Source organism: Thermophagus xiamenensis (assembly GCF_900112795.1).
GTDB classification, from domain to species: domain Bacteria; phylum Bacteroidota; class Bacteroidia; order Bacteroidales; family Marinilabiliaceae; genus Thermophagus; species Thermophagus xiamenensis.
The window spans coordinates 1-164,575 of the sequence record NZ_FONA01000010.1 but is presented as its reverse complement, the minus strand read 5'-3'; the positions used below and the strand labels follow the sequence as shown (position 1 = coordinate 164,575).

106 protein-coding genes and 1 CRISPR repeat array are annotated in these 164,575 nt (G+C 38.6%); of the genes, 43 read left to right on the top strand and 63 right to left on the bottom strand.

Annotation, left to right across the window (positions count from 1 at the left end):
- Window positions 1-160: 160 nt before the first annotated feature.
- The 11 genes from BM130_RS07905 to BM130_RS07855 form a co-directional block, all read right to left on the bottom strand.
- Window positions 161-4,333 (bottom strand): hybrid sensor histidine kinase/response regulator transcription factor, encoded by a 4,173-nt coding sequence (locus tag BM130_RS07905; RefSeq protein WP_010527241.1) that lies wholly within the window; start codon window positions 4,331-4,333, stop codon window positions 161-163.
- Between the two features lie 98 nt (window positions 4,334-4,431).
- Entirely contained in the window at window positions 4,432-5,736 is a 1,305-nt protein-coding gene (locus tag BM130_RS07900; RefSeq protein ID WP_010527240.1) for a BNR-4 repeat-containing protein, read from the bottom strand.
- A gap of 240 nt (window positions 5,737-5,976) precedes the next feature.
- On the bottom strand, window positions 5,977-9,117 hold the full coding sequence (gene lacZ, locus BM130_RS07895) for a beta-galactosidase, LacZ type (RefSeq protein WP_010527239.1): 3,141 nt from the start codon (window positions 9,115-9,117) through the stop codon (window positions 5,977-5,979).
- Between the two features lie 564 nt (window positions 9,118-9,681).
- Entirely contained in the window at window positions 9,682-11,637 is a 1,956-nt protein-coding gene (locus BM130_RS07890) for a glycoside hydrolase family 97 protein (RefSeq protein WP_010527238.1), read from the bottom strand.
- A 5-nt stretch (window positions 11,638-11,642) separates the two neighbouring features.
- Entirely contained in the window at window positions 11,643-12,605 is a 963-nt protein-coding gene (locus BM130_RS07885; RefSeq protein WP_010527237.1) for a glycoside hydrolase family 43 protein, read from the bottom strand.
- A gap of 387 nt (window positions 12,606-12,992) precedes the next feature.
- A complete protein-coding gene (locus BM130_RS07880; RefSeq protein WP_010527236.1) occupies window positions 12,993-15,377 on the bottom strand; it encodes a glycoside hydrolase family 127 protein in 2,385 nt (794 codons plus the stop codon).
- A gap of 142 nt (window positions 15,378-15,519) precedes the next feature.
- Window positions 15,520-18,129 (bottom strand): alpha-L-arabinofuranosidase family protein, encoded by a 2,610-nt coding sequence (locus BM130_RS07875; RefSeq protein ID WP_010527235.1) that lies wholly within the window; start codon window positions 18,127-18,129, stop codon window positions 15,520-15,522.
- A gap of 398 nt (window positions 18,130-18,527) precedes the next feature.
- Window positions 18,528-20,153, bottom strand: a complete 1,626-nt coding sequence (locus tag BM130_RS07870; RefSeq protein WP_010527234.1) for a RagB/SusD family nutrient uptake outer membrane protein — start codon at window positions 20,151-20,153, stop codon at window positions 18,528-18,530.
- 22 nt (window positions 20,154-20,175) lie between these two features.
- Window positions 20,176-23,412, bottom strand: a complete 3,237-nt coding sequence (locus BM130_RS07865; protein WP_010527233.1) for a SusC/RagA family TonB-linked outer membrane protein — start codon at window positions 23,410-23,412, stop codon at window positions 20,176-20,178.
- Window positions 23,413-23,576: 164 nt separating this feature from the next.
- Window positions 23,577-24,548, bottom strand: a complete 972-nt coding sequence (locus tag BM130_RS07860; protein ID WP_010527232.1) for a FecR family protein — start codon at window positions 24,546-24,548, stop codon at window positions 23,577-23,579.
- Window positions 24,549-24,983: 435 nt separating this feature from the next.
- Window positions 24,984-25,568 (bottom strand): RNA polymerase sigma-70 factor, encoded by a 585-nt coding sequence (locus BM130_RS07855; RefSeq protein WP_010527231.1) that lies wholly within the window; start codon window positions 25,566-25,568, stop codon window positions 24,984-24,986.
- 558 nt (window positions 25,569-26,126) lie between these two features.
- Here BM130_RS07855 and BM130_RS07850 point away from each other — a divergent pair.
- On the top strand, window positions 26,127-27,596 hold the full coding sequence (locus tag BM130_RS07850; RefSeq protein ID WP_044138600.1) for an alpha-N-arabinofuranosidase: 1,470 nt from the start codon (window positions 26,127-26,129) through the stop codon (window positions 27,594-27,596).
- A gap of 797 nt (window positions 27,597-28,393) precedes the next feature.
- Here BM130_RS07850 and BM130_RS07845 read toward each other — a convergent pair.
- The 6 genes from BM130_RS07845 to BM130_RS07820 form a co-directional block, all read right to left on the bottom strand.
- Complete coding sequence (locus tag BM130_RS07845) at window positions 28,394-30,064, bottom strand: ribulokinase (protein ID WP_010527229.1); 1,671 nt, start codon at window positions 30,062-30,064, stop codon at window positions 28,394-28,396.
- 53 nt (window positions 30,065-30,117) lie between these two features.
- Complete coding sequence (locus BM130_RS07840) at window positions 30,118-30,807, bottom strand: L-ribulose-5-phosphate 4-epimerase (protein ID WP_010527228.1); 690 nt, start codon at window positions 30,805-30,807, stop codon at window positions 30,118-30,120.
- A gap of 14 nt (window positions 30,808-30,821) precedes the next feature.
- Window positions 30,822-32,627 (bottom strand): sodium/sugar symporter, encoded by a 1,806-nt coding sequence (locus BM130_RS07835; RefSeq protein WP_010527227.1) that lies wholly within the window; start codon window positions 32,625-32,627, stop codon window positions 30,822-30,824.
- 30 nt (window positions 32,628-32,657) lie between these two features.
- Complete coding sequence (gene araA / locus BM130_RS07830) at window positions 32,658-34,163, bottom strand: L-arabinose isomerase (protein ID WP_010527226.1); 1,506 nt, start codon at window positions 34,161-34,163, stop codon at window positions 32,658-32,660.
- A gap of 36 nt (window positions 34,164-34,199) precedes the next feature.
- A complete protein-coding gene (locus BM130_RS07825) occupies window positions 34,200-34,886 on the bottom strand; it encodes an NUDIX hydrolase (protein ID WP_010527225.1) in 687 nt (228 codons plus the stop codon).
- A 529-nt stretch (window positions 34,887-35,415) separates the two neighbouring features.
- Complete coding sequence (locus BM130_RS07820; RefSeq protein ID WP_237706113.1) at window positions 35,416-39,777, bottom strand: hybrid sensor histidine kinase/response regulator transcription factor; 4,362 nt, start codon at window positions 39,775-39,777, stop codon at window positions 35,416-35,418.
- A gap of 380 nt (window positions 39,778-40,157) precedes the next feature.
- Here BM130_RS07820 and BM130_RS07815 point away from each other — a divergent pair, with 380 nt between their 5' ends.
- Together BM130_RS07815 and BM130_RS07810 are read left to right on the top strand one after the other, a co-directional pair.
- Window positions 40,158-41,645 carry an arabinan endo-1,5-alpha-L-arabinosidase gene (locus BM130_RS07815; RefSeq protein WP_010527223.1) on the top strand — a complete coding sequence of 496 codons (1,488 nt, stop codon included), beginning with the start codon at window positions 40,158-40,160 and terminating at the stop codon, window positions 41,643-41,645.
- Window positions 41,646-41,755: 110 nt separating this feature from the next.
- The gene (locus BM130_RS07810) at window positions 41,756-42,865 is read left to right on the top strand and encodes an aldose epimerase family protein (protein ID WP_010527222.1); all 1,110 of its coding nucleotides are present in this window, start codon (window positions 41,756-41,758) and stop codon (window positions 42,863-42,865) included.
- A 706-nt stretch (window positions 42,866-43,571) separates the two neighbouring features.
- On the opposite strand, the gene BM130_RS07800 is transcribed toward BM130_RS07810, so the two are convergent.
- The 3 genes from BM130_RS07800 to BM130_RS07790 all read right to left on the bottom strand — a co-directional run bounded on the left by BM130_RS07800 (window position 43,572) and on the right by BM130_RS07790 (window position 51,420).
- Window positions 43,572-47,051 carry an ATP-dependent helicase gene (locus BM130_RS07800; RefSeq protein ID WP_010527220.1) on the bottom strand — a complete coding sequence of 1,160 codons (3,480 nt, stop codon included), beginning with the start codon at window positions 47,049-47,051 and terminating at the stop codon, window positions 43,572-43,574.
- An 11-nt stretch (window positions 47,052-47,062) separates the two neighbouring features.
- Window positions 47,063-49,258: a S9 family peptidase gene (locus BM130_RS07795; protein ID WP_010527219.1), complete on the bottom strand. Its 2,196-nt coding sequence runs from the start codon at window positions 49,256-49,258 to the stop codon at window positions 47,063-47,065.
- Window positions 49,259-50,247: 989 nt separating this feature from the next.
- Complete coding sequence (locus BM130_RS07790; RefSeq protein ID WP_010527218.1) at window positions 50,248-51,420, bottom strand: MFS transporter; 1,173 nt, start codon at window positions 51,418-51,420, stop codon at window positions 50,248-50,250.
- A gap of 386 nt (window positions 51,421-51,806) precedes the next feature.
- On the opposite strand from BM130_RS07790, the gene rbp reads away from it, so the two are divergent.
- The gene (rbp, locus tag BM130_RS07785) at window positions 51,807-52,109 is read left to right on the top strand and encodes an RNA-binding regulator (RefSeq protein WP_010527217.1); all 303 of its coding nucleotides are present in this window, start codon (window positions 51,807-51,809) and stop codon (window positions 52,107-52,109) included.
- Between the two features lie 99 nt (window positions 52,110-52,208).
- Here the strand turns inward: rbp and BM130_RS07780 are convergent, their stop codons facing one another.
- Window positions 52,209-52,670: a NanQ anomerase/TabA/YiaL family protein gene (locus BM130_RS07780; protein ID WP_010527216.1), complete on the bottom strand. Its 462-nt coding sequence runs from the start codon at window positions 52,668-52,670 to the stop codon at window positions 52,209-52,211.
- 859 nt (window positions 52,671-53,529) lie between these two features.
- On the opposite strand from BM130_RS07780, the gene kamA reads away from it, so the two are divergent.
- The gene (gene kamA, locus BM130_RS07775) at window positions 53,530-54,852 is read left to right on the top strand and encodes a lysine 2,3-aminomutase (RefSeq protein ID WP_010527215.1); all 1,323 of its coding nucleotides are present in this window, start codon (window positions 53,530-53,532) and stop codon (window positions 54,850-54,852) included.
- A complete protein-coding gene (ablB, locus tag BM130_RS07770) occupies window positions 54,812-55,681 on the top strand; it encodes a putative beta-lysine N-acetyltransferase (protein ID WP_237706112.1) in 870 nt (289 codons plus the stop codon). The genes kamA and ablB overlap by 41 nt, the downstream gene beginning before the upstream one ends.
- Window positions 55,682-57,008: 1,327 nt before the next feature.
- Here the strand turns inward: ablB and rsgA are convergent.
- The 5 genes from rsgA to cas9 all read right to left on the bottom strand — a co-directional run bounded on the left by rsgA (window position 57,009) and on the right by cas9 (window position 69,013).
- A complete protein-coding gene (gene rsgA, locus BM130_RS07760) occupies window positions 57,009-58,064 on the bottom strand; it encodes a ribosome small subunit-dependent GTPase A (RefSeq protein WP_010527213.1) in 1,056 nt (351 codons plus the stop codon).
- A gap of 486 nt (window positions 58,065-58,550) precedes the next feature.
- A complete protein-coding gene (locus tag BM130_RS07755; protein WP_010527212.1) occupies window positions 58,551-59,810 on the bottom strand; it encodes a hypothetical protein in 1,260 nt (419 codons plus the stop codon).
- 1,210 nt (window positions 59,811-61,020) lie between these two features.
- Window positions 61,021-63,040: a CRISPR direct-repeat array (repeat unit 46 nt; unit sequence GTTGTGAATTGCTTTCAAAATGTATTTTTGTAGTATTGCTGACAGC).
- Window positions 63,041-63,144: 104 nt separating this feature from the next.
- Entirely contained in the window at window positions 63,145-63,477 is a 333-nt protein-coding gene (gene cas2 / locus BM130_RS07750; protein WP_029626551.1) for a CRISPR-associated endonuclease Cas2, read from the bottom strand.
- Entirely contained in the window at window positions 63,461-64,399 is a 939-nt protein-coding gene (cas1, locus tag BM130_RS07745) for a type II CRISPR-associated endonuclease Cas1 (RefSeq protein WP_010527210.1), read from the bottom strand. Before cas1 ends, cas2 begins: the two co-directional genes overlap by 17 nt.
- A 69-nt stretch (window positions 64,400-64,468) precedes the next feature.
- Complete coding sequence (gene cas9 / locus BM130_RS07740; protein WP_029626550.1) at window positions 64,469-69,013, bottom strand: type II CRISPR RNA-guided endonuclease Cas9; 4,545 nt, start codon at window positions 69,011-69,013, stop codon at window positions 64,469-64,471.
- Between the two features lie 2,672 nt (window positions 69,014-71,685).
- On the opposite strand from cas9, the gene BM130_RS07730 reads away from it, so the two are divergent.
- Window positions 71,686-72,339: a PQLLE family protein gene (locus tag BM130_RS07730; protein WP_010527207.1), complete on the top strand. Its 654-nt coding sequence runs from the start codon at window positions 71,686-71,688 to the stop codon at window positions 72,337-72,339.
- A gap of 291 nt (window positions 72,340-72,630) precedes the next feature.
- Here BM130_RS07730 and BM130_RS07725 read toward each other — a convergent pair whose 3' ends face one another.
- From BM130_RS07725 to BM130_RS07710, 4 genes are all read right to left on the bottom strand, one after another.
- Complete coding sequence (locus BM130_RS07725; RefSeq protein ID WP_010527206.1) at window positions 72,631-73,410, bottom strand: MBL fold metallo-hydrolase; 780 nt, start codon at window positions 73,408-73,410, stop codon at window positions 72,631-72,633.
- A gap of 6 nt (window positions 73,411-73,416) precedes the next feature.
- On the bottom strand, window positions 73,417-74,085 hold the full coding sequence (locus BM130_RS07720; protein WP_010527205.1) for a B3/B4 domain-containing protein: 669 nt from the start codon (window positions 74,083-74,085) through the stop codon (window positions 73,417-73,419).
- Between the two features lie 608 nt (window positions 74,086-74,693).
- Window positions 74,694-76,625 carry a S9 family peptidase gene (locus tag BM130_RS07715; protein WP_010527204.1) on the bottom strand — a complete coding sequence of 644 codons (1,932 nt, stop codon included), beginning with the start codon at window positions 76,623-76,625 and terminating at the stop codon, window positions 74,694-74,696.
- A gap of 388 nt (window positions 76,626-77,013) precedes the next feature.
- On the bottom strand, window positions 77,014-77,358 hold the full coding sequence (locus BM130_RS07710; RefSeq protein WP_010527203.1) for a DsrE family protein: 345 nt from the start codon (window positions 77,356-77,358) through the stop codon (window positions 77,014-77,016).
- A 481-nt stretch (window positions 77,359-77,839) separates the two neighbouring features.
- On the opposite strand from BM130_RS07710, the gene BM130_RS07705 reads away from it, so the two are divergent.
- Window positions 77,840-79,288, top strand: a complete 1,449-nt coding sequence (locus BM130_RS07705; protein WP_010527202.1) for a PQQ-dependent sugar dehydrogenase — start codon at window positions 77,840-77,842, stop codon at window positions 79,286-79,288.
- Between the two features lie 183 nt (window positions 79,289-79,471).
- Here the strand turns inward: BM130_RS07705 and BM130_RS07700 are convergent, their stop codons facing one another.
- The 3 genes from BM130_RS07700 to BM130_RS07690 form a co-directional block, all read right to left on the bottom strand.
- Window positions 79,472-80,122 (bottom strand): YiiX/YebB-like N1pC/P60 family cysteine hydrolase, encoded by a 651-nt coding sequence (locus BM130_RS07700; RefSeq protein ID WP_010527201.1) that lies wholly within the window; start codon window positions 80,120-80,122, stop codon window positions 79,472-79,474.
- Between the two features lie 6 nt (window positions 80,123-80,128).
- Entirely contained in the window at window positions 80,129-80,449 is a 321-nt protein-coding gene (locus BM130_RS07695) for a cupin domain-containing protein (protein WP_010527200.1), read from the bottom strand.
- A 61-nt stretch (window positions 80,450-80,510) separates the two neighbouring features.
- Window positions 80,511-81,257 carry a sulfite exporter TauE/SafE family protein gene (locus BM130_RS07690; protein WP_029626549.1) on the bottom strand — a complete coding sequence of 249 codons (747 nt, stop codon included), beginning with the start codon at window positions 81,255-81,257 and terminating at the stop codon, window positions 80,511-80,513.
- Between the two features lie 521 nt (window positions 81,258-81,778).
- On the opposite strand from BM130_RS07690, the gene gdhA reads away from it, so the two are divergent.
- Window positions 81,779-83,137, top strand: coding sequence for an NADP-specific glutamate dehydrogenase (gene gdhA / locus BM130_RS07685; protein ID WP_010527198.1), 1,359 nt, complete (start codon window positions 81,779-81,781; stop codon window positions 83,135-83,137).
- A gap of 311 nt (window positions 83,138-83,448) precedes the next feature.
- Here gdhA and BM130_RS07680 read toward each other — a convergent pair whose 3' ends face one another.
- The gene (locus BM130_RS07680) at window positions 83,449-84,165 is read right to left on the bottom strand and encodes a head GIN domain-containing protein (RefSeq protein WP_010527197.1); all 717 of its coding nucleotides are present in this window, start codon (window positions 84,163-84,165) and stop codon (window positions 83,449-83,451) included.
- A 465-nt stretch (window positions 84,166-84,630) separates the two neighbouring features.
- Between BM130_RS07680 and BM130_RS07670 the strand changes: the two genes are divergently transcribed.
- The 4 genes from BM130_RS07670 (at window position 84,631) to BM130_RS07655 (ending at window position 89,421) form a co-directional block, all read left to right on the top strand.
- The gene (locus tag BM130_RS07670) at window positions 84,631-85,839 is read left to right on the top strand and encodes a uracil-xanthine permease family protein (protein WP_010527195.1); all 1,209 of its coding nucleotides are present in this window, start codon (window positions 84,631-84,633) and stop codon (window positions 85,837-85,839) included.
- A 161-nt stretch (window positions 85,840-86,000) separates the two neighbouring features.
- Window positions 86,001-88,466 (top strand): AMP-binding protein, encoded by a 2,466-nt coding sequence (locus BM130_RS07665; RefSeq protein ID WP_010527194.1) that lies wholly within the window; start codon window positions 86,001-86,003, stop codon window positions 88,464-88,466.
- Window positions 88,467-88,657: 191 nt separating this feature from the next.
- The gene (locus BM130_RS07660; RefSeq protein ID WP_010527193.1) at window positions 88,658-89,224 is read left to right on the top strand and encodes a DJ-1 family glyoxalase III; all 567 of its coding nucleotides are present in this window, start codon (window positions 88,658-88,660) and stop codon (window positions 89,222-89,224) included.
- 2 nt (window positions 89,225-89,226) lie between these two features.
- Window positions 89,227-89,421, top strand: a complete 195-nt coding sequence (locus BM130_RS07655) for a deoxyribodipyrimidine photo-lyase (RefSeq protein ID WP_010527192.1) — start codon at window positions 89,227-89,229, stop codon at window positions 89,419-89,421.
- Here BM130_RS07655 and BM130_RS07650 read toward each other — a convergent pair.
- Together BM130_RS07650 and BM130_RS07645 are read right to left on the bottom strand one after the other, a co-directional pair.
- Window positions 89,375-90,172, bottom strand: a complete 798-nt coding sequence (locus tag BM130_RS07650) for a GIN domain-containing protein (RefSeq protein WP_010527191.1) — start codon at window positions 90,170-90,172, stop codon at window positions 89,375-89,377. The two genes, BM130_RS07655 and BM130_RS07650, sit on opposite strands and share 47 nt — an antisense overlap.
- A gap of 348 nt (window positions 90,173-90,520) precedes the next feature.
- A complete protein-coding gene (locus tag BM130_RS07645) occupies window positions 90,521-91,333 on the bottom strand; it encodes a YdcF family protein (RefSeq protein WP_010527190.1) in 813 nt (270 codons plus the stop codon).
- 125 nt (window positions 91,334-91,458) lie between these two features.
- Between BM130_RS07645 and BM130_RS07640 the strand changes: the two genes are divergently transcribed.
- On the top strand, window positions 91,459-91,974 hold the full coding sequence (locus tag BM130_RS07640) for a nitroreductase family protein (RefSeq protein WP_010527189.1): 516 nt from the start codon (window positions 91,459-91,461) through the stop codon (window positions 91,972-91,974).
- On the opposite strand, the gene BM130_RS07635 is transcribed toward BM130_RS07640, so the two are convergent.
- Window positions 91,961-92,944: a DUF6588 family protein gene (locus BM130_RS07635; RefSeq protein ID WP_010527188.1), complete on the bottom strand. Its 984-nt coding sequence runs from the start codon at window positions 92,942-92,944 to the stop codon at window positions 91,961-91,963. The two genes, BM130_RS07640 and BM130_RS07635, sit on opposite strands and share 14 nt — an antisense overlap.
- Before the next feature lie 54 nt (window positions 92,945-92,998).
- Complete coding sequence (locus BM130_RS07630; RefSeq protein ID WP_010527187.1) at window positions 92,999-93,988, bottom strand: hypothetical protein; 990 nt, start codon at window positions 93,986-93,988, stop codon at window positions 92,999-93,001.
- Window positions 93,989-94,256: 268 nt separating this feature from the next.
- Between BM130_RS07630 and BM130_RS07625 the strand changes: the two genes are divergently transcribed.
- The 5 genes from BM130_RS07625 to BM130_RS07605 all read left to right on the top strand — a co-directional run bounded on the left by BM130_RS07625 (window position 94,257) and on the right by BM130_RS07605 (window position 100,814).
- On the top strand, window positions 94,257-96,299 hold the full coding sequence (locus BM130_RS07625) for a M3 family metallopeptidase (protein ID WP_010527186.1): 2,043 nt from the start codon (window positions 94,257-94,259) through the stop codon (window positions 96,297-96,299).
- The gene (locus tag BM130_RS07620) at window positions 96,281-97,006 is read left to right on the top strand and encodes an AraC family transcriptional regulator (RefSeq protein ID WP_010527185.1); all 726 of its coding nucleotides are present in this window, start codon (window positions 96,281-96,283) and stop codon (window positions 97,004-97,006) included. The genes BM130_RS07625 and BM130_RS07620 overlap by 19 nt, the downstream gene beginning before the upstream one ends.
- A 146-nt stretch (window positions 97,007-97,152) precedes the next feature.
- Window positions 97,153-99,594 (top strand): heavy metal translocating P-type ATPase, encoded by a 2,442-nt coding sequence (locus tag BM130_RS07615; protein ID WP_010527184.1) that lies wholly within the window; start codon window positions 97,153-97,155, stop codon window positions 99,592-99,594.
- Between the two features lie 56 nt (window positions 99,595-99,650).
- On the top strand, window positions 99,651-99,860 hold the full coding sequence (locus tag BM130_RS07610; protein WP_010527183.1) for a heavy-metal-associated domain-containing protein: 210 nt from the start codon (window positions 99,651-99,653) through the stop codon (window positions 99,858-99,860).
- A 504-nt stretch (window positions 99,861-100,364) separates the two neighbouring features.
- Window positions 100,365-100,814 carry a methionine-R-sulfoxide reductase gene (locus BM130_RS07605; RefSeq protein ID WP_010527182.1) on the top strand — a complete coding sequence of 150 codons (450 nt, stop codon included), beginning with the start codon at window positions 100,365-100,367 and terminating at the stop codon, window positions 100,812-100,814.
- A 74-nt stretch (window positions 100,815-100,888) separates the two neighbouring features.
- On the opposite strand, the gene BM130_RS07600 is transcribed toward BM130_RS07605, so the two are convergent.
- Window positions 100,889-101,422, bottom strand: coding sequence for a hypothetical protein (locus BM130_RS07600; RefSeq protein WP_010527181.1), 534 nt, complete (start codon window positions 101,420-101,422; stop codon window positions 100,889-100,891).
- 234 nt (window positions 101,423-101,656) lie between these two features.
- Here BM130_RS07600 and BM130_RS07595 point away from each other — a divergent pair, with 234 nt between their 5' ends.
- The gene (locus BM130_RS07595) at window positions 101,657-102,376 is read left to right on the top strand and encodes a (Fe-S)-binding protein (protein WP_010527180.1); all 720 of its coding nucleotides are present in this window, start codon (window positions 101,657-101,659) and stop codon (window positions 102,374-102,376) included.
- A 20-nt stretch (window positions 102,377-102,396) separates the two neighbouring features.
- Here BM130_RS07595 and BM130_RS07590 read toward each other — a convergent pair whose 3' ends face one another.
- Together BM130_RS07590 and purB are read right to left on the bottom strand one after the other, a co-directional pair.
- Window positions 102,397-104,217 carry an ABC transporter ATP-binding protein gene (locus BM130_RS07590; protein WP_010527179.1) on the bottom strand — a complete coding sequence of 607 codons (1,821 nt, stop codon included), beginning with the start codon at window positions 104,215-104,217 and terminating at the stop codon, window positions 102,397-102,399.
- Between the two features lie 217 nt (window positions 104,218-104,434).
- A complete protein-coding gene (gene purB, locus BM130_RS07585) occupies window positions 104,435-105,790 on the bottom strand; it encodes an adenylosuccinate lyase (protein ID WP_010527178.1) in 1,356 nt (451 codons plus the stop codon).
- Window positions 105,791-106,006: 216 nt separating this feature from the next.
- Here purB and BM130_RS07580 point away from each other — a divergent pair, with 216 nt between their 5' ends.
- Complete coding sequence (locus tag BM130_RS07580) at window positions 106,007-106,729, top strand: 16S rRNA (uracil(1498)-N(3))-methyltransferase (protein WP_010527177.1); 723 nt, start codon at window positions 106,007-106,009, stop codon at window positions 106,727-106,729.
- Here the strand turns inward: BM130_RS07580 and BM130_RS07575 are convergent.
- Both BM130_RS07575 and BM130_RS07570 read right to left on the bottom strand, forming a co-directional pair.
- Window positions 106,720-107,118 (bottom strand): RrF2 family transcriptional regulator, encoded by a 399-nt coding sequence (locus BM130_RS07575; protein ID WP_010527176.1) that lies wholly within the window; start codon window positions 107,116-107,118, stop codon window positions 106,720-106,722. The genes BM130_RS07580 and BM130_RS07575 overlap by 10 nt on opposite strands.
- 113 nt (window positions 107,119-107,231) lie before the next feature.
- The gene (locus BM130_RS07570; protein ID WP_010527175.1) at window positions 107,232-108,875 is read right to left on the bottom strand and encodes a diphosphate--fructose-6-phosphate 1-phosphotransferase; all 1,644 of its coding nucleotides are present in this window, start codon (window positions 108,873-108,875) and stop codon (window positions 107,232-107,234) included.
- Window positions 108,876-109,502: 627 nt separating this feature from the next.
- Between BM130_RS07570 and BM130_RS07565 the strand changes: the two genes are divergently transcribed.
- Window positions 109,503-110,723 (top strand): 6-phosphofructokinase, encoded by a 1,221-nt coding sequence (locus tag BM130_RS07565; protein WP_010527174.1) that lies wholly within the window; start codon window positions 109,503-109,505, stop codon window positions 110,721-110,723.
- 110 nt (window positions 110,724-110,833) lie between these two features.
- On the opposite strand, the gene BM130_RS07560 is transcribed toward BM130_RS07565, so the two are convergent.
- From BM130_RS07560 to BM130_RS07540, 6 genes are all read right to left on the bottom strand, one after another.
- On the bottom strand, window positions 110,834-111,970 hold the full coding sequence (locus tag BM130_RS07560; RefSeq protein ID WP_138956863.1) for a carbohydrate-binding family 9-like protein: 1,137 nt from the start codon (window positions 111,968-111,970) through the stop codon (window positions 110,834-110,836).
- A 10-nt stretch (window positions 111,971-111,980) separates the two neighbouring features.
- Window positions 111,981-113,903, bottom strand: a complete 1,923-nt coding sequence (locus BM130_RS07555; protein ID WP_010527172.1) for a peptide-N-glycosidase F-related protein — start codon at window positions 113,901-113,903, stop codon at window positions 111,981-111,983.
- Window positions 113,904-114,026: 123 nt separating this feature from the next.
- On the bottom strand, window positions 114,027-115,508 hold the full coding sequence (locus BM130_RS07550; RefSeq protein WP_010527171.1) for an alpha-L-fucosidase: 1,482 nt from the start codon (window positions 115,506-115,508) through the stop codon (window positions 114,027-114,029).
- Window positions 115,509-115,541: 33 nt separating this feature from the next.
- Entirely contained in the window at window positions 115,542-117,236 is a 1,695-nt protein-coding gene (locus BM130_RS15185) for a transglutaminase-like domain-containing protein (protein WP_138956862.1), read from the bottom strand.
- A 63-nt stretch (window positions 117,237-117,299) separates the two neighbouring features.
- The gene (locus BM130_RS15180; RefSeq protein WP_010527169.1) at window positions 117,300-118,202 is read right to left on the bottom strand and encodes a transglutaminase-like domain-containing protein; all 903 of its coding nucleotides are present in this window, start codon (window positions 118,200-118,202) and stop codon (window positions 117,300-117,302) included.
- Between the two features lie 104 nt (window positions 118,203-118,306).
- Window positions 118,307-119,581, bottom strand: a complete 1,275-nt coding sequence (locus BM130_RS07540; protein WP_044138582.1) for an ROK family transcriptional regulator — start codon at window positions 119,579-119,581, stop codon at window positions 118,307-118,309.
- Window positions 119,582-119,988: 407 nt separating this feature from the next.
- Here BM130_RS07540 and BM130_RS07535 point away from each other — a divergent pair, with 407 nt between their 5' ends.
- From BM130_RS07535 to BM130_RS15410, 3 genes are read left to right on the top strand one after another with little or no spacing between them, the layout of a single operon-like run.
- Window positions 119,989-120,702 carry a copper homeostasis protein CutC gene (locus tag BM130_RS07535; RefSeq protein WP_010527167.1) on the top strand — a complete coding sequence of 238 codons (714 nt, stop codon included), beginning with the start codon at window positions 119,989-119,991 and terminating at the stop codon, window positions 120,700-120,702.
- A 25-nt stretch (window positions 120,703-120,727) separates the two neighbouring features.
- Window positions 120,728-122,890: a glycoside hydrolase family 3 N-terminal domain-containing protein gene (locus BM130_RS07530; RefSeq protein WP_010527166.1), complete on the top strand. Its 2,163-nt coding sequence runs from the start codon at window positions 120,728-120,730 to the stop codon at window positions 122,888-122,890.
- Window positions 122,891-122,950: 60 nt separating this feature from the next.
- Entirely contained in the window at window positions 122,951-123,703 is a 753-nt protein-coding gene (locus tag BM130_RS15410) for a hypothetical protein (protein WP_010527165.1), read from the top strand.
- Between the two features lie 497 nt (window positions 123,704-124,200).
- Here BM130_RS15410 and BM130_RS07520 read toward each other — a convergent pair whose 3' ends face one another.
- A complete protein-coding gene (locus tag BM130_RS07520) occupies window positions 124,201-125,316 on the bottom strand; it encodes a glycoside hydrolase family protein (RefSeq protein WP_010527164.1) in 1,116 nt (371 codons plus the stop codon).
- A gap of 161 nt (window positions 125,317-125,477) precedes the next feature.
- Here BM130_RS07520 and BM130_RS07515 point away from each other — a divergent pair, with 161 nt between their 5' ends.
- Window positions 125,478-125,984, top strand: a complete 507-nt coding sequence (locus BM130_RS07515) for a cob(I)yrinic acid a,c-diamide adenosyltransferase (protein ID WP_010527163.1) — start codon at window positions 125,478-125,480, stop codon at window positions 125,982-125,984.
- Between the two features lie 159 nt (window positions 125,985-126,143).
- On the opposite strand, the gene BM130_RS07510 is transcribed toward BM130_RS07515, so the two are convergent.
- Window positions 126,144-127,178 (bottom strand): endonuclease/exonuclease/phosphatase family protein, encoded by a 1,035-nt coding sequence (locus BM130_RS07510; protein ID WP_010527162.1) that lies wholly within the window; start codon window positions 127,176-127,178, stop codon window positions 126,144-126,146.
- 840 nt (window positions 127,179-128,018) lie between these two features.
- Between BM130_RS07510 and BM130_RS07500 the strand changes: the two genes are divergently transcribed.
- The gene (locus BM130_RS07500; protein ID WP_010527161.1) at window positions 128,019-129,212 is read left to right on the top strand and encodes a saccharopine dehydrogenase family protein; all 1,194 of its coding nucleotides are present in this window, start codon (window positions 128,019-128,021) and stop codon (window positions 129,210-129,212) included.
- A gap of 12 nt (window positions 129,213-129,224) precedes the next feature.
- On the opposite strand, the gene BM130_RS07495 is transcribed toward BM130_RS07500, so the two are convergent.
- The 6 genes from BM130_RS07495 to BM130_RS07470 all read right to left on the bottom strand — a co-directional run bounded on the left by BM130_RS07495 (window position 129,225) and on the right by BM130_RS07470 (window position 136,695).
- Entirely contained in the window at window positions 129,225-129,611 is a 387-nt protein-coding gene (locus BM130_RS07495) for a hypothetical protein (protein ID WP_139217720.1), read from the bottom strand.
- 219 nt (window positions 129,612-129,830) lie between these two features.
- Window positions 129,831-130,427, bottom strand: a complete 597-nt coding sequence (locus tag BM130_RS07490) for a TetR/AcrR family transcriptional regulator (protein ID WP_010527159.1) — start codon at window positions 130,425-130,427, stop codon at window positions 129,831-129,833.
- A gap of 51 nt (window positions 130,428-130,478) precedes the next feature.
- Complete coding sequence (locus tag BM130_RS07485; protein WP_010527158.1) at window positions 130,479-130,772, bottom strand: PG0541 family transporter-associated protein; 294 nt, start codon at window positions 130,770-130,772, stop codon at window positions 130,479-130,481.
- A gap of 214 nt (window positions 130,773-130,986) precedes the next feature.
- A complete protein-coding gene (locus BM130_RS07480; protein ID WP_010527157.1) occupies window positions 130,987-134,163 on the bottom strand; it encodes an efflux RND transporter permease subunit in 3,177 nt (1,058 codons plus the stop codon).
- 97 nt (window positions 134,164-134,260) lie between these two features.
- Window positions 134,261-135,283 (bottom strand): efflux RND transporter periplasmic adaptor subunit, encoded by a 1,023-nt coding sequence (locus BM130_RS07475; protein WP_010527156.1) that lies wholly within the window; start codon window positions 135,281-135,283, stop codon window positions 134,261-134,263.
- 122 nt (window positions 135,284-135,405) lie between these two features.
- A complete protein-coding gene (locus BM130_RS07470) occupies window positions 135,406-136,695 on the bottom strand; it encodes a TolC family protein (protein ID WP_010527155.1) in 1,290 nt (429 codons plus the stop codon).
- A 427-nt stretch (window positions 136,696-137,122) separates the two neighbouring features.
- Here BM130_RS07470 and BM130_RS07465 point away from each other — a divergent pair, with 427 nt between their 5' ends.
- From BM130_RS07465 to BM130_RS07445, 5 genes are all read left to right on the top strand, one after another.
- Window positions 137,123-138,148 (top strand): sensor histidine kinase, encoded by a 1,026-nt coding sequence (locus BM130_RS07465; protein ID WP_010527154.1) that lies wholly within the window; start codon window positions 137,123-137,125, stop codon window positions 138,146-138,148.
- Window positions 138,148-138,921 (top strand): LytR/AlgR family response regulator transcription factor, encoded by a 774-nt coding sequence (locus BM130_RS07460; RefSeq protein WP_010527153.1) that lies wholly within the window; start codon window positions 138,148-138,150, stop codon window positions 138,919-138,921. Before BM130_RS07465 ends, BM130_RS07460 begins: the two co-directional genes overlap by 1 nt.
- Before the next feature lie 577 nt (window positions 138,922-139,498).
- A complete protein-coding gene (gene nspC / locus BM130_RS07455) occupies window positions 139,499-140,641 on the top strand; it encodes a carboxynorspermidine decarboxylase (RefSeq protein ID WP_010527152.1) in 1,143 nt (380 codons plus the stop codon).
- Between the two features lie 204 nt (window positions 140,642-140,845).
- Window positions 140,846-141,193, top strand: a complete 348-nt coding sequence (locus BM130_RS07450; RefSeq protein WP_010527151.1) for a hypothetical protein — start codon at window positions 140,846-140,848, stop codon at window positions 141,191-141,193.
- A gap of 7 nt (window positions 141,194-141,200) precedes the next feature.
- Window positions 141,201-142,289 (top strand): ATP-binding protein, encoded by a 1,089-nt coding sequence (locus tag BM130_RS07445; protein ID WP_237706110.1) that lies wholly within the window; start codon window positions 141,201-141,203, stop codon window positions 142,287-142,289.
- A gap of 246 nt (window positions 142,290-142,535) precedes the next feature.
- Here BM130_RS07445 and BM130_RS07440 read toward each other — a convergent pair whose 3' ends face one another.
- Both BM130_RS07440 and BM130_RS07435 read right to left on the bottom strand, forming a co-directional pair.
- Entirely contained in the window at window positions 142,536-144,185 is a 1,650-nt protein-coding gene (locus tag BM130_RS07440; RefSeq protein ID WP_010527149.1) for an AMP-binding protein, read from the bottom strand.
- A 24-nt stretch (window positions 144,186-144,209) separates the two neighbouring features.
- Complete coding sequence (locus tag BM130_RS07435; protein ID WP_010527148.1) at window positions 144,210-144,776, bottom strand: helix-turn-helix domain-containing protein; 567 nt, start codon at window positions 144,774-144,776, stop codon at window positions 144,210-144,212.
- 639 nt (window positions 144,777-145,415) lie between these two features.
- On the opposite strand from BM130_RS07435, the gene BM130_RS07430 reads away from it, so the two are divergent.
- Window positions 145,416-146,015, top strand: a complete 600-nt coding sequence (locus BM130_RS07430) for an HAD family hydrolase (RefSeq protein ID WP_010527147.1) — start codon at window positions 145,416-145,418, stop codon at window positions 146,013-146,015.
- Between the two features lie 251 nt (window positions 146,016-146,266).
- On the top strand, window positions 146,267-147,583 hold the full coding sequence (locus tag BM130_RS07425; RefSeq protein ID WP_010527146.1) for a carboxypeptidase-like regulatory domain-containing protein: 1,317 nt from the start codon (window positions 146,267-146,269) through the stop codon (window positions 147,581-147,583).
- A gap of 307 nt (window positions 147,584-147,890) precedes the next feature.
- Here BM130_RS07425 and BM130_RS07420 read toward each other — a convergent pair whose 3' ends face one another.
- Together BM130_RS07420 and BM130_RS07415 are read right to left on the bottom strand one after the other, a co-directional pair.
- Window positions 147,891-148,085: a hypothetical protein gene (locus BM130_RS07420; protein ID WP_010527145.1), complete on the bottom strand. Its 195-nt coding sequence runs from the start codon at window positions 148,083-148,085 to the stop codon at window positions 147,891-147,893.
- An 88-nt stretch (window positions 148,086-148,173) separates the two neighbouring features.
- On the bottom strand, window positions 148,174-148,653 hold the full coding sequence (locus BM130_RS07415; RefSeq protein ID WP_010527144.1) for a hypothetical protein: 480 nt from the start codon (window positions 148,651-148,653) through the stop codon (window positions 148,174-148,176).
- Between the two features lie 415 nt (window positions 148,654-149,068).
- Here BM130_RS07415 and BM130_RS07410 point away from each other — a divergent pair, with 415 nt between their 5' ends.
- The 7 genes from BM130_RS07410 (at window position 149,069) to BM130_RS07380 (ending at window position 158,054) form a co-directional block, all read left to right on the top strand.
- A complete protein-coding gene (locus BM130_RS07410; RefSeq protein ID WP_029626545.1) occupies window positions 149,069-149,731 on the top strand; it encodes a TorF family putative porin in 663 nt (220 codons plus the stop codon).
- A gap of 55 nt (window positions 149,732-149,786) precedes the next feature.
- On the top strand, window positions 149,787-150,143 hold the full coding sequence (locus BM130_RS07405; protein WP_010527142.1) for a P-II family nitrogen regulator: 357 nt from the start codon (window positions 149,787-149,789) through the stop codon (window positions 150,141-150,143).
- A 43-nt stretch (window positions 150,144-150,186) separates the two neighbouring features.
- Window positions 150,187-151,422 (top strand): ammonium transporter, encoded by a 1,236-nt coding sequence (locus BM130_RS07400; protein ID WP_010527141.1) that lies wholly within the window; start codon window positions 150,187-150,189, stop codon window positions 151,420-151,422.
- A gap of 516 nt (window positions 151,423-151,938) precedes the next feature.
- A complete protein-coding gene (locus BM130_RS07395) occupies window positions 151,939-153,144 on the top strand; it encodes a C1 family peptidase (RefSeq protein ID WP_010527140.1) in 1,206 nt (401 codons plus the stop codon).
- 854 nt (window positions 153,145-153,998) lie between these two features.
- Window positions 153,999-155,048 (top strand): aldose epimerase family protein, encoded by a 1,050-nt coding sequence (locus BM130_RS07390; protein WP_010527139.1) that lies wholly within the window; start codon window positions 153,999-154,001, stop codon window positions 155,046-155,048.
- Between the two features lie 6 nt (window positions 155,049-155,054).
- On the top strand, window positions 155,055-156,962 hold the full coding sequence (locus BM130_RS07385) for an AMP-dependent synthetase/ligase (RefSeq protein ID WP_010527138.1): 1,908 nt from the start codon (window positions 155,055-155,057) through the stop codon (window positions 156,960-156,962).
- A 243-nt stretch (window positions 156,963-157,205) separates the two neighbouring features.
- Complete coding sequence (locus tag BM130_RS07380) at window positions 157,206-158,054, top strand: hypothetical protein (RefSeq protein ID WP_029626544.1); 849 nt, start codon at window positions 157,206-157,208, stop codon at window positions 158,052-158,054.
- A gap of 241 nt (window positions 158,055-158,295) precedes the next feature.
- On the opposite strand, the gene uvrB is transcribed toward BM130_RS07380, so the two are convergent.
- Both uvrB and dapF read right to left on the bottom strand, forming a co-directional pair.
- Complete coding sequence (gene uvrB / locus BM130_RS07375; protein WP_010527136.1) at window positions 158,296-160,323, bottom strand: excinuclease ABC subunit UvrB; 2,028 nt, start codon at window positions 160,321-160,323, stop codon at window positions 158,296-158,298.
- Window positions 160,324-160,333: 10 nt separating this feature from the next.
- Entirely contained in the window at window positions 160,334-161,125 is a 792-nt protein-coding gene (gene dapF, locus BM130_RS07370) for a diaminopimelate epimerase (RefSeq protein ID WP_010527135.1), read from the bottom strand.
- 398 nt (window positions 161,126-161,523) lie between these two features.
- On the opposite strand from dapF, the gene BM130_RS07365 reads away from it, so the two are divergent.
- Together BM130_RS07365 and BM130_RS07360 are read left to right on the top strand one after the other, a co-directional pair.
- Window positions 161,524-162,993 carry a Do family serine endopeptidase gene (locus BM130_RS07365; RefSeq protein WP_010527134.1) on the top strand — a complete coding sequence of 490 codons (1,470 nt, stop codon included), beginning with the start codon at window positions 161,524-161,526 and terminating at the stop codon, window positions 162,991-162,993.
- 75 nt (window positions 162,994-163,068) lie between these two features.
- Window positions 163,069-163,929 (top strand): sigma-70 family RNA polymerase sigma factor, encoded by an 861-nt coding sequence (locus BM130_RS07360; protein WP_010527133.1) that lies wholly within the window; start codon window positions 163,069-163,071, stop codon window positions 163,927-163,929.
- The last annotated feature ends 646 nt before the right edge of the window (window positions 163,930-164,575 follow it).

The following is a 164,575-nucleotide window of genomic DNA, read 5'->3' as shown; positions in this document are numbered from 1 at the left end:
ATATTTATCAAACCGGGAAAAAGAAAAAATTAACTTTGCAATACGAACTAAACTGAGATAGATCTTTATCCGGACACACTAATTTAAACACTACCAAAATATTTAATCTATTCTATCGATATAGTAATGCAAAAGCTCTAGAATTAAATTCATTTAAGGTTCACTCGTGGTTAATTTCCAAATCTTCAATTTTGCCGTGCAACTTAACATATTCAGAGGGTGTACAGTTGTACTGTTCTTTAAAACAACGGGAAAAATAAGAAGGACTTGAAAACCCTACCATATAGATAATCTCGGAAATGGATCGCTTATTTTGCGCCAATAAATTAGCGGCTATTTTTAATCGCTGAACTCTGATGAATTCTTTTGCAGTAAAACCGGTTAATGCTTTAATTTTCCGGTATGTTTGATTGGGTGTAAGAGACAACTTTTCACTTAATTTTTCTACGTCTAAATCAGGATCATCAACATTCTCATCAATCACTTTAACAGCTTTTTTAAGAAATTCTTCATCTAATGAAGACAATGTAATTTTCTCAGGTTCTAATAGTTTTGATGTCCTAAATTTCTCCCTATTTTCACCTCGTGTTTTAATGATATTGATTAATTTCAAACGTAAAGAAACCATATTAAATGGTTTATAAATATAATCGACAGCGCCTAAACGCAGTCCTTCTATCTCATCCTCCCGCAAAGTTTTTGCTGTAAGAAAAACCAATGGAATATGAGATGTATCAATATCACTTCGTAATAATCGAGCCAATTCAAAACCATCCATTTTGGGCATCATAACATCAGAAATAATAATATCAGGTGGATTTTTTCGAGCTAACTCATAAGCCTCCTTCCCATTTTGGGCAACATAAATGTTAAAAAAATCAGATAAGCCATTTTTTATAAAATTTCTCATATCAATATCATCCTCAACTAAAAGTATCTCAGCTTTCCCCTCATTGGATGCTGCAGATTCTGACCAGTTTGAATCTGTCTCGGGATTAGTACCTTCCTGCTCTTGCAAAAAGATTGATGAAGAATTATTTTCATTTTGACAATAAGCAGGATTATTGTCCGTTCGTAAATATTGGGTTTTATTTTTTGGATTAATTGGAAGTATAATTCTAAAACAACTACCTTTTCCTGGCTCACTATCAACTTCAATGCATCCTCCATGCTGTTCTACAAATAATTTTGATAAGTAAAGACCAATTCCGCCGGTGGTTTGTGTCCCATGTCTAGGAATCTGATAAAAACTCTCAAAGATACGGTCTTGTTGATCCACAGAGATTCCAATTCCATTATCAATTACTTCAATATAAACGGAATCTGAATCATTGCCAATATTATCTTTTAACCCTGCCCTCAAAGAAATATCTGCACCATCATCGGAATATTTAAATGCATTGGACAGAAGATTATAGAGAACCTTTTCAATTTTATCACGATCTATCCAAGCAATAATATCTTTAGGGTTAAATTCCAAGGAAAAGTTAATTTTTCTTGACCTTGCCATAGGACGAAAGGTTTCATACATATCTGACAAAATATGGACAATATTCACCTTCTGAATGAAAAGTTCCATTTTACCTTCTTCCACCTTTCTAAATTCCATCAACTGATTAACTAGCCGTAACAACTTTTCAGTATTTCTTTTAATAACTTCAATTGAATTACGAACTGAATGCGGAAGATCAGTTTTTTGAAGCAACTCTTCCGCTGGACCCAATATAAGTGTTAATGGAGTTCTAAACTCGTGGGTGATATTGGTAAAAAATTTCACTTTGTGTTCATATATCTCCTTGTCCTTTTGATGATGAACTTTTTCAAGCATTAGCTTGCTTTTTTCCCGGACTTTAATTAAGGAATATTTTTTAAAAAAATAAAGTAATCCTAGAAGTATAATTGCATAAAAAGTGTAAGCCCAATAAGTTAACCACCAAGGTGGCGTAATTACAACATAGAGTTCAGCAGGTTTGAGTGTTTCTGCGCCTAGACTATTTTTAGCTTTAACTTTTAATTTGTACTTGCCAGGTGGCACATTAGTGTATGTAGCAGTATTTCTTTCTCCCACATGATTCCATTCCTTATCAAAACCTTCCAATTTATAGGAATAGGTATTCTTATCGGGGCTCTTATAATCCATGGCCGAAAAGACAAATGTAAAAACTCGATCTTTATAAGATAAAATTAGCGAATCTGTGTAAGTGATGTTTTTAAATTGGTCATCAGTCCTTCCCTTATTCATCTTATCATTAATGCTTTTGTTAAAAACAAGCAGATCAGTAATTCTAATTTCCGGAGGCCTGGAATCGCTCTTTAATTTATCTTCATTAAATACTACAAATCCATGCCTACCTCCAAGAAACAATTTTCCTCGATAATCACTGAATGCAGAGTTTCTTTCAATTCCCAAATGTAGGTATTCCTTTATATAAAATTTATCAACTATTTCTTCATTGGAATAATCAAACCGAACCAACACATCATAAAATCCTATCAATAATTGAGAACTGTCTCCTTCAAGAATATTCATAACTAAAGAGTTATTTAAATAATTAATATGAGGAAACCTTTTAAAAGAGACAGATGGTTCTCCATCAGAGTTAATTACTTCAATCTTTTTGTTCAGCCCTGTATTCGTTCCAATCCACAAATTGCCGGCAATATCCTCATACAAACAATTCACTACATTATCGTTAATAGAATTTTCATTTTTACGGGCATAAAAACTTTGAAACTCGTTTTTTTCAGGATCAAACCTACTCAATCCTTTTTGGGTAGCAATCCAAACAATTCCTTGGCTATCTTCCAAAATATCACGTATATTATCATCAGCCAATCCGGTCTCAGATGCTCGATAATTCTCAATACTCACTACCTTCCCGTTATCAATATTGACTTTAGAAAAACCATTCTGCATTGTACCAAGCCATACTATTTGTGGATTTTTTTTTGAAGGGTACAAACAGTTAACCTTGTTTCCCAATATTTTTATTGGAGTTTGATTATTATAAAACCTAAAAGAGGCATGCTCTCTGTACAATTCTAAAGATTCTTTTGAGAAAACAATTAGTCCGGCATCATCCGTTCCAACAAAAAGTCCTGAAGGTGTAGAACAAAGAGAAAGGATTGAATTTGATTTAAATAAGAAGTCATTGTATGTATATTGAAGGTTTGTAATTTTACTATCACGGATATATCGATCACCTTTAATATCGAAAGAAACAATTCCATCCGAACATCCAACCCATATCCTATTATCACCTCCGCTAGCAAAAGCTTTTACAATGCTATACTCACCCCCATTTGTTTCTGGATCACGAGTGGAATAAAAATCCATTCCTGTATTAATTACCGATGCCTTATCAATTTTTGAACTTCCAACCCATAAAACCCCTGATCGATCAACGTAAAGAGCAGTAATATTATTATCAGAAATACTGTAAGGATCAGATGGATTGCTTTGAAAATTAATAAATCTAGCTTTTGAAGGGGGCTGTTTTTGTTCCTTGCGTTCGAGCAATGATACGCCCGCATTCCAAGTACCTATCCACAAATTTCCAAATTCATCATAAAACAAACGATATACATCATTTGAGACAATACTTCCTTCTCTTTCTTCCATTTGATAGTGTTCAAAACGCACACTATCCATATCAAAGTGAGAAATCATTTTACAAATACCTCCTCCCCAAGTGCCGATCCATAAGTCTCCTTCGTCAGAGGTTACCAATTGCGTAATGACGTGATGAGAAACAGAACGTTTTGGATTTTTCTCATCAGGAAAGTAACGTTTAAAAGTTTTACTTTCAGGATTTAATTTAACAAGTCCCTGGTATGTGGCAATCCAAAATTCATTTCTATGATCCTCAATAATATCACTAATTACATCATTTGGCAAATATGAAACCCTTTCGCCACTTTCCGGTTTAAACTTGAACAGACCATTACTCCATGTACCCACCCATATGTTATAGTTGGAATCTTCATAAAGTGACAAAATTCGGCTCTCAAAGTCGAAAACATCTATTTCTCCTGTTACGGGGTCAAGTTTATTCAAACCGTCAGATGTACCTATCCAAATATTTCCTTTATGATCTTCCAAAAGTGATACTACCTCTTTATTACTTAAACCATTAGGACTATTAATTCCTGAGGTAAAAATTTCACACTTATAACCATCGAAACGGGTGAGTCCGTTCCATGTTCCAACCCAAATAAAACCCTTGCGATCCTGGATTATTACATTTGCTTTACTTCCGCTAAAACCATCCTCAATTGAATAAGAATCAAAATCGAGAATCTTTTGCGAATAGCTTTTTGCAAATAAAATCATCGTGAAAAGAGAAAAATATATCCTATATTTCATAGTTTCTAAATTAATATACCAAGATCACAAAGTAACTAATTTCTATAATCCTTTATAATCAACTATTAGAAACCAGTAAATTTTATTTTAGAAGAATAATTAGTATAATGTACATATTTCTCATTTTCCATCCATAATAGGACAGGCGCATGATGATCAATACCCCAAGGCACAACAGGTCTTACTTGATCATAATCAGAATTTTCTGTAATAGGCGAAAATTTCCAATCACTATTTCCATATTTTTGCCATTTTTGTATTTCAAAAACTCCATCAATTTCACGGGAAAGAAAAACAGTAGCAACATCTCCTACACTAATTGTAATACCACCTGAATAATGAGGTTCACGCTCTCTTTCCCCTTCAGGGGTTTGAGGGAACCATTTACCAGCATGGCAAAGTTCATTATCTTCCCAATTTTCACCATTAAATTTCGCATAATGGTATATATGATCCACTTCGGTTGGATAACGAGCATAGGCGATCACAGGGAAATCATTATCATCGATTTTGATATCATATATCCAGGCTCTTCCCTCCTTTGAATTACCTTTATAAACTAAAGTAGCGTCACTCGGCTCAAAAGGTAAACTATCAATAGTACAAATCAAGCTACCATCAGCTCTGAAAAAACTACCCTTTTGATAATAGGCATAATAAATGCTGTTGAAGGGCTCATTTCTAGGATGTCCATCGGTAAATGCCATATGAATTTTTGATTTGCCATCGGAATAATATTTCACATAAGGTCTATTCCCCGGATCAAACGGTTGTGGACAAATAACCACTCTACTTTTACTCCAACTTTTCCCCTGATTATCACTCCAAATCATAACGGGTTTAAACCCCATCCAGCGTCCAAAAAGAAATATTCGATTCTTTTCATCAGAAAGCATAACCGGATTGGCATAAGTATACTTTGGTGCTCCATAAAGTTCTTCTTCCTCATCATTGGTTATCTCTATTCTTCTAGGTCCTTCCCATTTTGTAATATCACCAGGTGAAATAGTTTTTGACATAAATAGATCATTATTATGATGGCGTGTATAAAAAGAAAGAATCTTTCCATTAGGTAACTCCAAAAAAGCTGGATTGTTATGATCATCGATTTCCAAATTAGAGTGAATAATCCCATTCTCAATCCCACCATTTTGCATATCGAATGAGAAAGCAACAACTGATCCATTCTTGGTCACACCTCCAGCAACAATTTTTGAACCTGAAGAATATTGTAACTTTATGGCCCGTGGATCCGAAAACCAACACCAAGCTGCGTCATCATCAAGAATTTGTACTTTTTTTACTCTGTTCTGACTGGTACACCCAAAAAAAATTAATGTTATAATAAAAAAACTGATTTTTATTCCCATACTTATCTAATTATTTCGCTAAAATCCGAAAGGACTCACATGATTTAACAAATTACAAAGGTTTTCTTTATGTTACAGAAGTCGCCTTTCTCGATTTATAAAAAATATTTATTAATAAACAATTATTCTAAACACAATCCTGAAAGAAAGCCAAACTCCTAAAAGGCAAAAGAAACTCTCAATACTATATTAAGTAATAAAAAGTTCAATTCCCCAAATCAAGTATTAAAATTGTTAAAATCACTCTATTTCTGGCACAATAATAAAACTATAATTATAGTTATCTCCTGATAATCTGTATCTATTATGAGGCAAAGCTCCCCAACTATTATCTCCACCAACTCCACGCTGGGCCAGGTCAACATATAAAAATACTTCTTCTCTAGGATAAATATCAATTGTGTGTCTCTGTTTTTTTTCAACGCCAGGATCAAAATCAACGATAGGCATGTGTAAAGCAGTAATACTCAACGGTTGGATGCCTTCAATTCTTAGGCCAAATCCATCATTATCGGTAAGTGTCAACCACCGAACATCTGTTTTATTACCATTTTCCTGAGGACGTAAATACGGGAAATATTGGTCTTTTACTTTACTACTATATATACCCAGATGAGCACTGGTATTACGATCGGAATAATTTTCCCAAGGACCTCGACCATAATAAGTAAATAAATCATATTCTTTTGCAATTACCATTTCCATCCCAAATCTTGGCATTTCAGGTAATCCTTCTTTCCCTGCCTTCCATGAAACATCCACCCTTATTTTCCCATCCGTAGTAACCGTATAAACAGTTCTAAAATCTGAATCAACATCCATTAAGAAAAAGAGTACGTCCATTATGACGGCCGAATCCCTTTTTGTTATATTAATTTCTTTAACTACTTTATTTCGGCCAGCAAGACGCCAGACGTTAGAGATTTTCGGCATATTATTCCCAAAATCGTTATCGGTTGGGGCACGCCAAAAATTTGGTTGAGGTGCACTTACAATCAACTTTTTCCCTTTAATAGAGTAATCAGAAAGCAATCCCTTGCGTTTGTCGAAACGAATAAAATAATCATTTCCTTTGATAATTAAGGAATGATCATTCTCATTAACTTCAAAAGAATCTTTCCCAATATTTTTCCTAATAGCTCTTTCAAACCAAGCATCCGGATTAATTTGAAATTGTTCACGTGCCACTTCGTGTCCGGAAGGAATAAGAGGAAAATTTTTAGCAGTATAGGCATTCACATTCAAAAGATATTCCATGCCGGGCTTAGGGTCAATTCCTTTTATGGGCAATTTTACCTTTTTACTTTCTCCGGGTTGAGCAGAAACATAAAATTTCCCTTCATCTATTTTTTCCCCATTTTCAAGCAATTCCCAATTAAAGATATAATCATCAAGAGTAATAAATGAAAACCCATTTTTTACCACGATTATTCCGCTTTCGGGATTTGGAGATGTAAAATGTATATTTTGATAGACTTTTTTTACTTCCATCAAAGCAGGATGAGGCGTTCGATCAGGATTTACTAATCCATTAAGACAAAAATTGCCATCGTGATGTAAATGGCCACTACCCAAATCGCCACCATAACCAAAAAATTCACGACCATTGCCATCCTTTGTTAGCAATCCCTGGTCAACCCAATCCCAAATAAATCCACCCTGCATGTGTGGGGAACTATAAATTATCTCCCAATATTCTTTGAAATTTCCATTGCTATTACCCATAGCGTGAGAGTACTCACACATAATATAAGGCCTACTAACATCTTTACGTGTAGCATAACTTTTCATATTATGAATAGAAGGATACATTGGACATATGATATCAGTATTTTTCTTTTCCCCGGCTTGTTCAAATTGCACCAAACGGGTATTGTCCCTCTCTTTTATCCAGTTATAAGCTTTGAAAAATACCGGTCCGTTACCACATTCATTCCCCATACTCCAAATAATTACGGAAGGATGATTTTTGTCTCTTTCAACCAGGCGCTTAATACGGTCCATATGAGCCGCCTGCCATTGAGGAAGATAAGCCGGATGTCGGTCTTTGTTAAACCACCCTTGGTGTTCAGCACCCAAACCATGTGTTTCAATGTTGGCTTCATCAACCACATACATACCATATTGATCACAAAGATCATAAAGATCGGTTGAATGAGGATAATGACTAGTTCTAATAGCATTAATATTATGCTGTTTCATTACTTGAATATCCTTGACTAGCATTTCTCTAGGGACATAATGTCCAAATAAAGGATGGTGTTCATGGAGATTCACCCCTTTAATCACAATTGGCTTTCCATTAACCAACAACTGACCATCATTTAATTCAATTGTTCTGAAACCGGTTTTGGTGCTGGTAGCCTCAATAACCTGTCCGTTGGTATCTTTGAGAGTTAAAACTACTGTATACAGGTTGGGTGTTTCCGCACTCCATAATTTAGGTTTTTTAATATTACCTGATATAATTACATTTGTAGAATTGTTTTCGTTGATTCGTGTTTTTTGCGAAGCACTATAAATTTTTTGGCCCAATTGATCAAACAAGCCTACTTCTAATATACCTTGAAACGCTCTCTTATCATAATTTCTCAAATTAACCTCTACGCTCAATTTTCCGTTTTTATATTGATCATCCAAACCAGATTTTACGAAAAAATCAGCTATATGAAACTTAGCAGGGGCATATAGGTATACATCCCTTTCGATCCCACTAAGGCGCCAAAAATCCTGATCTTCCAAATAACTCCCATCCGTCCATCTATAAACTTCTACGGCTAACACATTCTCTCCTATGCGCACATAAGGAGTGATATCAAATTCTACGGGTGACTTACTAACTTGACTATATCCAACTTTTTCTCCATTCACCCATACAAACATTCCTGATGTACCAGCTTCGAAGTGCAATATTACTCTTCGGTTTTTCCATGTTGGTGGTACTGTGAAATTACGTCGATAGGATCCTACAGGATTTATGGATTCGGGAATATGAGGAGGATTGGCAGGGAAAGGATATCGAACATTGGTATAAATAGGTGTTCCATATCCTTGCAACTCCCAATTCGAAGGAACTGATATCAAATCCCAGTGTTCAACATTATAATTCTCTTGAAAAAAACCCATTGGTCTCTGCAATGGATTCGGCGACCAGCGAAATCGCCATTTTCCATTTAAAAGTTTAAAATAAGGAGATTTCTCATAATTGTTTTCTAAAGCAAGTGTTTCGGATGGATACACCATCCCAGTAGCACGTGGAGCTAATTTGTTTATCTCAAAAATTTCTGGATTTTCTATTTCTTGAGGAACTTGCCCCATTACGAAAATTACGTCTATTAACAAATAATTAATAACTAATAATAAAATCGCTTTTTTATTCATATTTTAAATCTGATTAGTTCTACAATTATTAACATGACGAAAATAAGTTATAAAGAAAAGGTCGATTAAAAAAAATTCGGCATTCACTATCAATTTTTCAACTCTCAAAAAACAAAACAGCTCAATTTCCTTTTAATTGGAAATTGAGCTGATACCTTAACATTTTAATGTTATTCCAGAGCCTTTAGCTTAATATTCAGAAACTAAACATTATCACTTTGTTATGAAGATCAATAGTCCCCATTCGTTCTTTACCTCAATATTAATCACTTCGGTCTAAAATTATTATTTAATGTTGGCTACTCCATCCAGGCTGTGGCCATCTAATTCCAAGGCTAAAAGTTAGAACGATGAAGTTAGACATTCAAAACTTTCTAAAAGCATTGAAATAGTTTATTCAAATTAATAGATTATGGAACCTTTCCATATAATTTGGAACAGTAAGAAAATGCTCTCATGGAATAATAATATTTAATAATAAACCTTATATCATATAGATATTCATGATACCTTATACAATCCTTCCCTGCAACAGATAGAGAAAGAATATCCTTAATCAAAAGTTTACTCTTCCACCACCAGAACAAATCCGCCGTTGGGTTGAAGCGATATTTCAAATTTTTCATCTTCAGCCAGCTCAATATCTTCCTTTGCAAAAGAGAAAATGCCATCATTTCCATCGGTGATGAGACGTGCATCTTTGTTTCCCTGAAGAAAAGGAAGCGGGAGTGCAAGATTCTTTTCGATATTCTCCCCATTAATACCACCCACATACCAAGTGTTTTCCTTACGCCGGGCAATCACGGCAAGCTTTCCGGGATACCCATCGATGAAAAGAGTTTCGTCCCAGCAGCCGTTGGGGAAGCGTTTAAGGAAGTTTTTCACATAGTCCGGAACGGTTTGAATACCCATATCGGTTTCGGCAATATGCTGAATACCTGAAGTAAAGATGACCGAGGTAGCCAGTTCAAAGCCATTGGTTGTTCTGCGTTCAATATTGGGGACACCAGACAGATTTACAGGTGTAAAATCCATTGGGTCGAACACATTACGGGCAAAGGGCACCATGGCCATATGAGCGGGGGCCATATCGGCGGTTTCCTGACTGAAAGTGATGAATTCATAGCCTTTAATGGCTTCCATGGTCATTAGATGGGGATAAGTTCTGTGCCATCCACGGGGAAGGGTTGACCCATGAAAATTAACAAGAATACCGTAATTGGCTGCATCCTGCAAAATATCATGGTAATAAGCTATCATAGACTGCCCGTCACCGCCAAAGAAATCCACTTTAATTCCTTTAATGCCGATTTTCTTCATCCACTCAAATTCTTTAACACGGCTTTCATGAGTTAACATTTTATTTTTAGGAGTCTGGTAAGCGGTATTCCAACTTCCGGCAGAATTGTACCATAGAAGTAGTCCAACCCCTTTACTTTGGGCATATTCCGACAGTTTGGCGATCCTGTCCCGTCCGATTTGTTGATCCCAAAGACCATCAACAAGACAGTAGGGCCACTTCATTTCAGCAGCAAAATCAATAAACTTTTTTTGAGTCTCAAAATTGACCGATTCATCTTTTAAAATCACCCAGCTCCATGATGCCAGGCCAGGCTCTACAAAAGAAAAATCACCATCAATGGCCGCCGGGTTAGCCAGGTCGGTTCCGAGAGTTGATTCCACAATTGTTTTAAGCTCACCCACGGCAATTATACGCCAGGGAGAATACCATGGTAAAGTATTGTTGGGCAACAATTCACCCCCTGGGAATATTTCTTCAGGTTGAGGGAAGGCCACGCGATACTCAAAACCATTATTGTCCAAATGGGTACCGCAATAATGACGATCAAGAGCGGTTTCACTAATCAATAACCAAACCTCACCACATTTGAAGAGAGCGGGATAAACCCAACCATAACCAGTGGGTGAAGAAGTATCGGCGGATACTTCCTGAAGATAAGGCTCTTCGTAGGAAGGGTTGGTACCAGCAAAACCTGTTTTAGCCTTCGACATGGGTTGCAACCACCCTTTTGTTCCCTCAGGAAGGTTAAAAGAAGTGTTTTCTGCAATAATTTTCACCACATTATCAGAATGTTCAGGAAAGATATACCTAAAAGCGACTCCATCATCGGAAACCCTGAAAACGAGATCCATTTTTTGGCCATCCCTATTTTGGGTATGTACGACCGCTTCATTAGCTTCATAATGAATTCGGGACTTCTTTCCATGTTTCATTACATAATCGTCGGTAACTCTTTCTGGAGAAGAGATCCCCATGAGTGTTAAATTGGAAGAAAAGTCACAATCATCCCGACTCAAGCCCAAAGAGGAAGGGTTTAGAACCACCTGTCCTTGATAGGAAACACTGTATTTAAGGATACCGTTATGCTGGTCTATCCAGCTTTTAACCTCAATTTTCCCATTAGGACTGAAAACCTGAAGATTAGAAGATTTCCGGCTACAGCCACAAAAAATTGCTGCCATCAACAAAATGGCAATAAAAAATTTAAATCCCTTCATATTTTTTAGTTTTTAAATGCAATGAATAATTTATCCAAAACAGCTTTGTCAACTTTAAATGCGGTACCATGGCGCGTCCCTGCAGGGAAAGAAATCTTTTCTGAAATATCCTCCCAGTTAACCATGTCACCTGACCGGATCGCCCCGTACTTGTGTTCCCTGTACTTATCAAAGAAAACATAAACCGAGTCCCCTTTCACCAGTGTAGTAGGACCTTCGGCCCAGTAGTTTCCGGTAATAGGTTTTGATACAACGGTTGGGAAAGGACCTTCAGGATCATCTGCAACAGTAATACGGATATTTTTTTCTGGGGGATTGGGATTTTCGTTTTTTAGGAACATAAAAAACTTTCCATGTCGTTCCAAGATGGTACAATCAATCACGCTGAAATCAGGATTAAAGAATATCTGTGTTTCGGAAAAGTTATTGAAATCTTTTGTTTTCACGTAATACATACGATGGTTATAACCACTTTCCTTTCCACCATGATCAATATCCGAATGCCGTCCGGGGATGGTAGTAGCCCAAAAAATCAGGTAATGGTCATCATTGGGGTCATAAAATATCTCAGGCGCCCAACAATTACGGGCTTTAGGTTCGTGCCCCATAACGGGTATAATCTTTTGTTTGGACCAATTGATTAAATCAGGAGATGACGCATAGCCAATATAGGGATCGGTCCACCCAGTTGTCCACACCATGTGAAACAAACCGTCATTCCCTTGAATGATACAAGGATCGCGCATAAGGGAATCCTTTCCCACCTCAGGTGCTAAAATCGGTTTGTCATCATTCAATGGAAACCAATTTAATGCATCGGTACTGTATGCCAGGTGAAGGCCGTCATCACCGTTCCCTTTAAAATAGGAAAAAAGATACACAGATTCCACCGGTTCTTTAGCTGTCAGGCATCCGGTAAGAGAAAATAGAAAAGCAAGAACTCCTTGTAAAATAATAAAACGTTTCATTGAATTATTTTTGCTTTCGATAGATTTAAAAACAACATTAAAGTTTTCTCAACACTCCATTTAAATTGTAGAAAAAGCTCATTTTATCATAAAAGTAAAAAATACTATTCAAATTCAAAAGAAATATCAAAAATCTATTCTACCATTTATTTTTCATCAATTCCAGAAACCGAGCTATCCTCCCCTTCCCTTCAATTCCAATATTAATTTCTTTAAACTCCGGTAAAAAAACGGATTACGCAGAAAGAATATCAAGAAATGCTATTATTGGGAGGTTTATCATCGTTTAGCTCCCTAAAAAGATGCAAAAAACATATCTTATGACGGTAATTCTCCTTAAGTATACGTTTTTTGCACATTAACTTAATGCACCAATTATGCATAGATTTATCGCATGAGCCTCACATAATAAATTCCACCAGCAATAGAACCATCTCTGGCCTGAAATTTAACGGTAAGAATACCATTATGAGCTTTTTCTATTAATCCTTTCGGTAGGGGATAATCAATCTCCACAAAGTCATCACCCAGAGAACCGTCAAGATTCACGGTAGCGATTTTTTCATTATTGACCAGAATATCAAAATTACGGCCTCTGTCCCTACCCCAATAGGTCACTCTCAGTAAACGGGCCTCCCTTGCAGTATCCTTCAGATCATAAGAAAACCATCGCAAGGCGTGCCGCCAATGGCGATTCTGATGTACCCCGCTTTCCGTTTCCACTCCTTTGAAGTTATGTTCTGCTTCGGGCTGTTGTTCACCAGGAGCCACTTCATCAATGGTACGTTGTTCCAGTAGAAGCAATTCCTTTTCATGGCGTTCCATAGCGTCCCGGATGGAGTCTATTTCTTGGCTGGTTCCGGTTCTCCAGTAAACAATATATCGGGCATCGTGAATCATGTAAAACGGCTTTAACAGCAAATCATCGAATCGATCCGGGACTATAAGCTCTGGTGCCCGGAAAGTCAATCCACGGCCTTCTACAGGCACAATTTGTTCTCCCCAATCGGGACCATCAATTTGTAACATAGGAGCTTCGTCGAGAGGATAAAGAGGCCCATGAGCCACATGGCCCATACGACTGTCATCGGCAATCAAACCCTCTAGGTCTGAGGTATCGGTAGTAGCAGCCAAAACAAAGGGACCATGCATCAGTGAAAGATAGGGGCTGCCATCTGGCAAAAACTTCCCATAAGTATGCATAGGTAAGTGGACTTCAATCACATCGTTTTTTTCCCAATAGCGACGGATCAGGAAATAATGACCGGGAATGGCTTTTCCTTTGAAAGCCTTTCCATTCACCAAAACGTTCATATCCTCCGGTCTTGTCCATGCAGGACAACGAATGCCCACCACAAATTCAGTCTTGCGCTGTGGTTCCACACGAATGGTAATTTTATCAATATCCGGGAAATGGTTTTCCTGCACAAGCTTTAGTTGCTTTTCCTTCCAATGTAAAATAGAAGGAATAAAAAGATTTACATAAACATTCTCGTCATCGTGAGCATATATCAGCTCTCCGTACTTTTCATGATTTTCAATTCCAGATCCCACACAACACCAAAAGGTTTGTTCGGGTCGGGAATAAACACGGTAGTGCCGTGGGCGCATGGAGGTGAAATAGACCAGCCCACCGTGAAGAGGGTGTTGCGACGAAAGAATGTGGTTGTAAAGAGCTTGTTCGTAATAATCGATGTACTTAAGATCGTTTTTAAAGAGAAACAATTGTTTGGAGAGCTTCAACATATTATAAGTATTACAGGTTTCGGGGCCCTGCCTAGATTCAATCATTGAGGAAAAGTCATCCACGGCATGAAAATGCTCATGGGTAGAATTACCCCCAATAGAGACAGTCCGGTTTTGGACCACGGTATTCCAAAAAAAGTCGGCAGCATTGATCCAGGCAGTGTCGTGAGCCAATTCACCAATACGCATGAAACCGATCACTTTCGGTATTTGCGTATTGGCATGCAACCCAGTAAGTTGATCCTTTTGCTGAAGCAAAGGTCTCAGGATGGCCTGATGGGAAAACCTGCGTGCCAGTTTCAAGTAATTCTCATTACCGGTAATGTCATATACATCAGCAAACACTTCGTTCAGTCCCCCATGTTCCGATACGAGCATTTTCTGAATTTGATCATCCGTTAAATTTTTGGTTAAGTTAAGAAACCAATCTGTAAGATTAATCAGAACCTCTTTAGCTTTTTTGTTTTGCGCCAGAAGCCAGGCATCCCGAAGTCCGGCAAACAGCTTATGGATATTGTATAATGGCACCCATTTGCCATTAAGAGAAAAATTACCAGCATTGATATTTCCTTTGGCAATTTCGGCCCACATAGCTTGTCCACCTGGTATCCCACCCACATAACCGTTGCCGTTAGCTTTTTGGCAGCGAGCAAGCTGATCCACCATATAATCTAATCTTTTCCGTGCCTCTTCACTACCGGTGGACGCAATCATAAGCGACAGCGAGGTAAGATAATGGCCGCCAAAGTGACCATTTAGGCCAGAGCCTTCCCAATTGCCATACCCTTGTGCTTTGGGTTTCAGCCCGGCATCAATGAGAAACGGTGCCAGAATACGATCCGGATCATGAGCCATCACATATTTTTCATTTAGCTCTTCGGCATGTTTAAACGGGCTGTCCAGTAAACGAACGTAAGAGAGCGGGAAAGACTTTACATCGGGCCGGAATGGTTTCTCCTCGCAACAACCCGTCATCATATAGCAGGATATTATGGCTATCAAAATGATTTTAAGATTTATTTTCATATATAATAGATAATTTGATGGTTAGATTTCTTTTTAAACAATATCTAAAGTAAGTGTCAAATAAAAAATTCACGAACATTATATCATTATTTCAAAAGTTAAGAAGTTATATATCATATTTCCTACTATTTCAAAAAAATAATTAATTTTTTATATAGATTTCAGGTATTCGAATCACCGTGAACGAATAAGCTGGCAACAGATGGTCAAAATTGTTACTAACCGTTATTTCCTTTTCCTGTGGTCTTGCATTGGTATCATCGGGATGTCCAGCCAGAATGATGCATGAGGCTTTAGAAGAGAACTCATCCAATCCATTAATTTTAAGATGAACTTCGATTTTAGCCGGTAATAGATTAACCATTTTAACAATCAGATCGTTGGAAACACCGTCACGCACCACGGAAACTGCAAACCTTTTACGCACGGATTCACGCTCATCGGAAAGATTCACATCACTAAAATAATATAGGTTTCCGGAATTTTGTCCGAAAAGCTTTTGGATATAATATCCAACCGTCGGCTTAACTTCTGAATTATTGAAATAAATTAAATCAGGATTCCATTGGGTATTACTTTCTTTAGCCAATAAGGGTGCATAAGAGGCCATCACCACCACATCGCCGTTACGCTCCAAAGCTGTTAGATAAAGAGCCTCGGCAAGTGCAGTTTCAATATTTTGTGGCCGTCCCGGTAGATGGGCAGCATATTCACCTAAATAGACCTTTGGTCCGGAACGATCGTACTTGTCATAAAAATCTTGATTATGAATAAACCATCCCGGGGGTTGATAATAATGTTCATCAACCATTGGCAGACCAATTTCTTTAGCAAATTCCCAACCTCTTTCATAATCGGAACCTTCGGAGAAGGGCCCAACCGTTCCGATAACCACAATGTCGGGATACTTTTCTTTGACAGCATTGTAAATTAACCTAAACCGTTCTTCAAAAACGTGAGAGATAAGGTCTTCATTGCCGATACCAAGATATTTCAGATTAAAGGGTTCGGGATGTCCGGCTTCTGCCCTTATACGTCCCCATTTAGTCTTTTTGTCGCCATTGGCCCATTCGATGAGGTCCAGGATGTCCTGAATGTAGGCATCCATATCGCTCAAAGGAATTCCGCCCTGCTGGCCAGCACCACCACAAGAAGAGTTTTGACATGGCACACCAGCTGCAACAATTGGAATGGGTTCGGCACCAATATCTTCGCAAAATTGAAAGTATTCATAAAACCCAAGACCCATAGATTGATGATAGTTCCAAATGTTACGTTGAGGTTTCCGGACTTCCAGAGGGCCTATGGTATTTTTCCAGCGGTAGATATTGTCCAAACCATCCCCATGCGCCACACAACCACCGGGAAAACGGACAAATTTAGGATTAATATCGGCGATTAGTTGAGCCAGGTCGGCTCTTAAACCATTTTTACGCCCTTTAAAAGTGTTCTGAGGGAAAAGTGAAACCATATCCAGGTTAATGCTCCCTGCACTTTGAGGCACCAATTCGAGGCGGCCATTGTCAAGGTCCTTTTCAGAACGGATGACAGCCGAAATTTTTTTCCACTTCGAAGAACGAACATTAACGGTTGTCTGTCCCACCACGTTACCGTCAGGGTCAGTGAGTCTAACAAACACTTTGATTTTCTTATCTGTCGTAGACCTGGCAAACATTGAGAAATCATAATTCTCGCCTGCCTTAAGAGCAATACCATTAAATCCTTCGTTGGATAAAAGGGCTCCCGGCTTTTCAATCCTCAGGACAGCATAGTGAGGATTATTGGGGTGTACCGGATTTACCGTATCAATTGAAAAAACGGCATGCTCTCCTATTAAATGCCAGGCATAGAAACTGTTCCAATTTGGATCACGCCCCTTCTTATCGTCGGGGGAATATTCAAAACCCCGGTTTTGAACCAATTCGGCATAAAGCCCCCCGTCAGCAGCATAATTGATGTCTTCAAAGAAAACCCCAATCATTTTGTCACTGATGGATTTAGAGTCCTCCAAATTCACTGTAATATTTGCATTTACCTTCTCCAGGCCGGCAAAACGTTGAGGATCCTGATCGGTGGTCTCATGGTACAACTGCTGATTGAATGAAACCAGTTTCTGATGGTTGATCAGCTTTTCAATGACCGACCAGGGTACTTTATGAATGGTTCCCCTTTCCTCGACGTTATTAATTTTCACAGTGAATCGGTCATTAAGAAACGCCTCTTTCGCCAATTCTTTTACTGAATAATAATGAATAAAGTCGGGGGTACTTACTTCATAATATCCCTCATTGCCTCCTTTGTGGCTCCACCAGGAAACAACATAATTTTTGTTATCATGATTATAAGAAATTACTGGAAGGAGACAGTTACCATAAAAATCCAACTGAGGATAAACTTGTGGTTTCCAGCGAATCAAATCCCGAGATGATGCATAAGCAAAGGTAGCATCCTTATCATTTACCTTCCAGACGCAATGCCAGCTGCCATCCGGTCCAAAAAACAGGTAGGGATCGAACATTCTTTTTTGGCTTCCCCAGGCACCATAATCACTTTTAAGGAAGCTATGTTCCGGTCCTATAGCGAACCAGTGTTTTTTATCCAAACTCCAGGCGAAGTGAAGCCCGTTTCGCCCTCCGTTTTTTAATGTTGAATAGGAAAAAAGATAGGCTGAATCGGGGGGGGAGGCAAGCACATTATTATAAATAAAAAATAAAATGGAGAAAGTAAGTGTAAGAAAAAATAATCGTTTCATGACTTTTGAATTTTTATCCGTATAAAGTTTAATTTAAGTCATTTTCATATGGAAATCGCATGGCTATAAGTTTAGTTTATACATATTCTTAATGTAACAACCTTATTGAGTCATACTGGTTTCAAGTAGATTAAATTAATTCATTTAAATATATTTTATTCTAAAATATCAAAATGATGTCTTTTTGGGAAAAACAACCTTCTTCCCTTTGCTATCAATAGGTTTCACCATAATCGCTAAAATATAAACCCTAAAAACCAAACACTTCAACCTAATCTCAAAAAAGTTCATTTTTACTTTACCACTTAATCCTTTCCCAAAGATTGTAAAATTAGGGCTGAGGAAAATTCTGAAAACCACAGCCCTAATATAAATTTCAGAATAATTTTGTAGCCCTACTATTTGTAACCGGGATTTTGGACAAGATTAGAATTGGTTTCCATTGCACTTAATGGAATTGGGTAAAGGATCCTAAAATCACCATTTGGTGAATGTGAAAACCATGACTTTTCAGTGAAAATACCAAATCTAATCATATCTTGACGTCGTCGTCCCTCTTGGTTAAATTCCCAACCCAGTTCATCAAGAAATCTTCCATATATTATATTGTTTCCACCTTCATAAGTTGTATAATTTTCATCCCTTAAGCCATAATCATAAACACTTCCTTGTAACAATTCTTCACCAGTAACTACAGCTTTCTCAGAGGCACTTGGAAAAGCCCTTCTTCTAATTTCTGTTACTATTTGAGCTGCTTCATCTTCATAACCAGTTCTTAATAAACACTCAGCTTTCATCATTAATACATCTGCATATCGAAACAATGGAAAATCGTTATTTAAAATATTAGAGGCACCCATTGCAATTTCAAATTTACCAAAACGGTATCCATGAATTTCTTCCGATCTATCAATACTTGGCACTTCATTAATATAAGCTAGTGGTTCCCCAGTTAATTCCCCCATTGTGCAATACAGGCTATCACCAGATGATGAAAATTGCTGTCCATATATAAAATTGTTTATCAACCGCTTATCCTCTGGATCAAAAGTATCAATAAACTGAGGGACAGCGCACATTCCCCCCCAAGGCGTATGAGTCATATTGTATGTAGCCTGATTGGCTGGCTGAAGTGTTTGCATATGGATATCAAAGGCATTCCAATCAGTTGTATAATTTTCATCAATAGAAATACCAAAAATAATTTCATTTGAATTTTGATTTTCTGTAATAAAAACATTCTTTTGGTCTGGTTCCAATGCAAATTTTCCTGATTGAATAATTGAATCACATTGAGCCAAACACTTATCCCACTGTGGAGTTCCAGAATAGACTTCGGCATTGAGATACATTTTTGCCAAGAGAGTCCTTGCTGCCCATACATTAAAGCGTCCATATGTTTCAGCATTGTTTTCATCTGTTAAATAAGGGATACTTTCTTCTAATTCTTTAACAACAAAATTATATACTTCTTTTCGAGAGCTTTGCTCAGGCAAGTAACCATCAGGTACATCAAATTTTGTAACGATAGGAACGTTTCCATACATATCGCAAAGCACATAGTAATAACTAGCTCGTAATGCCCTAAGTTCAGAAATCGCTGAAACAGCATCTTCTTCCTCTAGTAAGCTTTTTAATTGAAAGATAACCCTATTACAATTATTGATTCCAGTATAACATCTATACCATGTTTCCGAAACAATCGGATCACTCGGCAACCAGGAATGCATAAAAATTCTTTTATGTACACCGCCATCCACCCATCCATTTGGACGAGCTGGTATAACCACTTCATCCGCACTTACTTCCTGAGCTCTCCAATATCCATCCCAAAGCAACAACACTTTTCGCCAATCACCATAAGCAGCACTGGTAATTCGTATCAAATCCGATTCAGAAGGGCTGAAATCATCAGCAATAAACTCACTGAAATTTTCATTTTCCAATTTTGTGCAAGCAGGCATTACGAAAATCAAAGCACCTAAAAAAATAAAACTAGTAAAAATTAAATATTTTCTTTTCATAATTCAATCCATTAAAATTAGGTTAAAAACTAACGTTAACCCCAAGAGTAAATGTTCGAGTTGTAGGATATTTATCCCTATAATCGTTACCGGGGGCTAAACCACTAAATGAGACTTCCGGATCAATTCCTTTATACCCCGTAATGGTCATTGTATTCAAGGATGAAGCAAAAATTCTAAAGGATTTGAAAACTGAAGACTCAATCAGTGGGAAAGAATAGCCCAAGGTGATATTATCAATTTTCCAGAAATCACCATCTTCAATATAATAGCTGTTATATTCCAAGTCAACTTCATCACTCAAAACTACTTTTCCAAAAACCTTGTCATAAGCCGATTTCAAACGGTTATACTGAGTGGTTTTTGTATTTTCCAAATACATTCTTTCAAAATTAAGTATCTGAAATTCAAAGGCACCACGCATCGTAACACTAAGATCAAAATTTTTATATCTTATAGTATTATTGAATGAGGCAAAATAGTTTGGTAAACCATTCCCCAACAACTGTTTGTTTTCTTCAGATCTTTCAAAATCATCATAATTAATAAGATTTCCGTCAGCATCCTCATATATCCATTTTCCCTCCTCATCCACATCAACCACTTTAAAACCATAAAAATTACCAATCGGACCACCTATATCAACCCGGTGCGTATAAGTCTGAATTGGTTCCCCAGTACCACCGGTCGTAAAGTAGTCCCTATCGGTCTGATAAAGTTCATTACTTAAACTCTTAAGCTTATTTTTATTAGTAGAAAAACTAATTGTTGATTTCCATTCCAAGTTGTTTACTTTCACTGGAACAGCATTTAAAAGTACTTCAAGCCCCTTATTTGTCATTACACCCACATTTGCAGTAGTAGAACCCACTAAATTAGGCGGTACAGGGACGGCATAATTCCATAAAAGGCCATCAATATCCCTATTGTAATAATCGATGTTGCCATTAATACGATGATTAAAAAACGCGAAATCAATCCCGAAGTTTGTTTCTTTTTTCTCTTCCCATCTTAAATAAGGATTTTCGTTACGTGTTGGTCCAATGGTTTGAATCCATTTTCCATTCATATAAACCTGTCCCGTATACCCTAGTGTAGCAACACCCAGAAAAGAAGAGGAAGGTTGTGTTCCAGTCACACCGTAACCAGCCCTTAATTTCAAATCATTAATAAAACCAAAATTTTTCATAAATGCCTCTTTTGAAATTCTCCATCCAAAAGAAGCTGAAGGGAAAAGACCCCAAGGATCATCAGTTCCCCATAACTGGCTTGCTGCTTCATAACGCAGACTTCCCATAAATAAATATTTATTTCTAAAGCTATAAGTAACTCTACTAAAAAAACCAATTAAATTGGTTTTATTTCGGGAACTAGCAATCCCCGAAGAAGTACCCTGCTCTTCAATACCTTTTCCCAAATCAATATTGTTATAACCAAACTGATCTGTAGGAAAATCCTGATTGGTCATAAAAAAATCCCTCCAGTCATTATCAGAATAACTATATCCTCCAAGCAATGAGAAATGATGGCGATTAAATCCTTTTTGGTATTCCCCTGTAAGTTCTACCAATCGATCGATTGACTCAACGGCACCATTTGAAGCGTAACCATTTAATCCACTTCGTTTAGTAGAAATATGATTTTTGGTTTCATAATAACCTCTTGTCTGGTTATATTTGGAATAACTCAACAAGGCTTTGAATTTCAGCCCATCAGTAGGACTAAAAATAATATTTCCGTTAATCCGTGACCATTGATCCTTATTTTCCCCCCTAGACTCCTTAATCCTTGCCACAGGGTTATCATAATTGAATGCACCCACATTCTCATACCAATCCCAATTTTCCAGTTTCACCGGAGCCGTTGGGTTATATATTACTGCCTGACGATAAGTGTAACCGTTAAAACCAAAACCATCACCAGTGGTATTATATTGTATATTTCGAGAAATGATACCAATATTTAATTTCAATAAATCTTCGAACATGGAATGGTTAATATCAGTTCTTACAGTAAAAGTTTCTTTATTCGATTTAATAAAAATACCTTCTGTATTATTATAGTTTACAGATGCCAGGTAATTAGTTTTAACATCTCCACCGCGAATGGTAAGATTATGAACGTGAGAAACGGGTGTTCTGGTAATTTCATCCAGCCAATCGGTAGAAGCCCCTAAATCATCACTTTCATCACGGATGCCGTCCTCTATTTGACGACGATAATCTGAGGCGGTCAGAACATCCAGTTTATTTGATATTTGTTGCGTACTAACATATCCAGTATAATCTACTTTTGCATCATAAAAGCCACTAGCTCTTTTTGTCGTAATAATAATGACGCCATTTGTTCCTCGAGTTCCATATATTGCAGCAGCAGAACCATCTTTTAAAACATCAACAGACTCAATGTCTTCGGGTGCAACTGAATTAAAATCACCAGGTACACCATCAATAAGGACAAGAGGGTTTGAACTAGTTCCATACAATGTCGTGTTGCCCCGCAACCGGATTTCTGAGTTCGAAGTAGGGTCTCCACTGGCCGTAGTAATGGTTAATCCTGCTACCTTACCTTGAATAAGCTGTCCAACGTCCTTTACACTACCTTTCACAAAATCATCTGCTTTTACAGTAGAAACAGAACTGGTTACATCGGCTTTTTTCATGCTTCCATACCCTATAGCAACGACCTCATCAAGTCCAATAACCGCTTCTGTCATTACAACATTGATTAAATTGTCTTCCACTGCTCTTTCGACAGTATTCATTCCTACAAAAGAAAAGACAAGGACTGCCTCTTCAGGAACATTGCTTAATTCGAATTTCCCGTTCACATCCGTAATTGTTCCTATGGTTGAACCTTTAATGGTCACTGTAACCCCAGGAATAGGATCTCCAAATTCATCGGTGACTGTTCCGCTCACCCTACTATTCTGCTCCTGCAACATTGGCAATCCATTTTTTTCTCGTGTCACCACCACATTTTCTCCCACAATTTGGTAGGAATAGCCAGTCTGAGCAAGGAGTATGCTTAGTACATCTTCGATGGAAGCGTTTTTAACCTCCAGGGAATAACGTTTATCCAGATCCAGTTCATCATTTTTAAAAAAGAAACCGTAGTTACTGGATTCTTCAATTTGTCGGAAAATGTCAAGAATAGTAGCATTTTCCACTTTTAGTGTCATATCACTTTTTTGGGCCTTAGTATTTTTGGCTGATAAGGTAAGGCCACAAAAAATGAGAAAGATAGTAGCAATTTTCATGACGCGAAAAGTTTTCAACAAGTTGTGCTTGTTTTTGCACAGCAACATGTGACATTTTTTCATAAATTTGTAATGTTTAGTGTTTAACAATAAGAAACTGTTGGTGCAGTTTCGGTTAACTAGTATTTGAGCAGGCACTCTGTTGGCGCAGGGTGTCTGTTCTATTATTCAAAAATGATTTTCTGTTGGCCGTTCTCCATCTCTTCAATTCGGTAGTTGGATTTGGATGAAATTTGTAAAACTTTGAGCAAATGCTCGATGCTGGTTTTTCGCTTCATAACGCCGGAAAATTTTTCGTTTTTAATCTTCTGATTCTTAAAAACAAACTTCACATCATACCATTCTTCCAATTCCCTGGCAATTTCGGCCAGAGTTCGGTTTACAAAAACAAACTTCCCATCTTTCCAGGCGGTCACATAATCTTTATCAGTAGTTGAAAAAGCCAGCTTATTTTTTTTCAAATCAAAAACAAATTCCTTTCCGGCCCGCATTTTATCAACCACCTTTCGTCCATACCCGCAAAAATCGATAGAACCCTCAAAAAGTGAAGCAACAACTATCTTTTCCTTCCAATCATACTTAACATTAAAGGCAGTTCCTTTGTCAACGATATAATAGTCGCCTGTTTTTACAAGAAATTCTCTTTCATCATCATGGACCACATCAAAGTAGGCTTCACCTTCCAAATCAACTACTATTTTTTCTTCACCATAAGTTGTTACTGTGACAGTTGAGGCGGAGTTCAGCCAAAGCAGACTTCCGTCTTTCAGGGTGATATTTGTAATGTTCCCTTTTGGTGCATGCAGTACAAACTGCTCTACATGAGGTTTTAAAAAGGACGGCAATAATAAACTGCCTAGAGTCAAAATGAAAGCGACCATAGCTGCTATTCCGGAAGCCAGTTGCCAACGCCCCATGCGAACAGTAGGTTGTCGCTTTTTCCAGAATTCCTTGAAATAAGAAACTCTTTTTGGGGGCGACAATTGCTTATGCCCCATATGGTAAATGACCCATAATTTTTGAAAAGCTATGAAAGCCTCTTTTTTTTCAGGGTCTTCCTGCAATTCCTTAAAGAATTCGAACCGTTGGTTCAGAGTAGTTTTTCTACTAACGATATCTAAAAATTGTTTTTCCAATGTTATCTATTTTTAACCTTAACACTTCAGACCAATACTTCCCTATCCCAAAAACAACATTTTTTTATTTATTTTCACAACTCAATCTAAATCAGGCCATTTAATTTCTTATTTTTTTTATTTTCGCAACACAATATTACCCACTTTGGGTTCCTGCGTCTTTTTTATTTTGGTCAAATTTCTTCAATGATGAATCAACCAGCTTTGTATGTTTACTTTCAATACAAACAAATACATAAACCTATACGATGAGTTTTAAAAAGCTTAGGCACAAAAAGAAAAATAAGCAGTCAATTGCGAATTTTCTTATCAAATATAAGATGTAAGGTTAATTAAAATAACAAAGAAAAATAGAAAATGAATAGACCAATAATCATAAATAAACCCCTTGAACTTTAATAAACTAATATCAGGGAAACAAAATGCAGCCTCTTCTCAGAAACGTATCATAAATAGCAGTTCAATCAACGGGAGATAATCCTTTAACTCACAACGAAGAAACTGAAGTGCTTTAGAAATCCTAGCTTCGACTGTTTTAGGACTGATATTCTGCTGTTTAGCAATTTCGGAATATGTTAATCCCTCGAAACGGCTTAAACGGAAGGTCTTAGCAATATCTGGTGGAAGAAGGTCTATAGCCCGCTCCACCTCCTTCATTAACTCCTCTAACTTGACAAAGGAATCCGGTAAACGGGCCAATGCTTCCTGTTGGTAATGTAATTCTGGTATTAAGTAATCCCTGTTTCCGCGATTAATTATTTCCTGGTGTCTCAGATGATTTAAACAATTATTTTTGGTTATGGTATAAAGGTAATTTTTAATATTGGTACTCTTTCTCAATTCATATCGGTTCTCCCATAATTTCATGAAAGCATCCTGTACCATTTCAACCGCGACTTCTCTCTTTCCAATATATCCCAAAGCAAGACAATACAGCATATCAAACAGGTCATTATAAACCTCTTCAAATGCTTCTTTCTTTCCCTCTTGCAAAGCATTAATATCAAAACTGTTGCTCATTGGATTCATTCTTTTCCCTACCATTCAAATCATGATACAAAACTATTAAAATATATTTAAAAGTAAAAAACACTCTTTATTTATAAAATTTTCAAAAATAATGTAATAAATTTACCCCAAAGAAAATGAATATTCGGTTAACGCAGAAAACATTTTGTGATATTTCAACAAATTCTCTAAAATCTCAAATTATCACAATTAAACACCTATAAATGAACTAACTAAAAAGAACAATCAAAAAACTTTATGAAATTAGGAAACATTTGTCCACCAAAAAGCACCGATTATCACCTCTATCTATGTTAACAGTTATTTATTTTGCAAATAAGTAATGGTTTAACAGTTATTAATTAATCAATAAATTGAAATTATAAATAGATGAATCGAGCGAAGTAGCAATTGGAAAGTAAGTCACAATAAATAATTCACAAAAATTGAATTCTAATTAATTATTAAGTCAAATTACAAAAATTTGCAAACATGAAACTAAGGCAATTAATTTTTACACTTTCGGTTATTGGCCTATTTCATCTACCTGGGGCCACATCACAAAACAAAATGACATTGGATTTTGACCATGCTACCCTGACGATCAATAAAAACATTTATGGTCATTTTGCTGAGCACCTTGGACGTTGTATTTACGATGGAATCTGGGTAGGTCCCGATTCAGATATTCCGAATATCAACGGTTATAGAAAAGATATTCTGGAAGCTTTGAAAGAATTGAATATACCAGTATTACGATGGCCAGGGGGATGTTTTGCAGATACCTACCATTGGAAAGACGGAGTTGGCCCTGTTGAAAACCGTCCAAAAATCAAAAATTATTTCTGGGGTGGAGTGATCGAAGACAACAGCTTCGGAACACATGAATTTTTGAACCTATGCGAAATATTAGGAGCTGATCCTTATGTATCCGTCAATGTGGGAAGCGGCACGGTTGAAGAGATGGTAGAATGGATTGAATACATGACTTCGGACGAAGATGTCCCCATGGCTAATTGGCGCAGAGAAAACGGTAGAGAAGATCCATGGGACGTAAAATTTCTGGGTATAGGAAACGAAAGTTGGGGTTGTGGTGGAGAAATGCGGCCAGAGTACTATAGTGACCTTCTCCGACGTTATTCGTTATATGCTAATCTGTACGGACAAAGAAAATTTAAACGTATAGGATGTGGAGCTAATGGTACAGACTATAACTGGACAGATGTGGTGATGAGCAGGGCAGCGCGACATATGGATGCACTTTCGGTTCATTACTATACCATTGCCACGGGCAATTGGGGCAATAAATCTTCGGCAACAGACTTTGGTGAAGAACTTTACTTTAGTGCTCTTAAACACTCTCTTCACATGGATGAACTTATTTCAAAACATTCAGCCATTATGGATAAATATGATCCGCAAAAAAGAATTCCCCTAATGGTTGATGAGTGGGGCATCTGGACTGATCCTGAGCCTGGTTCAACCCCAGGTTTTCTCTATCAGCAAAACTCAATGCGTGATGCCCTGATCGCTGCAACCACATTTGATATCTTTCACAAACATTGTGACCGGGTACAGATGGCAAACATCGCTCAAATGGTTAATGTTCTTCAGGCAATGATTCTTACCAAAGATGACCAAATGGTACTAACTCCCACCTATCATATTTTCAATATGTACAAAGTGCATCAGAATGCAACTTATATCCCCGTCATGCTCAAATGTGAAGATTATAAATTTGGCAACGAAACTATTCCAGCACTTAGCGGGACCGCCTCACAAAAAGATGGAAAAATAAATATTAGCCTAAGTAACCTCAATCCTAATGAAAGCAAAACCATAGAAGTGGATTTGGAAGGAGCAAAGGTTAAAAACGTAACAAATGCTGTAATTTTAACTGCGCCCCAAATTAATTCGGTGAATACTTTCGAAAATCCAGATGTAGTGAAACCGGAACATTTCTCGGATTTCAGACTCAAAAAAGAAAAACTGAGTGTTACGTTACCACCCCATTCCATTGTAACATTGGAAATACAATAGAAAATAAATACATAAAAAGGTTGACCAATGCAAATATGCACTTGGTCAACCTTTTCCCAATAACTATCCTAAAGGAAATAAACATTTTGTTCTTCGCGGGGCAATTCTTCTAGTTAATTAGCGTTAAGCACAGATTAATGATTCGGACTATACTTACGATCAACATTTTCCATACCCCGGGAACCATGATTAGGAAAATAAATCGCATTCCAATATTTATTTTTTTCCTTAGGTATTCATTAGAAAATTACCAGTGGGCAACGGAAAAGAATTAAAGTAATTTATCGATTAAGGTAAAAAATCATTAGAAATTTAGAATTTATATTGACAAGACGTCTGACTACATTAGGCTTTCTAACATCAATTCAACTAGCCAACAGGTCTTTCACCTTGGTTAAATGTTTCCTTTTTTACCCTTATTAATTGTACTTTTGATAATCCATTAGTTTTCTAAAGGAACTAACAAAAGAACTTTTATCAATCTATTAATTGTACCGTTGTTAATCCATTAGGTTTATTCTTTTAGATTCTTTTCTTTTTTTCACTCAGAAAAACTAACATGAAAAGACTTTTTTTAAGACATACTTTTTAAAACAGAGTCATTTATACTTATTCAATTGAGAAATGAATATATACAGCCCTAAGATTTCCCTTCCCCAATTACATAATTATTTATTGCAAAAAATAGCGTGTATTTTTTTGAATAATGTCATAAAAAAACCGGGAAAACCCGGTCTTTTCAATAACTTAAAATAAACAATACTCCCTTCTCTCCCACATCCAATTTTTTACTTGTTCTACAGTTCGTTTTCGGTAAAATGACCCAATTTCAGATATTTTTTATAAATAGCTTCATATTTTTCAGCATTTTCGGGATTTGGGAAATATTCTTTTTCAAATCCCTGTCCCATCTGTTTTTGGGCTTCTACAACGTTGGGATAGATACCGGCCACCACTGAAGCAAACATAGCTGCCCCTACGGCACAAGTTTGCTCGGTGGCAGCAATTTTTATCGGCATATTCAAAACATCAGCCAACGTTTGCATAACAAAAGGAGACTTACGCGCAACACCTCCCAAACCTATCACACCTTTTAGTTCAACCCCTTCATCACGGAAACGCTCCACTATGGCTTTAGAGCCAAAGGCGGTGGCTTCCACCAATGCCCTGAATATCCTTGGGGCCGTAGAACCGAGAGTCAAACCCGTAATTGTTCCGGTTACTTCCTGGTTGGCATCCGGTGTTCTCCGTCCGTTCATCCAATCGGTAGCCAAAATGGTGGACTCTTCAATTGGTATTCTACTGGCCTCTGCACTCAAACGTGGAATAATTTGATCAACGGTTTCTTCGATCAACTTTTGTTTGGTCTCCCCGTCCAAGAATTTACTTTCTGCCAATACCCTGTTCAACGGCCAGGCCAAAACATTTTTGAACCATGCATAAATATCTCCAAATCCAGATTGACCCGCTTCAAGCCCAACATACCCCGGTACTACAGAACCGTCAACCTGCCCACAAATCCCTGCAATAAGTTTATCTCCTATTTGATCATATTCGGCAATCATAATATCACAGGTGGACGTTCCAATAGCCCTGGCCAGCACATTAGGGGTAGCTCCCCCCCCAACAGCTCCCATGTGGCAATCAAAGGCACTTACACCTACCACTACATCCGTGCTAAGACCCAAGCGCTGAGCCCATTCGGCAGTTAGGGTGCCAACTTTCGTATCACTTGGCCAGGTATTGCTATACAATCTTTCCCGAAATCCTTTCAACAAGGGATCCAAAGCTATAAAAAACTCTTCAGGTGGTAGCCCACCCCAGCTCTCGTGCCACATGGCCTTATGCCCTGCAGCGCAACGACTGCGAATCACTTTATCAGGTCGTTCTGTGCCAGTTATCAGCGCGGGCATCCAGTCGGCATGTTCAATCCAGGAATAGGCAGCTTCCCTCACTGCCTGATCTTCCCTTAATACATGAAGTACTTTGGCCCATACCCATTCAGAGGAATAGATGCCCCCTTCATACTTGGTATAATCTTCTTCCCACTTTTTAGCCAGTTCATTAATCTCCGCCGCCTCTTTAACGGCAGTATGATCTTTCCATAGTATAAACATGGCATTGGGATTATCGGCAAACTCAGGTCTCAAAGCCAAAGGTACACCTTCCTTATCCACCAGGACTGGGGTGCTCCCAGTGGTGTCAAAAGATAATCCAACGACATTTTGGGCAACCTCTTTTCCGGCCTCTTTTAGTGCGTTATTCACAGTATTTTCCAGAACTTCAATATAGTCCAGAGGGTGTTGCCGATACTGGTTAGCAGCTGGATTACAATATTTTCCTTCCATCCATCGGGGATAATACTGTACCGATTGGGATACTTCTTCACCTGTCTGGGTATCCACAATTACGGCTCGCGCTGAATCAGACCCATAATCCAATCCTATAACATATTTTTTTGAGCTCATTATTATCAGTTTTTGATCATTGGTTTTCGGTCATTTCTCGTTTTCCAAGTATTTTATGATTGCCCGTAATAAGCGTTGGCACCATGCTTCCGGTCAAAATGTTTTTTTGTAAGCAAAGGGTTCATCGAGGCATTTGGATTTACCATTAAACTCACAAAAGCCATTTTGGCCACTTGTTCCATAACCACACTGTTATGAACCGCTTCATGGGCATCCTTTCCCCATGAAAAAGGACCATGGTTTTTTACTATCACACCAGGAATGTGATTAGGGTTTTTCCCGTGAAAGGTTTCCACAATCACTGTTCCGGTATCTTTTTCATATTCTCCTTCCACCTCTTGACGAAACATATCCCTTGTACAAGGTATATCGTCGGCAAAATAATCGGCATGTGTGGTTCCCAGTATTGGAATATTTTTGCCAGCCTGAGCCCATGCCGTGGCATAGGTAGAGTGGGTATGAACCACTCCGCCTATTTCCTTAAAATGCTTATACAACTCAATATGAGTAGGAGTATCAGACGAAGGTTTCAAGTGACCCTCAACAACCTTACCCTCAAGATCTACAACAACCATGTCTTCAGCTGTCATATGATCATAGGCAACACCGCTGGGTTTAATAACAACTAGTCCGTTTTCACGATCAATGGCACTCACATTACCCCACGTAAATATGACCAAGTTATGACGCACCAAATCCAAATTAGCCTGAAATACTTCTTCTTTCAATTGTTTTAAATCCATACGTTTATCCTTTTTTACCAGAACACACCATACAATAAACCAAGAATAACAATAATTCCAACAGCACCAATATTAAAGGCTCTGCCGGTTTTAAAACTTTTCGGATCAGTTTCGATGGCCATTTTGTCGGCAGCAATGATCTTTTCATTGGAAATAAGAATAGTACCGACAAACAAGAAAGCTGCCGCCAACATAAAAATACTTTCAATTCCCAAATTATTCAGGTAATAGATATTAATGCCAACAAAACCCACAATAGCGGAAATAATGCCAAGAATAATCATTACATAACCGCCACGAATGAAACCTGGTCGAACCACATGTTTCGTTTCTGTAGTCCAGACTTTTTTGTCGTAAAAGGTAATAATGGTAGCAACAAAAACAAGCACAATAAAAACATATCCCATACGCATCATCCACGGCATATTGGGAAATCCAAATTTAAAACCAAATCCAAGAGGCAAAGTAAGAATTGCGGTCCATAAAGCAGCCCGGTTGGTTGCTTGACGCCAAAACAATCCCATAAAGAACACAACAACTACGCCAGGATAAATAAAACCGGTGTACTCTTGAATGTATTGGAAGGCTTGCCCAAGATTGTTCAACATTGGCGCGATAAAAACGGCAATAAAGAGGGCAGCAAAGGCAACAATTCTTCCAACAAGAACCTGTTGTTTATCCGTGGCATTGGGATTAAAATAAGGTTTATAAATGTCAACCGTGAAAATAGTTGATGTGGAATTGATCATCGAAGCCAACGAAGAAACAATGGCGGCAGCAAGAGCAGCAAAAGCAACGCCTCTCACGCCCACAGGCATATGCTTTGCCAAAAGAAAAGGATAAGCCTCATCAGGTTTTCCAATTAATTGTTCGGCAGTATTCATATCAAGATAGTAGGCTGCAATACCGGGAATGACAACTATCAGAGGGATCAGTATTTTCAGATAGGCACCAAACAACAATCCCCGCTTTGCTTCAGGTATGGATTTGGCCGCCAGCCCCTTTTGGATAATATATTGATTAAAACCCCAGTACCCAAAATTGGTCAACCATATTCCGCCAAGGATGATCCCTAGACCCGGCAAATCCTTAAATACTTCTGGCAATTTATCTGCTGTGGCAATCATATGAAAATGGTCACGGGCACCTTCGAACAAGTTACGAAATCCAGTTACCGGTCCACCTTCCAATCCGCCAACTGCATCTAACGCCACGTAGGTAGTCACCAGACCTCCAAAAATCAGAAATACCACCTGAATAACATCGGTCCAGGCAACAGCTTTCAAACCTCCGTAAATGGAATAAATACCTGAAAACAAAGCCAGTCCAACGATTCCGTAAATCAATGGAATACCCAGAATGGTCTGCATGGCTAAGGCTCCCATGTAAGTAATGGAAGTGAGGTTAACAAAAATGTACACTAGCAACCAGAAGATGGCAAAGGCGGTACTCACACCTTTCGAATACCGCTGCGCCAAAAACTGGGGCATGGTATAAATCTTCTTTTCAATGAAGATAGGGATAAAATACTTAGCGATAACAATAAGTGATCCGGCAGCAATCCACTCATAACAAGCAATACCAATTCCCAGGGCATACCCAGAACCCGACATCCCAATAAACTGCTCGGCTGAAATATTTGCCGCAATTAAAGAAGCTCCAATGGCCCACCACGTAAGTGATTTATTAGCCAGAAAATAATCCTGGGCGGTTTTTTGAACTCCCTTTTTCCCTTTCGAAATAATAAGCCCCATCCCCAGAATAACAAAGGCATATACTGCAAAAATAATCCAGTCAAGCGTTGCAAAAGCTGATTCCATAATTCGGTCAATTTTAATTATATATTAAACTTAAATTCCCTGGTTCAAATGGTAATACAGGTCATTCCATCTTAATTCTTTTTTGAATTCACTCACCGTAGTTCCTTCGCCAATATGCAAATATTCTATATTGGCCATCTCAGCAAAGTCCTCCATATATTCGGCGGTCAAGGCTTTACTGAAGACTGTGTGATGAGCTCCACCCGCCAAAATCCATGCGGTAACACCCGTTTTCATATCTGGTTTAGGCACCCATAAAGCACTGGCTACCGGAAGTTTCGGCATCGGATGTTCCTGTTTAACAACCTCAACAGAATTTACCACTAAACGGAATCGATTACCCATATCCATTATAGAAGCATTAATAGCCGGACCGGCAGCTACTGAAAACCGAGACCGTACTGGATCTTCTTTCCCCCCTATTCCCAAAGGATGTATTTCTACCCTGGGGGTATTTTCAGCAATGGATTCACAGATTTCGAGCATATGAGCTCCCAAAACTTTTTGTCCGGAAGGATCGAGATGGTATGTATAATCCTCCATGAATGAAGTTCCTCCTTCCAGCCCAGTAGCCATCACTTTCATCACATGGGTCAGTGCAGCAGTTTTCCAGTCGCCTTCTGCACCAAAGCCATAGCCATCGGCCATCAATCGTTGTACCGCAAAACCGGGTAGTTGTTTAAAACCGTGCAAATCTTCAAAGGTTGTTGTAAAAGCATTAAATCCACCCTCTTCAAGAAATTTACGAAGCCCCAGTTCAATTCGACAAGACTCTCGCAACGATTCATGTTTGGAAGCTCCTTTCTTAAGTTCATCTGCCACCTCATATTTTTCTTCAATATCAGCACATAAGGCATCTATATCGGTATCTTGAATGGTAGCTACCACGTCTGCCAGGTCGCATATACCATACCCCTTCACATCCATTCCAAAACGAATTTGTGCTTCCACTTTATCCCCTTCGGTAACTGCCACATTGCGCATATTATCTCCAAAACGTGCCACTTTTAGATGTTTCATGGTATGGAACCCCACAGCCGCTCGAGCCCAAACACCTAACTGACGCTGGACGTCGGCCTCTTGCCAGTGTCCTACAACCACTTTCCGGTTTTTGCGCATACGGCTTACCATAAACCCAAACTCGCGACCCCCATGAGCCGACTGGTTTAGATTCATAAAGTCCATATCGATCTCCGACCAGGGGATATCCCTGTTAAATTGGGTATGCAAATGCACAAACGGCTTTTGGAGAATTTTCAAACCTGCTATCCACATTTTGGCCGGTGAAAATGTATGCATCCAGGTTATCAGACCAATGCAATTGTCTTTGCGATTGGCATCCATACACACATTATAAATCGCCTCAGGGGTAGTTACCACCGGTTTAAAAACTACACTGACAGGAATTTCTGAAGATTGGTTAAGTGCTTCTGCAATCGTTTTCGAATGGGCGTCTACTTGTCTTAAAGTTTCATCACCATATAAATGCTGGCTTCCTGTCACAAACCAGACTTCAAATTTTTTTAGTTCCTGCATCATCTTTGGTTTTAAAAGGTTCGTATTCCGTTCAATTTATATCTTAATAACCCGCTCATGTCCGTTAATCTGGTCCGAATCATCTCGGAATCGATAATTAAAAGCGCCCTTTTTGGATTCGGTAGTATTTTTGGTATTGGTTTTTTCAAGGACATTGAGAGAAAGTACTTTCTTTCTGAAATTTCCTGGGTCCAATTCGCGCTGATAAATGGCTTCATACAACCGCCGTAGTTGCATCAGTGTGAATTTTTCAGGTAATAATTCTTTACCCACAAGTTCAAGGCTGGCTTTCATTTGTAACCGCTCTTTGGCCTTGCTCACTATTTCCTGATGGTCAAAAATTAGAGGCGGTATTTCATTGACATTCCACCATTGAGCCCCATTGTTTTTTACCTTCTCTGCATCATGCTGATCGATCCGAATAAGTGCATAAAAAGCTACCGACACTACTCTTGCAGCAGGGTCCCTGCCTGGATCAGAGAATGCCGCCACTTGTTCCAGATATATGTCAGTAAGACCTGTGGTTTGCTCCAATACCCGGGTAGCCGCCATTTCAAGCGTCTCGTTATTGCCACAAAATCCGCCCATCAAAGACCAACCACCTTTGCTGGGTTCAATTGGACGGCGATGTAATAACAACTTAAGTTCATAATCCTCATAGCCAAAAATCACGCAATCTACTGCCAGGTAATGTTTTGAATGTGCTTTATACAAATCTTTCATTTTCGTTCTCTATTCAGTTAACCCCAAACAACATTTTTATCATTTAACATTAAATAAATCAATTTCCTGATTTTTTTGGGGGGAAACTAACATCATTTCTAATTTTATTTCATTTTCAGATGGTTTAAAATATGCGTCAATTCTTAGGATGCATAATGAAGATATTTTCTGTTGTATTTCCTTATAGTAAAAAATCTTTCCAATTACACTTCAAGGCATTCATCTTAAGATATAAAATTACAACACCAATAATCACACTCAAATCCCCATTCATTTTCAATTGGGTTACTTATCAATTTTTCAATATTATTTTGACGCGACTAAATTAAAATGTATTTTCTACTTTTAAAATATTTATTTGAAAAAATTTTTCAAAATCAACTAATTCAATAAAAAACATATTCTAAAGATTGCAGTAACACCTTTTTATTAACAAATACACTAATTATGCGTCAACTGGGAGGAAGGTTATCTTAAATTTATCTTCTTAATGATAGCAATAATTCATCGTAGATATTATTACCCATTATCAGACTGAAGTATTCTTCCTTTTAATGTACTCACTTGGGGTTTCATGATAAAACTTTTTAAATACCCGACTGAAATATTTTGGATCGTTAAATCCAATTTTGTAAGCCACTTCATTAACTGAAGCCAGTCCATTACTCAGATAATCCAGTGATTTCTTTAAGCGAAAGACAGTGATAAAATCGTTTGGGGAAAGGCCTGCCAAAGCTTTAAGTTTTTTATATAGTAAACTTCTTGACACAAACATCAAACTGGCAAAAGTTTCAACTTTAAAGTCGGCTTTGGTATAATTTTCTTCCATAATTTTATATGCTCTTTCTAAAAATTGTTGATCAATGGGAGAAAATGAGCTAGCTTCAATTTGTGCTTGTGGGTTCTTTTTATCAAAAAGTAAACGCAATTTTTTTCGATTCTCAATAAGGTTGTCCACTCTCGCTTTCAAAAGCTTCATACTAAATGGCTTGGAGATATAATCATCAGCTCCACTTTGTAATCCCTCCAGCTGATGTTCAATTAATGCCCTTGCTGAAAGCAAAATGATCGGTATATGACTGGTATATAAGTTATTTTTTATCTGGTGACACAATTCAATTCCGTCCATAACAGGCATCATTATATCACTAACAATCAGATCAACAGAATAATTCTTTGCCAGTTCATAGGCTTCCTTCCCATTAAAAGCTTCCAACACACGGTAAGAAGAAGATAAAGCATCTTTAATTAGCGCGCCTAGTTCACGATCGTCTTCCACCACCAAAATAGCCGATTCATTCCCTTCAAGACTTTCTTCAACCTTTTCATAATCATTTTTGCCAGACATTTCATCTCTTATCACCCTAACTTTTTCAAGTAATTCGTCCGACAAAACCGGAACTGGACCTCCTTCTTCTTTTTCAGCATCAGAAAAACTCTGATAATCGCAAGGTAATTTTACTACGAAAGAGGCGCCCCCCTCCGATCGATTTTCAACCCAAATTTGGCCGTGTAATACCTCTGTCAGCTCTTTTGTTAAAGCAAGACCGATACCACTTCCTTTAGCTATTGGCGCCGAATCTTGACCTCTGTAAAAACGTTCAAATATTTTATTAAATTCAGTGGTTGGGATGCCGGGGCCCGAATCGGAAATAATTATCCTTAATATGGAAACATCATTTTCCTGCTCCAGCCGGGCATTAAACAAAACCTCCCCACCGGTTGGAGTAAATTTAAACGCATTGGATAACAGATTATATATAATGTTCTCCAACTTTTCTCCATCATACCAAAAGTATTCTTCTGTAGGAATTTCTATATGCGAAATATACTTGATATTATGATCCAATGCCAGGCCGTCGAAAGCATGATATATTTCATTAAGAAACGCGGATAAATTTCCTCTAGCCACCTTTACCGCCAATTTTTCGGATTCTATCTTTCTAAATGTCAAAATTTGATTGATAAGTACTAGCAATCGACGTGAATTCTTTTCGATGGTCTTTAATGAACGATGTGCCGCTTCGGGCAATGAAGAATCTTCCATTAATTTTTCTAAAGCCGCAAGAATTAATGTTAAAGGAGTCCGGAATTCATGCGAGACATTGGTAAAAAAGCGAAGCCGGGACTGATTTATGGCTTTTACCTTTTTATTTAATTCTATTAGGCGGTCGCGTTGTTCGAGGATCTGACGATTCTTAGCTTCCAGCTCGTTTTTCTGTCCTTCAATAAGTTTCTGACGATGTTCCAGTATTTTATTACTTTTGGCCAATTCCTGAGCCTGGATGCTCAACTGATCCTTTTGATGCTCAATCTGCCTGGTTCGTTCCTTAACCATATTTTCCAGCGTGCGCTTTTGTATTCTCAATCGCCGCGTATGGTGACGCGAATAGACAACCGAAAGTATAACGATACTTAACAATAGCAGAAGTTTAAACCATAAAGTTTGCCAAAATGGGGGTCTAACTATTAGGGTAATCACTTTTTCCGGGCTGTTCCATTCTCCGTCACTATTGGTAGCCTTTACCCGGAAATGATAAGTGCCTCCACCAAGATTGATGTAATTGGCAAAACGTTGATGACTCCCCACTTCAACCCATTGTTTATCCACGCCTTCAAGTTTATAGGCGTATTTAATTTTCTGGGGATGAAAATAATCCAAGGCTGTAAACTCAAATGTGATCACATTATCCCGGTAACTGAGTGAAACCAAATCGGTATGATATATATTCTTTTCAATAACCGTTTTGTTATGTCGTACTTCACCCGTTTTGACCAGCTTATTAAAGATACGCAGGCCAGAAATAAATACTTTGGGTTGAAAAGGATAATCCGGAAAACCCCTTGGATTAAAATAATTTAGCCCATTAATATTTCCGAAATAGAGATACCCCTCCTTCGACCTACAGGCTGCCGACCAATAAAACTGATTGCTCAGCAAACCATCTTCCCTATAATAATTAAAAAAGGTTTTGCTTTCTTTATCGAACCGGGATAATCCATGATCTGTGCTCATCCAGATAGAACCATTCTGATCTTCCAAAATCCCATAAACCACATTATTGCACAACCCCTTATCCGTATTGTAATTGGTAAATTGCCACTCTCCGGATTTTGTTTTCTGTATGCAGGAAACCCCATCACTGTATGTTCCTGCCCATACGTTTCCTTCACTGTCTTCATACAGACTGATAACATAATCGCCGGCTAGAGAACCCAACGAATCTCTTTCCTGATTACTATAAAATGCCTGAACCATGTTATCGCGGGCCGTGATAACTCCTGTGGATTCTATCATTGACGCAGGAAAACGAAATAAACCATTTCTGGTCCCGATCCAGTAATGGTCGCTCCGATCCTTTAACAAACAGCCCACTTCTGTAATGTTGGCCAAAGGTCCACTGTCAAGAACTACTATCTTCTCGCCGCTTAAATCCACAACAGCCAGTTGACCCTCTGTTCCCACAAGCAAAAATCCCCTTTTATCATACCAAAATGAGGAAACAAAAACATTATATTGTGGTGCCTGATCCTCCCCGTCTTCAGAAATAAACCTCTTAAAACTGCCATCACGACGCATCTTATTTATACCGGCCCCCCAGGTGCCCACCCACAACTGACCACGATCATCTTTCACCAATGCCGAAACAAAATTGCTGGATAAACTGGTTGGATCTTCGGGATCGTATCGAAAATGTGTGAATCTATTGCTTTCACGATTGATACGCGTTAACCCGCCTCCGGCGGTTCCCACCCACAAATGCTCATCATCCAGTAATATGGAATTAACAGGGCCTTCAGATAATGAATTTTCATTTTCAACATCATGAGTAAAAAAATAAAAAGATTTTTGGAACAGATTAAAATGATTGACTCCCCCCTTTTCGGTGCCTATCCATATATTTCCTTTGTCATCAGCCAAAAGGCTTTTGACAAAACTGTTATTTAATTTAAAATCCTCCGGTCCTGTCTGCGGAAAATGAATAAACCCATTTCTGTTTGGATCATAGATTTCCAAACCTCCCAAAGTTCCAATGTAAATGGTGCCAAACTGATCACTAACAATATCATTAACAGTACCGTGAACCAAGGATTGTTCATTTTCATTATTGGGAAAATACCATTGTCCCGATCGATTCTGCAAATCAAATTTCATTAATCCGAAAAATGTCCCGATCCATAATTCTCCTTCCGACTTGTTGTAATATAAGGATCTTACATCCATCACAACACCTGGATAGTCAATTGATAACCAATCATTTCTAACAGAAATACCACTCTCTATGTCAATAGTAAAAAGTCCCTGACTGGTTCCTCCCAAAAGGATATTTTGATCAATCATCTCCAAGGCATTAATGGAAGGATTTTGAACCTTATTTACCAAAACACTGTAATGATATACGTTATATTTGCCATTTTCTTTTTTCAATTGATACAAGCCATCCGACAAAGTCCCGATCCAAACATTATCTGCCGAATCAACCAGTATATCGTTTATTCCAACTTCAAAAGAATTGGCGGCCAAAGAAAATACGGACACACTATCGGAAACCAAATTCACACACGCCAACCCCTTATTGGTCCCAACCCACAAACAGCCATCAGAAGTAGCATCCAAAGATTTGATTAAATTTGAAGGCAGTTGATCCTTCCCATATATTTGAAACGAATAACCATCGTAACGAGCCAATCCGTTTCCTGTTCCAAACCATATAAATCCATAAGGATCAATCAAAATATCATTAACAGTATTTTGGGGAAGTCCGTCATCGTTGGTAATATAATTGACGTGATAAGGGAAAAAACTATTTCGGACATTCTGCGCTACATTTTCATTCCCACAGAACAGGACGCCTGTCCATAGTAAGACAATTCTTAATATGTTTCTCACCCGAAAATTCATTACCCTAAAAACACTGCTAATTCCACAAACTTCTTTATTTATGTAAAAAAAGTAAAAATCACTCTTAGTTCTTTATATACAAAGAAAACAAATCTGATCCATTTTTAAGAGAATTCTCCTTTTAATTCAACAATTGTCTTCCTTTTGAAAACAATTGTCCGCTATATATACAAATGGATACAATACATTTGACTTTAAATTTTTCAATTATCCCCATCGATCAAATGAATCCTATTGTTTTGTCATTGATAAAATTCGCAGATTACAGACCCAAAAGTAATATACCACACGGTTGGAGGATGTTTTCAGCAGGGAATGAATTTCTTTCAAAAACTCATTAATTTACATAACCCCCAAATTTTACACAAATGAGATTAACTTCATTTTTTTCGTCTGTTACAGTAGTTATTTTTATTTTCGTAATTGCAGGCTGTTCTTCAAACATTAAAAAAAATAATCCTTTCCCTACCGTAGGCAATAACCCATATGAAGATGATTATTCTTCATATACTTCCCTCAGTAATCGACATAAATGGGGTCCTTACAATGTGCACGATCCTTCAATAATCAAACATAACAACACTTATTATTTATATTCAACCGATGCCATCTACCGACCTCGCGGAATTAAATTCAATGATGATACTATCCGTCCGGGAAATATCCAAATGAGAAGCTCCCATGACCTGATAAATTGGAATTTTGAGGGTTGGGCACTTCCGGAAATTCCCCAAGAGGCGGTAATCCATGTCCGTAAACACAATAAGGGTGAAGGGGCCACGAACATTTGGGCACCTCATGTCAAAAAGGTAGGTAATGAATTCAGAATGTATTATTCCGTATCTGCGTTTGGAACCAATTCATCCTATATTGGATTGGCAACGGCACCTCATCCACTGGGACCATGGAAACACAAGGGATGTGTGATTAAAACCACACCTAATGACAAGATGAATGCCATCGATCCTTCTGTAGTTACCGATGCCAAAAATGGTAGAATGTGGATGCATTATGGCTCCTTTTTTGGAGGCCTATATTGTGTAGAGCTGGATCCACAAACCGGATTCATCAAACATGAAGGAGATAAAGGACATCTGGTTGCTTCGAGAGCAAATCTAAAAACGCACAACCTTGAGGCTCCTGAAGTAATATATAATCCGAAAAATGAGAAATATTACCTCTTTGTTTCTTATGACGCTTTGTTCACTTATTACAATGTTCGAGTTGGTCGGGCAGACCAGCCTCAGGGACCCTATTTCGATTACTTTGGAAAAAATTTAAGTGATACTACCGATAATTTTCCAGTTTTGACACATAGCTACCGATTTGGCAATCATCCTGGTTGGTCGGGCAACGGACACTGCGGCATTCTTAACGATAACGGAAAATTTTATATGGTTCACCAGGGAAGGTTGGCACCCTCCAATTTGATGATGCTTTTACATGTCCGGGAAATATTTTGGCTTCCTGATGGTTGGCCGGTAGTATCACCCCAACGATATGCCGGTACGGATCTAAAAAAAATATCAAGCCGCGAAATCCCTGGACAATGGGAAATTATTCAACTTGATGAAAGAGCTCCTATATCAGACCTATGGCAGGGGCAAATTCCGCCCGGAGGATGGAGATACACCCCTAAGGCTTTTAACCTGGCCGATACAGTTAAATTTCTGACTAATGGCTCTACTACCTCACACTTATACAAATCGTGGCGAATTAAAAATAATATCCTTTATATCAACAACTATCCTCATGCCATTTTCCGTGGGTGGGATTGGGAAAATAAAAAAACTACCATTCTTTTTTCAGGAATTTCTGAAAATGGGTTCTCTTTTTGGGGAAAAAAGATAAATTAGTGCTTTGAAAAGTAAAATTTACTCATAATTGGCATTCTTTGTTCATACAAGCTAAGTAGTTTGTTTCTAATAGTATTGTTTCATTTTAATTACTATAAATTTTTAACATTATGAAGCACTATCTTCTTTTTTCCATTACCTGGATTCTCACGCTTGGCATCTTTAGTTGTCAAGCTCCGACACAATCGGGCATTGAACAGCAAAGCTGGGGCAAACTCCCCAACGGAGAACCTGTCGATTTATTTAAACTTACCAGTACTACAGGTCTCGAAGTAAAAATTTCCAATTTCGGTGGAATCATAACGGCCATTAATGCACCCGACAAAAACGGCATCAAAAAAAATGTGGTCTTAGGTTTTGATTCCATTGAACCCTATTTAAGAGGTCGTAATTTCTTCGGAGCATTAATTGGTCGCTATGGCAATCGCATAGACAAAGGACAATTTACCCTTAATGACAGCACCTATCAGCTATCAATAAATGACGGTGTTAATCACCTTCATGGTGGTACCAACGGTTTTGATCAGAAACTTTGGAAAGCCCAACCCATTAACAATCCCCAAGCACCGGCCCTAAAGCTCAGTTATTTTAGCAGGGATGGTGAAGAAGGTTATCCCGGAAACCTGGAAGTTACGGTTATTTACACACTGAAAGGCGACAGTCTGTTTATTGAGTACACTGCTACCACCGACAAGCCTACTCCGGTAAATCTTACCAACCATGCCTTTTATAATCTGGGTGCTGAAGGCCTCATTCTGGATCATATTCTGACAATTAATGCCGACCATTATACCCCTGTCGATTCTACATTGATTCCTACCGGCGAAATTGCTCCTGTACATGGAACTCCTTTCGACTTCACCAAACCTTATGAAATAGGTGCACGTATCGATCAGGTTCCGGGAGGATATGATCACAATTTTGTGTTAAACGAAAGCAGCAAAGAAGGTTTGAAGTTTGCAGCCCGACTGGAAGATCCACAAACAGGACGTACCATGGAAATTTATACTCAGGAACCTGGATTACAGTTCTATTCCGGAAATTTCCTTGATGGATCCATTCGTTCCGGCAATTTCGTCTTTGAACAGTACTCGGCTCTTTGCCTGGAAACGCAGCATTTTCCCGATTCCCCAAACCATGATAATTTCCCTTCCACCATTCTCAATCCTGGTGAAACATACAACACAAAAACGGTCATGGTCTTTGGTGTGAATAAATAGGTGAAATTAAATCAAAACCCCGAACAGGACCTTTCCCGTCGGGGTTTCTCTCTTCAGGCAACTTCACTTCCTTCAAAAACCCAAAGAAAAGATTATTAATTGCGTTAATGGCAATCGCAATTTCCGCCACAGCTGCACTCATGTTCATGTCCTTCATCATTTTTGCAGCCACAATTTCCGCCACATCCACATTGATGTTCGTGTGAATTTACTACGTAACTATACCCTTGTGATGTGCTTTGTTCGCTGTGTTGTCCCATATTTAACCATTTTTTTGTTTCTGTATCTGCAAAGAAAAGAATAAAAACCGAAATATACAAGACAAATTTATCCGAAATTAAAACACACTGATATTCTTTTTATTATCCTTATTCCTCTCTATTCAGTCAGGATATCTATTTTAAAATATTTAGGCAGAAGTGTACAGGCAGAAGGTAGAAGAAGTCAATAGTCATTAGTGATTAGTCAATAGTAAATTGTTAACAGTCATTAGTGACTAGTGTTGATTAACTAATGACTAAGGACTAACCACTAATAGCTAATCACTAACCATATACTACTCTAATTCATTTATTTTAATAATTTAATACCAATAAATTACAGAACAATTTAAGAATGAGATGCAGTAGTTACTGCAATTGTAAGTTTCTACACAAAAGGAAGTACAAAGAAAAAATTGATGGATGCTAATCTTTTCTCAAAACCATCAATTTTCCAAAATGGCGGCGGCCCCTTCCTTATAATAACCACCTTTCTCACGTATAAACTCAATTAACTGTCCATAAATCTCATCGTATCGCAAAACCGCTTCATTCCCGGTGATAATGATTTGTTTTCGTGCGCGGGTAAGCATAACATTCAATTTTCGGTCAACCATTACGTGTTTAACCTCTTTCCCGTTACTTTCATGAAACACCACCCTGCTTTGAGCCATAAAATCTAACTGCGACGGGCTATTCATACATAATGAAATCAAAATAAAATCTTTTTGACTACCCTGATAACGTTCAACCGTATCTATTTGGATAGCATCGAAAAAATCGAAGCCACAAGCTTCCATCTCTTCACGGATGCCTGCAATCTGATTTCGATAGGGCGTTATAATTCCAACTTTATCAATAACTTCCTGCGAACTTTGAAGCCGGTGGATTTTCATCAATTCACCCAACACACGGCAAATAACCTGTGCTTCAACCGTATTGTGTTTTTCCGGTATTTCACGAATAAAAAAAGCAGAAGGAATAAAAATCATACGGTGCCGCTGTAACCATTGTGAGAATGGTCCTCCATCACTATAATCGGAAATCAATGGTTCCTTTTGATGCGGCAGTCCGGCAGGTTTCAACTTATTACCGTAAAAAAAGCGATTGGAAAATTGTGCCAATTCCGGATGCATACGTCCCTGGAATGTCAATTCACCCCAGGCATGATGCCATCCATTTTTTCTGCATATCCACAACAAACGTTCAAAATAGGAATTCCGCCGGTCGAAGAGACCTATCTCATGCAAATGAACATCGTCAACCTTAGATTCGTTGGGCGATTGTGCCACAACAGCCGGCAATTGACGTTCATCACCTATAAGAACAAAGCGGTCGACTCTGCTCAATAATGGCAATATATTAGGCTCCAAAATCTGAGAGGCCTCATCCACTATGGCGATATCAAACTTTTTCAATTCAAAAAGCTCCTGTTTCCCCAATACAGAGGATAAGGTCCCTACATATAAGCGCGTTTTTTCTATTAACCGACGAATCTGTAATCTCGTCTCAACACCTTTGATTTTTCTATCCAGCAAAAGGTCTTCATGTTTGGGGTCACAGCCCAATGATGAGCCTATCCTTATTATTTCATCGTTCACAATACCCCTTACCGATGAACACATCTCATCAACAGCCCTGTTGGTATAACTTACCAGTAAAATATTCAGAGCAGTGCATTGAACCAACTCTTTAACAAGTCGTTGTAAAAAAAGATTGGTTTTTCCTGTTCCGGGCGGACCAACCAGCAAAAAATAGTCTCCTGCATTCCAGGCGGCAGACAGCACTCTGTTTTGCTCTCTTCTACTTGCTTCCAAAAAGTGGTTTTCGGAAGGTGCCACAAATTCCTTTTCCGGCAAATTAAAACTTCGAGGTTCACGCAACCCCAAAAGTAGTGCCCGACGATTGGATGGCAATTTGAGAAATTCATGCAACCCTGATTGCATCTGCTCAAAATTGTTATCCAGGCTATCATGCTCCAACCCCCAGTACTCATATGTCTGAAAATATTCCAGCGAACTCTGCTTTTGCCGTAAACGAACCGTTACCTCCTCGTTGGTAATCTGTTGAATGGTACATTTCATTACCCTATGTTGAGTAGCCAGCAACCGCTCCGAGTTATGCGGATATAGCACACATATATCCCCTCTCCGGAAATTGACAAACCGGCTTTTTTTATCGTCAGGTCGGCTTAGTGTTATGGAAGCTTCCGGTCGATTGGCATGATTAATTTTAATTTTAAGATGACGTAATTCATTGAACCGGTCTTCATCCGTAAGGTCTGTTTTGTTCCATAGTGCCGACAAACCTTTGGAATACTCTCCATCACCAACCTTACTCAATATTTTTTCTCGACTGATGAATGACGAAAAGGCAAAATAATACTGACGCTCCAGGTCCGAGATTTGTTCCAATATTACCTTTTTGGTATCCAGAAATTTGGAAGTAAACCAGGAAAATTTCCTATCACCGGGATTTAACCCATATTTACCCGCATCAAGACTTTGGAAAAAGGATTCAAAAAAGTGATACGGCGACTTATCGCTGGCCATCCGATACTCCCAGGCCACAATTTGATTCCGCACATTAATGATTTCGCGCTCTATACTTTTAAAATGTTCCACATATCGTAATGCCTGACCCCATTCAGATGAAGAAGAATAAAGTACTGCATTAAATATTTTTTGCGGGGGATAGCCCAAAACTCTTTGTGCCATCATGTTGTACATGCGCACCTGGGCAGAATGGTCCTCGGCAACAGCACTGGGATTATTGTATGAAAATCGTAATGACCCGGATTTTAATTCAATGATTTTGGCTAGATAATGGTGATTCTGCGATGGCGACTCATCAAACAGGTCCATACGTCCTTGCAGGCCTAACTCAGGACTCATCAGCGATACCTCAAGGTTGCTTTTGGTACGGCTTACCGGCCGGTAATCACCTTTTACAAATTCTTCGTCAACCACCCTCCGAATGTTGGCATATTGCTCTTTCAACTCCTCAAAATAAGCTTTGTCAATATCACTGAGAGAGGTATAGGGCAGCGGAAACGTCAGAAAAGAGGCTTTTAAAACCTTATCATAATCTTTCTTTTCATTAGGTTGTTCATTGACCAGCTCATCAAAAAACATATTGGCCACATTTCCTTTATGAATGGCTTTGTTCAGCCGCCGTGGTTCAAAGCGGTCGACAAAATACAACTCAAAGGCACGAATTTTCTTACCCCTGATATTTTGGAAACACCTGGCAATAGCGGTAACATCCACCAAATAGTCGGGTTCCAGAACAATCAGGCCGGGCACTACGGTACCATCCTCGTTACGATGAGTTTGCAATAACTGCAGCTGCTGGCCGGGCTGCATGAGCTCTACCGACGGTGTTAGTTCCCGGTTTTGGTCCTGTACATCATACAACACCACTATTGGCGAGGCATCTCCTCCATCGGGCTGAACAAGCAACTCTTTCTTTGCTTCATTCTTTTGTAGAAGAATTCCCCTGAAGCCTTCCCGATTAATATGATATTTCTTCTTTTCTGTTTCGGCAATTTCTTTTCCCTCAAAAAGCTTTCTCACATCAACCGGCACCTCGGTAGAAAAAAAATATCCATAGGCTTCGGCAACTACTTTTAGTTCTCTCAGATATTCCTTTTTCCCCGGACGATAATGCTCTTTAATTACCTTATTGGAAAAAATCCGAAAAGCATGCAATCGTTTTTTTCGGGCCTCGCCTACCGACATCTTATTGCAAACATAATTTAGCCGGCCGAAAAAATTCGAAAAGGTTATTCCGTCTTCCCGACTCAACAAACGGCAACACTGTTCCAGAGAGGCCCGCAAACGCTGTATCTTCTCATTTAGTGCTAAAGCATCGTTTTCATCAATGGCGATTAATTCATCAAAGAAACGACGCGCTACGTCAGTCATGCCGTACACTCTTACAAATTCTCGAAAATATATTGACTCATCATGGTAAACAAATGATGCCGGGTATTACCACCATAAATGGAATGGTTACGGTTGGGATAAACAAACATATCAAATTGTTTTCCGGCCTGAATAAGCCTTTCGGCATATTCCATGGTATTTTGAAAATGAACGTTGTCATCTGCCGTGCCGTGAATAAGGAATAGTTTACCGCTCAATTTATCTGCCAGGTTAATGGGACTATTGTCATCATATCCCCGCGGATTCATTTGTGGTGTTCTTAAAAAACGTTCGGTATATACTGTGTCGTAATAACGCCAATTGGTTACCGGCGCCACAGCTATTCCAATTTTAAAGAGGTCTGACTTGCTTAAACAGAGCGACGTCATATAACCGCCAAAACTCCATCCCCATATTCCAATACGTGAGGCATCTACATATGGTAATTGAGCCAAATAGCGCGCTGTCTCTATCTGGTCATCCGATTCGAAGCGTCCCAGCTGCAGGTAAGTAGATTTTAAGAACTCCTCACCTCTGGCGCCCGTTCCCCGGCCGTCAACGGTCACAATAAGATAACCTTTAGTGGCAAGATAATATTCCCAGTTCATGCCCCATTGGTCGAACACCTCTTGCGAACCCGGCCCGCTGTATTGGCTCATAAGCACAGGATATTGCCGGCTTTCATCAAAGCCTAGGGGTTTTATCATATAGCCATTAAGCTCAACACCTTCGGAAGTAGTAAAAGTGAAAAACTCCTTTTGCGGGACACTGTATTGCTCTAATTTCTCTTTAAGGTCACTATTATCTTCCAGCACCCGAATCAATTTACCTTTATTATCATAAACAGCAATCTGCGGCACTTCCCGGGCTGTTGACCACGTATTAACAAAATAGCGGAAATTACTGCTAAACTCAGCTTCACTGTACCCTCCCTCGGGTGAAAGCCGTGTGATTTCCTTACCCTCCATATCCACAGCATATATTTCGCGTTTCAGGGGTGATTCTTTTCCCGCCTGAAAGTAAAACATCTTTTTCCCGGCATCAAATCCATAAAAATCAGTAATTTCCCACTGACCTGATGTAACCTGTCTAACTTTTATCCCGGCCATGGTATAGAGGTGAATATGGTTGTAACCATCTTCCTGACCCACATAAACAAAATGTTTCCCATCCGGTAAAAACCGAATGTTATCTAATACATTTTCGGGAATATATTGCGGTTCGCGAATGGTTAAAAGAGTATTACAAACCCCCGAATTAGGATTGGCAACCATAAGTTCCAGCTCGTTTTGTAAACGGTTCAGTTTTATGATGCCCAATTTATTGGGGTCGTAACTCCACCGCAGGCGCGGGATATAGGCATCGGAAAGGTCACCCGCATCCATGGTTTTAATGGTCCGGTTTTTCACATTAAAAACGTGCACCGATATCTTTGAATTTTTTTCACCCGCTTTGGGGTATTTATATTCATAACGACCGGGATACAGAGCATATTCTTCCCGCTCGGGATACATACCCTTATATAACGGAAAACTATATTGCTTCACTTCCGATTCATCGAACCGCACAAACGCCAAATTCTCGCTGGTGGGCGACCACTCCATGGCACAGTTATAACCAAACTCTTCTTCATAAACCCAATCGGGAATACCATTGATGATTCGGTTCTTTTCACCATCTTCGGTAACGGCACTGGTGGTGCCAAAGCGCAGTTTTTTTAAATAAATGTTGTTATCTTTCACATAAGCAACCATCTGGCTGTTAGGTGAAAACAACGGAACCTGCTGCTTCCCCTCATCCGCAAGCGGCAACAATTCTTTATATTTTAAATCATAAACATAGTACCGCGCCAGAAACGAACGCCGGTATATTCGCTCCACATCATTATAAACAAGTATTTTGCTCTCATCGGGGCTAAAAGTATAACCAACGACATGTTTTACCGAGTCGGGATTTTTTTTAACCTTTTCGATATCAAAAATAACTTCTACCTGTTTCCCCGTTTTGTAGGAATATTTCACAATTTTAGTCCCGCCATCTTCCAGCGTGGTATAATAGTTACCATCGTTCATAGACCGAAGCCCGGTAATGGATTTGGGCCTAAAGGTTCCTTTTACGGTAAAATCCTCTAACTCTACCGTTTTGGTTTGTGAAAAAGCCCATATACTGCAAAGCGAAAGAAAAAGGATAAAAGTTATTCGTTTCATATTTTTGATTTGTTTGTATTTTTCTCAACTAATTGAACGAGGAGGGGTTAGTCAATAGTCATTAGTGGTCAGTGATTAGTGATTAGTCTATTGACCTAATAGCCTATCAACCTAATAACCCTATCAACCTAATAGCCTATCAACCTAATGGCCTATCAACCTAATGGCCTATCAACCTAATGGCCTATTGACCTATTAACCTACCGGCCTGTGTCTTTTTTTGTGGCAAAGGTCGTCATCCTCGTTCTAAAAAAAAATTTAATTATACCCCGCATTTTGCTTAAAGTGCGGTAAAATATTCAGTTCTGCCTGTGGTATGGGTAACTAAAACTTTCCGTCCCCGGCATTTCCTCATCATCTTTACAGGAAATTAAAAGCAAAGGCAACAACAAAATAATTAGAATAATTTTTTTCATGACTTAAGATTTGGTTAGCATTGCCACGAATTTATTGAAAATCCCACAAAAAAAAGAACCATTTTATCAAAGTATCCAACAAAAAATGAAGTGAATAGTCATTAGTCATTAGTGATTAGTTAATAGTCATTAGTCATTAGTCTATTGGCATGTTTGCCTAACTGCCTGATGGCGCCAGCCGGGGAATGGCGGCAGAATGGTAAGACAGAAGCCAGAGGTCAGAAGCCACATGACTGAAGGCGGAAGATAGCATCCTACCATAAAAAATAGATTCTTAGACTTTTAGATTTAAGAAATAAGATGAATATTTCACGGAAACATCCATTTTATATCAGCAAATCAGCATATTAACAAATCAAATACTAGATATTTAGATTTTTAGATGCAAGATTTAAGATGAATATTTCACAGAAACATTCTTTTTTATTAGCACATCAACAAATTAGCATATTAGCAAATTAGCACATCAATCCCCTTCAATCCCCTCAATCCCTTCAATCCCCTCAATCATAAAAGCCTATTGGTCTATCGGCCTAACTTCCTAATGACCTAGTGGCCTAGTAGCCTAACAGCCTATCTCCCTACCGGCCTAATCATACTCACAAATGCAAGCACACAAAGCGCCGACGCTACCAACATCGAAGGCTGATAGCTGCCAAATATATCGTGCAGCCAACCTCCCGTATAAGGGCCGGCAATTCCGGAAATGCCATAGCCTAAAAATACCAACGGATAAATTTTCCCCAAATTGTCTAACCCATAGATTTGTGCCGTCTCTTTGGCGTATATCACGAAATTTGCTCCGTAGCTAAAGCCTGCTCCAAAGGCCATGGCCAAGTAAAACACCGAATCGAGAGCAAAAAGACCTATCATTAGTGTTACCACGCCGGTAAGTATGAGCGACAAGGGCATCAGTATCTTTCCGGAAACCAAATCATTGAGCCAACCCCAAAACAGCCGGCCTGTAAAATTGGCAAGGGAAAAGACCGTTATCCCCAGCACAAGTATTGTTTCATCAATGGGATACTGACCACCAATAGGTTTAAGATTTCCTATTATAAGCAGTCCGCCAAACGTGCCGATAAAAATCCCGAAGAATAAACGAAGAAACTTAACATCTTTAATAAGTCGCTTCATAGGCATCAATGGTGATAAAGTTTGTCGGGCAGCAGGACGTCGGAAAAAAAAGGATGCCACCAACAACAAAATGCCCTTAATTACTCCCATCACCAGAAAAATCCTCGTTAAAGCAGTTCCATCGGCCAGAAAACCTTCTACAATAAGCGACTCAATAATAGCCCCACCACCGAAACCCGCCGATACCAATCCGGTGATAAGTCCTTTACGAGCGGGGTACCACTCTACCGGTATAGATATTGAAATTAAATATCCCACGCCGGTACCTACACCTGCCAGTAACGAAAGACCAATAAACATTATCCCAAAGCCGGGCCCCATTATGCCCGCCAAAACATATCCCAAACCATATATTATTGCTGCAGCCATTGCCAGTTTTGAAGGCCCCCAACGCCCTAACAGCGGACGAGCTATTACCATGGCTACGGTAAATATGCCTATCAATACACCAAATATCAACTGTGTTTGTCCGGTACTGTACCCATGCTCCATAATGAGCCGGGGTACATAAATACTCCATGCATAAATTGTTCCCAGTACAAGCATTGTAATTACGGCGGCTAACACCGTTAGTAATCCTTTCAACTTCATATTAACTTTTATTACCATAAAATTTACTTATTTTATTGATATATTGACTTTTAAAGTTAGTCATTAGTCATTGGTGATTGGCCTATCACCCTAACAGCCTGTCAGCCTATTAACCTAATAATCTAATAACCTAATAACCTATTAACCTATTAACCTATTAACCTGGTAGCCTATTGGCCTGGTAGCCTATTGACTAATATTTCTCGTTTTATTTATACAATTTTTACACATGGAAATAACCGATAAACCAAAAAAAAGTTGTTACTTTGCATAAAATAGATTTTATTCTGTTTGGATATGCTTCCGGCAGATAGATTGTAGAGCAACTTCTTTTTCAGCAAATTGCCATTACATCACTTCTATTCAATTAAATTATTTTTTTACTTATTACACGTTTAAATTTTATGAATCTTTTTGTAGCTAAATTAAGCGCCGCCACCACAAGCGACGACTTAAATGAATTATTTGCCGAATACGGCGAAGTAGTATCTGCCAAAGTAATAATGGACAGAGAAACCGGAACCTCCAAACGTTTCGGATTTGTGGAAATGAAAGACGAAGCTGCCGCCATGAAGGCCATTAAGGACCTGAATGAATGTCTCTTCGATAACAGCCCCATCGTGGTTAAGAAGGCACGACCGAAAGGTGAAAACCGAAACAACCATTCTTACGGGAATAACCGCGATAGAAGTTTCAGAAGATACTAATTGAGCATAGCGGAAGAAACATAAAATCTCTTCCGCCTTTTGTTTTTGTGCCACACCATCATTGGTGTGAGTTTATGTTCTGCAGGTGGATTGAGCTTTTTAAGCATCCACCTTTATTTTTGCCACCAATTTTTTGACCGTAGAGGGTTTTCCCTCAACAGCTACCATGGCTTTATGAATTTCCTCAGGGAAGAAAATCACAAAACCTCCTTTGGGATAATTTACTTTCATACCTTCCCCATCTTCAAAGAAAGTGCAATCTTTTTCAGCATCATAGGGCACTTTTACTTTCATTTTATTCTCTTCGGCATATTTTATAATCTCCTCACCTTCCAACAAGTAGTGAACGTCGATATATCGCTGATGCGATTCCCACACCGCTTCCGATTCCGCCATTGTGGATTGTTCAATAGCATTCACGAACACATCATCACCCTTAAGCTCAATTTTTCCTTCTTTAAATTCGGAAATATCAAAATTCTCAAGGTAATCTAAAACTATTTCCAACGCCGGATGAATCATATAATACCGTGCGGCATTCTCGAAAGTATCAATAATCATTTATTTCGTTTTTTTGGTTTATATAGTAGTCCATCATTAGTGGTTAGTGGATAGTTAATCTGCCGACCTTCCTCGCTTCTTCTCCCCCAAACCTATCAGCCTAAAGTCTATCAGCCTAATAACCTATCAACCTATCGACCTAATAACCTATTGGCCTATTTGCCTAACAACCTATCGGCCTATCAACCTATTAGCCTATTGGCCTAACAACCTATCAACCTATTGGCCTAATAACCTAATAACCTATCGGCCTAACAACCTATTGACCTATCAACCTATCGACCTAATAACCTATTGACCTAACAACCTATTGGCCTATTGGCCTATCAACCTATTGGCCTATTGGCCTAACAACCTATTGGCCTATTGGCCTAACATCCTGTTGCAAATATCTGAAAAAAAATCGGCATACGTAAAAAACTGCAAAAGAACGACACAAAATTTAGGCCTTTTTCCGGCCGGCTAAAACCGGAAGCCGGAAGTTAAGAAATTAAAAACTTCAGAATATATTAATGCAATTGAATACCTCACACAAATCACTATAAACTAATCACTAATGACTAATGACTATTAACTAATCACTATTAACCAATCACTATCAACCAACACACAACAACCTACTTTTCAATAATATACATATTGTAATTAAAATAAAACACGACAACAATTCATAAATTTTTATTATATTTGTATTATAAAAGACAATCTGAGCTTCATAAATATAAAATTAATTTAAGTAATTGGCCGAATGCAACTCGCTTGACCTAAAATTTATAAATGCTTTTATTTTGACAAGCATTCCTGTTCATATTCGTTTCATCCAAAGATTAGCCGTCATGCAAACCAATTCCATAATCATATGTCTATTTTTACAGCCAAACAACAACGCATTGCCAACAAAATTGATTCATCTTCAGAACTATCAAATTGGCGCGACTGGCGATGGCACCTAAAACATTCCATACGTACCATTGAGAAGTTTGAAGAATTAACCGGCATTAAATTTTCTGATGAAGAAAAACAACAGCTGGAAAATACCAAAAACAAATTCCCTCTGTCCATTACACCTTACTATTTGTCGCTCATCAAAAAAGAAAATTTTCGTAACGACCCAATCTATAAACAAGCCTTCCTCGACCAAAGAGAGTTAAACATCACCCAATACGAAATGGGCGACCCTTTGTCCGAAGACCGCGACAGCCCCGTTCCGGGTCTCACACACCGATACCCCGACAGAGTGTTGTTTCATGTCAGCAATGTGTGCGCCATGTATTGTCGTCACTGTACCCGAAAACGAAAAGTTGGCGATAAAGATTTCGTACCCGACAGGTCTCAAATACAATTGGGACTCGATTACATTCGCAATACGCCTCAGGTCAGAGATGTCCTGCTCTCGGGCGGCGACCCTTTCCTCCTATCCGACGATTACCTGGATTGGATACTCACTGAGCTACAAAACATTGAACATGTACAGGTAGTGCGAATAGGCACCCGTACGCCGGTAGTTTTACCTTATCGCATCACCGATAATTTAGTAAATATGCTGAAAAAGCATCATCCGCTGTGGATAAATACACATTTTAACCATCCCAGAGAGATTACCTCCTCTTCGAAGGAAGCCCTGCGAAAATTGGCCGATGCCGGCATTCCTCTTGGCAATCAGTCGGTTTTATTGGCTGATGTTAACGATTGCCCGCGAATCATGAAGGACCTTGTACACAAGCTGGTGGCCAACAGGGTTCGTCCCTATTATTTGTATCAGTGCGACCTGTCCGAAGGTCTTTCTCACTTCCGCACCCCGGTAGGAAAAGGTATTGAAATTATTGAAAGTTTAATTGGTCACACCAGCGGCTTTGCCATCCCTACCTACGTCATCGATGCTCCGGGTGGCGGCGGTAAAATTCCCGTCATGCCCAATTATATTATTTCATGGTCAACCAACAAAGTGATTCTTCGAAATTACGAAGGGGTGATAACATCCTATCAAGAGCCGGAACATTACCATACCGCAACCTGTCATCTCAATTGCAGCCAATGTAATCTGGACCTCGACCTGGATGAGGGATGCGAAGACAATGCCATTGGCATTGAAAAGCTCCTTTCCGATTATGACGATGCCATATCTCTCATCCCGTCAGATAATGAACGCATTCAACGAAGAGATGAGCATGGACAAAAGTGAAAAAATCGGGCAGTCAATCATTCAACACGGAAAGGGTAGTAACCGTATCTATCTGATGGATTTCTCGCCCGCCGATTTTCCCGATATCATTCATGAAATGGATGTTTTAGCAGAAGATAACGGCTACGGCAAATCTTTTGTTAAGATACCGGCCCATTATTCGCCCCTTTTTCTGCAGGCAGGTTATGAAACCGAAGCGGTGGTACCCAAATTTTACAGCGGACAAGAGGACGCACTTTTTATGGCCAAATATTTTGACCCGTTACGCCGCAGGCTAACCTCAAACGAGCTGAAACGCTTTCAAAAGCTGCTGTTATCAAAGGGAAACACGGATATTCATCCTTTAGATGCTTCGTATCAACTAAAACTTCTGACAAAGGATGATGCACACCAAATGGCCGAACTCTTTTCTCAAGTCTTTGAGAGTTACCCCTTCCCTGTTTTTGACCCATCCTTTTTAAGACATGAAATGACTGCAAACACCGTTTATTTTGGTGTCTTTCATAATTCTGAGTTGGTGGCCATCAGCTCGGCTGAATGCAACCCCAAATATAAAAATGCCGAAATGACCGATTTCGCCGTCCTCACATCACAACGAGGGAAAAAAATTGCATCACACCTGCTGCGCGCAATGGAACAATTCCTGATTGAAAAGGGATATCTGACTTTCTATACCATCGCCCGACTAAATTCACCATCCATGAACAAAACCTTCATGAACCTAAATTATTCCTATGCCGGAACTCTGGTCAACAACACACAAATTGCAGGACAAATTGAAAGCATGAATGTTTGGTATAAAAACCAAATAAGGCGGTTAGGCTGTTAGGCCATTGGGCCATTAGGCCATTAGGCAGTAGAATGTTAGGCTAATTTTTTTGCACGCAATTTATATCCATCATATATCTATATATTTCAACTTATATCTTTTTTATAATTCTAGCTTCTGGCATCTGGCTTCTAATTTCCGGCTTCTGATTTCTGGCTTCTGTGCCACTCTCTGTTCATTATTTCACAGTGTTACACAGTGGATACACAGTGTTTCACAGTGTATAAATGCCTATCGCTTCGCGACCACATTTTTAAAGCATTAGACAATTAGAGCCGTGGCTATTTATATCTACTTTATTTCTATTTATTTCAAATTATATCCTTTAATCATTTCCAGCTTCTGGCATCTAGCCTCTGGCTTCTGTCTTCCGGCTTCCGCGCGCCGGCGCTCTCCCTTCAGGGGGTTGGGGGGTGAGCGTAAGAGACTTACAACTGCCCTCACACTTCTAATCAATCGCCTATTGGCCTAATGACCTATATTCTTCCGCCGCTCTGCGGCTACCTTCCGACCATCCAACCATCTCACCATCCTACTCTAAATGTCATGCCTACGGCATTTCCTGAATATTGTTAACCCCTTTCTACCAAAATATCATGCCTAACGGCATTAAAAAAAATTCACAATCAAGCTTACTTTATGCCCAATATTTGGCGCCGTCAGGTGCCTGATGATAGGCCAATAGACTATTAGGCCATTGGGCGGTTAGGCTATTAGGCTGCTAGGCCATTGGGCCATTGGGCCATTAGGCCAATAGGGGGTTAGGCTGTTAGGCTAATTTTTTTTGCACGCAATTAACATCCATCTTATGGCTACCTATATCTACATTATTTCTATTTATTTCAACCTATATCTTTATTTGGCTCCGTCAGGTGCCAGATTATGGTAGATTTTGATTGCAGATGGTATCGAAACGCCGTAGGTGTGACACATTTTATCTCATTTCGAAAATTATGATTTTTATCTCTTTGTCTCTCTCTGTTCATTATTTCACAGTGTTACACAGTGGGTACACAGAGTTTCACAGTGTTATTTTTGGATTGGATTACTTTGCAGAAATTCTTATCAATACCGGTTGCACCCATGGACTTTAATCCGTAAAGCCTTTAAACTGCAACCATAACACGCTGACCTCGAAAAGGTCAAATATCTTTAGAAAAAAGTTTGTTCCATCATGAACCCCCGAAAGGGGACGCACAAAAAAAGTTAATTTGGGTTTTTCTATTTTTTGTTTTGGCCGAAATCGGAAGGCGTTTTTGCGGTGGGCCATTATAATTTATCTGTTTTTTAGGTGTTAGGGTTGCCGGGACAGGCTATACGATTAAAATTAGAAATTCGTTTTACGTTTCTTTACTTCTTTAACCATTTTTGCCAGCGATTTCCCTTTTTTACGTTTTTCATGTTCCGATGTAGAAAAATGCCATGCTTCACGGCGAAGCTTTAGATAGCTGTCATAAACTTTCTTGTCTAACTTGCCCTTGTTTACTGCTTCTAATACTGCACATCCGGGTTCATTGATATGTTCACAATCATTGAAACGACACCCTTTAGCATAGAAGGATATTTCCAGAGCCTCTCCAACCGAATCAGGATTGTCTACAGCCAAACCAAATTCACGAACACCCGGTGTGTCGATTAAAACGCCTGAACCGTCCATCAAAATCATTTCCCTACGCGTCGAGGTGTGCCTCCCTTTTCCCGTTGATTGGCTGATGGCGGATGTGACCAATAACGATTTTTCGCAAAGTGCATTTATCAATGAACTTTTCCCGACCCCTGAAGAACCAACAAAAACAACCGTTTCACCCATTGTTATATATTCCCGCAGTTGCAAAATGGTTTGGGGTTGATGAATACTCGTGTAAATCACAGGCATTTGACGAGCTAAATTTTTTATGGATTCATTTATTTTTTCTCTATCAGCCCCCAAATCGACTTTATTGAGTACCAAAATGGGATTGATGTTGGCTTCCAGTATTTGAACCATGAAGCGCTCAGCTCTCCGAACATTGAAATTATTATCAAGGCTTTGTACAATAAATGCCTTATCAACATATGAAGCAATGGCTTGTTTTCCGGAAACGCTCCCACTTTTCTTACGATACAAAGTTCGTTCACGTGGTAGTATATCAACTATAATCCCTTTATTTTCATCAAATGGTTGAAAAATAACCCAATCACCTGTACAGGGTAATTCAAAATCCGATTTCCCATACATCATATTTCCCGTCAGTTCGCACTGGAAAAGACCGTTTTCGGAAACAACATCGTAGCAGGTCCGGTGCACAATGGATATTCGACCATGAGGAAGCTCACGGTGCATGGATTCTTTTTTAAGTTGCTTTAACTTTTCATTCCAACCATACAAATTTAAATTAATCATTGTTTTACCCCTTTTACGTTGTAAAATACATAACCAACCCCCGTGTTAGGAATTTCCGAATCCTTAACAACGACCTTAGTGGAATTTTAAACCTTTAATTTAAGAATAAACTGTTGAAATGCTACTCACAATTTTTTTCTACAAAAGTATCATGCCTAACGGCATTTAAAATTCCTGTGAAAGCATTTTCATAGAACAATGTTCGGCACCGTCAGGTGCCAGATAATAGGCCAATAGGCCATTGGGCCATTAGGCCGCTAGGCAATAGAATGTTAGGCTAATTTGGTAACACTTAATTTACATCTATCATATATCTATTTATATCTACTTTATTTCTATTTATTTCAACTTATATTTCTAGCTTCTGGCTTCTGGCATCTGGCTTCTAATTTCCGGCCTCTGGCCTCTGGCTTCTGACTTCCGGCTTCTAATATACAAATAGCCTATCTACCTATCGCTCTCGCATACGGTTAGTACGCGTAATTACTATTTTAATTCAAATATAAACGGCAAAACAAAAGTCACAAAGATGGTCCAAACGGCATATACAGGTAAATATTTGGAAATTGTCAATTCTACTGTTTTAATGTCATTCTCCTTAAATCCAACCTTATACAAATCAAGCATTATTAAAACCAGATGTCCAAATATCAATAGATTGGAACCTAAAACCGCAGTTCTATTTGGCGTAAAACCAAATTCTCCCAATCTGTAAAGTATGGCTGACAGCGCTATTAAATCTATTATCAGCGTGACTATTGACAAGATAAATAGTGTCAACTCATTAAAACTCCGTCTCCTATTTTCCGATGCCTCAGATACCGAGAATACAATGATTCCCATAACACCTAAAAGCATTATATTGAAAACAACAAGAAAGTCTCTGTCATTATAGGGGTCTTTCCCTGTATTGACGACAGTAATCAGGTAGATAATTAGAGTAATAAGAACCAAAGGACTAAAAATAGTCGCAATTATTGGAGCAAGCTTATTGGTTACTGAAGGGAAATTTTTAACGATATACGTTGCAACAATAGGAGATGAAACAGCCCCAATAATCACGATATTCTCGAAATAAAATTCCTCAATATTTAAATCGATGGCCGAAAATAAGCCAATAGTTATGACGGTTAATATGCCGCCGGCCACCAAGATTATGGCTGTCAGAATAGCTATATCGCCATTGTACTTAATGTAATCAATCCTTTTTGTTTTGTCCTTTATATCAAAGTCAATAAAAATCAAACCATAAAAACACCATAAAAACAAAGGTAAATGTAAATAGGCTAAATTTATTGAATCACTGTCTCGATTGGAGGGCAATAAATTGATGTATATAGCAGATAAACCAAAGACTATAATTGATGTTATTTGGTGCTTATAATTAATCTGCATTTTTGTAAGAAATGTATACGCCGACAATCCCAAAAACAATATTAACCCGGCATTTTTTTCATAGAAGAAATAGTCGTTCAGTTCTACATTAAATATTTGAGGTATTTTGATTAAAAAACCGGTGACGAAACAAGTAATTATCAGAAAATAAACATCCGTCTTTCTGGTTCCCGATTTGGCTTCACTCCGAGCATCAAATTCTAATCTTACTTTCCAAAAATCAGCTATTTTAGAATCTGCAATTTCCGGATAAATGCAAAAGAATGATTTTTCGAAATTCTTCTTGTCAGCTCGATACAATTTTTCAAGTTGCTCCGGATTATCAATACTTTCTTTAATCTTTGTTTCCATTATTTTACTTACTATGTTTATTCTTATTGCTTGCTAAGGTATATACTTCCTTTTAACGTTTAATTCCTTTACAAGTCAATAAAAACAATATTGTAAATATTTTAACATAACGAAGATACATAAAAAATCATAAATGACAGACAAATAATAACCGGCAGAATATTTTTGATAAATTGCTTCATAGAGAAAGCTAGATGTAAGATTATTAGATATAAGACTAGAGTTGTTCGTGGCAATTTGTTCCGGGTGACCACTCTGCCGCCCCTCCGGGGCTAAAATTCAAGGCCAATAGGCCATTAGGCGGTTAGGCTATTAGGCTGCTAGGCAATAAGACCATTAGGCCATTAGGCAGTAGAATGTTAGGCTAATTTGGCAACACAATCTTATATCCATCATATATCTACCTATATCTATTTATATCTACTTTATTTCTATTTATTTCAACTTATATCCTTTAATCATTTCCAGCTTCTGGCGTCTAGCCTCTGGCTTCTGACTTCTGATTTCCAGCCTCTGGCCTCTGACCTCTGGCTTCCGGCTTCCGCGCGCCGGCGCACCCCCTTCAGGGGGTTGGGGGGTGAGCGTAAGGGACTTACAACTGCCCTCACCCTTCTAATCAATCTCCTATTGGCCTATTTTCCTAATGACCTAATGGCCTAAATTCTTCCGCCGCTCTGCGGCTACCTTCCGACCATTCAACCATCTCACCATCCTACCCTAAATGTCATGCCTACGGCATTTCCTGAATATTGTTAACCGCTTTCTACCAAAATTTCATGCCTAACGGCATTAAAAAAAATTCACAATCAAGCTTACTTTATGCCCAATATTTGGCGCCGTCAGGTGCCTGATGACAGGCCAATAGACTATTAGGCCATTGGGCAGTTAGGCTATTAGGCAATAAAATGTTAGGCTAATTTTTTTGCACGAAATTAACATCCATCTTATGGCTACCTGTATCTACATTATTTCAATTTATTTCAACCTATATCCTTATTTGGCGCCATTAGGTGCCTGATTATGGTAGACTTTGATTGCAGATGGAATCGAAACGCCGTAGGTGTGACACATTTTATCTCATTTCGAAAATTATGATTTTTATCTCTGTGGCTCTCTGTGTTCATTTTTTCACAGTGTTACACAGTGGGCACACAGAGTTTCACAGAGAAATGTTAGAGATATAGATTTTAGATTTTTAGATGTAAGATTTTTAGATAATTGCTTTCAAAATGTATTTTTGTAGTATTGCTGACAGCCTGTCCTTATATTTCCGTTTATCTGCTCGTGTTGTGAATTGCTTTCAAAATGTATTTTTGTAGTATTGCTGACAGCAAAGTTGGGAGCATACGCTGCGGGTTAAAAGTTGTGAATTGCTTTCAAAATGTATTTTTGTAGTATTGCTGACAGCAAAGTTGGGAGCATACGCTGCGGGTTAAAAGTTGTGAATTGCTTTCAAAATGTATTTTTGTAGTATTGCTGACAGCAGGTAGTTCATGGAGATGTGCAAGAAATAAGTTGTGAATTGCTTTCAAAATGTATTTTTGTAGTATTGCTGACAGCTAGAACTTCAAACAGAGCTGGCGAGACTTGGTTGTGAATTGCTTTCAAAATGTATTTTTGTAGTATTGCTGACAGCTAATAACTGAAAGCGGAGTTACGGCTACTAGTTGTGAATTGCTTTCAAAATGTATTTTTGTAGTATTGCTGACAGCTGAATATACAGGTGACTATCCGGAGAACCTGTTGTGAATTGCTTTCAAAATGTATTTTTGTAGTATTGCTGACAGCCCCACCAACCGCAATCAGCGCATAAGGCAGGTTGTGAATTGCTTTCAAAATGTATTTTTGTAGTATTGCTGACAGCGGAGGGCAATTGATTATGGCATTACCAATAGTTGTGAATTGCTTTCAAAATGTATTTTTGTAGTATTGCTGACAGCTACTCAAAAAGATTAACTGATTTAATTATAGTTGTGAATTGCTTTCAAAATGTATTTTTGTAGTATTGCTGACAGCAGAGCCACCAGATTTAAAAGACCCAGAAATGTTGTGAATTGCTTTCAAAATGTATTTTTGTAGTATTGCTGACAGCTATTTTTACACGCTCAACTTCATTCCACCGTTGTGAATTGCTTTCAAAATGTATTTTTGTAGTATTGCTGACAGCATATTACGAAGGCACTTGGTTGGGAACTGAGTTGTGAATTGCTTTCAAAATGTATTTTTGTAGTATTGCTGACAGCGGCCTTTTGTATGAGGATGTAACAGCTGAAGGTTGTGAATTGCTTTCAAAATGTATTTTTGTAGTATTGCTGACAGCTAAACGCATTTTCTTTTATTTTCCATAATGTTGTGAATTGCTTTCAAAATGTATTTTTGTAGTATTGCTGACAGCCAAAAGACTACAAATGGTGGTTCGAGTTGGGTTGTGAATTGCTTTCAAAATGTATTTTTGTAGTATTGCTGACAGCAACAAAGAAATCAGTAGTAGCAAAGGAGGTGTTGTGAATTGCTTTCAAAATGTATTTTTGTAGTATTGCTGACAGCAGAAAAAATTAGGAAAAAGGTTTTAGGTAGTTGTGAATTGCTTTCAAAATGTATTTTTGTAGTATTGCTGACAGCAATGTAGGTATTGGAACAATGAGTGCCACTGTTGTGAATTGCTTTCAAAATGTATTTTTGTAGTATTGCTGACAGCCTTTCCACACATAATCATCAGTTTTTTTAGGTTGTGAATTGCTTTCAAAATGTATTTTTGTAGTATTGCTGACAGCATTCATAATATTTTATTTTACCTGTGTTTAGTTGTGAATTGCTTTCAAAATGTATTTTTGTAGTATTGCTGACAGCTTCATGGTATTAAAATTTAGACATTGCATAGTTGTGAATTGCTTTCAAAATGTATTTTTGTAGTATTGCTGACAGCGGATTTTAGCGTCTCACAGTACTAAAAAGGGTTGTGAATTGCTTTCAAAATGTATTTTTGTAGTATTGCTGACAGCGTTTTGGACCATATGCCCGCCGCAAAAGAAGTTGTGAATTGCTTTCAAAATGTATTTTTGTAGTATTGCTGACAGCCAAAGATATAAACCTAATGTTATTGTTTGTGTTGTGAATTGCTTTCAAAATGTATTTTTGTAGTATTGCTGACAGCATGCTTTATAATTAGAATCATAATACTTGTGTTGTGAATTGCTTTCAAAATGTATTTTTGTAGTATTGCTGACAGCATACCACGCCATTAAAACTTGAATTTCAATTATTTATCTTGAAATTTAGAATTAAAAAATGGCTATTAAAAACATTAAAAAGCCCGGTTTCCCGGGCTTTTTTTTCAGAATAACTCCAATTGCATGTATGGGGTTTCTTTCTTTTCGGTTTCTTTACCGTAGAAAAGTTCCATATCCCCGAACTGTTTATCGGTTACTCGCATGATACCCACATGACCTTTGGGTGGCAAAAAGCTCTTAACTCTTTTGATATGCACATCTGCATTTTCGCGACTGGGACAATGGCGTATATAAATGGAAAACTGAAACATCACAAAACCATCATTCAGCATCTTCTTTCGAAAAGTGCTGTAGATTTTGCGATCTTTTTTAGTTTCCGTTGGCAAATCAAAAAATACCATGACCCACATAATCCTGTATTCATTTAGTCGCTCCATAAGCGCCAATTAATTGGGGATATGAAATTTTACGTCTGGTTCCTTCAAAACAACTATACAATGAAGCCGTTGTCTGCGAAACAGCCACCATCAACGGACTTCGTTTTCCGTTTATCAACACGTCCACCTGGGGAATACTCAACAAATGCCACTTGGCCTCTTTTCCAAGGCGAGTGTAGTCTATTCCGGCATTCATTATATCCAACACCACCTTATCCACAAAGGGACGGTATGGTTCCATAATATCGTCGGCCAAACAGTAGGCATTGTACCGGTTGTGATGATGTATGCCCAATGTCGGCAACAAACCCGAAGATACCAGCGAACGGGCCACAACAGCACGCAGTATGGCATATCCGTAATTCAGCAGATTGTTGGGCGGTGCCTCTTCCCTGCCCCGTTTAAATCCAGGGATATCAAATATATTGGCCCAGTAATAAGCCGCTGCTCGGGCCTCATGGTTCTCGCTATCACCCGACGTTACTTTAGACGCCCAGAAGTGCATATTTTCAGTGTTGATATCTCTGGGTATCATTTCCAATAACGCAGCCTGATTTTTTATTTTAGCCCGAATGGTTTGTTGCCAGAGCTGTTTGCGCAAAGGCACCGATGCCGATATTTGGTTCGTAAACCGTTCCTTTTGTACCGAGTTGCCGGACAATGGCATCATAAGTCCCTGCGGCATGTGTGACTCATCACACGTCACTATGGCGCAATTATTTGCCAACAATTTTTCAACCAAAGCATGAGTTATGGTTATCTGTTTATGGTCAAGAATCACCACCCCAATATCTTCTATGGGGATGGTGTTGCGGCCTGACTGGTCGTCAAGGCCTTTCGCATCCGGAAAATTTAAAACCAACTGACTGTTCCGCATACTCAAATAGGCAGGATTGCCAAAGTATAGTGTTTTTTTAATCATAATGATTCTGAATTAAAACCCCAGACCCATCCAAGCCTTTTCACTTTAAACCCACTCTTTTTATAATTATTACTTTTCTATTTTGACATTACCTAATCGATCCACAGAGAGTTTATAACAAACATTTTTTATCATTTGCCCATCCCAGGCACGTTCGGACTTGTTGTTGGGCCCAAGCTCCATAGTTTGAACAATGGGACTTGCCACAAAATGAGGAATAAAAAAGCATTGTGTTCCAGAAGAAGATACCATTTTATAAATTCTAGTCGGATTAATCGATAATTGACGATAATCTATCAGTTTTTCATCTTCGTCGGGGACATAAACCAAATCATTGGGCGAAAGATAAAACAACAATTTTTCCTTATTTTCATTTTCTTCAGGGACTACTGCCAATTTTTGTTTCCTGCGTTCCAATGCCACTGAAAAAGGAATGGTTTCAAAGCTCCTTACTCCCTTTTCATCGACGTAAACGGCAAAAAATAAATTAGTTCCTTTGGCCGCTTCCACATATTTTTTATTCTTATTACCTTTTTCACCCAACTTAAATTTTTCGCCAATTGTCTCCGCCAACCTTACTTTATAAATCGGACAATGCGGTTTACCTCCATTTAGTTTCTTAATATTTGCATTCATCTCTTCCAGTCCCTCGGGCGAAAAAGCCAACTCATAGGGGGATATTTCATTCCCCTTTTCATCCTTTTTGCCGTGATACTTTTCATTTTGAAGATGAGCATAAAGAATTTTTTTGATACCCGAATCAGTAATTCCATCAATTCGTTTTTCGCTATTAAAAGAAGCATCCAGGGTGACGCGGCGCGCAGCCAGATTATTATCAAAAAAATAGATATTAACCCTGGAAATATCCTGACCGTTAAATTGATTATTACGGTCTTTGAAATACTTTAACAATAGCTTTTTATCATAGCCCTGCTCTCTTAACGATTGAATCCGTTTCTTTAAAGGTTTGTCAACGATGCTTTCCCATAAATCAATGGCCTTGGAAAGCGATACTTTTTTTTCTTTTCTCAAAGAAACTTTTCCAAGCACCGTATCCTTATGCAAAGGTTTCCTTATAGCCTGATTGTCTCCTTTAATCTGGCGAACCAATTTCTTTTTCTTACCTTCAGAGGTATCTACCCATTTAAAATATCTGTTTGATGACCTGGTCATTATTCGGCGATTGGATTTAAAGCTAACCACTGTACCGGCCAGCCTATTTTTAGCCTCTTCAGTAAAAGATTCCCAGGGTTTATAAAACTTCCACCTATAATTTCCGTTCGAATCTGTTTTGTCTTTATAGCACAATTTATTCCTCAAATCATAGCGTGTTTCTGAAGCATTTGCCCTGGCCGAATCATTATTCAAATAATTAACATGGCTTCGGGAAGCACAAGCAACCACTAAAGCATCCAGGGCATGATGTCGATGGTCAATTCGCTTTTTGTTAAAACCTTTCTGAAGCTCAAGCGGCATTTGAATTTGAAAGACCTGCTTACCCTTTTTATTAATCCACTCTCCAAATTTTTCCTTGCCCATCTTATTTAATCTTACAAAACGAGGTGTAATTAACTCATTCCACACATCATTTAGGCCCCATTCATGCTTAAGTCTGGTTGTTACTCCCCCCGTACAGGTAATTAAATGTTTAGAAACAAGACTATTTTCATCTTCCGCTCTTACTATATTTGAAAGAAGATTACGTACCACCTTGCTAATATACCGGCTATCATTTAGCTGTCGGTCAATAAAATCATCGGGAATATCCTCCATCAACAATTTTCTCATTTTTGAAAGAGATCGAAGACTACGTCCATAATGATCTTTCACGAATTTCTGATACTCTTCAACATTGAGTATTGTGACCTTTTTCCCGAAATTAAGTTCTATTTCATCACCTCCCCTTTTAGTGATAAATTCAAAAGCGAGCTGATGTCCTTTTTCACGATTAACCTCAGCCTCACAAATCACTTTATTACTAAAAGAATCATCAAAATATCTAGCCTGTGGAATAATATGCTCAATTTCATATGCAGAAGTAAATAATTGGCTTAGAGGAATTATTTCGCCGGTATATGGCGAACGGTATTTTTGTTCAAGCCATAACTTATATTTAACCAGCTGACTTTTACTTGGCCTGGCCATTTTTGAAATTTTAAGAATATCATCTGGGATCTCCTTTTGCCCATTAAGGACTCCATCTTCGTATATTCTTAAAATTTCTTGTTGGGCAGGAGAATATGGCCTGACATTTTTAACGGAAGGATCATTAAACAATTCCTCCAACAGAGCCTTTATTCTTAAATTGGTATTTTCATTCTCCTGAATTTGACTGGTTATTTTCTTTCTCTTATCAGCCGGATTTTTTAATTCCCGGCCTATTTCCACATGAATTTCATTAAAGAATCCTTCCTTTCCTTCCCCGTAATGCTCCCAAATATCCTTAACAACCCGTAAGGCCTCTAAAATGACCTGTTCAACAACGGGGTTTCGCAAAGAGTGTTGCTTAAATTGTAAAATATATTTTTCAAGGTCTTCAGAAGTTCTCCATTTCACCACTTCTCCTGTCTCAGAATGTCGTCCATAAACCAAATAGGATGCTTGCCACAAGGGAAGTCCTTTCAGCTGAGAAATATCCTTTAAATGCAGTAGTTTTTCTCTAACCTCGTCACTAATCCGATCATCAGCTTCTGCATCTATAATTTTTTGAGCTTTTTCCAACAGGTCGGCCGGAATTTCTTCAGCTTTCCAATACTTACCCATTCTCATCAAGGGTAATAATTTTTTTATGGCTTTCTCCGAAAAGGAACCATATTCGCGTTCCAGTCGGGGAATTTTTTTAAAATGCTCGACAAAGGTGTCCGGAAGTTCATATTTTTTTGCAAAAGAATGAAGTCCTTTTATTATCTCTTCCCTGTCAGTAACCGAATATAGCAAATGCCACAATGCTTTCAATTTTTCGGGGTCTAACCAGTCTTCAGGGACTCCATCCACTTTTTTCAACCAAGCAAGAATCAAGTGACGAGTCTCATTGCCAGGAAGTTCTTTATCTTCAGGATAATTCCAGCTATATCTTTTTCGGTCCTTAGGTGACTTAATTCCAACAAATCTTAAAACATCATCTTGTTTAAAGCTCTTGCGATCATTTAATAAATCAAACAATCTAACAATATGCTCTTCATCAGGGAGTAACTCATTGGTGACATCAACATTCACCATTAATCGTCCATTAACCATCCGCTCTCTCTCGTATATTCTTAAATTCCGGACATATTGCCACAAACGAAATTCCTGAAAAAGAGGATGCGATTTAGGAATACATTTTACACCCGATTTTATCAGCTCACCACTTTTTTTATCCACATATACCCTATATTCCAGAGGACAATTGTTAACAAAAGCACGTTTACTTTTCAATGGCCGCTGATAAAAAATGATATCCTCAACAATGAGATGGATAAAATCTTTTTGTAAAAGGGTTTGTTGATGAGATTTATTATTAGGATAGAGTTCCTCCACACATTTTTGGTAAAGCTCCCTGTTTTTCAATTCTTCATAAAAATTCATTTGTGTTTTTAAAATCCGGCTAAGCTCCTCTTTGTAAAATTTACGCTCGATGGTACTAATAAGTTTTCCACGAATCTTCTGATCGGGATTCTTTAATAAATGGTCATAAATATATTCTCCCACGCTCTTTTTGCTAGTTTTTAAATCATTTTCAGTTTTTATTTTCACAAGATTCCAGTCCTCTTCCCCCGGCATACTTAAAGAATACTTTTCTTTACCATTCTTGTCTTTTTTAATATTCCCATTATTGTCCAGAGTATAAGAAACAATTAACTCAATGGTCTTTCCTTCAAGGTTAGGCGGTAAATTGCTTTGTCTGGAATACACCCATCCATTTTCCAACTCCATATCATACCATTTTTTCCCTGAAGAATTGGCACCTTCACGCTCTGTAACATTAACAACCTTCAAAGCTCGGAATTCCTTAATCTTCTTATTGTCTTGATTGTCCTCATCCTCTCCCCTCAGGTGATAATAACCTCTTTTGGTATTAAAGTTTAAAATTATCCAAGCCAGTTCTTCTTTAGATATCTTTTGAGTAAGAGCTTTTTTCCGCAAATAGTAAATAGTCCAGTCATAGGGAACTTTTTTTCGGTTTTGTATCAATTCAGGTTGAAACTTCCGAAAATCTTCTAGCATTTCATGAAAGGAACTAGTAAATAAAAAGCAAAATTGCTCACTATTTTTATCCGGTTTATAGGCAATCTTGGGTTCTTGTCCCTCAAAAAAGCAACCTTTTTTATCAATAAAATCAATCGAATTTCTATAATGCTCGGGCAGAAAACCCATAATGTTTAGTATTCGATGCAATCGGGCACGCCTTAAAAGATGCCGCTCCCTTAGTCTGCGTGTCATCCGTAATCGTGTTCGCTCTGCTGTTTTGGAAATGCTGGCTCCCTTATTAAAGTTATCTAATTCACTCATATCCATGGGAATTATTCTACTCCCCATTCCTATTATCTTTCCTTTTCTATCATTTTCATCGTTTTCAACCAGAGCCCACCCAATTGAGTTAGTTCCCAGGTCAAGTCCTAAAATTCGTTTCATAAATCCATATATTATAGAGTTATCAACTTGATTTGTTTTTCCGAATTTTTCTTTATATAATTGCTTTACATTTTGAAGCAATTCACAATAAGGATTATTCCGTTGTGAAAACATTTAAAGCGGGGTCTACATGGCCTCGCTTTTTTTTACTAATACAAGCCTTGTTTGTTCAAAAACAGACCAAAAAGACACATAAATTTACAAAAAAAGACAAAACATCCTAATGCAATGTAAATAAAAGGGTTACCCCACTAGCATCCTCAATAGATTTTCTGCTTAGTTCTCAGTAACCCCGTCGTTGTGGGTTTCCTTATTCCCATTTTAGGCACAGAGCAAGATAAATGTGAAGATGTAGGATGGTTAGATATAAGATTATTAGATATAAGTCAAAAGTTGTTGGTGGTTGTCAGGCTAATAGGCTATTAGGCGGATAGGCCAATAGGCCGCTAGGCGGTTAGGTTATTAGGCTATTAGGCGGTTAGGCTATTAGGTCATTGGGCCATTAGGCCAATAGGGGGTTAGGCTGTTAGGCTATTAGGCAATAGAATGTTAGGCTAATTTTTTTGCACGCAATTTATATCCATCTTATGGCTACCGGTATCTATTTATATCTACTTTATTTCTATTTATTTCAAATTATATCTTTTTATATTTCAAGCTTCTGACCTCTGGCTTCTGGCTTCCGGCTTCTAGCTTCCAGCTTCTAGCTTCTGACATCCGGCCTCTGTGTTCATTTTTTACACAGTGTTTCACAGTGGATGCACAGTGTATCACAGAGTATCAATGCCTAACGCTCCGGCGACCACAATTTTAAAGCATTTAACAATTAGAGGCGTGACTATTTATATCTACTTTATTTCTATTTATTTCAAATTATATCCTTTAATCATTTCTAGCTTCTAGCGTCTGGCTTCTGGCCTCTGGCTTCTGATTTCCGGCTTCCGGCCTCTGTGGCTCTCTGTGTTCTTTTTTTCACAGTGTTACACAGTGGATACACAGAGTTTCACAGTGTAATATGTTAGATTGTTAGATGTAAGATTATTAGATATAAGACTAGAGTTGTTCGTGGTAATTAACTCCGGTGAGCATTCTGCCGCCCCTCCGGGGCTCTGATGGATAGTAGTTACATCCTTGTTACCGGTCTGTCGCCGCTCCGCGGCTAACACTTTTAGGCCACTAGGTCATTAGGCCGATAGGCCAATAGGTTGCTAGAATTAACACATCTCTAACTAATTAAAAACCAATCTATTTATATCTACTTTATTTCTATTTATTTCAAATTATATCCTTTTTATATTTCTGGCTTCTGGCCTCTGGCTTCTGGCTTCTGACCTCTGGCTTCTGACTTCCGGCCAAAAATATCATCAAATAATGCAACCAAACCCAAAAGTTGAAATAAGGCCAAAAAAAATATAATATTGACTCTTGACAAATTTTAAAATCATTATTAATTTCACGACTGCAAATGCTGATATTCAAATAAATGAGGTTTAAAAAAAATTATTTGGATTATACATTCTATCGAATGGTTGATAAAGATTAAGGTCATATTAAACTTTTCATAATAAAACACCAATAACATTTTCTTACGGTCAGGGGCGCCGAAGGGGATGAGCCAAAGAGCACATCCATTATTTGATTAAAGCAAGTCCCGAAAACGTTCATCTGTTTATGTGTGAGAAGAAGGGTATGTTCATCAGTATAAAATTTATCTAATTCATTGGCCTGATGGAACTCGCATGACAAAGAGTTTTATACATTCTCTTTTGTGAAAATCTCTCATTGTCATGCTCGTTTCATCCGGGAAAAATCAGATTAGATAACCGGTTGGATGAGTTGCGAATGTTCTGTGGTTTATAAACAATGTAAAACTGAATCATAGTTATAAACCAAACCATGAAGAGCTATCTTATCCATAATCAGGTGAAACGACGAATAAAGCAGGCCCTCAAACGGGCGGTGAGGTTTTTATTGTCATTACCGCAATATTTTCGCGATTACCGGAAAAAATTTGAATTTCTCTTTAATATATTGAATTCACCTAAGAATTTTCATTTTCACCGTGAATTTTTGACATTCCCCTTCAAATTTTCATATTCACCACGAAATTTTCATTTTCACCGTCAAATTTTGACTTTCACCGAGAAATTTTCGTTTTCACCGGAAAATTTTCAATTTCACCACGAATTTTTGACATTCCCCTTCAAATTTTCATGTTCACCGCGAAATTTTCATTTTCACCGGCAAATTTTGACTTTCACCGGAAAATTTTCGTTTTCACCGCAAAATTTTCATTTTCACCACGAATTTTTGACATTCCCCTTCAAATTTTCATGTTCACCGCGAAATTTTCATTTTCACCGGCAAATTTTGACTTTCACCGGAAAATTTTCGTTTTCACCGGAAATATCAAGATGTTATTCGCAAAAAAACAATAGTTACGGGCCGGAAAGGTCAATAAGTGGCTGCAATTTCCCGTACCCATTACTTTCCGGCCCGTTTCCGTAGGTGATGCTCCGGGGGGCGATTATCAGCATTGATAATGAGCCCATTAAACGGCAAACGAATTGTTTATTCGCCATGAAGGTTATCCGCAAAGAACTGTAGGCTGAAAAAATGATACTTGATGTTGCTAAATAAAACAAATGCTGAAACCGTAAACCCGAATAACTATGAACAACAAACAAATAACAGACCTCTTGCATAACAGCGATATCCTCATTCGCAACAGCATCAGCGATGGGGAAATTTCGGGACGGGTTTCGGCTTATGGTTATGATGCGGAAAAGCTTAATGAAGGCCTGACGTTATTGGAAGAAGCCGAAACCTTGAATAAGGACCAGAACGTACAGTATGCCGAACAATATGAAGCCACCCAGAAAGCTAACGAAATGATAGAAAATTTTGACGAGACCTATGCCTTGCACCGGGATTTGGCACGTGCCATGTTTCAGGATGAAGCAGGTTATTGGGAAATGTTGCATTTGGCCGGCCGTCGTAAAACCAGAAAAAGCGAATGGTTGAGGAAAGCCCGCGACTTTTACAGCAACATAAAAGAGCATGAGGAATTGCTCAACCGGATGTCGCCATTGGGCTTTACGACCGAATATCTGGATTCGCGACTGGCCGAATTGGATGCAATAGAAGAGGCGATGCGTGAACAGGTGAGGGAAGCCGGCGAAGCGCAACAGGCCACGGTTGACCGAGACAAAAAGATTGATGAGTTGCAGGACTGGGTCAACATTTACAAGAACGTGGCCAAACTGGCCTTAATGGATAAACCCCAATTGCTCGAAAAATTAGGATTGCTGGTGCGCAGTGAATAACCTTGGGAAAGAGGATGTCAGCAATAAGGTGAATTAAAGCGGTGGTAACAGTTCGGCAAAAAGGTTGAGGATGCCTGACAAATTATGATACCCTGAATAAGTGCCAACGCTCTTGCAACATTTCGCAGGCACAGGGTAAAGTGGTTTAAAATCAGGCATCCTCAACTATTTTTTCTGCATCATTTATAAGAATATTTCAGGCATGGCTTAAAAATCCCAATAAGCCTGCAGATGCCATGCTGCCGGTTGGAAAACATTTCCGGGCGATGAAAGGCTGCAGTAGCAAAATCCTCAGGAAACAAGCTTTTTCTCCTTAATTCTGTAAATTTCGGCCGGAGCATAACGGTTGGTGAGTCGCACCGAATATTTATCCGCTAATTCTTTAAAAGCCTCCATGGCGATATCGGGGCGGTTATTTTCGGCCGACAAATGCGAAAGAAATACAACCTCCAGTTCATCGGAACCATACTGCTTTAACAACTCAAAAGCCTGACGATTGGACAAATGGCCATAAGCCGAGGCCACCCTTTTTTTCAAATAATAGGGATAAGGACCACTCCAGAGCATATCCTCATCGTAATTGGATTCGAGGAATACGGCATTGCAAAGCGAAAAATGACGAATCACATTTTGGCAAGGCTCACCAATATCGGTCATAACCCCCACGCTAATACCGTTATGTTCGATACGAAAACTGCAGGGTTGCGCTGCATCGTGATTCTTAAGAAAGGTATGAACGCACATCTCCCCTATCCGTACCACATCGCCGGGTGAAAAATTTCTGATTTTTTCGGGTCGATGCTGCGGCCAACTTTTTTTATATGTAGACTCGGTGATATATACCGGAATATTGAGGCATTTGCTTAAAACCCTAACACCGCGAAAATGGTCGGCATGCTCATGAGAAATAAAAACGGCCCTGATTTTTGAGGCATCCAACTGCCGCTCTTTAATTCTTTTCATTATCTGACGCCGGCTGATTCCTGCATCCACCAGAATGGCGTCATTTTGATTACCAACATAATAACAATTTCCGTTACTCCCTGATGCCAGGGCACATATTTCTATCATCTTTATTTATAATATCTTGAATTGAGAAGAAGATTTATTCACAAATTTGTTAAGCAGCTCAGCCAGCGTCTCCAGGGCATTATTCAATTCCGTTTGGTTACCGTCGAAGGCCGGTATAATCATTAGTACTGAAGAGGTATTCTCATCTATCGAGGTACGCACCGAATCGCTGGTGGGGGTACCAAAAGGACCTGTGTCGTCACGAAAAACGGGCAGATTTTCAATGTTAAGTTCTCCTCGTCCAATTCCCTGATAGGGTTCGCCGGGTTTTCCAATTCCGAGTTTTATGGTGCCAACAATTTTATCGACATCGTATCCGCAAATGGAATAACCGGTTTTGACCGAGACCATATTCAGGCAGTCTACCACATTGTTGACATAATACAACCCCTTCCCTTTACTAACCCGGCGTAACAAAGCCTCGGCCGAAGGGCGGTACCGGTTGGGGTCTTTCCCTAACCGTCGGTAGGCATCTTTAGCGGCTTTCACCGCCGGCATGTTACGGATAATCCCGGCGTCGAGGCGAGGCGACAACTCATTCAAAAGTTTATCCATCTCCTGCCTTAAGGTTTCATCGGCTTCAGCAACTTCCACATCAGAAGTGAGAACTCCTAACTTTAATTCCGGTAATTGCTGAAGAAGAGAAGATTCTGTTTCTATTGCAGGTAAGGTCATGCTTACTGAAGACTTTTAAGTTTATGACAGTGCTAAAATACTATTTTTTTTAGGATTAGCAGGAATTTTAGCAGGATGGGTATTAGGCCGGCAGGCTGTCAGGTGTGAGGTTGAGGGGATTGAAGAGATTGAGGGGATTGAAGAGATTGAGGGGATTGATGAGATTGAAGGGATTGATGTGCTATTTTTTGTAGGTCTTCATTTTACTGCCAATGCTTGTGAAATAAACCATATTAACCCCACCAATCTTATTAACATTATTTAACTACAAATAATTTACAAATTGCACAAAAGGGAATATTTTTGTAATTGTCATTACTCAGATGAGTAAAGGACCTGGTTGGCCGCATTACCGTAAATGCGGTTTTTTTTTAATCCTTTTGCTTCTTTCTTTTCAAAGTATCTAAAATCCCTGGCATCAACACAAAATCCTGTATTAAAAAAATCTGCCTCCAAAGCTTTCTGCTGAGCTTCCATGTTAACGGAAACATCCCCGAAAAAGGATTCAACAACAAAACTTCAGAGACAGACCTGATAACGGACAGAATATTCCATCCTATTTCGGAATTATAAAGGGTAACCCGTGGACAAAGAGAACCTTAGCACAATTATTCCTCCTTATCGCCAATATGCTCGGCGAGGAATTGTTCCATTGCTCCATAAAAATCGAAACGGTTTTCTTCGTTTCTGAAGCCGTGGCCTTCGTTATCCTTCACCATGTATTGAACTTCGACACCTCTGTTTCTGAGGGCTTCCACCATTTGGTCGGATTCATCTTTATTCACCCGTGGGTCATTTGCACCCTGAGCAATAAACAGAGGTGCTTTAATTTTATCGGCATGAAATACCGGTGAGGTTTGTCTTAACCTAAGGCTGTCGGTTTGGGGATTCCCCACCATTTCGTAAAACATATCGAGCATGGGTTTCCAGTAAGGCGGTATGGTATTCATAAATGTAAAGAGATTGGAGACTCCGACGTAGTCAACACCTGCGGCATACAAATCGGGCGTAAAGGTCATACCGGCCAGGGTGGCATAACCACCGTAACTACCACCATAAATGGCAACCCGGTCGGGGTCGGCAATACCTTTATTAATAAGCCATTTCACACCATCCGTAATATCGTCTTGCATAGAGAGCCCCCATTGTCCGAAGGACATTTCCCAAAACTTTTTGCCATATCCCGTAGAACCCCGGAAATTCATTTGAAGGACGGCGTATCCGCGGTTAGCAAGGAACTGAACTTCGGGGTTAAACCCCCATGAGTCGCGGGCCCATGGTCCTCCGTGCGGATTAACCACGACCGGCAGATTTTGGGCTGTCTCTAAATCATATCCTTTAGGTAAGGTAAGATACCCATGAATGGTTAAACTATCTCGCGATTGATATTGAATGGGTAACATTTTGGCCATATTGTCTTCATCAATCCAGGGACTCACATCAGCAATTTTCTTTAATTCGTCCGATTCCTTATCATAGAAATAATAAGAACCGCGCGAACGGTCGCTATAGGTACGTACTATGAATCGGGTCTCCTCTTTATTCATATCGGTAATTGCCACTTCATAATCTCCCAGGTCACGTTCCAGGCGTTCGAAAAGCATTCGTGCCTCTTCATCAAAGAAGTGCCGTTCCCGCTTCCAGGAAACATAAGAAGCTGTAGTCAAGACGTTTCTTTTTCTGGAATAGCTCAGACCCTCCACATCAAATTGGTCATTTTCGTACAACACGTCTTCCACCTCGGCGGTTTCGGGGTTGAAAATGACCGGTGCTTTTTTATCCCTTCCAAGATTCGATACGGCATATAATTTTTCATTATCGAAGGTAAAGAAATAGGGATTAAGCTCATCTTTAAAGTTGGTCTGAAGAATGGGTTTAAACTCCTCATCTTCGGTCTTCCGGTATAACAGAGTAGTATTTACTCCGCCATCAATGGCGACAGCGACTCTCAGTTTTCCTTCATGGTCGGTAAGCCAGTATTGTATGTTTCCCGGATTTTGTGCAAGCATGGTCAATTCACCGGTTTCAATGTTAAGCCGGTATGGGTCAAAAACACGCGGGTCTCTCTTATTAAGGCCCACGATAACTTCGTCATCAATATCCCGCAAGTCATCAATAATGAGGGTTCTGACATCAGGAAATTCAGTAAGGTCCTTCATGTTGGCCCCATCCTTGTCGACACCATAGAGTGAGTAGTTTTCGTCGCCTCCGCTGTCTTTAAGGAAAAGCAATCGGTTATTATTGCCCCAGAAATATCCTGCGATATCGCGTTCTGTTTCGGAAGTTACGCGCACGGCAGAATCGCTGCCGTCAACGGCCTGAACAAAGATATTAAGGCGGCTTTCATAGGGTGCCATGAAGGAAAAATATTTTCCGTCGGGCGAAATCTGATAAGCTGTTTTTTCCGGATTGCGGAAAAAATCTTCCATCGGGATGAGGGGTGCTCTTTCAACTGTTGTTTTTTGCTGACAACCACTACCGATTAAAGTGATTGCCATAACAAACAGCATGACAATAAAAGAATAACGTTTCTTTTTCATAAACAGAAATTTAAATTATACCCGGATTTATTATTGAGTGTTTGAAATATTCTTTTGTCAAATATGGATAAGATAAAACTGCTCATTTTTGAACGCTAAAAGACTTTTGGAAGAAGTTTGTCATTATTACCAGACGTTTCCAGGCCTCTTAATTCAACATTAAAAACAACACAGACATTACCCTCATACCCTAACCTAACCAATTGAAATATTGCGAAGTGTAATTTACAACCATTAGATTAGAATATCAAAAAAAAATCTTACCCTTAATGGGAAACTGACATTGAAGAAAAATTCCACTTCTGACAGTGCACTTTTACCTCTGAAATTTACTTTTTAACCATGTCCTTTACGCCATACCCGTTTTTTCGATTTAAACCAACAAATTTTAAAAGCTCAACACTTTCCAGTCATCTTTCAAATAATTGGTCAAAGGTTCTCCCATTGGAATAACTTCTAACCCCAGTTTCTCAAGTTCATCCACAACTCCATAATCGCCGGCACAAACGCTGCAAGCCTGCACCCTGATACCAATTTCCTTCAACCCCTTAATTTTATCCTGCAGGGTACTGTCTGACGCCAACAATTTAGTTGAGGGTCCCCAAACCACCAATACCACTTCCTGAAACCAGTTTTTCATTTTTGCACCCTGGCAATACATCAATACAACTTTTTCGGCAACCTCTTTATCAGCGCTGGTCCATAAAACCACAAGTTTTTCTCTATTTTCCATAATGAGTAATTTTTAGATTATTAGATTATTAGATTTTTAGATTTTTAGATTTAAGATTTAAGATAAATATTTTACAGGAACATACAACTCAATATCAGCACATTAGCAAATCAACTCATCAGCACATCAACTCATTAGCACATCAGCACATTAAAAAATAGATTTTTAGATTTTTAGATTTAAGATTTAAGATAAATATTCTACAGAAACATACAACTCAATATCAGAACATTAGCAAATCAACTCATTAGCACATTAGCACATTAGCACATTACCCCGTCAATCCCTCAATCTTCAGGTGTAACACTGACACATAAAAGAACGTTATTAACATATCAATTGTTCAATTCACTAAAGTAAAGGCACTAAACATTTTTTCGAGATAAATGTTTAATATTAAGCTTTATAAACCAGGAAGAAATTTAATAAAACCATTGCAATTGAAAAGCTTCATCAAAAAACACCACAATCCTCAAGAGCTATGTTTAACAAAAAGCATATAACAATAACCGGCTTGTTTTCGGTTTTAATAATTTTGCTGTGGGCCTTATTGACCTCCACCTCCTCGATAGGTTGTTCGGGCCAGACGTCGGGTGGCGATGCTCAGGCACCACGTTCACCCGGGCAGTTATACACCAATTATTGCGCAAGTTGTCACGGGCCTTATATGGAACGATTTGCGGGTGAAGACCGTAACGCTCTGTTTGCGAGGTCTCAAAGCGAAATGGAAAGGATCATCAGGGACGGGGACTATGAAACGGGCATGCCCGCTTTTGGCAATGTTTTCTCTCAAACAGAAATAGAAGGCGTAGCACGTTACATTCTAACGGATATAAAAAAGAAAGCCGGGTCTCACGACTACCGGCCGGGATTTCCGGAGGTGGTGAAAACAGAAGAGCTGTCGTTCCGTATCGATACGATAGCAACCGGACTCGGGATACCGTGGGCCATGGCATGGCTTCCAAACGGTGACATGCTGGTAACGGAAAGAAGTGGAGAACTCTTTCGTTTCCGTGGCAAGACCTTTGCCGCCAGAATAGAAGAAGTGCCTCAGGTATATGCCAACGGTCAGGGTGGACTCCTCGACATTGAACTCCATCCCGATTATGAAAACAACGGGTGGATATATCTGGCATATTCAGAACCTGAAGGCAATGGTGGTAACACGGCAATAATGAGGGCACGCCTTAAAGATGACCAACTGGTTGACCGGGAAAAAATTTTTAAAGCCACGCCCAATACGCGTAGCGGTGTTCACTTTGGTTGCAGAATGGCTTTTGACAAAGATCACTATCTCTACTTTTCGGTAGGGGAACGGGGTAATCCCTCCAATGCGCAGGACCTCACAAATCATAGTGGCAAAATACACCGCATACATGATGACGGGAAAATTCCGGAAGACAATCCCTTTGTAGACACACCCGGCGCCATCCCCTCCATTTGGTCATATGGTCATCGCAATCCGCAGGGTTTGGCGTTTCATCCTGTGACCGGCGAACTATGGGAAACCGAGCATGGCCCCAAAGGGGGTGATGAACTGAACATCATAAAAAAAGGTGCCAACTACGGGTGGCCGGAAATCACCTATGGCATCAATTACGATGGGACCATTATTACACGCGATACCGCCAAAGCGGGAATGGAACAACCGATAATACACTGGACTCCCTCGATAGCGCCATGCGGAATGGCATTCGCCGATTCCGGGGTTTATCCGGAATGGGGCAATAATATTTTCTCGGGGTCACTCAGCTTTCGTTATCTGGTGCGTACCGTTCTCAAGGGGAACCAGGTACAGAAACACGAAATAATGCTTCGCGAAGCGGGCAGGGTACGCTCAGTAGAGACAGGACCTGACGGATACCTGTACATTGGTGTGGAAAATCCCGGTGTGATATTTCGGCTTATTCCGGTAGACGAAGGGAAATAGTGGTTAGTGGTTAGTCGTTAGTGGTTAGTGATTAGTGGTTAGTCGTTAGTGGTTAGTGGTTAGTCGTTAGTGGTTAGTGATTAGCTCTTTATGTAACCAACACTAATAACTAATTACAAATGACTATTGACTAATTACTAAATCACTAATGACTAATTCACTAATGACTAAAATACTAATGACTTATTTTTTATCCTGCCACCTTAATACCCCTAACCGGAAGATAGCCCGGGAAGCAGCCATTCCGTTGGGATTACATCCTGGTTTACCTTCGGGAATGGGCACGCCCAGTTTTTGATAGTGTTCTTCCCAGCCTTTATGAAAAACACCGGTTTCGGGATCTTTAAAGGTCATAGGCGCCAACGAAAAGACAGAATCGGGAGCAAAAGCCCACCAGATGAGTTCACTGCAATAGTAGCCCGAATCCTCAATAACATATGTTCTATTATAGGGCTGACCAAGCACAGAATTGACGCGTCTGACCGCTTCTTCAATGCTTCCTTTAAATTCATCTTTTAATCGAAAAGCTACAACATGGCGTTTTCGCCCTTTATCATCCACCAAAAAAGAATCTAACGGCTGTTTGCAGACCCCCAATTTATCATCGGCATGGATTACATAAATTGAATCCCCGACGATTTCGACCATCCCCACATGGGTAAAATGGTCGCCCTCCCCTTGATTGGTCACGGCATCAATAGCATCGGAAAGCTCTGATGCCGCTTTTCCCATGAAAAGCAGATCACCTGTTTGTAGGCTATTTTTATCAAAGGATTGACATCCCACAGCAGTTGCAGCCAGCAGTAAAAGAAAAATATGAATAAATTTTGACATAACAATTTAAAGAAAATCTTCCCTGGCAGGATTAAAAACATCAACCAGTGTTCCTTTTTCCAGACAAACGACACCATGCAATTGGTCAGGTTCCACATAAAAAGCATCGCCGGCTTCCAAAATTTGGGTTTCATCACCAATGGTGACTTCAAATACTCCCGAAACCACATATGATGTTTGACGATGCGGATGCCGGTGCGCCTCACCAATGGCACCTTTTTCAAAGTTTACCTGAACCATCATGATATCCGTGTCATGACCTAAAATACGTCGGGACACCCCTTTTCCCAGAGGTTCGACAGGTATATCTTTGTATTTAAAAAACATTTGCAAGAAGCTTTTAAAATTAAATCAATATATAAATCTTCACTATAAAACCATTTCAATATTACAATGCAAGAATGGCAGAGACAACGGTGAAAATGCCGGTAAACACATTGACAAGGATTACCACTCTTTTGAATTTTTCGGCATTGACCAAAGCAGCCAATCGGTTTCCGAGCGAAGCACCTACCAACAACAAAGGGGTATAGTACAAAGCCAGTTTCAGTGAGTCGGGCGGAATTAACTTTTCCACATAAAGGGCACCCAGGGCAAAAAATGAACTAAAGGTACTAAACCAGGCAAAAACACCCCGAAAGAGCTCTTTGCTGTAGTTCTTTCTATTCATGGCAATAACCAGTGGCGGTCCGCCCAACGATATACTACCCGATAAAATACCACTTAAAAAACCGGCAAATACAATCGGTTTATCCAAATAACGTTTCGCAATAGGAATTCCGGATAACATCTTTAAAGAGACAAAGACCAAAACCGCTCCTATAATAATCCGCAAAACTTCCTCATTCAAATAATCCAACAGATAGATGCCCAGAGGGATACCCCCTAAACTCGCTAAAAACATCGGAATGAAATATTTCCAGGAGATACGTTCCCGTATCTTAAGAAGTAACATAACACTCGAAACCAGATTAAATATGGTCATGGCCGGCACCAATACCTTTATTGGATAAATCATCGACAGAAATGGTATAGCTATCAAGGCAAAACCAAAACCGGTCATCCCTTTCAATAGTGATGACATCAGTATCACCACCCCACTTAATACTAACAATAGTGCTGTAAGTTCACTCATCTTTCTATCCCTGTATACCGATTAATATATTTGGCCTAAAAATAATTTAAGTTACTGACTTCAAGAGCTGAGAACCCTAGCTCGCCTCTCCTATGTCAATATAGTTTTCTGAAACCATCAATAAAAATGCTTATCCCCTCTTCCCTCTGTGGATGCGCTAAATCTCTCCTCTTTTATGACCGGGATTTTCAAGGGCCCTTCCAGAGCGTCAAAAGTAAAAATTATTTCTTCAAAAAACATACCCAAAGAAGCTATTTAACAGTAATTTGCAAGCACATCAATTTTAACATAAAAAATAATTTACACAAAAAGTTATGACCTATCCCATAAAAAATCAAGAAAATCAAACCATTGCATTAAAAATCAACATTATACAACCATCGAATTAACATTTTATTTCAGGCACGATGCTCCAACAAATTATTAAAAAAAATCAATTAATTCTTCCTCTTCATAAGTAAAATGACAATTTTTATTACATTTGCACACCTCAAAAGTCAAAACCTCTAACAATTTAATTTATGAACGATTCAAGAGTCCTCAAGTACGTTGAGGATTTTATGGCCAATGTTAAAGCCAAAAATCCCAACGAACCCGAGTTTCATCAGGCTGTATATGAAGTAGTTGACAGTCTTGCTGCTTTTATTTTGGAAAATCCTGTTTTCATAAAAAACAAAATCCTGGAAAGGATGACCGAACCGGAGCGAATCATCAGCTTTCGTGTACCGTGGATCGACGATCAGGGGGAGATACAGATCAACAGGGGTTATCGTGTACAAATGAATAGTGCCATTGGCCCATATAAGGGGGGCTTAAGGTTTCACCCATCGGTCAATCAGAGCATATTAAAGTTTTTGGCCTTTGAACAGGTACTAAAGAATAGTTTAACCTCTCTGCCTATGGGAGGCGGGAAAGGAGGGTCAGACTTTAATCCTAAGGGGAAGTCGGATCAGGAAGTCATGAAGTTTTGTCAGTCATTTGTGACTGAACTGGAGCGCCACGTAGGCCCTAACACGGATATTCCTGCGGGAGATATTGGTGTTGGCGGCCGAGAGATTGGCTATATTTTCGGACAATATAAACGATTGTCCAATGCCTTTCAGGGCACCTTTACCGGAAAAGGATTGGAATGGGGCGGCAGTCCGCTTCGACCGGAAGCCACAGGCTATGGTGCGGTCTATTTTGCTCAGGAGATGCTGGCCACCAGAGGTGAAAAGATCAATGGAAAAACGGTAGTGATCAGTGGTTCGGGCAATGTGGCTCAATATGCGGTAGAAAAAGTGCTTCAACTGGGGGGCAAGCCTGTTACCTTGTCCGATTCAAATGGATACATTTATGATCCGAACGGAATTGACCAGGAAAAACTGGAATATGTCAAACTACTGAAGAATGCCATTCGCGGGCGCATTAGAGAATATGCAGAGAAATATCCGGATGTGGAATATTATGAGGACGAAACACCGTGGAAAGTAAAATGTGACATAGCCATACCTGCGGCCACCCAAAATGAGCTGAACGGCGAGGATGCCCAAACATTGGTTGAAAATGGATGTATATGCGTTTCAGAAGGAGCCAATATGCCATCCACACCGGAAGCCATCGATATTTTCCATAAAAATAAAATACTTTTTGGTCCGGGTAAAGCAGCCAATGCCGGCGGAGTAGCCGTATCAGGTCTGGAAATGACCCAGAATTCGATACGTTTAACCTGGACGCGTGAAGAAGTAGATCAAAAACTAAAATCAATAATGAAAAATATTCACGCCACTTGTGTCAAATATGGACGCGAAGAAGGCAATTACATTAATTATGTGAAAGGTGCCAACATCAGTGGTTTCATAAAAGTAGCCAATGCCATGTTAGCCCAGGGTGTGGTTTAATCTAAAAATAGTCATTAGTGGTTAGTCATTAGTGGTTAGTCATTAGTGATTAGTCATTAGTCAACAGTCATTAGTGGTTAGTGTCGAAAAACTAATGACTAACGACTAACCACTATTGACTATTTTTAAGAACCAATAGTTCAATAAAATAAGTAAATTTCATACTGATGTAAACCCTTCCCCAAAATCTAAAGGGTGTCTAAAAAATCAACAATGCTATATTGATCATATTTAATTGTGTTCTTTATTGGTTATTGTTCTACAGGATCTTCATAATCAGTTCATTTTAGACATCTTTTTTTTATTATCCATCAATTGGAGTGACGATTAACCTCACCTCCCCCCGATTCATTAATCCGCACAGCATTGGGAGAACCATAATAATCAACATCGGCACCACCGCTGGCCGAAGCTTCAATCTCTTGTTCCGCAAACACAACCACATCGGCGCCACCCGAGGCAACAGCCTTAACCCGTTGAGCAATCAATTTACGAGCCATGATGTCGGAACCACCACTGGCACGAGCTTCAACATTATCTGCTTCTCCCTCAACCCAAATATCAGCCCCACCGCTGGCATTAAAAATAATATCTTTAGCTTTGAGGCTTATATTAATATCGGCACCTCCCGAAGCTGTTACCACCAAACTTTCACCATTTATTTCTCCAATACATTTTATATTTGAACCAGCCGATGCTATCAGTTTTTGGATATCATTGGTAGTAACATAAACCTTAGCTTCCTTAAAGTTAAAAGCCCACGAAAGAAAATTGGAATCAAAATAAATATTCAACCTATTTCCCTTGACTTCAGTTTTTATCTTATTTAAAATATCATCATCTCCTTCCACAAAAATCTCAGTTGGCTCTCCCTGACTAATAATTAAATCAATGCCGGAGGAAACAGCAATTTCATTAAATTGCCCGTTTACCGCTCGTTTTTCACGATTATCTGCATATCCTTCAAAGCCAAAAGCAATGACGAACAGACCAAGTAGTCCGATGAATTTAAAAGATGTAATCCTCATGTTTGAAATATTTTTAAAATCTGATTGAATAAAACTTAATGGTTAAGACGCCTAAAATACCGATTTAGTTACAGGGCATTCACATATACTTTTTTTCTACCGGGATATTGATTTAAAGCTCCGAGCAAAAGCAATGTAAATCAAAATATCATGATATTCAATCATTCGCATAAAATTTATCCGGGTTATTGTAGGAATGAAACGAGCATGGGAAAAAGGTTTTCCACAATAAGAACATGTATAAAAACTAAGGCAGAAGTGCACAGGCAGAAGGCAGAAGAAGAAATTTTAATTAGGTATGCGGTACTTTTAACAATTGTTTATATTTTCGCCCCCGGAAAAATTTATTAAAACAATCCAAATTTTAAGTAGTTAGTCAATAGCCATCAGATTTGGTTACCTAAAGAACTATGAACTAATGACTAATTTTCCATCCGGTCAATAAATTATGTAAATTATATACTGATGAAACAACCTTCAACATTATCATTTCCCAAAAAAATTATTATAGGGGTTCAGTTTTTATTTGTAGCCTTTGGTGCCACAGTATTGGTTCCGCTACTGGTAGGTATTAATCCCTCCATAGCGTTGTTCACGGCAGGCATAGGAACGTTACTTTTTCATTTAATCACCAAAGGAAAAGTTCCGGTATTTTTAGGGAGTAGTTTTGCATTTATAGCACCCATCATAGAGGCTACCCGGCTGTTTGGCTATGCCGGCATGCTCTCAGGCATAATAGCTGTAGGTTTGGTATATAGCATAATGTCGGCGATAGTAAAATGGCGAGGCCTGGCAATTATAGATAAAGTATTTCCATCAATAGTTGTAGGTCCGGTAATAATGGTCATAGGGTTGTCACTGGCTCCGGTAGGGGTAGACATGGCCAAGGAAAACTGGCTTTTAGCGCTGATATCTTTAGCCACCGCCATAATAATTGTTGTATTTACCAAAGGGATGATAAAACTAATCCCTATATTTATGGGAATATTGACAGGCTATATAGTTGCTGTCGTAATTGGAGAAGTTGATTTTACCCCCATTCAGGAAGCTGCATGGTTGTCGCTTCCGGATTTTCAGATACCACACTTCAGCTGGGGGGCCATAATCTATATGATACCCGTAGCCATAGCACCGCTAATCGAACATATAGGTGACATGTATGCAGTAGGTGCTGTGGCCGACAAAAACTTCGTTAAAGAGCCCGGATTGCACCGTACCATGTTGGGTGACGGATTGGCCACCGCCCTTGCCGGAAGTATGGGTAGTGTTCCCAACACCACTTATTCGGAAGTTACGGGCGCCATATCGCTTACCAAAGTAGCGGATCCGTTTGTATTAAGGATTTCGGCCATCACAGCCATTTTGTTTTCGGTATTGGGGAAAATAAGTGGTTTTTTGGAATCTATTCCCGGAGCCGTGTTAGGAGGCATTATGCTTTTGTTATTTGGAACCATTGCATCGGTTGGTATTAAAACGCTCATCGATTCAAAAACCAATCTCAACAAAACACGGAACCAGGTCATAATATCGGTCATCCTGACCGTTGGCGTAGGTGGCGCCATTATTCAGTTTGGCAATTTTTCACTGGCAGGGATAGGCTTGTCGGCTGTCACAGGAGTTATCCTCAATTTAATCTTGCCGGATAAATCAAAACCCATAAAAATAAAAAAGTAACTAACAGAAAAACAATCTCTTTTATTAATTGTTATATACATACAGATTTAACGGTTTAGGAGTGGCTTTTATTTTCCGGCCCGTCAAATCTTATTGGTTAATTAGGCCACAAAAGCTTATTTTTGTGGCTTTATTTTTACTACTTGAATATGTTAAAAAACATGGGCCGAAAAGCGGCCATTATTTATGGAAATGATTCCATTAGTTATAGCGGTTTACTAAAACACATTGGTCAATATGCCGCTTCTTTCAAAATAGAGAAAAGTGGAACCGCCGCACTCTTTTTTGAGAACCGACCGGAATGGGTATACTCATTTTACGCCATTTGGAAAAATCAGGGGATACCCGTTCCCATTGATCATCTGGCCACTGCCGATGAAGTAGCCTATATTCTTAACGACTGTCGTCCCGAGATTGTTTTTACTTCCAAAAACAACCGCGAAACTCTGCTTAAAGCTATTGAAATAGCCGGCCTGACCACGCAAATCATCGATGTTGATTCCCTTTCGAATGAAAATCGGTCTGGCGCCCCCCAATACCATTTTCCCAAACCGGAAGCAACAGATACTGCAGTAATAATATACACATCGGGGACAACAGGCAGTCCCAAAGGGGTCATGCTTTCATTTGATAACCTTCTGGCCAATATTGAGGGAGTAGCTCATAAAATTAAAATCTACTCGCACGAAACCAGAACCATGATGCTTCTACCGTTGCATCATATTTTCCCTTTAATGGGCACGATGATTATTCCCCTTTATGTAGGAGGCACTATATCCATATGCCCCTCCATGGCATCAGAAGAAATTTTAAGCACCCTTCGAAACAGCAAAATAAATCTGCTGATAGGTGTACCACGACTGTATTCTGCCATTGGCAAAGGGATACGAGACAAAATCGATGCAAATAAAATTGCTAAATTTCTATTTCGGTTGTCTTCCAAAATAAACAACAAACGGTTTTCTCGTCTAATTTTTTCTTCCCTTCATAAAAAAATGGGTGGCGCATTGACCTATCTTGTTTCAGGAGGAGCAGCCTTAGACCCGGAAGTAGCCCAAGTCTTTAAGACATTGGGGTTTGAAGTACTGGAAGGTTATGGGATGACGGAGTCGGCCCCTATGATAACCTTTACCCGACCGGGTCGATTTAAAAGTGGTTCACCCGGTGAAGCCCTTCCCGGAACCAAAATAGAAATCATTGATGGTGAGATAACGGCCTCGGGCCGACAGATTATGAAGGGTTACTACAACCGTCCGGAAGAAACCGCAGAAGTATTAAAAGATGGTCGTCTCCATACCGGCGATTTGGGTTACCTTTCTGAAGAGGGTTTCTTATTTATTACCGGGCGAAAAAAGGAAATCATCGTTCTCTCCAACGGGAAAAATGTCAATCCTGCCGGGTTGGAACAAAAAATTGAGACCTCGCCCTTAGTACGCGAATGCGGGGTTTTCTTTAAAGATGATATGCTTCAGGCGATTATCGTTCCCGAGAAAAGTGCATTAATGGAAGCCGGCGAAACTGATAATCTAGAAGATATTATCCGGTGGGAAGTCATTGATACCTACAACAAGGAAGTATCTTCCTATAAAAAAATTATGCGCTTTTATCTTACCGATCAGGAATTACCCCGAACACGCCTTTCGAAACTGCAACGCTATAAACTAAAAGATTTAGTCAGGGATACCGGTGAAACCCGGGAAAAAACTTCTGCCCCGGAATTTGAAGAATACAAAATGATAGCCTCCTATCTTTCAAAAGAGAAGAACCGGACAGTATCACCACATCACCATATAGAGATGGACCTCGGCCTTGATTCGTTGGATAAAGTGGCCTTTCAAACCTATTTGGACCAGACCTTCGGTGTGAAGATGGAACCCACCGAGATGCTTAAATTTAACAATATACTATTGTTATCTGAACATATAAGGACCGTTAAAACCAAGATAACCGAACAGAAAATTAACTGGAAGGAAATTCTGAAGGAAAAAGTTCATATTAATCTTCCCAAAACATGGATTACCGGGAGTCTGTTTGTGCGTTTATCTAAATTTTTCTTTCATATCTACTTCCGATTTCGTGCCAAAGGGGTTAAGAATATTCCGGAAGGTCCGTGTATCATTACGCCGAACCATCAAAGTTTTTTCGACGGGCTATTCGTGGCATCTTATCTGAAGTCCAGGCAATTACGGAAGACCTACTTTTATGCCAAGGAAAAGCACATCAGACAACGATGGCTGAAGTTTCTGGCCAACAGAAACAACATCATCATTATGGATCTGAATAAAGACCTCAAAACATCGATCCAGAAAATGGCTGAAGTGCTCAAACGAAATAGAAACCTTATCATCTTTCCGGAAGGAACAAGAAGTAAATCAGGACATTTGGGCCCCTTCAAAAAAACCTTTGCCATATTAAGCAGGGAACTAAACGTTCCGATTGTCCCCGTATCCATTAAAGGAGCCCACAAAGCCCTGCCTAAAGGAAGCAAATTTCCCAAACCGTTCAAAAAAGTGGACGTTGAATTCCTTGAGCCTATATATCCGGGAAAAGAAAGCTACGAAACATTAACCGTTAAAGTAAAAAACAAAATTCAGTATAAAATCAATGAACCCGGCTTTCCCCGTTAAAATTACTTACTAAAAACAAATCACTAACAACAAACGAATTAAGCAAATTTAACTTATGTGAAACGGCTTTGAAAGCTTTGCATTTAGGGTAAATCTTACTAACTTTTGGACTTCCGGGAAAGAATAATCGTTGCACATTTAATTTGCCGGGAGACTCAAAATGTTTAACCAGTAATAATAATCAAAGCAATATGAAAAAAGCCGCTATATTTATTGCACCGGGGTTTGAAGAAGTAGAAGCCCTTACCCCGGCAGATGCACTGGTACGAGCAGGAGCCGATGTAGAGCTGATATCTATTACCGAAGAAAAAAACGTTACCAGCTCTCACGGTGTCACCATTGTATGTGATAGAGTTTTTCAAGGGAAACCCATCGAAGAAAAGGATATTCTTATTCTTCCGGGAGGCATGCCCGGTACCAAAAATTTGCAAGCTTACGAACCACTAACTCAACTTTTAAAAGATTACCATAATCGAAAAAAGTGGATCGGTGCCATTTGCGCTGCCCCCATGATTCTTGGAGAACTGGGATTTCTAAAAGGTCGTAAGGCAACCTGCTATCCGGGCTACGAACACCATTTGAAAGATGCACATCATTATCCTGTACCGGCCATCACCGATGGTCACATCATAACAGGTCGTGGTGTTGGTGCTGCCATGGAGTTCGCCATTGAAATAGCAGGTAATCTGCTGGGAGCTCAAAAAGCTTCAGAATTACGGAATAAAATGGTGGTTCCCCCACTGGCAGACCATTATTAATCATGCCAATTAAACCGGTTATTTATTGGTTTCGGAATGACCTTCGTCTGCACGACAACCCTGCCCAGTATCATGCCGTTCAATCTGGACGACCGGTAATTCCTGTGTTTATTTTTGATAACACCCGGGATCAGGAATTCCCGGGTTTGATTAATCGTCAGCGGGCAGAACCAAACCCTCTCCGGAAATATTTTTAATCACATTTTCCGGCTTTCCATAATAATAAATCCGGCCGTTGCCTACAATCAATGTTTCCAGCAAACCTGACACTCTGCAAAAAACCAACCCGGAACCGTAAAGACGCACATCACCATCGGTCATCATCAATTCCCGGGCAGAAATTTTTCCGGAACCTTCGAGTACAACGTTCCCATTGCCGGCCAAACCGTTTATATACAGATTGCCGGATCCCACCTGATGAACCAGCAATTGGCCGAAGTTACCATTGAGTTGTAAATTAGTACTACCTTCGGCAAACACGTTAAATTCTTTGCAATCAATATAAGCTCCCTTAACCTGAGAAACATCATAAACATTAATGTCCAATTGTGGCGATTGAATGGTATCGATGATAACTTTTCCACCGTTTAAAACTTCAATTAACGACAATTCGGAAGCAACAGTCAGAAAAATTTGAACCGACTTTCGAGAAATAATGGAAAAATTATTTTTTTCACTAATTTCCAAGATGCCATTATTTACTTCCGTCACAATGTAAGTCATTAAATTGGAGTCGGTCTCAATTACCAGGTCATTGGCTAACGATTGGCTAATATGCAACTCGAAACCGGCATCTAAATAAATCCCCTGAAAATTACCAATTTCGTTTGCCCTGCTCTCTGTTTTTAAGTTACCATCCCCCACAATATCGACATTAAAGATTTCATCGCACGAGGTAAAAATGCTCAACAGCAACAGCAAAACGAAATATAATACACCTGGTTTCATTAGTATATAATTTATTTAATTCATTGGTCTGATGGAACTCTCATGACCAAAGAGTTTAAAGTGAATAGTTTTTTGTTGTCGGATGTTTTAGTTACAATAATCACCTACAGCCTAACGGCCTATTGGCCTAATAGCCTAATTTGGCCATGCTCGTTTCATCCGTATAAAATTTACTTACTTCATTGATATATTGTTTCTTATAAGCAGCCATTAGTGGTTAGTTAATTGTCTATCTTACCAAACTCTTCAAGCCATTCAATCTCATCATCTAACAACAAAATAACCTATTGGCCTATTGACCTAATGGCCTATCGGCCTTTTCTGCCTGTGCACTTCTGCCTCTAAGTTTTATACATGTTCTTTTTGCGCCAAACCATTTTGGTCATGCTGGTTTTGTTCTTTAAAATAACCATTAATTCGATACATTACAAATCCGACCCATTCTCTAAAGAGAATTTCCCATGATTCCAGGGTTCCGGCAGATGGGATAACATAATCATTCCATTGTAAAGGTCTGACGCCTGACAGGGGGTCGGCAGGATAAGTCTCTACCTGAAATCCCTGACTTTTAAAACACCTGGCAGCACGAGGCATATGAAATGCCGATGTTACCAAAATTATCTTTTTTGACATACCTCTTCTCGTAAACAATTCCGAGGTTTTAACCGCATTTTCATAGGTATTTCGGGATTTTGCCTCCACTAAAATCCGCTCATCCATAACTTTAATATCCTCCAAATAATCTACCAATAACAATCCCTCAGAACGCTGCTTGTCGAATAAAGTTCCCTTTCCACCGGAAATAACCATTGTATCGGCAACACCTGTTTGTAATAACCATAAAGCCTGCCACAACCGATCAGAACTTTGCATAAATCGGGGCAAACCATTACTTCTGTTCTCTGAAGCCATCCCCCCCAGGACCACAACCGTACGACAGGAAGCGTCGAGAGAGGTCACTGACTTTTGAGGCGTCTCCCATAACGACGCAACAAAATGAAATATAGCACCATTTGAAAAAATCAATAGTAATGCCATTGCCAAGGTAAACAGTGAACGCCTCAACTTTTTCTTATAAACTATGGATAAAAATAACAGTATAATAATCCATATTAAGGGGGATAAAAAGACACTTAATAACCTGGATAAGATAAAAAACATAGGTTTAGATTTATGGTACTGTTTATTTCATGGTTATCTCCATCTATTGACTTAGTCATGAAAGATAACCAATGCATAATCGCTTCTAAAGTATTAATTTTGCCATAAACTAAAAGGAAAATATTATGGAATTTAAATCACTCATCACAACCCGCTATTCAGTAAGGAAATACAAACCTGAAAGGCTCTCAGAAGAACTGCTAAATGAGGTGTTAGAAGCCGGTCGTATGGCTCCTACAGCAGTAAACTATCAACCATTTGTATTTATTGTCATCAATGACCCGGAAAAACTCAAAGCGTTGTATGAAGCATATCCCCGCGAGTGGTTTGCCAAAGCGCCTCAAGTTATAGTAATTTGTAGCGACCACTCGGCTTCATGGAAAAGAGGTCACGATGGGAAAGACCATGCCGATATTGACGTAGCCATTGCAACGGACCATATGACGCTTCGGGCCACGGAACTGGGTCTTGGCACCTGTTGGGTATGTAATTTTGATCCGGGCAAAGTATCAAAAGCACTCAACCTCCCCGGGCACATAGAACCGACAGTGTTATTGCCGATTGGTCGTCCCGAAGAGGTTGAAGCACCCATTAAAAAGAGAAAACCGCTTTCTGAACTGGTTAGGTTTAACGGATATTAATACCCACGCCGGCAGTCAACACCGAATAATCGCCTACCGTATAATCGGCATGAATGGCCAGAAAACCAAGACGGAGACGTAAACCGGCGTTAAAATCAAAACCCGATGTCTTGTAATTCAATGAAAAAGGATCTAGTTCTTCGGACAAATCCTTAACATAATATGTGCCCTTCACATCAAAATCACTGTTGGTAGAGCCATAGCCCATCCCGGTATAAATCGCCACTACCGGGAAATTGGCTCCCAACAACAGCCGGGTGGTAAAAGCACCCGATGAAATGCCCAGTTCACCATCTGTTACAGTTACTTGCTCACTGCTTTCAATGCCGTAAGAAGAATCAAATTTAGTATAACCGGCAAGCACAGACATCTGCAAAAAGGGTACTCTTTTAACAAAAGGAATATAATTTTTTAAACTGTGTTTCACTCCAAAGCCCAGCACGCTCACTTCGCCGGCATCACCGAAATCCATGGAAGGAACCACTCGTGCCATAATTTCGGTATTAAAGGGCAGCCCCACAGCGGCCTGTACCATAGGTATGGGAAGTTTGTCATTGCCCGAACCGTTAGGCAGCTCAAAGCTTACAAAATCACCGGTGCCATCAGGTGAAATTGAAGGCCGGGTATCCATCTCCCCGGCAATGGTTGGGGCAATGCCGTCGCCACTAACATTAACTCCCTCCATCCCCAGGCTATTTACATCGAAAGTTTTAGCAGAAGCAGGTGCCACAGCATTCATCACACTCACAGTAAGGTCAAATCCCCCAAATTTATGAACCTTAGCACTATTGTACCATCCGGCATTGAGGGCGGTACCAAGCATTTCTCCATAAGGCCGTAAATAAGCTTTGGTTAATATCTCGGCATTTTGTTGTCCAGCCTGAAAAAAATCTCTCAATGCTTCCTGTGAAAAACCAATATGGCTGATCATCAGGACAGAAAAAACAATAAAACACTTTTTTAAATTCATGTGATCCAAGTTTTGGTTAATTCCTCTATTAATCTAAACTCTATCTAAATATAATCACTGTTTTTGCAAAAGACGTCGGGCCATTGTTAAACTAATTCTCCGATTTCCTTCAAAAGCAACGATAAAACCATAAATTCCTTCTTCCTTCATTTTCCGGATTGCCGCTCCGGTAGTATTAAACCGTCCGGCCGAAAATTTGTACCATACACCATCCTTAACTTCAATCACAGGTAAAGGTCCGCTATAAATATCTTTTACTTGTTGATTGTTAACCTTTTTTTTGGTAGCCAAAAACTGGATGGAAAAATATATACCGGGTTCTTTGTTTCCGACTTCCTTCTCTTTGTTTTGCAAAATGTTTTTTTCTACGTTACCTAAACTATTCGGTTTCACATTTTTTAAAGTTTCTGAAACTATTTCAGGCTTTTCTGGTTCATCATCAGCCTCATCAACGTCACTATTATCCTTCACTTCTGCAACGGGCTTTTCCTTTTCATCAGTCTGGTCATTCTTTTCCGGCACCATTAAGGCAGTCAAATCCTGCAATGCTTTCGACTCTATTCTGTAGGCTTCTTCAGCAAAGCTCAAGGGCGATTGGCCGGGAAGCATACTTACCCCCCTCTCCCTTATAACGTAACCTTGCCGAAATTGGTACTTCACTTCATCTTCAATTTCTTTAAATTTGGTCGGATACTCCTTTTGCATGTACTTTTTCAATATTCGTAACTGCATTTTATTGGCATCTTCATAGTAAGTAGAAGCTTTCAGTTGAAGCCTGTACATCCGCTCCTCCATTTGAGCCAGGCGCATTGGCTTTTCATCAGCCGAAGATTTTAGTTCGTCTATCTCCTCTTTCAGGCGGTCTGATTTCATATAAAAATATTCCCCTTGCCTGATTTTCTTTTCGACCTTTTTAAGCTTTTTCCCGTACTTCAAATACACGTCATCTGCCGAAAGCAAAAAAACAGAGTCTTGCTGACCCCATAAATTTCCAACTAAAAATATCGACAAAAAAAATACTATAGCAAACAATTTCTTTTTCATGGCCCCGGTAATTATTCCATCTTATATAGCAATTAAACAGCCATTTTGTTTGCTTTTTCAAAAATCTCTTCGCCATAAAATATAAAACCAATCAAAATCATTCCACATTCAAAAAACGAATGGTACTTTTGGCCATTCTGAAAATTTTGGCAATTCTATAACTTAAAATATGTTTCAATAAATTTTTCCAACCATGAGACTAAACCTATTAACTTTGTTGCTGTTTTTCATTATTACAGCAAATTATTCATGTAAAAACAAGACAAATATGAATGACAACAATCCTCTATTGCAACCATTTAATACGCCGCACCAAACGGCACCTTTCGATAAGATAAGTGAAGACCATTTCATGCCGGCCTTTGAACTGGCCATGAAAGAAGGCAGAGATGAAATAGCTGCAATCATAAACAATCCGGAACCGCCAACCTTCGAGAATACAATAGAAGCCCTCGAAAAATCGGGGGAACGACTTGACCGCATCAGTAACATATTTTTCAACCTCAATGCTGCCGAAACCAACGAAAAAATTCAAAGCATAGCCAGAGAAGTATCTCCAATGCTTTCTGAATATTCAAATGATATTTGGCTCAACGAAAAGCTTTTCGCAAAAGTTAAGACGGTTTATGACCAGTATCATACTTCCCCTGCACTTACGGAAGAACAACATAAGTTACTGGAAGACACCTATAAAAGTTTCACTCGCCGGGGTGCTTTGTTATCGGGTGACGAGAAAGAAAAATATCGTGAAATATCGGCCGAACTATCCAAACTTTCTCTCCAATTTGGGGAAAACGTATTAGCCGAAACCAACGATTTCAAGCTTCACATCACCAATCCCGAAGACCTGGCAGGACTACCTCAGGACGTAATTGATGCTGCTGCCCTGAAGGCAAAAAATGAAAATTTGGAAGGATGGATTTTTACGCTCCATTTTCCAAGCTATTTCCCCTTCATGAAGTTTGCCGACAACCGGGAACTTCGAAAAAAAATGTACATGGCCTACACAACAAGGGGTAATAAAGGTAACAATCGCGACAATAAAGAAATCATAAAAAAAATTGTAGCCCTGCGTCTCGAAAAAGCAAAACTACTGGGATACAATAATCACGCAGAATATGTTTTGTCGGAAAGGATGGCCAAAACGCCCGACCGCGTAAACCGTTTTTTGCAGGAACTTCTCGAAGCCTCGCTTCCTTTCGCCCAAAAAGAGGTTAAAGAAGTGGAAGATTTTGCACGTAAGACGGGATTTAAGGACACTCTGCAAAGATGGGACTTTGCTTATTATTCCGAAAAGTTAAAAACCGCCAGGTATAATATTAGTGATGAAATGACCAAACCCTACTTCCAGCTGGAAAAGGTCAAAGAAGGAATTTTCGACTTAACCAACCGCCTTTACGGAATTACTTTTAAAAGAAATTCCGACATACCGGTTTACCATGACGAAGTAGAAGCTTATGAGGCCTATGATGCCGATGGTTCATTTCTGGCTGTTTTGTATCTCGACTTCTTTCCGAGAGAAGGGAAGCAGGGAGGTGCCTGGATGACCTCATATCTTGACCAGCATATTGAAAATGGAAAGGATATACGTCCGCATATTTCGGTAGTCACCAATTTCACCCGCCCCACAGAATCAAAACCATCATTGTTAACGTTTAACGAGGTCACCACTTTTCTGCACGAATTCGGCCATGCCTTACATGGAATGTTGAGTCGCGTCACCTATGAATCGTTATCGGGGACATCGGTATTCCGTGATTTTGTAGAACTACCCTCTCAAATCATGGAAAACTGGGCCCAACAGAAAGAGTGGTTACATATGGTCGCCAAACACTACGAAACGGGAGAAACCATTCCCGATGAATTAGTTGACAAAATAGTAGCTGCGGGGAATTTCCAAAGCGGATATGCAACAGTACGTCAAATCAGTTTCGGATTGAATGATATGGCATGGCATACCCTTGAAGAACCAATCGCTACCGACGTTACCAATTTCGAAAAGTCGGCAATGCAACCCACCGAACTTTTCCCGGATGTTGAAGGAACCTGCATGAGTACTGCCTTTAGTCATATCTTTAATGGTGGCTATGCCGCCGGATATTATGGCTATAAATGGGCGGAAGTATTGGATGCACATGCCTTTCAATTGTTTAAACAAAACGGTATCTTTGATAGAAAAACAGCACAAGCCTTTCGTGAAAATATTTTGGAAAAAGGCGGCACCAAGGACCCCATGGAGCTATACATTGCATTTAGAGGTGAAGAGCCATCCATTGATGCCTTACTGATAAGATGCGGATTAAAAAATTAGGAAAAGACCGGAAGGCAGAAGCGGTAATTGAAATCGCGAAATATCTCAGGATTTTGGGCGTTTTAACAGGAACCTATCATTTAATTTGGGCCAATTCCGTTTCTGTCTTCTGCCCTTCAAACCTTAATAATATTGATGTCATGACAACGCTTCACATCAAAAATATGGTTTGCCCGCGTTGCATAATGGCGGTGAAAAAAATATTAACCGAAGCCGGACTTCATCCCATATCTGTTGAATTGGGAATTGCAGAAATCCGGGAAGAGGAGATTTCCACTGACAAGATGCAGGAAATAGACCAAAAGCTTCACGAAATAGGCTTCGAACGAATTGAAAACCGTGATAAGCAACTGGTTGATAACATAAAAACACTCATCATCAAACAAATTCATCATCAAAGCCCGGAACAGGGCTTTAACTGGTCGTCGTGGCTCGCTCAACAAATCAATCACGATTACCGATTTATTAGTCAACTCTTTTCGGGGATGGAAGGAATTACCATCGAGCAGTTTATCATCAAGCAAAAGATTGAAAAAGTTAAAGAACTCATCGCATACGGCGAAATGAACTTTTCTGAAATTGCCTACGCACTAGGATATAGCAGTCCGGCTCATATGTCCAATCAATTCAAAAAAATTACTGGGATGACCCCTCGCCAATTCAAACAATTACGTAAACCCCAAAGAAACAGCATTGATAGTATTTAGTCATTAGTGAATTAGTGATTAGTGATTTAGTGATTAGTGATTTAGTCATTAGTGGTTACTCCTTAAATCCGGCGTGTAAGTATTTCCGAAAATAATGCAAAAAATAAGAAGGATGCTAAGTTACCTTTGTAACAAAAGGTATCGTTATGGCATCGAAAAAACAAAAATGGTATATTTCCATCGATAGCACCAGCAGTGATGTACAAGAATCGCTAATAGCCAAAATTTTCAAGGAAGCAAATGAAATAGAGCACTGGAGTTGGGAGGTCAACAATCAACGTATTGTGGTTATCACCCAAAACCGAAAAGCCATATTGGAAATAATTGACCGCTTAAAAAAAGCCGGTTTAAAACCTTTGGTAAAAGAAAAAATACTACCCGTCGACGGCATGTCATGTGCTGCATGTGCCGGAAGTGTGGAAAGTATGTTGCAATCACTGCCCGGCATAATCGAGGCCAATGTAAACCTGGCGGGAAATAGCGTACATGTCACCTGGCTGCCGGAAAATATCGATGTATACCAAATGCAAAAATCCATACGTTCAATCGGTTATAACCTGATAGTGGATGATGATGAAAATAGTGAGCAGCTGCTCGAAGAATCCCGACGAAAAAAAAGCCGGCAAACTAAAATACGGTTGATATGGGCCGGATTGCTGGCCTTTCCTGTATTCCTTGTTGGTATGTTTTGGAATCACATTCCAATGGCCAATTACATTATGTGGGTTTTGACGACACCTGTTTTGTTTGTTTTTGGCCGTCATTTTTTTATAAATGCAATAAAACAGGCAAAACATGGCAGTGCCAATATGGATACCCTAGTGGCCATAAGTACCGGAATAGCTTATCTCTTTAGCTGCTTTAACACACTATTCCCGAAAGTCTGGACCACCAGAGGATTGGAGGCACATGTCTATTTTGAGGCATCGGCTGTAATCATTGTCTTTATCATGTTAGGGAAATGGCTGGAAGAACGAGCAAAAGAACGTACTTCTTCTGCCATAAAAAAACTGGCAGGCTTGCAACCCAAAACTGTAATAAAACTTCAGTCAGATGGTTCGTGGCAAGAAACAGATATCCGCGATGTTGCGACAGGCGACTGTTTGCTTGTAAAACCCGGCAACAAAATTCCTGTAGATGGCGAAGTTGTTGACGGCAACTCATTTGTGGACGAAAGTATGATAACCGGCGAGCCGATGCCGGTTGAAAAAAATAACGGAAGCAAGGTCTTTTCAGGTACCATAAATCAGTCGGGAACCTTTACTGTTAAAGCATTAAAAATCGGGAACGAAACATTACTGGCACAAATTATCAAAACTGTAAAAGAAGCACAGGCGAGTAAAGCTCCGGTTCAACAGCTTGCCGACAAAGTAGCGGGCATCTTTGTACCATCTGTCCTTTCCATAGCCTTACTTACGTTTTTAATATGGGTTATTTTCGGTGGCACCACTTATCTTTCCCAGGCTCTACTGGCAACAGTTTCGGTTCTGATAATAGCCTGTCCTTGTGCACTGGGGCTGGCAACCCCCACTGCTATTATGGTAGGCATTGGTATTGGCGCTACAAAGGGAATTCTCATTAAAAACGCTTCTGCTTTAGAAAAAGCCAGACAAATTAAAGCAATGGTTTTCGACAAAACAGGAACCATCACTGTAGGTTCACCCGAAGTTACCGACCTAAAATTAATTACCGGAACAGAAAAGGAAAACCAAGTCCTTTCATTCCTTTATTCTGTCGAAAGTCGCTCAGACCATCCCATAGCCCCGGCCATCACCAGTTATTTGAAAGAAACTAAGGAAATACAAAACTATCAAGTTTCGGATTTTCAGAACATGGCCGGGCATGGCCTCAAAGCAACAATTAAAGGTGACAAAATCCTCATCGGCAACATACAATTTATGAAGTCTCAAGGGATTGAAATCTCTCAGGAATTATATAAAGTTTCAGAAAAATGGCAAGAAAAGGCCCAAACGGTGATTTGGATGGCAATTAATAAAACGCCGGCAGCAATTGTGGCAGTATCCGACCGAATTAAAACCTCTTCCAAAAAAGCGGTTAATATATTACAAAATCTAGGCATCAAACAATATTTATTGACCGGCGACAATGAACAAACTGCCAAAGCGGTAGCTCAGGAAACCGGAATCATGCAATACCGTGCAAATGTTCTACCCGCAGACAAAGCTCAGTTTATTAAAACCCTTCAAAAACAATACAATGTTGTTGCAATGGTTGGCGACGGCATAAATGACTCGGAAGCACTGGCGCTGGCTGACGTTTCCATGGCTATGGGTAAAGGTTCGGACATCGCTATGGATGTGGCAGATTTAACCATTATGACATCAGACTTAAATAAAATACCGGAAGCCATAACACTTTCACATAAAACGGTTAGAACCATAAAACAAAATCTTTTCTGGGCTTTTTTCTATAATGTTGTTGCCATACCCATTGCTGCAGGAATCCTCTATCCTTTTACGGGATTTTTACTTAATCCGATGATTGCGGGAGCAGCTATGGCTTTCAGCTCGGTATCGGTAGTCAGTAACAGTCTTCGCTTAAAAGGTTCATTTAAAAGAAACAAGTGATAAACACCAATAAATCATTCAAAACTTTCGCAAAAATTAAACTAAAAGTAATAACCATGAAAACTCTGAAATTCAAAACAAATGTCAAGTGCAACGGATGTATTAAAGCCATCACACCTTTTCTGGAGAAATCGAACAATATCGCCCGATGGAACGTTGATTTAGAGACACCCGACCGAATTTTATCAGTTGAGACCGACGGGGATGCAGAGGAAATCATTCAATTACTTAAAGATGCCGGCTACTCTGCAGAAATAATTAATTAAGGAAAGGAACGTGACCTAAAAGATTTGTCACATTAAAGACATGTATAAACGACCCAGGCAGAAGTGCACTGGCAGAAAAGGCCGATAGGCCATTAGGCCAATAGGATATTTTGTTGTTAGATGATGAGATTGAATGGCTTGAAGAGTTTGGTAAGATAGACAATTAACTAACCACTAATGACTATTGACTAACAACTACTTTTAAGAAGCAATATATCAATAAAGTAAGTAAACTTTATACGAATGAACGAGCATGGCCAGATTAGGCTATTAGGCCAATAGGCCGTTAGGCTGTAGGTGATTATTGTAACTAAAACATCCGACAACAAAAAACTATTCACTTTAAACTCTTTGGTCATGCGAGTTCCATCAGACCAATAACTTAAAAAAATTTATACTGATGAAACGAGCATGGCGACTTAAATCACAAAAGAACATCTATTTCAAGTAATAACAAAAGACACAAAGATGAGCCATTAGCAAAATACGGTTAACCGACATATTATGAAATATTTATTCCATTTAATTTTAATTATCATCACCTTTAATGTTATGGCACAAAAAGATAGCACTGCATTTCAGTTTCAGCAATTAACACCCGAAGAAGAATATGTGATTGTACATAAAGGCACCGAACTCCCTTTTACCGGAAAATACTACCAACATGAAGAAGCAGGGATATATACCTGCAAACGTTGCGGAGCGCACCTTTACAGAAGTAACGATAAGTTTGATGCCCGTTGTGGATGGCCCAGTTTTGATGATGAAATAGAAGGGGCTGTAAAGCGAGTTCCCGATGCCGACGGACGACGTACCGAAATTATCTGTGCCAAATGCGGTGGCCATTTAGGGCATGTCTTTACAGGCGAAGGTTTCACCCCAAAAAACACTCGCCATTGTGTGAATAGTATCTCTTTAAATTTCATCCCGGCAGATTCCTTAAAAAAGGAATAATTTTCTGCCGGGATTTATCACTTGGGCTATCATTACATATCTATGCCTGCTATCCATTCCGGTAAAAAGAAGAATCAATTTACTACGATCTTAGAAATAACTAAAACAGTACCTCCCGGGCCATATAAAGTCACAACATAGATGCCTCTTTTTAACCCAGAAGTTTGAAAAATCAATCTCTCTTCAACAAATTTTTTACGTTGGTCTGATACAATTGTGCCGGTAATATCAAAAAGAACTCCTGAAAACCTAATATTTTCCTTAGTCGTTACAACAATTTGATTATCATTTTTACTATACCAAATCTTAAAAGTAGATTGGTCCATTTTCTCACTTAAAGAAATAAAATCGAAGTCCTCATTGGTTGATAAAATATTATTCCCGAAAACATCTTCTGCATGATAAAAAAACAGATCATTTTTTAGTTGCCTCAAAGCACCCTTATGTTCGTCGGATTCTATAAATTCAATGGTCTGGCCTGAAAAACAATCATCCACACCATTAATACATCCCTTCGATTTCAAAGTGACATCGTCGTATACAACATTGAAACCGAAAAGATTAACAGAAAGAACCAATAAAAACATTCCCAGGTAAAATTTCTTCATCCGCACAACTTTAAAATTTTGCCGTTAAATTAGAAAACCTTTTAAAAACCACCAAACTTAAACCATTAAAAATCAGAATTATGTTTTTACATCAGAAAGGAAAGCCTAATTTCAAAACCTTATTTATGTAACAAACGCATTGGTTGCAAAACTTAATAACCCATCAAAATATCATCACCATAAAAGGTGTCAATTACTGATGAAACCTTAAATTTGCAATAAATAAAAAATAACATGACAGTAGATTTATTTATTCCTTGTTTCATCGATCAGCTATATCCTGATACCGCCTGGAATGTGGTAAAAATTCTTGAAAAAGCGGGTGTTGAAGTAAACTATAATTCCCGGCAAACATGTTGTGGTCAACCCACATTCAATAGTGGATACTGGAAAGAATCAAGAAAAATAGCCCAAAAGTTTATCCGCGATTTTTCCAATGACCGCCCCATTGTTGTCCCTTCGGCTTCATGTGCAGGATATATCCGCAATCACTACCCTAAATTATTCAAAGATGACGCTTCAATGCAGGACGAAGTGAACAGGGTTTGTAAAAATGTGGTAGAATTAACCGATTTTTTAGTTAACCATTTAAAGAAAGAGAATTTTGAAGCCAGTTTTCACCATAAAGTAACCTATCACGATGCATGTTCAGCGCTTCGTGAATATGGTATCAAAGATGAACCGCGTCGGTTATTATCGCATGTAGAAGGTCTTGAATTTAAAGAATTACCTGAAAATACCACTTGCTGCGGATTTGGAGGTACATTTATGGTCAAATTCGTACCTGTTTCCACCGCAATGGTTGAACAAAAAGTTGAAAATGCCTTATCAACCGGAGCCGAATATATTGTTTCAACAGAAGCATCATGTCTACTGAACATTCAAAGTTATATCCGGAAACACGACTTACCCATAAAAACCATTCATATTGCCGATATACTGGCCAGATTCTGAACATGAACCTTAACCCAACATTACCCCATTTGTAATTGGTGTAGTTTTTTATAAACGCCACCTTTTTCTATTAATTCTACATGATTTCCAGTTTCTACAATTTCTCCATCCTGGAAAACGTAGATGCAATCGGCATTTCTAACAGTAGAGAGTCGGTGAGCTATCACTATGGATGTACGATTGGCCATCAGTTTTTCCAGGGCGTCCTGAACCAACTTTTCGGATTCGGTATCGAGTGCAGATGTGGCTTCATCCAAAATGAGTATTGGTGGATTTTTCAGAACCGCACGAGCAATACTGATACGCTGACGTTGGCCACCTGATAAACGGCTGCCACGGTCGCCAACAACTGTATCATATCCTTTCTCGGTTGCCATTATAAAATCATGCGCATTGGCAATCTTTGCGGCCTCTTCAACCTCCTCAAGAGTGGCATTTTCGACGCCGAAAGCAATATTATTAAATATTGTATCGTTGAAAAGTAGCGCATCCTGATTCACATTTCCCATTAAGTTTCGCAGGTCATGTATTTTTAACTGCCGTATATCGATTCCATCAATTAAAACGGCACCTTCCTGCACATCATAAAAACGAGGAAGCAGATCAACAAAAGTTGATTTACCGCTTCCTGATTGACCAACCAGGGCTATTGTTTTCCCTTTGGGGATATAAAGAGAAATATTTTTTAAAACAGGGGTATGATTATAAGCGAAGGTAACATTTCTATATTCTATTCCCTCTTTCAAATCATTAATGCTTTTAGCATTAGCCACTTCTTTAATCTTCACTTCGGCACTTAAAAGATTATCTATACGATCATAGGCTGCCAACCCTTTCTGAATATTGTAGAGAGCCTTTGAAAAATTCTTGGCAGGATTTATTACCTGATAAAATATCCCCAAATAGGCCAGAAAGCCGGCGGCACTAATAGTGTTTGTTTCAGTCAGAATAAGGGTACCACCAAACCAGACCAAAATAACAACAACGATAGTTCCCAAAAATTCACTCATGGGATGAGCCAGGTCTCGACGCCGCATCAATCGATCCATTATAGATCGATATTCTTCCACCTCGCCTTCAAAACGCTGATTCATTCTCTTTTCTGCATTAAAAGCTTTTACAATCCTTAGTCCGGAAAGGGTCTCTTCAATTATCCCCATTAAGTCTCCCATTTTATTTTGTCCGGATCTGGAAGTTTTTTTCAAGCTTTTCCCTACCCTTCCAATAATTAATCCGGCGAGCGGTAAAACCACCAAAACAAAAAGCGTAAGCTTTACACTGAAAATCAGCATGGCGGCAAGAAAAACAACGATAAGCACCGGATTTTTAAGGAACATATCGAGTGATGACATAATAGAATTTTCAACTTCTTGAACATCACCTGTGGAACGAGCAATGATATCCCCTTTTCGTTCATCACTAAAATATCCGTTATGCAGATCTAATATTTTACGATAAATTTGTTGTCTAAGGTCTCTTACCACACCATTTCTAATACCAATACTGGCATAAGAGGCCAAATAAGTGAAGCCTGTTTTCAAAAAAGTTCCTATTATCAAAAACACTCCTACAAACAAAAGGGACCAACCGGGTCCATAATTCGTTTTTAAAAGAGTAATATAATAGTATAAATTGTGTTTAATATCACTAAAATTGAAGCTCCATTCAACTAAAGTGAAAACCTCACTTTCCTGAGAAAGAATTATCTCCAACATAGGAATCATTAAAGCAACGGAAAAAACAGCAAATAACCCCGAAAGGAGATTAAACAGAAAGTTTAAAACCAACAAATGTTTGTAAGGCGGTAAATACCGCTTCATTATAAACCAAAAATCTCTCATTAAAAGACAATTAATTTCTTTTTCATAAAACGCCACACAACATATGGGCTGCACCCCATAAAAAAGCCGTATAAAACCAGCACCATAAAATTGTAGTGACTATTCTACGTCTATTAAACTTTATTTTAAACGATTCTTCTATCTATAACCCAAATGATGCCTTAAAAAATAAAATTTGTCAACTGCAAAAAAGTGGGAGAATCAAGGCCTGGTAACATTAATATAAATCGACACCCGTATAGTTCCCGGGCGATATCTTTTTAAGTTCTTCCTTTACTTTATCACTAACATCCAATGTATCGACAAAGCGCGCAATAGACTCTTCATTGACTTTTTCATTTGTACGAGTCAATTCTTTCAAAGCTTCATAAGGTTTAGGGAAGCCTTCTCGCCTTAAAATAGTTTGCATTGCTTCGGCTACTACAACCCAATTGTTTTCAAGGTCTTTTTCAATGGCAGTTTCATTAATTAATAATTTATCCAGACCTTTTTTCAACGATTGCATAGCCAAAATGGAATGAGCCAACGGCACACCAATATTTCTCAGCACGGTGCTATCAGTTAAGTCTCTCTGAAGTCTGGATATTGGAAGTTTAGCCGATAAATGTTCAAACAAAGCATTGGCCACACCCAAATTACCTTCGGCATTTTCAAAATCGATGGGGTTTACTTTATGTGGCATGGCACTTGAACCTACTTCACCCTTTTTAATTTTTTGCTTGAAATATTCCATCATGATATAGGACCAGAAATCACGGGCCAAATCGATCAAGATGGTATTTATTCTTTTGAAATTATCAAAGATAGCACCAAGGTTATCATAATGTGAAATTTGAGTAGTCACTTGCTCACGTTCCAGCCGAAGTTTATTTCGCACGAAACCATTGGCAAATTCGACCCAATCAATATTTGGGAAAGCCACCTTATGGGCATTAAAATTACCGGTAGCACCACCAAACTTGGCTGAACAAGGGAGCTCTTTTAATAATTGCAACTGGCGCACTAATCGCTCCACAAAAACGCGAATTTCTTTACCCAAGCGTGTTGGAGAAGCAGGCTGCCCATGCGTACGTGCCAGCATTGGAATATTTTTCCATTCCTCAGATAAGGAATCTAATTTGGCTATCAGCTCTTCCAAAAAGGGATAATATACTTCATGGACCGCATCCTTCAAAGAAAGCGGGATAGCTGTATTATTCACATCCTGAGAAGTCAAACCAAAATGAATAAACTCTTTATATTTTTGCAAACCAAGCTCGTCGAATTTTTCTTTAAGGTAGTATTCAACAGCTTTTACATCATGATTAGTTATGTTTTCAATTTCTTTTACCTTTTCGGCATCTTCTAATTTAAAGTTACGATATATGCTTCGTAGCGATTCAAAAAGATCCGAATCAAAACTTTTCAGAGGTTCCAGAGAAATTTCACATAAAGCAATAAAGTATTCAACTTCTACCAAAATCCGGTAACGGATTAGTGCATATTCCGAAAAATAAGAAGCCAAACCATCCACTTTGGACCGATAACGTCCGTCGATGGGAGATATGGCTGTGAGTAAATGAAGATCTGTCATAATTTAATCACTTTTTTGCCCTGGCAAAGGTAGGAAAAATAACTAACATGAACTGATACAAATCCAATCACGCAAATCAAAGCGACGAAATTGAATTATGATATAACATTTTATTAGTCCAAAATTTAAAATTATTACTTTTGAATTTTGCAAGACACAATAAAAAATTATTCCACATTCGACAACAAGACAAAATAGAGACAATTAAAATGTTCTATGCACGTATTCTACGATCCCGACATATTAAATAATAGTGGAATTCTCAATGAAGAAGAATCCAGGCATTGCGTAAAAGTACTTCGACATAAAGAAGGAGATTTAATAAAGGTCATCACCGGTCAGGGTGAATGTTATACCTGTACCATTATCGAAGCTTCCGTCAAAAGATGCCGACTTAAAATAGAGAGCCGGGAATCAGCAAAAAAAAGTTCCACTGTATGCCATATAGCCATTGCTCCAACCAAAAGCATTGATCGTTTCGAATGGTTTATAGAGAAAAGTACGGAGCTGGGGATTGACAAAATAACGCCAATTCTTTGCCATCAATCGGAAAGAAAACAAATTAGGTTATCAAGGCTGGAAAAGGTGATTATTTCGGCCACAAAGCAATCGCTACGTTTTTGGAAACCGTCAATAACAGAATTAACCAATTTAAAAGATTTTCTATTGGCAAATCATCCCGAAAAATTAAAATTTATTGCCTATTGTGATGAAAAGGTCGAACGTCAACCGTTATCCGCCCAATTATTGGATCGTGACAAAACCCAAAGTGTGCTAATTTTAATTGGCCCTGAAGGGGATTTTACGGAAGAAGAAGTAACGATTGCCATAGACCAAGGATTCATTCCCATTTCATTAGGTAGAAATCGGCTAAGGACCGAAACCGCTGGAATCTCGGCCTGCATGACCGTAAGACTGATGGAAAGTCTTCACAAATAGTCTTTCAGTGTATGTTCCGCAAGGTAATCTCTAATTTGCTTTGAAACATTTGGTGAAAGATCACCCATCAAACATTGGCCAAAGGGACAATGATCATGGTTCATGGGGCAAGTCTGAACAACTAAGGGCCCTTCAATAGCTTCATAAATATCTAACAGGGTAATTTCATGCGGAAGCTTTTTTAACTTAAACCCACCAGTAGGCCCTCTGTTAGAAGTTACAAACCCTTCTTTAGATAGTCGTTGCATTACTTTGGCGACATGATGACGCGAGCTTCCAATAAACTCTGCAATACGATTAACATTTAGCATCTCATTGGATCGTGCAATCAAAACCATGCTATGAAGACCGATTGAAGCAGCTTCAGTAAGAGCAAATATATTTCCCATAGAAAAAATGGCTAATGACAGGCAAGAATAAAAAAACAAAATCAACCCGTACCTCGAAAAATGGAATGCATCGCAGGTACGGGTTATAAAAAGGTGTATAACTTAAATTACTTTTAGCGCTCTAAAGCCAATGTTTTGGTTGGCAAATCACAAACTTCAGAGGGCCCGAAGTATTGAATAGGACCAGGATAAATGTACTGTGTATTCAAGGCCCAGTCATCACGATTTTCTGCAAATTTCTTAAAGGGAGCTCCGTCAAGGTTAACCAGTGCCTTCTGGATAACAGGTTTCATAACCCCATGCCTACGTTCCAGATTCATCATGCTGGTAATGGGCACACCACCAGCCAACCACTCATCGGCAGGTGCAGTCAAATTGCGCACGGAAGCCATATAACCAGTTTTTCCTTCAGCAATAAGAATAGCGGCAGCATTACCCAAAGAATAAGTATAATCGGCATCAAAATTAGAAGGAGCAGCACAACGACCCTCATAACCAAAGAAGTGGGCCTGAGCTTTAAATTTACCTTTAAATTTACCTTCTTTCTTAAGAGCTTTAACTTTAGCTTTGACCATATCGATCAACAACTTCTCAGTCTCAATCATAGAAACCTGAACGTTACCATGTGGATCCCTGTCAAGAAGTAATTGATTGGCAAAGCTATTTGGGAGTTGTGTAAAGACTTCGGCCGACTCTTTTGATAATTTTCCTGCAACAAATTCACGACGTTCCTTATTGCTTTCCAAATTATTAACTTCAGATTCAAATTTAGCCAGAAGGTCATTTAATTCCCCGATAAGAGTCTTCATAGCTGGGATGAATTCAACCAATCCTTCAGGGATAAGAACGGTACCGAAGTTTTCTCCTTTTTCGGCTCTCTTAACGACCACATCCACAATTTGATTCACAACATCATCGAGGGTCATATTTTTGGCTGCAACTTCCTCTGAAATTATGGTAACATTAGGCTGTGTTTGCAAAGCACATTCGAGTGCAATGTGTGAAGCAGACCGACCCATCAATTTGATAAAGTGATAATATTTCTTAGCAGAATTAGCATCTCTTTGGATATTACCAATGAGTTCGCTGTAAACTTTACAAGCGGTGTCGAAACCAAAAGAAGTCTCGATCATTTCGGTTTTCAGGTCACCATCAATGGTTTTTGGGACTCCAACAACCTGAATTCCTGCACCTTTGGCCATAAAATATTCTGCTAAAACTGCGGCATTGGTATTAGAATCGTCACCACCAATAATAACTAAAGCCTTTATACCAAGCTTTTTACAGTTTTCCAAGGCTTTTTCGAATTGCCATTCTTCTTCCAGTTTGGTTCTTCCGGAACCAATAATATCAAATCCTCCAGTATTGCGGTAACAATCGATGATATCAGAAGTTAATTCCTTATAAACGTTATCGGTTAAGCCACTAGGTCCTCCAAGGAAACCATATAATTGGCTGTTGCTGTTAAGCCGCTTGATTCCGTCAAATAAGCCTGAAATAACGTTATGTCCACCAGGCGCCTGACCACCAGAAAGAATAACCCCTACTTTTATAGCAGGATAATCTTTTTTTTCATCAGAAGTCTCAAAGGACAAAACAGGCAAACCATAGGTATGAGGAAACATTTTCTCAATTTCGGCCTGGTCGGCAACAGATTGAGTTTTTTCCCCTTCTACAATTTTCACGCTGCCTTTCAATGCGGCAGGAACTTTGGGAATGTATTTTTCCCTTGCAATTTGGAGTGCACTTTTTATCATATTCAAAATGATTTATTGATTTTTTATAATCAAAATGGGGTAATATTCTTACAAATTGAAGGCAAAAAGCCGGATTACTTTACACCTTCACAACTGCCTGATTTTCCAGCTGCAAATTTGAAAATATTTTTTCAGAATTGGAAACAACCTTCCTAAAAAAAGAAAAATAAAACTAAATCTAATACACTTGGCTATTTCAACAATATTTTTCAATGCCAGAAAACGAATCAAAAAATGAGCTTTTATTCCATAGATCCTATAATAAACTGGAGTTTCCTCAAAAATCCGCTGAAAAGAGACAAAACATATAGATCCTTAGGAAATTAGAAGGAAAGAAATCTGAAAAGTCATTTTAAAAAAAGATTCCTTAAAAAAATTGCGTCCATTTTACGATCTTCGCTGTTAGACTAAACTTCAGAACGCTTATGGACGCAAATTCTTTATTATTGAACCGATTCAAGATGCAATGTAATAAATTTTCAGGAACTATTACATAATAAATGAATCATTATTAATATCTCAAATAATTATTGAAATATAACTATTAATTCCTTACCTTGAATCGGGTATCTGAGTTTTGATACAAAATTAATTTTTTTAGTTCAGCAAATATAACTACTCAAAGCAATGATTCACTCCTCAAAGAATTCCAAAACTATAGGTATTCTAACTGGCGGCGGAGACGTACCCGGATTAAATCCGGCCATCCGCGCCACAACATTGAGAGCTATCCGAGAAGGGTATCGGGTAATAGGCATAAAAAACGGTTGGAAAGGCTTAATTTCCATTGACCCTTCCAAACCATTAAGTGAGCAAGAGTATTGCATTGAACTCAATGAGAATATTGTATCGCGCATTGGAAGAAGTGGGGGTACTTTTCTTCACTCCAGCCGAACGAAAGCCGATAAAGTTGCTTTCAAAGACTTACCGGAGCATTTGCAAGGGAAATATACAAAAGAACTCAACGATCTCACCTCGGAAGCACTGAAAGCTATTTCATGGCTCGGCCTCGACTATCTAATTCCAATAGGAGGCGACGACACTTTAAGCTATGCCTTTCGCTTACATAAAGAAGGTGTAAAAATAATAGCCATTCCCAAAACTATGGACGGCGATGTCCCGGGAACGGAATATTGCATTGGCTTTAGCACATGTGTTACCCGCACCATAGAACTGACCCATGCTTTGCGAACGTGCGCCGGGTCACATGAACGCTTCCTGGTATTGGAAGTGTTTGGCCGCAATGCGGGCTTTTCGGCCCTACTTCCCACATTGGGTGGTGCAGCTGATCGCTGTGTTATTCCTGAACACCCTTTTGATATGGAAAAATTAACAGAGCTAATGGTTGAAGACAGAAACAACAATCCAAGCAACTATTCAATTGTATTGGTATCGGAGGGTGCCAAGATAAAAGGCCAATCAGAGATTTTCGAAAGCCATGAAACCGATAGTTTCGGGCACAAAAAGCTTGGAGGAATTGGCGATATTGTTGCCAGTCAACTCAAAAAACTTTCTTCAAAATATAATAAAGGCAAAGAAATAAATATCATATATCAAAAACTTGGCTATCTGGTGCGATCGGGACAACCCGATGCAATGGACTCAATTGTTCCAACCGCTTATGGGAATCTGGCTTTAGACTTAATCGCCCAGGGAATATCGGGAGAAATGGTATGCATCCGTAACGGACTCTATGACCATGTTCCTATTGAAGTGGTAAAAAAAGACCCAAAAGGTGAAAGCATCAAAAAAGTCAACGTTAAAAAATTCTATGATACAAACAGATACCGTCCAATTTATGAGAATTTAATTGGCGATCCTATGCTGATTATGACACGAGGTTATTAATTTTACCGGCTTTCTATTATAATTTAACACTAACTTTTAATCCTTACACAAATCACAAGAAAATATCATCAATCAAATGATAAGACATTTACCGCTATAAAATCCTTCTTCTAACCATCAGACCATATTTTCCCGATATTATTAATAAACCAAATTCCATGTATTGTTTCTATTTTAACAACATAACTGCCCCACCCTTTTCGAATTTCGAAGGGGAAAGGAATATTTTGCGGAATAAACCCAATTGTTGAAAGTTGCTTCATCTCTTCAGCATATTCACCAAATTTGGAATAATACCTTTTTTGAGCAAAATAGATATTTCGCAATACCCACTTTACTTTTTCCACTAATTTATTGTCAAACTCAACTTCAGCATTGCCAACATAACTATCAGCAAATTGCACAAACCCCCAAGTTTCGGGTCGATGCATATTAACAACCCCCTGAGGAGACCAAACCCAATTTTCTTCACTCAATTTTTTTCCTGTAATTTTATCTTTAACTTTAACATACTTACCATGGATAACCTCTGTATGCCATTGAACACGACTAAAATTAATTCTCCATTGATCACCCACTTTGGGTTTTCGATTATTATTAATCTCGGCTAATGCATTAAAGGGAATAGCAATTTCGACATACCATCCAACATCAATGTCGGACGGATTATTCAAAGTACCATCAATAAAAACAGCGGTTTTTAATCCCTTTGTATCGAAGCCATTGATAGCCGGACCACCGTCACGATAAGGCTTAACCAACAATAAATCCCATATTGTATTAAGCGCATTAATTTCCAATTCGTAATACAAATGAGTATCTCCATCGGGATCAATAAAAACTTCAAAATCATTATCCTGATAAATAACTGCGTCTCTTTGAGTTATATAAGCATGGACATGAGGTTCTTCTAATTGAGCAGCTATATACAGGAAATTATTATCCCATAATATTTTAACCTTTGTTTCAAAAGGTGGGGCGGGAAAATTTCCACCCCTAATATCCATAAAAGGTTCAGTCCAAGGAACTAATTGCCAGGCCTCTTCATTTAATTTACCATCCACAACAATTGGTGAGCTTACTTTATAGCAAACATAGCTGCGCGGATCAAATTGAGGAATATTAATCTCTGATTTCCACAATATTAAATCATTAAAATTATTTTTCTGTGAAAAAACCAAACAATTTTGAGTTACAGAAAAATAAACGGCCCATAAACCGGCTAGAATAAGCCACCTTTTTGTCATGACCAGTACTTTAATCTCGGTTAATCCTATCTTTATGAACAAGTTTATCGTCAACATATATTTCAACGACATACCTTCCTTTAGGAAGATACCCAATATAATACTCGAAAGTACCGGATTTAAATTGATGATATTCATGTATTTCTACCGGTTCACCGTCGGACATAAACTGAACTCTTAATTTTTGAGGACTGTCAAGAAAAGCATCCAGCTCCAACCTATCCTCGGTTCGTCTAGGATAAATGAAAAAAGCATTTTGAGAGACCAAAGTATCGGGTCTGGCCTCCTCTACCGCCTCAAATGCTAAAAATTGCCCATTCCCGCAGTCACTAATAAAATGATGAAGAATATTTCCATTTAAATCGTGAAACCGCAAATATCCATAGCCATGTTTTGGTTCGGCCCAGAATTCCAGGCCATTGCCGCCTTTGTCCAACAACTCAAACTCGTAAACACCAGGTTTTAAATGCAATGTATCAGTGTAAAATGAATTTGGCTCACATTGTTCGGGCCTACGTTGATATACAGTGTCGAGATTGGAATTAACGAGAAAAAACATGTTCTCTTCAGGTCTTTTATTGGTTTTATAAGCAACAACAATATCCAGGGGAAGTTTCTTGGGAGAGTGAAATGTAGAAACCAATGTATTGTCGTGTGGCCATTGATCTATTTTTCCATTAGGTTTTAAAAGTTCAACTTCGAACAAATTTTCACCATCTTTAAAGTCAACAGGTCCAGGCAGGATAATAGTTTCTTCTTCAAAAAAGCTCAAATTCCCTTTCCATTGGTAAGTTTTGAAATCAAAACCTTGGGTGCGATACTTAATTTTTAATTTTTTTAAAGGTTGACTACCTAAATTTTTTATCCTAATAATGGGATTAAATACCGATGGGTTTCGTCTACTATAAATTTGTTTATTGGTTGGAACTTCAATGTCCTCTATGGCAACATCATATTGCTTATTGGGTGCTGTATATTCTATAAAATATGCTGTAACAACTTCTTTCCCGTCAACATTTTCTACAGAATCGACATAAGGCATCATATCGATATCAATAATATTCTCTTTATTTTCAGCTTTAATATCAAACACGTCAGGTTTCTGTAAGTCACCCGGACACCAGTGGCCACGGTCATATATCCAGGTTCCTCCCTGAGGATATAAAGGATTATTTCCACAATCTTTCCAAAGATCTCTTTTGTCAATAACTTCCCCATTAACAATCACTTTCCGCCAACGATTACAAAATTCACTGCAAAAATCAGGCTTTCCGAATCCGTGGCCTGTGTGTTGAATTCTTATACGTCCAAAATCGGCATTGTCATTAAAAGTAACTGAAACGGGTTTTAAATAATTCTCAATTGGATCATTCTTATCACCATAAGGGAATGATCCTTTATAAAGTTCAGTTAAAGCAATGGGATTGGCAATAGGTGCACCTAGATGAATTTCGAAGTTAATTGTAAGAGACCACCCTAATTTTTGTGGTTCATAGCCTGTATGTACATATTCAATTTCAACACTATCCCGAAGGAACATTGCAAAATCGGTGACATCGACCTCCCAGGTAAAGCTCCAGTCTTTGGTAAAACTACTACCATAAGGGGTAATTAAACGTCCTAACTCAATGTCTTTTGAAACTCCAGATTTCCCTCCTACTCGACGAAGATTAATAAAATCCAGGTAATCCCAGTGAGCAATCGCTGCAGAATCGGGATGGCCTAAAGTTACTTGCATTTTAATACGTCGGATATCAACATTGTTTCCAGGAAATCTTCCCCAACCCAAAAAGTAATTCTCGCCTGTTTTGACATTTGTATTAATAAATATGTGGTCATGTGTTGTAACATTAATAATGTCCTGTGGCAAAACTGTAGAGGGAGCAAAAAAGCTTAATAAAAAAAAACAACAAGAATTTATTATCGACTTCATTTTTATTCGAATTAAATTAGACTCATAAGCATGCAATTGCCCAAATACTGTAACTCTTATAATTCAACTACGATAAAACCTTACACCGTTAAAAGACGCTCAAAAATCATTTAGACAATGAAATTATTTTATAGCAGACACCTTAATAACCCAAGCATATTTTGTAGGTGGATTATTTCTCAACTTAGAAGGAATAATGACATTAAATCCTTTATCACTTGGTTCCCAATCAAGAGGCTGGTTCCATCCTAACAGGGTTACAGAAGCTCCCTCAATGGGTTGATGTGACTTTATACGAATAATTTCAGGTAACTCTTTCCCCCCTTTTTCATCCATAAAGATAAAATAAGCAGTTCCATTTTTTTGGGTCATCCCAATATTACCCTCTTTGTAAGGGGCTAAGGGTCGTGTTCCATAAATGGCCTCACTGTTTACTTTCATCCATAAACCCATCTCTTGAAGTAATTGATAAGCACCTGATTGCCAATCACCATTAGGTCTAGGCGCTATATTAAGCAATAAATTTCCTCCCTTAACAACAATATCAATCAATAAATGTATGGCCTCTTGTCCAGTCATATACTTAGCATCTGGCGTAAAAGACCAACCCCCTCCGGAAATGATACAAGATTCCCAAGGAAAAGGCAAGGGGTTCTCAGGCACCCGATTCTCTGGTGTTAAATAATTTTGATTTTTGCCATAAACCGCCCTATCCACAACGATCAACCCGGGTTGTTTTTGACGAGCTTTTTGCACCAAATCATCCATTCTGATATCCTGATTAATCACTCTTGCTTTAATAAAACCAGTTGGAGAATTTTTCAGTTTTTTTTCGTAGGCCTTCATGATCATTTCAGGCGATTTCTTAGCAACCCATCCCCCATCAAGCCAAAGAATATCGATATCACCGTAATCTGTCATCAATTCCATGATTTGGTTATGAGTAAACTGAACAAAAGCCTCCCATTTTTCTGGATAAGCAGCTGGATCATAATTTACATTACGGTCGGGAGTAGGAAAATTAGGCCACCAATAGTTTTCATTGTGCCAATCTGGCTTAGAAAAATATGCACCTACCCAAAAATTCTCGGCACGAAAAGCCTCAAATATTTCCAAAGTTATATTAGCCCTTTTATGAGCATGGAACGGACATTTATCGGATGTAATTTTATAGTCAGTAAATTTTGAATCAAACATACAAAAACCATCATGATGTTTAGTCGTAAAAATGACATATTTCATTCCCGCCTTTTTGGCTGCTTTGGCCCATTTTTCAGGTTTGAAATCTACAGGATTAAAAGTTGTAATTAAATTCTCGTATTCCTTTTTATAAGCATTATAATTTTCATACGGTCTTCTGCACCAATCTTCATCTTCTCCACAGATACTCCAGGATTCAACAATTCCCCATTGACTGTATGGTCCCCAATGCATGAGTAAACCAAACTTTAAATCCTGCCATTGCTCCAATTTTTTTAATACAAGCGTATCTGTTTCGGGAACATATCGTTCATCTTCATAAATTGCCTGACTCAGACAATCTATGCTATAGTTCACTAGTAACACTAAAAGTAGCCAATATCCATATTTCATAATAACTCTCATAGAAATTTGGAATTTATATTATCAATGTAATCCTTATGGGATTCGGCAAATTTTCTCGACCTTACCAATAATCTCATCACCGATACCGATTCTATACCCTTTAGATTCGAAGATCACCTCATGGTCAGAGTTTAAAACCAAAACATAAGGTAAATCATAATTGCCCACTTTACCATTAAACTTTATATATTCTTTCAGCAAGTTTAAATTATCAATCAAAAAAATAGATTTTTTTGGAAGTCCTTCATATTGCTTTGAATTAAAACTTTTTGACAATCTAACAGAATCGATTAATAAAGCAATATTTCCGTTCCAATTATCAAAATTACTTTTCAATCGGATAAAATCGTTCAAAAGATGCTTTGATGGTTCAAGAGAAGGATCTAACCAAACTAAAACCAACCCATTATCCTCAACCAAATCATTCAGCAAAAGATTTTGTCTGGTATCACAATTCTGGACTGTTACATCTAAATTCAATTTAACCTTTTCATATTTATTAGTCTCAATACCTGAATCAGGGAAAATTAACTTTATGAAGGAAGAATCATGTTTTTTTATGTCAAAGAAATGCAATCTTGTCTTAACCGATCCATCTGCAAGTCTTTTAACAGAGGTCAACAAATAAATGCCAGTATCCAATTCCAACTTAACAGGGAAGTCATTAAATAAGTTTGTATAACTGTAGTCCAGAGTTTTAAACTTACCTTTCACTAACTTTGCAATGGTAAAATTTTTGAAATAAGCAGGTAGTTCATCAGAATGGTTGTCCTGCTTAAAATCAAGCACAAGAGTTCCTTTTTGTGTATTATCAATTGAGCCATATTGAAGATTTACATCCAACCAATATCGTTCCGAAAAAAACTGAGGCTGATTGCGCACAAAATCAATACGTGCAGGAATTCCCAAACTTCTGGCAACAGCTACAAAAAAGATGTTAATAGAATTTTGATCGGCAACTCTCATTTCAAATACTCCTCGAGGCAATTGAGGCACATCCCAAGGATTAAGTCCATTAACAATTTTTATGCTGTCACGGATCCAGGTAAGTAAATGTCTGACGTCGTTCCTTGCCATTTCCTGGAATGAAGGGGAAAACTGCTTTTGGAAATAGCTTTTATAAACTGAAATTAACTCATTACGTATTCTGGGATTTAAAACATATTGACGGTAAATATCCCAATCGAATCCTTTGGGATTATGTGAATTATCGAAATGATCCTTTAGTACCTTAAAAGGTGTATCCCGCAAATCTTTATGTGAAATAACAGATAGCAGCGACAAGGCCTTTTCGCCATCAATGGGAGCAGCATAATTCAAAAATTGTTTCACAACCCTCCAGTTACCTCTACTCAGTTTAAATAAAAGAAATGTTTTCTTAGGATCAAGATCATATTTTCTGGCTATCTCAATTGCAGAAATAGAATCGATAAAAGTCTTTTCATAAGCCGTTCGGATGGAATCCTCTTGATGTAACCGCTTTATGTGATTACTTCGATCAACATGGCTATGATCTATAGTCTGCGACGGTGGTGGGGCATGAAATAAATAATTATACACTCTATCATTTAAAACAGGGTTTCCCAATTTTAAAACCAAAGTATCGCTATCTGCAGCATTAGAAATTTTCCAGGCAAATTTTCCCTGGTGATATGTCCAAACAAGCACATCGCCCTTACCGGTCATTAAATTACATGAACCGTAATCGTTGGCGGAAGTTGATGTCAAGGGATATAATTCCGCATAATTGGGATATTTGAACTCAACATTTGCACCTTTTACTGGTTTTCCTTAACTATCCAAAACTTTAACCATTACTCTTCTCACAGGAGCATATCGGTCCAAAACATTAATTTCAGTATAACAGTTATTGACAGAATTAATTTCCTCAGGCCCCAAAACTTCTCCATAAGTTTTATGGTGCAATAACATAGCTCTTGTGGCAGGACCTTCAAACCATCCCATATTGAGTTCCGGTTCCGGTTCACATGCTCCCATATAAAACCATTGACCATCGATCCACACTTCAACCCAAGCATGGTTATCATCGGTATGTGCCCAGCGTGGGGTATAAATTTGGCGTGCAGGAATTCCTGCTGCCCTCATTGCTGTAACGGTAAAAGTAGATTGTTCTCCGCAACGGCCGAAAGCAGTTTTTATGGTATTTAATGGAGAGCTTGTTCTATAATCAGTAGATTGATAGGTAACTTTTTCATGACACCAATGGTTAATTTCCAGGGCCGCCTCTTTCATATTAAGACCCTTAAGTCTTTTTTTTAATTCTTCAAAAAAAACTGCCCTGGCGGTATCCAGATATTCATTATTAACACGATATGGCAAAACATAATGAAGAAAAAGATCATCCGGCACCTTTTTTCCCCAAGGAAAATATTCTCTGGCCTTTAATGAATATCGCACCTGATTCAGAAAAAAATCACCATTATAATTAGCAAGATCAGACAATGGCATATAGGCAAACAAAAAACTCAAGGCTTCTTTTTCCAGAGAGGTTAAAGAGTTATTATCCAAAACTGAAAAAAGTTGTTGATACCTTCCGGCGGCAATTTCTTTTTGCATTTCCACTTTCGCCCGAAGGTTTTCACGAATAGAATCATTATTAAAAAACGACTCGTTTTTCCCACAAGCCAAAAGAAATATCGTCAAAAAAAGAATCGAAAACCAATTTTTCGCCATTGTCCGAAAATATTAATAATTACAAAATGTCAAAATGCGCAACATATCAAAAAGAATACATGAATAAATCAATTATTTTCGCACCATGGATGCCATAGGCCATCTTAATTTACAAGTTTTCTGACAAGTTTTTTTGAACTTAAAGTTTTGCCTAAAACATCAAAAATATCCTCCATAACAACCGCTAAGGCCCCATTTAAACCGACCTGTTTACCCATGTTGGAGTGTTTAATTTTCATACTTTCGCTAATCCGATGCATAGAATAAGTATTGATTGCTTGTTGTATAGGAATAGTTAAATACTGTCCGGCTTCAGCCATTTTACCCGTTAAGACGACCATTCCGGGATTAAATAGTTGAATAAGGATGGAAATACCCTTTCCCAGCTGTTCTCCAATCTCAGAAAGCAGATTAATGGAAAATTGATCTCCCTTCAGAGCAGCCGACACAACTGTCTGCAGATCAACATCCTTAATATTTTCTTTTGAATATTGAGCCATAAGAGAACTTTTACCTTTCAGAATTCCCTCTCTTGCACGTTGAACGAGAGTTGAACCGGCGGCAAGTGTTTGTAAACATCCGTTTTTACCACAAATGCATGAATCTCCATTTTCTACCATAGGGATGTGACTAAATTCACCGGCAAACCCCTCATTTCCTCGATATAACTTACCATTCAAAATCATTCCTAAGCCGATACCCCAATCCAAAAACAGGACGAGCACATCCTTTTGGTTTTGAGCAATACCAAATCTCCAAACAGCTAAAGCCACTGCCTTAGCATCATTTTCAACAAAGACAGGTAAACACAGTTGCTCTTGCAGAATACTTCTTACAGGCTTATCTCCAAAATTAAAATAAGAATAATTGAATCCTCCTGAGGAATCAACTAATCCAGGGAAACTAACACCCACCCCAACAATCTTTTGTTTGTCTATTCCGGATTTCTTAATATGGTTATGAATTCTTTCCAGAAGTTTATCCAGGGTGTGAATTTCATTGTCCATTTCCAAGGCGAAGGCCTCAATTTCCGTTACCCTTGAATTAGAACTATCAAAAATTGATAATTGGGTTTGATGAATGTTCATATCAACACTAACCACATAAAAAACATCCTTCTTTAACCCATACAATTCAGGTTTGCGGCCACCTTTGGACAATCCATACCCTTTTTTCTCAATTAACCCTTTGGACATTAGTATTCCAAGAATAGAATTTCCATTGGGAGTACTAACTTTCAAATAATTACAAATATCAGCTATAGCTTTCGGTCCCTGAAAATAAAGATACTTGAGTATTCTAATCGAAAGCTGATATTTCTTTTTTTCCAAATCAGATAATGCCTCAAACAAATAAGTATTAATCAAATAATTTTCCATAATATCAATTAAAACCATATTGCAAAGAACTAATATTTTTTCCTTTTCACAAAATCTTCTTTAATTTTTTTACTAAAGAATTTTCTTTTTTGTTATTTTTTATATATTCGCCATACGAAATTCACATAAATTTGACAGTAAGCAATCCAGTATTTCAATCACATTGCTATACAAAATTTCCAAAATTTAACACATTAAACTTAATAATTACAAAGGAAACAAACTAAAAATCTAGAAGCCAATTAAGTCGAAACTAAAAAAAGTAAAAAAACTATTTACTGCGAAAAATCTCAAATAATATTGAAATAATCCTCAAAACCAAAAGATATATGTAAATTACACAAATATATAGTTCAAAATCCCCAAAATTAATTAGGCATTCAACAATTAAATTTATAACACAAAAGATGCAACTGGAAATATGCGTTTTTTCTCTCGAAGCAGCCATAAAAGCATCTCAGTCAGGTGCTGATAGAATAGAATTATGTGCCAATCCGGCCGATGGTGGAACTACCCCCAATATAGGCTTAATCAAAGCGGCCAGAAAAATTAGCAATCTGAAAATATTCCCTATTATTCGACCAAGAGGAGGGAACTTTTGTTATAGTGACGCTGAATTCGAAATAATGAAAGAAGACATAAGATTTGCTAAAGAAAGTGGATGTGATGGAATAGCCACCGGCATTCTTAACCGAGACCATACAGTTGATGAAAAGCGCCTAAAGGAATTGGTAATTTTGGCAGAACCGTTAGAAGTAACCTTTATCCGTGCTTTTGACGTCACCCCGGATCCACAAAAAGCACTTATTTCGATAATAGAGTCCGGATGTCATCGAATTCTGACATCAGGCCAGGCGAACAGAGCAACGCAAGCTCTTCCTCTTTTGAAAAAACTTGTTAAAATAGCCGGCAACAAGATATCTATAATGGCTGGTTCAGGAATAAATCCCGAAAATGTAAAAAGCATAGTAGAACAAACAGGAGTTCAAGAGATTCATGCATCCGTCAGAACTACAATACCCAATGAAGATCCCAAGATGGATTTTTTGGGCTTTGGAAATCAGCTTAGTTGTAATGAAGAACAAATTATTAAAATGAGAAAAATTCTGGACACTTTTTAAGTATACCACTATTAGTTAATAGGCTATGGAAAAGGCAATAAATTTAGTTTTAATAATTTTATTACTACAGTGCACTGCAGTTGTTGAGCTTCAAGGTCAATCAACAAATTTCAGGGATGAAGCTTTAGATATTGAAACCAGGGCCAAAGCCCTATTAAGTGAGTTAACATTAAAGGAAAAAATTTCATTGCTAGGCTACAACAATCCGCCAGTTGAACGGCTGCAAATTCCTGCCTACAACTGGTGGAACGAAGCCCTGCATGGCGTTGCCAGGGCTGGGGAAGCCACCGTATTTCCTCAAGCCATTGCGCTGGCCGCCACATTTGACACCACGCTGGTTTATAGAATTGCGGATGCCATATCAACAGAGGCCAGGAGCAAATACAATATAAACCGTTCCAAAGGCTTTCAGAATCAATATTTAGGCATCACCTTCTGGACACCTAATATCAATATTTTCCGGGATCCCCGATGGGGGCGTGGACAGGAAACATATGGGGAAGATCCATTTCTAACGGCATCCATGGGTAAAGCTTTTGTAAAAGGGTTACAAGGATCTGAGCCCGAACGCCGACTTAAAACAGCTGCCGGCGCCAAACACTTTGCCGTACACAGTGGACCTGAAGCCGACCGGCACCATTTCAATGCTGTTGTTGACGAGAAGGACCTTAGAGAAACCTATTTGCCGGCATTTAAAGCATTAGTAGAAAATGGTGTCACGACCATCATGTGCGCGTATAACAGAGTAAATGGTGAGCCCTGCTGCACAGGCAAAACACTGTTACAAGATATACTCCGCGATGAGTGGGGCTTTAAAGGACAGGTGGTAACCGATTGCTGGGCGTTGGATGATATTTGGTTACGGCACAAAACCATTCCCACCCGGGTAGAGGTAGCTGCTGCGGCAGTAAAAGCGGGTGTTAATCTTGATTGTGCCAATATCCTTCAGGAAGATGTTCAGGATGCCATCGAAAAAAGATTACTTACTCTTGAACAAGTTGATAGTGCCCTACTACCTACCCTACAAACACAATTAAAGCTTGGATTTTACGATGATCCTTCACATTCACCTTATCGCCATTACGGGATTGACAGTGTAAACAATTCATACCATATTTCCCTTGCCAAAGAAGCTGCAGAAAAAAGCATGGTATTACTCAAAAATGACGGTATTCTACCCTTGAAAAAGGATACAATAAGTTCAATAATGGTGGTGGGAGAAAATGCCGCATCAATAAGTGCCCTAACAGGAAATTATCACGGCCTGTCGGGCAATATGGTAACCTTTGTGGAAGGGTTGGTGAAGGCCGGAGGCCCGGGAATGTCGGTACAATATGATTATGGGTGCAGTTTTGCTGACACGTCACATTTTGGGGGGATATGGGCCGCAGGTTTCACGGATGTAACCATTGCCGTAATTGGATTAAGTCCTTTGTTGGAAGGAGAACACGGCGATGCTTTTCTCTCAAATTGGGGTGGCGACAAAAAAGACCTTAGGATGCCACGTTCCCACGAAATATATCTAAAAAAATTAAGAGAAAGTCATAATCATCCCGTCATTGCAGTGGTTACGGGAGGTAGTGCACTGGATATATCAGCCATAGAGCCATATGCCGATGCCATAATATATGCCTGGTATCCTGGCGAACAGGGCGGTACCGCACTGGCCGATTTAATTTTTGGGGAAGTATCCCCTTCAGGCCGTCTGCCCATAACCTTTTATAAAGACATAAAGGATTTGCCACCTTACCACGATTATAATATGACCAACCGGACATACCGATATTTTCAAGGTGATGTATTATATCCATTTGGATATGGACTTAGCTATACGTCATTCCATTATGAATGGCTATCTAAACCATCCACAAAAGTTTCTGAAGACGATATTATATCGGTAAATATTGCAGTTACAAACACGGGGACTATGGATGCCGACGAAGTGATACAGGTCTACATTGTATACCCTGATATAGAAAGAATGCCACTACGAGAACTTAAAGGTTTCAGTCGAATACATATTAAGGCCGGACAAACCCAAAACACAGATATACAAATACCGGTTAAAAATTTAAAAAAATGGGATTCAAAAAATAACAGATGGAAGTTATACAAAGGAAAATATAAGATTCAGGTATCTCAAAATGCACTGGTACCAAAGTTAGAGTATTCCTTTAAAGTGAATTAGTTCACAAAAATAAATCCGTTTATTTCAAGCAATATTATATCGTCCAAAAACATAAAGGCCATGCAAAAACTAACAAAAGTTCTTATTTTACTATTATTGCCAGCCGTATTATTATCATGTTCTAAGGCAGAACAAACAATACCTCAGCCAGATCTTACGCAATATGTTGACCCATACATAGGAACAGGATACCATGGACATGTTTTTTGGGGAGCCAATGTTCCGTTTGGTGCTGTGCAACCGGGACCTACAAACTATGTGAAAGGTTGGGACTGGTGTTCGGGCTATCATTATTCAGACAGTATAGTTGTATATGCACCTATAAAATTATTATTTCATTTTTTAATTTATAATGAATGGATAAAGGTCATTGACTTAGCCATAGAATCTCTAATTATTACAACTGCCTTTACATTCTTTCAAGGGCTGGTATTATATCACACCATTAAACCTAAACTTTCCTTTTTAGAGTCGGACTTGCCGCTTGAAAAACGATTTGGGCATATTGAAGAGAAAGAAAACATTAATGCTGAAAAATTTGATATTGCTCGCTTTATAAAGTCTTTAGAAAACGATTTTATAGTCACTTATAAAAGCAATACAACCATTAAAGTTAGAGACAAAATCAGAATATTTAAAAATAATTCAGGCGCCGCGATTTATATTGACAAAGCCAACAACCAACTAAAGATTTATGCATTCCCATTGATTGGCGGGTATAAAAAAGGGATCAAAAATGCGGGTAAAATGGTAAAAAAATTAAAGCCAAAGTTTAGAAATCGTCCTGTTAAACTATTTCGTGCATTGATTTAATCACCAGACTTAGACTACGAAATTAAGATTTCCTATCTCCTATCCCCATAACTACGTAAGTTTTGCCAGAGTTGCATACTTTTGCTCATCAGCTGCAATTGTTTAACCGAACATTCCCTCCCTAAAATTAATGAGGTTGCTTTTACCAACCAAATATTGCTTCTAACACCATTGCTATTTCTTCTATTTACAATATTCTTGCTTTTAGTTACATTATAATTGCTTCAGATTTAATTATTATAGCTTCGGTCGAAATTATCTTTACTTCAGTCTACAAAATATTAGCTATGATCTACATCACAGTGACCAGGGGAGGTATTACAAAAACAATTATAAGTGGTTTTATTTGTTTGATTTTATTGACATTGATTATTGTTTTTGACATTGAACCGTAGTCCAACCAGTTTTTAATCGCTAAAAAGGTCTCTGTATCTACTCTAAAATTTAAGCCAAAAGGTTAGATAAAAGGAATTAGCAAGTTCTAAGTTAATTACCCTTTACTTATTGAATTTATGATAATTGTATATCATTTTAGAAAACACCTCCCAATGTTCCTGGGTCATACGGGCGGGTGTGAATAGGCAAATGCCATTGGCCCCGTTATCCATAGAAGCCTTAATTGCCACTTCCAACTGTTCGGGGGTAAGTCCATGGTTTTCGGGATCCTTTTCATTCATTTTTTTGTCGGGATTAGGACAAATAAACAACCCGCTGTAAAGAGGTCCTTTCCCATTTAATGCCTTCACACCTTCACGCGTTACGTCACCGATCCACTGAGGCTCTTCCAGATAAAAATCGTTATAGTTCATGGGACAGAAAGCATCGATATTCCATTTATCCCATTCTTGCCTAACAATTTTCTTAGCGACGGATGCCGGACCAGGGAAGACAGCGGCCGAAATCTCTTTGCCTTCTCTATGGACGGCCTTGGCCAATCGATTAACTATAGAGGTAATCAAGTCATACCGAAACTGTTTCCACTCTTGCACGGTTGAAGGGTCGTCCACCTGACGGATATTGATGCCTGAAAGTTTTTCAAAATCAGCCACACATGAATCGCAATAACAATAATCGAAAGCAGGATATTCCCTATCCATTACCAAACCATACTTATCCCAAAGACCGCGAGCCAGAATAACATCAGGGAATCGGATATAATCCAGATGGATTCCATCCACCTCTTTCACTCTAGCGATACTAACGTATAAGTCCTCAAGGAAATGATATACCCCTTCCCTATTTGGACATAAAAAAGTGTAATAAGAGACATAAGCAGGATGGGTAAGGGCAGATTTCCCTTCGCCATTAATGGCATACCAGGATGAATCTAACTTTTGGGAATATCGTTGAACCATGGCAGGAATCCAGGCATGAAATTCCAAACCGGCCTGATGAGCCAATTTGCCCACCCGTTCATATGTAGCAGGATCATGACCGGCACTATACATTAAAGCATCAATACCTTTATTTTTTAGCTCAACAAAATAATCTAATATTTCCTGATTGGTGGCCTTTCCTGGTCCACTAAGCCAAGCATGGACCGGAATTTTTTCGTCAGAACCATTACAGCTAAAAAGCAAAAGAATTGCAAAAAGGGAAAAGATTTTAGGCATAACTACAAAGTTTAAAAAGCTTTAACAAAAAAAATATTTTTGGTCAAGCCGATTTTATTTGGAGCAATAAGTTAACGATACTTTTTATGCATAAAAATAAATGTTTATTTGTTGCGACAGAAAAATATTAAACAAATCGAAGTATATACTATTTTTGTGGTATGATACATATATACACAGGTAACGGAAAAGGGAAGACCACGGCAGCCATTGGATTGGCTATCAGAGCTGCAGGTGCCGGCAAGAGGATATTTTTCGGTCAGTTTGTAAAAGATATGGCCTATAATGAGGTAGCGTTAATCCGCCGGCAAATACCACAAATTGAGCATGAGTTGTTTGGGCGAGGCTGTTTCTTTGGCCGGGAACCGCTGCCCGAAGACCACGAAGCCGCAAAAAATGGACTGGAAAAGCTTAAAAGAGTTGCCCTCTCAGGTGAGTATCAGCTCATCATCATGGATGAACTTAATATTGCCATTAAATATAACCTTTTAACCGTAGAAGAAATTCTGGCTTTTTTAGATTTTGTCCCAACCGATACCGAAGTGGTTATCACCGGAAGGTATGCAAGGCAGGAACTTATAGACAGGGCCGACCTGGTTACGGAGATGAAAGAAATCAAACACTATTTCAAAAAGGGATTAACTTCGAGAGAGGGAATTGAATATTAGCATCATCTTTGGCATCTCACTACAAAAACTAAAGACGAACTTTCTGCGCAATGCCGTATCAATAAGAGTTCGCATAAAATGAAAGTTATTGGCAGCCAATAATGTTGGAAGAATGTAATCTTCCCACCCGGGGAATCATCACCCAGCAACCAAAACAATCTATTGAACAATGATATAGGACGGGAAATGGTCGCTATAGCCACCATGATACCAATTACCCACAAAGGTCCGAAAAGGGTATCCCCGGTAGTCGCCATCCTGTTGCCACAAGAAAGGTTTGTTAAAGATGCCGGTTTCAATCAACTGCAGATTTCCTTTTCTTGACGAAAGGAAGTTAGGCGAAAGGATAAACTGGTCAAAAAGATTCCACTTTCCACGATAACAGAGGGTTCCCCGGCCTTTCAGGAATATGGAAGCCGTAGCGTTATAGAGACTGTCGCTTTGAGCCGGCTGAGGGAAAAGACCCGCCTTTAAATAATCTTTTACCGATGTATCGATGGGATCATCATTAAGGTCACCCATCACCACAATGCAGGAAGCAGGGTCTTCCGTTCTAAGAGAGTCGACAATAGACCGGGTCACCTCAGCCGCTGCAACTCTCAGAGGGATACTCCGTTCCTGGCCTCCGTAGCGTGACGGCCAGTGACAAACAATAAAGTGAAGCTTCTTACCAGCAAATTTTCCTGAAGCCACCAGAATATCGCGTGTAGGAATTGGTTCACCTTCTTCGTCTTGAATATGTAGGGGAACAAACCGCGTATGTTTGGGCTTAAAATAACCGGGACGGTAGATCAACGCTACATCAATGCCACGTTTATCCGGCGAGTCTTTATGAATAATCCTGTAATTGAATCTTTCTAAAGGTATTGATGAAACCAAATCTTCCACCACCCTTTTGTTTTCCACCTCAGCCAACCCCATAACTGCGGGGGCTTCCACTTGTGCTTCCCGCCCCAGTTCTGCAATGACAGAAGAAATATTTTCCAGCTTTCGGTGATAGCGACCTGTATTCCATACTTTTTTACTTTCCGGAGTAAACTCCGAATCGTTGACACCGGGCGTATCAATGGTATCAAATAAATTTTCCACATTATAGAAAGCCACCATCTTAGGTGAATGAATGGAACGACAACCAATGGGCAGCATCAAAAATAGAATGCCAACTAACCAAAGCAGATTTTTCAAGTACTTCATGTTGTTTACAATAAAAAAGTGAAGTCCACAAATATAAGTGTTTCTGCTTTAGGCTTGCAGATTATTTGTAAAATGTTTTGGGTTTTGTATTTAGGCTTTTGAGTTATGGATTTAAAATCATTAGTTATGAAATCGTGATCGACAAAATAAATGCAATCATCTATCCACCATACAGCAAAATAACCTTTCCGTCTAAAATTATTCGACAGTATCACCACCCTTGCTACATCAACCAATTATTTGAATCCGTACAAAATAAAACTAAGTTTTAGTTGGATTGAACCTGGCTTACAGATCTTTATACACTTTTCATCAGTATAAAATTTACTTACTTTATTGATATATTGCTTCTTATGAGTAGTCGTTAGTGGTTAGTCAATAGTCATTAGTGGTTAGTTAATTGTCTATCTTACCAAACTCTTCAAGCCATTCAATCTCATCATTTAACAACAAAATAACCTATTGGCCTATTGACCTAATGGCCTATCGGCCTTTTCTGCCTGTGCACTTCTGCCTTTGTCTTTTATATATGTACTTTTGCGGCAAAAGTCGCCATGCTCGTTTCTTTGTAAAAAACCTTAATTGTCAAGCCCGATACAGTCTTTCTATCTCCAAGCACTATGCCCTTTGCACTAGTTGATTGGCCATCTCAATTGTTTTTTTCAAAAATTTCGGGGAAATTTGACAAAACACCATCACAGAAAATGCAAAAAAAGTATTTCTTTGCAACACCAAAAATCAGCAATGACTAAATGGTATACCCCCGGCTTAATTTTACCAATCCGACCTAACGACATGCCGGAAGAAATTAGTATCTGAATTAATTAAAACTTAGGAAAAATGAGCAAAGTAATGATTATCGGCGCAGGCGGTGTTGGTACCGTTGTCGCCCACAAAATGGCCTCAATGCCGGAAGTATTTACGGAGATCATGCTTGCCAGCCGAACCAAAAGTAAGTGTGATGCCATCGCCCAAAAAATTGGTGGGAATCGCATTCAGACGGCTCAAGTAGATGCAGACAAGGTACCAGAATTGGTAGAGTTAATCAATTCGTTCAAACCGGACATCGTGGTAAATGTTGCTCTACCCTACCAGGACCTGACGATAATGGATGCCTGTTTAGAAACGGGTGTTGCTTATTTGGATACGGCCAATTATGAACCCAAAGACGAAGCAAAATTTGAATACAAATGGCAATGGGCTTACCACGACCGCTATAAGGATGCTGGGATAACCGCCATTCTGGGTTGTGGTTTTGACCCGGGTGTAACATCGATATTTACGGCCTATGCCGCCAAACATCACTTTGACGAAATTCATTATCTGGATATAGTCGATTGTAATGCCGGTGACCATGGGAAACCGTTTGCAACCAATTTTAATCCGGAAATAAATATTCGGGAAGTGACGCAAAAAGGAAAATACTGGGAAAATGGACAATGGGTTACCACAGAACCTCATGAGATTCATAAACCACTAACCTATCCTGAAATAGGTTCCAGAGAATCGTACCTAATATATCATGAGGAATTGGAATCGTTAGTAAAGAATTTTCCGACGATAAAACGCGCACGTTTCTGGATGACTTTCGGGGAAGAATATCTAACCCATCTGAGGGTGATTCAAAACATCGGGATGGCCCGAATCGATCCCGTTAAATTCAAAGGGGTTGATATTGTTCCCATAGAATTTTTAAAGGCGGTACTACCCAATCCCGGAGAACTGGGTGAAAATTACAAAGGCAAAACCTCTATCGGATGCCGTATCAGAGGCATTAAAGACGGAAAGGAAAAAACCTATTATATCTATAACAACTGCGACCACCAGGTTGCCTATAAAGAGACCGGTACCCAGGCGGTAAGCTATACCACGGGTGTGCCTGCCACCATTGGAGCCATGATGTACCTGACAGGAAAATGGAAAGCTCCGGGCGTATTCAATGTGGAAGAGTTCGACCCTGACCCATTCATGGAAGAATTGAATAAACGCGGGCTGCCATGGAATGAATTACACGATGTGGATATTGAACTGTAACAATTCACTCAATTATGGGAAAGTGTTTCCCACGGTAAAGGGAAACCCTTTCCCTCGGTAAGGGGAAACGCTTTCCCTCGGTAAGGGGAAACGCTTTCCCTCGGTAAAGGGAAACACTTTCCCTCGGTAAAGGGAAACGCTTTCCCTCGGTAAAGGGAAACACTTTCCCTCGGTAAAGGGAAACGCTTTCCCTCGGTAAAGGGAAACACTTTCCCTCGGTAAAGGGAAACGCTTTCCCTCGGTAAAGGGAAACACTTTCCCTCGGTAAAGGGAAACGCTTTCCCTCGGTAAAGGGAAACACTTTCCCTCGGTAAAGGGAAACCCTTTCCCTCGGTAAGGGGAAACGCTTTCCCTCGGTAAAGGGAAACACTTTCCCTCGGTAAGGGGAAACGCTTTCACTTGGTAAGGGGTCGGGAATGAAAAACTTTATGATAGGATAATTTTGGGAAATAATCTTTGGCCGAACCTATTTTAGTATAGTTTTTTACTGTTCTCTAAAAGATTACGGGGTTAAAAGTCCCACGTTTCCGACATCCTTTAAAGACAACAAAAAGAGACGCATGCTCTTTTCAAAACAGACATCTCCTTTTTATAAAAAGTGTTTTGGGATGCGGGGATTTAGTGGGATTTTTTTATAAAGCGGTCCAGCGTTTTTTTACCCTCTTCGGTGCAAATACCTCCAATTTGCAGATAAAAGGCACTGTTAAACTCAATATTTTCGCCTCTCTCTTCCAAATGCCAGGTTCCTGATTGCAAAATATAGCCCGCTACCAAACGTGGAAAATCCTCTTTAAAGGCAGCAATAAAGTCCCCATCTTTTTGTCCCGCATCCATAATATCACTAACCACATCAATAATGAAATTATGGTACTTTTTGCGAATGTCAGATGCCAATTCGGGATTGGTTTTGGAAAGGGAGAAGACAAAAACCGGCGTTATGAATTTGGTGCTCTCCTGAAACAAGCGATACAATTCATACAATCTGGGAATAGCACCAGCGGTTGACGTCACCATCTTCCCCACATCCTTTTTGAATTTTTCAAAATCATCGTTTAATACAGCAAATACCAAATCGTTTTTGGTTTTCACCTGCTGATAGAGTGTCTTTTTCGAAATGCCCAATTCGTGAGCCACATCATCCATTGTGAGATTCTTCACCCCGTATTTATAGAACATTTTTTTGATGTGGTTCAAGTCAAACCCCTTACTTTGCATCTTCCTTCGGTTTAGCTAATAAAAAACTATCAGAATTGAAAATATGTTGCATTAATAATGCTTGGTGATATCCCAAACGAAGGCACGTACACCAATTGCCTTATTCCGCATATCCAGTTTATGAACCGTTTTGAGCAACAAATCCACTTTGTCATCCTCCACCATAGTAATTATGGCGGAATTCATTTCGGGCCAAGTATGCGTTCCCCTTCTGGGTTCACCATCAACCGTTCCCCGGCCCTGTACTTGTTCCCAAAAGGTAAAGCCTCGGATTTTTAACTGGTCCAACATATACTCAATCCGTTCGGTGTTGGCTTGGTTAAATACTATAAAGACTGCTTTCATAGATATAAGATTATAGATATAAGATTATTAGATGTTAGATGTTAGATATAAGATTATTAGATGTTAGATGTTAGATGTTAGATGTTAGATTATTAGATATGGTAGTTAGGGTTTGTTTGGCTGAAAAAGCTGTCCTAATACAAATTAATCGACAAAAAACTAAACTCTAACTACCATACATTATAATCAAAGAGCTACCGATACCGGTAAAAAATTATTTATCCTCATCATCGGCAATTTGTAAAAAGAAGAACTCTTTTCGTTTTTGTTCGTTTTTATCTCTCTCACCATGTTTAGACATAATGCCGTAAAGTAAAGGAACCACGATGAGTGTTACAAATGTAGAAACGAGTAGTCCTCCAATAACAACGACTCCCATAGGTCTCCAGGCTTCGGAACCGGTTCCGCTGCTGAGTGCCATAGGCAACATACCTAAGATTGTAGTAAATGCAGTCATTAACACCGGCCGCAAACGAGAAGCACCGGAAAGAGCGATAGCTTCATTTAACTCGTACCCGCGGTCTCTCATAAGGTTAATATAATCAACCAATACAATACCGTTCTTCACCACTATCCCCACAAGCATAATAACACCAAGAGCACCAATCATGTCGAGAGAAATACCGGTAACAAAAAGAGCGAGGACAACCCCAGAGATAGCGAATGGCACCGACATCATGATAATAAAGGGTTTAGACATTGATTCAAACTGTGATGCCATCACGATATAAACGAGCAATACGATGAGCAATAACAAAAGCCCCATATCCGCAAAAGTTTCCTGTTGGTCTTCGTAATCCCCGGCCAACCGGATGGTTATACCCTGCGGAACATCGACCTGCTCTAATGCAGCTTTAATATCTACCGCCAATTCTCCCAATGAAATCTTAAAAGGGGTAGCCGATACGGTCACGATTCTCTGCCGGCTTTTCCGTTCGATTGTAGGTGGCGCCCAATACTCTTCAACATCTGCGACTTCACTAAGCTTAATATTTCCTTTAACAGTAGGAATAGAAAGGTTTTCGATATCGGATATGGAATTGCGGTCTTCTTCAAGCAGCCGTACCACGATTGCATATTCGTCACCATCTTCTTTCAAATATCCGGCGGTCATACCGGTAACTCTGTTATAGGCTAAAGTTGCTACGGTAGAGGCGTCAAGACCATGTCGTGCTATTTTTTCCTTATCGACGTTAATTTTTAATTCGGCCCTGTCTTCGTCCCTACTAATGGTAACGTCTCTGGCTCCCTCAACTTTTTCCTGGATAATTCGTTGTATTTTTTCAGCTAGAATGTTTGTCTGGTCAAAGTCATGTCCATAAATTTCCACATCGACGGTAGATGGTCCGTTGCCACCCATACCGGAAGCTACCTGCGCCTGATATTCAATAATTTCAGGATAATTTGCCATTTCCTGCCTAAGAATTTCCGCCGTTTCAAAAATAGAGCGTTCCCTTTGGTCTTTGTCTTTTAATACCACAACCATAGAAATGGTATTGTTATTAGTAGAAGAAAATAACGCTGAAATACTGGCATCATCACGGGATCCGGCAGAAGTGGAGATAATTTTAATCTCGGGCGCCAGTTCCAGAAAACGCGCTTCCAGTTTACGAGCGGTTTTCAGTGTTTCTTCAATACGTGTTCCTCTGTTAAGTTCAACGGTAACAGTCAGTCGCCCATGGTCACTTTGCTGCATAAAGTCGGTACCAATTAGTCCCAAAAACATGGGCAACAAAGTAAGGAAAAAGACTACCAGAACGACACCCATGGTTAATTTCTTATGGGTTAAAGAAAAGCGTAACACCCGTGAGTACCAGGCATCGATCCGGTCCAATGCGCCCACCACATATTTTTGATACCAATTTTTCCGGGGCTCTTCAAAAATCAAGTGTCCGAATTCATCAACCTTAACCGGTCTTGATTTCAACAATTTAGATGAGAGCATTGGTGTTAAAGAAATGGCAACTAATGTAGAAGTAACCACAACAATTGTAACGATCCATCCTAACTCTTTAAACATTATACCGGCCAATCCGCCCAACATGGTTAATGGGACGAAAACAGCAGCAATTACCAAAGTAGTAGCAATAACCGACACCCACACTTCATTGGTAGCATAAATTGCGGCCTCACGCGGACTCGATCCCCTTTCAATATGTCTGGTAATATTTTCGAGCACAACAATGGCATCATCGACAACCATACCAATAGCTACGGTTAAAGAAGATAATGAAATTATATTGAGTGAGCTATCGACAAAAGCCAGGTAAATAAAGGATACCACCAAAGCAATGGGAATAGTGATACCAATAATGAGTGTAGCCCTCCAACGCCCCAGAAACAAAAGAACTACCAACACCACAAATAAAAGGGCATACATAATGGATTCCTCCAAACTGCGAATGGAGTCTTTAATATTGTCGGAAGAATCGAAAATAATCCTGATATCCACATCGGCAGGCAAAAGCTCTTTAATTTTTGCCATTTCCCGGTTAACCTTTTCACAGACTTCTACCGTGTTAGCCCCGGATTGTTTGGAAATAACCACACGCACTCCATCTTGTCCGTCAATTTTCTCATCAAGAGTTAAATCTTTAATGGTATCACGGACGGTAGCCAAATCTTTGACGAAAATTTGGCGGCCATCATCATAGGTTGCTACAACAATATTATTTATTTCGTCACTTTCAACAAACTCACTTCTCAACTCCAACTGGTATTGTTCTTTGTTCATCTTTACGGTACCCGAAGTACTATTAATATTGTTGTTACTAATAGCCGTTCCGACATCTTCAAGCGAGATACCGTAAGCATCAATTTTTTCCTGATCAATATCGACATAGATTCTTCGTTCAGGGGAACCCGATAATGAGATATTACCAATGCCATCGACGCGATTTAATTGAGGCATGACAATATCATTAAGAAGCTTATCGAGCCCGGCATAACTTTCTTTAGCGGTAACGGCGTACATCATAATAGGCATAGAGCTGGTACTAAGCTTAAAGATCAAAGGTGTACCGGCCCCATCAGGTAATTCATCTTTAGTCATATCGATATATGACCGAACATCGTTAACAACCTCATCGAGATTTAACCCCCATTCAAACTCAAGGGTAATTAAAGACATGTTATCCTGAGATTTGGATGTCAAATTCTTAAGTCCATCCACAGAGTTAAGACTATTTTCCAACAACCGGGTAACATTAGTTTCTACTTCGCTGGCGTTTGCCCCGGGATATGAGGTCATAACCGATATATATGGGGGGTCTATTTCTGGATACTGGTCAATAGGCAGTTGTTTGAGAGAAAACAACCCTACCACCATAACTGCCACAAAAATAAGAGCTGTTGTAACAGGTTTATTGATAGATGTTTTAAATATACTCATATTTCAATTTTTCTTTTATGATAAGAGAAACCCGGAAGAGAACCGATAAAAAAGCAGTATAAGCCCGGGTAAAACCAAAAAAACAAGAAAAGATAACCTATTTTACTACCTCCAGTGGTGTCCCATCAACCAATTTGGCTTGTCCTACAGTTACTATCAGGTCTCCTTCTTTTAAGTCATCCGAGAACACTTCAATCAATTCATCAAAACGTTGTCCAAGTTTTACATCCACACGTTTAGCCACGCCATTATTATTGACAAACAGATAGCGATTATTGGAACCGGTGAGCTTCAAAACAGCCTGATAGGGAACCAAAAGTGCTTCCACTTCATTAAGCTTCATAGTAGTTCGAACAAACATACCTGGCCGAAGCTTTAAATCGGGGTTGGGAATGCGAATTTTAGTCTGAAAAGTATGAGTATCCGAGTCTACAGTAGGATAAACAATTTCTACCGTAGCGGGAAAAGTATCTGTCGGAAAAACATCGGAGAAGACATTTATTTCCATCCCCTCATTAACAAATGGGACATAAGACTCAGGAATACTAACATAAGCTTTGAGCAGGTGAGTTTGCGTAAGGGTTAAAATAGGCGTACCGCTATAGAGCTCTCCATCTTCATAATTTTTAGCGGCAATGACACCATTAAAAGGTGCTCTGACAAAAGTATTGGCTTCGAGGAACTCCAGGTTTTCTTTAGCCTGGTCAAAAGCCAGTTTGGCCTGGTCAAATTCTTGTTGCGAAACAGTACCCGTTTCATTTAAAACCTTAATCCGCTCAAAATCGGTTTTAGCATTTAAAAAAGTCAGACGTGCAGTATTGTATTGTTGTTGGTCGAGTCGTACTAAAAGATCGCCCTTTTTGACTTTAGTACCCACATCCACAAAAATATGCTCAATAGTACCGGTAATTGAAGGGGCGATATTAACCGATTCATACCCCTGCAAAGTGGTTGAAAGTTCTAATTTTCGGGCGATCAACCGCTTTTCTAATGTAGTTACTTTAACTTTTTCAGCTCTTTTTTCCAGAGATTTTGTATTAGTCTTATTTTCAGATGTTGAGCATGCAGCCATCCAGAAAGAGATACCAATGACTACCAAGATTTTCAAAAATGAATTCATGCTATTTCAGTTTATTGTTTTTATACATTAACATTCTACCCTCACTATGGAAGGCCAAAAGCATTATTACAGGAGGGCTAAAATTATCAGTGAAAACACCCCCTGAAAAAAAGGCAAGCCCCTCAGTTTTCGTTATCCACATTAAGCAGCTGTTCCAGTTCGATTCGAGCGTTAACTACCTGAAGCAGTGCCTGAACATAGGAATTTTGTGCATCAATGAGGTCAGAGCCGGCATTTGTGACATCGAGACTTGAAGCAACTCCTTGTTCATATTTTCGCGCAATGTTATCAAAGAGGCGTTGTACGACTTTGAGATTTTGTAACTGAGTTTCATATGTTTCGAAATTAGACTTAAGATTGTATACCAGCTGACGATGCTGAATAATCAAAGATTCCCTGGTATCTTCATAAGTATTGAGTTGTTGTTGGAAATTGAGAGCAGCCTCCTTGACAGCTTTTTTTCTGCTTCCACCGGAGAAAATTGGGATACTAAGAGAAACTCCAAACATATTAGGCGGTGTAGAATTCATTGTAGCTTCATCGCTCATATATTCTTTTTGGGTATATTGATAAAAAGCCGTTAAAGAAGGAGCATATGCCCACTTTTGTGCTGAGACTTGTTTTTTTGCCAGCTGCAGATTTTGTTGCATCAACTGGAAGTCAAAATTGTTTTCCGGGTCAAAAGAGCTATTAAGAATGGCCAAAGAACTATCGACCCCCATCAATTCGTCAATTGATTGAGTAAGTTCAATGTTGGTATCGACATCCAGGCCGAGTTGCAGCCGGAGGGAATTATATGCCATTTCGAGGGAACGACGCGTAGCATTCACATTGGTTTTCATGGAAGCCACCTGAACTGAAATGATATCGGCATCGGTTTGCTCAGCCATTCCCACATCAACCGACTTTTGAGTAAAAACGAGAAGTTTTTGAAGGTTTTTAAGGTTTTCTTCTAAAAGAGCAGCCGTTTTTTCGAGCACCAGTGCAGAATAATAGAGAGTTTTCACCTGGTCAGTGACTTGTTGTTCAGTTTGCTGCTGAGAGATGTCAGCCATTTTCTTTGAAATATCTTTAATTTGCACGGCCACCACCTGAGCACCGCTGAGGGCCACCGAAGCAGTTGCTCCGTAGGTAATAGAATTTGGCATAGATATTTGAAATTCTCCCAAATCCATTTTATATCCAAACATATTGTCGTATTCAGCAGAAGCGGAAATCTGTGGCAGCATAGTAGCGATAGACTGCCAACGACTTGCTTCAGCCTTCTGAAATTCCAACGAAGCATTTTTCAAGGTTCTGTTATGCTCCAAAGCATATTTTTGAGCATCTTCAAGCGACAGAGATATTTTTTCCTGGGCATTCGCAAAGGAAAAAGAAAGAATCGCCATAAAAATTATAATCCGGTTTCGCATGTCAAATAAAATTTAGTTATCCAAGAGTTATCCATCATCACAAACACCTGAAAAAGAGTAAGTGCTAAAAAAGGAATAAAATTGAGGGCCAAATATCGTGGCAATAATGGGAGTAAAAAAAAAGAATCAAGGAAACTGCAATAGTTTTCAATAAAAAGTAGTATTGAATCAGGTAATCAGATTCTTGAAAAAAACGTCCGTTTATTGAAGGATTTGTCCGATTATTGAAAATTGAGGTGAGAGTTAGGATAATATGATAATTTTGCAGACTGGTGGTGATTGTTCTAACTATTTTTGCTAAAATGAACCAAAAAAATTAAACTCATCATAGGGTGATAATTCAAAATGATTTGTTTTTTCAATCTATCTCACCAATATCAAAAGATAAAACACGCCCTGGCTGTCAGAACAAATAAATAATTTAAATATGTTTTCAAAACTTCCTGCCTGGTATAAATCATTACCATCCTATGCGATATGGGTAATGATAGCCTTATTTTATTTCTCATTCGGGGCTCAGATAAGTCCAATAAAAGGAATTTTATTGTCGGTATTACTGACGCCGATGCAATTCACAATTTATAATGTAAACCTAAAATTTTTAATGCCCCGTTATTATGACGAGCACAAAAGGAAATTCAGACTTTACAATATTTTAATGATTTCTTTTTTGGTTCTCATGGTAGGTTTTACTGAAAAGATTTTCTACCAATACTATCCATCCTTGGCGCCTCCGAACAAAAGTTTGATTGCCCCGTTTATATTCCACACCATATTTAGCTTGATGGCATTTTGGGTAAGCATGAACAAATATTTGGCGGATAAGCAAGAAAAAAACAAAGTGGAAATAGAAACTTTAAAACGGGAAAAGGCCGAAAGTGAACTTAAATTTCTTAAAACCCAAATAAATCCTCATTTTTTATTCAATGCCCTGAATAACATTTATTCGATGGCCTATACAGGTGATGAATCAACGCCTGAAAAAATCACCATGCTATCGGATATGTTGCGCTATGTATTGTATGATTGTGAATCGGATATGATATCACTTTATAAAGAAGTGGATTACATAAACAGTTTTCTGGAATTTCAACAACTAAAAACCGAGAAAAGACAAAATATAAGTTTTGACGTTGGATCGTACGATGAAAATTACCAAATTGCGCCTATGTTATTGGTTACTTTTGTTGAAAATGCTTTTAAACATAGCAAAATTGAAAAAGACAAAACGGGATTTGTAAACATAGCGCTAAATCAAAATTCAGAAGAATTTTGTTTCCGGGTGGAGAATAGCATTCCTCCAAAAACTCTTTTCCCTAAAACTCAAAATAAAAGAAGCATTGGTATTGAAAACGTAAAAAACCGATTAAATCTGGTATATCCCAACAAGCATAAATTAAAAATTATCAATGAAAAAAACACCTACAAAGTAATACTAAAATTATATAAATAATGACAGAAGAGGGCAAGTACAACTGTGTAGTTATCGACGATGAATATCTGGCGCGAAAACTTATGGCCGACTATATTTCCAAGATACCTCAGTTTAATTTGGTAGCATCCTTTGATACGCCCATGGCAGCCATTAATACCATATCGAAAGGTGAAATAGACGTAATTTTTACAGACATAGAAATGCCGGATATGTCGGGGATGGACTTTATTAAAAACCTCACTTTTCCCTCGTCACCACTCATTGTTTTCGTAACAGCATATCCCCAATATGCAGTCCAGGGATTTGAAGTTAATGCCGTAGAATATTTACTAAAACCCGTCTCTTTCCCTCGTTTTATAAAGGCAGTAAATAAAATCACCACCATTCTCAATTATCGTCAAAGGCTAAAAACAGTAGAATTACCACAAAAAGCTAATAGTGCTGAACCTCTTTCTAAAAATGAAGATAAAAATTTTATCCTCGTTAAATCGGAGCGTAAAATAGTTAAACTCTTATACAAAGATATCTTATTTATCGAAGGGGCATTGGAATATGTAATATTTCATAGTACCTCATCAAAATATATGGGTTTATTTTCTTTGAAGAAATTAGAAAAAGAACTTCCATCTGACCAATTTATGCGGATACATAAATCATACATAGTAGCCCTGGATAAGATATCGGAAATTAATGGGAATATGGTCAAAGTGGGCGGGCAAAGCATTCCCGTTAGTAAGACGATGAAACCAGTACTTATGAATTATTTTTCCGGTGAGGAACATTCACTATAGGGCATAAAATTTACGTTGTCCTAAAATTGATACAAACTGAGTTTTGTTTACTTTTTCTGAAAAAATTATTCTGAACCAAACAGGGCACAAAGAACTTAGGACAAAAGACCAAGTCCCCTCTCCTACAGTTTGTGCAATAAATTCATATTAATATTCCCATAAATTAAACTTATATATTTAGTTTAAAACCCATTATGGGCCACGCTCACTTCTAAACCGTATTCGACAGAGCTTATAAGGAAACATAAAAGCCTGGTATTAACTCTTTCGAAGGCAATATCCTGCAGGCCATCAAATCAAAAGGCAAAAATTGAAAAATGCTACTTTAGCCTGTGCACTTCTACCTCTGTACTTTTATACATGAGTTAGTGATAGCAGACCTTCATCAATTGATGGAACATTACTTTGTTTTTTAACCTAACTATTATTTCTGGTTAACAATTATTTGATTGAAAATAGCTAAAATTCAAAAAGCCTCAAAAATAAATTTAATTGCAATGAAAAATTTGTGATCAAACGAAACTCAGTTATATTTGTTTGAAAAATTAGCAAAGAAGAACCGCTGAATTAATAAGAAATGGGAATAGAAATAAGTCAAGTACCAACCCCATGTTATGTGGTTGAAGAAAAGTTATTACGCCGAAATTTGGAATTGATACAATACGTAGGCACTGAAGCCGATATAGAAATAATACTTGCATTCAAAGCCTTCGCATTATGGCCCACGTTTCCGATAATACGGGAATATGTAAAAGGGGCCACGGCGAGCTCGGTTCATGAGGCACGCTTAGCCTTTGAAGAGATGGGAAGTCCGGCACACACCTATAGTCCGGCCTATACTGAAAAAGAATTTCCAACAATAATGCGCTATAGCAGCCACATCACCTTTAACTCTGTGAATCAATATCATCGATTTCGAGATTTTTTGCAAAAAAGTGACAAACACATTTCGGCCGGATTGCGAATAAATCCGGGATATTCAGGTGTTAAAACCGATTTATACAATCCCTGTACTCCAGGGTCAAGATTAGGAATTCCGGACAATCAAATGCCGGAAGAATTACCGGAGGGAATAGAAGGCTTGCATTTCCATGCGCTTTGTGAATCATCAAGTTATGAGCTGGAAAAAGTACTTAAGAATGTTGAAGAAAAATTTGGCCACTATTTAAAACAAATAGATTGGATAAATATGGGCGGTGGCCATCTGATAACACGAAAAGATTATGATGTAGAACATTTAATAAAAACACTGAAAAGGTTTAAAGAAAAGTGGGGTTTACATGTGATACTGGAGCCAGGAAGCGCCTTTGCCTGGCAAACAGGCGTATTGGTAGCAGAAGTAGCGGATATAGTAAATAATAACGGAATACAGACGGCCATATTGAATGTTAGTTTTACGGCCCACATGCCTGATTGTCTGGAGATGCCATACAAACCCGAGATAAGAGGTGCCCACCAGCAACCGGTAGAAGGCTTACCCACTTACCGGATGGGCGGCAACAGCTGTCTGGCAGGTGATTTTGTGGGAGATTGGAGTTTTGATGAACCGCTAAAACCCGGTGACCGAATAGTATTTGAAGATATGATTCATTATACAATAGTAAAGACAACCATGTTTAATGGCGTCCCCCATCCATCAATAGCTATATGGAATGAAGACAGTGGCTTAAAGCTTCTGCGGGAATTCGATTATGAGGATTATAAAAGGCGAATGGGATAATTATCAAAATAAAAAAGGAGAAGACAAAAATTAAAGCATTATTTTTCCAATATTCTGAAACAAGAGAGCAATTGAACTCGTATGAGATCATTCTACAACAACGAAATGAGGAATTTAACCATTAAACCAATTTGCTGTATGTAACCATATATTATTTTATTGATAAATCCACACCAACTTAATAAAAAATAGATAATTTAGAAGATGGAACAGGATACAACATTAAGATATAGGATAAAATTAGGATTCGAGGAGATAAAATTTCCACCATTTGAAGACATATTGGTAATAGGGAAAAAGTCGCCCCAAGGCAAGATAGGCATGTCGAAACTATTTGACATACTTGTTCCCAACGAATTTGCGACCATAGAAGTAGAGGATCCCAATATAGAAGCTGTATACATTAATAGAAATATATTAAAAAAAATTGAAGCAGAAAAAGTAATAGAGATATTAAAAGATAAAGTTTTTCCGTATATTTCGCCATCCGAAATACTTAGAGTAGAATTCAAATTAAAAATTGATTACGAAATAATTGATTTGGAAATATGATTTTCATATGTTAATAAGACCTTACATCGAAAAGAACTACCCCAAAACGGCACCCTTTAAAGGTGTCAATGAAATCGAGGAAGAATTAATCAATCGGCGCTTTTTCATTGTAATGGAAGAAAGCGACAAATACATGGGGATGCTAACGGTTTCTGATGTATTGGCACGAAAGAAAAAACTAGTGGCAGATTGTTTATTACCCAAGCCCAGTTTATCACCTGATTCGACCATCGATCAGGCCATGAATTTACTTTTCACCACCAAGCTTCCGGCTCTTCCGGTATTGGATCAAAACCAAAACTTTTACGGTGTCTTATCTCAGGATAAGCTTATAGGGACACTAGGACAATTACGCACCAAAGATCTTATTAAAACGGAAAATGCTTCGTCGCATGAAAAAATCAAAGAAGAATTTATAAGGAATATATCGCATGAGATTCGGACACCGCTAAATGCCATTCAGGGCCTTTCAGAAATCTTGATCTATTCTGATTTATCAAATGAAGACAAAATGAAATTTGCGGCACTATTACATTCTAAAACAGATGAGTTGCTGCATTTAGTGGATTCATTACTAAACCTTTCAAAAATAGAATCGGGAGAATTTTCTGATATAGAGAATGAAGAATTAGATCCTCAAAAACTTTGTCAGGAATTAACGGATCGAGCAAAAAAAATGCGGGCAAACTATCAAAAAGAGCATATTGCCCTGTATCATAAAATGAATTTACCATCCAATTACCACATTAAATTCAATTTATCCTTTTTGAAGGAAATTCTAATCCATTTAATAAACAATGCCATAAAGTTTACCGAAACGGGGTCGGTAGAATTTGGATGTTATTTGGATGAAAAAGGCGCGCCGATCTTTTTTGTTAAAGATACCGGTGTTGGGATTCCTCCGGAAAAACAAAAAATAATATTCAATGCATTTGAAAAAGTTTCTCCCAGCCAAACGAAATTCTATCCCGGGATTGGTGTGGGATTAACCATAGCCTCAAAAATAGCCAAACTATTAGGCGGTAAAATTTGGTTTGAATCGGAACTGAATAAAGGGACCTGTTTTTATTTCAGTGGAGATAAAAGCAAAGTCTAAATTGACTATGAGTCAATATACCCAACTAATTAATAAAAAGGGTGCCATTTACTAAAATCAATATTTTTCTTTTTTTTGAATGGAAAATATCCAAGCCCGATCTAATAAACAAAAAAAAATTAAAAGCCTATCCTCTTCCTTCTCAATCTTTAAAAATTGAAAACTCATAGCAAAAATTTTCCTGCCATTTCGCCTAGTGGCGGAACAGCAGGAAAAGAAAATTCAATCACGGATTAAACTTAATCACTACTTTGACGCAATCAACTGAGCGCCCAATTCCCTGAGCTTGTATTTTTGAATCTTTCCGCTAGCTGTTTTGGGAAAATCATCAACAAAAAATACGTGTTTTGGGATTTTATAACGGGCAATTTTTCCTCTGCAAAAATCCCGAACTTCTTCTTCGGTAAGGAAAGCACCTTCTTTTAATTTAATAAAAGCACCAACGATCTCCCCATATTTTTCATCGGGCAACCCTACTACTTCAACCATTTCGATTTCCGGCATATTGTAAAGAAAATTCTCAATTTCTCTGGGATAAATATTTTCGCCACCACGAATAATCATATCCTTAATTCTACCGGTAATTTTATAATAGCCATCTTCGGTTTTGACAGCCAGGTCGCCCGAATGCAACCATCCATCTTCGTCGATAGCCTCACGGGTAGCCTGTGGATCATTATAATACCCTTTCATCACATTGTATCCTCTGCAACAAATTTCACCCTGTTGATTAGGTCCCAATTCCTCACCGGTATCTGGGTCAAAAATTTTAACCTCAACTCCGGGCAATTCTTTACCTACTGTAGTTGCCCTGATTTCGGGTGAATCATCTATATGGGTAGTTGTCATTCCAGGTGAAGCCTCCGTAAGACCATAAACAATGATAATATCCCGACAATTCATTTTTGTCATGACCTGCTTCATGGTTTCTATGGGGCAAAGAGAACCGGCCATAATACCTGTTCGTAATGATGAGAGATCGAACATATCAAACATCGGATGGTTCATTTCGGCTATAAACATAGTGGGGACCCCATAAATAGAAGTGCATTTTTCTTTTTGAACAGCAGCTAAGACTCTGAGAGGATCAAAATCCTCTGTAATTACCATGCTCACACCATGAGTAATAACGGCACAGACTCCAAGCACACATCCAAAACAATGGAACAATGGCACACACAATAAAAGCCGATCATCAGGCGTATATTGCATATTGTCGCCAATACCCTTTCCATTGTTAACAATATTGAAATGCGTCAACATAACCCCTTTAGGGAAGCCTGTTGTACCTGAAGTATACTGCATATTAACCACATCATGACAAGAGACTTCACTTTTTCTTTTAAGCAGTTCCATATCATCCACTTGCGTTCCCAACAAAAGCAGCTCAGGTGTATTATACATTCCCCGATGTTTTTGTGGACCTAAAAAAACCACGTTTCGTAATTGTGGAAATTTTTTACTTTTAAGTTTTCCTCGGGGGGCAGTTTTTAATTCGGGAACTAACTGAAAAATCATATCTACATAGTCGCTATCCCTATATCCATCAATTAAACACAGAGTGTTGAGATCAGCATTTTTAATCAAAAATTCAAGTTCAGCAAGTTTATAATTGGTGTTAATAGTGACCAATACAGCCCCGATTTTGGCTGTAGCGAACATTAAAGTAGTCCAATCCGGGACATTATTAGCCCAAATCCCCACTTTATCCCCTTTTTGAACACCAATAGCCATGAGGCCTTTGGCCAGATTATCGACACGTTGGTTAAATTCGCTGTAAGAAAACCTAAGCCCACGATCGGGATAAACCATAAAATCGTGATCAGGTAATTTGTCGGCCCATTGCTCAAGCAATTGGCCCAATGTATCTTCTATCGGTTGAAACGTATTAGACATAATTTAAAAGATTGAGGAAGTGAATTAAACCGGCAAATAAACCACAGCAAGCACCAAGGCTTTATCATTATTTAATGATTTGACTCTGTGGTCGATAATAGAATCGTAATAGATACTATCACCTGTTTCCAAATGATAGACTTCTTTACCATAAATAACTTCAATACTTCCTTTTAATACGTAGATAAATTCTTCACCCTCATGAGCCGAGAATGTTTGTCGGGATGACTCATGGTCGGGCAAGACTTCAATAAGAAAGGGGTCCATGTTTCGGTTGCTTTTCTGACGAGCAAGAGACAGATAAGCCAGGTTTTCAACTTCGTGATTTCCGGAGGCATTCATTTTACTAAGACTCTTTTCTTCACCTTTTTTGGTGACCACAACTCCCTTTTCCTGCTGGTCATCAAGGAAAGTTCCCGGCCTTACCCCAAGCACCTTGGCAAGTTTTATCAAAATGCCAAGAGGTGGATCTACTTCACCCTTTTCAATGTCAACAAGAAGTTTTTCTTCGATCTGAGCATTTTGTGCTACCTCGGATAGAGTGAGCTCCTTAATGTCTCGCTGTAATTTAATCTTTTCTCCAGGTTTCATAATAATGAAATAAGTCTAAAATTTGGGTTTCTATTCGGACATTTTACAACAAAACCATTTAGCGGTTTTTTGCCACAAAACATGCATGCATTTAAACTAAAATCTATGCAATATACACATTAACAAACAATTAAAATATTTCAAAATATTATATAAGAGTCAAATCCAACTCCGATTATATTGTTATTTAGCAAACAAAATTCAAAAAGGGATCCCTAAGCGTTCCTTAATGTACAGGAAAGAATAAGGAAAACATCAACCTGATTAAATCAATACATTAAAAGAATGACAAAATCCCCAAAGGGCTAAATACCAGGCACAGATACTTGTTGCCGAAGTAAAATTAAAGTTCCATACCCGGACGAAACTCATAAAACTGAGTTAATCTTTTTCGAAAGAAGAGATACTCTTACTTCCGGATTCTGCATCTCCATAGTGTCAAAATCCTCTGTAATTGGTCACCAAAAAAAGAGCATTTTTGACGAAAAAGCAAAAATTTCAAACTAATTCTTACAGTTCATTACAAAATTCATCTTCATTGAACAATATTAACAGCCTTTAAATAAGTGTAAAATAAAGAATACTGAAGTAATCCTTATATTTGTTGCCTCAACCAAGATTATAGATAAAACCAGTCTTATGTGCGAAATTCTGATACATTCCACTACCCGAGGTTTAATATTTGATTTAGATGGCACCATAGCTGACACTATGCCTGCACATTTTCAAGCATGGAAACAGACATGTGAACCTTATGGAATCAATTTCACCAAAGAGTTGTTTATGCAACTTGCCGGGATTCCTCTGTATCAGACTGTAGAGAAATTAAACCAAATTTTTGGGACTAATATGGATCCACAAAAGGTTGGTAATGAAAAGGAAGAACTTTTTATGTCTACTCTTTCTCAAACAAAAGTAATAGAACCCATTGCAGAAATTATCCGGAACTACCACGGACGCTTACCGATGGCTGTAGGAACAGGGGGCCAGCGTTCTGTAGCAAAAGAGACATTAAAAGTGGTAGAAATGGATAAATATTTTGATATAATTGTCTCATCTGATGACATTACCCATCCGAAACCCCATCCTGAAACTTTTCTATCCTGTGCTGAGCAAATGGGCATTCCTCCACATCAATGTCAGGTTTTTGAAGATGGAATATTGGGGATGCAAGCAGCACGTGAAGCAGGGATGCAAGTCACTGACGTAAACCAATACTATAAAACGGTTCTAGTTTAGTATAAAGTTTTTCCTAATCGAAACGAGTTAAACCCTCAACAATTAGTTCGGAAATTAAAAATTCAAACAATTCCAATAATTTTTGCAGTGCATAAGCCCTTAGCTTACAAAACACATTAGAACAGAAACATCCTTTCGTACATTAAATAAGGAAGCGAATAAGGGTTTTACAAATTCATGGTGTCTTAATACTGAAAAGGCTGAAAAATTAATCAGCAATTAGAAAAACTTCAAATAAAAAATAAGATGCCATGAAAACTTCAGTAAAAAATTACCAAAGACTTTGTCGGTGGATTCTGGTATTATCAGCCATAATCTTCCTGTCACTTCCTGAAATGGCTTACGGATCTGTTATTAATGAAGATCAAGAGCCAAATGATACAACGGAATATGTTCTTCTTCGTGGTACGGTAGAAGATGAAGATAACGGTACCCCTTTGCCCTTTGCAACCATAACGATAGAAGAAAGCAATATTGCAACTGTAAGTAACTCCAAAGGGGACTTTCTATTAAAAGTACCCAAAAACATGACAGATAAGGACATTCGATTTTCCTTTATCGGATACGAAAAGAAATTTGTTCCTGTCAGTGCATTTAAAGATAAACGTTATAAAGTTAAGTTAAAAATGATAACGGTACCTCTGGTAGAGGTAAGTGTATTCCCGTCGGACCCAAATCTGTTGATAAAAGCAGTAATGAATCGCAGGGATGAGAACTATCTCAATCAACCGACGAGGATGACTGCCTTTTACAGAGAAACCATAAAAAAAGGCTGGAGCTACGTATCACTTTCCGAAGCAGTAGTGGAAATTCATAAACCAGCTTACAATGAACCTAAAGAAGACAGAATACGTCTGAAAATAGGGAGAAAAAGTACAGACTACAACAAACTGGATACATTAGTATTCAAACTTCAAGGGGGACCTTATACTGCAACAATGTTAGATATCATGAAAGACCCCTATTTGTTGTTTGACAAAGCGACCATTGATTATTATAATTTTAAAATCAGCAACATAACACGTATTGAAGACCGTACAATTTACGTTCTGAGTTTTGAGCAAAAGCCTAATATTACAATCCCTCTCTTTTATGGAAGGTTATATATCGATACCCAAAACCTGGCCATTACTCAGGCAATTTTTAATATGAACACCGAAGACAAAGAAGAAGTATCCCGCATGTTTATTAAAAAGAAACCTCTTGGTGCCAAGGTTTATCCAACTGAAGCATCATATATTGTAACGTACCGTCAAGATAAAAATGGCAAATGGTATTTTGGATACAGTAGAGGTCAGGCATCCTTTAAAGTAAATTGGAAGCGAAAATTATTCAACACCAATTATCACACTACTCTTGAGATGGCAGTAACCGACTGGGCCTATACGGAAGACAAACCTTTTAAAGGCTCGGAAAGACTGAAAATAAATGCAATTCTGGAAGACGAAGTATCAGGGTTTTCAGACCCAAATTTTTGGGGTGATTATAATGTCATCGAACCAGAGCAACCCATAGAATCGGCCATAAAGAAAATACAACGAAAATTGGAACGGATGAATGATAATTAATTATTAAAAAAAGGTTGAAAGAATGGAACCATAGATATGTGTCTGATTGATGGTTTTCTACCCAATTAATCAACTTCATTTCAAAACCAGTGGATGCTTTGATTGGAGAAAAAATTCAGCAGATAGACGAATGCACTAAATAAGATTACAACGGAGCACACCTAATAATAGCTCATGCTCGTTTAAATAAAATAGACCTATAGATGTGAGAGACTTGTTTGAACATAACACACAAGTCTCTCACTTACATTTTCCAAAGAAGAACAACTAAATTTGATCAAAAAAGCTTGACGAAAATAAATATCCTTTAGAATTCGTCATCTTCCAAATCTTCATCCAAATCTTCTTCAATAAAATCATCATCCAAATCTTCCTGATAATCCAAGTCGAGGTCATCATCATCCCATTCATAATCATCGTCATCCTCAAAGACATCCTCGTCGAATTCGGGATCATCATACCTAAAAGCCACTGGATCAACCTTTAAAATGCTCTTTTCCATAATCTTAGTCTCTAATAAAATTACGGAGTAAAAATATATAAAGGTTTAATATTTCAAACATCAAAAGCTAAAATATTCCGTTAATTTTTTAATCTTCTTTATCCGGCCAAATAAATTCTTCTTCCTCTTCATCCCAAAATGGACCCCACTGTATTTCGGTAAGTATTCCATTATCAAACCACAGGTTTAAACTAACATCTAAAACAGTGGCAATTTGCTGGCTACTCTCCTCATTGTCAGTCAAATCTTCCAAATAGACATCACCAAGGCCCATTAATTCAATTTGTTCCAAAACTTCCTGTTGGCTTAGTCCAATTAAGTCAATTCCTTCAAAAGAATAACTATCGGAACTAACAGCTAAAGAAGTCAATTTCCAATCTTCCAATTTATCGAAGGAAGCAGAAAGCTCAACATCATCGTAATGCCAGGCTTCGGACACATCATCCGGTAATTGTTCATTTTCTATTGTTTGAACCTCATCGGGCTCACCCATAATCGATTTAAATTCATCGCGACTCATGCCAAAATATAAATTGTCGAGGCCTTTACCCAATTCAATTTTCTTCATTATTTCAGTTTTAATTAAAAATATGTTTTTACCAAATGTAATAATTTATATAAATCCATTCTACTTTTTTTCAACTTTTTCCGAGATAATTCAATTTTCAAATTAAACTTCAAAAAACGACCATCAAAAATTATATAAATTAAAATCACACCCTATTATTTACCCAGGACAGATTTTCTATTTTTCATCTTTTCACCAATTCAACCCTATCTAAACAGGGGTATAATCCTTAATTTTTACTAATTAATCAAATTAACCCCTCAAAAATTAGGTTTCAAATTCAAAAATTACATATATTTGCACCATACCCCCAAAATAACAAGGGTACATTATCAAAATTTAGACAATTTACAAGAATTACCCCCACCAAAAATGGGGCAATATTTAAATTACCAAACATTTTAAACTAACCATTATGAGAAAAAGAAACATGTTAAAAATTGGAATGGTTATCATGACACTATTCCTGCTTAGCCCGAAAAGCACGGCTCAAGTCGAATTGAACGTAGGTGCCGATTTAATGAGTCGTTATGTATGGAGAGGTACTGACTTTGGTGGATCTCCAAGTATTCAACCTTACCTGGAGATGTCAGCCGGCAATTTCGTTTTAGGCGCCTGGGGTGCATATACCACCAACCTACCGGGTGCTCAGGAAGCCGACTTGTACGCCGGTTATTCTTTCGGTGATGTATTCGGCATAACATTAACAGACTATTACTTTCCTTCTGACGACACTCTATCTGTAAAATATTTTGACTTTGATGAAAACCACTCATTAGAAATCAGTGGAACACTAACAATAGATAAATTCAGTCTTCTTGTTGGAAAGTTTTTTGCGGGTGCCGACGATAAGTCGCTATACCTGGAAGCCGGTTATGATTTTGGAATAGGCAATGTATTTGTGGGGGCCGGCGATGAAGTCTACACCACCGACGGTGACTTTGGCATAGTAAACATAGGTATTGGAACCTCGAAAGATATCAAATTTACCGACTATTTCACATTGCCATTATCGGGGTCAATCATTCTGAATCCGGAAAGTGAAAGTCTATTCCTGGTAGTTGGGGTTTCGTTCTAAAAGGACCTAATCAAAAATTACAAAAAGGCTGTCATTAACAAAAAATAAAACACATATGAAGAAAATTGAAGCCATAATAAGGAAAACAAAATTTGACGATGTCAAAGAAGCACTAAGTAAAGTAGGCATCGACTTCTTTTCATATTGGGAAGTACGCGGCATAGGGAAATCACGTGAAGAACGTGCCTTTAGGGGAATTGTGTACGACACCAGCTCAATAGAGCGCATCAAAATGTCAATAGTAGTAAGAGACAAAAACCTGCAAAGTACCATTAATGCTATTCTGGAATCTGCCAAAACCGGCGAGATAGGTGACGGGAAAATATTCGTTGTAGATATTGAAGAATCCTACCGCATAAGAACCGGCGAAACCGGAGATGAATCATTGTACATTAAGGGAGAGGAAGATTAAATCAGAGGGAATAAAACAGGTTTAACAAAAAAAAGAAAGAATTATGGAAGAAATTACTAAAAACATATCAGAATTATCAGTCTCATTAGATATTTTATGGGTATTAATAGCAGCAACGCTGGTAATGTTTATGCAGCCGGGATTTGCGATGGTAGAGGCTGGATTCACCAGGGCAAAAAATACAGCGAACATATTAATGAAAAACTTCCTGGATTTCTCAGTGGGTTCGCTTATTTTCTGGATAGTAGGCTTTAGCATAATGTTTGGCACAGACTTAGGCGGATTTATAGGGATGCCGGATTTGTTTTTTTCCGGCAGTTATGGAAATGATGTTGATTACGCCATGCTTATATTTCAAACAGTATTTGCAGCCACAGCGGCGACTATTGTTTCGGGAGCAATTGCAGAACGTACCGAATTTTCAGCCTATATAATTGCCAGTTTCTTTATTACAGCAATTATTTATCCCATTTCGGGTCACTGGGTCTGGGGCGGTGGCTGGTTAAGTGAATTAGGATTTCACGATTTTGCCGGCTCAACTGTAGTTCACTCAGTTGGTGCATGGTTAGGTTTAGTGGGAACAGCCATTATTGGTCCCCGTCTAGGAAAATACAACGGCAAGCGAAAAGCTATTCCCGGCCACAATTTAACTATTGGAGCATTGGGTGTATTTATCCTGTGGTTTGGATGGTTTGGTTTCAACCCCGGCTCACAACTAGCCGCCAGTGGTTTGGAAAACATTTCTGCAGTAGCATCTATTTTTGTCACAACAAACCTATCAGCTGCAGCTGGTACCGTTACTGCCATGGTTATATCCTGGATTCGGTATAAACGTCCTTCGTTAGGCTTGTCTCTAAACGGTGCATTAGCCGGTTTGGTTGCCATTACTGCCGGATGTGATATTGTAACGCCAGGTGGGGCCGTCATTATAGGCATCGTTGCAGGTTTTGTTTTAATCTTTGGTGTAGAATTACTCGATGCATTAAAAATTGATGACCCTGTAGGTGCAGTTTCAGTTCACGGATTTAGTGGTGCCGTAGGTACATTAATGGTAGGTTTGTTAGCTACAGATGGTGGACTTTTCTACGGAGGAGGTGCATCTCTGCTAGGCGTTCAGGCTCTTGGTGTTGTTGCTGTCGCTGCCTGGTCATTAGCGTTAGGTTTTATTCTTTTCAAAACACTGAAAGCTACGGTAGGCTTAAGAGTCCCCAAGCGCGTTGAAGAGGAAGGACTCGATGTTTATGAACATGGTGAAACAGCTTATGACAACATATCATAAACCTATGCAAAAGTTCATAACACATTAGGGAAATCCCCAATTCATTTTTCCATAATTAATTAAAACCGTAAAAAACAAGACAACCCTTTTTATGGAGAACACTATCACTAAATTGCCATAACGATGGCAAGTCTGGTTCTATTATCCAGTTCTGTTAATTGTCCTGTTTTTAAAGGTCTGCTCCTCGTGACAGACCTTTTTTTTTAATTAAGAAAAATAAATTTCCCGCAGAGGCATTTTACCTTTTCAAAAGGTTTCAATAGAAGTCAATCACCAGGCAAAAACAAGTATTTAAATCACCAAAATTAAATTCTTCTTTCCCAACTTAAAAGAGACTAAAGAAATATTCCTTAACAACGTGCAAGGAAACAAGAAAAAAAAACGCTTTTTTTATGCACAACTGAAGAAAATTTTCCTCTCTAATGAAGATTATCATTTTTTAACCCCACACAAATTCGCTATTTTAGTTTCTTTGCAGCATTATCATTAATGACAAACTAAAACATTTAAGTTATTATGAGAAGGTTATCAGTAATTTTTATTTCATTATTTCTATTCGGTGGATATTTAAATAGTATTGCGCAAGAAGAAAAAGCCACGCAATCGGAAGGATATCAATTTGAGACTATAATTGATTTGCCAACAACAAGTGTTAAAGACCAGCATCGTAGTGGTACCTGTTGGAGTTTCTCAGGAGTGTCGTTTTTAGAATCCGAGATGATGCGGATAGGGAAAGAACCTGTTGACTTATCCGAAATGTTTATCGTTCGCCATTGCTATGCAGAAAAAGCACAAAAATTTGTTAGACTTCACGGCCATTTAAATTTCGGTGCCGGCGGAGCCTTTCACGATGTATTGTTTGTTTTGAAAAATTTCGGTGCTGTACCAGAAGAAGTATACAGCGGCCTTAAATATGGTACCGAAAAGCATGTACATGGAGAGATGGATGAAGTTTTAAAAGACTATGTTGAAGGTGTGATAAAAAACAGAAACAAAGAATTAAGTACGGCATGGTTAGATGGTTATGAAGGGATATTAGATGCCTATTTGGGCGAACTGCCTGAGTCATTTGAATATAAAGGGCAAGAATATACTCCCGTTTCGTTTGCCAAAGAAGTTGTTGGTCTCAACCCGGATGACTATATTCAGGTATCGTCGTTTACCCATCACCCATATTATAAACCATTCATTATAGAAGTTCCCGATAATTGGTTGTGGGGCGAAGTTTATAACGTACAACTAGAAGAATTAATAGAGATAATAAACCATTCATTAGAAAAAGGTTATACCGTAGCCTGGGCTAGCGATGTTAGCGAAAAAGGATTTTCATACAAAAACGGCCTGGCAATAGTACCGGAAGAAGATCCTGAAGAATTGAGTGATACGGAACGATCCCGGTGGGAAAAACTTCCTGAAGCCGAAAGAATCAAACAAATTTATTCATTCCAAGCCCCGGTTCCGGAAAAAGAAGTAACCCCTGAATTACGACAAAAAGGATTTGATAACTACCAAACCACGGATGATCATGGTATGCATATCGTTGGCATGGCTAAAGATCAGAATGGTACAATCTATTATAAAGTAAAAAATTCCTGGAACACCGACAATAAATATAAAGGGTACCTTTATGCTTCCGAAAATTTTGTCAGGCTCAAAACCATTTCAATCATGATCAATAAAGAAGCTTTACCTAAAAACATCAAAAAGAAGCTTAAATTATAAATCTTAATTATCAAAAAAGAACGGACAAGGAATCTATTCAGTTTTTAATAGAAGCAACCAGTAAATGAATTTTATTTGGACATTAAATCCCAAAACAATAAAAAAGTAATTTCACATTGTATAGACCTTAAGGAATCTTTTGTAACTAATATGTAACTTTTAAAGAAATATTTCGTTATAAAGGGCAATATTTTCTTCATAAAAGGGTTTAGGTTAAACAATTTATAAAGAAAGAGATAACATTTTCTACTGGAAATTCGGGAATATGCATTAAATTTATCTCTTTCTTTAAACCTTTGATAATATTACCTGTTTAAAAATATAGATTTTCATAATTTTGGGTTAGGGTTAAAGTTAGGAACGGGAGCTATCAATTGAGATAGTTCCCGTTTTTTTAGTTTCTTGTTAACCAGACAAATAAATTATAAAAGCAATTGCTATTATTAGTCATTATGCTAAAGTTAGATTATAAAAAATCACTAGTAGATGCATAAAAAGATACACTGCTCTGATTTTAAGTAAAAAAATAATTTTCCAGTAAGGCATTTAATATTTATGGATATTCCCATTTAAATTCCAAGATCATTCAAAATTTCCATGAGAGTTTTAAATTGATTATTTTCAAACACTAAAACTTAAAGTTAGGTTTATTCCCATTTGCAGGTTATTTTTGCAGTGCCTCGATTGTTTATTGGATTTTAACAATAAACAAATCGAGCAATTTTTAGTTATTTGTTCAATGATAAAAAAAGGATTGACCAGATGATAATTAGTTTCTAATAGTCCCTTAACCAACCATATACATTTATTGTGAAATTAATTATAAAACACAACCGAAAATAAATACTTATCCAATGAAAATTCAAGAAATCCACCTGCCCAACCACCAAAATAAAAACATAAAGTTATTTGAATTAAAAAATAATTCCGGAACAACAGTTCAAATAACGAATGTCGGCGCAACCATTACAAAAATTACCACTCAAGACAAAAACGGCCTTTTTTCAGACATTGTTCTGGGTTTTGATGATCCCGAAAATTATATTGAACCCAATTATCTAAATAACTGTGTTTTTTTGGGAGCCACAATAGGTCGGTTTGCCAATCGAATTGCCAATGGGAAATTCAATTTGGGCGGAAAAAGTTTTAAACTAAGAATCAATAACGGCAATAACCATTTGCACGGTGGCCCTACAGGGTATCATACCAAAATCTGGGAAGCGAAAATTATTAATGACCAGCAAAATGAAAAATTAGAAATGTCTTTGACAAGCCCAGACAATGATGAGGGCTACCCCGGAAATGTAAAGGCTAAAGTCACTTTCACCTTAACATCCGACAACGAATTGATAATAAATTATCAAGCTTTATCCGATTCTCCTACGCCAATTAATTTAACAAATCACAGCTATTTTAACTTAAGTGGAAAAGATAGAGACATTTTAGACCACGAAGTCATGATTTTTGCTGATTCATACACTCCAAAAGAAAACGACATTCCCACAGGGGAAATCATTCCTACTCAAGGCACACCTTTTGATTTTAAGGATTTTCATAAAGTAGGTGAACGTTTGGAACAACTCAACGATGACATCTACGACCATAATTTTGTCATAAATGGGAATGAAGGAGAATTGCGACGTGCAGCCATAGTCAGGGAGCCGGACTCGGGTCGAACCCTGGAAATTTATACCACCATGCCAGGGATGCAGTTTTATATTGGAAGTTTTCTTGATGGGACTTATAAAAACTCACAACGTTCATTTGACAAATTTTCAGGCATGTGTTTCGAGACTCAATATTACCCTGATTCACCCAATAAAAGTAATTTCCCCTCATGCATTTTTGGACCGGAAAGGCCCTACAACCATACAACAGTTTTTAAATTTGGAATAAACGAATAGCAAGGCATGATAAGTATTATCGATTATTTCGAAGATAAGGTAAAAAGATATCCCAACAATCCCCTACTTTGGGAGAAACAACAAGGAAAATATCAACCGACCACTTATCGAGCGGTTAATGAACAAGTAATTACTTTAGCCGCAGGGTTATTATATTTGGGTATCCAGAAAGGCGACAGAATAGCCTTATTGTCCGAAGGACGTAACGATTGGTTAATATCCGAATTGGCGATTCTCCGATGCGGAGCCATCAATGTGCCCCTATCCACCAAATTGGAAGCTGATCAGGATCTAATTTTCCGCCTGAACCATTCAGAAAGCCGCATGATAATGGTTTCAGGCTTTCAATTGCCCAAGATTAGACAGATCATTCAGGAAATACCTTTAATTGAAAAGATTATAGTTTTTGACGAGACTGATAGTCTGGAAGAAAAGGAAGTTTTACTTCAAGAAATATATCAAAGAGGGACACAATTTTTGGAAACCAATTCAAAATCCGTAGAGGACCGAAGGAAAGAGATTCACTACAATGATGTGGCCAATATTTCATATACCTCAGGGACCACCGCCCAGCCTAAGGGCATCATGCTTAGCCATAGAAATTATACCGCGAATGTAGAGCAGGCTTTCAGCTATATTGATATTCCCTCCCACTATCGTACGCTAGCGGTATTGCCGTGGGATCATGCATTTGCACATACGGCCGCCCTTTATGCATTTATGTACAGAGGTGCATCTATCGCATCGGTACAAGCTGGGAAAACACAATTGGAAACGTTGAAAAATTTTGCTCAAAACATTCGTGAAATTAAGCCGCATGTTTTAATGAGTGTCCCCGCCATAGCCAAAAACTTTAGAAAAAATATTGAAAAAGGTGTTATGGCCAAGGGCAAAGTAATTTACACACTGTTTCGGGTAGCCATGAAATATGCCGTTTGGTACAACGGAACCGGCAACAACAGAGGGAAAGGATTGAAAAAATTGACCTATCCACTTTATTATTTATTTGACAATTTAATATTTAAGACAATTAGAGCAAATTTTGGTGGCAATCTACAATTTTTCATAGGCGGAGGAGCCCTATTGGATATTGAATTACAAAAATTCTTTTATGCCATTGGTATTCCCATGTATCAAGGTTATGGATTAAGTGAAGCCTCCCCTATTATTTCCGCTAACACCCCGGCACATCATAAAATGGGTTCATCCGGTCGTACGGTCAACAACCTTGACATAAAAATATGCGATGAGTCAGGTAAAGCCTTACCCCCAGGCCAATCGGGCGAAATTGTCATTAAAGGCGAAAATGTAATGTTGGGATACTGGAAAAATGAAGAAGCAACGAAAGAAACCATAAAAAATGGATGGCTATACACCGGCGACCTTGGCTACCTGGATAAGGATGGTTACCTTTATGTATTGGGACGCTTCAAAAGCCTACTTATTAGCTCTGACGGGGAAAAATATAGCCCGGAAGGTATTGAAGAGGCCGTGATTGACCATTGCGAATTAATTGACCAATGTGTATTACATAACAATCAAAATCCTTACACTATTGGATTAATTGTTCCCAACGCAGAGAAAGTTGTTCAATATTTTAAATCATTAAGTAATCATTTAACCAAGGAACAAAAATTGGAGAAAACTTTATTGGCCATTCAAGAGGAACTATCCCAATTTAAAAAAGGAGGAAAACTAGAAAACCTTTTTCCTCAAAGATGGCTGCCAGCAGCATCTATTATACTTCCGGAACCATTTACAGAGGCCAATAAGATGATTAACAGCACTATGAAAGTTGTTAGACGAAAGGTAGAAGAATATTATAAGGCCGAAATAGATTATTTATACACTCCTCAAGGTCGAGAATTTGTTTCAGAAAAAAACAAGGAGAATTTAGCCAAATACCTTAATTAACAATATTGTTGAAACATAAATACATCAATAGATTAGTGCCAATGAAATAATAATTTCTACAATTTGTAAAAAAAAAGTACAAATTTGACACCATAATACCAAAATCAACGTATGCTATTTTTGTATTATCAAAGTTTTTATCATTTTTACAGTCTGGAAAAAAGCCCTAACCAAACATAACCAATTTAAATAGGTTTTATTGGTTTCATGAATGGGAATAAAACACCAAATATTATTGGTTTCATGAATATAGTGCGATTAGCAATAGCAGTAATTTGTATATTGATAATTTCATCCAGCATAAATACCTCTGCACAAAGAAAAAGAGGAGATTTTAGTTTGGGTGAAGGTCTAACCATAACTCCCAAAGTGGGTTATAATCTTTTTTTTGGAGACCTGGTTGACAAATCACGCGGAAGTATATCCCTGGGCGTAGTAGCAGACCGAGAAATGTCTAATTTTCTATCCCTCAGAACACAATTAATTGGAGGGACCATGCAGGGACAGCAAGTTTTTCAGACGTCAGGTCTTGTCTATGCCGAATTTGACAACTTTTATACCGAATTTACGGTAGGGGGTGCTTATAAACCGCTAAATCACCTTCTGGGATATTTTCGAGAAAGAAGATTCCAACCTTATGCCCACCTTAATGCGGGATTAGTATATTTTAGTGCAACTGAATATTGGGGTCCGGCCAGTCAGGGAACACCAGGCGAAGAATGGCGGTCAGCGTCAGGAGTTTCACCGGTCGTCACAATGGGAGGAGGTACTTCTGTATGGATTAGCCCTATAGTAAGTCTAAATTTTGAATTAACCGGCTCCCTGGCTTTTTCTGATCAATTAGATGTTCATGATGTTTGGTACCATACCTATGAAGATTGGGAAAACAAAGTAAACGCTCAAACCACCAATCCAAATGACTTTTATTATACTTTTACTGTAGGTGTTTCTTTCATGATTGACCAAAGCAAATTTTCGAACAGCTCCAGATATAATAGAAAGTCCTATATTAAAACTCGCCACTATTACAAAACAAAAAACAAACGGCGTTCTTTTAAAAGACCGGGGCAAAAGAAATTCTTGTTCTTTTAATTTATTTCTTTATTATGAACACCACAGAGGATAAACCCTCTGATGGTGTCGTTTTTTATGAGAACAGTCCAAGAAAGTTAAAATCAAATCTTATTTTTCAAGCTGCATTACCGAATATTTCACATTATACATTTATCTCCAGGTTAGTTAATCCCGTTAGACATAATTAAAAACACAAACAGAAATTACAAATAGCATTGCCAGAGAAAAGATAAGGATTTAAAGGACAAGAATTAAAAAATCATTTTTTCTTTTTCAATAGTTTTTCCAATCGAAACATCTCATCCCGGTATTGAGCAGCCTGAATAAAATCCAATTCTTTAGCAGCCTTTTGCATAGCCTTGCGCGTTTGTTCAATGGCCTTTTCCAATTTTTCAATACTCATGTATGACAATACAGGGTCAGCCGCAACATCAACATCCTGATCTTCAGGCCCGGAATAACCATACGATGCCTTTTTTTGAGAATCATTCTCTTTATCGGCAAAAGTGCTACCTCGTTTTTTAATAATAGCCGCAGGAGTTATTCCATGCTTCTCATTGTAAGCGAGCTGCTTTTCACGACGATAATTAGTAGCATCGATCGTCGACTGCATAGAACGCGTTATGGTATCGGCATACATAATCACCAAACCATTTAAATTCCTGGCTGCTCTCCCCGCCGTTTGCGTCAACGAACGTGTAGACCGCAAAAAGCCCTCTTTATCGGCATCCAAAATAGCGACCAGAGATACTTCCGGCAAATCCAAACCTTCTCTTAATAGATTGACCCCTACCAGTACATCTATAACGCCATTTCTCAAATCCTCCATAATACGTACACGATCCAGTGTATCAACATCGGAGTGAATATATTGGCATTTAATATCCAGCCGTTGAAGATATTTGGTTAATTCTTCAGCCATCCTTTTTGTAAGGGTAGTTACCAAAACTCGCTCATTGACCCGGATGCGTTGTTGAATTTCCTCCAATAAATCATCAATCTGATTCAAAGTAGGTCTTACTTCAATTTTGGGATCCAGAAGTCCGGTAGGACGAATTACTTGTTCAACAATAACTCCCTCACTTTTCTCAATTTCATAATCTGCAGGCGTAGCACTTACAAAAATGGCTTGATGAATCATTTTTTCAAACTCCTCGAACCGTAAGGGTCTGTTATCTAATGCTGCAGGTAATCGAAAACCATATTCTACCAGGTTCTGTTTTCTACTATAATCGCCACCATACATGGCTCGAATTTGCGGTATCGTAACATGACTTTCATCCACAACAATAAGAAAATCGGAAGGGAAATAATCGAGCAGGCAAAAAGGTCGGGTCCCCTCTGCCCTGCCATCAAAATACCTGCTGTAATTTTCAATTCCCGGACAATACCCCAGTTCCCTAATCATTTCCAGGTCATAATTAACCCTTTCTTCCAGACGCTTAGCCTCAACATGCTTTCCGGCATCTTTAAAAAACGCCACCTGCTTAACCAAATCATCCTGAATCGCTTTAATGGCATTATTAATTCTTTCCTTGGTAGTAACAAAAATATTAGCGGGATAAATCAATATCTGGTCGACAGACGAAAGAGTCTGATTGTTTACGGGGTCAAAGGTTTCAATGGTTTCAATTTCATCACCCCAAAAGATGACACGACATGCATGGTCGGCATAAGCCAAAAATACCTCAACCGTATCCCCTTTAACTCTGAAATTGCCACGATTAAACTCAACTTCATTCCGTGAATAAAGGGCATCAACCAAATGACGCAAAAATTTATTCCGCCCTATTGACTGTCCTGTTTTTAGAGAAATAACATTTGCGTGAAAATCTTCAGGGTTACCAATACCATACAAGCAAGAGACAGATGAAACCACAATAACATCGCGACGCCCAGACAACAATGCCGACGTGGCACTCAGCCTCAACTTTTCAATTTCATCATTAATGGATAAATCTTTTTCAATATATGTATCGGTTACAGGAATATATGCTTCGGGTTGATAGTAATCGTAATAAGAAACAAAATATTCTACCGCATTGTTGGGGAAAAAATTTTTAAACTCCCCATATAACTGTGCGGCCAAGGTCTTATTATGGCTCAGCACCAAGGTTGGTTTTTGTACCCGTTTGATGACATTGGCAATTGTAAATGTTTTTCCTGATCCTGTTACCCCCAAGAGAGTCTGGAACGGAACATTGTTTTTAATGCCATTAACCAATTGTTCAATGGCTTCAGGTTGGTCACCGGTAGGTTTAAATTCCGATTCTATTTTAAATTCCATAGCTATCCCTTTAACCCCATGTGCCCTCGAATACATATTTGGCAGGACCAATCAGCCATATGTTTTCAAAGCCTCCGTCCCGGCGAGATTCAAAATGAACTTTCAATTCTCCTCCTGGCACTTTCATTAAAAAATGATTTCCGCACTTGTTATTGCTCACAAACGTTGCAATAGCCGAAGCCACTGCTCCTGTACCACAAGACCAAGTTTCATCTTCTACGCCCCGTTCATATGTTCTCATGACCACTTTCCCATCCTGTGGTTGACCCACAAAATTAACATTGGTACCTGCAGGGGCAAACCGCTCATGATTTCGCCAATATCGTCCTTCCTTAACAACATCTATTACTGAAGGATCATCTACCATTCTGACAAAGTGTGGAGAACCGGTATCCAAGAACCACCCATCCATTTCTTTTTTTATTCCGCTAACATCTGTCATTTTCAGTTTCACTTCATTTTCTTCATCAACAAATGCTTCGTGAATGCCATCAACAGCAAAAAAACGAAAATACTCACCTCGGGGGGCAATACCCAAATCAGCCGCAAAAGCGGCGATGCATCGCCCACCGTTGCCACACATCGATGACTCTTTGCCATCGCTATTGTAATACCGCATAAAAAAAAGGGCTTTATCCGATTCTTCGAGCAGCATTAAACCATCAGCACCTACACCAAACCTTCGATGACAGATAGATTCAACCAACTGAACGTCTGAACTTTTAAAAGATTTATCTCTGTTATCTATCAATACAAAATCATTTCCGGTACCATGATATTTATAAAAGTGAATTTTCTTCATTGTTATAATTTAAAGTGGTCGATTTTTATAAAATTTCAAAGTTAATAAAGTTGAACTAAAACTGATACTAGCTTCAAAACTATAAAATTGCCACCCAAATTAAAAAATTATATATCAATATTTCAACCTATTGATTCCCTAAAGATTGGCACAATAAATGTTAAGTCTTCCACAAGAACATTCTTATTGGCAATAAAAACGCAGTACTAAAGATAATTTGATTGCTTAAAATAAATTATATTCTTAAATTATTAGAAATATATTCAACCCCCTGACAACCAAACAACATAAAATATGAATTAAAAAAAGTTAACGAAATCAATAATAACAAGAAAGGCATATCATTTGATGAGAGCAACACATGAATTCATCAATTGTAAACAAAAAAATATACAAACATGAATACGAAAAAGATATTCACACTCTTTTCAGTGTCAGTGTTGAGTGCTTTTGTAGCTGTTGTAGCCTATTCTTATATTGTAAAACCAGAACCAACTGTAGTGGAAGTTCCCCGTGCGGTTTACCCGGCGGCACAATATATGTCGATACCTGCCTCATCTTCGCAAAAGGGGCAGTTACCAGATTTGACGGTCGCTGCCGAAAAGTCTGTTCATTCGGTAGTACACGTAAAGACTGTTTCCACTCAAACGACCAATTATTCAGGAAATCCACTTTATGATTTCTTTTTTGGCCCTGGCATACCCATGCCCAAACAACAACCAGTTATGGGCTCGGGGTCAGGCGTAATTATTACCTCCGACGGTTATATCGTCACCAACAACCATGTAATAGAAGATGCAACCAATATCGAGGTTACCTTAAATGACAATCGCACCTTTAAAGCGACTTTGGTAGGTACGGACCCTGCTACGGATATAGCCCTTCTAAAAATTGACGCCAAGGATTTGCCCTATCTGGAATATGGAAACTCAGATGCTCTAAAAATTGGTGAGTGGGTATTGGCAGTAGGAAATCCTTTTAACCTCACCTCAACCGTCACCGCAGGGATTGTAAGTGCCAAGTCAAGAAACATTAACATTATTCGTCAGGGACAGGGGAAATTGGGTATAGAATCGTTTATACAGACCGATGCGGCAGTGAATCCGGGGAACAGTGGCGGTGCGTTGGTAAACACTTCAGGCCAGCTGGTTGGTATAAACACAGCCATTGCATCACAAACGGGCTCATATACCGGTTACTCATTTGCGGTTCCCGTAAGCATTGTAAAAAAAGTAGTAGCCGATTTAATGGAATATGGTCAGGTACAACGGGCTGTTCTGGGGGTTAGTATCCGTGATGTAGATAGTGAGTTGAATGAGGAATTGAATCTTGGGACAACCCAAGGTGCTTATGTTGTAGAAGTGGTTAGTGGCAGTGGTGCTGAAGAAGCTGGCATAAAAGAGGGCGATGTCATCATTCAGGTAGAGAATGAAGCAGTAACAAAGGTTTCTGAGCTTCAGGAAAAGATTAGCAGACACCGTCCGGGGGATAAAGTTAATGTAACCGTTATCAGAAATGGCAAAAAGAAAGATTTTATTGTCACTTTACGAAACATTTACGGCTCTACAGACGTTGTAAAAGCAGACAAACCATTTAACTTATTAGGTGCTTCGTTTGAAGAAGTTCCCAGAAAAGAAAAAATGCGTCTAGGAATATCTCATGGTATTAAGGTTACAAAGGTTATGCCTGGTAAATTCCGCGAGGTAGGAATTAAGGAAGGCTATATAATTACAAAAGCCAACCGTGTTCCAATAAATAGCATTGAAGACTTTAGAAAAGTAGTTGAAATGGTTGAAGATGGATTGTTCCTGTCAGGAATATATCCGAATGGACAGGTGGCTTATTATGCCATAAATTTGGACTATTAATAATTCGAAAGGCCGATTAATCTTGTAATAGTGCAATAAATATTGTAATTTTGCGGCGAAATTTTTGGAGGGTTTATGAGACAATTAAAAATTACAAAATCAATCACCAATCGCGAAAGCGCGTCTTTGGACAAGTATCTTCAGGAAATTGGACGTGAAGACCTAATTTCCGTAGAAGAAGAAGTGGAGTTGGCCCAGCGGATAAAAAAGGGTGACCAGGTAGCCCTGGAAAAATTAACGCGAGCCAATCTCCGGTTTGTAGTGTCTGTGGCCAAACAATACCAAAACCAAGGACTCAGCCTTCCTGACCTAATCAATGAGGGGAATCTCGGTCTCATTAAAGCTGCTGAAAAATTTGATGAGACCCGAGGATTTAAGTTTATTTCTTATGCGGTATGGTGGATTCGTCAATCAATTCTTCAGGCTTTGGCCGAACAATCAAGAATTGTCCGGTTACCTTTGAACCAGGTAGGTTCACTTAACAAAATTAACAAAGCGTATTCAAAATTTGAACAGGAACATGAAAGAAAGCCTTCGCCTGAAGAGTTAGCTGAAGAGCTGGATTTACCGGCAGAAAAAGTGGCAGATACCTTACGCGTATCTGGTCGGCACATCTCTGTGGATGCGCCTTTCGTTGAAGGTGAAGACAATAGTTTGCTGGATGTATTGGTGAACAACGATTCACCCAATGCAGATAAAACGCTGATAAATGAATCTTTATCGCGTGAAATTGAAAGAGCCTTGGCAACCTTGACAGAAAGAGAAAGCGATATTATCAAACTCTTTTTTGGTATTGGATGCCAAGAAATGACCCTGGAAGAAATAGGTGAACGATTTGGTCTAACACGTGAACGCGTACGTCAAATCAAAGAAAAAGCTATCAGAAGATTAAGGCATACGTCCAGAAGTAAATTATTAAAATCTTATCTCGGATAAGAATATGAATTTAACTAATAAAAAGACCTGTTCATTTCTTGGACAGGTCTTTTTATTTCCGGTTATTTTTCGTACAAAACTTGAATTTATAAACTCACAGCACTGATTTAATTAAAAGGAAACTCCAAAGAAGTATTCTCTAATGAAAAGCTTTACTTTTTAGTCCTTTCGATTAAACATTATACCGTAATTGGCAATACGTTATAACCCGGGGATAAATTTTTACACACTATTGGGATAACCTTTACACACTGTTGGGATAACCTTTACATACCATTGGGATAACCTTTACACACCGTCGGGATAACTTTTACATACCGTTGGGATAACCTTTACATACCATTGGGATAACCTTTACACACCGTTGGGATAACCTTTACACACCGTTGGGATAACCTTTACACACCGTTGGGATAACCTTTACACACCGTTGGGATAACCTTTACATACCATTGGGATAACCTTTACATACCGTTGGGATAACCTTTACACACCGTTGGGATAACCTTTACATACCATTGGGATAACCTTTACATACCGTCGGGATAACTGATACTGTTTAAAAAAGTGTGTCTGAAAAGGAATAAAAAAGGTCTTCTCAGGTTAGTTTTACAAACGAAAAACCAAAATGTATAACTAAAAAAAG

Bases quoted from the DNA above. Each gene is read 5' to 3' on its own strand.
- BM130_RS07395 (WP_010527140.1), top strand. From the start codon at position 151,939: ATGAGAAGGTTATCAGTAATTTTTATTTCATTATTTCTATTCGGTGGA.
- BM130_RS07575 (WP_010527176.1), bottom strand. From the start codon at position 107,118: ATGGGAAATATATTTGCTCTTACTGAAGCTGCTTCAATCGGTCTTCAT.
- BM130_RS07520 (WP_010527164.1), bottom strand. From the start codon at position 125,316: ATGCCTAAAATCTTTTCCCTTTTTGCAATTCTTTTGCTTTTTAGCTGT.
- cas2 (WP_029626551.1), bottom strand. From the start codon at position 63,477: ATGGAGCGACTAAATGAATACAGGATTATGTGGGTCATGGTATTTTTT.
- BM130_RS07555 (WP_010527172.1), bottom strand. From the start codon at position 113,903: ATGAAGTCGATAATAAATTCTTGTTGTTTTTTTTTATTAAGCTTTTTT.
- BM130_RS07900 (WP_010527240.1), bottom strand. From the start codon at position 5,736: ATGGGAATAAAAATCAGTTTTTTTATTATAACATTAATTTTTTTTGGG.
- BM130_RS15410 (WP_010527165.1), top strand. From the start codon at position 122,951: ATGCAAAAACTAACAAAAGTTCTTATTTTACTATTATTGCCAGCCGTA.
- BM130_RS07460 (WP_010527153.1), top strand. From the start codon at position 138,148: ATGACAGAAGAGGGCAAGTACAACTGTGTAGTTATCGACGATGAATAT.
- BM130_RS07680 (WP_010527197.1), bottom strand. From the start codon at position 84,165: ATGAGGATTACATCTTTTAAATTCATCGGACTACTTGGTCTGTTCGTC.
- rbp (WP_010527217.1), top strand. From the start codon at position 51,807: ATGAATCTTTTTGTAGCTAAATTAAGCGCCGCCACCACAAGCGACGAC.
- BM130_RS07615 (WP_010527184.1), top strand. From the start codon at position 97,153: ATGGCATCGAAAAAACAAAAATGGTATATTTCCATCGATAGCACCAGC.
- BM130_RS07445 (WP_237706110.1), top strand. From the start codon at position 141,201: ATGTTAATAAGACCTTACATCGAAAAGAACTACCCCAAAACGGCACCC.
- cas1 (WP_010527210.1), bottom strand. From the start codon at position 64,399: ATGATTAAAAAAACACTATACTTTGGCAATCCTGCCTATTTGAGTATG.
- BM130_RS07855 (WP_010527231.1), bottom strand. From the start codon at position 25,568: ATGAGCAACAGTTTTGATATTAATGCTTTGCAAGAGGGAAAGAAAGAA.
- BM130_RS07465 (WP_010527154.1), top strand. From the start codon at position 137,123: ATGTTTTCAAAACTTCCTGCCTGGTATAAATCATTACCATCCTATGCG.
- BM130_RS07800 (WP_010527220.1), bottom strand. From the start codon at position 47,051: ATGACTGACGTAGCGCGTCGTTTCTTTGATGAATTAATCGCCATTGAT.
- BM130_RS07790 (WP_010527218.1), bottom strand. From the start codon at position 51,420: ATGGTAATAAAAGTTAATATGAAGTTGAAAGGATTACTAACGGTGTTA.
- BM130_RS07670 (WP_010527195.1), top strand. From the start codon at position 84,631: ATGAAACAACCTTCAACATTATCATTTCCCAAAAAAATTATTATAGGG.
- BM130_RS07645 (WP_010527190.1), bottom strand. From the start codon at position 91,333: ATGTTTTTTATCTTATCCAGGTTATTAAGTGTCTTTTTATCCCCCTTA.
- ablB (WP_237706112.1), top strand. From the start codon at position 54,812: ATGAACGCATTCAACGAAGAGATGAGCATGGACAAAAGTGAAAAAATC.
- BM130_RS07665 (WP_010527194.1), top strand. From the start codon at position 86,001: ATGGGCCGAAAAGCGGCCATTATTTATGGAAATGATTCCATTAGTTAT.
- cas9 (WP_029626550.1), bottom strand. From the start codon at position 69,013: ATGAAACGAATTTTAGGACTTGACCTGGGAACTAACTCAATTGGGTGG.
- BM130_RS07600 (WP_010527181.1), bottom strand. From the start codon at position 101,422: ATGAAGAAATTTTACCTGGGAATGTTTTTATTGGTTCTTTCTGTTAAT.
- BM130_RS07815 (WP_010527223.1), top strand. From the start codon at position 40,158: ATGAGATTAACTTCATTTTTTTCGTCTGTTACAGTAGTTATTTTTATT.
- BM130_RS07840 (WP_010527228.1), bottom strand. From the start codon at position 30,807: ATGGATTTAAAACAATTGAAAGAAGAAGTATTTCAGGCTAATTTGGAT.
- BM130_RS07605 (WP_010527182.1), top strand. From the start codon at position 100,365: ATGAAATATTTATTCCATTTAATTTTAATTATCATCACCTTTAATGTT.
- BM130_RS07425 (WP_010527146.1), top strand. From the start codon at position 146,267: ATGAAAACTTCAGTAAAAAATTACCAAAGACTTTGTCGGTGGATTCTG.
- rsgA (WP_010527213.1), bottom strand. From the start codon at position 58,064: ATGATTAATTTAAATTTGTATGGTTGGAATGAAAAGTTAAAGCAACTT.
- BM130_RS07480 (WP_010527157.1), bottom strand. From the start codon at position 134,163: ATGAGTATATTTAAAACATCTATCAATAAACCTGTTACAACAGCTCTT.
- BM130_RS07440 (WP_010527149.1), bottom strand. From the start codon at position 144,185: ATGTCTAATACGTTTCAACCGATAGAAGATACATTGGGCCAATTGCTT.
- BM130_RS07780 (WP_010527216.1), bottom strand. From the start codon at position 52,670: ATGATTATTGATACTTTCGAGAATGCCGCACGGTATTATATGATTCAT.
- BM130_RS07690 (WP_029626549.1), bottom strand. From the start codon at position 81,257: ATGAGTGAACTTACAGCACTATTGTTAGTATTAAGTGGGGTGGTGATA.
- BM130_RS07435 (WP_010527148.1), bottom strand. From the start codon at position 144,776: ATGAAACCTGGAGAAAAGATTAAATTACAGCGAGACATTAAGGAGCTC.
- BM130_RS07845 (WP_010527229.1), bottom strand. From the start codon at position 30,064: ATGAGCTCAAAAAAATATGTTATAGGATTGGATTATGGGTCTGATTCA.
- BM130_RS07560 (WP_138956863.1), bottom strand. From the start codon at position 111,970: ATGACAAAAAGGTGGCTTATTCTAGCCGGTTTATGGGCCGTTTATTTT.
- BM130_RS07635 (WP_010527188.1), bottom strand. From the start codon at position 92,944: ATGAATTTAAAAAAGTGTTTTATTGTTTTTTCTGTCCTGATGATCAGC.
- purB (WP_010527178.1), bottom strand. From the start codon at position 105,790: ATGACAGATCTTCATTTACTCACAGCCATATCTCCCATCGACGGACGT.
- BM130_RS07880 (WP_010527236.1), bottom strand. From the start codon at position 15,377: ATGAAAATAAATCTTAAAATCATTTTGATAGCCATAATATCCTGCTAT.
- BM130_RS07640 (WP_010527189.1), top strand. From the start codon at position 91,459: ATGGAATTTAAATCACTCATCACAACCCGCTATTCAGTAAGGAAATAC.
- BM130_RS07485 (WP_010527158.1), bottom strand. From the start codon at position 130,772: ATGAAAGCAGTCTTTATAGTATTTAACCAAGCCAACACCGAACGGATT.
- BM130_RS07810 (WP_010527222.1), top strand. From the start codon at position 41,756: ATGAAGCACTATCTTCTTTTTTCCATTACCTGGATTCTCACGCTTGGC.
- BM130_RS07470 (WP_010527155.1), bottom strand. From the start codon at position 136,695: ATGCGAAACCGGATTATAATTTTTATGGCGATTCTTTCTTTTTCCTTT.
- BM130_RS07625 (WP_010527186.1), top strand. From the start codon at position 94,257: ATGAATGACAACAATCCTCTATTGCAACCATTTAATACGCCGCACCAA.
- BM130_RS07405 (WP_010527142.1), top strand. From the start codon at position 149,787: ATGAAGAAAATTGAAGCCATAATAAGGAAAACAAAATTTGACGATGTC.
- BM130_RS07835 (WP_010527227.1), bottom strand. From the start codon at position 32,627: ATGGAATCAGCTTTTGCAACGCTTGACTGGATTATTTTTGCAGTATAT.
- BM130_RS07890 (WP_010527238.1), bottom strand. From the start codon at position 11,637: ATGAAGGGATTTAAATTTTTTATTGCCATTTTGTTGATGGCAGCAATT.
- BM130_RS07530 (WP_010527166.1), top strand. From the start codon at position 120,728: ATGGAAAAGGCAATAAATTTAGTTTTAATAATTTTATTACTACAGTGC.
- BM130_RS07865 (WP_010527233.1), bottom strand. From the start codon at position 23,412: ATGAAAATTGCTACTATCTTTCTCATTTTTTGTGGCCTTACCTTATCA.
- BM130_RS07500 (WP_010527161.1), top strand. From the start codon at position 128,019: ATGAGCAAAGTAATGATTATCGGCGCAGGCGGTGTTGGTACCGTTGTC.
- BM130_RS07695 (WP_010527200.1), bottom strand. From the start codon at position 80,449: ATGTTTTTTAAATACAAAGATATACCTGTCGAACCTCTGGGAAAAGGG.
- BM130_RS07415 (WP_010527144.1), bottom strand. From the start codon at position 148,653: ATGAAGAAAATTGAATTGGGTAAAGGCCTCGACAATTTATATTTTGGC.
- BM130_RS07885 (WP_010527237.1), bottom strand. From the start codon at position 12,605: ATGAAACGTTTTATTATTTTACAAGGAGTTCTTGCTTTTCTATTTTCT.
- BM130_RS07565 (WP_010527174.1), top strand. From the start codon at position 109,503: ATGATTCACTCCTCAAAGAATTCCAAAACTATAGGTATTCTAACTGGC.
- nspC (WP_010527152.1), top strand. From the start codon at position 139,499: ATGGGAATAGAAATAAGTCAAGTACCAACCCCATGTTATGTGGTTGAA.
- BM130_RS07710 (WP_010527203.1), bottom strand. From the start codon at position 77,358: ATGGAAAATAGAGAAAAACTTGTGGTTTTATGGACCAGCGCTGATAAA.
- BM130_RS07720 (WP_010527205.1), bottom strand. From the start codon at position 74,085: ATGACCTTACCTGCAATAGAAACAGAATCTTCTCTTCTTCAGCAATTA.
- BM130_RS07595 (WP_010527180.1), top strand. From the start codon at position 101,657: ATGACAGTAGATTTATTTATTCCTTGTTTCATCGATCAGCTATATCCT.
- lacZ (WP_010527239.1), bottom strand. From the start codon at position 9,117: ATGAATAAAAAAGCGATTTTATTATTAGTTATTAATTATTTGTTAATA.
- BM130_RS07870 (WP_010527234.1), bottom strand. From the start codon at position 20,153: ATGAAAAGAAAATATTTAATTTTTACTAGTTTTATTTTTTTAGGTGCT.
- BM130_RS07715 (WP_010527204.1), bottom strand. From the start codon at position 76,625: ATGAAAAAGAAACGTTATTCTTTTATTGTCATGCTGTTTGTTATGGCA.
- BM130_RS07730 (WP_010527207.1), top strand. From the start codon at position 71,686: ATGAACAACAAACAAATAACAGACCTCTTGCATAACAGCGATATCCTC.
- BM130_RS07620 (WP_010527185.1), top strand. From the start codon at position 96,281: ATGCGGATTAAAAAATTAGGAAAAGACCGGAAGGCAGAAGCGGTAATT.
- BM130_RS07825 (WP_010527225.1), bottom strand. From the start codon at position 34,886: ATGAAAGATTTGTATAAAGCACATTCAAAACATTACCTGGCAGTAGAT.
- araA (WP_010527226.1), bottom strand. From the start codon at position 34,163: ATGCAGGAACTAAAAAAATTTGAAGTCTGGTTTGTGACAGGAAGCCAG.
- BM130_RS07450 (WP_010527151.1), top strand. From the start codon at position 140,846: ATGGAACAGGATACAACATTAAGATATAGGATAAAATTAGGATTCGAG.
- BM130_RS07610 (WP_010527183.1), top strand. From the start codon at position 99,651: ATGAAAACTCTGAAATTCAAAACAAATGTCAAGTGCAACGGATGTATT.
- BM130_RS07365 (WP_010527134.1), top strand. From the start codon at position 161,524: ATGAATACGAAAAAGATATTCACACTCTTTTCAGTGTCAGTGTTGAGT.
- BM130_RS07420 (WP_010527145.1), bottom strand. From the start codon at position 148,085: ATGGAAAAGAGCATTTTAAAGGTTGATCCAGTGGCTTTTAGGTATGAT.
- BM130_RS07705 (WP_010527202.1), top strand. From the start codon at position 77,840: ATGTTTAACAAAAAGCATATAACAATAACCGGCTTGTTTTCGGTTTTA.
- BM130_RS07630 (WP_010527187.1), bottom strand. From the start codon at position 93,988: ATGAAAAAGAAATTGTTTGCTATAGTATTTTTTTTGTCGATATTTTTA.
- BM130_RS07795 (WP_010527219.1), bottom strand. From the start codon at position 49,258: ATGAAACGAATAACTTTTATCCTTTTTCTTTCGCTTTGCAGTATATGG.
- BM130_RS07700 (WP_010527201.1), bottom strand. From the start codon at position 80,122: ATGTCAAAATTTATTCATATTTTTCTTTTACTGCTGGCTGCAACTGCT.
- BM130_RS07535 (WP_010527167.1), top strand. From the start codon at position 119,989: ATGCAACTGGAAATATGCGTTTTTTCTCTCGAAGCAGCCATAAAAGCA.
- uvrB (WP_010527136.1), bottom strand. From the start codon at position 160,323: ATGGAATTTAAAATAGAATCGGAATTTAAACCTACCGGTGACCAACCT.
- BM130_RS07540 (WP_044138582.1), bottom strand. From the start codon at position 119,581: ATGGAAAATTATTTGATTAATACTTATTTGTTTGAGGCATTATCTGAT.
- BM130_RS07660 (WP_010527193.1), top strand. From the start codon at position 88,658: ATGAAAAAAGCCGCTATATTTATTGCACCGGGGTTTGAAGAAGTAGAA.
- BM130_RS07475 (WP_010527156.1), bottom strand. From the start codon at position 135,283: ATGAATTCATTTTTGAAAATCTTGGTAGTCATTGGTATCTCTTTCTGG.
- BM130_RS07650 (WP_010527191.1), bottom strand. From the start codon at position 90,172: ATGAAACCAGGTGTATTATATTTCGTTTTGCTGTTGCTGTTGAGCATT.
- BM130_RS07490 (WP_010527159.1), bottom strand. From the start codon at position 130,427: ATGCAAAGTAAGGGGTTTGACTTGAACCACATCAAAAAAATGTTCTAT.
- BM130_RS07380 (WP_029626544.1), top strand. From the start codon at position 157,206: ATGAATATAGTGCGATTAGCAATAGCAGTAATTTGTATATTGATAATT.
- BM130_RS07590 (WP_010527179.1), bottom strand. From the start codon at position 104,217: ATGAGAGATTTTTGGTTTATAATGAAGCGGTATTTACCGCCTTACAAA.
- kamA (WP_010527215.1), top strand. From the start codon at position 53,530: ATGTCTATTTTTACAGCCAAACAACAACGCATTGCCAACAAAATTGAT.
- dapF (WP_010527135.1), bottom strand. From the start codon at position 161,125: ATGAAGAAAATTCACTTTTATAAATATCATGGTACCGGAAATGATTTT.
- BM130_RS07570 (WP_010527175.1), bottom strand. From the start codon at position 108,875: ATGATAAAAAGTGCACTCCAAATTGCAAGGGAAAAATACATTCCCAAA.
- BM130_RS07580 (WP_010527177.1), top strand. From the start codon at position 106,007: ATGCACGTATTCTACGATCCCGACATATTAAATAATAGTGGAATTCTC.
- gdhA (WP_010527198.1), top strand. From the start codon at position 81,779: ATGAACGATTCAAGAGTCCTCAAGTACGTTGAGGATTTTATGGCCAAT.
- BM130_RS07655 (WP_010527192.1), top strand. From the start codon at position 89,227: ATGCCAATTAAACCGGTTATTTATTGGTTTCGGAATGACCTTCGTCTG.
- BM130_RS07725 (WP_010527206.1), bottom strand. From the start codon at position 73,410: ATGATAGAAATATGTGCCCTGGCATCAGGGAGTAACGGAAATTGTTAT.
- BM130_RS07400 (WP_010527141.1), top strand. From the start codon at position 150,187: ATGGAAGAAATTACTAAAAACATATCAGAATTATCAGTCTCATTAGAT.
- BM130_RS07390 (WP_010527139.1), top strand. From the start codon at position 153,999: ATGAAAATTCAAGAAATCCACCTGCCCAACCACCAAAATAAAAACATA.
- BM130_RS07905 (WP_010527241.1), bottom strand. From the start codon at position 4,333: ATGATTTTATTTGCAAAAAGCTATTCGCAAAAGATTCTCGATTTTGAT.
- BM130_RS07550 (WP_010527171.1), bottom strand. From the start codon at position 115,508: ATGAGAGTTATTATGAAATATGGATATTGGCTACTTTTAGTGTTACTA.
- BM130_RS07515 (WP_010527163.1), top strand. From the start codon at position 125,478: ATGATACATATATACACAGGTAACGGAAAAGGGAAGACCACGGCAGCC.
- BM130_RS07510 (WP_010527162.1), bottom strand. From the start codon at position 127,178: ATGAAGTACTTGAAAAATCTGCTTTGGTTAGTTGGCATTCTATTTTTG.
- BM130_RS07755 (WP_010527212.1), bottom strand. From the start codon at position 59,810: ATGGAAACAAAGATTAAAGAAAGTATTGATAATCCGGAGCAACTTGAA.
- BM130_RS15180 (WP_010527169.1), bottom strand. From the start codon at position 118,202: ATGGCGAAAAATTGGTTTTCGATTCTTTTTTTGACGATATTTCTTTTG.
- BM130_RS07850 (WP_044138600.1), top strand. From the start codon at position 26,127: ATGACATTGGATTTTGACCATGCTACCCTGACGATCAATAAAAACATT.
- BM130_RS07430 (WP_010527147.1), top strand. From the start codon at position 145,416: ATGTGCGAAATTCTGATACATTCCACTACCCGAGGTTTAATATTTGAT.
- BM130_RS07360 (WP_010527133.1), top strand. From the start codon at position 163,069: ATGAGACAATTAAAAATTACAAAATCAATCACCAATCGCGAAAGCGCG.
- BM130_RS07410 (WP_029626545.1), top strand. From the start codon at position 149,069: ATGAGAAAAAGAAACATGTTAAAAATTGGAATGGTTATCATGACACTA.
- BM130_RS07875 (WP_010527235.1), bottom strand. From the start codon at position 18,129: ATGAAACGATTATTTTTTCTTACACTTACTTTCTCCATTTTATTTTTT.
- BM130_RS07385 (WP_010527138.1), top strand. From the start codon at position 155,055: ATGATAAGTATTATCGATTATTTCGAAGATAAGGTAAAAAGATATCCC.